Here is a 185253-nt window from a genome sequence, read left to right as displayed (position 1 = left end):
AGCCGGCAAGCTTACCGAGGTCCAAACGCGACATTTCTAAATGGCTAGAACACGACATTTCTAGAAAGCTACTACACAGAAATTATCGATAATTCACGTTATGTCAAGTTATAAAATGGAATCATACCGACATCAGATGCCAGCGTGCCCGCTCCCTGGTTAGACCGGCACGCCGAACTCGATATTCATCCCGTTTTGATCGCACAGGCGCTTGAAGTCGCTTGAAACTACGAATCTGCCGCGGCTGCTTGCGTCCCGACAGATCAGGAAGCGTGATTCGAACGATGTCCGATAGACGGCCCGCAGGAGCATGGATGTTCCCGATGCCAACTTTCGATACATAGATCTTTCGGTATCCACTACCGGAAGCGTCTTCTCGATCTTTCCGGCAAAAAACCGGAATGTCTGTCCGTCACACTCGACCAGGCACGGAATGAATTCAATTTCGTCTGACAGGCTCTCACCAAGCAACTCCTGAAAGCGTGTCGAAAAGACCGGCACGCGAATCGAAGCCGCAATGTAGTCTGTCGAGGCGATATTTCCAGCCGTATAGCCTGCCTGGGCCGTGGCGCGCAACGGAACGGTCATGCGATGCAGATCACCGCGTCCGTAGATCAGAAGATCGGAAATCGCGTCGGTATCGCCCTGAAAATCGACGATCGCATTTTCGTGTTGGACTGTCGTTCTGATTGAATAGATGTTCATCGCTTGCCTCAGCTTGCGCAGGTAAATCGACCATCGCGACTGCCTCGTCGCAGTTCAGATTGGAGTCCGTATATTTCCTGGCGTATTGTCTGCCGATCCCAACCTCCTTGACGAGCCAGGTCGTCAAGGTCGTCCAGGTAGATACCGACCATTTCGTTGTATTCCTTGTGCTCGGTCGTCCATCCGCGATGTAGCCCGATCAACGGGTTGTTCTCGACCCACGAGAACATCGGCAGGTACATCATGTTCGCAGGAGCATTGATGTCGACCCCCGATCTGACGAATATCGGGTGATTGCGCAGAGAAAACGGGATGATATGTTGGCGCTGATACAGCGAGCGCGTAGGCATCCAACAGGGAAAGCGGTCTTCGAGCCCGAGCGGGTCAATCCAGGCAAAGATGTTGGGTGCAAGCCCGTACAGGTTCTCCCCTGCCCGCAAACCAAGCGGATCCGGAGAGACATACAGCCCCACGTCGGGATCGAAATAGCGGTAGCGATTGTAGTGCAGTCCCGTTTCATCGTCGAAGTATTGGCCTTGAAGTCGTAACGGTTGAACGAAATCTAAATGCTCGATGGCCGGGATGCATGCCCCGGACGCTCGATAGCCGGCCTCCCACCTGATGATTCCATGCTCATCTACAACGCGGATCGCGGCACCGTTCGGATCGCACTGGTAAAAGAACAGATCGGACGCATCGTCCGACGGAGTGTCTGCCATGCGATGCGGCGAACGCCGAGTGGATGCCAGGGCCAAGGGATGAAACGTGTTCGGGTAGTAAATCCATTCACGATCGTCTACATGCTCGGCTTTGTCTACTGCTTTCGCGTCTGTTACGCGGCCGTTGCCATCGCAGGCGATTTCTCTCGCCAGGACGTCGCCGTCCCATAGGTAGCGGCTGGCGCGCATCCAACGTTCACCAGGCGCCATGTCATTACCATGGTCGTCAGTCTCGGCGGTCTCCTTGCCGATGCGACGATGAAACGTGTCGTACAGGTAGCGTGTTCGGAGTCGCGTCGCCCTTCCGTTCCTTTGTGTCCGGGAGATTGTCTCGACAAGCAGCCCTTCCGCATCCCAAACGAATGACAGATCCTGTTCTGGACTTTGCTTGCGCAAAAGGTTTCCGGCAGAATCGAACGTGTAGCGAGCGCCGTCAAATTGACCTTCGCGCAAGATCGATTCTTCTGCAGTCGTGCGACCAAACAGGCGCACTTCCCGAGTTGAGTGCGCGTACGTTTTCAACAAATCCCCAGCCGGATCGTGCAGGAAGCGATGTACATTGAGCATCGGGTCGACATGGCTTGTGACATGTCCGATCGGATCGTATTCGAATTGCTCCGCGCCGAGCCGGGAGTCGCGTTTTTCGACGATGAAACCTCGAGCGTCGTAGGCGTAATCGACGTTGAACAGCACACCGGCACCGCCGAACCACACCTGTCTTGCGAGTTTTCCGTCTGCCGCATACGACAGTTCATTGCACAAGTCGTTGCCGAACCGCTTGACCTCGACTTGTCCGCGGGAGTTTCGCTCGAATGCGATTGGAGCCGCATCGTCAACCTGAATCGCGGAGACGGCGTCTAGTTCATCGTACCGGTAACGTATTCGTCGTTCGAAAGTTCGTCCGCCGATGACGGCACGCGTTCGGCGACAGATACGATTGCCGGTCGCGTCATGTTCGAATGAAACCGTGAAGAGGTTTCCTTGTCTTTCTTCGACGACTCGTCCGACCGGGTCGTAAGACAGTTCGACACGACAATCCGAATTCTGGGCGACAATCAGATTGCCGGCCGAATCGTACTCGAACGATTCGATCCGAACACCTTCCATTTGCCTCGGATCTGCCACTTCCTTTCTGATTACACGCCCAAGTGCGTCGGCTCGAAAGATGATGGTTCGACCCAATGGATCTGTAATTTGACGCAAATGTCCGGACACGCCATATTCGTAGGCATAGGATTGGTCCCAATAGTCCGTTTCCTTCAGCACCCTTCCCAGCGCATCGCGTGTCAACCTGTACTGTTCGCCGCGCTCGTTGATGAGTCGGCAGAGTCGGGCCTCGGTATCGTATTCGTACTCGACAACAGTGCCATCCGGGGCTTCCCGTCGACGAACCTGCCCAAGTTTCGAATACTCGAGCCGCGTGACATAGCCGGCTGAATCACGGTAGGAAACGAGGTTGCTGTCGCGATCGTATTCGCAACGAACGTCTCGTCCTCCGGGTTCGATCGCTCGCGTCAGATTACCGATTCGATCGTACTCGTAGCGTCGCTCGAGCCTCGCCGCGTCGACCACTTGAATCAGATTGCCCCGATCGTCATGGGCGTACTTGGTACGATGACCCAATGCATCAATGCTTGCCGCCAGATTCCCGTCTCGATCATATTCAAAAAGAGTGATCGCGCCACGTGGACCTGTGTGGGAAACGACCTGCCCCGATTCGTCATATTCATAGGTTGAGACTGCCTGGTCGGGAGCAGTCAACGCGAGTAGATGTCCACGGCGATCCCATTCATAGCGCCATTGTCGTCCGCCGGGCGCAGTTATGCAGCGAGGCCGGTGATTCTCGTCGTACTCGATACGCAGTTGACTTCCATCAGGCATCGTTTGAGCTACGAGATTGCCATGGTCTCCATACTCCCACGTAGTCGCATTGCCGGATGGCGCGACGACCGAGCAGGTGCGTCCTCGGCGGTCGTATCGATATTGAGTCATGCCACCGAGCGGATCGAGTTCGCTAACAGGGATGCCGCGGTCGTTCAACTGAATGACCGTCGTATGACCGAGTGAGTTAGTCACTCGCGTTTCCATTGCGTTCAGGTCGTAGAGGAATCGATAATCGAATAGTCCGTCTTCGCCCCATGCGCGCTCGACGCGTGTCACGTTATCGGCTTGCTGGCCGTAGCGGTATCGGAACGATGCGCCGCCTGCGCTGGTGTGGCGAATCATCCGGTGACCGCCTTCATACTCGAAAGTACGTTGATGGGCCATCGCATCGATTGCCGCGACGAGATTACCCTCGCGATCATGTTCGTAGCCTACGAGCGGATGCGCTTTTCCATTCACGGCAAGCAGTGTCATCGATTGCAGGAATGCAGGAGATTGATCTCGCGTCGTGCAGACGATCTTACGGCCGGTCGGCACGCCACGCATCCATTCGGACACACGCGCGAGACCGCCGTTCGGCCCCCGTTCAAATACCCAGGCATTGCCATCGGGATCGACAATTCGCTCAACTGGAAGGACCGAGCCCGCGCCATCGCCAACCGCATCGCTCTTGATTTTCCAGTGCTTTGGCAATGCGAAAACGTACGCTGTCTCGTTGAATGTCCGAAGGACGAGCTTTGAATCCTCCACATACAGTGCATGCCCGTGCTGCCAGTCCAATGTGTACTGCGGCCCCTCTACGTCGTCAGGAAGTTGATCGAAGCACGTCGTGTGATCGGGGAAATATGCGACGGCACCGGTCCTGCTCTCGTGACGGACGATTTCGATATAAACGTCTGCGGGCGTCCGCCATCCGATGCCCGCAACACCTGCGTGCTCGTTGCGGCTTGCATAATGGCGTTCCCAAACTAGCGGAAACCGTCCCGATAGGGTGAAATCGGTTTGCTGGACGACAACCTCGCCTGTCGTGACATCTACTGGCTCCGCTTGCAGCACCTTGCACCGCAAAAAGCCCGGCTTCAAATTCAGCTTGTCCGCCAGCGCCTTCGCCCACTTCGACCCCTGAAACGCCTTGAACAGCCCCTTCGCCGCCGCGGCCATATTCAGTACCGGCGGCCCCCCGACCATCACAGGCCGCCCTGCCGGAATCGGCAACATCACCGAACTCGGCATCGACGGATAGGTCCGCTCCGTATGCGCGCTGTTATGTCCCGGCGGTTCCATCCCGACCGACCAGCAGCTCAACGCCGGCAACGCCATGAACGACATCGGATCGTTGTTGGCGAGTACCGTCCGGCTCCCCATGAACGACTCGGCGTCATCCGACGGAATCGGATCCGGCTCCGGTGGTGGTGCAAACGATTCCCCGAGCGGAAAATGCAGCCCCGGCACATGAAACGAATGCGTGCCCACCGTCGCCCGCATCAAACCGTTCACGAAAATCGGCCGGCCTGCGGTACCGCCCATTCCAACGCCGGTGCCAAGCATGCTTCCGATGCTGCTCTGAAGCGCCGCCGCTTGCTGCTCGAGTTTCATCCCCTCGGCAACGATCGCGTTGTCCTGGATATCGGCGACCTTTCCCGATGCGAACGTGGCCGCGTCGCCGAGCTTCTTCACGACATCCGGATGATCCTCGAGATACGCGCCGACTTTCTCTTGAACCAGCGCCATCGCGATGCTGCCTACGACGCCCTTCGCCGCCTCGACATACTCCCGCAGATCAAGCATGAACCCGACATGGGGATGCGGCAGAAACACCGGCGTCGGGCTCGGCGCAACCAATACCGAGTGAACGTCGACGCCGACGACGGGATCCAGATGCTTGACGGCCGGCAGCCCCACGTCGCCCTCCCCGCTTACTGTCCGCCGCGCAACGCCGCGACTTTCTCGCTCAGCGCATGACGGCGTCGGTCCATCGCGTCAAGCTGCGACGTCATCCATCCGACAACGAGCGGCAGATTGCTGTTCCCCCGCATCGGCTCGTCGATCATCAACCCCGCATCGAGCGCATTGAACCCGGCCTCCAGCGCATGCTCGCGCTCCCCTGCCCGCTCCCAGCACACTGCGCTCATCCGCCACGCCTCGACCGTCATCAGCCCATCCTTCGCCGCCGTGGTCGACGCCACCGCACGCTCATAGCAATAAGCCGAATGCGCATAATCCTTATGCGTCAAATGCACGCTCGCCTCGCCGAACAATCCGTTCGCGACGAGCTTGTGCCCGGCCGGATGCCTAGCCTCAACTGCGCGCATCCCGCTGCTGGCCGCGCTCCGATACGCGTCGATCGCCCGCTCCCGATCCCGCCACTTCAGATACGCCGCCCCCGCAATCAGATGCACGACAACGCACTGATCGAACCACTGCTCGCGCTCAGCAACCTTCAGCGCAGCCGCGCGCAATTCCTCCAGCCGAGTCGGATTGCCGCGTTCTATGATCTCGGTCAGCATCACGAAATGCCGTCGAAACTCCCCGCTCGGCCCGCGCTCGCCCGATTCCGCCAGCAACTCACGTGGCACGCTCGCCATCGAGTACTTGCCGTGCACGACCCGCACCGCGGCACGGTGCCGTTGCATCAACGCAGCAAACGGCGCGCTATCGATACGAGGCACGACGAAGCGCACGCGCTCGGCAAGCTGCGGCGCGACCGCAATAATCGACAGCAAATCGTCGATCCATCGCACCCATGCCGCGTCATCCCGAACTTTCGCCGGCTCAAGCACGAAAACCATCGCCGGGAAAATATCCGGATGGTGCTGCATCAGGCTGTCGGCAACCCCGAACAGATACAGCAAGGGATTCTTGCCATCGTCGTGCGGCGCTTGCCAATCGGCCCGCACCCCATGCGCATCGGACCCTTCACGCCGGCTGTCGTAGAACGCAATAAGCTCGTCCGTCAGCGCCTTTGCATACTCCGCTTCGTTGACGAACGATGCCCGCATCGTCCTTACCGCACACGACGTCTCGTCCTGAACCTGAAAATAGAGCCGCACGAGCTCCGCATCCGTCTCGTCGGTCTGCCAGATCATCAATCGCGCATCCTGCTCTTTTGCGAAACTCATCCAGTCCGTATGCGCATCCATGAACCTGCGTTCTATCGGATTGGTCGGCTGCCAGTTCTGCATTCGTGCGAGCCTCCGTTATGGATTCAGTTTCAGGATCGCGCCTTCGACCGTGTGTTCGCCGGTCGCCGACGACGTCACCGTCTTGCCGTTCACGCTGTGGGTGTTCGTGCCGGTCGACGCGATGTTGACGCCCTGGATCGTGATCGTGCCGTCACGCTTCATCACGATGCTGGACATCCCGCAGACGAGCGAAAGCTGATCGCCGGCGTTGACGAGCATCTGGTGCTGCACGTTCGTCGTATGGTTCGCGCCGACGTTGACGGTGTGCTCACCGCCGACCGTGTGCGTATGGGCGTTGGCAATCGTCGATGTACGTGCACCGATTTCCTCGGTATGCGACGACGCAACCAGCGTCTTCATGTCCTGCGACGTCGTTTGATACATCTGTCCGACATTCAGCGTCTTGCCTTCGCCGATCGTTTCAGTCTTGGCTTTCGCAACCGTCTCGGTATGTATTCCACCAATGGTCGCGTCGCGATTCGCAGCGATCGTCACGGTTTCGTTCTTGCCGACCGTTCGCGTCCGGTTCCCCCCCACCCCATGCGTCTCGTCCACCCCGATCTGCGCGACCCGGTTCTGCCCGATATTCACTGTCTCGTTCTGCCCGACACTCCGTTGCCGGTTGTTCTTCACCTGCATCGTCTCGTCGTTCCCGACGGTGTGCGTATGGTTGTTCCCGACGGAAAGCGAATGATCGAGTTCGGTCTCGGCGTCGAAATTGCGCTCGGCATGCATCCACAGCTGCTCCGCGCCCTTCTTGTCCTCGAACCGGAATGCGTTGGCATGGTCGGTCGTCCCGCCCGGTGACGACCGCGACAGCAGCCCGCTCTGCGTCGCGCTGCCCGGCAATCCCCACGGCGGCATCTTCTCGCCGTTGTAGACCCGCCCCGTCACGATCGGCTCATCCGGATCGCCGTTGAGAAAATCGACGACGACCTCATCGCCGACACGTGGAATCTGCACGCCACCGAAGCCACCCCCAGCCCAAGGACTCGACACTCGCACCCAGCATGACGAATCCTGATTGCTCTGCCCGTATCGGTCCCACCGGAACTGCAACTTCACCCGCCCATACTGATCGGTCCAGATTTCCTCCCCCGGCGGCCCGACCACGGTAGCCGTCTGCGGCCCGTTCGTCCGCGGCCGCGGCGTTTCACGCGGCGACCGATAAGGCAGGCTCGACGGCTGCACGAGCATCATCGTCTGATGCACCACAGCCTCCGCGCCCTGATCGCTCGCATACGCGTTCTCCTGGAAACGGTACCGGCACCGCACGATCAGGTACTCGCGGTTCTGATCGGCACGCGGGCAATGCGCTAGCGTGAACAGATAGCCCGGCGCGGCGCCGCGCACGTCGGTATCAGCACTTGCCCGCTCATGTTCGGCCTGCTGCTCCTCGAGCCGCACGCGGCTGTAATGCGCACCAGGCGCATCGTCGCGATACCCGCCCGGCCATTCGAAAGACGCAAAACTGTCGTGATCATGCCCACGCGGATCGACCTTCTGCGCGGAAAGATCGGCGCGCGGCTTCGTATAGTCGTAGTCGGTCGTCTGATGCTTGCCGACGCTCACCTCCTGCGCGGGCAGCCAGCCGTCGATGTGTTCCTCGTCGGCGATCGCGGTGCGATCCTGCGCGATGTACGGGATCGTTTCGTAGCCGGGCAACGCGACGTGCGACGACATCGCGTCGCACAGCACGAGCGTGTGATTGTCCGCCGCGTGCCGGAAATAAAAATAGATGCCCTCGAACTCCATCAGCCGTAACACGAACGCCGTATCGGTCTCGTTGTACTGCACGCAGTATTCGCGCGGCACATAGGATTCGGTCAGCTTGTTCTCGATCGGAAAGCCATACGGCGCCAGCACTTCCTGCACGATGTCGGGCACGGTGCGGTTCTGGAAGATCCGGCAATCTGAGCGACGCGTCGCGAGCCACAGCCACGGCCGCACGACCAGTTCGTAACCGTAGTGCCGCTCGGCACGCCGGCCGGCCAGCGTCGCGCGCGCGACGATCCCGTTCAGATAGCGCGTCGACAGGTCCTGCTGCTCGATCCGCACGGTCACGGGCTTGCCGAGCATGTCCTTCAGCGACAGGCTGTGGCTGTCAGCCAGAGCCTCGATCCGGAATTCGAACAGGCGGCCGAGTTCGTCGCTGCCATCGAGCGTGTGGAACTTCAGGTCGTCGCCGTGCGGGCTGTCGACTGTGAATACGCGATTCACGTCGTTCCCTCCTCGTCGAACCGGTAAGCGAATTCGCCGCCGGCGGCGCTCACCTCGATCGACGTCAGCGCACGGCCTTCGAGGGTGGCCTCGAGGATCGCGCGGCCGATTCGCGGCATCACGGTATGCGTGAGAATCGCGTCGACCATCCGGCCGCCGGATTCGATCGTCCGGCAGCGTTCGACGATCAGCGCGGTCGCCGATTCAGTGCATCGCAGCCGGACTCCGTGATGCATGTCGATCCGCTTCTCGAAGCGCCGCAACTGCAACTCGACGATGCGCGCGAGCGTTGCATCGGTCAGCGGGTAGTACGGCACGACGGTCAGCCGGCCGAGCAGCGCGGCGGGGAACACGTCGAGCAGCGGCGCGCGCAGCGCATCGGCGAGCGTCTGCATGTCGGGCAGGCGCTCGGGGGCGCGGCACAGCTGCATCACGCGATCGGCGCCAACGTTCGACGTCAGCAAAATCACGGTATGCCGGAAGTCGATGTCGCGCCCTTCGCCATCTTCCATCCAGCCCTTGTCGAACACCTGGAAGAAAATCTCGTGCACGTCGCGATGCGCCTTCTCGATCTCGTCGAGCAGCACGACGCTGTACGGCCGCCGCCGCACGGCCTCGGTGAGCACCCCGCCCTGTCCGTAGCCGACGTAGCCGGGCGGCGCGCCCTTCAGCGTCGATACCGTATGCGCTTCCTGGAACTCGCTCATGTTGATCGTGATCGCGTTGCGCTCACCGCCATACAGCGTGTCGGCCAGCGCGAGCGCGGTCTCGGTCTTGCCGACGCCGGACGGCCCGCACAGCAGGAACACGCCGTGCGGTTTGGTCGGGTCGTCGAGCTTCGCACGTGCGGTCTGAATCCGTTCGGCGATCAGTTCGACCGCATGGTGCTGGCCGACCACACGTTCGCCGAGCGTCTCGGCGAGCTTGAGCACGGCCTGCGTCTCGTCGCGCACCATGCGGCCAAGCGGAATGCCGGTCCAGTCGGCGACGACGGCGGCGACCGCATGCGTGTCGACGGCGGGCAGCACGAGCGGTGCGTCGCCCTGCATCTCGGCGAGCGCCTGCTGCGTGGCTGCGAGGCGCGACAGGACATCGACGCGTGCGTCGCTCGTGAGCTCGCGCGACGACTCGTCGTCGAGCAGCGCGGCACGCGATTCGACGATCGAGGTCAATGCGTCGCGCTCGGCTTGCCAGCGCGTGTCGAGCCGATCGAGCTCCGTCTGCACGGTGGCAAGCTCGGCATCGATCGCGTCGCGCCGTGCGGTGTCGCCGCTGCCGAGCGCGCACTCGCGCGCGATCCGTTCCCGCTCGACGTGCAGGCCGTCGATGCGCCGGCGCGCGTCCTCGATCGGCGCGGGCACCGCGTGCTGGCTGACGGCGACGCGCGCGCAGGCCGTGTCGAGCAGGCTGATCGCCTTGTCCGGCAACTGCCGAGCCGGGATATACCGATGCGACAACGTCACGGCGGCCTGCAGCGCGTCGTCGAGCACCAGCACGCGATGGTGGGCTTCGAGCTTCGCTGCGAGACCGCGCAGCATCGTCACGGCGGCGGCCTCCTCGGGCTCGAGAACATGCACGAGCTGGAAGCGCCGCGTCAGCGCGGGATCCTTCTCGATGTACTGCTTGTACTCGGACCACGTGGTCGCGCCGATCGTGCGCAGCAGGCCCCGCGCGAGTGCCGGTTTCAGCAGGTTCGCGGCGTCGCCGGTGCCGGCCGCCCCGCCCGCGCCGACAAGCGTATGGACTTCGTCGACGAAGAGGATCGCGGGCCGCTCGGACGACATCGCTTCGTCGATCACACCACGCAGGCGGCTCTCGAATTCGCCCTTCACGCTCGCGCCAGCCTGAAGCAGCCCGATGTCGAGCAGGTACAGCGCGACGTCTCGCAGAGACGGCGGCACGTCGCCGGCGGCGATGCGCAGCGCGAAGCCTTCCGCGACGGCGGTCTTGCCGACACCGGCCTCGCCGACCAGCAGCGGGTTGTTCTGCCGGCGCCGCAGCAGGATGTCGACGATCTGGCGGATCTCCGCGTCGCGCCCGACGACGGGGTCGATCTCGCCTGCCCGCGCACGGGCGGTCAGGTCGACGGCGAAGCGCGCCAGGGCCGAGCCTTCCGCTGCTGGGATACCGCGCGTCGCGGCGTCGCCCGAGCCGGGGCCGGTGCCCGAGCCCGAATCGGCACGCGCAGCCGGTTGCGCCTCGGGCGAGCCGTCGACGATCGATGCGAGTTCGTCGGCGAGCACGTCGGGCACGATGCGCTCGAACTCGCGTGCGATCGCGTACAGCACGTTGCGCAACTGCGGCGTTTTCAGGATCGCGAGCAGCAGGACCGCGCCGCGAATCCGCGTCGCGTCGTATTTCAAGGTCGCATAGACCCACGCGCGCTCGACCGCGTCGTCGATGTGCACGGACAGGTCCGACACCGATCCCGCGCCGCGCGGCAGCCGATCGAGCGACGCGACGAGGCCGCGCTCGATCGCGGCCTCGTCGATCTCGAACCGGCGCAGCACGCGCTGCAGGTCGCCGTCGGGCCGCTGCAGGAGCTGCTTGAACCAGTGCGCGAGTTCCACGTACGGATTGCCGCGCAGTCTGCAGAATCCGGTCGCCTGCTCGAGCGTCTCGTAGAGGAGCGGATTGAGCTTTCCGAACAGGTTGACGCGGCCGATATCGGACATGACGGCTCCCGTTTAGGCGGTTTCGCGATGAAGGACGGCGCCGGTGCGCGGCGGGCCGCCACGGCGTGCGTCGTAACGGACGACGAGATCGCGCGCGGGGCCCGCGTCGAGCCGTTGCCCGAGCCACGCGGTACGGCCGAGGCCCTGCGACGCGCCGAGCGCGATCGCCGGCACCGCGTCGGCCGCCAGTTCGAGCTGAACGTCCCAGTCGAACTCGATGCCGACGTATTCGCGCACCCAGTGCGCGAGCTGCCGTGCGTGCGGGCCGCCCGGCAGGAAGCGCCGGTACGCGTCGAGCGACAGCGGTCCGAGCACGATCCGGAAATGCGACTGCGCGTCGCGCACCGCGATGCCGAGCGCGACGCCGCCGACGCGCAGGGTCGGCCGCGTCGCACGGATCACGCAGCGCTGCGAGCGTTCGATCGCGACCCAGCGCGACACGTGCTCGACGATGCGCGCATCGACGCCGAAATGACGTCGCAGGATCTGCACGAGCCCTTCCGGGTTGCGCGTGTGCCGTACGAGATGACCCGCGTGGAAATAAAGCGCATGCGGCGCGAGCGTGTCGGCAGCCGTGCGTTCCGCATCGGGCTGCCCTGGCGGCCCGTCGCCATGCGCGGCGCGCCCGATGAGGCTCGCGACATACGCGTCGAACCGTGCGCGCCCGGGACGATCGAGGCTCACCGTCGGTTGCGCGTCGGCCCATGCTCGGTAGAACAGCAGGATCAGCCGGTGATGAAACAGGTCCGCGAACGCGGCGAAGGTCGGGTCGTCGTGCTGGGCTGCGCGCTCGTGCGCGTATTCGGTCAGGTGGGTCGGCAGCGGCCCGTTCGGTCCGAACAACCCGAAACCGTGGATCGCGATGCGCGGCAGCGTGGCGCTGCCGTCGCCATCGTATGCACCGGCCACCATCGACGCCGCGAACGCGAGCGACGGCTGTTGCCCGAGCCGCAGCGGTTCGTCGCGCGGCCGCGCGGCATGACCGAGCGGTGCACGGCCGGGCGACAGCGCGTCGAGCCAGCGCAACGCCTGGAACAGGTCGTAACCGTGCGGCGCAGCGCGCAGTCGCGCCCACCATGCGTCGCGGCGTGCGGCTTCGGCGGCCGATCGAGCGCCGGGTGGCGTGCCGTGTTTCATATCGCGGGCCGCCTGCCGATGCGCGCGGGCCAGTGCGCGAGCGTGCCGCGCTGCACGCTGGTCAGCACGCATTCGGCGAACGCATTGATCGATACATGCCGCGCGAAGAACTGTTCGAGCACCGCGCCGAGCAGGAACGGACTGTCGCCGGAGAACGCGTGATCGTCGACGGTCACGTCGACCTGCACGCCGCGCCCGAACATCAGCGGCCCGAGCGCCGGCAGCCGCCGGAACACCGGCGAGAACGCGACGCGCCGCACGCCGTCGATCTGCCGGCGCATCGCGGCATCGGCCGGGTCGGCGTGCAGGCCGAGCAGCTCGCGCAGCGCATGTGCGCCCTCGTCGTCGTCGAGATCGGTCAGCGTCTGCCGCGCGAGCCCGAGATGACGGATGAGCCGCCAGGCCGTCTGCGCGTCGGCGATCGGCGGGCGCGGCCGCGACGGGCCGCGAATCGCGGCGATACGCTCGACGGGCGCCGAGATGCGCAGCGTGAACGTGTTCGCATCGCCTGGCGGCAGCAGCAGCGCGAGATCGCGGTTGGTGCACAGGGTGTCGACGGACAGGTAGCGCATCGACTCGTCGTACGGGGCGCACTGGCTGTCGACGAGCGACACGTAGGTCTCGCTGCCGACGTAGCCGGTGCGCGTGCCGTTCGCGCGTGCCTGCGCGGACACCAGCCGAGGCTCGCGACGCATCGTGTAGTACGCGCCGTAGTTGCCGTCGTCGCTCGCGAACGATGCATGGAACGGCCGGAATTCGCGCGACTGGCCATCGTCGCGCTGCTCGCTCGCCAGCCGCTGCACGGCATAGACCTCGTGATCGAGCGGCCGGCTGCGGTCGACGACGACATGATGCTCGCGCGCGCCCGGCTGCAACCGGATGCGGTCGCCGCGACGTGCGAAGAGGTTCACGGCCGGTGTGCAGTTCAGCGCCAGATGCCGCGCATCGACGGCCACCTCGAGCGCGGCGTCGTGGCGGTCGAACAGCACGGTCAGCTCGCATTCGTCGCCGGTGGCGCGCGCGAGCGCGGCGCGCAGCCCGCCGACGCTGAAGAACAGGAAGCGCGCCGGAAACGCGAAATACTCGCGCAGCAGCCGGTAGCCGTGGAAGCTGCGCCCGTCGTCGGGCAGGATCGCCTGCGCCGGATCGAAACCCTCGTGGACGATCGCATCGGCGTCGAGCGTGTGCAGCCAGCGCGGCGGCTGCCCCGGGTCGTGGCAGACGACGCCGAGCGCATGCGCGGCGATCAGTTCGAGCAGGTGCAGCGCGTCGCGTTCGGGACCCGCGAGATGAAAGGTCAGCCGCTCGAGCGGCAGTTGCGACAGCCTGGCGCCGCCGCGCGCCTTGAGCCGGATGCGCAACGCGCCGCGCACGTCCTGGCGTGCCGGTACGGCGCCGCGCGGCAGCCACGACGGCGCGCCGGTGACGGCCGCATCGGTCAGCTCGAGCGGCCACAGCGTCAGGTCGTGCGCGGTACGGAATTCGCATGCGGTCTGCTCGGATGCGGCGGGTCGTGCGCGCAGCGCGGTGCCGGCTGGCAGCCGCCAGCCCTGCGCGAGGCTGCCTTCGTTCAGCATCGGTGTGAACCGCACGATCGCCATCGACGGCAATGGCGCGAGATAGCCCGGATACACGGCGTCCAGCAGCGCCTGGGTGAACCGAGGAAACTCGGCGTCCATCTTCAGCTGCACACGCGCGGTGAGGAAGCTGAAGCCTTCGAGCAGCCGTTCGACGTACGGATCGGGCGGCCCCGACTCGGTGAGCCGCAGCCGCGCGGCGATCTTCGGGAACTGCTGCGCGAATTCGTCGCCGAGCTCGCGCAGGTACGCGAGTTCGCGGTTGTAGTAGTCGAGCAGGCGCGTATCCATCGTGTCAGTTTCCCGCCGCCGACCGCAGCGACATCGCGCCCGTCTCGAGATCCAGGTCGGAGCGCAGCACGAATTCGACCGGATGCGGGATCGACCACAGCGTGCCGCGAATCTCGAACAGCAGCACGTTGTGACGCCGTTCGCCGGCGCGCCCGTCCGATGCATCGGCGAGGCTGCGGACCTCGACGCTGTCAGGCGCGATGCGCGGCTCGAAGCGCACGATCGCGTCGCGGATCGACGCCTCGACCGACATGCGCTCGACGCCAGACATCGGCTTGCCGACGAGCGGCCGCATCCCGTAGTTGAGTACCGAGGCCCGCGCGTGCGCGAACGCGGCCCAGTCGACGAAGCCGTCCTCGGCGTTGCGTGTATTGAGCAGCCACGCGAGATCGCGCAGCACGGCCGCGCGCAGGCGCTCGGCGCCGATCCCTTGCGTGCCGGGCAGATCGGCCGTGCGCTGCGGCGCGTCGTCGGTCAGCCGGTCGAGCAGCGCGGGCTGCAGCCGGTCGCGCATGCCGCCGTGCCGGCCGGCGCGGGCTTGCGGGTCGTCCATCGTCATCGCTCCGCCGTCACATCTCGGTGTTTTCCTTGATGTTCCAGCCGACCGACACCTCGGCGCCCTTGCCGCCGTTGTCGTTCTGCTGCCAGTACTGCTTCTTCACCTTCGCGGCCTGGAAGCCGTAATGCATCATCAGACGGTCGGCCGCGTCTCCCGGATCGATGCCCGCGACCTGCGCGGACGTGACGAGCACTTCCTGCAGCGTCACGCGCATGAACTCGATCTGCGAGCCGCCGGTCTTGCACGCGGAGATCTCGACCTTGGGCAAGTGCTTGCCGCTCGCGCAGTTCTTGATGATCGCGGGCGCACCCTTGTCCATGTACGCGGCCACGACGAGATCGTTGAAGCTCGCCTTGCCCGCATTGCCGCCGCTGCCGCTCGCCATCGCGCCCGGCTGGCTCGCGCCCCACGTGAACGACTCGATGTCGGTCCAGCCCTTGTGCTGCGCGTCCGCCGATTCGCCGGTCACGCCGTCCACCTTCATAAACATTGCCACGCCCATTGCCGTCTCCGTTTCGGTGCGAAATCAGGTTGAATGCCGGGTTGAGTGCCCCTTGCCGCTCACTCGTTCGCCGCCTTCGCGGACGGCAGCCGCGAGATCAGCCGCAGCGACACGGTGAGCCCTTCGAGCTGGTAGTGCGGTCGCAGGAAGAATTTCGACGTGTAGTAGCCGGGGTTGTCCTCGACCTCGTCGACGACCACCTGCGCGGCCGCCAGCGGCTTGCGCGCCTTGGTCTCCTGAGACGAGTTCACGGGGTCGCCGTCGACGTAGTTCATGATCCAGTCGTTGAGCCAGCGCTCCATGTCGTCGCGCTCGCGGAACGAGCCGATCTTGTCGCGCACGATGCATTTCAGGTAGTGCGCGAAGCGGCAGCACGCGAACAGGTAAGGCAGGCGGCCGGACAACCGCGCGTTCGCGGTCGCGTCGGGGTCGTGATACTCGGCCGGCTGGTACAGCGACTGCGCGCCGATGAACGCCGCGAAATCCGAGTTCTTCCGGTGCACGAACGGCATGAAGCCGTTCTTCGCGAGCTCGGCCTCGCGGCGGTCGCTGATGGCGATCTCGGTCGGGCATTTCTGGTCGATGCCGCCGTCGTCGGTCGGGAACGTGTGGCTCGGCAGCCCTTCGACCGCCCCGCCCGACTCGACGCCGCGAATCGACGAGCACCAGCCGTACAGCTTGAACGAGCGGTTGATGTTCGCGGCCATCGCGTAAGCCGAGTTCGCCCACGTGTAGCGGTCGTGATTCGCGGCGTCGGTGTCTTCCTCGAAGTCGAATTCGTCGACCGGATTGGTGCGCGCGCCATACGGCAGCCGCGCGAGAAAACGCGGCATCGCGAGGCCGACGTAACGCGAATCCTCCGACTGCCGCAGGCTGCGCCAGCCCGCGTATTCGGTGTTCTGGAAGATCTTGGTCAGGTCGCGCGGGTTCGACAGCTCCTGCCACGAATCCATCTGCATCAGTTCCGGCGACGCGCCCGCGATGAACGGCGCGTGCGCGGCCGCCGCGATCTTCGACAGCTCGCCGAGCATCTCGACGTCCGGCGGGCTGTGATTGAAGTAGAAGTCGCCGACGAGGCAGCCGAACGGCTCGCCGCCGAACTGACCGTATTCCTCCTCGTAGATCTTGCGGAACAGCGGGCTCTGGTCCCACGCGACGCCCTTGTAGCGCTTGAGCATCCGCGCGACCTCGTTGCGCGACGCCGGCAAGGCCTTGATCTTCAGCAGCTCGTCGGTCTCGGTGTGCGTGACGAGGTAATGCAGGCCGCGCCATGCACCTTCGAGCGTCTGGAATTCGTCGTGATGCAGGATCTGGTTGATCTGCTCGGACAGCTTCCGGTCGATCTCCGCGATGATCTGCTTCACGCTGCCGTATGCGTCGGTCGTCATGCCGACCGTATGTTCGAGCGCCTGCTGCGCGAGCGTGCGCACCGCGCGCTCGACCGACTCTCGCGCCTCGGCGGTCTTCGGCTTGAACTCCTTCTGCAGCAGCGCGGCGAACTCGCCGTGCGCGACGGCCGGCTGCGCGGCGTCACGGGTGTCGCGTACATCTGCGCGGGACTGGACGGGGTCATTCATCGCGGGCCTCCGGTTGGGTCGCGTCGCCGGCCTGCGCGTCGGCGCGCGGTTCGCGCACGAGCGTCTTCAGCAGGTCGGGATCGTTGATCGCGCGCTCGATCAGCTGCTCGGCGCCGTGCTTGCCGTCCATGTACGACAGCAGGTTCGACAGCTCGGTGCGCGCATCCAGCAGCCGGCGCAGCGCGTCGACGTTGCGCGCGATCGCCGCCGGCGAGAAATCGTCGATCTGCTCGAACGTCATGTCGACGTTGAGCATCCCTTCGCCCGTCAGCGTGTTCGGCACCTGGAACGCGACGCGCGGCGCGACCGACTTCATCCGCTCGTCGAAGTTGTCGACGTCAATCTCGAGGAACTTGCGCTCCGGTAAATCCGGCAGCGGCTCGGCACGCTTGCCCGCCAGGTCCGCGATGACGCCCATCACGAACGGCAGCTGCACCTTGCGCTCGGCGCCGTAGGTCTCGACGTCGTACTCGATCTGCACGCGCGGCGCCCGATTGCGCGCGATGAACTTCTGTCCGCTGCCTGCCGCCTTGGTTCTGTCCGTCATCGTCCGCTCCTTCACATCGATCAGATTGCGTGTACGTTGCCGCCGCGGGGCGGCTTGCCTCATTCGCTCCGTTCGCCGCTCAGCAGGTCCAGCTTCGGCAGGCTCTCCGGCGCGAGGTCCCGGATGATTTCGTAGAAGTCGAGCGCAAGCAGCCGCTGCGCGCGCCGCAGCAGCAGCGGCGCCGGGTGGCTCGGCTCGTGCAGTTCGAAATAGCGGCACATCTTGTCGAGGCCGAGCCGCACGTCGTCACGGCTCGCGACCTCGGCATCGCGCCAGGCCTGTCCGTTCGGCACCGTGGCCGGCGCGGACGCGGCGTGCGCGGCGCCTGGTGCGGCCGGCGTTGCCGGAATCGAACCGTCCACCGGCCCTGCCGCTTGCACCGGTGCCGGCTCCGGCATTTCGCGCACGATGCGTTGCAACGCCTTTTCCGTGTCGCTCGCATCGGGCGACCATTCGCTGCCGAGCCGGTCCGTGACGCGCGTGCGGATCGCGTCCAGCGCACCCAGCACCGCGCGCACGGCGTCGATCGGCACGCGGCCGTCGTCGCGTGCGGTCGACAGCGCGGCGACCAGGCCGTCGCGGCTGCCTGCCGACGGGCCGCCCGTTTCGTCGCGGCCGTCGAGCGCGCGTTCGGCGTCGCGCACGCTCGGCCCCCCGTCGAACAGCGGCTGGCGCCGCGCCGCGCGCGCGCATTCGTGCGCGCCGGCGACATCGGCGAGCGCGTTCATCCGCGGTGTCGGATCCTGTTCGCCGTCGGCGTCCAGGCGCGGGTGCAGGTCGTCCCACCAGCGCTCGATCAGGCCGGCGACGACCGCGAGCCCGTCCGCGTAGCCCGGAATGCCGTGCTGCTCGGTCCAGCTGCGCGCGAGATGCGCGGCGACACGCAAGTCCTTCGTCCGCTCGCTCAGCGCGAGCGCAAGGCGCTCGACCGCTCGCCAGTCGGGCGTCTCGGCGGGAATCACGGTGTCGCCGTATTGCTGCTCGGCGCGCGGTGTCGCCCGCTCCTGAAGCTGCAGGAAGTCGGCGTCGTATTCGAGGTTCGGGCCGCACGGGGCTTCCGGCGAGAGGTCCGCCAGCAGCCGGCCGAACAGCTCGGCGCGCGGCGTCGCAGCCGGCAGGCCCGGTGACGGCGAGGACAATGCGGCGGCGGCCAGCGCCGCCTGGCTGACGTCATTCGAATGCATAGTCGATGTTGACCGGTTTGCTGCCGAAGTCGATCGCCACGGTGCGGTGCAACGGCGGCAGCGAGCCGTTGCGGATCTCGATCTGATAGACACCCGGTGTCAGCGACACCGAGCGCAGCGGCGGGCTCGCGCCGCGCCGTGCGCCGTTCACGTACACGTCGCCCCACGGGCGCACGTTGAAGCGCACTTGGACGGTTTCCTGCTTCGGCGGGCGCTGCTCGGCGGCCGATGCGTTGATCGCGGCGACGGCCGTCGCCGCTTCCGATGGCGATGCCGACGCGGGTACCGGTGCGCTCGACGGCGATGCAGCGGTCTCCGACGGCGGCACGTTGACGATGCGCTCCGATGCGTCGAGGCTGCCGGCCGGTGCGATGGTCGCGCTCGAACCGGCTTGTGACGGCGTGGCGCCCGCGATGTTCGTGGCGGGCGTGGCGACCTGCGGCGCGGGAACGGCAGCCCCCGCGGCGGGCGTGCTGGCCGGCGCGGCGGCGAGCGTTGGCGGCGGCACCTGCGCGGACGATCCGCCCGGCATACTCGACGGCGGCACGACGATCGGCGTCGGGCCGTGCTGCGCGAGCATCGCGTCCGACGCGCCGGCCGAGGACGCGACGCCGGCCAGCGGCTGGCTGGCGCCCGTTTCCGGTTCGCTGGCGACTTTCGCGGGACGCGACAGATAGGTCGCGGCGATGCCAACGACGATCAGTGCTGCCAGCGCGCCACCGACGTAGGTCTTCGTGCGCCGGTTGCCCGCTGCGATGAACGATGGGCGGCGCGGCCGGCGGGTCGGCGGCGATGCACCCGGCGAGGACGTGGATGCGCCAGCAGCGCCAGCAGCGCCAGCAGCGCCAGCAGCGCCAGCAGCGCCAGCAGCGCCAGCAGCGCCAGCAGCGCCAGCAATCGGCACTGCCGTTCCGTTCAGGTTCCCGATATCCGTTGCGCGGCCCTGGCCGCTGTCCGCCACCGCGCTTGCGGATCGCATGCCGGCGTCGCCATGCGCTTCGGTCTTCGAAGTCGACCGTTCGTCGTCCAACGCTTCCTTTGCACGCGCCTCATCACTTTCACGTCCGCCGGATCGCCCCGTTTTCGCGGAGGGCGACAACGCCTGCGATACGGACGACGAAGCAGTTGAAGAAGCGGACGAAGCCGGCGAAGCCAGCGCTCCCGCAGCAGCAGCCGACGCCAAAGACCCGCCATCTTCCGGCTTGTCGCCAGCCCCGGCGGATGCAGTAGACGGCGTACCGGAAGTGCTCGGCTGGCCTTCCGCCCGCTCAGGCTGCGACGACCGCACATCCATCGTTGCGTCGTCCGATGCCGTCCCGCGTTCATCGGCCGACGCCGCAGCAGCAACCCCAGCCGACGTTTTTCCCGTCACCGCAGACTCACCCGAAACACCGGAGGCCACCTTCCCAGCTCCGCCTCCCCCGGCATCGGCCGCCGGCGGCACAACGGCCGCACCATACCCGCCGCCCGTCGGGTCGAGATCGCGCAACCCGAGTTCCGCCGCGAACGCCGCGACCGACTCCGGCCGATCGGGGATCCGCAACTGCAGCGCGTGATCGATCGCCGCCAGGAACGCCGGGCTGTACACCTCGCCGGCCGGCAACTCGCGCGACGCGAGCGGCCGGTACGTGTCCTTGATGCTGCGCACGACGGCCGCGGGCGGCAGTTCACCGGTGATCAACGCGTGCATCACCGCGCCGAGCGCGTAGAGATCCGTCCACGGCCCCTGGCTGAATGCGGGATCGTCGGTGTACTGCTCGATCGGCGCGTAGCCGGGCTTGATCATCATCGCACCGTCGTCGACGAGATCGCCGATCCGCTTGCGCGCCGCGCCGAAATCGAGCAGGATCGCGCTGCCGTTCGGGCGGATCAGCACGTTGTCGAGCGCGACGTCGCGATGGAAGCACTGCGCGCGATGCAGCGTGTCGAGCGCGCCGAGCAGCGCGCCGACGATGTTGCGCAATTGCGTCTCGCTCATCCGCACACCGCCGTCGAGCAGCTGCTTGAGCGTGCGCCCCTCGTAGAACGGCATCACCATGTACGCGGTGCCGTGGCTCTCCCAGAAGTGCAGCACCTTCACGAGCCCCGGATGGTCGAATTGCGCGAGCAGGCGCGCCTCGTTGAGGAACGCGCCGCGTCCCGCGTCGAACGCCTGGGCGAACCGCTCGGAGCGCAGCGACACCGTGTAGTCGCCGCCGCGCGTCGCGAGCATGGACGGCATGTATTCCTTGATCGCGACCGCGCGCCGCAAGGTGCGATCGAACGCGCGATAGACGATGCCGAAACCGCCGATGCCCAGCACCTCGTCGAGCTGCAGCTCGCCCAGGCGATGACCGAGCGGCAGCGGCCGCACCGTGAATTCGGGTGCGTCGCCGCGGGTCGCCGTGTCGTGCTCGTTGTCTCTCGATGAAGGGTCCTTCATGTCTACCTCGCGATACCGCATCCGTATTGCCTGCGTTGCCTGCCTCCGACCGCCGACCGGCACCGTCAGCTACCGCCGAACAGCGTCAGGAACAGCGCGTTGTCGGGCGCGCCCGTATGCGCATGCGTGCGCAGCGGCGAGCCGTCGGCGCGATTGGTCCACCAGAAGCTCGTCCCGCCGTGCGGATCGAAATAGCCGGACAGCCCGGGCCATGCGGCGAGCGCCGGCCGCTCCGGCAGCGACACCGGGATCGCGTCGACCACTTCCGCCGTCAGCCCGTCGCCCGGTGCGAGCCGAACGCGGTCGAGCGTCTCCTCGAGGTCGACCGGCGCGCGCGCATGCCGGATCGCGTCGAGCAGCGCATGGCCGATCTGCCAGTAAAACGCGTCGGCCGCGTCCGGCAGCCCGTTCCAGTAATCGGCCGCCGGCATCGGCAGCGTGACGATCACCGGGTAGTAACGCCCGACACGGTCGCAGCTCGGCGCGAGGCAGCCAGCCTGTACGCACGACGCGCCGGCGCCCGCCGGCACCAGGAAATTCCAGACCGGCGCGACCGTGTAGTGGCGCGCGATCTCGTCCGGGCCGCGCTGGCGCATCGCGGCCATCCCCTGCTGCAGCCAGCGTTCCCACCACTGCGCGAGCGCATGCGGCAGCCGGCTGTTCACGAAGTCGCCGGCGCCGGGAATCTTTCCGTACCAGGCCGGGGCGTCGCCATCGGCGCGCGTGAGCGGCGGGAGGCGGCTCATTGCTTCGGAGGGCATGTAAAGGACTCCATCTGGGGCAGCCTGAACGGATTGCGGACACTGCCCGCATTCACCTGCAGCACGAGCGGTTTGCCGTCGACGGTGAAGCGCGCGACCATCTGGTCCGAACCCCGCCCGGCCGACACGGCGGCGCGGTCGAACAGCCGATGCAGCGCCCACGGCCCGTCGGTCGTGAAGCCGTCGGTCGCGCCGGCCTGCCCCGACACCTGCAAGCGGACCTGGTTGCTGCCGCGCGTACCCGGCCAGTCCACCGCGCTCTGCACGAGCGGGCCGTGCGCATAACGGACGATCTGGCCGTCGACGTCGAGCACCATCTCAGTGAGCGACGGATCCATTTCGAGCGGCTGGATCTGCACCTTCAGTTGCGCGGTGCGTGCGCCGCCACCGAAATAGACGTCGCGGATCACCGCGGCTTTCTCGAACGACGAAAGCATCGCGGCCGCCGCCGGATCGGCATCCGCATTGCGGTTCGCGAAACGCCACGGGCGCGACGTCGTATCGACGATCGACTGCAGGTTCTTCTGGAAGAAATCGTCCATCAGGCCGCCCGGCGCGAACATCTGCGCGAAATCCGCCGGTGCGACGTCGCGCGACGATCCGCGCGCGAACGGATAGCGGCCCGCGATCGCCTGCCGGCAGAAATCGCCGACGTTCGCGCCGGCCCGCTGCGCGACGCTGCGCTGCTCGACGGTCGCGACGCTGCCGTTCGCGACGTTCGACAGGTCGTCGAGCACGTCGCGGAACGGCGTGGGCAGCCGCCCGGCCTGCGCGCGCAGCCGCGCGGGCGCGTCGGACGGCGGCGGCTGGGCGCCGCTGCGCAGCGCATCGTCGGTGGCTGTCAGGTACGTATAGAGCGCGTCGATCGACTTCAGCACCGCGTCGAACGCCTGCGCCTGGTCGCCGCTGCCCGGCGCGAACGCGCGCAGCCCGGCGAAGTGGTTGTCGACCACCTGCTCGGGGCTCGCGGGCGCCGCGGCTGACGGATTCGCGTCGCTCGCGCCCTGCCCCGCGAAGATCTGCGACAGCGAACTGCGCGCCTCGTCGACCTTGTCCTGCGCGCGCGACGCGAGATTCCGACCGCCGCCCGGCGCATCGCCGAGCGCCGTGTCGCGCGCGAGCGCGATCATCAGCCGGGTGAGCGGCGAATCCGCCGACGACAGCGCGCGCGCGACCTGGATGCTCTGCGCGAGCGTTGCCGTGCGCTGCAGCTTGATGTCGGCGAGATAGTCGTCCCAGATCTTCAGATAGTCGTTCAGGTACAGCTGGCGGATGTCGCGCGCCCATGCGGCGGCGTCATTCGGCCCGGGGATCTCGGACAGCCCGAGATTCAGCACCCACACTTCCTCGCGCCCGTATGCGTCGACCTCGCCTGCGAGGCGCGGCGCGAACACGTTCCGGTAGCCGTTGCGCGTATACAGGCCCGGCACGCCTTCCGACAGCGGCTTGCCGCTCTGGCGGCGGAACACGAGCGACGCGTCGGGCCCCACCGCGCGCGCGACGCTGAAATCGAACGCGGACGTCGCCGGCCGCAGCGTGCGCGTGAGCTGGCGATATAGCCGCTGCGAGAACGGCACCTGCCGCAGCCGGTCGCGTACGTCGGCCACGAGCCGCTCGTTCATCGGATACGGCGACACGGCCACCCGGTTGCCGAACAGCGCGGCAAGATGCGCGCGCAGCGCCGAGCGTTCGGCCGGCGAGAAATCGGGCGGCAGCGAGCGTTCCATTTCCAGGTCGACGACGGCCTGCACGAACGCGGGATCGTAGTGCGCGCTGTCGTACAGCATCAGGTAGGCCTTCAGCGCCGCATACGCATAGTCGGTTTCGTCCGGCCGTGCATCGCTCAGCGCGGCCTCCATCCGGCGCGCGGCAATCGGCAGCAGGACGTCGTCGAGCGCGCGCCGGTACACGACGTCGACGGCCTCGTCGATCTTCTCGCCCTGAAAGAGCCCCCAGCGGTACGCGAGCGGCGGATGCGAGCGGTCGACGCCGCCGGCATTCGCGAGCCCGCCGAGCGCATCGAGCACCGGCAGCAGACGCGCGATGTCGGCCGCATCCGAGAACTTCGCGCCGGCGATCTGCGCATCGACGGCGGGCACCTGCTGCGCGATCCGGTCGAGATACGCGCGATTGTTCGCGTAGCTGCGCAGCCAGGCAGCCAGCACGACCACGCTCACGACCGCGAGGAGCGCATAGCCGGCGATCTGCAACACGCGCCGCTTCTGATGCCAGCGCAGGTCGCTGCCGGCGAGCGCGGCTTCGCGGAAGATGTGTTCCTGCAGCAGCGACTTCAAAAAGAAACTTCGCCCGGTCGAGCCGACCTGGGCAACCGGCGGCATGCCCTCGATCTTCAGGAAGCGCTTGATGCCGCTCATCACGCGGTCGAACGCGGTGCCTTCCTGTGTGCCGCTCGTCAGGTACACGCCACGCAGCATCGGCATCGGCTCGAAGCTCGACACGGAAAACACTTCGGCGACGAACTGGCCGAGCATGTCCTGCAAGTCGGCGACCTGCTGCGGCAGCAGGTACGCCATCTCGCGCTGGCGCGCATCGGTCTGCGTCGCGAGCAACTCGGGCAGCCCGTCGTTCAGCCGCTGATGCAGCAGCCGGTATTCGCGGTCGAACGCGGCACGCAGGTCGAAGCCCGGCGCCTCGCTCTGCGCGAGCGGGAACGTGAAACCCCACACCTGCGCGCATTCCGCGCGGCCGAAGCCGCCGAAATACTCGGCGAAGCCGGCCAGCAGGTCGGCCTTCGTCACGAGCAGGTAGACGGGAAACCGGATGCCGAGCTGGGCGCGCAGCTCGAGCAGCCGCTTGCGCAGCACCATCGCGTGCTGCGTGCGCTCGGCTTCCGACGCGCCGACCAGGTCGGCGACGCTGATCGTCAACATGGCGCCATTCAGCGGCTGGCGCGTGCGGTACTTCTTCAGCAGCTCGACGAAGCCTTTCCACTCGGCTTCGTCGAGTGCGCGATTGCCTTCGTGGGTCGTGTAGCGGCCGGCCGTGTCGATCAGCACCGCGTCGTTCGTGAACCACCAGTCGCAGTGCCGGGTCCCGCCCACGCCGCGAATCGCGGCACGGCCGAACTGCTCGGCAAGCGGAAAGCTGAGCCCGGAATTGACGAGCGCGGTCGTCTTGCCCGAGCCCGGCGCGCCGATGAACACGTACCACGGGAGCTGGTACAGATACTGGCGCGACAGCCGGTCGAACCAACGCGCCAGCCCCTTGCGCGCGGTGTCCGCCTGCCCGAAGCGGACTTTCTTCAGCAGCGCCGCGGCCTCGTCGAAGCGGCTGCGCAGCTCGTCGAGCTGGGCCTTGGCCGGATCGTCGGCGTTGGCCGGCCCGGGCGCAGCCTCGCGCAACTGGTTCAGCAATTGCGCGTTCAGGCGGCTCGCGTGCCAGCTTCGCCACGCCACGCGTGCGCCCCACGCGGCGAACAGCACCGCGATCGTCGCCGCGCGCACCCAGCCGCTCTCGAGCGGCCGGATCTCGGCGAACGCGAACAGCGGCCCGGCGAGCCACACGAAACACGCGAGCACGACGAGACCGGCGAAGGACCAGATCTCCCGCGACGGCAACGGCCGGACGAAACGCGCGACAGCCTGGTTCATGTCAGTGCGCTCCCTGCGTCGCGCCGGCGGCGGCACTGCCGGGCGCCGGCAGCAGCGTGATCTCGACGCGCCGGTTCAGCGCGCGGTTCGCGGGCGTATCGTTCGGCGCGACCGGATCGAGCGTGCCGCGCCCCTCGGCCGCGAGTCGCTCCGGATGGTCGAGGCGCGCGGCGATCATGCCGCGCACGGCCTCGGCGCGTTCGCGCGACAGGTCCCAGTTCGACGCGAAGCGTGCCGTATGCACCGGCGTGTCGTCGGTATAGCCGGTCACCCGCACATTGCCGGGCACCTGGTTCAGCGCATCCGCGACGCGTGCGAGCACTGGCGCGTAACGGTCGATCACCGACGTCGAGCCGGACTTGAACAGCCCGTCGCCGCGCAGCACGATCACGCTGCGATCGGCGTCGTCGCGCACCGCCACGAGGCCGGCCGCGATCTCGGGCGCCAGGAACTTCGCGACGCGCGGCGCCGGCGCCGGGCGCGGCGGAGCCTGAGCAGGCTGAAGCTTCGGTACGTGCAGCGCATCGATCGACGCGAACAGCCGGTCCGAATACCCGGCCAGCGCGATGCGCAGCCCGACGAACACGCCGAAGCCGATCAGCAGCGCGAGTGCCACGCAGACCCATAGCGGCACGACGAAGCGACGCGACACGTCGCGCGTGACGACGTCGCGCCAGTGCGGCGACAGCGCGGGATCGAATTCACCGCGCACCGAGCGGATCGTGTGGGCCAGTTGCCAGCGCAGCGCGTCGAGCTCCGCATGACCATTGTCGAGCACCCGATAGCGGCCTTCGAAGCCGAGCGCGAGACAGAAATACAGCAGCTCCAGCAGGTCGAGGTGCTGGCGCGGCTGCTGGGACAGGCGTTCGAGCAGGTGGAAGAATTTCTCGCCGCCCCAGGTTTCGTTGTGAAACGACACGAGCAGGCTGTGCGACGACCACACGCTGCCGCCCCACGGCGTCAGCGCGGCTGCTTCGTCGAGCGCCGTGCACAGGCAGTAGCGCGCGCCGATGATCGCCTCCGACGGCACGCCGGCTTCCTGCGCGCGCGCCTCGAACTGACGGATCTCGACGACGAGATGCTCGCGCAGCCACGCCGGGTTCGGATGATGGACGGTCGAACGGATCTGCGGCACGAGATTGAGCAGCGGGTTGGCGGCCGCGACGAGCGGGTTCGTGCCGCTCGCGGCCCAGCGGCCGGGGCGCGGCTGCGTGGCGGTCGGCCCCGCCGCACCGGACGCGGCCGGTGGATGCATGCCGCCCGGATTCGGCGGCACGAATCCGCCTGCGCCGGCGGAAATCGAATCGGAGGAAGAATTCATCGCGCTGCCCGCCCTCACCCGCGAATCGCCCAGAACTCCATCGAGAGCCCCGGAAATTCGCCGGCGAAATGAAATGCGAGACCGCCGGAGCGCGCCAGCTGCTTCCACAGGTCGCTGCCCTTGTCGATCTCGAAGTACGTATGACCCGCGTGGTACGGGATCTGCCGCGGCGCGACCGGCAACTGGCGCATCGTGATGCCCGGCAGCTGCAACTGCACCAGGTCGCGGATCCGCTCGACCGGGCCGAGCTTTGCCTGCGCGGGAAACCGCGCGCGCAGGCTGTCGGCCGGCACGTCCGCGCGCACGGCCAGCACGAAGCCGGCCGTGTCGCGCAGCGCGGGATCGGCGAGCGTCGCGACCCGGATGCCGTTGCCCGCGTCGTGCAGCTCGATCTGGATCGCGTTTTGCTCGAGCACCGTCGACAGCGACCGGCGCAGCTCCGTCATCAATTCGGCGAAGCTCGTGCGCAGGTCGTCGTGCACGTAGACGGCGAGCGATTGCGGGCGCCGGCCGGCCGCCGTGAACGTGCTGAGGTCGCATGCGAGCTTCAGCCAGTCGCGGAACAGCGCCTCCGGATGCGTCGCGACGTCCTGCTGCGCGTGCCAGGTCAGCGCCAGATAGCGGTTCACGAGCTGCAGCAGCAGGAAATCCGCGACTTCCGATACGCCGCCGCGCCCCGGCTCCGACAGGCGCTCGGCCAGCGCGTCGCTGCGCTGCGTGAGCAGTCCGTGCAGCTCGCGCGTGTACGCGAGCAACGCCGCATCGCGCTGCGCGACCAGGCGCGGCGGAATGTAGCCGTCGTCGACGAGCAGCCGTGCGTCGGTGCGTCGCTCGACGATCCGCACGACGCCGAGCGCATGCCAGTCGCCGGTCAGCTCGGAGTCGAGCATCAGCCGGACGTTCAGGCGCCCCGTTTGCAGCAGTGCGGGGCCGAGCGCGACCGCGTTCGCATCGGCCACTTCGTATTCGCGCACGACGTAGCGTGCGACGTCCGCACCGCCGCTGCCGCCTGCGCCTGCGCCCGCGCCGAACGACACCTCCTCGCCGCCGCCGCGCCACAACGGCAGCGCGAGCACGACGAGCTGGTCCTTCGCATCGGCCGGCACGTCGAGCGGCTCGGGCAGATCGTCGGGATGCGACAGATCGAACGGCGTGCCGTCGCGCATCACGCCCGCCGCCGCGCGTAGCGCGACCTTGCCGAGCGCGAGCTGCTCGCGGTCGATCTCGAGCGTGTCGAAGCCCCAGTAGAACCCCTGCAGCGGCAGGCAGCGCAGCGCGACGTACCGTTCCCAGTGCCGTTCGAGCTGCTGGAAATGCTGCGGCCGAAGGAACATCCCTTCGGTCCACACCACGCGCTGGCGCAGTGCGGCGACGGGCGTCGCGGACATCGTCGGTTCGGTCATGGGCGCCCCCGCGTGTCGTTCAGCGCGAGACCGCCGTTCCTGACCGCGATCGACAGCTTCAGCTCGCCGGGCGACGTCTGCCAGAACTTGTATACGTTGAGCTGCTTCGCGCGCGGCAGCGGCACCGTCAGGCGCCAGCGGCTCTTGTCGAGCATCCGGTATTCGGCGATCACGCCGATCGCGCCGGCTTCGACGTTGCCGCGGTAATGCAGCGTGCGCGACTCGCCCGGGCGCAGGATCACGCGGTCGGTGCCGAGGAGGTCCGCGCCGAGGATGTTCTCGGGCTTGTCCTGGAGCGAGAAGAAGTCGGCGCCGTCGAACGCGGACGCCGCGCGCAGCTGGAACACCTTCAGCACGATCGGCGAAGGTTTGCGGTTGAAGTCCGGATTGACGTCGGGCGCTACGTCGACCGTGATCGCATACGGCACCGCGGCGGCACGCTCGGTGGCGCCGCATCCGGGCAACAGCAATGCACATCCCAATACGATGAACCCGCTCGACCGCCAGCGCATATTTCATCCTCGCAGCGCAATAATTCCCCCGTCGATTTCCGTACGCGAAATCGACACCTCGAATTAAAAAGGGACAATTAATTGACCGGTAATTATGTGGCTTGCATATCCTTCCGCTCAAATTTCATTCGGCAATTTATTCTTGTAAAAAGCCGGGTCAAATCGCCAATTACGGGACGGGATCAAGATTGGGGAAATGACGAGGAATTGAATTGATTTCGGTCATTTTGAAAAGGCGCGTTAATTCGACCGGTTCGCCACGGCGGCCCGGTTCTATTGCATGGACACTTGCCGCATGGACGCTGAACCCAAGCCTGACGGCCGTCGGCGGTGGGTGGCTACGCCCTGCGGGTCGTGTCACGCTGTTTGCGTTGCCCGAACGGAGGGCCGGCTTTTCCGATCATTGACCTGCGCCGGGCAAACAACTGACGAATCCCAAAAGCACAGCGAACTATAGAATCGATTTTATGGATTAACAAGTCGAAAACCCGGAATCGATTTGAGCGATAACTCGAACGCAATTTCCAAAATGAAACAAAACGTAACGGCGACATCACCCGCTTTGATTGGCACTAGAATCCAACAGCGCTTGTGCGCCACCTTCCAATAACGCAAACATTTCATTTCAGAATGAAAGGCCATTCATCGATCGTGATTTTCCTCGGCGCCTTGTTGCTGGGAATCGGCGGGTGCGGTACGTCCCCTACGCAGTCGGCGGCGCGCGCCGCGGTCGACAGCGCGCGCGCGGCGTATGGCGCGGGCGACTACGGACGCACGATCGCGATCCTGAGCCGGGCGAAGGAGATCGACGGGGCCGATACCGACACGCAGGTCTCCGCTCACAAGCTGCTCGCGTTCAGCTATTGCGTGACGAACCGCGTCGCGCAGTGCCGCGCCGAATTCTCGAAGATTCTCGACCTCAACCCGCGCTTCGACTTGTCCCCCGCCGAGAAGGGACATCCGATCTGGGGGCCCGCGTTCGAGTTCGCGCGCCGCAGACATGCGTCGTCATCCTGACCGAACCGGATTCCCCGCGAGCGTTTCCTTACCGAGCGACGTATGACATGCAACTGATCGTGATCGAACATGCCGGCGAGCCGGTCGAAAGCGACTCCTACGACGCCGTCGTGTTCCACCCGCCCGGCGGCACCATCGGCCGGGCGACCGACAACCATCTCGTGCTCCGCGACGACACCCGGCAGATTTCCCGGCTGCAGGCCCTGCTGCAGGTCGGTGACGATGCGTGCCTGCTGAAGAACCTGAGCAGCGTGTCGACGATCGAGGTGAACCGCGAGCCCGTCGGCTATGCACAGGAGCGCCCGCTCAATACTGGCGACATCATCCGCATCGGCCCGTACGTGCTGCGTGCCGAGCGTGACGACGGACATGAGGCGCCGGTCGTCGACATGCCCGCCGCCTCCAGCGCGAGCGCCGACCTGCGGCGCACGCCGGAAACCGCCGCACACGCGCACGTCGACGCGAAGACGACCGGCAACCGGTTGTGGGGCCTGCTGCAGGATCGTCTCGCTCCGCGGGGCAAGGCGGCGGACACAGGCACGCGATCCGGTTCGACGGCGCGCAGGGAGGCGGCGCAGCCCGCGAACCGCGCCACGCCGACCGCGCCATCGGTGCCATCGCAACGCGACCTGAATCAGCTGTCGACCGACCCGCTCGACTTGTTTGTACAGTCGTCGCCCGATATCGGCGAATCGGGTTCGGCGTCACCGTCCGAACGCGGCAATGCGGATCGCGGCGCGTCGTCCGCGACGCAAGCCGACCATGCGCCCGAGTGGACGCAGCACGTGCGTGTGCAACCGGCGACGGCGCATGCCGAGCCACGTCCTGCCGACGAGCCTGCACCGCAGGCGAACCGCGCGCCGACGCCCGATGAATTGCTGAGCGCGTTCTTCGAAGGCGCCGGCCTCGATACCGCCGCCGAGTCGCATCAATGGTCGGCCGAGCAGCTGTACATCGCGGGGCAGTTGCTCGCGCTGTTCGCGAACGGCACGGTCGAGCTGCTGTCGTCGCGCAGCATCCTGAAGCGGGAGGTCAAGGCGCACATGACGATGCTGCTCGATCGCGAGAACAATCCGCTGAAGCTGCTGCCCGACGGCGGCGCCGTACTGCGCCAGATGTTCGGGCTGCCGCTGCCGGGCTTCATGTCGCCGCAGAGCGCGGTCAGCGACGCGTTCCAGGATCTGCACGCGCACCAGATCGGCATGGTCGCCGGCATGCGCGCCGCGCTGATGGATCTGCTGACGCGCTTTTCGCCGCAACGTCTGCGCGAGCGCGACGATGCGATGCGCTGGTACGAGAAGCGCGTGCCCGCGCTGTACAAGGCGAGGATGTGGGACCGCTACGTGGCGACGCATCGCGACACGGTGTTCGCGATCGAAGACGATTTTGCGTCGGTATTCGGCAAGGCGTTTCTCGCCGCGTACGACGCGGAGGTGGAAAGCTATCGCGGCAGCAGCCGGCATTGAGCGGCGGGCGTCGTATGTCCCGTGCTCGACGGGAACGACCGCCACTCCGGGGCAAAGCCGACTGCCAAGAGCGCCATCGACGCAGAAATGACAAGGCCGGGCAGAACGCCCGGCCTTCGGCAACGCTACGGCGCGTGCGCGCCGCGCAAACGGCGGCACGCTCGCGCTCGAATGGTCGTCAGACCGCCATCACCGTCACCGACTTCGTGACGAGGTACGGTTCCAGCGCTTCCGGCCCGCCTTCCGACCCGTAGCCCGAATCCTTCACGCCGCCGAACGGCATTTCCGGCCACGGCGTCGCAGGCTGGTTGATCCACAGCATCCCGACTTCCAGGCGCTGCGTCAGCAGGTGCACGTTCGCGAACGAACGCGTGAACGCATAGCCGGCCAGCCCGAACGGCAGACGGTTCGCTTCGGCGATCGCGTCCTCGAGCTTGTCGAAACCGCGGATCGCCGCGACCGGGCCGAACGGCTCGTTGTTGAACACGTCCGCTTCGAGCGGCACGTTCGCGATCACGGTCGGCGCGAAGAAGTTGCCTTCCGAGCCGATCCGTTCGCCGCCGGTCTCGATGCTCGCGCCGACCTTGCGCGCGTTCTCGACGACCGACGCCATCGCGGTCAGCCGGCGCGGGTTCGCCAGCGCGCCGAGCGTCGTGCCTTCCTCGAGGCCGTTGCCGACCTTCAGCCCCTGCGCATGCTGGACCAGCGCGCGCGTGAATTCGTCGCGAATGCTGTTGTGCACGAGGAAACGCGTCGGCGAAATGCACACCTGGCCGGCGTTGCGGAACTTCGCGCCACCGGCGGCCTTCACCGCCAGCGCGACATCCGCGTCCTCGGCGACGATCACCGGCGCGTGGCCGCCCAGTTCCATCGTCGCGCGCTTCATATGCTGGCCCGCGAGCGCCGCGAGCTGCTTGCCGACCGGCGTCGAGCCCGTGAACGTCACCTTGCGGATCACCGGGTGCGGAATCAGGTAAGACGAGATTTCGGCGGGATCGCCGTACACGAGACCGATCACACCGGCCGGCACGCCCGCGTCGACGAACGCGCGCAGCAGCGCGGCCGGCGACGCCGGCGTTTCTTCCGGCGCCTTCACGAGGAACGAGCAGCCGGTCGCGAGCGCGGCGCTCAGCTTGCGCACGACCTGGTTGACCGGGAAATTCCACGGCGTGAACGCCGCGACCGGACCGACCGGCTCCTTCACGACGGTCTGCTGCGCGCCGAGATTGCGCGGCGGGACGATCCGGCCGTACACGCGGCGGCCTTCATCCGCGAACCATTCGATGATGTCGGCTGCCGACAGCACTTCGACACGCGCTTCCGTCAGCGGCTTGCCTTGCTCCTGCGTCATCAGCTGCGCGATCGTGTCGGCGCGCTCGCGCACCAGCGCGGCCGCCTTGCGCATCGTCGCCGCGCGCTCGTGCGCGGGCACCTTGCGCCATGCTTCGAAACCGCGCTGCGCCGCGGCCAGCGCGCGATCGAGATCGGCGATGCCCGCGTGGGCCACCTTGCCGATCGTCTTGCCCGTCGCCGGGTTCACGACATCGATCGTCTTGCCGCTCGCGGCGTCGACCCACTCGCCGTCGATCAGCAGTTGTGTATCCGTATAAGTCACGTTAGCCATCCAGACACCCCAGTTTTGCGTTCGATAAAACGCGCGCTGCCGCGAACGGCCGCGCGCCGGTTGACAGAAAGCACTGCGTTGCCGGGCGCCCTGCACCCGGCAACGTTCGACGACGCGCACGCGGCGCGCATGCCCGTCGTCATCCGCCACGCACGGCCGCGCTCAGCGCGCAGCCGCCGTCGCCTTGCGGAGTTTCGCGACGTCCGCCGCCTGCACGGCCGGCGCGCCATTGTTCCAGCCGGCGCGCATGAACGTCAGCACTTCGGCGATCTGCTGGTCGTTCAGCTGATTCGCGAACGCCGGCATCGGATACGCGGACGGCACGCCGCCGATCACGAGCGACTCGCTGCCGTTCAACGTCACGTTGATCAGCGACGATGCATCGGTCTCGAGCACGTTCGGATTGCCCGCCAGCGGTGCGAGCAGCGGCGCGTAGCCGCGACCGTCCGCGCCATGGCAATTCAGGCAGTAAGCGTTATACACCTTTGCGCCCGGATCGTTCGCCGGCCGGCCCAACGCGACCTGCGTCGGCTTCGGATCATAACGGTAAGGCGGCGCGCCCGTGCCACCCGCCGCCGGCAGCGATTTCAAATAGCGGGACATCGCCGCGAGATCGTCGTCGTTCAGTTCCTGCGTGCTGTGGTTGATCACGCTGACCATCGAGCCGAACGCGGTCGCATGCTGGTTCGCGCCGGTCTTCAGGAATTGCACGACATCCGCATCGCTCCATCGGCCAAGCCCGGTATTGTGCTCGCCGGTCAGGTTCGACGCGAACCAGTTGTCGATCGGCGCGCCCGACAGGAACGCCGAGCCGCTTTCGTCCAGCGCCTTCTCCTGGAAGCCGACGCCGCGCGGCGTATGGCACGACCCGCAATGCCCGAGCCCCTGCACGAGGTACGCACCGCGGTTCCACATCGCATCCTTCGCCGGCTTGTCGGTATATGGCGTCGTGTCGAGGAACACCGCGTTCCACAGCGCCAGCGGCCAGCGCATGTTGAGCGGCCACGGAATGTCGGACGCACGGTTCGCCTGCTTTACCGGCTCGACGCCATGCATGAAGTACGCGTAAAGCGCCTTCACGTCGTCGTCGCGCAGCTTTGCGTACGACGGATACGGCATCGCCGGATACAGGTGATGGCCATCCTTCGCGACACCCGAGCGCAGCGCGCCCGCGAACTCGGCCTCCGTATAGCCGCCGATGCCCGTGTCCGGGTCGGGCGTGATGTTGGTCGTGTAGATCGCGCCCATCGGCGTGATCATCTTCAGGCCGCCGGCGAACGGCGCGCCGCGCGGCGCGGTGTGGCACGCCACGCAATCGCCGGCCTTCGCGAGATACGCGCCGCGTGCGAGCAGCGCGCTGTCGGCGGGCGCCGTTTGCGCGGCATGCGCCGCCGTGCCGGCCATCAGCGCGGACAGCGCGATCAACGATGCGCCAAGCGTGCGAGCGGCGCGATTCAGACTGTTCGGGGTGAGGTTTCGCATGTTCGTTCTCTCCCCTCAGGCCGTCTTCAGCTGGCTGCCGACCGGGAGCTTGCGCAGCCGCGTGCCGGTCGCCGCGAAGATCGCGTTGGACAGCGCCGCCGCGGTCGCGGCGGTGCCCGGTTCGCCGATTCCGCCCGGCGCCTCGGCGCTCTTCACGAGATGCACCTCGATCGGCGGCGTCTCGTTGATGCGCATCATCCGGTAGTCGGTGAAGTTGCTCTGCACGACGCGGCCATCCTCGATCGTGATCTCGCCATACAGCGCGCCCGTGATCCCGAAGATGATGCCGCCCTGCACCTGCGCCTCGATCGTGCCCGGATTCACGGCCATCCCGCAGTCGACCGCGCACACGGCACGCTTGACCTGCACTTCGCCGCCCTCCACCGCGACATCGATGACGATCGAGAAGAAGCTGCCGAACGCGTGCATCACCGATACGCCGCGCCCTTGCCCCTTCGGCAGCGGCGCGCCCCATCCCGCTGCCTTCGTCGCGACTTCGAGCACGTTCAGCGCGCGCGGCGTCTTGCCGAGCAGCGCGCGGCGATATTGCACGGGATCGGTCTTGGTCTGCGCGGCCAGTTCGTCGATAAAGCTCTCGACGACGAAGGTGCTGCGCGTCGGGCCGACGCCGCGCCAGAATGCGGTCGGCACGTGACGCGGCTCCTGCCGCACGTAATCGATCAACTGGTTCGGCAGGTCGTACGGCAGGTCGGTCGCGACTTCGACCGCGTCGGGATCGACGCCGTCCTTGAACGCCGGCGGTGCGAAGCGCGCGAGGATCGACGAACCGACGATCCGGTGCTGCCACGCGACCGGCTTGCCGTTCGCGTCGAGGCCGGCCGAAATCCGGTCGTAGTAGTACGGCCGATACATGTCGTGCTGGATGTCTTCCTCGCGGGTCCAGACGACCTTCACCGGCGCGTTGACCTGCTTGGCGATCTTCACGGCCTGGCCGATCATGTCCGTTTCGAGCCGCCGGCCGAAACCGCCGCCGAGCAGGTGGTTGTGCACGACGATCTTCTCCGGCGGAAAGCTCGTGAGCCGCTGCACGGTGTCGACCGCGCGCGTCGGCACCTGCGTGCCGACCCAGATCTCGCAGCCGTCGCCGCGCACGTGCACCGTGCAGTTCACCGGCTCCATCGTTGCGTGCGCAAGGAGCGGCTGTTCGTAGACGGCGTCGATGCGGGTCTTCGCGCCAGCGAACGCCTTGCCGACGTCGCCGTCCTTGCGCGCGACGGCGCCCTTCCCGTTCGCGGCGGCCTGCGCGAGATCGGCGACGATGTCCTTGGTCGACACCTTCGCGCCCGCGCCTTCGTTCCACTTCACGACGAGCGCCGACGCGCCGCGCTTCGCGGCCCACGTGTGATCGCCGACCACCGCGACCGCGTTGTCCGCGCGCACGACCTGACGCACGCCCGGAATCTTCTTCGCAGCCGTATCGTCGACGCTCGCGACCGTGCCGCCGAACACCGGGCTGTTCACGATCACCGCGTACAGCATGCCGGGCAGACGCACGTCGAGCCCGAACTGCGCGGTGCCGTCGACCTTCTCCGGCGAATCGAGCCGCTTCACCGGCTTGCCGATCAGCTTGAAATCGGCCGGCTGCTTCAGCGCGACGTCCTTCGGCACCGGCAGCTTCGACGCGGCGTCCGCGAGCTGGCCGTACGATGCGCGCCGGCCGCTCGGGAGGTGCCGCACTTCGCCGTTTTCCGCCCGGCAGGTGGCCGGATCGACGCTCCATTGCTTCGCCGCCGCGGAAACCAGCAGCGTGCGCGCGGTCGCACCCGCGCGGCGCAGCGGTTCCCACGCGTAGCGCACCGACGTCGAACCGCCCGTCAACTGGCCGCCGAGCAGCGGATCGAGGAACAGCTTCTCGTTGGGCGGCGCATGGTCGAGCGTGACGTTCGACAGCGGCACTTCGAGTTCCTCGGCGATCAGCATCGGCAGCGCCGTGTAGACGCCTTGCCCCATCTCGACCTTCGGCATCACCAGCGTGACCTTGCCGCTGCGGTCGATCTGCACGAACGCGTTCGGTGCGAATACGCCGGCGCGCGCACTTTCGTCCGCATCGCCGCCGATCACCGAGCGCCGTGCGTCATCGCCCGCTGCCGGCATGCTGAAACCGAGCAGCAAGCCGCCGCCCGCCGCCGCGCCGAGCGACATGCCCGCCTTCAGAAACGAACGGCGCGACATGCCCGCGCCGGCCGCTTGCCCGGCGACCTTGCCTGCTTCGATCAGTCCTCGCGACATGTCACGCTCCCTTCGCGGCTTGCTTGACGGCCGCGCGAATCCGGTTGTACGTGCCGCAGCGGCAGATGTTGCCGGCCATTGCCGCGTCGATGTCGGCGTCGCTCGGGTTCGGGTTCGACGCGATCAGCGCCGTGGCCGCCATCACCTGCCCGGACTGGCAGTAGCCGCACTGGACGACGTCGAGCTCGCGCCACGCTTCCTGAACCTTCTGCCCGGCCGGCGTCGCGCCGACGGCTTCGATCGTCGTGATCCTGCGGCCCGCGACGGCCGCGACGGGCAGCACGCACGAGCGCGCGGCAACGCCGTCGAGATGGACGGTGCACGCGCCGCATTGCGCGATCCCGCAGCCGAATTTCGTGCCGGTCAGGCCCACGACGTCACGCAGGACCCACAGCAGGGGCATGTCGTCGGGGGCGTCGACCGTGCGGTTCTCGCCGTTGATATTGAGGGTGACCATTCAGACTCCGGGGCCGGTGTATTGGGGAAGCGGCGCGAACGATCCGCTGCGCCGCGTTGTCGTTGTCATTGCCGTCGCGTCATGCGTGACGGTTGCCGCGCGGCCCGGGCTCGAGCGAGCCGCGACGACGGTGCCGCGCCGTCACTCGGCCACGTCGATGCCCGACAGCACCTTGATGACGGGCGGCGCCGCGAACCAGTCGGCCGACTTCACGCGGAATTCGGTGAAATGCGGGCTGGCGAGATGCGCGTCGAACGCGGCCTGGTCGTCGTAGATCTCGTACAGGTGCAGGTTCGGCGAACCGTCCTGCTCACGGAACAGGTCGTAGCGCCGGTTGCCCGGTTCGACGCGCGTCTTGGCGACCATGCTGCGCAATTCGGCCTCGGCGGCCTGCGCGTGTTCGGGTTTCAGGAACAGGGAAGCAATCACGTGAAGCGCCATCTTGTCACTCCTTTCGAAACGGAATCGAGCATGCCACAAGCTGGCGTCTCGCGACGCCAGCGTGCAATCGTTGTGTGTCGTCTTGCGCCGGTGTCAGGCCAGTTCGTCCGGACCCACGCGCACGACGACCTTGCCGAAATTCTTGCCGGCGAGCAAGCCGATCAGTGCTTGCGGTGCTTCGGCGAGGTCGGGGACCACATCTTCGAGCGTCTTCACCTTGCCCTGCGCGACCCACTCGCTCATCTCCTTCAGGAACGGCGCATAGCCGGTCGCATAGTGATCCAGAATGATGAACCCCTGCATGCGGATGCGCTTGCGCAGGATCGTGCCCATCAGCGCCGGCACGCGGTCGCGGCCGCTCGATACCGCGGTGTCGTCGTACGCCGCGTCGTTGTAATGCGCGATGATTCCGCACACCGGCACGCGCGCATGATCGTTGAGCAGCGGCCACACCGCGTCGAACACGGCACCGCCGACGTTCTCGAAATAGACGTCGATGCCGTTCGGGCAGGCGGCCTTCAGTTTCTCTGCAAATTGCGGATCGTGGTGATCGACGCACTCGTCGAAGCCGAGCGTGTCCTTCACGTATGCGACCTTGTTTGCGCCGCCCGCGACGCCGACCACGCGGCAGCCCTTCAGCTTCGCGATCTGGCCGACCACCGCGCCGACGGCCCCGCTCGCGGCGGCCACGACCACGGTTTCGCCCGCCTTCGGCTCGCCGATCGTCAGCAACCCGGTGTACGCGGTGAACCCCGGCATGCCGAGCACGCCGAGCGCATGCGACGGATGCGGGAAGTCGCGGCCGAGCGCAATGAGGTCGCTGCCGTCGGACAGCGAATAGTCCTGCCAGCCGCCGCCCGCGACGACCAGGTCGCCTTCGCGATACGCGGGCAGGTTCGATGCCACGACACGGCTGACCGTGCCGCCGACCATTACGTCGCCGAGCTGGACCGGCGGTGCATACGACGGCGCGTCGCTCATCCGGCCGCGCATGTACGGGTCGAGCGACAGCCAGACCGTGCGCAACAGCACCTGGCCGGCGCCGGGCACCGGCACGTCGAGGGTCTCGGTACGGAAGTCGTTCGGGGTGGGCGCGCCGACCGGGCGCGCGTTCAGGATGATTCTGCGGTTTGCTGCCTTGCTTTGCGGCATGGGAACCTCCGTCAACAGGAAGGGACGTGCACCGGGCACGATCGGATCAACTTGGACAACCTTGATGCGAGGCTGCGGGCCATGCCGACCAGTCGGCCGGCGGAGCCGCAGCCTTACGGGTAAAGCAACGGGATTTCAGTGTAAGTAGACCAGTCGTCTAGTATTCATCCAAAAAACAAGGCGCGCCTGCGCGCGCCCACGTTACGACTGCGCTCCGTCCGGCTCGAAGGACGGCAGGTTCAGCATCCGCCGTGTTTCGAGCATCGCGCGTTCGAGCGGTTTGCGGTTCCGGTGAATCTTCTCCAGCAGCGTCGCACCCAGCCACAGCTCGTAAAGGATCGCGGCCGTATGCGCCGGATCGTCGACGCCGCTCAGCGAACCGTCGGCCAGCCCGGCCTCGATCCCGCCCGCGAGCCGCTCGATGATCTGGCCGGTGCCGCGCCGCAGCACCGCGCGCATTGCCTCCGACAGGTCGGACACTTCCGCGCCGAGCTTCACCGCGAGGCACTTGCCTTCCGGATCGTCCGCGCACTGCGTGTGCAGCCAGTTGCCCCAGTACGTCATCAGGCGTTGCGCACCCGTGCCGACCTGACGGCCGAGCAGGTTGTCGAGATGCTCGAGATAGCCTTCGAAATACGATTCGAGCAGCGCCTCGCCGAACGCCTCCTTCGAGCCGAAGTAATGGTAGAACGAGCCCTTCGGGATGCCCGCCGCGGCGAGAATCTCGTTCAGACCGACCGCCGAGAACCCCTTGTGGAGCATGATCGGCTTCGCGATATTCAGAATGTGCTGGCGGACTTCCGCGCCTGAAGATGCATTCATGATGGCGTATCTTAGCAACGATTAGACCGGTCGTCTAGCAACGTCGAGCCGGCGAGTTGAGCGGCACTTTACCCGAATCGCACCGCGTCGCGGATGCGTTATCGCCGTACCGTGGCGCCCATGTCACGCGGGTTTGGGAGCGCGCTTCCTGGCGACCGGTTTCGCCGCACGCAGGCTGCCGCCCGCCGGCCGACCGGGCGCCCTGCGCACGGGGGCGCGTGATGCGCGTTCGGCACGCAATGCATCGAGTTCACCGACATACGCGGCATTGGCCGCGCGGGCGCCGTCGAGCTGGCCTTCAAGCACCCCGCAGCGATGCTGCGTGTCGGCCAATTGCGCCTGCAGCGCCGCGAGATCCTTGCGGTGCTGCGTATCGCGCTGTTCGGCGCGCGTCGCGGCCGCATCGAGTTCCTTTTGAACGCGCGCGGCCGCGAGCCGTTCGCGGTCGATCTCCTGAAGCGCCCGTTTCTCCGATGCTCGCAAGCGTTCCTCCGCCCGGCCCGCGTCGTCGCGCAGCCGGTCGAGCTGAGACGTGAAATCGGCGCGCGCTTGCGCCAGCGCACGATCGGCGTCTGCATTGTCGGACTTCAGCCGTTCGACTTCCGCCTGCAGCGCGCGGTGCGACGCTTCGTCGGCCGCCCTTGCCTGCTCGAGCTCCTGGATGCGCACCTGGGCCGCCAGCAACGCGCTCGTGCGGTGCTCCAGCGCGGTTTCGGTACGGGACAGGTCGGTTTGCAATGCAGCGACCTCCGCCTTCGCCGCCGCTCGTTCGGCTTCGACTTCGGCGCGCAGTGCATCGAGCGCTGCGGCGGCATCGGCAGTCGAGCGACTCCACAACGCGGCGACGAGCTCGCCGGCCGCAGCCTGCAGGTCAGCCGGCAAGTCGGGATGCTCGATGCGCACACGACTCTTCTCCCGCAACTCGGCCCAGAACTCGCCGAGAACCGCAGTCGGCGTGCTCATGCTGCCCTTGCGCACGAGCTGGTACAGGCGGTTCGCGGTGGGCGTGATGCCGAAGCGGAAGAACATCAATGCGCAGACCTCGCGATACAGCTCGCGGGTTTTCGGGAAATCGGCCTTCAGGCGGTCGATTTCGGCGATCAGGCGGGATTCGTCGGCAGCGAGGTTGGACATGGCAGGTTGCGTCGATAATTTCGTGAATAATATAACGTAAACCGTTAAATATCCAATCATCAGTCGCGGTTGATTTGACATTATTTCTATAATGTCGAGATTGATGATCGCCGGTCTCGCGTTTGGCATCGCCGTCGTCCGTTTGCACAATTTATAACCATGCCTTTGGTGCGCCTTATACAGGCCTTGCCCGGCACGGCTTGGCGGCCTCGCGCCACGCTCATCGACATGAATTGAAACCGAGTCCTGCTGCCTGAAAATGCACTCGGCTACTGAACGGTTTGCGACTGCAGTCGGGAAATTTGTAACCACGCCGACCGAACGGCTGGATGCGATGGTCGTAGTAGATCGCTATTCCTCCCTGCTTGCCTGGGTGGCTGACCGAGCCGAACGAGCCGCGATGGATTGCCTTGGCGGTGATCAACGCAACGAAGGGTTCGACCTGGTTGAGCCACGAACTGTAGGTGGGAATGAAATGCATGTGCCAGCGGGGGCGTGTCGCCAGCCACGCCTTGACCTTCGGATGCTTGTGACTGCTGTAGGTCGACGATGCAATGCACGTCGAGTTCGGCTGGCACGGCCTTGTCGATTTCGTGCAGGAAGGACCGGAATATACGGTTGCTGGCCCAGCAGCTTGAAGTAACGATGCACACCTGTTGGCGAAATGGCGGTTTCGGCGGCGATCGTGCGCATGCTCCAGTAGGTGGAGCCATCCGCGGGCTTGGTGTGCAGGGCCTTGTGAATCAGTTCGGCCAACCGCCCGCCGTCGTTGGGACCTTACTTGATCTTGACCACGACTTTACCCTTCGCGCGTCCTTGCGCCAGGTACTCAAGCGCTTCCTTTGCTTGTTCAAACGGAAACACCTTGTCAATCACCGGATGGATACGTTCGGATTCGAGCAGTTTGCCGATCTCGGCGAGTTGGGCACCGTCGGGGCGTACGAAGAGAAATGAGTAGGTGACATCCCGCTTCCTCGCAAGACGCATGATCTTGCGGCTCATCAGACCGAATACAAACTTCAGGACGAGGTTCAGCCCGCGAGCACGGGCGAACGCTGCGTCCAGCGGACCGATAAGAGAGACGATCTTCCCGCCCGGCTTCAAGATTCCTACCGATTTTTCAACCGCGTCACCCCTAATCGTGCCAAGCACCACATCGTAGTCGCGCAGCACTTTCTCGAACGCTTGCTTCTTGTAGTCGATTACTTCGTCCGCGCTCAGGCTTTTCACCAACGGGATATTACCCGTGCTGGTATTGGTTCCCACCTTGGCGCCGAAATATTTGGCCAGTTGGATCGCAAACGTTCCAATACCGCCGGACCCCGCAGGAATGAACACCTTCTGACCCGGTTGAAGATTGGCACGCTCCTTCAGTGCTTGCCATGAAGTGAGCCCGACCATTGGAACCGAGGCGGCCTGCACGAAGTCCAGATTAACCGGTTTCGGGGCCGCAGCGCTCTCCGGTACCACGGCAAATTCGGCGATGGATCCTCTTCCAAGGTCGAACAGACTTGCAAAGATGGCGTCGCCTTTCTTGAAGCGAGTGACGCGGCTGCCGACATCGATCACGATGCCGGCCAGATCGCTGCCCATGGTCGCGGGCAGTTGGACCTTCAGGACGGGTTTGAACATTCCCGTTGGAATCATGTTGTCGATCGGGTTCACCCCTGCGGCGTGAACCTCAACCAGCAGTTCGTCGGGCTTGAGCGTGGGGCGCGGCACCTCGGCGAACCCGATCTCGGGTGATTTGCCATAGCGTTTGAATGTGAGTGCTTTCATGTTGCGCTTGCTCCGATGGTGCTTTGTATTCGCGAGAAACGTCATACGCCTCTGGTCCACAAGGTATTCATTGCGATAGAAATTCCAGTGCCATGGGTACGAAGTTGGTGTGATGCTGGAAGATTCCGCCGTGGCCGGCGTCCTGATAAATGACGAGTTGCGCCTGGGGGATGCGGCGGCCCATATCGTGGCTGAGCGCGGTGGGCACCATAATGTCGTTATCCCCATTGGCGATCAGGACAGGCATGGGCAGGCTGGCGAGATCCTGTGGCGCTTGCTGGCCCCACGCCTTGATCGCCTTGAGTTGACGAAGGAAGGCGCGAGGTGTCGGCCCCTTGTCGCGGCCAGACTTACGTTCCTTCAACCGTTTCAAGAAGGCGCTTGCCGCGCGCTGGCCGTTGGTCGTGGACGTGAAGAACAGATACGCCTTCGGATCGCGCAGCGTTAGCAGGCCTTTGAGCATGAGTGGCCAGGACACGGCGCCCACGCGATCAATCCCGTGACCGCCGGCGGGGCCCGTGCCAGTGAGTATGAGCTTGCGCACCAAGCCCGGCGCCTTGAGCGCCACGTCCTGCGCGACGAAGCCGCCAAGCGAGAAGCCGAGCAGATCGACTCGATCGAAACCCATTGCGCGAATCAGCGCGATGGTGTCGCGCGCCATCTCGTCCACGGTCACGGGCGCGATGCCACCGGATAAGCCAATTCCTCGATAGTCGATGGCGATGACGCGATGTGTCTGAGCCAAGCCATCGACGATGCGCGGGTCGAAGTTGTCCAGCACGGCGCCCCAATGGTTCAGCAAAACCAAAGGAATGCCGCCGTGCGGACCCAGTTCACGGTAGGCGAACTGGGTTCCAGCCGCGTTGACGAACTTGTTCGGTGCCCGCGTATACGACGTTGTCGATTGGGTGTCCGGGCTGACGCTCTGCATCATTGACTCCTTGGGCGCTGCTTTCATATGTCGAGCGTCATGCTGACGGGGAAAACGGTGGGACTTGAATCCGCGCCGCAACCCGGAAACTCGAGTGTGGCCTCAACCATCGATTCGGATAACGGCGCTTCGTCGGCGGCGCGCGTCAACGTCGACGAAGCGTTCGTGCGTGGCTTCCTTGGATCGGGTGTCGGTCATCGTGGTATCCGTCGTTCCGCCGTTTGCCGCAATTGAGTGGTCAGGCGCGGAGCTGATAACGCTCGGCCGCGTGTGCCTGTCGAATGTCCGACAGCAGTCCCTGGCGAGCGCCATCCAGCGCGTCCCACCGCCCGGCTACGTGCAGCGGCGGGATCGTGACCAGTTCGCGGCGGTCGAACCCGATCAGCGCGGCATCAACCAACTCGCCCACTTCCATCACCTCGGGCAGCGTGTTCACGTCGACCCCGGCGCGCTCCCAGATCTCCGTGCGCGTCGCCGCCGGCAGGACGGCTTGCACGTAAACACCCTTGGGCGACAACTCGAGATTCAGGCCCTGCGACAGGAACAGCACGAATGCCTTGGTCGCGCCGTAGATCGACATGCCGAACTCGGGCGCGAAACCTACCACCGAGCCAATGTTGACGATCGAGCCGTTACCGGACTGCACGAAGCGTGGCGCGACCGCGGCTGCAAGCCTCGTCAGCGCCGTCGTGTTGAGCGTGATCAGGCGTTCGATGCTTTCAGGGGTTTGCTGCAGGAAGCCGCCCGACTGAGCCACGCCGGCATTGTTGATCAGAATTCCTATTCGATCGTCATCGCGCAGACGAGCCTCGAGCGCGGACAGATCGGTGGACTGGGTCAGGTCGGCCTGCAGCACTTCTACCGCCACACCGGTTTCCTCCCGCAGGCGCGCTGCCAACGCATCGAGTCGCGCCTTGTCGCGGGCGACGAGAACGAGGTCATGGCCACGCCGAGCGAATCGCTCGGCGTAGGTGGCACCGATGCCGCTGGAGGCGCCGGTGATGAGGACTGTCGGAAGCGTGGTCATGGGTACTTTCCTTTGCAAGGGTTCTTCTGGCTGAGGCTTGATCAAGAGCACGAGCCTTAACCGGAAATCGTCGGGTAATCGATGTAGCCCACCGCGCCACCGCCATAGAGCGTCGCCGGGTTGAATTGCGTCAGGGGTGCGCCGTGCTTCAGGCGTTCGACCAGGTCCGGGTTGCTGATAAACGGACGGCCAAACGCGAACAAGTCCGCTCTGCCCTCATTGAGTTGAGTGGTGGCGAATTCCAGGTCATATCCGTTGTTGGCCAGATAGGTCTGCATGAAACGGCGGCGCAGCGCGTCATAGTCGAATGCCGCCACATCGCGTGGGCCGCCAGTCGCGCCTTCGACCACGTGCAGATAGACGATGCCTTGTGCGCTGAGCTGTTCGGCGATGTAGTCGTACTGCGCTTGCGGATCGCTGCAGGAAATGCCGTTGGCCGGCGAAACGGGCGAAATGCGCACGCCCGTGCGCTCTGCGCCGATTTCCTTGACCACGGCGGCGACTACTTCCAGCAGCAGGCGCGCACGTTTTTCGATCGAGCCGCCGTAGTCGTCGGTGCGCTGGTTGGCCCCGTCCTTGATGAACTGCTCCAGCAGATATCCGTTGGCGCCGTGAATTTCCACGCCGTCGAAACCGGCGGCAATCGCGTTGGCCGCAGCCTGTCGAAAGTCGTTCACGATGCCCGGCAACTCGGTGAGTTCCAAGGCGCGTGGCTCGGACACGTCGGCAAATCCGTTGTTGACGAAAGTCTTCGTCTCAGCGCGGATAGCGGAAGGTGCGACCGGCGCCGTGCCGCCAGGTTGCAAGTCAGTGTGCGAGACGCGGCCCACATGCCAGAGCTGCACGAAGATGCGTCCACCCTTGGCATGTACGGCATCCGTGACCTTACGCCAGCCAGCAATCTGCTCGCGCGTGTACAGGCCGGGAGTGTCCTGATAGCCCTGGGCCTGGGCCGAAACCTGAGTGGCCTCGGTGATGATCAGTCCGGCCGAGGCGCGCTGGGCGTAGTAGGTCGCGGCGTACTCGCTGGGCACCAGCCCGGCGCCGGCACGGTTACGAGTCAGCGGTGCCATGACGATGCGATTGGCGAGCGTCAGGCCACCGAGGGCGTACGGCTCGAAAAGCGATTTCTCTGACATGTCGTTCCAACGTCGGATGGTGGGAATGGCTCAATGATGACGATCATAATCTAACGTGTCAATACTTTGATGACGACCAACATCAATGTATAGTCGGGCCATCAGACAGGAACGCGCCAACGGAGAGGAAAGTGAAAGTCACCAAGGCACAGGCCCAGGCCAATCGGGCCCACGTTGTTGAAACAGCGTCGACACTGTTCAGGGAGCGCGGTTTTGATGGGGTCGGAGTAGCGGATCTGATGGGCGCAGCTGGTTTCACCCACGGCGGCTTCTACAAACACTTCCGCTCAAAGACCGATCTGATGGCCGAATCGGCGGCCTGCGGCATGGCGCAAACCGTTGCGCTATCGGCCGGGGTCGACGCATCGGAGTTCGTGCGGCAGTATCTCGCGCGCGAGCACCGCGACTCGCGCGCAACCGGATGCACGATGGCCGCGCTGGGTGGGGATGCCGCGCGTCAACCCGAAGCGGTCCGAGCCACATTCGCGGACGGCATCGAAAGACTGCTGGCGGCATTAGTCCAAGAACGTGATTCGTCAGACGGTGCAGACGCGGCAGAGGCCCGAGCCAACTGCCTCGACATCATGGCGCATGCGGTCGGCGCCATCGTGTTGTCGCGCGCGTGCCCGGATGATTCTCCATTGGCCGACGAAATCCTGAGGGTATGCCGCGACAAGATTCTCGCGACACTGAGGCCGCCGGCGACAGCGCGCGAACCGGGTCGCAATCATGGTAACGACAGCTCCGCCAAGTCAAATTGACATCGGGCTCCGACGGCCACCTGGAGGATATCGGAGATCATGGGATACGATAGCGCCGGCAACTGTTGTTCCCTGCGGGGCCGACTATCGTTCTCTTCTTTTATCATTCGGCTCCAAACCGTCCATGGCCCACGCATGGATAACCGTCAACGCTCCAAGATCAAGGTCTTTGGGGGCGGTTGCGCCGAAATATTGAACCCATTTTTTGACTGGTTCGGCTTGCCCTGCAGCAGATGTGCGGCTACGGGAAGTATCGGACATGACGGAATCCTTATGATTATTGGCGTTCGAAAATGACAGACTGAGTCCCTTGATTATCTCGCCGCTGTACCGGTGCGGTCGGCTGGTGAGTGTGATCGTCGATCGTCTGCCATATGCCGACCGGCGTGCCGGAAACGTCGGCAAAAACCGGCATCGCACATGTCAGCAGTGCGCCTGCGATTGCCATCGCTAGCCCAGCCTCGCTTGACAGCGCCGGCGGGCTTTGTGTCGACATGGTTCGAAGAATGCATAACGCGCGCAGCCAGCTTGCCGCAATTGGGGGCGGTTCCCTGGTACGCAGACGAGCCGTATCGTGCGGAACTCGACAAGCATCTATCGTTGCCGCGACGACAAGGTTGAGTTGTCCGGCGAGGCGGATTCTCTTACCTGACGGGCGAAGTCGCCGGGCGGCAACGGTCGGTTCGCCACCTCAAGTGCCTCGGCGCACGTCAGGCCGAGCATCTGCAATACCATCGCCGCGGCTCGCTCGGGGAACTTGCCCTCGCCCCCCATCGGCTTTCGCGGCGCGCCCGCCGCCGCGTAGGACTCCGCCGCGATCACCGCCAGGATCGTCCCCGTCGTCGCGAGCACGCTCATGAACGGATCGCCGACGACAAAGCGGCGCGCCGAGATTCCTCGCTCGCTGTCCCGCCGCAAACGTTGCCCCAGCCCGTGGCCGAGCGCGCGCACGGAAAGTCCCTCCCGCATAAGGAACCGCGCCCAGAGCCGCTCGCGGCGCGCCCGCATCAGCGTGTGGCGCACGCAGACGGAAACGACCTCCGCCGGATCCGACAATCCGCTCGCCAGACGCTCGAGCCCGTCCGCGAAATCGTCGAACACCCACTCCGTCAGCGCGGCGAAGATGCCGTCCTTCGATTCGAAGTGGTAGTAAAACGAGCCGAACCCCACATCCGCCGCCTCGGTGATCTCGCTGATCGCCACGTTGTCCCTGCCCTTTTCCGCCATCAGGCTGAATGCCGCCTGCAGCAAGCGCATACGCGTCGCCTGCTTGCGCCGGGCGCCACGCGGCTGACGCTGTTCCGCTTCGCCCGCTGATGCGTTCAACCGGCGGGGCCGGACCGGTGCGTCGCCCATGAGCGCGCCTCCCTTTTTCGAAAGAATTTTCTGCATGGGGCAATTCTAGATTTTTCTCTCATACTTGACAACATTATCAGTTATGAGTCTAATCTCGGTCATCGCAGAGCCGGTCCCTGTCCAGACACCGTCCACCCCACGCTAGCGAGCGTCGGCGACGTGCGGACGGCCGCGTCGGCACATGCGCGGCTATCGCCATGCGGGAGCCGCGCCATGTCGGCAAATGGAATGGTCTGCGCCCGGAACATTGGAGTACTGATTGATCGTCAGGCGCACCGCCGCAGAAACGCTCACGTGCGCCTGCATGAACCAGGGCGACCCGCCGTGGTCGCCGACCTCTTTTCAGTTGGCCCTCACTTGTCTTGGAAACATCGTGAAATCACCCGGTCTTGACGCGCTGACTTCAACGCGCCCGTTTATGACACGCATCGCGCCGCCGCTTCGGCGAGCCCCGATTGCGTTCGCCTGCTGTGCGATTCTCCTCACGGCGTGCCACTCGCACGAGGCCCCCGCGCCCGAACTGCAGCCGGTGGTCGCGCTGCCAGTTCATGCGGACAACGGCGCAGTGCAGCGCGTGCTGCCCGCGCAGGTTCAGGCGCGCTATTCGACGCCGCTGTCGTTCCGGGTCGGCGGCAAGATCGTCGAGCGCCGCGTGCGGATCGGCGACACCGTCAAGGCCGGCCAGACCCTCGCGATGCTCGATCCGGCGGATCTGCACAACACGCTGCTGAACGCGCGCGCGCAGCTCGATGCCGCCGAGCATCGCGTTGCCTATGCGAAGCAGCAGCTGGATCGCGACCGCGCCCAGGCTCAGGCCAACCTGATCGCACCCGCGCAGCTCGAGACGACGCAGGACGCGTATGCATCGGCGGTCGCGCAACGCGATTCCTCACTCGCGCAAATGGCGCTCGCGAGCGATCAGCTGCGCTACGCGACGCTGGTCGCGGATCACGACGGCGTCATCACGTCGGAAGATGCCGATACCGGGCAGAACGTGCAGCCCGGCCAGGCGGTGTTTCATCTGGACTGGAGCGGCGACCTCGACATCGTCTGCGACGTCGCGGAGCGCGAACTGCGCGATCTCGCGGTCGGCCGCACCGCACACGTCAGCCTGACGGCCCTGCCGGGCAAGGTGCTCGACGCACGCGTGCGCGAAGTCGCGGCGGCCGCCGATCCGCAGAGCCGCACCTGGCGCGTGAAGCTGACGCTGCTCGCGCCGGGGCCGGACGTGCGCTCCGGGATGACCGCAAGCATCACGTTCGACGGTGCCGCCGACACTGCCGCGGACCACGCGGTCACGCTCCCGGCCACCGCGCTCTTTCATCACGGCGACGCGCCGGCCGTATGGGTCGTCCGCAAGGGCAGCGACACGCTGGAGCTGCGCCCGGTGTCGGTCGGGCGCTACGAAGAACGCACGATCACCGTCACGTCGGGTCTCGCGGACGACGAACGTGTCGTGATGCAAGGCGTTCATGCGGTCAGCGCCGGCCAGCACGTGCGCGTCGTGCCGCCGCTGCATGCGGAGGACTTCGCGTCATGAATGCTCGGGAACACCAGCCGTCGACCGACGGCACGCTCGCACGAACCGGCGCGACAGCGCATGACGGCGGCGGTTTCAACCTCTCCGCATGGGCGCTGAAGCATCAGCAACTGGTGATCTTCCTGATCGGCCTCGCGACGATCTTCGGCGTGATCGGCTATACACGACTCGCTCAATCGGAAGATCCGCCGTTCACGTTCCGCACCATGGTGATCCAGAGCTACTGGCCCGGCGCCACGGCGCGCGAGGTGCAGGAACAGGTCACCGACCGGATCGGCCGCCAGCTCCAGGCCGCACCGTACGTCGACAACATCAAGAGCTATTCGCGGCCCGGCGAGTCGATGATCTTCTTCGCGATGAAGGATTCGGCGCCGGTCGATCAGGTGCCGGAAACCTGGTACCAGGTTCGCAAGAAAGTCGGCGACATCCGTGCGACGCTGCCCAAGGGCGTCGTCGGCCCGTTCTTCAACGACGAATTCGGTGACGTCTATACCAATATCTATGCGCTCGAAGGCGACGGCTACTCGCCGGCGCAACTGCACGATTACGCGGACAAGCTGCGCACCGTGCTGTTGAGTGTGCCGGGTGTCGCGAAGGTCGACTACTTCGGCGATCCCGCGCAGCACGTATTCGTCGAGATCTCGAACGCGCAGCTCACGCGGCTCGCGATCACGCCGCAGCAGCTCGCGCAGGCGATCGATGCGCAAAACGCGGTCGCGCCGGTCGGCACGATCACGACGGCGGACGATCGCGTGTTCGTGCGCCCGAGCGGCGCGTTCAAGGACACGCAGGCGCTCGCCGACATGCTGATCGACGTAAACGGCCGGACGTTCCGGCTCGGCGACGTCGCGAAGGTCACGCGCGGCTACGACGATCCGCCGGTCACGCAGATGCGTACGAACGGTCACGCAGTGCTCGGCATCGGCGTCACGATGCAAAAAGGCGGTGACGTGATCGATCTCGGCAAGGCGCTCGACGCGAAGGCAGCCGAGCTGCAGCGCGGTTTGCCGGCCGGTCTGAAGCTGGCCGCGGTGTCCAGCATGCCGCATGCCGTGAAGCACTCGGTGGACGACTTCGTCGAAGCGGTCGGAGAAGCCGTCGCGATCGTGCTCGTCGTCAGCCTCGTGTCGCTCGGCCTGCGCACCGGCATGGTCGTCGTCATCACGATTCCGATCGTGCTCGCCGTGACGGCACTGTGCATGCACGCGTTCGGCATCGGCCTCGACAAGGTGTCGCTCGGCACGCTGGTGCTCGCGCTCGGGCTGCTGGTGGACGATGCGATCATCGCCGTCGAGATGATGGCGGTGAAGCTCGAGCAGGGATGGAGCCGCGCGAGCGCCGCCGCATTCGCGTACACGAGCACGGCGTTCCCGATGCTGACGGGCACACTCGTCACCGTGTCGGGCTTCCTGCCGATCGCGCTCGCGAAATCGAGCACCGGCGAATACACGCGCTCGATCTTCGAGGTATCGGCGATCTCGCTGATCGTGTCGTGGTTCGCGGCCGTCGTGCTGGTGCCGCTGCTCGGCTATCACATGCTGCCGGAGCACACGCATCGCGACGGTCACGCGCATGGCGACGAGGTGTACGACACGGGGTTCTACCGCCGGCTGTCCGGCTGGATCTCCGCTTGCATCGACCGCCGCTGGGTCGTGCTCGGCGTGACGGCCGTGCTGTTCGCGATCGCGATGGTCGCCTTCACGCGCGTTCCGCAGCAGTTTTTCCCGAATTCGGAGCGGCCCGAACTGCTCGTCGACATGCGCTTGCCGGAAGGCGCTTCGTTCGACGCGACACTGCGTGAGGCAAAGCGGCTCGAGAAGGCGCTGAACGGTCGGCCTGAAATCGATCACGTCGTGGACTTCGTCGGCACCGGTGCGCCGCGCTTCTATCTGCCGCTCGATCAACAGCTTCAGCAGCCGAACTTCGCGCAATTCGTGATCACGGCCAAGGACATCGAATCGCGCGACCGCTTGTCGCATTGGCTCGAGTCGACGCTGGCAAACGGCTTCCCGACCGTGCGCACGCGCGTCGCCCGCCTCGAAAACGGCCCGCCCGTCGGCTTTCCGATCAAGTTCCGCGTCAGCGGCGACGACATCGCGACCGTACGCGGCATCGCGGAAAAGGTCGCGGACAAGGTGCGCGCCGACAACCGCACGCGCAACGTGCAATTCGACTGGGACGAGCCGGCCGAGCGATCGGTGTCGTTTGAGATCGATCAACTGAAGGCACGTCAGCTTGGCGTGACGTCGGAAGACGTGTCCAGCTTCCTCGCGATGACGCTGTCAGGCTATACCGTCACGCAGTATCGCGAACGCGACAAGCTGATCGACGTCGATCTGCGCGCGCCAAAGAGCGAACGCGTCGATCCGTCCAGGCTCGCGGGCCTGGCGATCCCGACGCCGCACGGTCCGGTGCCGCTCGGCTCGATCGGCCATGTGCGCGACACGCTCGAATATGGCGTGATCTGGGAACGCGACCGCCAGCCGACGGTCACCGTGCAAGCTGACGTGCGCGGCGAAGCGCCGAGCATCGGCGTGACACGCGACCTCGACGCCGCCTTGTCGACGCTACGCGCCACTTTGCCGGCCGGTTACCGGATCGATATCGGTGGCGCGGCCGAGGAAAGCATGAAGGGCCAGACGTCGATCAACGCGGAGATGCCGCTCATGATCATCGCGGTGCTGACGTTGCTGATGATCCAGCTCAAACGCTTCTCGCGCACCTTCATCGTCGTGCTGACGGCGCCGCTCGGCCTGATCGGCGTCGTCGCCGCGCTGCTGCTGTTCGGCAAGCCGTTCGGCTTCGTCGCGCTGCTCGGCGTGATCGCGATGTTCGGGATCATCATGCGCAATTCCGTGATCCTGGTCGATCAGATCGACCAGGACATCGCGGCCGGGCAGCCACGCTTCACCGCAATCGTAGGTGCAACCGTGCGCCGCTTCCGGCCGATCATGCTGACCGCCGCGGCCGCCGTGTTGGCGCTGATTCCACTGTTGCGTTCCGGCTTTTTCGGCCCGATGGCCACCGCGCTGATGGGCGGCATCACGATCGCGACGGTGTTGACCATCTTCTTCCTGCCGGCGCTCTATGCGACCTGCTTCAAGGTGCGCGCCGACGAACGCGAGTCGCGCGCAATGGACGTCGCGTCCTCGGAGACATGCTGATGAAACTCTCTCGTATCACATCTTTGCTGGCCGCCAGCGCGGTGCTTGGCCTGGGCGGCTGTGCGATGGCCCCGAGCAGTGCGCCGCCCGCGATGCCGTCGCCGGCGCACTACGGCGCGACGCCCCAGGCGCCGCGCACCGCCGAGGCGGCGGGCGTCGCGCAGCAATTCGACGTCGGCGCCGCGCCTGTCCCGCAATGGTGGAGCCTGTACCGCTCCAGCGTGCTCGACGCGCTGGTCGATGAAGGCCTGCGCGCGAATCCGACGCTGGCCGCGACGGAAAAGACGCTCGCCGCCGCGCACGAGGAACTGCGCGCGCAAATCGGCGCGTCGACGCTGCCGTCGATCGACGCGAATGCGCAGGTCGCCCGCACGCGCACACCGGACATCTCCGGCGCAGGCGCGCAAAGCCTGCGCTACAACGTGTTTGTCGGACAACTGCAGGCGCATTACACCTTCGACCTGTTCGGCGCCACGCGCTACGCGAACGAGGCAAGCGCCGCGCGCGTCGACGTGCGCGGTTGCGAGTTCGAAGCGGCAAGGCGTGCGCTGGCGGCCAACATCGTCGGCACCGCCATCCGCGCCGCGACGCTCGACCGCCAGATCCTGCTGACGGAGCGCCTGATCGCCGTCGCCGAGGCATCCGCAACCGAGGACCAGCAGCGTTACGCGCTCGGTGCGGTATCCCATGTGCAGGCGCTGGCGTCGACGCAGGGCGCGGCGTCGCTTGCCGCGACGCTACCGCTGCTGCGCCAGCAACGCGCGAGCGCAATTCACGCGCTGGCGATCCTGCTGGGCCGCACGCCCGACGCACCGCCGCCGGTCCCGTCATTCACGGGCCTGTCGCTGCCGGAACACGTCCCCGTGGTCGTGCCGTCCGACCTGCTGAAAGCACGCCCGGACATCCGCGCGGCCGCGGCAGCCGTGAAGGCGGCATCAGCGGACGTCGGCGAGGCGACCGCGCAGTTGTTCCCCAGCCTGTCGCTCACCGCGACGATGGGGCGCGGCGGCTTCAGCTGGCCGGCACTGTTGTCGGGCGCGGGCGGGCTGTGGGCCGTCGGCGCCGGGCTGTCGCAGCCGATCTTCCACGGCGGTGCATTGCTTGCGCACCGGCGGGCGTCGCGCGATGCGTACGACGCCGCAGTGCTGCAGTACAAGGCGGCGGTGCTGTCCGCATTCGGTGACGTCGCAGATTCGCTCGCCGCGCTGGACAACGACGCGCAAGCGCAGGCCGCGAACGAACTCGCGGCGCGCGTGGCAGGCGAGGCGTTCCACGAAACGGCGCAACGCCGCACGTTGGGTGCCGTTCCGATGTCCGCGCAACGGTCGAGCGAGCAGGTCTATCTGAACGCGGAGCTCGATGCGGTGCGTGCCGCGAGCCGCCGGATGACCGATACGGCGGCGCTGTTGCAGGCAATGGGCGAACTGCCACCCGACACCGGCACGACGGTCGCGGCCCGGCAATAGCCGCTGCTTGCGTCGACGGACCGGCCGGCGCCTTCCGGCCGCACCGGTCCGCACTCTCGCAGCCCGATGCGAAACTGGCGCCGCATTGGTCGAAGACGTCGTTGCCGGCGTGTCGGTCGACGTCGGCGCCGACCGGTCGGGCCGCACGACCCGTGCCGTCGCGCAGTGCGTCCGGGAATCCGCCGTTGGAACGCAGCACCATCGCAAATTCCGAGTGAACGCAGTCATCGGATAGTGTCCAACGAGGGGGACTCCAAGGCTTGACGCCATCAACCTCTCTATGGCGCTCGGCGCATCGCCGCCGCAGAATCCTGCCCGGCGCGCGCATTGCTCGTTCGCAAGAAATCGGCAATGTTCAGCGAAACAGTATCCGCCTTGGCCTTCGAGCGCGCCTTCCGAGCGACGCTCAGGATCGAGCTCAGTTGCTCATAAAAGCATTCAAGTTGGCGCGCATCGGACGCCAATCGCTCAAGATCGAGTGCCTTTTCAAGAACCGTGCGTGCGACATGAAAACGTTGAAGTCCGCGCCCCACTCGAACCTGAAAGACCACCCCATCGCTGTTGTGCGGCACCCCTGCCCATACAAGCGAACCGCTGTCCATAAAGCCTCCGAAGATTCACAATCGTCACATCAATATGCCAGAAGCGCTCACTGCGCATATTGGTATTTCAAAATTGTGACGTTTGGCGCATCGGAATTTTCATGGCAAGCCGAATATTGCAGCGCAACAAGAATGCTCGTAGACTGGGTTCGCACCTTCGATGTAGTTCCCCAGCGTCGCCCCATGACGGGAGAGCACGCCATGACGACTTCTTCACCATCACTGAGTCATTCGCCCCCGGTCCTCCATGTATTCGAACAAGATGGGGGCTGGCATTGGGGCATCACGATTCCTCGCTGCACGGGAAGCGGCTTCAAACTGATCGCATTCAGCGAGCACATCTTTTCCGCTGAAGACACTGCGCAACGCGACGGCGATCGCGCGCTGGCCTCCATAGTGGCAAGTGGCGGGAACTAAGCGTTTCCGGCAGTTGCACGCTCCTTGAGTTTTCACATCCAGATGCAATACTCCTATCACCCTCCCATGCGAGACCTCTCACCGCGCGCCATGACGGACCACAACACTTGTCTGACGTACCCAATCGTCTGCGACGATCTGAGCCTGTCGTTCTCTGCCTATGGCACCGGTTGGGGGTACGTTGCGGTCAAGCTCCCGGCCAACATCATTCGAGAAAAGCTCGGCGCAAACACGGCGACACCGGAGCAGTTGCTCACGGCATTTGAAAGCAATCGCGACAAGATCACGATCGCGGTCAATCAACATGCATTGCCGAGCGACGGCCGGCACATCCAGCTCGACAAATCAGACTTCTAGATCGGAACCAGCTGTGGGCCGGCATGCCGACCGCGGACAGGAGGTGGTATATGAACATCCGGATCCTGATTTGCTGCACCTTCGCTCTTGTCGCCACCGCCGGTCAAGCCGCCGATATCACCGGTGCCGGGAGCACGTTTGCAGCACCGATTTACACGAAATGGGCTGATGCGTACAGGAAGGCAGGCGGCGGCAGGGTCAACTATCAAGGCATCGGTTCGTCGGGCGGCCTCAAGCAGATCAACGCGAAGACGGTCGATTTTGCCGGTTCGGACGCGCCGCTGAAGGATGAAGAGCTCGCGAAGGAAGGCCTGTTCCAGTTCCCGACGGTGGTTGGCGGCGTGGTGCCGGTCGTCAACGTGCCGGGCGTGAAGTCAGGCGAGCTGACGCTGTCGGGCCCGGTGCTCGGCGACATCTACCTCGGCAAGATCAAGAAGTGGAACGCCCCGGCGATCGCCGCGCTGAACCCGAAGGTCAAGCTGCCGGATACGGACATCGCAGTCGTTCGCCGCGCTGACGGTTCGGGCACGAGCTTCATCTGGACGAACTACCTGTCGAAGGTCAACGACGAGTGGAAGTCGAAGATCGGCGAAGGCACGACGGTCAACTGGCCGACGGGCACGGGCGGCAAGGGCAACGACGGCGTCGCGGCCTTCGTGCAGCGCCTGCCGGGCGCGATCGGCTACGTCGAGTGGGCGTACGCGAAGAAGAACAACATGACCTACACCGCGCTGAAGAACTCGACGGGTGCGGTGGTCGAGCCGAAAACGGAAACCTTCAAGGCTGCTGCTGCCGGCGCGAACTGGTCGAAGTCGTTCTACCAGATCCTGACCGACGAGCCGGGCAAGGAAGCATGGCCCGTCGTCGGCGCGACGTTCGTGCTGCTGTACACGAAGCAGGACAAGCCGGAGCAGGGCGCCGAAACGCTGAAGTTCTTCGACTGGGCGTTCCGCAATGGCAACCAGGCCGCCACGGATCTCGACTACATCTCGCTTCCGGATCCGGTCGTCGCCGAAATCCGCAAGCAATGGAAAGCGAAAATCAAGGACGCCACCGGGAAAGCGCTGGCGGATTGAGTGCGGTGGGATCGACAACAATCCGAATGGCACGCATGGCGCATGCGAACCAGTTGTTCGGCCACCTCGACGATCCGGAATTGCGTGCGTCGAGCTGCCCGCGCTCGTCGCGTGCACTTCCCCGTCCACGGCGTTCTCCACGCTCCCGGCCAACGACAGCGTGGGCAGCATCTCCGGCGTCAAATGCGACGCCGAATGATCAACACGCTCGTCATCCATGTGCCGGCTCCCGTGCCCGGCAGCCGACTGGTCATGCACGCAAGTCCGACACGGAGCGCGCGCGTCGAGGACGATCGCTGTGCCTCATCTGTCGGCGACGAGATTCGCCGTGCGCTTTCAATTCCGGTGACGCACCTGGTCGAACGCGGCCGCCGTGCACCGACTGGACGACATACGCCAGGCTCGGCACAGCAAGTCGGCTGACAGCTACCGCACCAACGCTCGGGATGGCCTCGCCGGCACCTGCGTCGCCCCGTCGGTCACTGTGCCGTTTCGGCCGCTTCCACGACCGGCAGCGGCCGGCTTGCGATCTTCTCGGCATCAGCACGCTTGAGCCCCAGCATATGCAGGAGCGTCGCCGCCGTGCGTTCCGGGAAATGCTCTCCGTTGAAGCCGAGTTCCTTGAGAACACCGGCCGCCGGCGCGCCCGGAGCGACGAAGTTGAGTTCGGCGGCAATTGCGGTCAGCACCGTACCACCAACCGAAAGGAAGCCGATGAACGGGTCGGCAACCACGAAGCGCTTCTCGGCGATACCGCGCTCGATGTCCCGCAGTAGGCGTTGACCCAGGCCAAGCGTCAGGACGCGCGCCGAAAAGCCCTCGCGTATCAGGAAGTGTCCCCATACCGGCTCGCGCCGGGCACGCATCAGCGTATGCCGCACCGAGACGGAGATGATTTCCGCCGGGTCGGACAAGCCACTGGCCAGGCGATCGAGCGAATCCGCGAACTCCTCAAATACCGATTCCACCAGAGTGGCGTAGATCGCCTCCTTCGATTCGAAGTGGTTGTAGAACGAGCCAAAGCCGACGTCGGCGGCCTCGGTGATTTCGTTGATGGCGACGCCTTCCATGCCCTTCTCCGCCATCAGTCTGAGCGCGGCGTCCAGCAGGCGGGCACGGGTCTCCCGCTTGCGGCGCGCGCCACGTGGCTCACGCTCTTCGGCGACCGCTGGACTGGATGCTTCCGGAGCGGAGCGCTTGGGTGTCCGGCGACTCGGTGTATTCGTCATGAGGTTTCCGATGCTTGTTCGTGCCCAAGTATAGATTCAAATGTCTATATTGACAAACTTATCATCTATGACTTTAATGTCATCAAAGGTGGCTGACAAACCCTCGAGAACCGATCGAACGACGAATGGAGATACGGTGGAGACACAACTGCACACGGGCGCCCGCGCGTCCATCAACAACAACTCGCGCTCGTCGACGGAGCGTGCGCTGCCGTTGGCGCTCGGCACACTGATTGCCGGATTCGAGGCAGTCGGCGCCCCGATGGCCAATCGGCGGGCCTGTCACGAAGTCGACGTCTTGATCGTCGACGAGGCTGCCGAGATACGCGTCGCCCCACGCGCGATCGCATTCGGCGACGAAGCGCTGCGGACACCCGGCGCCTGCGCCGAGGCGGGCCGCCTCCATGCGAAATCGACGATCCGCTTCGCAATATTCACGGGCCGGCCAGTCACGTCGTGCCCCGATTCGATCGCATGCCCGCCGTTGCGCGGCAAGCCCCTCGGTGCGACGGCGTGTGCCCTCGCGAGCGTCACTCGATCTGCCTGATTGTCATCCGCCATGAAACTGACCACCACACAACCGGCTCGCCACCCTCACCCCACAACGAAGGCATCGGCGCTCGCCTATTTGATCTTCGATCGCCCCGATCTCGACGCGGCAGAGCACTTTCTCAATGACTTCGGTCTCCGAACGGTGCTGCGGAATGACACGCAATTACTGCTGCGCGGAACCGGCACCGCACACTTCTGTTATGTCGTTCGCCGGGCGCCGAAGGCTCGCTTCGTCGGCTTCGGATTGCGGGTCGACAGTCGCGCCGATCTGGAGGCGCTCGCCAAACTCCCTGGCGCGTCGGAGATCGAGGCATCGGATTGGCCGGGCGGCGGCCATCGGGTGCGGCTCGTCGATCCGTCGGGTTTTCGGGTCGACGCGATCGCGGGCCAGACACGGGCCGACACGCTGCCGCATCGTGCTCCGCTTCCATTCAACTCGGTCGACGCGCCCGTGCGGATCAACGAGACGCAGCGGCCACCCGCACACGCGCCCGAGATCATTCGTCTTGGGCACGTCGTACTCGAGCTGGCCGACTTCCAGGAAACCTGCGCGTGGTACACGCGACATTTCGGATTCATCCCCAGCGACGTCCAGGTGCTGCCGGACGGCTCACCCGCAGTTGCATTCATGCGGCTCGATCTTGGCGAGAGGCCGGCCGATCACCATACGCTCGCGCTCGCTCAAGGGTTCGTGCCGACGTATAGCCACAGCGCGTACGAACTGGTCGACGCCGACGCGGTCGGCATGGGCCAGCGCATGCTCCGCGACAGAGGGTGGACGCACGCGTGGGGCATCGGCCGGCACATCCTGGGCAGCCAGATCTTCGACTACTGGCAGGATCCATGGGGCGACAAGCACGAACACTATTGCGACGGCGACCTGTTCACGGCCGACGAGCCGACGGGCACGCACGCAGTCAGCCGCGAAGCGATGGCGCAGTGGGGCCCGACGATGCCACGCAGCTTCACGAAACCCCGGTTCACGCCCTCGAGCCTTGCGGCGCTGCTTCGCAACCTGCGCCGCAGTCCCGATCTGACGATCCGCAAGCTGCTGACCCTGGCGAAATTGTTCGCCTGATCCCCATCCGCCTGTTCGACTCACGAGAGACACATTCATGTCACTGCATGTCCTGCACTTCCGGCACAACGGCCGCGCCCAATGGGGTGTGGTCGCCAACGGCGCCGTCACGCCGATTCCCGGCGACTTCGAAACAACCGCGAGCTTTCTCGCGGCGAATCCGGTTGAGCGGCTCGTCGCGCTCGACGGCCCGACGATTCCGGAGACAGATGTGGAGTGGCTGCCCCCTGTAACAGCCAACCAGCAATTCGTTTGCCAGGGCGCGAATTATCGCCAACACATGATCGAATCGGGCATGGATCCGGACGCGAAGAAGTTCAACATGATCTTCACGAAGGCGACGAGTTGCATCGTCGCGGCCGACTCCCAGGTCGTGAAACCGCGGCACGTCAGGTTTCTCGACTACGAAATCGAGCTCGGCCTCATCCTCAAACGCGACATCACGTCTCACCGGCAGATCACGGACACGAACCTGCACGAGTATGTCGCCGGCACCGTGATCGTCAACGACTATTCCGCGCGCGATGTCCAGATCCCGCAGATGCAGTTCTACAAGGGCAAGAGCTTCCGGACCTTTGGCCCGGTCGGCCCCTATCTGTGCCTGCTCGAGCGGCGTGACTTCCCGAAGCTGAAAGCGCTCGACCTGACGCTGACCGTCAACGGCGCGGTGCGTCAGCGGGACTCGACGTCGAACCTCGTCTATGGTCCGGCGGAAACGTTGACCGAGTTGTCGGGCGTGCACGACCTTCGCGCCGGCGACCTGCTCGCGACCGGCACGCCGGCGGGCTGCGCACTGAGCATCCCGTCACCGCTCAAGCAGCGAGCGGTCGCGCTCTTTCCCGAATCCGTCAAATGGAAGATGTTCATGAAGGTGCAGGCGGGGCGAGCGCAGTATCTGAAGGCAGGAGACATCGTCGAAGCCCGGATCGCGAGCCCCGACGGAACGATCGATCTGGGCGTGCAACGTAACGAAATCGTGGACGAAGCAGCATGAACGGCATCGCGACCCGGGACGACGTGCTTGCGATTGAAGCAACGGGCCTTCCGCCGGACCTTCCGACCAGCACGTACGAGATGATCTGCGCTGGTGCGGCCATCGATCCGTCCGCCCCTGCCCTCTCCTTTTTCATGACCGCCGACGCGCACCGCGACGCCGAATGCTGGACCTATCGCGAGCTGGTCCGTGACATCACGCGCACGGCGAACATGTTCGCGCGCCTCGGCGTGAATTCGAATTCCGTGATCGCTTACGTGCTGCCCAATCTTCCCGAAACGCATTTCGTGATCTGGGGCGGGCAGGCGACCGGCATCGTATGCGCGATCAATCCGCTGCTGGAAGGCGAAGCGATAGGCAATCTGCTCAACGCGGCCGGTGCCAGCGTGCTTGTGACGCTCGCGCCATTTCCCGGGACCGATCTCTGGCAAAAAGTCGCGGAGATCCTTCCCCGGGTCGAGCCGCTTCGGCATCTCGTGCTGGTCAATCTGGCCGATCGCGTGCGGGGCACGGCACGGTCGGCGGACCGGACGCTCCAGCATAACGCGTGTGCGCAGCCTTACGGTGCTGGCGCCTTGCGCGAGACGGTGCCTGCGCACATCCAGATCCACGACTTCGGTGCGGCGATCTCACGGGAATCCGGTACAGCGCTCGACAATGCACGCCGCATTCAACCCGGGGACATGTCCTCTTACTTCTGTACCGGTGGAACCACCGGGTTGCCGAAAATCGCGATGCGCAGTCACGGCAACGAAGTGGCGAATGCGTGGAGCGCCGGGCGATTCTTCGGCAACAGTATCGGCCCCGGCAAAACGACTTTTTGCGGCTTGCCGCTCTTTCACGTCAATGCCGCGATGGTGACCGGCCTTCTGCCGTTTTCGCGCGGCGCCCATGTCGTGCTCGGCACACCGCAGGGCTACCGAGGTAACGGTGTCGTCAAACGCTTCTGGGAAATCGTCGAACATCATCGCATCAATTTCTTCAGTGGCGTCCCGACACTTTATGCTTCGCTGCTCGACATTCCTGTCGGCGATCATGTTATCGACTCGCTCGAATACGGCCTGTGCGGTGCCGCGCCGATGCCGGTCGGGGTCTTCAAGGCCTTCCAGGAAAAGACGGGCATCCGGATTCTCGAAGGTTACGGCCTGACCGAAGGAACGTGCGTGAGCAGCGTCAACCCGACGACCGGCGAGCGCAGGCTTGGATCGATCGGCCTTCGCATCCCCTTCCAGGCGATGAAAGCCGTCGTCGTGGACGAAGCCGGACGGTATCTGCGCGATTGCGCGGCTAACGAAGAGGGGCTGCTGGTCATCTCCGGCCCGAACGTTTTCACCGGCTACACGCATGCCGACCAGAACAAGGCCCTCTGGCTCGATCTCGGCGACGGCAAGCGCTGGCTCAACACCGGCGACCTCGGCCGATACGACGTCGACGGTTACTTCTGGCTGACCGGCCGCAAGAAGGATCTGATCATCCGCGGCGGACACAATATCGACCCGGCGACAATCGAGGAACCGCTGCATCGGCACCCCGCGGTCCAGATTGCCGCGGCAATCGGGCGCCCCGACGCGTATGCAGGTGAATTGCCGGTCGCGTACGTTCAGCTCAAGCCGGGCATGACCGCCACCGAGCACGATCTGGACATGTTCATGCAGCAGGAGATCACCGAACGCGCCGCCCTGCCCAAGCACGTCCGAATCGTCGAAGCAATCCCGCTCACTGGCGTCGGCAAGATATTCAAACCGGAACTCAAACGCCGCGAGACGGGTGACGCGATACGCGCTGCATTGGACCAAGGCGGCGCCCCCGGCGCATCAGTCGACGTCGCAACCAACGATTCCGGCGGAATGTCGGTCGTGGTCAAGCTGAGCGATCCAGTGCACGAGACTGCAGCTCGCGTGGTGCTGGGCCGGTTTCCGTTTGCGTTCTCGATTTCGATCGCCGCGAGGCCGGTACGGTCGCCAGGATCGACAGCGACAGATCTGCGGTGACGGAGGCGCACGACTAGCCGCGATAACACAAACTCGGAAAGCGGCTCGTCATGATCAATAAGGTGTCCACATTAGTTGTTATTCATGAACCGGATCGAGACAGAGGAGACACACGATGAATTTGACGCGAATGACGCGTTTCGCAGGCGTGGCGGTTTGTATCTGCACGGCTGCACTTGTCGACAATGCGGATGCACAGACGGCCGGAAGCATCACCACATCGGTGGGATGGCTGCACATATCGCCACAGGGCAACGCAACGCCGCTGACCGTGCAAAGTGTTGGCGGCGTGCCGGTGGATCAGCAAATGGCCGGTACCGGAGCGCACGCCAGCTCGACCGATACGATGGGAATCACCACCGAGTACTACGTCACCGACAACATCGGTGTCGCCATGCTGCTTGGACTGCCTCTGAAAGTGAATCTGATCGGTGACGGGACGCTGCAGAAGTATGGCACCCTCGGCACCACACGGCCGATGCCGCCTGCCATCGAACTTCGATATCACCTGTTTTCCGCTGCTTCGAAATTCCGTCCCTATGCGGGACTTGGCGTGAACTACACGTGGTTCACGCAGGTTCGGGCAACCAATAGCCAATTCATCTCCGACAGCTTTGGGCCGGGCGGCTCGGCGCGCGCGACACTCAGCGCATCGTGGAACCCCGTGTTCGAGCTGGGGGCGAGTTACGCGATGACAAAACACTGGTCCGTCGGTACTTCCATCAACTACATGCCGGTGAAGACCCACCTCACGTTATACGGACAGACCGCGACCGGTACACAGATCGTTTCCACATCGTCGCTCCGACTCAATCCCGTCAGCGTTTTCTTGAACGTCGCTTATACGTTCTAGCCGACGCGCCCGCATGGAAGCAATACTTTGGATCGAACGATGAAACGACAGGCTCTCAAGACCATTCTCTTTGCATTGCCCAAGGTTCTGGACCTGACGGCGCGCCGCTTTCCCGCCTATCGTGATCGCCTCGAGGAGCGCAATCTCGTCGCATGGATCGGGCTCATGGATCAAAGCATCGGTCGCGCCATCGAGTTCAGGAATGGCCGCATTCGGTCGCGCGCCGGCAAGCATCCGCGGCCCGACGTGCGCATGGCCTTCAAGGATGTCGCCACCGCCTTGAAGTTCCTTTCCCCCAGCCCGGACCAGGGCGAAATCGTCCACGCCGCCAAGAACTTCAAGGTGATCACCGACGGCGACGACGAACTGCTGGTCTGGCTCATGCAAACCCTGAGCATGATGCGCACGGTCGGTCTGCCGATGGGCACGCCCATGCGCGACGGCACGCGACGCTACACCACCTGCACCAATGGCGGGCCCCTCTTCGTCTACGTGAAGGATGGCCGCATCGTTCGCGTGACCCCCATCGAGCTGGACGATACGGATGCATCGAGTTGGGTGATCGAGGCACGTGGACGCCGCTTCAGCCCGCCACGGCGAGCATTGGTCGCACCGCACGCGTTGACCCTCAAGTCGCTGGTGTACTCCGACAAGCGCATCCTTCATCCGATGAAACGGGTCGACTTCGACCCGGACGGCGAGCGCAATCCCCAGAACCGCGGCAAGTCCGGCTACGTGCGTATCAGCTGGGACGAGGCCCTGGACATCGTCGCCAAGGAGATCAACCGTCAGAAGCGCGTTCACGGCCCCGGTTCCATCACTTTCCCGATGTCGTCTCATCACCAGTGGGGCAACGTGGGCTACTACCTCAGCGCGCTGACGCGCTTCGCCAACCTGATCGGCTTCACGCGGGTCGCCGCGAATCCGGACAGCTGGGAAGGCTGGTACTGGGGCGCCATGCATCATTTCGGCAACTCGATGCGCGTCGGCGTGCCTTCCGGCTACGGCGGCATCGAGGATGGTCTGAAGGAGACCGAAATGATCGTCTTCTGGTCCTGCGACCCCGAAAGTACCAACGGGGCCTATGCAGGATTCGAGGGAACGCCACGTCGCCTATGGGCCAAGGAACTCGGCATCGAGTTCGTTCACATCGACCCGCACTGCAATCCGACCGCACAGCTGCTGGGCGGCCGCTGGATCCCGGTCCGGCCGCAAACCGATGCCGCCCTGGCGACCGCCATCATGTACGTCTGGACCGTGGAGGGCCTGTACGACAAGGATTACGTCGCGACGCGCACGACCGGTTTCGACGACTGGGAAGCCTACCTTCTGGGCGAAACCGACGGTATCCCCAAGACGCCCGAGTGGCAGGAAAGCGAGACCGGCGTGCCGGCCAAGGACGTCCGTGCGCTCGCGCGCCTGTGGGGAAAGAAGAAAGTGCATCTCGCTGTCGGGATGACCGGCGCGGGATTCGGTGGCGCGGGCCGCGGGGCGACCGGCGCGCAATGGGCGCGTTGCATGATCATGATGATGTCCATGCAGGGCTGGGGCAAGCCGGGCGTGAATTTCGGCTGCCTCGAAATCGGTGCCCCGCACGATCTGCAGTTTTACTTCCCCGGTTACGCGGACGGCGGCATTTCAGGTGACCTGGCGTGGACCGCCAATGCGGTGGACAACTACCAGCGCATGCCGCACATCCTGACCATGAATCCCGTCAAGCAGATGGTGCCTCGGCAGCAGATGCCCGATGCGATTCTCAACGGTCACGCCACCGGCTATCTCTGGGACGGCATGTCCCAGGAAGCCCAGTTTGCGCCGTTCACGTACCCGATGCCCGGCTATTCGCCGATCCACATGATCTATCGCTACGGCGGATCCGCGTTCAGTACCGTGACCAATTCCGGACGCTGGACGGAGGCCTATCGGCACTCGAGCATCGAGTTCGTCGTCAATCAGTCGATCTGGATGGAAGGCGAAGCCCAGTTCGCCGACATCATCCTGCCCGCGTGCACGTCGCTGGAGCGTTGGGACATTGGAGAATGGGCGAATTCAGGTGGTTACGCCCACCATGGGTATGGCACGGTCAACCATCGGATGCTGACGCTGCAGCACAAATGCATCGAACCCTTGGGCGAGTCCCGCTCCGACTACGACATTTTCACCGCTATCCTGACCCGGTTGGGCCTGGGTGGCGTTTTCACCGAGGGCTGTGGCGATCTCGACTGGGTCAAGCGCGTCTTCGATTCGTCGGATCTGCCCGATCACATTTCGTGGCGCGCATTTTGCCGCAAGGGCTACTTCGTCGTGCCGCCCGAAAAGCCCGAGCTGCGCCATCCCGTGGACATGCGCTGGTATGCGGAAGGCAGGAAGAAGGACCTGCCGGAACCTCATCCGCTGCCGTCACAGTTCTCGGAAAAATTCGGCAAGGGCCTGCAGACGCCGAGCGGCAAGCTGGAGTTCGTGCCCGAGTTGCTGAAGCGGCACACTGCGGACAATCCGGAGCGACCACCGCTCAACCGGTATATCCCTTCCTGGGAGGGATTGCGCTCGGACCAGGCTCGGCGCTACCCGCTGCAATTGATCGCCACCCACAGCCGCTTCAGTTTTCATACCCACTGTGACGGCAAGAATTCTGCGGTGAACGGCATCGACGATCATCGCGCGCTGATCGCGGGGCACCGGTTCTGGCTCCTGAGGCTCAATCCGGCTGACGCCGCCGTTCGACGCATTGCCCATCGCGATCTCGTCAAAGTACACAACGACCGCGGCGCCGTGATCTGTGCGGCCGATGTCTCGCCCCTGGTGAACGCTGGCGTGGTGAAGTCCTACGAGGCAAGCGCTGAATTTCAGCTGATCGAGATCGATGGTGAGCAAGTCGAGATTGGCGGTTGCATGAACATGCTGACCCCCGATCGCCCGCAAACCTCAGGCACCAGCAGCATGAGCCCGAATTCCTGCCTGGTGCAGGTCGAGAAATGGCGCGGTGCCGAAGCATTCATGCTCGGTCGCGCAGCGTGAGGAATTTCACATGAGCAAATGGAACCTGATTATCAAAGTCGGCCGTTGCGAGAACTGCCACAACTGTGTGATCGCCGCGCGGGACGAGCACGTCGGCAATGACTTCCCCGGTTACGCGGCGCCCGCCGCGGCCAACGCCGAGAGCCCCATCCGCATCTTGCGTCGTGTACAGGGTGCGTCGCACATGATCGAGACCACTTATCTGCCGGTCATGTGCAACCACTGCGACGACGCGCCCTGCATGCGTGTGGGCGGTAGCGCCATTCGCAAGCGCGCCGACGGCATCGTCATCATCGATCCGGACAAGGCACGAGGCCGAAAGGACATCGTGAAGGCATGCCCCTACAAGGCGATCGTCTGGAACGAAGAACTGCAACTGCCTCAGATCTGGATCTTCGATGCTCATTTGCTCGACCAGGGATGGTCGCGTCCGCGTTGCCAGCAGTCGTGCCCCACCGACGTATTCGAGACGGTCAAGCTCGATGACACGGCGATGGCCGAGAAGGCCCGGCGCGAGGGACTCAAGGTATTGCGACCCAACCTGAGCACGAAGCCGCGCGTGTGGTACAGCGGCCTTGAGCGCTGGGAAACGTGCTTCGTCGGCGGAAGTGTCAGTGCCCAGGCAGGGGACGTGGTCGAGTGTGTCGCCGGTGCGGTCGTCACCTTGTATGTCGGTAATCGGCAGGTAGCCGAAACCGTCTCGGACGACTTCGGCGATTTCCGGTTCGACGGCCTGGCCAGGGGGAGCGGCCGCTACCGAGTCGAGATCCGACATGCCCTCGGCAACGCCTGGCGCGAGTGCGAATTGGGCGACAGCACCTACCTGGGCGAGATCAGGCTCAGTCAATCGAAAAACGCCGTGGCCGTCGAGTGCGCATGATCCGCAAGGCTGTCGGCTCGCACGTGCGGACCGATGCGCGTCGTCGTTGCTCGCCGCGCTCGCGATCGGCGCACTCGTGATCCGCACCGGCATCGGGCTCATCCGGCGCGGCTGTGCGTCGTGGCCGGCATTGGCCGATTGCGCGTATCGCTCGACGCGAGGGTCGTGAACGCGGGCCGCCGCGCCGGCCGTTGACCCGCCGATACTCGTGATCGGCGGCACGGAATGAAGAAGAGGCTCGCGCGGTGCGAGCCTCGTTTGCATGATGTCGCCATCACCGTGTCGCGCGCAACGCATCGGCCGATGCCGATGGGTCGCCGGGCGAACGCATCCGTTGCAGATGCGGCGGCATCGACTGCGCCGCTTACCCGAGCGGCACGACACTCCCGAGCAGGATCCGCACGAGCGTCGCCTGGCGCGTGACGCCCGTCTTCGAGAAGATCGCACGCAGGTGCGTGCGCGCCGTGTTCTTGCTGATTCCCGATTCGTCCGCGGCTTCCTCCAGCGTCAGCCCGTTGGTCAGCAGCAGCGCGAGCGACGTCTCGGCCGGCGTCAGGTCGAACAGCTTGCGGATGATTTCCTGCGCGCCCTGCGGCTTGCGGTCGGGGTCGCGCAGAAACAGCGTGACGGCCGGCCGGCGCTTGTTGTCCTCCGACCAGTCGGACAGCAGCACGGTGCGCACCAGCAGCCCGAGACGCGGCTTGTCGAAACTGCGCGTGATCGGCATCGCCTCGACGGTCGCCGCAGCCGTGCCGTGATGTCCCATCACCGCGTGGCGGATCAGCCGCTTGAGCGTGCGGTTCTCCTGCGCATCGGTCGCCTCGATCGTGCCGCGCGCAATCGTCATACCATTGTTCTGCTTCAGGATATCGTCGGCGACGCTGTTCATGTCGATGATCGTGCCGTTCTCGTCGAGCGTGATCGTGCCGATCTGCATCCGGTTGATCGCGTTCGCATAGATCGACCGCTCTACCTCGGCCGTGTCGAGCCGCGAATGGAGCTCGACCGCGCGCTTCAGGTGCGGCAGCAGCAGCGCGCAGATCGCCTTGTCGCGCGCGGAGAACTGCTTCGACGCATGGTTGCGGCACACGCGGAACCGGCACTCGACACCCGACGGCGTGCGCAGGTCCGCGCCGAGGATGTAGCGCACGTCCGCCGGCTTCAGGAACTGCTTGTACAGCTCGCTCGACAGCCAGCCCGTATCGCCGAACACGTCGTCGACCGTGACCACGCGATCGGCCGGCAGGCCGACGAACGGGTCAAGCGAATAGTAGTAGTTGTTGTACGACGCCTCGCCGTCACCCGGCACGACCGGGCCGTATTCCGAAGCGTGCACGGACAGCGGCGCGCGGCGGTCGCTCGCAGCCGCGCGCAGGATCAGCGTCACGTAGTTGGCCTGCAGCAACCGGCGAACCAGCTCGAGCGCCCCCGCCCACGGCGGCGTTTCCAACGGTCCCTGGTAGATGCGCGCCATCAGCTCGCTGAAATCCGCGACGCCGATGCCGGCCTCCTCACTTGTTGACTGGCTCTCTTGCGGAGCCCATCTCGTCTCCATCAGCACGCTCCATCCTCCATGCAACTTGTATTCGGTGCGATTCATCCGCGCCGCCATGATTAAGACTCGTCTTAATTCCGGCGTCATCGGGACATTCACTGAATGGTGAGCTTTGGCCAATCGGACGCGCGAACCATCGTCCGATCGGATGATGTGGCGCCCTGCCCGCTGCGCTGGAATGCCCGTCAAGCCGTGCCGACAAGCGTCCGGCGCGGGCTCAGGGAAAACCGCGATGCGGGTTTACCTGATTCAGACCGCATCCGATTCAGACAGGAGTTCCAATGCCGCTCGACCCTCAGGCGCAGGCGCTGCTCGCCGCGCTCGCCCAAGCGCCCGCGATCGATTTCGATCAACTGACCGTGCCCGCGTACCGCGCGAGCCTCGCCGGAGGCAGCGCGTTCGCGCCCGGCGACGCGATTGCCGCCGAAGAGGACTGGCAGATCCCGGCACCGGGTCGTCAGTTATCCGCACGACTGTATCGGCCCGATGCCGACGGGCCGTTGCCGCTGACCGTGTTTTTCCACGGCGGCGGCTTCGTCGCGTGCGGTATCGACTCGCACGCGAACGTATGCCGCAGTCTTGCCAGACGGGCGCGCACGCTCGTGCTGTCGGTCGATTACCGGCTCGCGCCCGAAGCGCGCTTCCCGGCGGCCGCGCAGGACGCATGCGATGCCGTGCGCTGGGCCGCCGCCAGCGCGCGCGATCTCGGCGCGCGCGCCGGTGCGATCGCCGTGGCCGGCGATAGCGCCGGCGGCAACCTGGCCGCGGCCGCCGCATTGCAGTTGCGCGGCTCGGGCATCGCGATCGCGCACCAGTTGCTGCTGTATCCGGTCGTCGATTGCGCGACCGAGCATCCGTCGTACGAATCGCTCGGTGAAGGCTATTTCCTGACGGCGGACGCGATGCGCTGGTTCAAGCGCCAGTATTTCGACGACGGCGCCGACCGCGCATCGCCGCTCGCGAGCCCGCTCGCGGTGGCGGACCTGTCGGGCGCGGCGCCGGCCACGATCGTGAGCGCGGAATTCGATCCGTTGCGCGACGAGGCCGAAGCGTATGCACTGCGTCTCGCGCAGGCCGGCACGCCGGTCTCGCTCGTGCGCTGGCCGGGCCAGCTGCACGGCTTCGCGAGCATGCTCGGCGCGGTCGACGCGGCCGATCGCGTGCTGACCTTCGGCGCCGACGCGCTGCGCCGCGCATTCGATGCGACGGAGGCGCAATGACGCTCGCCACCACGCCGGAAATCGTCGACGAGCTGCGCGCCGGACGGATGGTCCTGCTCGTCGACGAAGAGGATCGCGAAAACGAAGGCGACCTCGTGATCGCCGCCGATCACGTGACGCCCGACGCGATCAACTTCATGGCGCGCTTCGGGCGCGGGCTGATCTGCCTGACGCTGACCGCCGAGCGCTGCGAGCAACTGCGCCTGCCGCCGATGGCGGACCACAACGGCACGCCGTTCGGCACCGCGTTCACCGTCAGCATCGAGGCGGCCGAAGGCGTGACGACCGGCATTTCCGCGGCCGATCGGGCGCGGACGATCCGCGCGGCGGTCCGTGCGGGCGCGCGCCCCGACGATCTCGTGCAGCCCGGCCACGTGTTTCCGATCGCCGCGCGCCCGGGCGGCGTGCTGGTGCGAGCCGGGCACACCGAGGCCGGCTGCGATCTCGCGGCGCTTGCCGGGCTCACGCCCGCGTCGGTGATCTGCGAGGTGATGAGCGACGACGGCACGATGGCGCGGCTGCCGGAGCTGAAGACGTTCGCCGCGCATCACGGGCTGAAGATCGGCACGATCGCGGACCTGATTCACTACCGCCGCGAGCACGAGTCGCTCGTCGAACGTGTCGGCGAGCGGCCGCTGCATACGCCGTGGGGCCGGTTCCGCGCGATCGAGTATCGCGACACCGTGCACGGCGCACCGCATCTCGCGCTGGTGCGAGGCGAGCCCGATCCGTCGACGCCCGTGCTGACGCGCGTGCACGAATGCCATTCGCTGCTCGACCTGCTCGACGCGGAACCGTCCGCGCATTCATGGCCGCTGCATGCGGCGCTGCAGCGGATCGATGCGGCCGGCTGCGGCGTCGCGGTGCTGCTCGACTGCGACATGCGCGGCGACGCGATGCGAACGCCCGCCGGCCACGCACGCCGCGACGGCCGCGTGACGGGGATCGGATCGCAGATCCTGCGTGACCTCGGCGTGCGACGGCTGAACGTGCTGTCGAGCCCGTTCCGGCTGCCGGCGCTGTCGGGGCACGACCTGGAAATCATGGCGTTCATCCCGCTCGGCGACGACGATCCGGAAAGCGCGCGCGCCGCCCACGCGAGCCCGCTGCGGGCGGCGTGATGCCGGGCTGACGAGCGCGCGCCTCCCGCCCTTTTACCGACCCGCGGGTGTCCGCCTGACAGGCTATCGTTTGTTTTTATGAATTACAGTCTCGGGTTTGTATTTTGACGATACATACCATAGACTGTATTTTTCGATGACAAGCGATCGCCTGTCATTTCGCGGAGAGCCCATGCCATTCCCGGTCCAGACCTTGAGCCAGTTGCGCCCGATCCTCGTCGGCTTCCGGAAGTCGGCGGGGCTCACGCAGGCGCAGCTCGCCGCCCGCCTCGGCGTGACGCAACAGTCGTACGCGCAGCTCGAAGCCAATCCGTCCGCGGTCAGCATCGAACGGCTTTTCAAGGTGCTGAACGTGCTCGGCGTTCGCCTGACGCTCGTGCCGGGCACCCCGGACGACACAACGGTGCCCGACGACTCCACGCCAGCGCTCAAGCGCGCACCGGCCGCACGCGGCCGCTCGCCCGGTTCGTCGGATGTGCCGGCTCGCCCGCCGGCCGCCGCGAAGGCTCCATCCGCCGCCGCGCGGAAACGGTCTGCCGCGGCGACACCCGGCAAGTCTCGGAACCCCACGCGGGAGGACTGGTGACGATGGCCCGCCGTCCCCGCCACGACCGCCTCGACCTGTGGATGAACGGCATCCCGGTCGGATACTGGGAAGTCCGGCGCGGCGTCGAGCGCCTCGTCTACCTGCCGGCATGGGTCGACGATCCGCAAGGGCGTCCGCTGTCGCTGTCGCTGCCGTTCACGCCGGGCAACCAGCCGCACCAGGGCGCAATCGTCGCCGATTACTTCGACAACCTGCTGCCGGACAGCCAGCCGATCCGCCGCCGCATTGCGCAGCGCTACCGGCTCGGGTCGACGGCGCCGTTCGAACTGCTCGCGTCGATCGGCCGCGATTGCGTCGGGGCGCTGCAGTTGCTTCCGCCGGACGAAACCCCGATCGACCTCGAATCGATCGGCGGCACCGTGCTCGACGACGCGGCCGTGGCCGACGTGCTGCGCCACGCAACCGCCGCGCCGCTGCCCGGCCAAGCGGAGCCGGACGGCGAGCTGCGCCTGTCGATCGCCGGCGCGCAGGAAAAGACCGCGCTGCTGCGCGACGGCAAGCGCTGGCTGCTCCCGGCGGGCAGCACACCGACCACGCACATCTTCAAGCTGCCGCTGGGGCGTGTCGGGAACATGCAGGCCGACATGCGCACGTCGGTCGAGAACGAATGGCTGTGCTCGAAGATCGTCGCCGCATACGGCCTGCCCGTCGCCGCGTGCGATATCGGCCGGTTCGACGACCAGAAGGCGCTGATCGTCGAGCGCTTCGACCGCCGCCCGTCCCGCGACGGCACGTGGATCCTGCGGCTGCCGCAGGAGGACATGTGCCAGGCGACCGGCACGCCGTCGGGCGCCAAATACGAATCCGACGGCGGCCCGGGCATCGCGACGATCATGGGCATCCTCGCGAATTCCGCCGATGCCGCGCAGGACCGGAGGAATTTCTTCGTCACGCAGCTCGTGTTCTGGGTGCTCGCGGCCATCGACGGCCACGCGAAGAATTTCAGCATCGCGCACCTGCCGGGCAATACGTATCGCAGCACGCCGCTGTACGACGTGCTGTCCGCGCACCCGATCATCGGCACGCGACGCAACCAGCTGCCGCCGCGACGCGCACGGCTCGCGATGGCCGTATGCGGGAAGAATCGCCATTACGTGATCGGCGACATCCAGCCGCGTCACTGGATCGCGCAAGGCGCGCGCGTCGGTCTGACCGAACACGACGTGCGCGCGGCCATGGCCGATGTGGCCGCGCGCACCGAACCGGTGATCGCCGCCGTCGCGTCGGGGATTCCGGCGGATTTCCCGGCGGACGTGGCCGATGCGATCTTCGACGGGATGCGTCGTCAGGCACGCAAGCTGGGTACGGCCGAATAGGCGGTGCGGGCGCGGCCCCGGCGGCGGGTCATCCACGTGGACGATGCCGCCCCGCACCGACTCAGCACAATGGTCGCCGTGCCCATTCCCGACGCCTGCCCGATATGGAACCCGCCACGCTCGATACCGCATTCAGCCCGCTGCAGATCGGTCCGCTGACGCTGCGCAACCGCCTGATCAAATCCGCGACCAACGAAGGGATGACGCCGAACGGCGTGCCGTCGCGCGCGCTCGTCGGGTTTCATGAGCGTATCGCCGCAGGCGGCGCCGCGCTGACGACCGTCGCGTACTGCGCGGTCAGCGACGATGGCCGCACGTTCGTCGACCAGGCGCGGCTCGATGCGCCGACGGTCCGGCAATTCCGCGCGCTGACCGACGCGGTCCATCGTCACGGCGCGGCGGCGTCCGCGCAGATCACGCATGGCGGCTGCTTCACGTTCCTGCCGTCGCTGTCGACGAAACGACCGTTGAGCGCATCCGGCGGCTTCAACAAGGTCGGCGTGATGAGTGGCCGTTTCCTGAAGCAGGCGATGACGCGCGACCAGATGACCGCGATCGCCGACGAATTCGCACGGGCGGCGCGACATGCGCGCGACGCGGGCTTCGACGCGGTCGAGATCCACATGGGACACGGTTATCTGCTGAGCCAGTTCCTGTCGCCGCTGTACAACCGTCGTCGCGACGCGTACGGCGGCGATGCGGCGCGCCGCGCGGCGTTTCCCGTCGAGGTGCTGGGCCGCGTGCTCGACGCCGTCGGCCGCGATCTCGCCGTGGTCTGCAAGATCGGCGTGACCGAAGGCGTGCGCGGCGGCGGAACCGCCGACGACGCGTGCGAGATCGCGCGGCGGCTCGAGGCCGAGGGTGCGCACCTGCTGGTACTGAGCGGCGGGATGAACGTCGAGTCGGTGTGGCAGCTGTTCGGCAGCCCGCTGCCCGGCGATGCGCGCGCAAACGCCGACAACGCGATCGTGCGTGCGGCGATGACGCTGCAGAAGCTCACCGAGCCGAGGATGGGCGCATTTCGGGAGATGTATTTCCTCGAGCATTCGAAGCAGGTGCGAGCGGCCGTCCGGATGCCGCTCGCGTATCTCGGCGGCGTGCGTTCCCGCGAGAACGTCGCGCTGGCGATGCGCGAAGGATTCGATGCGGTGGCGCTCGCCCGCGCGCTCGTGTTCGAGCCGGACTTCGTGAACGAGCTGCACGGCGGCCGGCTCACGCAGTCGGGCTGCACGTCATGCAACCGCTGCGTCGTGTCGATGTACACGCCGGGTGGTACCGCGTGCGTGCTCAAGCCGCCGAACGACCCGGCGCCGAACCGCGTGCCGGCCGTGGGCGCTTGACGTTACTCAGCGGCTGATTTCGCGGTCACGATCGTGCGCCTGCCGCTCAGCCGGCGTCGCGGGCGCGCGCCAGCGCCGCGAGGTTCCCTTCACCGAATCCGTGGTGCCCCTGCCGCTGCACGATCTCGAAGAAGATCTCGCCGGGCCGGCGCTTGACGAAGGTCTGGAAGAACAGGCGCGGCACGCCATCGCTGCCGATCTCGCCATCGACCAGCACGGCGCGGCGGCGCAGCGCGTCGAGATCGACGCCGTGCCCCGGCAGCCGCGCATCGACTTCGTCGTAATAGCGCGCCGGCGGCTCGATGAATTCGACGCCGTTCGCGCGCAGCGCATCGACGCTCGCCAGGATGTCGTCGGTCGACAGCGCAACGTGCTGAACGCCTTCGCCCGGGTGGTCGGGCAGATACGCGTGCATCAGTTCGGTGCGCCGCGTGCCTTCCTCGTAGACCGGAATCCGCACCGCGCCGCAAGGTGACACCATCACGCGCGATTCTTCCGACACATGCCAGTGCGCGTCGATTTCGTGGATTTCGCGGAAGTGCAGCAGGTCGTGATAGAAGTCGAGCCACTCGCGCATGCGCCCCGCGCCGACCGTCTGCGTGAAGTGGTCGACCTGCTGCAGGCCCGTGCCGACGCAGTCGACATCGGTATGCGCGGTCGCGATGTCGATCGGCCGGAAATCGATGTCGAAGATCGAGATGTCGCCGACGCCGCCGCGCTGGCCGTCCCGCCCGCGCCAGCGGTCGACGAAATAGAGGTGCGAATCGCCGATCCCCTGGATCGCGGGAATCTTCAGCTCGCCGACCCCGATCCGCTCGCCCTCGAACGCCCACGCGCCGAGCTCGATCGCACGCTCGAACGCGCGGCGCGCGCTGGCCACGCGCAGCCCGATCGCGCAGACGCCCATCCCGTATTCCTCTGCATAGCGCGCGGCGAACGAATCGGGCTCGGCATTGATCAGGAACTGCATCTGTCCTTGCCGGTACAGCGTGACGTTCTTGCTCACATGGCGCGCGATCGCCTTGAACCCGAGCTGCTCGAAGCGTTGCGCAAGCGCGTCCGGCACCGGTGCCGCGAACTCGACGAATTCGAGTCCGGCCATCCCGAGCGGATTGGCGGCCGGATCGGCAACGGGCGGCGTATCGCTGGACAGGGGGTGGGAATTGCCGGGCATTCCAGTCTCCGGAGGCATGCGGTCGATGGGGATGACGCCCGGCGCGCGCGGCACGCCCGGCCGATGTGACGGCCGGACATCCGCCCGATTCGGGCGAGGTTTCGATGGTCCAGATTTTAACCAGATCGTTCACGGCGGCACACCCTGGCTGAACGGGATATCGGTGTCGCGCCTAGTGCAAACCCGAAAATCGTTCGATAATCGCACACAACTGAACGATAATCGCGCATTTTGACCGATCGTCTAATTGCCGCCGTGCGGCGCGCGCCCTATTCTCCGTTCACCCATCGACTTCAATGCAGCATCGGACGCGGCGCCGCCACGCTTCCACGATGCGCCGTGCCAGGAGACACCACCATGACCACAACCTTCGCCACCCTCGACGCCGCTGCCGGCGCCCGCGCACGCAGCCAGGCCCGCAAGGCCGCGATCGGCAGCTTCGTCGGCGCCGTCGTCGACTGGTACGACTTCCTCCTGTACGGGATCGTCGCCGCACTCGTCTTCAATTCCGAATTCTTCCCGAAGGTCAGCCCGACCATGGGCACGCTCGCGGCTTTCGCGACCTTCGGCGTCGGCTTCCTGTTCCGCCCGCTCGGCGGTGTCGTGTTCGGCCATTACGGCGACCGGCTCGGCCGCAAGCGGATGCTCGTGCTGACCGTGATGCTGATGGGGCTGTCGACCGTCGCGATCGGCCTGCTGCCGACCTTCGCGTCGATCGGCTGGTGGGCGCCCGTGCTGCTCGTGCTGATGCGCGCGCTGCAAGGCTTCGCGGTGGGCGGCGAATGGGGCGGCGCGGCGCTGATGGCCGTCGAAAGCGCACCGAAGCAAAAAAAGGCGTTCTACAGCAGCGGCGTGCAGGTCGGCTACGGCGTCGGGCTCGTGCTCGCGACGGGCATCGTGTCGATCCTGAGCCATACCCTCGGCGAAGCCGCGTTCAAGGCCTGGGCCTGGCGCCTGCCGTTCGTGTTCAGCATCGTGCTGGTGCTGATCGGGCTGTGGGTCCGCAAGAGCATGGACGAGTCGCAGGAGTTCGTCGAGAAGGTCGAGCACGGCAACCGCAAGCTCCGCCTGCCGGTGCTGGAGGCACTGACGCGCCATCCGAAGGCGTTCCTGCTGATCGTCGCGCTGCGGCTCGCCGAGCTGTTCACGATGTATATCGTCACCGCGTTCGCGCTCAGCTATTCCACGTCGAACCTCGGCATGTCACGCGACCTGTTCCTGAACATCGGCCTGCTGGTCGGTGCGGTGAGCTGCGTGACGATCCCGTGCTTCGCGTGGCTCGCCGACCGCTTCGGCCTGCGCCGCATCTACCTGATCGGCGCGGTGATCGGCCTCGCGTCGGCGGTGCCGTTCTTCGTCGCGCTGGAATCGCGCTCGATCGCGTGGATCGTGGTCTTCTCGATCCTGCTGGCGAATGCCGCGCACGACATGGTCGTGAGCGTCCAGCAGCCGCTGTTCACCGAACTGTTCGGCGCCGAATACCGCTACAGCGGCGCAGGCGTCGGCTATCAGTTCGCGAGCGTCGTCGGCGGCGGGTTCACGCCGTTCATCGCGGTGGCGCTGGTAAGCGTGGCCGGCGGTTCGTGGCACCTCGTCGCGGGCTATCTCGCGGTGGGCTGCCTGATCTCGCTGGTGGTCGCCGCGCGCATGCGGGCGGCGCAGTGAGGCTATGACCGAATGGCCGGCCGCGATCCGCGCCGGCCATTTCCGCACCGACGGCCATCTCCGACCGGGCAAGGGAATCGCGCCCCGCCCAACGTCAAACACGGTCAATCCCGCGGGCAGAAGCCCCTTTTCCCCTCTGAACATTCCACGCCACCCGCCGACCAATGGCATCATATGGGCCTACGTCAGTCACAGATACGCCCCCATATCATGTCGAATCTCATCGTCCACGGCGGCACTCCGCTGCGCGGGGACATCAAGCCGTCCGCGAACAAGAACGCCGTCCTGCCGATTCTGTGCGCCACCCTGTTGACCGATCAGCCGCTGCGCCTCGTCGGCGTGCCGGACATCACCGACGTGCGCAAGATCCTCGACATCTTCCGCACGCTCGGCAGCGACGTGTCGGTCGACTTCACGACAGGCATTCTCGATCTCCACCATCGCAACACGACGTTCGACCCGGCCGTTCACCGCCTGCCCGAGGCGATGCGCTCGTCGATCATGCTGATTCCGCCGCTGCTCGCGCGCTTCGGTGTCGCGCGCCTCGAGAACGACGTGAAGGGCTGCACGCTCGGCGTGCGCGAAATCGATCCGCACGTCGAAGTGTTCGAGCGCTTCGGCGCGCACATCCAGCGCACGCCCGATTCGCTGATCGTCCGTGCCGACGGCCCGCTGACGGCCAACGATCACTGGCTCGACTACGCATCGGTGACGACCACCGAAAACTTCGCGCTGTGCGCGACGGCGGCAGGCGGCACGTCGACGCTGATGAATGCGGCCTCCGAGCCGCACGTGCAGGAGTTCTGCCAGTTCCTCGCGATGATCGGCGTCGCGATCGAAGGCATCGGCACGTCGCGCCTGTGCGTGACGGGCGGCGGCAAGCTCGGCGGCGGCGAATTCCGCTTCGCCGAGGATTTCCACGAAATCGCGACGTTCCTCGCGCTGGGTGCGATCACCGGCGGCGACATCACCGTGCGCAACTCGTCGCCGGAGCATTTCCCGCTGATCGACCGCACGTTCGCGAAGTTCGGCGTGCACGTCACGCACCGCGATGGCTGGTCGCGCGCGGAACGCGACGGCCCGCTGCGCGTGCGGCGGCCGTTCACGCAGAACATCCTGACCAAGGTCGAAGCCGCGCCCTGGCCGTACCTGCCGGTCGACCTGCTGCCGATCTTCATCGCGCTCGGCGTGCGTGCGGAAGGCAGCGCGATGTTCTGGAACAAGGTCTACGACGGCGCGCTCGGCTGGTCCGGCGAACTGTCGAAGTTCGGCGCGCACGTGCTGCTGTCCGACCCGCACCGGCTGATCACGTTCGGCGGGCTGCAGCTGACGCCAGCGCGCGTCGAGAGCCCGTACATCATCCGCGTCGCGATCGCGCTGCTGATGGTGGCCGCGAGCATCGAAGGCCGCTCGGAAATCATGAACGCGCTGCCGATCCGGCGCGCGCACCCGCATTTCGTCGAAAATCTGCGTTCGGTCGGTGCGAACGTCGAGTGGACGAGCAGCGAGTAACGTCGATCCGGATGCGGCGTGGACGATGTCCGCGCCGCGTATCCTGTCCGCCCCGCATTCATCGGACGCCCGGACAATCCGCCGGTCGGCCCTGACCAATCAGGGTCCCGCCACCAGCTCCAACCGGTCGTATCGTCGGCGCCCGGTACATCCCCCCTCCTCGTCACCCATCGCACGTCCGCCGATTGCTTTCGCACGATTTTGGATCTGCGCGATAATCGCCCATTCCCGCGCGAACACCGCGCGCCCACCCGTGCGCCACCGACGATGAAAAAGCCCGACCTCGACCGACGCGACTGGATTGCCGGCCTCGAAAAGGGCCTGATGATCCTCGAAGCGTTCGACAGCCAGCATGCACGAATGACGCCCACCCAGGCGGCCGCCCGCACCGGTCTCACGCGCACGGCCGCGCGACGCTACCTGCTGACGCTCGAATCGCTCGGCTACGTGTACACCGACGGCAAGCTGTACGGCCTCACGCCGCGCGTGCTGCGGGTCGGCTGGTCGTACTTCGACTCGGCGCGCCTGCCGCGCACGGTCCAGCCGTATCTGCAGCAACTGAGCGCGTCGCTGAACGAATCGGCGTACGTGAGCGTGCTCGATGGCTGGGAACTGGTGTTCATCGCCCGCAACGGCGTGTCGCGCGTGATGACGACCGGCTTCGTGCTCGGCGCGCGCGTGCCCGCCCCGCTGACGTCGCCGGGCGTCGTGCTGCTCGCGCATCATCCGGATCGCGAGGCCGTCCGCGCGTGGCTCGACGACACCGAGCTCGCGCCGTTTACGCCACACACGATCACTAACAAGGCACGCCTGCTCGAACAGGTCGATCACGCGCGCGACGCGGGCTTCGCGGTCATCGAACAGCAACTGCAGGTCGGCGTGCGCGGCATCGCGGTGCCGCTGAAGAACCGTCACGGCGAAGTCGTCGCCGCGCTGAGCACGAACATGCCGATCGGTGCCGAGTCGACCGACGCGGCCGTGCGGCGCGTGCTGCCGCATCTGCAGGAAGCCGCGCTCGCGATGCTGAACGTGCTTTAGGGATTCATGCAAGCGGGCGCACGACGCCCGTCCGGCAGATCACCCGATCCGCCACCACCGCGGCAACAGATCGCGCACCTCGCGCCGCCGGTAACGATCGTCGATCAGATGCACGACGCCCTCGTCGTGTTCGGTGCGGATGACGCGTCCGGCCGCCTGCACGACCTTCTGCAAACCCGGGTACAGATACATGTAGTCGTATCCGTTGCCGAAACGCGCATCCATCGCGCGCCGCATCTGTTCGTTGACATCGTTGACCTGCGGCAGCCCGAGCGTCGCGATGAACGCACCGATCAGCCGCTCGCCGACGAGATCCACGCCCTCCGAGAACGCCCCGCCCAGCACGGCAAATCCGACCCCGCGCCCGCCCGCGTCGAAGCGCGCGAGAAATGCGTCGCGCTCGCTTTCGGCCATGCCGGGCGCCTGGGCCCACACGGGCACGTCCGGGTGGCGCGTCTGCATCAGCGCGACGACGCGCCCGAGATAGTCGAAGCTGCTGAGAAAACCGAGGTAATTGCCGGGCCGCGTCGCATACTGCGCCGCGATCAGGTCCACGATCGGTTCGAGCGAACGGTCGCGGTCGCGCCAGCGCGTCGACACGTGGCTCGCGACGCGCACGGTCAGTTGTTCGGCGCGGAACGGCCCGTCGACGTCGAGCCAGCCCGTGTCGGCCGGCAGTCCGAGCGTGTCACGATAAAAATGAAACGGGCTCAGTGTGCCGGAAAACAGCACGGTCGCGCGCGCGGCTTCGTAACGCGACGCGAGAAAGCCGGCCGGAATCACGTTGCGCACGCACAGCGTCGACTGGATGCGGCGCCGGCGCGCGGCTGGCGCGACGCCGTCGAGCCCGGACTGGCGCGGCAACGGCTCGCCGTGCAGCGTCGCGTCGAAGATCGACGCGCCGTCGAACGCGTCGGCGAGCACACCGAACTGGATCGCCTCGAAATGAAAGCGCAACAGCGCGTCGCCGTTCGCACGCGGCGCATCGGTCAGGTGTTCGCCGATCGCCGCGACGAGGTTCTGCACGGCCGTCACGATCGGGCCGGGAATCTCCGGATACGCCGCGTAGCGCTCGGACTGTGCGCGATTGAGCGTGCCCCACGCGCGCGCGAGCCGGTCGAACGCCTTGCGCAGAGCCGCGGGTGCGGCCTCGCGCGCGGCCGCGAACGCGAACGGGTCGAGCGATGCGCTGTACATCTTGCGGGCGCGATCGAGCAAGTTGTGCGCCTCGTCGACGAGCACGCCGACACGCCACTGGTTCTGCTGCGCGAGCGTATGCAGCATCGCGCTGCCGTCGTAGTAGTAGTTGTAGTCGCCGATCATCATGTCCGACCAGCGCGCAAGCTCCTGCGCGAGGTAGTACGGACAGACGTCGTGTGCGAGGGCCGCCTCGCGCACGGTGTCGCGATCGAGCAACCCGGTGGCGATCGCCGCGTCGCGCGCTGCCGGCAGCCGGTCGTAGAAGCCTTGCGCGAGCGGGCACGATTCGCCGTGACACGCGCGGTCCGGATGCTCGCACGCCTTGTCGCGCGCGACGAGTTCCAGCACGCGCAGCGGCAGCGCCGGCGTGCCGGCGCCAAGCGTGGTCGCCGCCTCGAGCGCGAGCGCCCGGCCGGGCGTTTTCGCGGTCAGGAAGAACACGTGATCAAGCTCGCCTTCACCGCATGCCTTCAGCAGCGGGAACACCGTGCCGAGCGTCTTGCCGATGCCGGTCGGCGCCTGCGCCATCAGGCAGCGTTCGTCGCGCGCCGCCCGATAGACGGATACGGCCAGCTCGCGCTGACCGCTGCGGAATTGCCCGTGCGGAAACGTCAGCGCACGCAGCGCCGCGTCGCGAGCCGCGCGATGCGCGGTCTCGCGCTCGGCCCAGCCGACGAAGCACGCGCACTGCTCGGCGAAGAACGCGGCGAGCGCGCTTGCGCCGAGCGTCTCCGTCAGCACGGTCTCGCGCTCCGACACGATGTCGAAATACACGAGCGCGACCTCGATTTCCGTGAGGCCGCGTGCGTCGCACATCAGGTGCGCATAGACCTTCGCCTGCGCCCAGTGCAGCGCGCGATGGTTGGCCGGCATCGCGTCGAGGCTGCCGCGATAGGTCTTGATCTCCTCGAGCCGGTTCGCGACGGGATCGTAGCCGTCCGCGCGCCCGCGCACGGTCAGCGTGCCCCACGTGCCGGTCAGCGCGATCTCGGTTTCATAGCGTGCGCCGCGCTTCGACGTGACCGCGCCGTGACCGGCGATGCCTTCGAGCGCGGTCGGCGCGGGCGTGAAGCGCAAGTCGAGATCGCCGCGCCGCGCGGTGAACTCGCACATCGCCCGCACCGCGACGACATAGCTCACGCGGACAACCCCGCCGCTTCGTCCTGCCGGACGCCCTCGCCCGCGCCCGCCCATTCGACATCGACGACGCGCACCGGCATGGCATGCGCGATGCAGTATGCGAGCCAGCGCGTCTGGTTGTCCTGCAGCCGGTCGCCTGGGCCCTTCACCTCGATCAGTTCATAGCGCCGCTCGCCGGGCCAGAAACGGACCAGGTCGGGCAGCCCCGAGCGGTTGCTGCGGATATCCGAGAGCAGGCGCGTGAACCACAGCCGCAGGTGCTCGGGCGGCAGGCATGCCAGCGCCTCGTCGAGCAGTTCGTCGGTCAGCACGCCCCAGAACACGAACGGTGATTGCAACCCCATCTTCGTGGCGTAGTGCCGGCGGATCGTGTCGCGGTACGCGCCCGAATCGAGTTGCGCGAAACAGGCGGCGAAGGCGGCGGTGCGGCGTACCGCGAAATCGGGTGCGTGCAGGTCGGCCGGGCCGCGCTGGAACGGGTGAAAGAACGCGCCGGGCACGGCCGCGAACACGGGCTCCCAGCACAGCAACCCGAACAACGAATTGATCAGCGTGTTCTCGACGTAGTGAACCGGCGTGTCGGGCCGTGCAAGGTGGTCGCGCACCGCGTATTCGACGCTGACGAACGCGTCGGGGCGCGCAAGCACGAGCGTCTCGCGCGGCACGTCAGGCGCGCTGCCCGCGCGTTCAACCCGCTGCCCGAGACGGCGCTGCAGGCGCGGCAGCATCCGCTCGACGCGCTGACGCTCCTCGTCGCTTTCGAAGGCGCTGCGCGCCTCGAGCGCCAGCGCGAGCGCATCGTCGTCGCGTCCGCAGCGTTCGAGCACGCGAATGCGCCGGTGCCGGCTGCCCGGCCACGCGCTGCGCGCATACGCGTCCAGCGCGGCGGTCCAGTCGGCGCGGCGCTCGCAGGTCTGCCCGAGCGTGAACAGCAGCTTCGCGCGGCGCGTCGCGAGCCACGGCTGCACGCAGCCGACCGCGTCGATCGCCTGCAGCAGAGCGTCGAACGGCAGGTCGTCGGGCCACGCATCGAGTGCTTCGCGGCAGGTCTGCAGCGCAAGATACGTCTCGATGTCGTCGCGCTGCTGGAACGCGCGAGACGACGGCGCGAACGGCACGCTTTCGTACTGGAACACGCCGAGATCGGCGAGCACGAATTCGCTCCAGTCCTGATGAAGATTGCCGAAGAACATCAGTCGCAGCCGGTCGCACAGTGCGCCGACCGTCACGCGCAGCACGCGATCGTCGGCCTGCGCGCACCAGGCGTCGAGCGGCTGCGCCACGTCGTGCGCGGGCCGCAGCCGTTCGAGCCAGTCGGGCTTGCGCTCGCCCGCGTGCGCGCCGAGCGACGGGAACACCTTCAGGAGATCGGCCTTGGTCGACAGCGCGAACAGCTCGTCGAGCGTGAGCGCGGGCGCCGGATCGACCCAGCCGAGCTCGACGAGTGGCGTGGCCGCGTCGAGCGTGCTGCCGATCTCGTCATACACCAGCTTGCTCGCACGGAAGTCGGACCCGCTGCGCATCAGCGTGCGCACGAGCAGCGCGCGCGACACTTTTGGCAACTGTGCGAAATCCCGAAGAAACGCGTGTTCGCGCGCATCGAGCAGGTCGTCGTAACGCTCGCCGAGCCAGGCCAGCGCGCGTTCGAAATTGGTCAGGTAGTAAAACGCCGGGGGCGTCGGCGATGCAGGCGTCACGGGGATCGATCACTGTACGTTTGTACAGGTCGGAATCATATCAAATGTGACGAAAAATGCTGCATGCCGCGGCGCCGTCCGGCCGCCTTGCCGGCGCCGATCCGATCAGAACTGGTAATTCACCGACATGTCGAACACGCCGTTCGTCGACTGCTGCGTGATCGGGCTGCGCCTTGCGCGGCCGACGAGCTGTTCGATCGCGCCATCCATGGTCACGAACCAGTGCTTGTTGACGAACCAGACCATCGTCACGCCGGCGCCGAACGACTTCATCCCCGCGCCCGACGAATAGGTCGGCAGCCCCGAACGCGCGGACGCACCCGGGTTCACGCCGAACCAGCTGTTCATGTAGCGCGAATCGGCGAACGACACCGTCGGCCCGGCGAACCAGAAGAAGTGCTCGTTGCTGCCCGGCATCGGCATGTACGCGGAGAAATCGCCGATCCAGCCGTTCGAGCCGCCGATGCTGCGCCGAACATCGGCGCGCAGCACGAGCGGAAAATCCTTCGAGATCACGTAATCGGCCGCGAGCTTCATCACCGGCGCCGCGTTGATGTTGTCGAGCCCGTTCAGGTGGTCGAGGTCGTCGGCCGAGCGGCGCCCGAGGTCATAGCCCACCGACAGGCTCACGCGCCAGTTGGGCCCGCGCAGCACGTTCGCGCCGAGCCCCTCGCCCGTCGACAGGAAGAACAGGTCGCGATAGCGCACGTCCACATTCGGGCCGCCCATCACGCGGTAGCGATCGGAACCCGCGTAGCGCGGCTGGAGCGTCATCGCCGCGCCCACGCTGACCTGCCACGTCGGAACCGTCGGGCTGAACAGCTTCTGCAGCGGGACGCCTGCCGAGTATTGCCATTCGCCGAGCGGCGAAGGCGTCTGCGCCGACGCGTCGCGGGCATCTGCCGCCGCCAGCACGGCGAAGGCCGACAGGCCGGACACGACCCGGCGGATGCCGGGCGACAACAACGGGCGGGCAACGGTCATCAAGGCGATCTCCGTCGGTTGCACGAAACGAACCTAAGGGAAAGCGCGTCGCATCCCGATCGGCTGCAACGGCAGGCAGCCGACGGCGCGAACGTAGCGTGCGCTGAATTGTCATCATCCTACGCGACGCGCGGCGAAGCCGCAAAGCGCCCGTTGAACACGGGCACTTTGCCGATTTCCGGCATGAACCGGTTCAGGATTGCGGAATCAGAAACGCTCGACGTGATAGTCGCCGGCCAGCGCGGCCGGACTGCGCTTCGCCATCATGCGCGAGAAGCCGTCGGCGAGACGCCCGAGCGCGAGCTGCTTCTGGCTCGCGTCCCAGTGCGTGTAGGTGTCGTAGGCGGTGTCGTCGAACGACACGGTGACCGCGACCGGTCGCCCGCTCGCGCGAAAGCCGATATGCAGCACGCCGCCCGGCAACTCCTCGATGTGATAGCGCAGCGAACGCGACTCGAAATAACGGCCCAGCACCTGGGCGATCGCGCGCTTGTCGGGCGATTGCACGTGAATGTCCATGATGGTCCTCCTTTCAGTGTTCGCGCGGCCGGCCGTGGTTGGCTGTGCCCGCCCGGCATTCGCATCGGCGGCGGCTGCGATGGCGGATCGCCTAGCGGCTGCCCCGGGGGCACGGGCGGATCGAACGGATCGTCGTGCTCGGGCAGCGCCGGGTCGGGATCGACGTCGGGCGTCGGCTCGGGACGGTGCAGCATGGATCGCGTGCTCATGTCACTCCTGCGCGGCGGCTCGCGCGTGTCGATTGGCGTGGCGAGCACGCGCAACGGATGTGCCTGCCCGGCGGGGCCGCCGCGCATGTGTCGAACCGTTCGCGCACATCACGGAAATCGCCGCTACACACGCTCGCGTCGTAACGTATCCTTTCCCTGGGTTCAATCATCACGATGTCCTCTCGTCCATACCGGCTGCGGGCAGCCCGAATGGTCGCCCGCCCGGCCGCCTCGACGACTGCAAGTGTCATGCCGCCCGCGCCGCGCGGGCACGGCGCTTGCGCTCCTCGTACCCGTAAGGAGGTTCGATCATGACCGCATCCGCCCCCGGCAGCCGCAACGCCGTGTCACCGGCTGCCGGCCCGCTCCCGCTGGCCACGTCGCGCAAGCCGTCCAAAGACAAGACGGAGGAACGCATCGACGAAGGGCTCGAGGAGACGTTCCCGGCAAGCGATCCGCCCGCCGTCGGCGGCGCAACCCGCATCGACCCCGCCAGGCCGTCAGGCGAGCGCGAACGTCGCGCGCCCGACGCCCCGCCACCGCCCCGCGATCACGGCTGACGGCGGCACCCGGCCCGCGATGCGCGGCAGCGCGGCAACGGGCCGGCTCAACCGGAGCGAACTGATGAAACGCATTGAACGTGCATGGCACGAAGTCAGCGGTGCCGCGGGCGTCGCGGCGCTGGCCGCGATCGAGAGCGCGCTGGTGCTCGCCATCGTCGTGATGACGGGCGTCGGCCACTGAGCGCAGCGCGCGGCCCGGCCACGGCTGCCGCCGTGGAAGATGTACAACCCGGCTGGCAAATTTCTCCGTGGCACGGCCGCGCAGGTCCGGCACCTGTCGATTGAACGCGGCACGCGTCCTGCTCCCGCATCGTCTCGCTCACGAAGGAGGCGTTCATGTATCGCGTCAATGAAATCATGTCGCGCGACGTGGTGTGCGTCGCGCCCACCGACACGATTCGCCATGCAGCCGAATTGATGCAGCGCTTCGACATCGGCGTGCTGCCGGTGTGCGACGGCACCGGGCTCGTCGCGATCGTGACGGACCGCGACCTTGCGGTACGCGCGCTGTCGCGCGGGCATCCGCCCGATACCCCCGTGAAAGTGGTCGCATCGGCGCCGGTGCAGTGGTGCGTCGAGGACGACGGCGTCGGCGACGTGCAGCAGCGGATGGCCGACATACAGCTGCACCGGATGCCGGTGCTCGACGCCAACCACCAGATCGTCGGCATGGTGTCGCTCGGCGACATCGCGACGCGCGCGGGCGGCCCGGCGCGCGACGAGTTGGCGAATACGCTCGAGGACGTGTCCCTGCCGCGCCGCCGCTGAGCGCCCCCCATCCGTGCAGCCCGCGCGCCGTATGCGCCGTGCCGCTTCGACCAGGAGAAAAGCGATGACAACGGACAGACCGTCGCGCACACAGGCGCGCATTGTCGGCGACCGCGGCCGTTCGGCCGGCGGGCCGGGGCCGGACGTGATGGCCGCCGGCACGCTGGAAAACGATCGCGTGCTGACGATCGACGGCGACGATATCGGCAAGGTCACGAAAATCATGCTCGACGTCCACTCGGGCCGCATCGCGTACGCGGTCGTGTCGTCGGGCGGATTTGCCGGGATCGGCGACAAGCTGCTCGCGGTGCCGTGGAACGTGCTGACGCTCGACGTCGAGCGCCGCTGCTTCGTGCTGCCCGTTCCGACCGAACGGGTGCGCGACGCACCGGGCTTCGCGAAGGACCGCTGGCCGGCGATGGCCGATCCCGCGTGGGCCGAGGCGCTGCACGCGCACTACGGCGCGTCGCCGTACTGGCTGATCGAGGAAGGCGAGACGGCGCTCGACTCGCCGCCATACGAGGCGTCTCCGAACGGCCCGGAGAGCGGCACGCGACGCCACTGACCGACGCGACAGACGCGCGCGGCCGCCGTGCGGATCAGTGCGCGGCCGCGATCGAACGCTCGAGCGCGCGCGCGGCGCGCAGGTGCGCCTTCAGCGTCGACAGCGTGTCTGCCGCGAACGCGCGAAGCTGCGGGTCGTGACCGTTGCGCGCTTCGGCTTCGTAGAGCCTGATTGCCGCCTCGTGCGCGTTCGGTCCCGCCAGCGCGATGTAACCCTTGTCGAATGCGTCGCCACGCATGGTTCGCAGGGCCGTCAGCCCCGGATCGACCAGCATGCGCGTCTGCACGGGCAGGCCCTTTTGCGCGCCGAGCCGGCGCAATTCCGCGGCCATGCGAACCTGATCGCCCACCATCCGGCGCGCGAAGGCCTTCACGTCCGGATTCGACGACCGATCGAGCGCGAGCTGGCTCGCCTCCAGCGCCGTCTTGCCGACGATGCCTGCCTTGTCGACGAATTCCGCGTCGATGCCGTTCGGCCGCCGCGTCATGTCCGCCTCGTCGGCGGTCTCGCCGGGACGGACGACGCCCGGCGCGACATGAACGGACGATGCTGGCGGCGCCTGCGCATGCGCCGGCGTGAATGCCGACGCGCATAACGCGGCGAGCACGCCCGATACGAGCAAGCAGCCATTTCCGGCGAACGGGATCCGCACGATCAGCGGCATGCGCCCGGAGCGTGCCGGCTTGCCGCCCGGGTCGTCGCGCTGCGTGTTGTTCGATCTCTTCATCGCGCCTCCTGGCGGGTGTTGCGGAGGCCGCCGGGCGTCAGCGGTGCCGTCCGGCGGCCGCCACGTCGACGATCACGCTGGCCAGTGTCGGCATGTCGACCGGCTTGCCGAGAAACGCGTCGAAGCCGGCGGCCATCACGCGGTTCCGGTCCGCGCCCGCGTGTGCGGTTACCGCGACGACGGGCAGACGCCCGCCGGCGTTCGGCAAATGGCGGATGTGGTCGAGCAGCCAGAAGCCGTCGCCGTCCGGCATCGCGAGATCGGACAGCACGACGCTCGGGTGCTGCCGCGCGACCGCGTCGAGCGCGTCGCGCCCCGATTGCGCGGTCGACACCTGGGCACCCAGCGTTTCGAGCGCCGCCGCAAGACTCTCGCGCGACGTCGCATCGTCGTCGACCACCAGCACGCGCTGGCCGTCGAGCGCCACCGCCGTCGACGCCCCGCTCGGCCGCAAGGGCTGGCCGATCAGATCGTCCGCGCGCCAGTCCACCGGCAGCATGACGGTCACGGTCGTGCCACGCCCGACGCCTTCGCTCGCGGCCGCCACCTCGCCGCCGTGCAGCCGCGCGATGTTGCGCACGATCGACAGGCCGAGCCCGAGGCCGCGTTTCGGCGACGCGGACGCGCCTTCCGGCCGGTTGAACGTATCGAACAGATGCGGCAGGCGATCCGCGGAAATGCCCTGCCCCGTATCGGCGACCGACAGCCGCACGCGCGCGCCGGCCCGGGTCAGCGACACTTTGATGTGGCCGCCCGGCAGCGTGAACTTGATCGCGTTCGACAGCAGATTCGACAGCACCTGGCGAATGCGCTCGCCATCCGCGTAGATCACGCAGTTGGACATCGCGCACGCGGTCGACAGTTCGAGTCCGTTCGCCTCCGCGCTCGCGTCCAGCTCGCGAACTGCCTCGTTCACGGCGCGCACCAGGTCGACGGGCGTGCGTTCGAGCCGCATCCGGCCCGTCGCGAACGATGACGCGTCGAGCAGGTCGCCGACCATCCGCGACAGCGACCGCGCGCTACGATCGATCGCGTCGATCGCCTGATGCGCCAAGCCCTGGGCGTCGGCGCTGCGCAGCACCTCGACCCAACCGTAGATCACGTTCAGCGGCGTGCGCAATTCATGCGACACGGTCGCCAGCAGTTCGTCCTTCAACCGGTTCGATTCGTCGGCCTGCACGCGCGCGTCGCGCACGCCGCGCAGCGAGCGCAGTTCGCGCCGCTCGTCGCGGCGTTCGTGCGCCTCGCGCAGCGTCATCGACAGGCCGGTGCAGTTGCCTTGCGCATCGACGATCGGCGCTGCCGCGAAGGTCGCGCGAAAGCGGCCGCCGTCGCGACGTACACACAGGATGTCGAGTGGGCCGGTGGGCGCGCGCGCGTTCGCGAACGACGCAGGAACGGGATGCAGCCGCAGCCAGCGCGGCGCGATCAACGTCGTGACGTCGTGTCCGATCACCGCCGCGACGTCGATGCCGAAGAGGCGCCGCGCCGCCGGGTTCCAGCTCGTGATCCGCCGTGCGGCATCGACGCCGACGATCGCGTCGGGCGATGCGTCGACCACGCGGCGCAGCAGGATGTCGTCGAGTGCGAGCGGCGCGCGCGCCGGTTCGCGGCTCGCCGGGCGCGCGTCATCGTCTTCGGCATCGTCGGCTCCGCGCAGCCGGTCGTTCGCGAGCAGCGGCTTGACGGCCAGCACGAGCATGCATTCGACGAAACCGATCGCAACGAAGACGCCGGCCCGCATCAGCAGCGCGAGCAGCGGCACATCGCGCCACCACAACGCGCCGATCACGGCCGCGCTCGCGGCGGTCGCGGCCAGACCGCCGCCGAACGACGTCAGCCAGGCCGCGGCCGCGACACCGACGTAGAAAGGCAGCGGTGCAAACGGTTCACGCATCCCGACGGCGTGAATCGCCCACACTTGCAGCGCGGACGCCAGCCCGACGGCCAGCACGACCCATGCGCCCTGCCGAAACAGCTCGCGGGTAAAGGTTCTCATCGTTTCCCTGCATCGCCCTGCGACCGTCGCTCGACGATATGCCCTCGAGCGGACCGGGCGAGCCTACGAGCCTTCGCAACGCGCGTACCCGCCGCATGGCGCGTGGCGACTTCGCGGCAAAGCCGGGTGTTGCACGTGCCGTCGCGCCGCGTCGCTCAGCCGCCGGTCGCGTTTGCCGAGAACGCGATGGCAGGAGTCTTTCGATTTTTCATACCTCGGCTGTAAAAAAGCACCATGGGGCGGCATCGGCAGCCGCCTGTCGGCATCGTGCCCCAGCGATCGCATATTTCTTCCGTCGTCGCACCCGACATTGGAAATTTCTAAATCGCGGCACCTTCCGTGCGGTTTCGCTGTCGATGATAGATATTGCAAAGAAGGGAGTGCGCGGTGCCGATTTTCAAAACGGCCCGCTGAACGCCTATGGTCGACTCTGCAAACCGTCCGAAGCCACGCGCCGACGCGCGCCGGCTGTCCGGCCGCTCCGCGGCGATGCGCACGCTGCTCGGCCGTATCGAGAAAATCGCTCCGACCCGCGCCAGCGTGATGATTGCCGGCGAAAGCGGGGTCGGCAAGGATATCGTCGCGCGGCGACTGCACGATCTGAGCGCGCGATGCGACGGGCCATTCGTCCCCGTCAACTGCGGCGCGATTCCGGCGGACATCGCCGAAGCGCAATTGTTCGGTCACGAGAAGGGCAGCTTCACCGGCGCGATCGCGCAACGCGAAGGGTTCTTCGAAGCCGCGTTCGGCGGCACGCTGCTGCTCGACGAGATCGCGGAGATGCCCGCGTCGCTGCAGGTGAAGCTGCTGCGCGCGCTCGAATCGAACACGATCGTGCGGGTCGGCGGCACCGAGTCGATTCCACTCGACGTGCGCATCGTGTCGGCGACCCGTCACAATCCCGCCGAAGCCGTGCGCGACGGCCGGCTGCGCGAGGACCTGTTCTACCGTCTCGCCGCGTTCGCGCTGTACGTGCCGCCGCTGCGCCAGCGCAACGGCGACGTCGAGGCGATCGCGCACGAGCTTGTCGATGCGCTCAACGTGCGGCACCACTCGCACAAGCGCCTGACCGACGCGGCGATCGCCGCGCTGCGTGCGTATTCGTGGCCAGGAAACGTGCGCGAGCTGCACAACACGATCGAGCGCGCGTACATCCTCGCGGACGACGGCATCGACGTCGCGCTGCCCAAGCCGACGATGTTGCCCGACCTTACATCGGACGATGCGATGGCGCTGCCGCTCGGCGCGACGCTGCACCACGCGCAGCAGCGTTTCATCGCGGCGACGCTACGGCACTTCGACGGCAACAAGCCGCAAGCGGCGAAAGCGCTCGGCATCAGCCTGAAAACGCTCTACAACCGGCTGGCGCTGATGCGCGACGGCGGCCACGGCTGAGCGTCGCCGCGCGCGTGGCGCGCAGCGATCCGGCCCGCATCACGCGATGCAGGTCACGCGACCTTGAACTGCCCGACCGTCGTCGCAAGCGCGTTCGCCTGCGTCTGCAGCGCGGTCGCCGCAGCGGTCGACTGCTCGACGAGCGCCGCGTTCTGCTGCACCATTTCGTCGAGTTGCGTGACCGCGCGGTTCACTTCCTGGATGCCGCGCGTCTGCTCGTTCGCCGCGTGCGTGATCTCGGAGATGATCGTCGTCACATTGGCGACGTTCGACACGATTTCACGCATCGTGTCGCCGGCCTGGCGCACCTGTCCCGACCCGGCCGACACGCTCGCCACCGTCGACTCGACCAGCACTTTCACCTCGCGCGCGGCCTGAGCGCTGCGTTGCGCGAGACTGCGCACTTCCTGCGCGACGACCGCGAAACCACGCCCTTGCTCGCCGGCACGCGCGGCTTCCACCGCCGCGTTCAGCGCGAGGATGTTGGTCTGGAACGCGATCCCGTCGATCACGCCGATGATGTCGCCGATCCGGCCCGACGCTTCCTCGATCTTCCCCATCGTCGACACCACGTCCGACACGACCACGCCGCCGTGCGACGCGATGCGCGACGCGGCGGCCGCCCGTTCGTCGGCTTGGCTGGCAGCGGCCGCCGACTGGCCGACCGTCGCGGTGATCTCTTCCATCGATGCAGCCGTTTCCTCGAGGCTCGCCGCCGCCGATTCGGTCCGCGACGACAGGTCCTGGTTGCCCGCGGCGATCTCGTTCGCGGCCGTGCGCACCGATTCGCTCGCGTCGCGGATCTGCCGCATCACGTCGTTCAGTTTGTCGACGAAGCTGTTGAACGAGCGCGCGATGTCGGCGACTTCGTCGCGGCCTTCGGCCGGCAAGCGCTGCGTCAGGTCGCCGGTGCCCGAGCCGATCGACGCCATCGCCTGGCGCACCTGCGACAGCCGGCGGAACGCGGTTGCCGTGATCGCGCCGACGATCAGCGACGCGACGCCCACGATTACCACCAGCGTGATCAGCGACGCGGTCAGCAGCGAGCGCATCCCTGCCGTCGCTTCCGACTTGTCGAGCAGGACCAGCGCGTACCAGTCGGTGCCCGGCACGGCCTGCGCGCGCACCAGCTTCGCGTCGCCACCCACGTGCACTTCGACCGGCGCGACGGCCGCGGCGAGCGACGCGGCGCCCATGCCGCCGAGATCGGGCGACACGTCGGCGACCGGCTTCAGCGTAAGCTTCGCGTCCGGATGCGCGACGACGTGGCCGCTGCTGTCGATCAACATCCCGAAGCTCGCGGGCGTCGGGTGGATCGACTTCACGTTCGCGATCACGCTGTCCATCGCGACGTCGGCCGCGACGACACCCTTCAGCGCGCCGTCGCGCAGGATCGGGACCGCGAACGTGACGACCAGGTTGCCGGTTCCCGCATCGACGTACGGCGGCGTGACGACCGGCTTGCCGGCCTGTGCGGCCTGCTTGTACCACGGGCGGCCGGTCGGATCGTAGTCGGGCGGGATGCCGGTGGGGTCGGAGAAACGGAACGTCTTGTCCGCATAGCCCGCGTACACATTCGTGAAGCCGCCGGCCGCGGCCATCTGCTTGAACACCGGCAGCGGATCGGGCGACAGCGCGGCGTCCTGCAGCGACGCGATCATCCGGCTTCGGGTCGCGACCCAGTCGCCGATGCCGACAACGTGGCCGCTGGCGACGGATCTCAAGTTTCGGTCGATCGCATCGTCGTTGTACGTCCGTGCGATGAAGTAATTGATCAGCGTGGTGGCGACGAGCGCGAATACGACGATGGCGACGCACGCTGCAAGAATGCGGGTGCGGAGGGACGAGAGCATGGCAACGACTCGGTAAGGGAGCGCGAACGCCCGGTGGACGAATTCACCGGGTAAACGGCATTCGCGCCGCTAACTTGAGGCCGTTGTGTCGATTCGATGAAACGTATGACGAAAAACGCCGGCGGCCGCGGGGGCGTTGTCGGCACGCTTGCGCGCAGCGGTTGCCGATACGGCATGCCTGCGCGTCGGCGTCGGTCGGCAGTCGGCCGCGGTCCCGGCGTCAATGGCGCTGGCCGCGGCGGGCCTCCTTACAGACGCCGACTGGTACTCGTATCCGGCTCCCGGTTCGGCGTACTGGCTGGCGTGTCGCGCTCGAGTTCGTCCTGTCTGCGCATCCGTTCGCGCAGGTGGCGGATCGCGAACACGTGGATGTAGTCGTGCACGCGGGCATCGGACGACAACGCCCGCACTTCGTCGTCGAGCATCGTGCGCAACTGGTCGGCGCCGATCGCGCGCTCTTCGGCGACAGCCTTCAAAGCATCAAGCAGATTGTCCTGTGACATCGACGAGCTCCTGACGGTCGAGGAACGAAAGGAAAATGACGCTACCGGAAGATTAGAGACTGGACAGCCGCCCGGCGTACGATGCGCCGAAGCGTGTTTGCGCACGATCAACGGCACGTCGCGTGCCGCCGCGCCGATCCGTCGCTGGATCGGCTCGTGCGCAGGATTCGCGGCGCGCGTGGCCCGCGAATGACTGGAAGGATTGCCCACGCCCCCCGAGGCGCGGCACCGCCGATCGCGCGTACGACGAACCGTCGCGCGACGCCGAGGCATCGGGAAACTTAGACCGGCCGAAATCCCGCGTCAAGCGATGATCACCGGCCGCGATTCGTCTGTTCGAATGCACCGGGTCGGGGTGCCGCACATCGCGTGACGGCCCGCCTTGCGCCGCCGCAACCGATCGTCGGCCCTGCGTGTCAGCGGATTCCGATACCGCGCGCGCAATGTCTGACAGCGACTTCAGCCCGCGCCGATTGGCAACGCGACCTGGCCGGCGGATACTGACATCATGAACCAAGCGTTCATACCCGGTCATCGCTCAGCCGGCCATCGAGCCGGCACGCGGGGTCGGGCGCAGGAGACCATCATGGCCCATCGCAACTTCCCGGCGCGGGACGGACAGCGGCGCACACGCATGCTGTTCGCGACTGCCGCGCCGGTCGCAATCCGCCCGCCCGACGATCTCGACGCGTTGCTCGCGCTCGCGCGCGAATCGGGCTTACTCGTCACGCTCGACGGGCAGATCGGCCGCGAGAAATACCAGAGTGTCGCGGGGTCGGTGCTCGCGCTGCAGCGCTTCGCCGCCGCCCTCTGCGCGCGGGCCGGTGCCGACGCACCGGTCGTCGTGATGCCGCGCCGCAAGACGCGCCCCGGCTGGCCACGGCTGCGCAATCGCATGCCGGGCGGACGAGGACGGCTGCATGGCGAGCGTCGGCGCGCACGCGTATGCCGCGGCGCCCGCAGCCGGCACGACCTGCGAGCGCCTCACCGCGTGTAAAGACCGAAAGAAGCCGAACGCAACCGATGCGGCACGGGGGCTGCGCGATGGAGACGAAGGCTGTCACGCCAATCGGCAACGACCGCTGCACGCCAGCACATCGCGTGCCGCCACACGCCGTTCCGCACGGCGGCATCGGGCAAAACAATACCTGCGAGGAAAGTAGTTTGCACGGGGCCAGGAAGCGGACGGGGTGAAAATCACCCCGTCCGTCGTTCCAAGGCAGCCGTCGGCTGCCTACCCTCGCGCCAGAGAGTTCGTGATCGGCTGATGCGCCACGCGCTGCGTGGCACGACTCCGGAAATCGGTTGAAGCGCGAACAACAGCGTCGGATATGCGCCCGTTCGCGCGGCTCTCGACCCGACGTGTCGAATCGCCGCGTCGCACACGGACGACGCGCAACCCGCCGCCCCGGACGTTCTGTCACCATCTCATGCGAGGCGCACGGCGATTCTGATCCAGATCAACGAAAGTCCGCTTCGCCACCATTGCGTCGCGATTTTCACTCCGCGCCGCGCACGAGCAGCACCGGCACCTGCGCGAGATGCGCGATCCGGCGCGCCACGCTGCCGATCAGCCAGGCGGCGATGCCGCGCCGGCCGTGCGTGCCGACCACCAGCAGTTCCGCATGCCAGTGCACCGCGTCGCGCATCAGCGCATGGGCGACGTCGTCGCTGGTCGGACGCGTTTCGACAATGCCGCGCTTGGTCGGGTTCCCCGTTGCATGGAACAGCGGGCCGATCCGTGCCAGCGCATCCTCGCCCTCCGCGCGATACGCATCCTCGAGCGCGCGCACCGGCACGAGATCCGTCAGACGAACCGCGCGATCGACGACATACGCCGCATACAGCAGCGTCGTCGGCGCCGCGAAGCCGAGCCCGACGCGCACTGCATGCAGCGACGGCTCGCTGCCGTCCACGGCGAACATCAGGCGCTGCAGCGGTCCTTCCGACGGCCGCGTGTAGTTGGCGGGTACGATCAGCAGCGCGCAGCGTGCGCGCGAGGCCAGCGTGTCGGACACCGCGCCCTCGACGAGCCGCAACAGTCCATGGTGCGGATTGGCGCCGACCACGAGCACGTCGGCGTGCGATGCCGACGTGTCGTTCGCGAGTGCATCGGCCACCGTGCCGCCCGTGACCGACGTATCGATGATCACCTGTTCGATCTCCGCGCCGCTCCCGGCGAACAGTGCCGCGATGCGCTCGAGCGTGGCCTGCGCTTCGCGCGTCATCTCCTCGCGCGCCGAGGTCAGCAGCGCGTCGACGCGCGGAATGTCGGGCAGCACGAGACGCGGATTGTCGATCGCGCAGACGATGCGCACCTGCATGCCGGGACGCAGCAGCGTGCGCATGTAGCGCGCGGCGGCCAGCGACTCAGGCGTCAGGTCGACGGCCAGCGAAATTCGAGCGAGCGGCGGGATGGTCGGGCTGGATTGCATGGCGAAGGTCTCCTGGCGGACGCGTCGTCGCGGACGACGACCGGAGCTTCGCGCGGGCGGCTGCGCGCGGCGGACGAACGGCCGACGCGGTCGCAGGGAACGGCGGACGGCCACGCGAAGCGTGGACAAGCGATTCAAACAGCATATGTCGTCCGGCCCCCACGTGCATGATCGCGATCAATACACGTGCGGGCCGCGATGCGCCGCCGCGCGCGCGGCGCGCGGCGCGCGGCGCGGCGACTTTTGCCCGGTTTGCTTACGACTTCGTCGACGCGGGCGCGCCCGCGCGGTTCGCATAGAACACCGCGAATGCGATGCCGAGCAGCACGATCCACGCCGGGCCGATCACGAGCGCGACACGCGTGTCCGGCGTGAAGGCCATCAGCACGACGACCAGCGCGAGAAACCCGAGCGCAATGAACGAACCGAGCGGATAGAACGGCACGCGGATCGGCAGGCGCGCGATCCTGTCGGCCGACAGCGTGCGGCGAAAGCGCATCTGTGCGATCAGGATCACGCACCACGTCCAGATCGCACCGAACGTCGACACCGACGTCAGCCACGTGAACACCTGCTGCTGCGCCAGATAGTTGAGCAGCACGCCGATCAGCAACAGCGCGACCGACACGGCGACGCCGTACACCGGCACACCGTTGCGGTTCACGCGACCGAGGCTGGCCGGCGCCTGGCCCTGCTGCGCGAAAGTGTGAAATCGGAGGCGAAATCGGGATGTGCGCGGAATCCCGCGCACGATTTATTTCGACAACGTCGCCCGCACCGTATATTCGCCTGCGAGCGCCGTATGCTCTGGCCGCACGAAATACCTCGATGAATCGAGATCGGCCGGCAGCGGCTCGACCGGATAGCCGTGCTTCTCCCACGCGTCGAGCCCGCCCTTCAGCGCCTTGATGTTGTGAAGCATCTTCTTGCGCTGCATCTTCGCGATCAGACGCTTCGCCGTTGCCTCGTTCGGGCACACGCAATACACGACGATCGGCCGCTTCAGCAGTTCCGGATCCAGCAGGTCCGGCGAATCGAGATCGACGGGCACCGCGCCGGCGATCCGATACGGCTCGCGTTCGCGAATCGCGCGTGGCCGCGCATCGAAGATCAGCGGCGGCTCGTTCGATGTCATCATTTCGACGAGCTGAGGCGGGGAGATGCGCACCTGCGCGAGGTAGCGCCGGAACTGCACGCGGCGCACCCAGCGGTAGAGCAGGAACGTGATGAAGATCGCGAGGAACGCGTCGAGGATCGTACCGCCGCTCGCGCGCACCCACAGCACGAACTGCACGATCTGGTCATGCACGGCCGCGCCGCCGATGAGCCAGAACGCAGCCCACAGCGACGCGCCGGCCAGATCCCAGAACAGGAACACGCCGATGCCGATCGCGGTCGTGCCGAGCAGCGGCGCCGACACGAGGCCGAGGCCCGGCAGGAATTTGGAGAGGACGAGCAGCGGCGCGCCGTATCTTTCGAATACATTACGCGCGAAGCGCAGCGTCGTGTCGAGCGACAGCGAGAATCGCACGAGGCCGTTCAGCAAGCGACGGCCGCGCGTACGGCCCATGAAGAACCACAGCGAATCGGCAAGCATCGTCGCGCCGATCGCCGCCGCGAACATGCTTGTCCAGGACGCCTGCCCCATCGCCGCCATCGTACCGCCGAGAATCAGCATCGGCACGGCCGGCACCGGCACGCCGAGCTGCGTGATCAGTACGCTCGCGAACACGGCCCACGGGCCGAGCGACGAGGGAATCGCAATGGGAAAGTGCCACACGGCGGCGCTCCTGAAAGACATGCTGACCGTGCCACGGGGGAGGCCGTCGATACGGCTGACAGCGATCGCCGCGGCACGTCCGCGGCCGATCCTGCACAGTCGTGCATTCTAAACGGGTTTGGCCGGGACCGCGCGGAACAGCTACGGTTGGAGGCGGCCGCCGCGCTCACGCGTCGGGGCGCTGCGCGAGCCCCGCCACGTATTCCGCGTATTCGGGGAACGTGGCGGCCAGTACCGTCGCGTCCGCGAGTTCGAATTCCGCGAACTCGAACCCTGGTGCGACCGTGCAGCCGACGAGCGCGACGTGCTCCGGCGACGCGCAGCGCGCGCCGAACCAGCGCCCGGCCGGCACGACCGCCTGGAATACGGTGCCGGGATGCGTGAGCGGGTTGCCGAGCCGGTGGATCGTCAGCCCCTCGTGCTCGTCGAGCACCCACACTTCGAGCGGATCGCCCGCGTAGAAGTGCCAGACCTCGTCGGAACGGATCCGGTGCCACGACGAATACGCGCCGTCGCACAACAGGTAATAGATTGCGGTCGACGCCGCGCGTGGCGCGCCGTCGGCCGGACGCACGACCGTGTCGGCCGCACGGTAGGTTTCCCGAAAATAGCCGCCCTCGGAGTGCGGCTGCAGATCGAACTGGTGAATCAGGTCGGCGGCGGAGATCGGCATGGCGGATGACGTCGGTGAAGGATTGAACCGGGCACGCGACGCACGGCCCGGCCAATCGGGAACCCCACCGGCCGACGTCGCGTGCCGCTGCGTCGATCGCCGCGGCCATGCACGCGGCGACTGGATCGCGCGCCGAACGCGGCGCGCGACGATGAAGCGAACACCGGGCGATGCTGCCAGAAGTGCGGGACGCGACGCAACCAGCGCTACGCGATCACACCGTAGCGACGCAGCGGCGCAAGATATCGGCGGCACGTCGATCGATGCAGCGGACGCACCGCCGCACCCGCCGTCACACTGCCATCCGCGCGACAGCCGCCTGCCCGCCGCTCACGGCGCGACGCCGCACCGCGTCGTCACGCAGTCGGCGCCGCGGCCTGCTCGTCGTGGCGCACCAGCAGCACGGGCCGATCGGCCGCGCGCAGCAGCGATTCCGCGACGCTGCCGAGCAGCAGCCGGCGCAGGCCGTGCCGCCCGCTCGTGCCCATCACGATCAGATCGGCGCCGGCCTCGGCCGCCGTGCGCATCAGCACCGCGGCGATGTCCTCCCCGTACGCGTCGAGCGCGCGCACGGTGCCCGGCACGTGCCGCTGCGCGAGGGCCGCCTTCGCATCGTCGAGCACGAGCGTCGCCGCTTCGGCTGCCGCCGCGTCGCCGTCGTGTTCGGCCGCGAAGCCCGCATCGACGTCGACGAGCTGCGGCCGGTGCTCGACGACAAACGCGCACGTGACCTCGCCGCCGGATGCCGCCGCGATCCGGATCGCCTCGTTCAGCGCGAGACGCGCACTCGGGCCCCCATCGAGCCCGACGAAAATCCGCTTGTACATGGTCCGCCCTCCGACCGGAAGCCCGTCGCCCATCGCGCGAACGACGCCCCCGTCACCGCAAGCCGGCCCGATGCCGGCTCGCCTGCCGAACAGTCTGCCCCACGTGCGGACGCACCGGTTGACGCGTGTCAATCGCGGCCGGAACGCCCGCTGCACCGCCTGGTTATCTCATTTTTAACTGACCCTATTACAAAAAACGTGTAAAACGCGCACAATTTCATCTTGAAAATAGATGCCGCACGCGGCCGGTGCGATTTTTCCCGGTTATACCGCGCCGCCCGAGTGCCACGGGCGGCCCCGACACCAGAATGGCCATCGAATGACCGCCAGTGGAACCCCGCCGCGTGACGCCCGAGGGCCCACGCGCTTCCAGACCATGTTACGCCAGCCGCTCGCGGCTGGCGTCGTTGCGCTGTTCGCGGGCGCGGCGCTGTCGCTCGGCGTTGCGCTGCTCGTTCGCGAGCAGTGGCAAGGCGCCGTCCATACGCGCTTCGAGCGACGCACGACGCACGTGACGGCGATGCTGCGCCACGAGCTGCAAGCCGCCGTCGCCGTGCTCGAAAGCACGCGCGGCGCGTTCGCGCTCGCGCCACAGATGACGCCCGAGCAATGGCGCCGGTATGCCGACACGCTCGAGCTCGACAGCGGGCGTTCGCCGATCCGGCAGTTCGGCTATGCGCCGCTGTCGCCCGCGGCGCGCAGCGCCCTCGCCGGCCACGCGCCGATGCCGGCCGGCCCGCTCGCGGTGGCGACGCTCGGCGCGCCCGCGTCGAGCTCGGCCGGCGTGCGCTTCGGCGCGCCGGATCAGGCCCCCCTCGCGCGCACGCTGCAGACCGGCGATGTCGCACTCGGCATCCATTCGGCCGACGACGACACATCCCGCGATGCGCGTACCCTCACGCTGTTCCTGCCCGCCACGGCTCCATCGCGCACGACCGCCGCACAGTCCGGCGCCCGTGAAACCGGCGCCGACGGCGTGCTGTTCGCGCAGGTGAGCCCGAATCGCCTGATCGAGCGCGCGCTCGACGCGGAGCGCGGGCTCGACCTGAGGATGAGCGCCGGCGACGATCCTCGGCCGATCGCGAGCGCCGAGACGACGACCGACGAGGCTTTGGCATCGCCCGACCTGATGCGGCGCAGCGACCAGCTGAATTTCGGCGGGACCGTCTTGACGCTCGCCTATTCCGCAGACGGCCGCCCGAGCGCGACCGGCGCGCAGCGCGCGGCGGGCACGGTGCTCGCCGCAGGGTTGATCGCGTCGTTCGCGTTCGCGGCACTCGTCCATGCGTTGCTGCGCGGCCGCGCCGGCACCGCGGATACGGGCGCCAGCAGCCGCGGCATCCTGAACGAGGCGCGGATGATGGGCATCATCCGTTCGTCGATGGAAGCGATCATCACGATCGACGAGAAGCAGACGGTCGTGATCTTCAACCCGATGGCCGAACAGGTATTCGGCGTATCGGCGATGGAGGCGATCGGCGCGCCGCTGTCGCGCTTCATCCCCGAGCGGTTTCGTGCCGCGCATGCGAAGCACGTCGACCAGTTCGGCGTGACGGGCGTGTCCGAGCGGCAAATGGGCCGTCAGCGCGTGCTGTTCGGGCTGCGCGGCAACGGCGAGGAATTCCCGATCGAGGCGTCGATCTCGCAGATCCGCGACGCGTCGGGCAAGCTCTACACGGTGATGCTGCGCGACATCACCGAACGGCAGCGCGCCGAGAATGCGCTGAAGCAGTCGCGCGAGGAACTGCGCGAGCTGTCGGCGAATCTGCAGAACGTGCGCGAAGAGGAAAAGACCCGCATCGCGCGCGAACTGCACGACGACCTCGGGCAGCAGCTCACCGCGCTGAAGATGGACCTGTCGGTCATCGAGCAGCAACTGCGCACGCCGAACCGTGCGCAACCCGACGACGACGTGCTGTCGCAACTGCAGGGCATGCGCCGGCTGATCGACGCGACCGTCGCGTCGGTGCGGCGCATCGCAGCCGATCTGCGCCCCGTGATGCTCGACGATCTCGGCCTCGTGCCCGCGATCGAGTGGCTGGCGAACGACTTCACGAACCGCTACGGCATCGACGTCGAACGCCACATCGAAACGGGCGGGCTCACGTTCACCAGCACCGGGGCGACCACGCTGTTCCGGATCGTCCAGGAAGCGCTGACGAACGTCGCGCGCCATGCGGATGCGACGCGCGTCGCGCTGCGGCTCGACATCGAGGAAGGCTTCTGCGTGCTGCGCGTCGCGGACAACGGCCGCGGCGCGGCACCGGGCGGCACCGCCCACGAGGACAAGTCGTTCGGCCTGATCGGCATTCGCGAACGCGCACACATGCTGGGTGGCAGCGTGACGATCGATACCGCGCTCGCACGCGGCTTCTCGATCACGGTCGCGTTCCCGCTCGGCACCGTTCAACAGGAAACCACCCTCACATGATCAAGGTGCTCATCGCCGACGACCATACGCTCGTGCGCGACGGTCTGCGGCACATTCTCCAGAACGCCACCGCATTCGAAGTCGCCGGCGAAGCGTGCGACGGGCCGTCGACGATCGCGCTGATTCGTTCGACGCCCGCGCAGGTGCTGGTGCTCGACCTTTCGATGCCGGGCCGCAACGGCGTCGAGCTGATCAAGCAGATCAAGGACGAGAAGCCCGCGCTGCGCGTGCTCGTGCTGACCATGCACGCGGAACAGCAATACGCGGTGCGCGCGTTCCGCGCCGGCGCGTCGGGCTACCTGACCAAGGAAAGCGCGAGCGCCGAACTGGTCGGCGCCGTGACCAAGGTTGCAGCGGGCGGCGTCTACGTGAGTCTCGCGATGGCCGAGCAGTTCGCGCAGAGCCTGAACGAACCGGCCGAGACGCTGCCGCACCAGCGGCTGTCCGATCGCGAGTTCGACGTGTTCCGCCGGATCGCCGCCGGACAGACACTGACCGAGATCGCGCAGGCGCTGTGCGTGAGCGCGAAGACGGTCAGCACCTACAAGACCCGGATTCTGGAAAAGATGCAGATGCCGCACGAAGCGGCGCTGGTCCGCTACGCGATCCGGCACAAGCTGCTCGACGAAGCGGACGACGTCTAGGCGCACCGTGCCGGCCGCGCGGCGTGCGGGCCAGCCGGACGTTGCACGGCCTTACTTCCCCGGCACCGGACAGGCCAGATCGCCTTCCTCGCAGGACAGATAACCCTTCAGCGTCTCGTTGCGCGTCTTGGTCAGATCGTCGAGGCAGGTCGACACGACCATCGGATACACGCTGCCGCCTTCGGCGTTCGCGCTGGAGAAGTTGCATTCGGCGTCGCGGTAGGCGATCCATGCGCGCTGCGCGTTCACGAGTTTCTCCGCGAGCGGCTTCGCATCGCGCAGCCGTGCGGTGACGGCCTGGTAAGTGCGGTTCAGGTCCGCGTCGGATTTCTTGTACGCGCGATCGGCGCACGCCGTCATCGCCGCCTGATCCGTCGCGTCGGCACAATTCGCCTGCGCATGGGCAACGTTCGCCGTCAGCGCCAGCGCGCACAGCAGACCGGTCAAGACACGCATGGATGCTCCTGTTTGTTTTCGTTGAAGTCGTGGAACGTGATGCCGGGCTTGCCGCCGCGCCTCGGTGCGCGACCTCGCCGGCCGATGGGCGCGACCTCCGTCGCGGCCGCCGCAGCGTGGCAATGCCGACCGCGATGCTAGCGCACACGCGATGGATTGTCAGCCCGCGCCACGCTTGCCGCGCACGCAAAAAAGCCCGCACTCGACACGAGTGCGGGCTTTTCGCTACGGCTTTGCAGGCGGCCCGGCGGCCGCGCGGCGAACGGCTTGCTTAGTGACCGAAGTACACCGACGAACGATCGGCTGCTGCCGGCACGACCACGCGCTGGCCCGACTGCGACGACGCGACCGGGCTCGGGCCGTAACCCGTTGCGTCAGCCTGCGCACCGGTGTTCTGTGCCGCGGCGATCTTTGCCTGTGCGGCCTGGATGTTTTCCGGATAGTTCATCCAGTCGTTCGGGTTGTAACCGGCCTTTTCGAGCTGGACCAGCTCGGCACGCACTTGCGCGCGCGTCAGCGGCTGCTGGTTCGATTGGGCGAACGAGACGACCGGTGCGGCCACCAGAGCGGCCAGTGCAACTGCCTTGATCAGCGATTTCATGATGCGTTACCTCCAGATTGTTTTGTCAGGCGCTTCGGACTCGGTAGTCGTTGCGCATGAATGAAAGTCTAGGAGGCTTGCCTATCAGGGTAAATACTTAAATCGCAAATTCACTGTTGACCGAATCCGTACAATTGCCACGCATTCGGTCGAAACATCAGAGGATTATGGCCGCATCCGAACCCAATATGCGGCAGCATGCTTTCGCCCAAGGATCGACTCGCCGGGCCGTGGACAACCGCGCCGCGGCTGCCAGGTTTGCCCCGTTCAAGGCATCAGCGAACCTGATCCGCGTCAGTGGCCCCCATGGACAGGTCGAACAGCAACGCCTTGAGGCGAATCCGGTCGTCGGCAGCCGTTTCGTCGAATGCCGCGTGGTGAAGCGCCCAGCCCGGCACCGCCGGATCGGCATGCACCGCGCGCACCGTGCCGTCGAGCGTGAGCAAGGCGACACGGTCCTCATCCGTATACGGCAACTGCACGTGCAACGGCTCGCCGGCCGCCGCGAGCGCCCGGTCGAGCGCGATCGACAGCCCGTTCAGGCTGAGATCGCGAACGATCCCGATACCCTCCGCGTGCACCGGCCCGCCCGTGCAGCGGGCCGCGATCCGTACCTGGACGCGCGGCTCCGCGCGCGTGCGCAGCCGGTCGACGAAGCCCGGCGGCGAAAGCACCATGAACGGCGCGGCGCCCGTTGACTGCACCGCTTCGACCGTCGCGCCGAATCGCGACACCGCCGACCGGCCGATCGCAACTGCCTCGACGTCGTCGCCGCGGGCAAAGTCGAGCACGACCGCCGGCTGCGGCTCGACGAACAGCGCACCCGATGCGCCGATCCCGATCAACCGGCAGCGCTGCAGCACGCGGGTCGCGCCAACCCGCCGCCGGATGCCGATCGCGGCGCCGGCCGACAGCCCCATGCGCGCGGCCGCCGGCACGGTGTCGGGCGCCGGCACGGCGGGCTCGGCGTCATCGCGCCGGCGGACGGGCTGGAAGTGATCGAACAGGAAAGCATGCTGCGCGGGACCGTGCAGCGTCGTGCCGGCGGGCAGCAGCGCGGCACCGCCCGCATCGTAGAGATCGAAGCCGAGCGGTACGCCGGCGGGGACGTCATCGCGCGCGAGCGCGACGTGATCTGTGATGTGCCGCATCGGAAGGGCGCGGAGCGACCGCGCGAGCTGTCGTGACAACGTTATTACGGCAGCATCGCGCGAAATCTGAACGTCTCGTTACTCCGAACCGCTGGTCGCGCTGGGTGAAACCGGCGCCGGGGCCGGAGCCGGAGCCGCCGACGGAGCCGGTACGGCCGACGGTGCGGCCGGGGCGGAGCCGAGGCCCCCGCTGCCCGTGTTGCCCGCAGGCGTCGCGCTGCCTCCCGCCGCCGTCGGCTGCGCGGCCTGCGGTTGCGACGCGCCCGACGACAGCGCGGCGGCCGATGCAGCCACCTCGGACGCCGGAACCCACTCCTCGACGATGCCGCCGGATGCCGCCTCGGGCGCCGACGCAGCCGATGCGGCCGACGCCACGGCGGCGTCCGCCTCCGGCTGCCGCTCGATACGCTGCGTTCTGACGGGCGCCGGCGCCTGCTTCGGCTCGGGCCCGAACCACCCGTCGAACAGATCCGTCACGCGTTCGCGCACCGACGCGAACCAGCCGGGCGACGGCTCGGTATCGAATTTCAGCTTCGCGTCGACGATCCGGGCGCGTTGCGCGCGCTGGAAGAAGTCGCCGACGATCGGCAGTGCGCTGTGCGCGCCTTGCCCCCAATAGTCGCTGCGCAGCGTCACGCGGCCGTCGTCGAAGCCGACCCACGCGCCGGCCACCAGCCCGGGCTGCATCAGGATGAACCAGCCGTCCGCATTGTCCTGCGTGGTCCCGGTCTTGCCGGCCACGTCGCCGCGAATGCCGAAGCGCGTGCGGATGCTGCTGCCGGTGCCGCGCGTCACCACGTCGCGCATCACGCCGAGCAGCGTCTTGTCGGTCTCGGCGTCGAGCGCGCGCTCGGGCGGCGCCGGCGCATATTCGGCGAGCACGTCGCCCTGGCGGTTCTCGATGCGCGTCACCATCTGCGGCTCGAGGTACAGCCCGCCGTTCGCGATCGTGGCGTACGACGCGACCATCTCCTTCAGCGTCACCGGGCTCGTGCCGAGCGCGAGCGACGGCACGCGCTCGAGCGGACTTTCGCGCACGCCCATGTCGCGCGCGAGCCGCGCCACCGCCGCCGGTCCGACCTTCTCCATCACCTGCGCGGTGATCCGGTTGCGCGACAGCGCGACCGCGTCGCGCAGCGTCATCGGTTTGCCCGACGGCGGCGCGTCGTCATTCGGCCGCCAGATCTCGCCGCCCTTCAGCGGAATCTCGACCGCCTGGTCGATGAAGGTGTCGTCCGGCTTCATCCCGTTCGCGAACGCGACGCCGTAGACGAACGGCTTGAAGGTCGAGCCCGGCTGACGCCGCGCCTGTGCGACGTGATCGAACGGCTCGTTGGTGAAATCGCGGCTGCCGACCCACGCGCGGATCTGCCCGTCACGCGGATCGATCGCGACGAAGCCGGCCTGCACGTCGGTCTTTGCCTTGCACAGCGCGCGCATGAAACCGCGGTCGGCGGCGAGTTGCTTCATCGCGACGGCATCGTTCTTGCCGGCATCCTGCGCGGCCTTGTACTCGGGCGACTCGCGCATGAAGGTGCGGAACACCTCGTTGTCGGTGCCGCAACCGTCGCGGCCGCTCCACGCGTTGTTCGCGATGCCCTGCAACTGGTTCGCCTGCAGCGTCAGCGCCTGGGTCGCCATCTGCTGCAGCCGCGAATCGATCGTGGTGCGCACGACCAGCCCGTCCGAGTAGATGTTGTAGTCGTTGCGGTCGGCCCAGCCGATCAGCCATTTGCGGAGTTGCTGCGCGAAGTGCGGCGCAGGCCCGGGCGGTTCCTTCTGGCGCTCGAAATCGATGCGCAGCGGCCGGCGCTGCAACTGCGCGAACTGCGCCGGCGACAGCTTGCCGTACTTCACCATCTGGCCGAGCACCGTGTTGCGCCGCTGCAGCGCGCGCTCGGGGTTCAGCACCGGGTTGTAGTAGCTGTTGCCCTTCAGCATCCCGACGAGCGTCGCGCTGTCCAGCACGTCGAGCTCGTCGGCCGACTTGTCGAAATAGGTACGCGCGGCCATCTCGACGCCGTACGCGTTGTACAGGAACGGCACCGTGTTCAGGTAGGTCTCGAGGATCTGGTCCTTGCTGTACACGGCCTCGATCTTCAGCGCGGTGATCGCCTCCTTCACCTTGCGCGTGAGCGTCGGCGCGCGGCCGATCTCGTCCGGATACAGGTTGCGTGCGAGCTGCTGCGTGATCGTCGAGCCGCCCTGGCGGCTGCCCGAGAACGTATGGAGCGCGGCCGACGCCGTGCGCTTCCAGTCGAGGCCGTGGTGCTCGTAGAAGCGATGGTCCTCGGTCGCGATCAGCGCGTCGACCATGTGCGGCGAGATCTGCTTGAGCGACACCCATTCGCGGTTCGACGGCTTGAATTCCGCCAGCACCTTGCCGTCGGCGGACAGCACCTGCGCAGGCTGGTCGACGCGTGCCTTGCGGATGTCGCCGATGCCGGGCGTGAACGGAATCAGCACCAGCACGTACAGCAGCAGCAGCGCCGGCACGGCGGCGGCCGCGCGCAGCACGCCGCGGCGCGTCGGATGACGGAGATGGCGCCAGGCGATGGCCAGGACACGCTTGACGGGCACGGCGGCAGCGGCCGCGACGGGTTGGGCGCGCGCGACCCATTTGGCACAGAGGTCACGCACTGACGACACGTTTCGGCGATTCACGCGGGTGGGGGATCTGCTGGAAAGGCTGCATCGTACCAAAACTCGCGCGGCCCACCGGCCCGCGGCAGTCCCGGGCCCGTGCGAACGGCGCCGGATCGCGCATCTTTACAACAAAAAAGGCGCGCGCCCCGTAAAGGAACCGCGCGCCAAGCCTGGTACAACCGGGTGCCGTACGCGACGCTCAGCGCACGAGAAAACCGTAGGTCAACGGATCGCGCTCGTCGACGATCCAGTTCGCGAACCCGCAGATGTGCGCGCTGCCCTCCACTTCCGGGATCACGGCCGAAATATCGCCGACCGTCGTTTCGCGCAGCACGCGCCCCTTGAACACCGTGCCGACGATCGACTCGTTGACGAGCGTGTCGCCGGCCGCCAGCAGGCCGCGCTGGTACAACTGCGCGACGCGCCCGCCGGTGCCGGAGCCGGTCGGCGAGCGGTCGACCTCGCGATCCGCGAACACGCAGCAGTTCGCCTGTGTCGAGTCCGGATGGCGCGGCGCGTTCGCGATGATCGTGCCGTAGATATGGTTGATGTCGGGGATCTCCGGATGCACGACCGGATATTTCGCGTTCGCGGCGGCCTTCACTTCGGCGCCGAAGCGGATCAGTTTTTCCACCGCTGCTTCGCGCACCGGCAGGTCGAACGGCGCGCCGTCGACGTAGAAATAGAATGCGCCGCCGTACGCGATGTCGCCGGTCACGGTGCCGAACGACGGCGTGTCGACCGACACGTCGCGCAGCCAGATGAACGACGGCACGTTGACGAAGCGCACCGGCCCCGCGTGTTCGCCGTCCCATTTCACGAACGCCTCGATGAAACCGCACGGCGCGTCGATGCCGACGCGCGTCTCCGGCACCGTGCGCTGCACCCAGCCGAGCTCGACCGCGGCGGTCGACAGCGCGATGATGCCGTGTCCGCAATGGTCGCTGTAGCCTTCGTTGTGCACGAATATCACGCCGAAATCCGCGTTCGCCGACACCGGCTCGGTGAGGTAGCCGCCGTACATGTCGGCGTGGCCGCGCGGCTCGAACATCAGCGCCGTGCGGATCTCGTCGGCGTTCTCCTTGAGCCACGCGCGGCGCTTGACGATCGTGTCGCCGGGCAGGCGCGGCAGCCCGCTCGTGACGATGCGGAACGCTTCGCCGCCGGTATGGACCTCGACGGTGGAAATGGATCGGGAAATTTTCATGGAGGATCGAAGGCGTGAAAACGAAAGACGGCGCCGCGGCGCCGTCCGGTGACGGATTACTTGGCGTACGGCTCGGGCAGGCCGTTGCGGATCACGTAGACGGTGGTCGGCGCGCCCTTCAGGTCGCCGCGTTCGTCGAACGAATAGGTGCCCGCGACGCCCGCGTAGTTCGACTTCGCCAGCTGCGCGATCAACTTCGCCTTGTCGGTGGTCGTGCCGGCCTTGACCATCGCGTCGGCGAGCAGCTTCATGCCGTCGTAGTAGTTGACGCCGTAGACCTGCGTGTCCGTGTGATAGGTATCGTGGTACTTCTTCAGGAATTCGCGGCCGGCCGGCGTCTTCTCGAGCGCGACACCGCCCTGCGCACAGTAGACGATCGACGCGGCCTCGCCCGCGACCTTGCCCATGTCGGCCGAGCAGATGCCGTCGCCGCCGAGCAGCTTCGCGCGCAACCCGCGCTGCTTCATTTGCTTCGCCATCGGCGCGCCTTGCGCCGCATAACCGCCGAGGAAGATCACGTCGGGATTGCTGGCCTTGATCTTGGTGAGAATGCCGAGGAAATCGGTCGCCGACGAGTTTGTGTACTCCTGGTCGACGATCTTGATCCCGTTCGCCTTCGCGACGTTCATGAACTGTTCCGCAACGCCCTGCCCGTACGCGGTGCGATCGTCGATGACGGCGGCGGTTTTCGCGTTCAGCGTCTTCGCGGCGAAAGTCGCCATCGTGCCGCCGAGCTGTTCGTCGCTCGCGCCGATCCGGAAGATGTTCTTGAAGCCCTGGCGCGTGAGCGCCGGGTTCGACGCGACCGGCAGGATCGGTACGCCCGCGTTGCTGTATACGCGCGACGCCGGAATGGCGACACCCGAGTTGTACGGCCCGAGCACCGCGACGACGCCCTTGTCGACCAGGTTCTGCGCGACCTGCACGCCCGCCTTTGGGTCGGCCTGGTCGTCCTCGGACACCAGCTTGAACGTGACCGTCTTGCCGGCCACTTTCACGCCGGCCTTGTTGAGCTCCTCGACGGCGAGGCGTGCGCCATTTTCATTGTCTTTGCCGTTCGCGGCCTGCGGGCCGGTCAGCGGTGCCGAATGACCGATCATCACGACTTCCTGCGCGTGCGCGGAAGTCAGCGCGCCGGCGGCAACGGCCACCGAGAGCGCGGTAACGAAGTGTCGCATGGTGTCTCCTGATTGGTTTTGTGTGAAACCAATGTAGGACACATGTGGTCATGACGCAAGCAGTTTAAAAATGATTTTTGTGCTTTTGGTCATTTTTAAGACCAGACCGACGGGATGCAGGTCATTTCGGCGTGATGTCTCGCCGCACACGAAGAATGTGCTGTTCGACGTAGAAGGCGGCCGCATCGGCGTCGCCCGACACGATCGCCTCGTAGATCAGCCGGTGCTCGGACACGTAGAGCCGGATCCGGCCCGCGTCGTAGATGCCGTCGTCCTTCAGCCGCTTCCACAGGGGCTGGTCCATCGTCTTCGCGACTTCCTCCGCGATCTTCACGATCAGCGCGTCGCCGGTCATCAACGCGAGCTGCCGATGGAACAGCCGGTCGCTCTCGTTCCACAGCGCCCGCTGCTGCGGATCGTCGATGTCGGCGATGGTTTCCATCTGCGCGAGATAGCCTTCGGCGACGGGATCGGCGCGCCCGTGCGCGGCGGCGAGGCGCGCGATCGCCGGCTCGAGGATGAGCCGCACGTCGAGCGTCGACGTCGGACTGAAGTCGGCGTCGGGCACGCTGCGCGTGTCGCCGCGCTGCGCGAGCACGTCGAGCGGCGCCGGCACGACGTAGGTGCCCGAATTGCGCTTCGTGAACACCAGCCCTTCGTTCTGCAGCGCGCCGAGCGCCTCGCGCACGGCCGGTCGGCCGACCTGGAACAGCGCCGCGAGTTCGCGCTCCGACGGCAGCCTCGAATCGGCCGCATAGCGCCCCGCGCGGATCTCGTCGCGGATTTTCTCGGCGACCTGTTCGTAGATCTGCAACGGTCGGAAACCGGCTTCGAGCGATTCGGGACGTGCGGACATCATCTGGGGCTCCTGCCCGGGCGGGTGGTGGACGGGGAAACGGGTTCGCACTATACCGGAGCGATACCGGCGCCGGCGTGCGCTACGCCCATCTGGACGGATATTAGAACCAAAATTGACGGTCCGCTTGTTTTTCCGGCTTGCCTGCCGACGATCAACTGGTATAGATTTGATCCAGAATGACTGCCGTCTCGATATTCGGCAGCCTCCGTGGCGAGCGCGGCATGCGCCCGTCGTCCACGCCCACCGACACAAAACCGATCGATACGATGACCGCTCTCCCCCGGATTCCCGCGTTCGACGCCGCCGAAACGGCCGCGCTGCTCGACTACCCCGCGCTGCTCGCCACGCTCGCACACGCCGTCGCCGAATACGCGGCGGGCGAGATCGTCAGCCCCGAACGCCTGGTCGTGCCGCTGCAGGCGGGCGGCGTGATGCTGTCGATGCCGTCGAGCGCACGCGACCTCGCGAGCCACAAGCTCGTGAACGTGTGCCCTGGCAACGGCGCGCGCGGACTGCCGACGATCCTCGGCCAGGTGAGCGCGTACGACGCGACGACGGGCGCGCTGCGCTTCGTGCTCGATGGCCCGACGGTCACCGGGCGCCGCACGGCAGCCATTACCGCGCTCGGCATTCAGGCGCTGCACGGCGCCGCGCCCCGCGACATCCTGCTGATCGGCACCGGCAAGCAGGCGGCCAATCACGCGGAAGCGCTCGCGGCGATCTTTCCGGACGCGCGCCTGCACGTGCGTGGCTCGCGCGCCGACAGCGCGGCCGCGTTCTGCGCCACGCACCGTGCGCAGGCGCCGCAACTGGTGCCGCTCGACGGCGACACGATTCCCGATGCGGTCGACGTCGTCGTCACGCTGACGACGAGCCGCACGCCCGTCTATCGCGAAGCGGCGCGCGAAGGCCGCCTCGTGGTCGGGGTCGGCGCGTTCACCGCGGATGCCGCCGAGATCGACGCCGACACCGTGCGCCACAGCCGCCTCGTCGTCGACGACCCGGCCGGCGCGCGCCACGAGGCCGGCGACCTGATCGTCGCGCAGGTCGACTGGCGGCAGGTCGCATCGCTCGCCGACGTGTTGCGCGGCGCCTTCGAGCGCAGCGGGCCGCTGCTGTTCAAAACGGTCGGCTGCGCCGCGTGGGATCTGGCCGCGTGCCGCACGGCTCGCGACGCGCTGGACGCGCGCGCGGCTGGCTGATTCCACGGCGGCGGACCTCGGCCCGCCATCATCTTCGCGGGCCCCACCCGGCGTCGCCGGGCAGGCGGCCTCGCCTCTTTCTCCTGTGCGTTGTAGGAAACACCCTACAACGCGTCGCGGCGGCCTACACAAACTTCCAGTTCGGCCGATTTCATTTTCGGCGGCGCAACAGGATACTGCCGGCATGAATGCCAGCCTGTCACCCGCCGACGCACTCCGGGTGTTTCTCGTCGATCACGCCATTGCCGTCCGGCAAAGGATCGCGCTGCTCGTCGGCGCGATCCGCGGCGTCGTGGTCGTCGGCGAAGCGGAAGACGGCGAGGACGCACTGACGCACATCCGCGGCAGCCACGCGGACGTCGTGATCGTCGACCTGCGACTCGCGGACGGCAGCGGTCTCGAGCTGATCGGGATGCTGTCGAAGGCCGCGCCGCGGATCGTCACGATCGTGCTGACGAACCATTCGGCGCCGGCATTCAGGGAGGCATGTGCGACGGCGGGAGCGGACTACTTCTTCGACAAGACCGCCGAATTCGACGCCGCATGCCACGTCATCGAATCCCTGGTGCGCGCTCGTGCGCACCGCCCCTGACCGAGCCGGAGTGACTCATGTCAACAGCCACCGCCTGCGCCGCCGCCCCATCCGTCGCGCCTCGGCCAACGATTCCGCTTCCCGCGGTCTCACGTAACGACGGCGCCAAACACCCCGCCGCGCGCTGCTCGGCTTGCCTGATGCGCTCGCTGTGCCTGCCGCCGCACCTGACCGCCGCCGAATACGGCCGACTGGACGCGATCATCTGTTCGACGCGCCAGGTTCGCCAAGGCGACGCACTGTTCCGAACCGACGATCCATTTCACAGCATCTACGCCGTGCGCGCGGGCTCGTTCAAGACGGTGATGATGCATCGCGACGGCCGCGAGCACGTGACCGGCTTCCAGATCGCGGGCGAAACGCTCGGCATGGACGGCATCGGCGGTGGCCAGCACTGCTGCGACGCGATCGCGCTCGAGGACAGCGTCGTCTGCGTCATCCCGTTCGGCGCGCTCGAGGCGGCGTGCCGCGAAATGAAGCCGATGCAGCATTTCCTCTACCAGATGCTGAGCAGCGAGATCGTCCGCGAGTCGAGCCAGATGCTGCTGCTCGGCACGATGTCGGCCGAGCAGCGCGTCGCGCATTTCCTGCTGAACCTGTCGTCGCGCTTCGAGGCGCGTGGCTATTCGGCATCGGAATTCAACCTGCGGATGACGCGCGAGGAGATCGGCTGCTATCTCGGCATGAAGCTCGAGACCGTCAGCCGGATGTTCTCGCGGTTTCATCGGGATTCACTCGTCGAGACGCGCGGCAAGCGCGTGCGGATCATCGACGCGCACGCGCTCGCGCAGGTGTGACGCACGGCGCGTCGCGCGTCATTGCGCGGTGGCGCCCGGCGTGAGCGCATGCAGCACGACCGCCCCGGATTCGCCCGCCTGCGATACGGACAGGGTCTGCTCGGCCAGCGCGAACACGCGGCCAAGCACCTCGATCACGTCGTCGCCAGTGCCGCTCGGCAGCGATACCGGCGAGCGGCCGCGCATGGCCAGCTCGAGCCGCACGTCGTAGGTCCGGCCGCCGTCCACGCGCGGGCGCAATTCGATCACCAGACGGCAATCCTCCAGCCGTGCGCGGAATCGTTCCAGCCGCACCAGTTGCACCGCTGCTTCTGCTTCCAGCGCAGCGGAACCTGCGAATCCGACGCAGACGATCTGCATGCCCACGCCCATGGCGCTTCTCCTGACGCGGTCGCCGCTCGTCGACGGCGTTGCCTGTTCCTGTGTCTCCGTGCCTCGGCGTCCCACGCGCGGCACGATCCTGCTTCACGCAGCGCGATGACGGCCGCGGCGATTACTGCCCTGGCAGCTTTGCATTCGCCCGTCCATCGGCACGATACGGTTCAAACGTTGAATGTCTGCGACGCCTTCATTTCGATCCATGTCATCCCGGCCCGCAACCCTTCGATCGCCGCCTCGTACTCGGTCGGGTACGCATGACTGTGCTCGAACGTGTGGTGAAAGCGCGCTGGCCCGGTGCCATGCTCGACCGACACACGACATCGGAACTCGCCGGATTCACACCGCCGCGTCTCGATCTCGACCGACCAGTCGCGCTCATGAATCGTGCCTTGCAGTGTCATGCCTCCTCCTGCGGTATCAATCACCCATCCGAAAGTGACCGCTGTGCAGCAACACCGGCCGGCCGCCGATTTCGTCGAGCATCCGTCGCGCCATCGCCTCGATCGCCGAACGGTGCGCTTCGAACGCATGCAGCAAATCCCGCTCGAGCAGCGACGGCGCGCCGAAATGGTCTTCCAGCGCCTCGGCCGTGATCGCGCACTGCACGCAGCGGCCGTCGACGAGCGCCGAAAACGCGACGACCAGATCGCGTGCGCAATATTCGGGCGGTTCTGGTGGAAAGGCTATCTGCATCTGTGCGCCTGTCATCGTCGGGACGATTCATGACGTGAGCATAACGGCCCACGCCGCCGCACGCTTGACCCACGTCAACCGGTTCGCTGCGCCGCACGCGGCGGCGCAACGTCGCGCCGCCCGACGGCGGTTCAGCCCGCATCCGCATCGATCGCCGCACCGCGCTCCGCCAGCAACTCGCGCAGCACGCTGCGATGACAGCGGCGCTCGTCCTCGCAGTAGCAGCCGATCGAAAACGCGCTCGTCGCCGACAACGCGGCGAGCAGGTCCAGCACCTTCGGCGCGTCGCCATGCGCCATTTCCGCTCGGAAGTGGCGCGTGAACGCGCGCCATTCGGCGTCGGTTTCGGCAGCCTGCGCCTGCGCGACCAGCTCGGGGCTCGGCGACAGCGTCGGCAGCCATACATCATAGTAGTCGCGCGATGCGAATTCCGCCTTGGGAACGCCGCGCGGCGGTCGCCGCACCGTGCCGATCCGCAGGCCCTCGCCGGCCGTGCGCGGCGTGCCGAGCCGTACGATTCGAATAGCCATGCCGCTCCTTCATCATGCGTTCGATCCGCCATCGTACCGCCGCGCCGCCGCCGCGCAAGAAAAAACCGGCTGCCTCCACGACGGAGACAGCCGGTTTCGGCGATGCGATCGTGCGCCCGCGGGTGCGCCGTCAGACGCCGCTCTTCAGCACCTTGCCGATCGCGTCCGCGACGATGCCGACGTTCGAATCGTTCAGCCCCGCGACGCACATGCGCCCGGAACGCAGGATGTACACGCCGTGCACTTCGCGCAGCGCGTCGACCTGCGATTCGGTCAGGCCCGTGTACGTGAACATCCCGCGCTGTTTCACGTAGCGCGTCAGCGCTTCGCCGCTGACGTGGTCGCGCAGGCCGTCGTGGATCGACTGGCGCATCCGCGCGATGCGGCGGCACATCGCGGCGAGCTCTTCTTCCCACTGCTTGCGCAACGCGGGCGTGTTCAGCACGGTCGCCACGACCTTGGCGCCGTAGGTTTGCGGGTTGCTGTAGTTCGAGCGCACCGCGCCGGCCAGCTGGCCCAGCACGCGCTCGGCCGCGGCCGCATCCTCGCAGACGACACTCAGGCCGCCGACGCGCTCGCCGTACAACGAGAAATTCTTCGAGAACGAGTTCGCGACGAGTGCCGGCACGCCGCGGCGGGCCAGTTCGCGCACCGCGAACGCGTCCGCGTCGAGGCCTGCGCCGAAGCCCTGGTACGCCATGTCGACGAACGGCAGCAGCCCGCGTGCCTCGATCACGTCGATCAGCTTCTCCCACTGGCCTTCGTCGAGATCGACACCGGTCGGGTTATGGCAGCACGCGTGCAGCAGCACGATGCTGCGCGGCGGCAGCGCGTCGATCGCCGCGAGCATCGCGTCGAACTTCAGGCCGCCCGTCGCTTCGTCGTAGTACGGGTACGTGTTCACCGTGAAGCCCGCACGCTCGAAGATGAAGCGGTGATTTTCCCAGCTCGGGTCGCTGAGCCACACCTGCGCGTCCGGGAAGTAGCGCTTCAGGAAATCGGCGCCCACCTTCAGCGCGCCCGAACCGCCGAGCGTCTGCACGGTCGCGATGCGGCCGGCCGCGCGCGCCGGATGATCGGCGCCGAACACGAGCGCCTGCACGGCGTCGCGATAGGCGGCCAGGCCGACCATCGGCAGATAGGGCTTCGGGCCGAGGTCGCGCTGCAGCACGGTTTCGGCTTCGCGCACGGCGCCCATCACGGGAATCCGGCCTTCGGCATCGAAATAGATGCCGATGCTCAGGTTGACCTTCTGATCGCGCGGATCTTTCTGGAAGTTCTCGTTGAGCGTCAGGATCGGATCGCCCGGGTACGCGTCGATGTGTTCGAACATGGCTATGTCGGTCTCGTTTGGAAGAGTGGTCGTGGTGCCCGTGTCAGCCGGCGGACGCGCCGTCGCGGATCGCGTAGCCCGCATTCTTCTGACGGAAGCGATACCCGATCGCGAGCACCGCGAGCCATACGGGGATCAGGTACACCGACAGGCGGAGATCCGGCGTCAGGTACATCACGACGAGAATGCCGGCCATGAACGCCAGGCACAGGTAATTCGTGAAAGGATAGCCCAGACTGCGGAAGGAAGTCTGCTCTCCGGCGATGCGCTTGGCCTGGCGGAACTTCAGGTGGATCAGCGTGATCATCGCCCAGTTGATGATCAGCGCCGACACGACGAGGCCCATCAGCACCTCGAACGCCTTGCCCGGCATGAAGTAGTTGACCACCACGCACGCGCCGGTCGCGAGCGCCGACGCGCCGAGCGCGGCGAGCGGAATGCCGCGCTTGTTCACCGAGCACAGCACCTTGGGCGCGTTGCCTTGCTTCGCGAGGCCGAACAGCATCCGGCTATTGCTGTACACGCCGCTGTTGTAGACCGACAGCGCGGCCGTCAGCACGACCACGTTCAGCACGTTGGCGACCAGGTTGCTGCTCAGCGCGTGGAAGATCAGCACGAACGGGCTGCCGCCGGTGACGACCTTTTCCCACGGATACAGCGACAGCAGCACCGCCAGTGCGCCGATGTAGAAAATCAGGATCCGGTAGATCACCTGGTTGGTCGCGCGCGGAATGCTGTGCTTCGGATCGTCGGCCTCGGCCGCGGTGATGCCGATCAGCTCCAGCCCGCCGAACGAGAACATGATCGCGGCCATCGACATCACGAGCCCCGACACGCCGTTCGGGAAGAAGCCTCCGTGCTGCCACAGGTTCGCGATGCTCGCTTCCGGCCCCGCATGACCGCTCGCGAGCAGCCAGCCGCCGAAGCCGATCATCCCGACGATCGCGGCGACCTTGATGATCGAGAACCAGAATTCGGTCTCGCCGAACGATTTCACGCTCGCCAGGTTGAGAAGGTTGATCGCGACGAAGAACACCAGCGCCGACACCCAGGTCGGCACGCCGGGCCACCAGTACTGCACGTAGATCCCGACGGCCGACAGCTCGGCCATGCTGACGAGGATGTACAGCACCCAGTAGTTCCAGCCGGACAGGAAGCCGGTGAAGTGGCCGACGTACTTGTCGGCGAAGTAGCTGAACGAGCCGGCGACCGGCTCGTCGACGACCATCTCGCCGAGCTGGCGCATGATGAAGAACGCGACGATGCCGGCCACCGCGTAGCCGAGCAGCACGGACGGGCCGGCCATCTTGATCGTCTGCGCAATGCCGAGGAACAGCCCCGTGCCGAGCGCGCCGCCGAGCGCGATCAGCTGGATGTGCCGGTTCTTCAGCCCCCGCTTCAGGCCGTCCTTCTCGTTTCCAGAAACCATGTCTTCTCCATTCTGCCCGCCGCCGCCGGAAGCGGTGCGGCGCGCCTCGGTGTGCCGGGCGCTGTTTTGCTGTGCCGGCGGCCGTTCGTGGAGCCGCCGGGTTGGGGACTGCAATCTTCGCGCGGCAACACCCGTTTCCTGTCGGCAGGCCCGCCAGACCGGCCGCCGACCGTCGCCCTCGCCCGCATTGCTGCGGGCGCACACGAAAATCCGGCGTCAGTTTAGCGTCGCGGCAGCGAAATCGGGTTGCGTAACCCGCTCATGCAAACCCTACATTATGAGATAAGATTGCATCCGGGAGACAGATGAGGAAACAAAAATGCCTGAACCGGTTCTCGATCGCATCGATCGCCACTTGCTGTCGGTGCTGCAGGAGAACGGCCGCGCGTCGAACCTCGACCTCGCGAAGGCCGTCGGCCTGTCGCCCGCGCAGACGCTGCGACGCCACCGGCGGCTGGAGGAAATCGGCGCGATCCGCCGTTACGAGACCCGCCTGTGCCCCGACACGCTCGGGTTCGGCGTCACTGCGTTCGTGCACGTGACGATGGAACGCGGGCATATCCGCGACCTGTCGAAGTTCCAGAAGCTCGTGTCGGATCTCGCGCAGATCCAGGAATGTTTCTCGGTGACGGGCGATATCGACTACGTGCTGAAGGTCGTCGCGCACGACCTGAAGGGGTTGTCCACGTTCCTGCTCGAAACCCTGATGCGAATCCCCGGCGTGAGTGGCGTGCATTCCAGCGTGTGCCTCGACGAGATCAAGTGCACGAGTGCGATGCCGGTGGAAAGCTGACACGGCACTGCGCGACCGCCCGGGCGACGCAATGCTCGGCTGCCGCGCTCAGCGCACCGCCTCGAACGCGCTGATCAGCAGCGCGCCGCCCGCGATCACCATGCATCCCGCCGCGCGACGCGGCGTCAGCCGCTCGCCGAGATACACGCGGGCAATCAACGCCGCGAACACCACGCTCGTTTCGCGCAGCGCCGACACCGGGCCCATCGGTGCGCGATCCATCGCCCAGATCACGATGCCGTACGCAAGCGCCGCGAACACGCCACCGCATGCGGCCTTCGCCGTTTCGCCGACATCCTGCGCGAGCCGCAGCGGCCCCGCGCGCAGCCGGTAGTACACGGCCATCAGCAACGCGGTCAGCACGAACATCCACGCCGTATAACCGACCGTGCTGCCGCTTTCCCGCACGCCGATCCCGTCGACCACGCTGTACGCGGCGATCGATACGCCGGTGGCGAACGCGGTCGGCAACACCTGCGTCATCCGGTGCCGCGCGCCGCGGCCTCGCTCCAGCCCGATCGCCATGATGCCCGCGCAGATCAGCACGAGCCCGCATTGCGCGCCCGCGTTCAGGCGCTCGCCCGCGAACACCGCCGCGCCCAGCGTGACGAGCAGCGGCGCGGTCCCGCGCGCGACCGGGTACGCGACGGTGAGGTCGCCGTGCTCGTAAGCCCGCACCAGCAGCAGCGTATAGACGACGTGGATCACCGCCGACGCGACGACGCAGGCCCAGCTCGCGGGCGTGATCGGTGCGGCGGCCGGCAGGAGCAGCAGCGCGAACAGCCCGATCGCGATCTGCAGCACCGTAGCCGAGCGCAGCCGGTCGCCGCTGCTGCGCACGAGCGCATTCCAGGACGCATGCAGGAAGGCGGCACACAGGACGGCAAACAGAACGGGGATCGGCACGCTGAATACTCGCTGACGGCCGGCAACGCGAAATCGTCGCCGCGGGCCAACCATCGTATGAATCCGTCACGCGATTGTCAAAAAAGTGGGCGGCCCGGCATCCCGGACGAACCGGCCCGCCGTGCGCCGTCGCCCGCCCGGCGCGACATCCGCGGCGGTGACGGCGCCGATCGCCGACTATGTCGCCCAGGTTGCATCCGCTCCGTCCCTTTCCGCTTTCTTTCGCGCCGCCTCGCGCCGTAATGAAATCGATACCGCGGCGCAACCGTCGCGAAACCGTTCCGCCCCCATATCTTCATACCAGGCTGTTTCAATGCCGGTGCTCTATCGCGAGCGCCGCGCCGAACCGACATGGCGACGGGCCGCTATCCACCATCGAAAACCTACCTGGAGTTTCCCGATGTTCCGTCAAGCCTTGCTCGTCACCGCGTGCGCCGGCGCGGCGCTTGCGCTGTTCGCCTGCGGCGGCAGCGACGATCCCTCGTCGACGCCCGCCGTGTCGTCGCAGGATGCGCTGCAGACCGCCACGCCGATCAAGCACGTCGTCGTGATCTACGGCGAAAACGTGTCGTTCGACCACTACTTCGGCACCTACCCGAATGCGTCGAACCCGTCCGGCGAACCGGCGTTCACCGCGAAGTCCGGCACGCCGACGATCAACGGGCTGACGGGCACGCTGCTCACCGCGAACCCGAACTTCACGAACACGGCCAACGGCACCGACGCCGCGAACCCGTTCCGCCTCGACCGCACGCAAGCCGCGACCGCCGACCAGAACCACGCGTACACGGCCGAGCAGCAGGCCGAGGACAACGGCCTCGCCGACCTGTTCCCGAAATACACGGGCAAGGGCTCGTCCGGCGGCGCCGGCGCGTTCGGCACGAAGGGCCAGGTGATGGGCTACTTCGACGGCAACACCGTGACCGCGCTGTGGAACTACGCGCAGCGCTTCGCGATGAGCGACAACGCGTATACGACGGTCTACGGCCCGTCGACGCCGGGCGCGCTGAACGTCGTGTCGGGCCAGACCAACGGGATGCAGATCGTCAAGACGTCGAAGCAGCCGTCGACGCTCGCCGCCACGTCGTACTACATCAACGACGGCCAGGGCGGCTTCACGATGATCAACGATGTCGACCCGGGCTACGACGTGTGCTCGAGCACGACCGACCAGGCGATGATGAGCGGCAAGAACATCGGCGACCTGCTGAACGGCGCAAAGATCACGTGGGGCGGCTTCATGGGCGGCTTCAACCTGTCGACGACCAACAGCAACGGCACGACCGGTTGTAGCCGCAGCACCGTCGCCACCGCCGTGAACGCCGCGACGGCCGACTACATCCCGCACCACAACTGGTTCCAGTACTACGCGTCGACCGCGAACCCGCAGCACACGCGGCCGAGTAGCGTCGCGGCGATCGGTTCCAGCGTCGAAACCGACGGCAAGACGGCCGAGCCGGCGAACCACCAGTACGACAGCGACGACTTCTTCGCGGCCGTGAAGGCCGGCAACTTCCCGTCTGTCAGCTTCCTGAAGGCACCGGCCGCGCAGGACGCGCACGCGGGCTATTCGGATCCGCTCGACGAGCAGGCGTTCGTGACGAAGGTCGTCAACTTCCTGCAGCAGCAGCCGGACTGGCAGAACACGGCCGTGATCGTCACCTACGACGACTCGGACGGCTGGTACGACCACGCGTACACGGCGCCGACGCATTCGTCGTCCGACGCCGTCGACCAGGTCAACGGCAACGGCGTGTGCGGCTCGGGTGGCACCACCGGCGTGAACGGCGGCACCGTGAACGGCCGCTGCGGCCCGGGTGTGCGCATCCCGCTGGTCGTGATCTCGCCGTATGCGAAGCAGAACTACGTCGATCACACGATGATCGACCAGGCATCGGTCGTGCGCTTCATCGAGGACAACTGGCTCGGCGGCCAGCGCATCGGCGGCGGTTCGTTCGATGCCACGGCAGGCGACCTGCGCGGGCTGTTCGACTTCGCGTCGAAGCCGAATACGGCGCCGCTGTATCTCGATCCGACGCAAGGCACCGTGCTGAGCGCGGCGCCGTCGATCTGACCGGCATCGCGTAACCGGTAGCAGCAGGCCGGCGCATCGTGCGCCGGCCGTTTCCATTTGATGCGCCGCTTTCACGCGGTGCCCGACTTTCGACCGACAGCATGACAGCCCGTCCCGCGTTCCCGTCTCCCGACGCATCCGGCGCCGCCGCGCCGCGTTCCCCTGCCCGCGCGGTGCGCCGCGCGGCGTTCGTGCTCGGCGCGGCCGTGCTCGGCTATGGCGCGTTCGCGATCGCGTTTCCGGCCCGCACGCCGGCGGCGATCGGCGACGTCGTCGCCGACTGGACGGGCGCGAATTCGCATCCGGTCGCGCTGCAGCGCCCGGCCGCGCAGCCGCTGTCCGCCGTCGCGCAGCTCGGGCGTGCACTGTTCGTCGATCCGTCGCTGTCGGCATCCGGCAAGCAGTCGTGCGCGTCGTGCCATAGCCCCGATCATGCGTACGGGCCGCCGAACGGGCTCGACGTGCAGCCGGGCGGCCTCGCGATGACGCAGCAGGGTTACCGCCCGCCGCCGTCGCTGATGTACCTGTATCGTCAGCCGAACTTCAGCATCGGCCCCGATGCGGGCGAAAACGACGCCGCGCCGAGCGTCGCTCAGCAGGCTGCATCGGCGGCCGGCGTCGTCAAGGCGCAGAAGGTGGCCGGCACGTCGGCCGCGCCGCAGCTCGTGCCGCAGGGCGGGATGTTCTGGGACGGCCGCGCCGATACGCTGCAGCAGCAGGCGTTCGGGCCGCTGCTGAATCCGGTCGAGATGGCGAATGCGAGCATCGACGACGTCGCGCGCAAGCTCGCGCAGTCGTCGCATCGCGCGCAGTTCGAGCAACTATTCGGCGCGCGCGTGTTCTCCAGCCCGCAGCTTGTGGTGTCGGAGGCGATGTTCGCGATCGCGCGCTATCAGGTCGAGGATCCGTCGTTCCATCCGTACGACAGCAAGTACGACCGCTGGCTCGAAGGCCGTGCGCGCTTGACGCAGGCCGAATTGCGCGGGCTGCGGCTCTTCAACGATCCGGACAAGGCGAATTGCGCGGGCTGCCACCTGTCGAAGCCCGGCAAGGACGGCTTGCCGCCGATGTTTACCGATTACCAGTACGAGGCGCTCGGCGCGCCGCGCAACATGGCGCTCGCGCAGAACCGCAACCCGGCGTTCCACGATCTCGGCGTGTGCGGGCCGTTCCGCGAGGATCTGAAGGACCAGACGCAGTACTGCGCGATGTTCCTCACGCCGACGCTGCGCAACGCGGCGACGCGCCACGTGTTCTTCCACAACGGCGTGTTCCACACGCTCGATCAGGTGATGGCGTTCTACAACGAGCGCAGCATCTCGCCGCAGAAGTTCTATTCGCGCGGCGCGGACGGCAAGGTCGACGAATATGACGACATTCCGCCGAAGTACCGCGCGAACGTCGATGTGACCGATGCGCCGTTCAACCGCAAACCCGGCGACAAGCCCGCGATGACCGCGCAGGACATCAAGGATATCGAAGCGTTTCTCGGCACGCTGACCGACGAGCCGGCACGCTGAGCCTCGGCGATCCGCCGCGCTTCGTCAGCAGCGCGCGCGGATGCAGAGGAAGGCCGGGGCCAGCGACAGCTCCGCATGGAGCCGCTCCGACACGGCCTTCATCGTAGGCAGCGGCGTCGGTTCGACGAATCGCTCGAGCCGCCAGCCGGCGTCCGCGAGCGCGTTCAGGATGGCGGCAAGCGGCCGGCGCCATGCTTCGACATAGGGCTTCGGTTCGCCGAAACCCGACCAGTGAAAGCCGAAACGGCTCGTATCGAAGTACGTGCCGTCCCCGCGCGTACGCTCGTCCATCCAGTCCCGCATCGGATGCGCCATCGAGAACACCAGCGTCGCGCCTGGCCGCGCGACACGCCTGAATTCGCGCAACGTCGGCGCGAGATCGCGCACGTAGTCGAGCGCGAGCGAACACAGGATCGTGTCGAACGCGTGGTCGGGCAGCCAGTCGAGCGGCGCGGCGAGATCGCCCTCGGCGACGTCGACCGCGAGCCCCGCGCAGCGCGCTCTCGCGAGCGCGACCATCTCGGGCGTGATGTCGAACGCATGAACCGTCGCACCGTGGCGCGCGAGGTGCTCGCTGCAGATGCCGGGTCCGCAGCCGGCGTCGAGGACCATCAGCCCGTCGACGTCGCCGAGCAGCGCCATCGTCGCCGGGCGCTCGTAGAGCGCGTTGTGCGCCTTGGTCGGCGCGATGTCCGCGTACCGTTGCGCGAAGCTCGCATACGCGCAGCGGGCGGATGGTTCGTTCGGATCGGTCATGCGGCATCCGTGGGCGGGAATCGGAGGCTCGATTCTGCACGATCGGGGTGCTGCTGGCGACGTTCGAGGTGCCGTTCTTCATGAAGGGCTGCGAGCTGACCGCACCTCCGCACACGGGCGGCGATATGGAAGCGCTGCGGTCCGTGAAGCGGCATCGGCCGGGATCGGCGCCGAGCGCCTGCGCGGAAGCAGGGAAACGGGAAGGATCGCGACCGCGCGGGCTGGTTACCGGGCCGCCGTCGCCGGCGTGGCGACGGTTGCGGCGGCAACCATCCGTCGCTCCGCCAACTGCTGCGCGAACCGGTACGCGACCAGCGAGCCGGCCACGGCCAGCAGCATCGGCACCAGGCTGTCGTGATTCACGCGCGTGAACTCGAGCAGCAGCACGACGGCCGTGATCGGCATCTGCATCGACGCGGCCAGGAACGCGGTCGCGCCGATCAGCGCGCATCCGCCGATCGACGCCCCCGGCCATACGAGACTCCACACCCCACCGAGCACGACGCCCAGCAGCGCGCCGTTCGCAAGGCCCGGCGTGAGGAGCCCGCCCTCGGCACCCGCACGCAGGCTGCCCGCCTCGATCAGCACCTTCAGCACGAGCAGCGTCGCCGCGAGGCCGATCGTCAGCGTGCCGTCGAAACCCAGTGAAGCCGGCCCCTTGCCATTGCCGAGCAGTTGCGGAAACCACATCGCCAGCACGCCGATGACCGCGAAGTTGACCAGCGAGAGCACGGGAAGCAGGCGCCCCTTCGGCGCATCCGCCCGCGCGCGGGTCGTGAGCCGCACGAAGCCGTACGCGGCAAAACCGAACAGCGGCCCGCAGACGATCGACCATGCAACCAGCGGCGTGCTCAGCGCGAACGAGGGCACCGTGTACTGATGTTCGTTGCCGAGCCCGATCCATGCGACGGCCGCCGCGATCGCCGACGTGACGACGGCCACCACCAGCGCGCGCAGTTCGAACGTGCCGAGCAACACTTCGAGCACGAACACGGCACCGCCGAGCGGCACGTTGTAGACGGCCGCGAGGCCGGCGCCCGCGCCGCACGCGACCATCAGCCGGCAATCGGCGGGCGTGAGCCTCGCCCAACGCGCGAGCCGCCCGGCCAGCAGCGAGCCGATCTCGCGCGGCGCGACTTCGCGGCCGAGCGGCGAACCGAGCGCGACGGTGACGATCTGGAGCAGCGCGTGCACCGTCGTGCTGACGAACGGCATCCGCGGATCGGCTGCGCGAACGGCCCGGCGGATGCTGACGAGCGGTTGGCCGAACCGGTAAAGCGCCCACCAGCCGCCGCCCGCGACGAGCCCGCAGACGATGAGCACCGCGAGCCGGCGCAGCGGCTCGGCGTCGGTCACACCCGCGAGAAAGCTCTCGGCCCCGACCAGGTGCGCCAGGCTGTAACCGTAGGCCACATGCTGGATCGCGTGCAGCAGCAGCGCGAGCAGCATCCCGCCGACGCCCGCGCCAACGCCGGTCAGGATCGTGACGGCAGCCATCCGCGCGAACGGGCTGGCCGGCGGCGAAGAAGAAGCGGGAGCGGACGGGAGATCGAGGCGCATGAGGTCGGCGAACGAGGATCGACACGACGGCGCGCACCATGCACGCCGCCGTCAGGACCGCATCGTAGGCTTCGGCCTCTCATGAGACAAACGTATTTTTCTGATCAACTCATGCAATTTGTGAATACATGAGTGACGGCAATCCACGGCGGCACGTGCCGCCAACAACGCGATCGCACTACTCCGGATACGTGACGCGCTCCGGCTCCCGTCGCATGATCACCTTCCCGTGGCGCACCGACAGCGTGGCCTTCGCCTGCCGGCGCACGGCTTCGTAGTCGCTGTCCGCGTCGAGCACGACAAGATTCGCCGGCCGTCCGACCGCGATCCCGTAGCCGTCGCCGAGATGCATCGTCGTCGCGCCGTGATCGGTCACGAAGTCGAGGCAGCGCTGCAGGTCCTGGTAGCCCATCATGTGGCAGATGTGCAGGCCGGCATCGAGGACGCGCAGGATGTTGCCGTTGCCGAGCGGATACCACGGATCCTTGATCGAATCCTGCCCGAAGCACACGTTCAGCCCCGCGCGATCGAGTTCCGCGACGCGCGTGACGCCACGCCGCTTCGGAAACGTATCGAAGCGCCCCTGCAAATGGATGCTCTCGGTCGGGCACGACACGAAGTTCAGGCCCGCGCGCTTGAGCAGCCGGAACAGCTTCGAGCAGTATGCGTTGTCGTACGAGCCCATCGCTGTCGTGTGGCTCGCCGTCACGCGCGCGCCCATCCCGCGCACGCGCGCTTCTTCCGCGAGCACTTCCAGAAAGCGCGAATGCGGATCGTCGGTCTCGTCGCAGTGCACGTCGACGAGGCAGCCGGTGCGCTCGGCCAGTTCCATCAGGAACCGGATCGAGCTGACGCCCTGCTCGCGCGTGTTCTCGAAATGCGGAATTCCGCCGACGACGTCCGCGCCAAGCTCGATCGCCTGCTCCATCAGCGCGCGGCCGCCGTCGAACGACTCGATGCCTTCCTGCGGAAACGCGACGATCTGCAGGTCGATCAGCCCGCGCGCTTCGTCCTTCACTTCGAGCATCGCCTTCAACGCGGCCAGCGTCGGATCGGTGACGTCGACATGGGTGCGCACGTGCTGGATGCCGTGATCACGCAGCATGCCGATCGCCGCATGCGCACGCGTCTTCGTATCCGCGTGCGTGATCGTCGCCTTGCGTTCGGACCAGCGCTCGATTCCCTCGAACAGCGTGCCGCTCATGTTCCAGGCCGGCTCGCCGGCCGTGAGCACCGCGTCGAGATGGATGTGCGGTTCGACGAGCGGAGCAATCGCGAGACGGCCGCCCGCATCGACATCGCCGGCGCCGACAGCGGCGACCGGCGCGGCTTGCGCGTCGATCCGCGCGATCCTGTCGCCGTCGATGCCGATCGTAAACAGCCCGTCGCGACCGCGCAGGCGTGCATTGAAGAGGTTCATGTGGGTCCAGGCGTCATGCGGCGCGAGCGCCGCGTGGTGGGGAAAACCGGCTCCGGCGATGCGTGCCGCGCTTATTTGAAATCCTCGATCGTCAGGCCGGTGGCCGCGCGCATCTCGTCGTTCGTCACGTCTCGCACGTGCTTGCCGAACGTCCACACATGCCGGCCGGGATCGCGCGCGCGATACATGCGATCGCCGTAGAACTGGTCGGCCGGCGCCTGCAGGATCTCCGCGCCGGCCGCACGCGCGCGCTCGCAGTGCGCGTCGATGTCCGCGTCGTCGGCAAGGTGCACGTGGACGTGCTGCGTGTTGCGGTCGCCGGTGTCTTCCGGTGAGGCGATGAAGTCGGCCCACGCGCCGCCAATCATGACGAGGCTATCGCCGAACTTCATTTCGGCATGCGCGATGTCGCCTTCCGGCGTGGTGACGACGATCGAGCGCTCGAAGCCGAATGCGCGTTCGAGCCATGCCAGCGCGGCTTTCGGGTTGCGGTAGCACAGCGCGGAACTGAACGACGGACGGCGAGGCGTGGTCATCGGATGTCTCCGGATCTCGGCATTGGTCTGCTCATTCTCCACGCGCGCGGCGCGGCAATCAACTCCCGCGCCAGCGACGCGCGTGTTGTCAATGCGCGACACGGCGAACGCGGCCACACGGCATCTCGCGTCGCGCCGTCGACGAAAACGCACGCCATCCGGCCTCCGCATCGATTTGTGAACGCCGTGTGACGCACTCTTGCGCAACTCGCAACGGTGCGCTCGCGCGCCGGCGGCCGTCATCGCGCGACCCCGCCCCTACACTGGCGCCGAACTTTAGTCACTTGTCCCACACGCAGGAGCAGTTACATGAAGAAAACCCTGATTGCCGCCGCATCCGCCACCGCGCTGTTCGCCCCGCTCGCGCATGCACAGAGCTCGGTCACGCTGTATGGCCTGATCGATGCCGGCATCGCATACACGAACAACGCGGGCGGCGCCTCGCTGTGGCGCATGACCAGCGGCACCGTCAATGGCAGCCGCTTCGGCCTGCGCGGCACGGAAGATCTCGGCGGCGGTCTGAAGGCGCTGTTCGTCCTCGAAAACGGCTACAACGTGAACAACGGCGCGCTCGGCCAGGACGGCAAGCTGTTCGGCCGCCACGCGTATGTCGGCCTGACCAGCAGCGGCTACGGCACGCTGACGCTCGGCCGCCAGTACGACACGATGGTCGACTTCGTCGCGCCGCTGTCCGCGACGTCGGGCGACTTCGGTGATACCGGCTTCGCGCACCCGTTCGACAACGACAACCTGAACCACTCGGTGCGCATCAACAACGCGGTGAAGTACACGAGCGACACGATCGCGGGTTTCAAGGTCGGCGCGCTGTACGGCTTCTCGAACTCGACGAACTTCGCCGGCAACCGCGCGTACAGCGTCGCGGCGAGCTACACGAACGGCCCGCTGAAGCTGGCCGGTGCTTACCTGCAGATGAACGGCACGAAGGGCTCGACGAGCGCGAGCCCGGGTGCGACCGACGTGGCCGAAGCGAAGAGCGTGAGCCAGGGCGGCTGGTCGGTGGGCGCGGACCGCATGCGCAGCTACGGCGGCGGCGTCAGCTACGTGTTCGGTCCGGCGACGGTCGGCTTCGTCTATACGCGTTCGCAGTACGACAACTCGGGATCGTTCGGTTCCACCGGCCAGGTCGCGTTCAACAACTACGACGTGAACGTGCGCTATGCGGTGACGCCGGCCGTCAGCCTCGGCGCCGCGTACGTGTACACGGACGCCAGCGTGTCGAATCCGGACAGCAAGCACGGCACCGATCCGAAGTGGCACCAGGTCGACCTGCAGGCGGTGTACAAGCTGTCGCGCCGCACCGACCTGTATGCGGAAGCGATGTATCAGCACGCGTCGGGCCGCGGCTACCAGGCGTTCATCAACACGTCTGGCGGCGCATCGAGCACCGCGAACCAGATCGTCGGCACGATCGGCATGCGTACGCGCTTCTGAGTTCAGCGCTGCAGGATCGCACGTCGCCCGCCAGCCGCGAACCTGTCTTGACGGACAGGTTCGTGCAGCGCGGGCGACGTGCGTCAGTGTTGTTCCATCTGGAAATCTGCTTGCCTGGAATCGGGGTTTTTGTGCCGGCGCGCGCTGCATAGACTGGCATCAATGGTTCGGATCACACATCGATCGCCGGACCGGCCTCACCCCCGCCTACAGGAGAACATCGTGAAATCGCTCGTCGTCACCGCCGCCGCTGCCGTCCTGCTTGCCGCACCGGCCCTGTCGTTCGCTCAGTCCGCCAAGTCGCCCGTCACGCGCGCACAGGTGCTGCAGGAGCTCTACGACCTCGAATCGGTCGGCTACAACCCGTCGCTCGGCGACGCCGGCAACTATCCGGACGACATCATGGCCGCGCAGGAGCGCCTGGCGGCAAAACGGCTCGCCGAGCACAAGGCCGCGCATACCGCATATGGCCCGGCCGGTGCGGGCGCAACCGAATCGGGCGTCGCCGTCAAGCCCGCGCTGTAAATGCATGACGACTCGCCGCGCCCGCACGACGCATGTCCTGCGGGCGCGGCGCATATCGCGCAAACCGGTCCGTGACGATGGATGCGGCCGGACAGCGTGCCGTCCGGCACGCGGCCATCCTTTTCTTTCCGTATTCGCCCTCAGGCAGCCTGCGGTTCCCGCTCGATCGCGTTCAGCATCTCGACGTCGTGCGCGATCATCCCCGGCACCTGCGCACGCAGCATCTCGACCCAGGTGCGTACCTTCGCGTCGACGAAGCGGCGCGACGGATACAGTGCATAGACGTTCATCTTCTGCAGGATGTGACCGGGCAGCACACGCACGAGCGTGCCGTCCTGCAACGCGTCGATCGCCGAGTACAGCGGCAGCATGCCGATCCCGATGCCGTCGCGAATCGCGAGCGCGAGTGACTCGGCCGTGTTGGTCTGCACCGGCCCGGCGACATGGATCTGCTCGACGCCCTCGGCGCCTTCGAGCACCCATTCGTGGGTCGGAAACGCCGGCGTACAGAGCGTCAGGCACGCATGCGCGCCGAGATCCTGCGGGCGCGCCGGCGCGCCGTGACGCTTCACATACTCGGGTGACGCGCACAGGATGCTGAAGGTCGAGCCAAGCAGGTGCGACACGAGCTCCGAATCGGGCAGCGACGACGCGGTCACGACCGCCATGTCGCTAGTGCCGTCGAACAGGTCGGGCATGCGCTGCGACAGCGACAGCTCGATCGATACGTCCGGAAATTGCGTGTGGTAGCGCGTGAGCGCGGGCATCACGTAGTGATGGCCGACGCTCGCGAAGCTGTGCATGCGCAGCACGCCGGCCGGCCGCTCGTGCGCGCAGCTCGCCTCTTCCTCGGCGCGATCGACGTCGGCGAGGATCTGGCGGCAGCGCCGCAGATAACTTTCGCCGGCCGACGTCAGCGCGAGGCGGCGTGTCGAGCGATTCATCAGACGAGTGCGCAGGCGCGCCTCGAGTTCCGACACCGCGCGCGACATCGCGCCCGTCGTCGAATTCAGCGATTGCGCGGCCGCGGTGAAACTGCCGGTCTCGACGACGCGCGTAAACACCCGCATGTTTTGTAGGGTATCCATACCTGTGAGCCACCTGTAGCGGAGCCGCTATTTTCCTCCAGCAGATGCGACAGATTGTTACGCGCCCTGCAACTATCGTTTCCCTGCAGCTGCGTTAATGCCCGCGCGCCGCACTCCTACAATCGGCGCCTCATCAGTCGAATGGACCCGTCCGGACGCGCCGCGACACCGCACGCGCCCCCTCTTTCTTCATGAAGCCACAACCTGCGAGCGAGCGACCTTCCATCGAACCGGCACGATGGAGAACCTGGCTCGATCCGCTCGGCGGCGCCGCGCGCGACTGGGCCGCAAGCGACGGGCTGATCTGGCTGCACCTCGCCAAGACCGTGCTCGCCGCGCTGCTCGCGATGGGGATCGCGATGCGGCTCGAGATGTCGCAGCCGCGCACGGCGATGACGACCGTGTTCGTGCTGATGCAGCCGCTGTCGGGGATGGTGTTTGCGAAGAGCTTCTACCGCGTGCTCGGCACCGCGGCCGGCCTCGTCGCCGCGCTCGCGCTCGGCGGGCTGTTCGCGCAGCAGCCGGAGCTGTACATGGCCGGCATCACGCTGTGGATCGGCGGCTGCATCGCGCTCGCGGTCCGCAACCGCCATTTCCGCTGGTACGGGTTCGTACTCGCCGGCTACACGGCCGCGCTGATCGGCCTGCCCGCGGTGATGACGCCGCAGACGCTGTTCCAGTCCGCGCTCACGCGCGCCGCGGAAGTCGCGCTCGGCATCGCATGCTCCGGCGCGGTCAGCGCGCTGATTCTTCCGCTCAGTTCCGCGAAGGCACTGATGCGCTCGCTGACCGCCCGTCATGTGAAGTTCGCGGCATTCGCGGCCGGTGCGCTGTCGGGCGACCTCGCACGCGGCGATTTCGAGCGGCGCTTCGCCGATTTCGTCGACGAGATCGTCGGCTTCGAGGCCAACCGCGCGTTCGCGTCGTTCGAGGACCCGCACATTCGTGCGCGCAGCCGCCGGCTCGCGCGCCTGAACAGCGAGTTCATGAATGCGTGCACGCGCCTGCATGCGCTGCATCAGCTCGTCAAACGCTTGCGTGCAAACCGGTCCGACGCAGTGCTCGACGCGCTCGCGCCGCACATCGATGCGCTCGCGCAGCGGGTGACCGCGTTGCGCGACGAGCGGCAGCGCGGGATCGCGTCGACCACCGGCGCGCTGCTCGAACTGCGCCGCTTTCACGGCGCGCTGCCGAAGGCCGCGCGCGCGTCGCGCCGCGAGATCGAGGATCACGCGGCCGGCGGCCTGCTCGACTTCGACACCGCGATCGAGCTGATGTATCGCTTCATCGGCGAGTATCTCGGCTATGCCGACACCAACGCGTCGCTCGACCGCGACGATCACGCGTTCGAACGCTCGGTCACGCACTACGCGGTGAAGACCAATTCGTTCTTCGTCGGCTTCACGTTCCTGCGCACGCTCGTCGCCGTCGGCGCGATGAGCGCGTTCTGGATCGCGTCCGAATGGCCGAGCGGCCCGCTCGCCGTCATCGCCACCGCGATTGCATGCGCGCTGAGTTCGACGTCGCCGCGGGCGCCGAAATTCGTCGCGCAGATGGGCGTCGGCGCGGCATTCGCGACAGCCGTCGGCTATGTGTTCCTGTGCTACGTCTATCCGAACATCGACGGCTTTCCGCTGCTGTGCGCGACGCTCGCGCCGGTGCTCGGCCTCGGCGCGTTTCTCGCGATGCGCCCGGGCCTGTCCGGCTACGGGATCGGCTTCGCGGTGTTCTTCTGCCTGCTCGCGGGCCCGGACAACGCGATCGCGTATACGCCCGAGGTGCTGATCAACAACGGTTTCGCCGTCGTCGTCGCGATGCTCGCGTGCTCGATCGTGTTCGCCGTGGTGTTTCCGACCCACATGCCGTGGCTCACATCGCGTATCGCGCACGACCTGCGCCGCCAGGTCACGCTCGCGTGCGAAGGCACGCGCGACGGCCTCGCGGCACGCTTCCAGTCGAGCACGCACGACCTGATGGCGCAGTTGCGCACGCTGCTCGTCAAGCGCACGCGGCATCATCGCGACGCGCTGCGCTGGATGCTGTCGACGCTCGAAGTCGGCCATGCGGTGATCGACCTGCGCGACGAGCTGCACGGGTTCTGCGAATCGAAACCGCCGCAGACGCTGCACTGGACCGCATCGATCGATGCGGTGCTACGCGAGCTGCCGCGATTCTTCGACGATCCGACGCCGGCCCACCATGCGCGCACGCTGAAATCGGTGAATCTGGCGATCCGAGCCGCCCAGCACACGCTGCACGCGTGGTACGCGGTGCCCGACGAACGCCATCGCATGCAGCGCATCATCGGTTGCCTGCACTTCATCCGCAGCGCGCTGCTGGACAAGGACGCACCGTTCAATCGCCATCGTCATTGACCGTCGGCGGCGATCGGCGGCGATCGGCGGCGATCAATGCGCGCGCAACGTCATACTTGTTCCGATTGGAAATAAGCTCTGCACCCGCGGTGATTAATCTTTAAGCAGTGCGAGCCTATAGTTTCCTCACTGCCAGCGAGACTGGCACTGACCCAGGAGAAACCCAAATGAAGCCGCTGCACCTCGCCCTCGTTGCCCTGTCGCTCACCGCCGCTGTCGCCCATGCCCAGCCCGCGCCGGCCGACGTCGCGCAACAACCGGCGAACCGCGCCGAAGCCGTCCAGGCCGCGGGCCGCGCCGATCGTGCGCAATCGAAGCAGGAAGATCCGAACGCATGCGTCGGCCCCGTCAGCTTCTGCAACGTCTACTTCGGCAGCTGAGCATGACGCCGCGTCGCCACGGCCAGGCCCGCCGCGCACGCATCGCACGCATCGCATGCGCGCGCGCACGGCACGCCGGCCGATCGCCGCAACGACACTGTCCGCCACGCCGCTTCGATTGAAGCGGCGCATGCCGTTTCAGGCGCCGCGCCCCGGCCGCCACCCCACTTCGCGCAACGCATCCAGCAAACGCGCCTGCCCCAGCCCTTCGACCCGCGCGCCGCGCGATTCGACGTCGCTCCCCGCGACCAGCGCATTCACGATTGCCTCCTCCACCGCCTCCGCCGCCGCGACGAACAGCGCGGAGATGTGGTCGTTGTTCACCATCTTCACGGCCGTCGTCGGCGCGCCCTTGCTGCCGTAGTTCGCGGCCGGCAGCCCGTCGTTGCCCGTCGCGAACGCCAGGAAGATGTCGCCGCTCGAATCCTCGGTGCCGCCGCCGACGCGGGCCAGCCCGACGCCCGCCCGCTGCGCGAGGCGCGTGCACTGGTGCGGCAGCAGCGGCGCGTCGGTCGCGATCGTGACGACGATCGAACCCATCCCCGCCTCGCCTTGTGCATCGGGTGTGCGAAACGGCGAATGTACGTGCCGCAACACCTCGCCGACCGGATAACCTGCCACGCGCAACATCTCGCGCACGCCGTAGTTCGCCTGCACGAGCGCGCCGACGATCCAGCCGCCCGCGTCGGCCGCGACCACGCGCGACGCGGTGCCGATGCCGCCCTTGAACTCGTGGCAGATCATCCCGGTGCCGCCCCCCACGCCGCCTTCGGCGACCGGCCCCGACTGCGCGGCGGCCAGCGCGCGCAGCACGTGCGCGGCGCTCACGTGCTGCCCCCAGATGTCGTTGAGCAGGCCGTCGTAGGTTTCCATGACGACCGGCATGCACCAGTACACGCGGCCGGCCGCGGCTTCGCGCTCGTTCGCGACCAGCGCATCGCGCACGGCGCCGACGCTGTGCGTGTTCGTATAGGCGATCGGGGTCGTCAGCAGGCCGGCTTCGCGGATCCATTCGAGCCCGGTCGCGTCGCCGTTGCCGTTCAGCACATGGACGCCCGCGAAGCACGGCGAATCGTGCGCCGCGCCCGCGCGCGGCTCAATGACGGTGACGCCGGTGCGGATCGACGCGTCGCCGTTCTCGACGTTCAGCGTGCAATGTCCGACCCGCACACCCGGTACGTCCGTGATCGCGTTGAAGCGGCCCGGCGTGCCGAGTCCGACGCGGATGCCGAGATCCCTCGTGCGCATGATGCAATTCCTCCCGTCTTTCAATGGTTCGGTGTGTCGAAATGGTCAGAGCGAGCGGAACGCATCGCTGTGGCGCGCCCAGACCGCATACATCGCGAGCGCGGCTACCAGCAGCCCGCCGATGATGATCAGGTCGGTCGGCTTGGTCGCCGTCGCCAGTGTCGTGTAGAGCGTGTACGCGGCGCCCGCGACCGCGACGAGCGGCGTCACGGGCCACAGCGGCATCCGGTAGTGATGCTCGACGTCGCGGCGCACAAGGCGACTCGCCAGCGCGGCCAGCCCGACGACGAGGTAGATCAGCAGCAGCAGGTCGACCGTGAACGCGGTCAGCTCGTCGAGACTCGACACGAATACCAGCCCCGACGACGGCACCGCCAGCGCGAGCGTCGCGAGCCACGGCGACTCGAAGCGCGGATGGATCGTCGAGAACGCGCGGTTGCAGGTGCGCGACCAGAGTGCATGCCGGCCGCTGCTGTACAGCAGGCGCCCCATCGTGATCACGATCGCGATGATCGCGTTGAACACCGACAGGAAGATCCCGCCGCTGACCACGCGCGACACCGCCGGGTTGCTCAGCGAACGCACGACATAGCCGATCGGGTCCGCGCTCTTCGTCAGCTCCGTCAGCGACGGCGCGCCGAGCACGATCGCGGTGAGCGGAATCAGTTCGACGACGAGGATCACCAGCAGCGAATAGATCACCGCCTTCGCGACGTTGCGGTTGCCGCCGCGCAGGTCTTCAGCGAGATAGGCGGCGGAGCCGAAGCCGTTGTAGCAGAAGATCGCCGTGCCGATCGCGGGCACGATCGCCGCGAGCGTGGCCGGCACCAGCGCATTGCCGCTCGCGACGACCGGCGCCATCAGTGCGTCGGCGCCACGATGCGGGGAGCCGAATCCGAGCCCCGCGATCAGCATCAGCACGCCGATCTCGACGACGAGAAACGCGCCGGTGATCCACGCATTCGTCTTGATGTTCAGCATGCCGAGCACGTAGCTGAGCAGCACGATCGTGAGCGCGACCGGCTGATTGCCGAAGTGCGTGCCGAGCGCATTGTTCAGATACGGTGCGGCGCCGCTCGCGAGCACGGCCGGGATGAATACGCTGACGGACAGCACCGTGATGAACGTCAGGTAGCCGGGTAGCGTGCCGAACACACGTTTGGCCATCACATATTCGCCGCCCGCGCTGCGATGCGCGGCGCTGAGCTCCGCGTAGCAGAGCGCGAACGCGAGCGCGAGCACGCCGCCGAGCAGGAACGACAGCACCGCGCCGCTGCCGGCCTGCTGGATCGCGAATGGCGCGATCACGAAGATCGAACTTGCGGGCGTCACGCCCGACACGGTGATCATCACCGCGTCGCGCACGCTGAGCGTCTGCGACAACGCGCGCGGCGCGTCTTCCGTGGCAGGCGTCGCTTGCAGCGTGCCCGTCGATTCCGACATCATCGCCATTTCGTTCTCCTGTTGCTCCTACCCTGCTCTTTTTTGAACACCCATACTCGGGCCCGATTGATTGCGTGGCAGTCTAGGAAGCCAAATTCAGGACCGCTATTCCCCCTTCGTGTTACACCCTTCGGTGGTGGTATGGATCGACTTTTCTCCGAATTCGCGATGCACCAGGCGCTTGGCCGCGCGATCGATCATCTGGGCGAGCCGCGCTTCTGGCGCTTCCTGGTGCTGCTGCTCAACGAAATGGTGCCGTTCGACAACGCGCTCGCGACCGCGATCGGCCGCGACGGCGTGCCGCTCGTGCTCGACGAATACGACACGGGCGGCTCCGACAGCGCGTCGCCGGTGCCGCTTTACCTCAATGGGTTATATCTGCTCGATCCATTCCTGCAAGCCGCGCACGACGGGCTCGCCGACGGCTGCTACCGGCTCGAGGAAGTCGCGCCCGACCTGTTCCGGCAGAGCGAGTATTTCCTGAGCTACTTCCGCGACGCGGTGGGCGACGACGAGATCCAGATCCTCGTGCGGCCCAACGCCGACACGCTGCTGTCGTTGTCGCTCGGCGCGTCCGCGCGCTTCGACGTCGAGCCGCTCGGCAAGCTGACGGCCGCGATGCCGTGGGTGCTCGCGACGATCCGGCAGCACTGGCGGCTGGTGGGCGATGCCGCGCGCACGACGCCCGACGACGATCTCGGAGCGCGCGTCGAGCAGGCGCTCGCGCGCTTCGGCGCGGGCGTGCTGACCGATCGCGAGATGTCGATCGCAAGAATGGTGCTGCGCGGCAATTCGTCAAAGGCGATCGCGGAGCGGCTGGCGATTTCACCCGAGACGGTGAAGGTGCATCGGCGCCATCTTTACGCGAAGCTCGGGATCTCGTCGCAGCCGGAGCTGTTTTCGCGGTTCATTCAGGCACTCGGGGAGGATGCGGCGGGCTGAGCGCGACTCCGCCGCGTCACGACGATGCGACGTTCGCCGCCAACCGCGTCGGCGCGATCGCCAGATGCAGCGCGCGCGTCGGCCGCAGCGTCACGTTCAGCGTCGCGCGCGGTGCCGCCATGCCGGGCGGCACTGATAATTCATGGCGCTGCAGGATCATGGCCGCCACCACCGTCATTTCCGTCATCGCCAGATGCTGGCCGAGGCACACGCGCGGCCCCGTGCCGAACGGCATGTACGCGCCGCGCGGAATCGGCGGCGCGTCGTCGGCGACGAATCGTTCTGGATGTACCGGCTCTGGGTATGACGGGCCGCTGCCCGTCACGCATCAGCCGCCCGATTCGATGAACCCGCCCTCAGGCGCCTGGTGCGGCACATACCAGCCGAAATACACCTCGGCCTCGACGATCCGGCCATCGCGGACACGCAACCGCTCCGCATTCCGGAACCGCCTGCCCGCAATCGTGTCGGCTTCGTACACGACGAACACGTATTCGCCGTGCACGGCGACGTCGACAAACGCGAAGCTGGCGAGCATCGCGCTGTTCGGCCAGCAGCGCGCCAGATACGTGTCGCGGTCGAGCCGGTTGTCGAGCGGGCTCGTGAAATGGAAGTCTGGTGCGATCAGCGCTTCGATCGCGTCGCGGTCCTTGTCGACATACGCGCGATAGCTGGCTCGCGCAACGTCACCGGGGTCGTCTGTCATCGTCGTTACTCCGCGAAGGGCGGGGCCGACGCGACAGCCCGCGTCGCCCCGAGGCATCGATCAAACGCATGCGGGCGGCACGAACGACCACGACCGCCCGCGCATGCAGCTATGCGCGCACGCCCGACTCGATGCCATTCACGAAAACCCGCACCGGGCGATCGCCGCGGCCGCCTGCACGCGCCGTGCCACGCCACGCTTTCCGCCGCGGGCACCGATGCCGCGGCTGCCCGTTGCCCGTTTCCGCACGCACGGGCATGATGTCCGCCAGCGTGCCGGCCGGGCCGCCCGGCTTCGGCGGTCATCGGCGCCGCGACCGGCATGTCTTCCATGCGCCGCCGGCATCATCGAGCAATCCGCGTGCCGGCCCCGGCCGCCCACCTCATCGAGTCCATGTCACTACGCGCATTCAGAACGCTGGTCGCGATCGCCCGATACCGAACCTTCGCACGCGCCGGCGAAGCGATCGGGCTCACACAATCGGCCGTGAGCCTGCAGATCAAGACGCTCGAAAGCGAATACAACGTCCGGCTGTTCGACCGTTCGCGCCGCCAGCCGGTGCTCACCGAAGCCGGCAACATCCTCGTCGCGCAGGCCGAGCAGGTGCTCGCGATGGTCGACCGGATTCCCGATGCGCTCAGCGACGAGAAGAAGCTCGTCGGCCGCCTGCGGATCGGCGCGATCCAGACCGCGCTGTCCGGCCCGCTGCCCGATGCGCTGCTCGCGCTGCGCGCGGCGCACCCGTCGTTGCGCGTGCACGTATCGGCCGGCATGTCGGCCGAACTGGCGAACCGCGTCGCCGCCGGCGAACTCGACGCCGCGATCACGACGCGCCCGGTGCGCCCGCATCCGGCGGAACTGACATGGACCACGCTGTACGAAGACCGCTTCTGGCTGCTCGCGCCGCCGCAGTATGCGGAGCGCGACGCGGGCACGCTGCTCGAGGAATTGCCGTTCATCCGCTTCGACGCGCAGGCGTGGGCCGGCCGGATGATCGCCGCCGAGTTGCGCCGCATCGGCGTGCGCGTGCGCGAGGAGATGGTGCTCGACAGCGCGGAGACGATCGCGCGGATGGTCGCGCGCGGGCTCGGCGCGGCGATCGTCGCGCTCCCCGACTCGACGCTCGCGCGACTGCCGCCCGTCACGCGCTTGCCGTTCGGCCAGCCGCAGATGGGCCGTGCGGTCGTGCTGCTCGAACACCAGTCGCGGCCGGCGGCGCGTTTCGCGCGTGCGCTGGCCGCCGAAGTCACCGCGTCATCGATGAGAATTTCTCATTGAACACCCGATAATTAACCATTATTCCTGCTGCATCCGCGTGTTAACTTGGCGGCATCGTCACTCTTTCGATTGCGTGCCGCCATGTTGCCCGCCGGATGGATTCCCGCTTCGTTCCGCTGCTCCGCGTGCCTGCCGTCCCGCCCGTGTCGCCTGAAGGCGCGTCGATGATCGGCCCGATCCTGCTCGCGCTCGCGCCGGTCGCGCTGCTGGTCGCGCTCGGCCACGGCCTCCGGCGCACGGGCTTCATCGGCGATGCGTTCTGGCCGCACGCCGAGCGGCTGTGCTACTACGTGCTGCTGCCTGCGCTGTTCGCGAACGGTCTCGCGAATGCCCGGCTGCAAGCGCTGCCCGTCCTGCCGCTCACGGCGGCGCTGGTCGGCTCGACCGTGTTCGTCTCGATCCTTCTTCTGCTGGTCCGCCGTTTCGTGTCGGTCGACGGCGCCGGGTTCACGTCGGTATTCCAGGGCGCGGTGCGCTTCAACAACTATGTCGGCACCGCACTCGCCGCCGGACTCTTCGGCGCGCACGGAATCGCGCTCGCGGCCGTGTGCGTCGCGGCGATCGTGCCGACCGTGAACCTGATGTGCGTGCTGGTATTCGCGCGCTACGGCGACACGCGGCTCGGCGCGTGGGCGCTCGTGCGTCAGATCCTGTCGAATCCGCTCGTCGTCGGGTGCGCGCTGGGGATCGCGATGCAGGTTGCCGGCATCGCGTTTCCGGCCGCCGTCGAACCGGCCGTGCGCGCGCTCGGCGCCGCCTCGATGCCGCTCGGCCTGTTGTGCGTGGGCGCCGCGCTGAAGTTCGACGCGGCGCGCGAATGGATGCAGCCGACGTGCATCGCGTCGGCGTTCAAGTTCATGGCGATGCCGCTCGCCACGCTCGCGGCCGGCCGCCTGTTCGGGCTCGGCGATGCCGCACTGACCATCGCGCTGCTGTTCCAGGCGCTGCCGACGTCGTCCTCGTCGTACATCATGGCCCGCCAGCTCGGCGGTGACGCGCCGCTGATGGCCGGCATCACCGCGTTCCAGACGATCGCCGCCGCGCTCGCGATGCCGGCCGTGCTGACGGCGCTTGGGTCGGCGCCGGTGTTTCGCTGACGGCCCGGCACCGCGGCGTGTCGCTTTCCGTCGTGGACGCGCGGCCGCAGGGGCCAGTTCAACTCGCGAAGGTTCGGGGACGGATGGCGAATCCCGCCGCACGCGCGTAACCGCCGCGTCGTTGCGCGAGACACACGCATCGCCGATGTGCCCCCGGTTCTTCTCGCAGCCCCGCCAAAAACCGCCTATGGTGAATGAAGCGCGTCCGTGCCTCCGCCATTCGACTTCACGTCGCTCGCACCGGCGGCCACGGCGCCGCGTTCCGGCACCATTCCCCGCAGTCGCGTGCACGCCCGGCCATGCGTGCGGCTGCGCCGCCCACCGGACTACAAGGAGGTAATCATGAAAGCCGTGCTGCTCGTCAGCTCCGCCGTGCTCGCCATGGCGTCCGTTTCCGCCTCGGCTCAAGGCTCGATCACCAAGGTCGAAAACGGCGCGCTCGTCGCCGCGAACGGCATGACCGTCTATGTATTCGACAAGGACAAGCCCAACGCCGGCACCAGCGCATGCACGGGCCAATGCGAATCGTTCTGGCCGCCGTACAAGGCCAGCGCGACCGACGTCCCGGTCGGCCCCTACACGATCGTCAAGCGCGACGACGGTAGCCCGCAATGGGCCTACAAGGGCAAGCCGCTGTATTTCTTCTCGAAGGACATGAAACAGGGCGATCGCAACGGCGACAACTTCAAGAACATCTGGCACGTGGTCGCGCCGTAAGCGCGCCTTCGCCGTCTTCCGAGGCGGCACGGCCGCCGCACGTGTGAAAAGGCCCGCCCCGGTCATCGACCGGGCGGGCCTGTGCGTCTTTACGCCGGCCGGCGCGTGTCGCGTTGCGGCCGGATCGCGCGTCAGCGGTTCGACGGAAAGCTGAACACCGTCCCTTCGCGTACGCCGGCCGAGGGCCAGCGCTGCGTGATCGTCTTGCGTTTCGTGTAGAACCGCACCGCATCCGGGCCGTACGCGTGCAGGTCGCCGAACAGCGAGCGCTTCCAGCCGCCGAACGAGTGGTACGCGACGGGCACCGGCAGCGGCACGTTGATGCCGACCATGCCGATCTGGATGTTGTCGCTGAAGTAGCGCGCCGCTTCGCCGTCGCGCGTGAACAGGCACGTGCCGTTGCCGTATTCGTGCGCGTCGATCAGCGCCATCGCTTCGTCGAGCGACTTCAGGCGGATCACGCCGAGCACCGGCCCGAAGATCTCGTGCTGGTAGATCGGCATGCCGGGCTTCACGTTGTCGAACAGGCACGGGCCGAGGTAGTAGCCGCCGTCGTGGCCGTCGACCTTCACGCCGCGGCCGTCGACGACGAGCGTCGCGCCCGCTTCCACGCCCGCGTCGACGAAACCCGTCACCTTCTCGAAATGCTGCTGCGTGACGAGCGGGCCCATGTCGACGCCCGCGCCGTTGCCCGGGCCGACCTTCATCTTCTCGATCTCGGCCTTCAGGCCCGCGACGACCTTGTCGCCCGTTTCATCGCCGATCGCGACGACCAACGGGATCGCCATGCAGCGCTCGCCGCACGAGCCGTACGCGGCGCCCATCAGCGCATTCACCGCGTTGCCGATGTCGGCGTCGGGCATCACGACCGCGAAATTCTTCGCGCCGCCGAGCGCCTGCACGCGCTTGCCGTGCGCGCAGCCGGTCGAGTAGATGTATTCGGCGATCGGCGTCGAGCCGACGAAGCTCACGGCCTTCACGCGCGGGTCGGTCAGGATCGTGTCGACCGCTTCCTTGTCGCCGTTCACGACGTTCAGCACGCCCGGCGGCAGGCCAGCCTCGAGCGCGAGCTCGGCCATGCGCAGCGTCGACGACGGCGTGCGCTCCGACGGCTTCAGCACGAACGTGTTGCCGCACGCGACGGCCATCGGCCACATCCACAGCGGCACCATCACCGGGAAGTTGAACGGCGTAATGCCGGCCGCGACGCCGAGCGCCTGGAACTCGCTCCACGAATCGATCGCGGGGCCGACGTTCTTGCTGTGCTCGCCCTTCAGCAGCTCGGGCACGTAGGTCGCGTATTCGACGTTCTCGATCCCGCGCTGCAGTTCGCCCATCGCGTCGGCGAGCACCTTGCCGTGCTCGGCGGTAATCAGCGCGCACAGCTCGTCCGCGTGTTCCTCGAGCAGCGTCTTGAAGCGGCTCATCACACGCGCGCGCTTCAGCGGCGGCGTGTTGCGCCACGCCGGGAACGCGGCCTGCGCGGACGCGATCGCGGCTTCGACGGTCAGCTTGTCGGCAAGCGCGACGCTCTTGTGCGATTCGCCGGTGGCCGGGTCGAACACCGGCTGGACGCGGCTGCCGCCGTCGACGCGCTTGCCGTCGATCAGGTGGCCGACGGTGGAGGTCACATTGCTGTCGTGTTTCATGTTTCTGGCTCTGTCGTGAATTCGGTTGTCGCAGGGAACGGGCCGCGGCTCAGTCCACTTCGTTCAGCGCGTCGGACAGCGCGTTGACCAGGTTGTCGATCTCGCGCTTCTCCGAGATGAACGGCGGCGCGAGCTGGATCGTGTCGCCGCCGTAGCGCACGTAGAAGCCCTTCGCCCAGCAGCGCATCGCGATCTCGTACGGGCGCCGTGCCGGCTCACCCGGCAGTGCCGCGATCGTCAGGCCGGCCGCGAGGCCGTAGTTGCGGATGTCCGTGATATGGCGCTGGCCCTTCAGCCCGTGCACGGCCGCCTCGAAATGCGGCGCGAGATCGCGCACGCGGGCCACCGCGTCTTCCTTCACGAGCAGGTCGAGCGCCGCGACGCCGGCCGCGCACGCGACCGGGTGCGCCGAGTACGTGTAGCCGTGCGGGAACTCGAGCATGTACTCGGGGCCGCCCGCAGCCATGAACGTGTCGTAGATTTCCTTCGTCGCGATCACGCCGCCGAGCGGCTGCACGCCGTTGGTCACCTGTTTCGCGAAGTTCATGATGTCCGGCACCACGCCGAACGCGTCGGCGCCCGTCATCGCGCCGGCCCGGCCGAAGCCCGTGATGACTTCGTCGAAGATCAGCAGGATGTCGTGCGCAGTGCAGATATCGCGCAGGCGCTTCAGATAGCCCTTCGGCGGCACGACCACGCCCGCCGAACCCGAGAACGGCTCGACGATCACGGCCGCGATGTTCGATGCGTCGTGCAGCGCGATCAGGTCGAGCAGGCGGTCGGCCAGCTCCGCGCCGTGCTCGGGCATCCCGCGCGAGAATTTGTTTTCGGCGAGCTGCGTGTGCGGCAGGAAGTCGGCGTCGATCCCCTGGCCGAACAGCTTGCGGTTCGGCCCGATCCCGCCGACCGAAATGCCGCCGAAGTTCACGCCGTGATAGCCCTTCTCGCGGCCGATCAGGCGCGTCTTCGTGCCCTTGCCCTTGGCGCGCCAGTACGCGCGGGCCATCTTCAGCGACGTGTCGGCCGCTTCCGAGCCCGAGCCCGTGAAGAATACGTAGTCGAGGCCGGCCGGCGTCAGGTCCTTGATCTTGTTCGCGAGCTCGAACGACTTGGGGTGGCCGAACTGGAACGCCGGCGCGTAGTCGAGCTGCGCGACCTGGCGGCTCACGGCTTCCGTGATTTCCGTGCGGCCGTGACCGAGGCCCGTGCACCACAGGCCCGACAGGCCGTCGAAGATCTTGCGGCCTTCGCCATCCGTGAAATACGCGCCCTTGGCCGACACGATCATGCGCGGGTCGGACTTGAACTGGCGGTTCGCCGTGAACGGCATCCAGTGGGCGTCGAGCCAGGCGGCGTCGGTGCGGATGTTCGTCTCGTCCTGCTGGCTGGCGGTGATCGTATCGGTCATGTCGGTCGGCGCGGCGCGCCCCTCCTTCTTGTGATGATGTTGCGCATTGTCGGGAGGCCAATTAGTCTCTTCAATATCGCAATATCAATGTTCACTTGCGCAACTATGCAAGCAAAGAAACCGAAGAGCCGCGCGCTGCTCGGGCAACTCAGCGACATGGATCTGCGGCTGCTGCGGGTCTTCAAGGGCGTCGTGCAGTGCGGCGGGATGGCGGCGGCCGAACTCGAGCTGAATATCGGCATCTCGACGATCAGCCGGCACGTGAAGGACCTGGAAACGCGCCTCGGCCTCGTGCTGTGCCGGCGCGGCCGCGCGGGCTTCACGCTGACCGCCGAGGGGCAGACCGTCTACGAGGAAACGCTGCGACTGCTCGCGTCGATGGAAGCATTTAGAAGCAGAATAGACGGCATTCACGACAAGATGGGCGGAGAATTGCACGTCGCCGTATTCGACAAGACGGCCACCAACCCGAACGCGCGGCTCGGCGACGCGATCCGCCAGTTCACGGACGAAGCGCCCGACGTCGCGCTGAACCTGCATGTCGCGTCGATCAACGAGGTCGAGCGCGGGATCATCGACGGCAGCTATCAGGTCGGGATCATCCCCGCGCATCGCAGCTCGGGCAGCCTCGTGTATTCGGAACTGTTCGACGAGCGGATGCTGCTGTACTGCGGCCGCCAGCACCTGCTCTTTGACGCACCGCACGGCAAGCTCACGTGGACGACGATCCGCAACCACGCGTTCGCCGGGCTCGGCTTCCATTCGCCGAACATGGAGCTGAGCCATCGCGCGAAGCTCACGCGCAGCGCGACGGCATCGGACCAGGAGTCGATCGCGACGCTGATCCTGTCCGGCCGCTACCTCGGCTTCCTGCCCGACCATTACGCGGAGAGCTTCGAAAACAAGGGGCTGATGCAGCCGATCGCGCCGCACCGCTTCAACTACCGGTGCCGGTTCGTGAGCCTGCTGCGCCGCTCGCCGCGGCCGTCGCGGGCCGCGCTGCTGTTCCAGTCGTGCCTCGAAGCCGCGCATGCGGCGGCGCGGCCGGGCGCAGACGTGTAGCCGCGGACGTGCAGCCGCGTTCAGGCTTCGCTGGCGCCGCCGTCCGACGAGGGGCTGCGGCCCGATCCGGCTCTGCGATAATGCGCACTTCCCGTTTCCGCTCCGCCTCCCGCCATGACGCAGCCGTCCGCCCCGCTCCCCAACGACCTGCCGCCGATTTCGTGCCTGCCCGGCGATGCGCTGCCGTGGCTGCCGATGAGCGCCGACCTGCCGGGGCTCGCGATCAAGTATTTGCATATCAATGCGGCGGAAGACACGCTGACCGCGCTGCTGAAAATGCCGGCCGGCGGCACGCTGCCGCGCCATCGCCACGACGGCGAGGTCTTCGTCCATACGCTGCAGGGTGCGTGGCGCTACCGCGAGTACGAATGGATCGCGCAGGCCGGCTCGACGGTGCTCGAACCGGCCGGGTCGGTGCATACGCCGGAAACGCTCGGCGCGCCCGGCGACGACGTGATCACGCTCAACGTGATGCGCGGCGATCTGGTTCTGCTCGACGACGACGGCCGCGAGACCGCGCGCGAGAATTGCCGCGTCGCGCTGCTGCGCCAGCGCAAGCATGCGCGCACCGCGCCGCACGATGCGGCGCCGTTCGTCACGCGGTAAGACCGGCGACATCGTCGCGTCAGGATCCGCACGGTGCCGGCACTCGCCAACGCGCGCATCGCCGCTGGCGCACTGCGCCAGCCAGCCAGGCCGCCCCCGGGCGGCGTTACCGGAAACGCCGGAAGAATCGCCGAATATCGTCGGCCAGCAGTTCCGGCTCTTCCATCGCGGCAAAATGGCCGCCGCTCGGCATGTCGGTCCACTGCACGACGTCGAACACCCGTTCGAGCCAGCTGCGCGGCGGACGACTGATTTCCTTCGGAAAGCGCGCAAACGCGACGGGCGCCGCCACTCGTTGCCCGGCCGCGAAGCGCATCGGCTGCAGCCGGTTTTCCCAATACATCTGCATTGACGAGCCGATGCAGCCGGCAAACCAGTAGAGCGAGATTCCGGTCAGCAGCGTGTCGTGCGAAAACCGTTTTGCGACGTCACCATCGCAATCGCTCCACGCGCGAAATTTCTCGGCGATCCACGCGGCCAGCCCGGCCGGCGAATCGTTGAGCGCGACGGCCAGCGTCTGCGGCTTCGTCATGTGCACATGCGCGTATCCGCCCTCCAGCGCACCCCACTCTCCACGCTGCGTCACAAAGGCCCTTTCGTCCTCGGTCAGCGGCGAAGCCGCGTCGGCCAGAGGCTCGTAGCTGCCGGGCAGGTAGTTCAGATGGATACCGTCCACCGCATCGGGATGTCGCGCGCCGAGCGCAATCGACACGCCTGCGCCCAGATCGCCGCCTTGCGCGCCGAAACGGCGATATCCGAGCCCGGACATCAACGTCGCCCAGCAGTCGGCGACCTGAAATGCCGACATGCCGGGTGCCGCGGGCGCTGGTGAGAACGCGAAGCCGGGAAGCGACGGCGCGACAACGTCGAACGCGTCGTGCGGATCGCCGCCGAAAGCGGCCGGATCGCACAGGCGATCGATCAGCGCGTCGAATTCGAATACGGAGCCCGGCCAGCCGTGCGTGATGACGAGCGGATACGGCTTCGGCCCCGCCCCACGCCGATGGATGAAATGCACGCGTTGCCCGCCTGCGTCCGCGACGAACTGCGGCTGCCGGTTCAGCGCCCGCTCCGCCGCACGCCAGTCGAAGCGCTCGCCCCAGTACCCAACCAGTTCGCGCAGCCACGCGCCATCCACACCCTGCTGCCACGGCCCGGCGGGTGTCAGTACCGGTGCGCGCATGTCGCGCAGGCGCCGACGCAGGTCATCAAGCGCGTGATCGGGAATCGCAATGTTGAACGGGGCCGCGTGCATGGTGTCTCCTGGCGAGGAATGCCGGAGATTCTGCGCGATTTTTCAGACCCGCGCTGGCGGCGCCCGCCCGCGAGCGTCAGCCCGTTTCGCGCGCGTCCGCCCGCGCGTCGCGCCGCACGGCCTGCGGCGGCACGCCGAAGCCGCGCACGAACGCATCGCGCAGGTGGCGCCGGTCGCGGAAACCGTTCTCCTTCGCGATCACATCGAGCGAATGCCGGCTCTGCTCGATCATCAGCCGCGCGGCCTCGAGCCGCAGCCGCTCGATCGCCTTCGCTGGCGACTGCCCGGTTTCGAGCGTGAACACCCGGCTGAACTGGCGCGGGCTCAGGTGGACGGCGTCGGCCAGTTCCTCGACGGTCAGCGCGCGCCCGAGGTTCTGCCGCGCATAGTTCAGCGCATTCTGGATCCGGTCCGATTTCGGCGCGAGCTCCAGCATTTCCGAATGCTGCGACTGCCCGCCCGCGCGACGCTGGTGCATCACGAGCTTGCGCGCGACCGAGCGCGCGACGTCCGGGCCGAGATCCTTCTCCACCATCGCGAGCGCCAGGTCGAGGCCGGCCGTCATCCCGGCGGACGTCCAGACCGGGCCGTCGACGATGTAGATCCGGTCCTCCTCGACACGAATGTCCGGAAACAGCTTCTGCATGTCGCGTCCGTACGCCCAATGCGTCGTCGCGCGGCGCTGCGCGAGCAGCCCGGCCTCGGCGAGCACGAACGCGCCCGTGCAAATGCCGGCGATCCGCCGCGCGCGCGCGTTCGCGCGCCGCAGGAACGCGACGACGCCGGCCGGCGCCGGCGACGCGAGCGGATCGTTGACGCCCGCGACGATCCACGTATCGACGTCGATCCGCCCGCGCAGCGCGCGCGTCGCGACCGGCAATCCGAGCGACGAACGCACGTCGCCGCCGTCGACGGAATAGTTGTCCATCACGTAGAAAGGCTCGCCCACGCCGAGGTTCGCGTACTCGAACACCGACTGCGCGGCGAGCGCCATGATCTGGAAGCCGTCGCTGATCAAAAAGCCGATGCGGTGCATGCGTATCTCCAGTGTCGGGACATGATCGTCACGACCCACCCGATGTCCGAAATCATACCCATCTACGTCATTTGTGTCGCCGCGATTCGAGGCCAGAATGCCTTCACGCACTCACCCTTTCCTCGACATGGAGCGACATCATGACTGAAGCACATCGCGGTACCGCCGTCATTACCGGCGCATCGTCCGGCATCGGCGCGATCTATGCGGACCGCCTCGCGCGCCGCGGCTACGACCTGATCCTGATCGCGCGCAACCGCGACCGGCTGGCCACGCTTGCCGAGCGCATCACGAACGACACGCAGCGCAGCGTCGAGATCGTCGGCGCGAACCTCGACGACCGCGCGGCGCTCGCCACCGTCGAGGCGAAGCTGAAGCAGGACGCGAGCATCACGCTGCTCGTCAACAACGCGGGCGTCGGCACGCACGCGTCGCTGCTCGACAGCGACGTCGACGCGATGACGCGGATGATCGACCTGAACGTGACCGCGCTCATGCGCCTGACCTATGCCGCCGTACCCGGCTTCGTGGCGCGCGGGCGCGGCGCCGTGATCAACATCTCGTCGATCGTCGCGCTGTCACCGGAAACGCTCAACGGCGTCTACGGCGGCAGCAAGGCATTCGTGCTCGCGTTCAGCCAGTCGCTGCACCACGAACTCGCGGACCACGGCGTGCAGGTGCAGGCCGTGCTGCCCGGCGCGACGGCCACCGACTTCTGGCAGACCGGCGGCCTGCCGCTAGAACACCTGCCGAAGGAGATCGTGATGTCGGCCTCCGATCTGGTCGACGCAGCGCTGGTCGGCTTCGATCGCGGCGAACTCGTGACGATCCCGTCGCTGCACGCGGCCGACGAATGGGATGCGTACGAGGCCGCGCGCCGCACGATGGCGCCGCACCTGTCGACGGATTCGCCGGCGCCGCGCTACGCGGTTGCGCGCTAGTCGGGCAGTGCCCGCGTCGCGCCCGTGCTGTCCGGGCGCGACGCTCCCGAATCGACGCGCGTCGACGGCGCTTGCGCCACCGCAGCCGTCGACGCCGCGACGCATTCCGGACCCTGCGTTGCGTTCCCGCCAAAGCCGGTTGCGCCCCGCTTGCCACGCATTTCCCGCGACGATAAGCTTCGCGATTGCAACTCCCGAAGCAGCGCCACGCGGCATTCGTCCGATCATCGGCGCAATCGACCGTCGCGGAATTCAACCATGCGGTTCCGAATGTTCACCTCCGGGGCCGGCGACACACCCGCCTCCTCTCGCGTTCCCGCCGACGATCGCCCGGCGCTCGCGCCGTTGCCCGAACTCGAGACCGTGTGCCGTCTCGCCCGCGCGCACGTCGGCACGGCCGGCGCGTTCGTCACTTACGCCGAAGCCGGCACACAGCATGTGGTCGCGTCCGACGGGACGCTGCCCGCCACGCTTTCTTCCGTGCACTTTCCGCCGCGTGTCGAGCGCACCTCGGCGCCCGACCGGCGATTCATCACACCCGATGCGGGCGGCCTGCCGCTCGACGCACCGAATGTCGTCGCGGCCTGCGAACTGATTGCGGCCGACGGCACCACGCGTGGCGCACTGTGTATCGTCGGCGACGCGGGCCTGATGCTCGACGCCGCGCAACGCGCTTTCCTGCATGACCTTGCCACGCTCGCGGAACGCGCGATCGCCCGCGCGAACGCGCAGGCCGCGCTGCACGAACGGCTCGGCATCGTCGAGGAACGCAGCGCGCTGACCACGCTCGCACTGACCGAAAGCGGCACCGGCGTGTGGGATCGCAACGTGGAAACCGGCGAGATCCATTATTCGATGGCCTGGAAGGCGCTGCTCGGCTACGCGCCCCACGAACTGACGAGCCGGATCGAGGATGCGTACGAACGGCTGCACCCGGACGATGTCGCCGACGTGAAGGCCGCGATGATTGCGCATTTCGAAAACCGCACCGACAGCTATGCGGTCGAGCACCGCATTCGCTGCAAGAACGGCACGTACAAATGGATCTGCAGCCGCGGCAAGGTCATCTCCCGCGACGGCAACGGGCGGGCGTTGCGCATGGTCGGCACGACCACGGACATCACCGAGCTGCGCGAACTCGCCGGCCGGCTGAGCGACTCCGTCACGCTCGTGACGAACCTGACCGATCAGGTTCCCGGTCTCGTGTTCCAGCTGCGGCAGACCGCCGACGGTCGCCGGTTCTTTTCGTACGCGAGCGCGGGTGTGCGCGACATCTACGAACTGACGCCCGAGCAGATCGCCCACGACGCGGATGCGGTCGAGACCCGGATTCATCCGGCCGACCTGGTCGCCTACCGCCAGTCGCTGCTGACGTCGGCCGAGCGACTGGCACCGTGGCGGCTCGAATACCGCGTGCTGCTGCCGGACCAGGGGATGCGCTGGCGCGAAGGCGACGCACGGCCGCAACGCATGCCGGACGGCGGCACGGTCTGGCACGGCTTCATCACGGATGCGACCGAGCGCAAGCACATCGAGACCGAGCTGCACCGGATGGCGACGACCGATCACCTGACCGAACTGTCGAACCGCCACGCGTTCATGCGGCAAGGCGAAGCCGCGTTGCGCCGCGTGCGCGCGACCGGCCAGGACGCAGCGGTGCTGATGCTCGACCTCGACCACTTCAAGGCGCTGAACGACCGCTGGGGACATCCGTTCGGCGATCGCGCGCTCCGGCATTTCGCGCGACTGCTGCTCACGGAAATCGGGCCGGACGGCATCGTCGGGCGCATCGGCGGCGAGGAATTCGCGATCGTGCTGCCGCACGCCGGGATCGATGCGGCGTGCGCGCTCGCGCGGCGCGTGCAGCAGCGCGCGGCCGATTCCCGGCTCGTGCACGAGGATCAGGTGCTTGCGCTGACCGTCAGCATCGGCATCGACGCGATGCGGACGTCCGACTTGGGCGCGTACCAGGCGCTATCGCGCGCGGACAAGGCGCTGTATGTCGCGAAGGAACTCGGCCGCAACCGGATCGAGGTGTATCGACCCTAGCCGCGCACCGCGCCGGTGCACACCCGTCAACGCGACGCGAGCGCCGCGTCACGCGAGGTCGCGCGCACGCCCAGCAGCATCGCGACCGCGCATGCGGCCAGCAACGCCGCAATCATCAGCATCGCCGAGTCCATGCTGCCGGTGCGGGTGCGAATCACCCCGACGATCCACGGCGTGATCATCCCGCTCGATACGCCGATGCTGCTGATCAGCGCGATCCCGCCCGCCGCGCCGGCGCCGGAGAAGCAGATGAACAGGAACGGCACGATCCGCACGCCGATGCGGCGGTACAGCGCGTCGTTGTCCGACGGGCGCGACGCGGATGCGACGGGATGCGCGGCGTCCGCTTGAAGATGGGCTGACATCGATCGTCTCCTCGATGGATGCGAATACGGGGCCTGCAGGACACGCAACGCCGGTCGCCGCCGGCCCGCATGCAGCGCCCGGCCGTGGTTCAGGCCCGCCGCGCGGGTTCGCCCTTCACGCCGAGCATCAGCGCCGCGCCGCTCAGCGCGAGCAGCGCGGCCAGCAGGTACACGGCGAGATCCATGCTGCCGGTGCGGGTGCGGATCAGCCCGATCACCCACGGGCTGACGATGCCGCTCGTGATCCCGATGCTGCTGATCAGCGCTATCCCGGCCGCGGCCGCATTTCCCGACAGATAGCGGGTCGGCACGGCCCAGAAGATCGGCAGCGCGGCGAAGATCAGCGTCGCCGCGATCGACAGGCACGCAAGCATCGCCGCGAAGCTGTGCAGGTGCAGCGTCAGCGCCGCGAGTGCGAGCCCGCCGCCGATCGTGCAGCATGCGAAGTGCTTGCGGCGCTCGCCGGTGCGGTCCGAGCGGCGCGCGATGAGGATCAGCCCCACCGCGCCGACCGCGTTCGGCACGACCGTGTAGAGGCTCACGGCCACGACGTCGGTCACGCCGAAGTCGCGGATCATCAGCGGCATCCAGAAATTGAGCGTCAGCGACGCACAGGTCAGCGAGAAGTAGACGAACGCGAACAGGTAGACGCGCGGGTTCGCGAGCGCGGCCATCAGGCTGCGTGTGTCGTGCGCGCCGTGCGCACGGCCGTCGCCGCACAGCGCGGCGACGCGCGCCTTTTCGTCGGACGTGAGCCACGCGGCGTCCTGCGGCCGGTCGACGAGATAGGCAAACGCGAAGCACGCGAGCACGATCGCCGGCGCCCCTTCGATCGCGAACATCCACTGCCAGCCGTAAAGCCCGAGCACGCCGCTCATGTCGCGCATGATCCAGCCCGACATCAGGCCGCCGAGCACGCCGGCCACCGCGACGCCCGCGAAGAACACCGAGATCGCCGCCGCGCGGCGGTTCGCGGGGAACCAGTAGGTCAGGTACAGAACGATGCCCGGAAAGAAGCCGGCCTCGAACACGCCGAGCAGGAAGCGCAGCACGTAGAAATGCGACGGCTGCGACACGAACATCATCCCGGTCGACGCGATGCCCCACAGCAGCATGATCCGCGTGAACGTGCGGCGCGCGCCGAAGCGCGCGAGCAGCAAGTTGCTCGGCACCTCGCAGAACACGTAGCCGACGTAGAACACCGCGGCGCCGAGGCCGTACATCGCATCGCTGAAGCCGAGGTCGTGCTTCATCTGCAACTGCGCGAAGCCGATGTTGATACGGTCGAGGAACGATACGACGTAGCAGAGGAACAGGAACGGCACGATCCGCCATGCAATCTTGCGGAACAGCAGCGCGTCGCCGGCGTCCGACGCCGGTGTGGATTCATATGTGGAAGCCGACGCCGCAACACTCGCGTGCGCGATCGTCGCTTCGGCGGGAAGCGATTGGGGCATGTCTCTCTCCAAACGGGCCGCGCGATTCGAGCGCGCAGCAGTCTCCGAGGGCGTACGTGCGCCCTGCATTCTTGTGAGACCGGAAGCCGGCGCCCTGAACCGCGGCCCAATGCCGCCGTCGTTCAGGCGCCTTCAGTAAAACGGCACGACGCCCGCCTGGACGCCGCGCCGCGGTGAGCCGCTCAGTCCTGCAGCGCGTCCCACATTTCCTTGTCGCGCTGCGCGGTCCAGATGCGCGGATGCGTGATGCCGCTCGCCTCGTCGAACGCGCGAGACACGTCGAACGGCAAACAGTGCTCGTAGATGAACACGTGGCCGAACTTCGGATCCATCGCTTCGCGCGTGAGCGCCATCGACGCCTTCAGGTCGAGCTTGCGCTCGACGGCTTTGCGGCCCTGCGCGAGCAGCGTCGTCACGAAGTCCTTCGTGTAGTCGAGGCCCTTGTCGACCTCGGCCGGATTCAGCAACGCGGGGCCGCGGCCGGGCACGAGCTTTTCCGCGCCGAGCGCGCGCAGCGCCTCGAGCGTGGCCGGCCATTGTTCGAGCTGCGCGTCGCCGCAATAGCAGGCCGCGTCGTATTCGACCAGGTCGCCGGAGAACAGCACCTTCTGCGACGGCAGCCAGACGATCGTGTCGCCCTTCGTGTGGCCCGAGCCGACGTGCATGATCTTCACTTCGAGCTTGCCGAGGAACAGCGTGATCTCGCGCTCGAACACGAGCGTCGGCCAGGTCAGGCCCGGCACCGTCTCGACGCCCGCGAACAGGCGCGGAAAGCGTTCGATCTCCGACTTCATGTCGGCCTCGCCGCGCTCGACGATCATCTCGTACGTGCCGCGGCTCGCGATCACGTGCTGCGCGCCTTCGTCGAAATACGCGGACGCGCCGAGCACGCGCACCGCATGGTAATGCGACAGCACGACGTGCTTGATCGGCTTGTCGGTCACGCTGCGGATCTTCGCGATCAGGTCTTGCGCCATCGCCGGCGTCGCGGTCGTGTCGACGATCAGCACGCTGTCGTCGCCGATGATCACGCCCGAGTTCGGATCGCCTTCGGCGGTGTATGCGTACGCGTTCTCGGACAGCTGCGTCCAGGTGACTTTCTTCTCTTCCAGATCGGCTTGGGAGGCGAATGCTTTGGCCATGTTGCGTTCCGTGGCTGCGAGCCATGTGTTGAGGGGAGTGAGCGGATCATCTGCCCGCGACGATTATTTGTCAATGACAAGATGGCTTGCTATTGTCTAATTCGGGTAAACCTGTGGGCTGGCGCGTCAAATGGCGTCGGATACCATGCGGGGTTTCGTCAACGGAAGAATCATCGCGTGCAGAACCATGAAGTCAGCGCGGACGACGCGCCGCCCAAGGCGCAGCGCGGGATCCAGAGCGTCGAGGTCGGCGGCCGGCTGCTCGACGCGCTCGCGCGCCGGCGCAAGCCGCTCGGGCTGTCGGAGCTGGCGGCCGCGGCCGACCTGTCGACCGCGCAGGCGCACACCTATCTCGTCAGCCTGACGCGGCTCGCGCTCGTGAAACGCGACGCGCTCACGGGCAACTACGAGCCAGGGCCGCTGTCGCTGCGGCTCGGGCTGATGTCGATCGAGCGCCAGCCGGCCTATCGCGCGGCGCTGCCGCATGCGGCGCGGCTCGCGGAAGCGGTCGGCCTGAGCGTCGCGCTGTCGGTGCCGGGCGTGCTCGGGCCCACGATCGTGCGCATCGAGCACGGCGGTTATCCGCTGCACGTGAACCTGCACGTCGGATCGGTGATGTCGCTTGACACGACGGCGACCGGCCGAGTGTTCCGCGCGTTCGGCGACCCCGCGCAGCTCGACGCGATGGCGGCCAGCCAGGCCGGCGCCGGCGACACGCTCGCGGGCGCGGAAGGCGTCCAGCCCACGTCCGACGCCGGCGCGTGGCAGGCCGAACTCGACGCGATCCGCGCGCGCGGGATCGAGCGCGGCGTGGACCGGCCGAGCCCCGGCGTCAGCGCGATGTGCGTGCCGGTGCTGGACGCAGACGGACGCCTGCAACTCGCGTTGACGGTGATCGGCTCGACCGGATCGATCGATGTCGGATGGGACGGCCCGATCGCGACGGCGCTGCGCGACGCGGCACGGCAAGCCACTGCGTCGCTCGGCGCGGGACGCGATGCACCGCCGATCGCGCCGGGCATGCTCCCGGCCACGCAGCGCATGCCGCCCGCGCTCGCCGACGATACGAAAGCGCAACGCGGCATCAACGCGCTCGACAGCACGGGCGAGCTGCTGCTGGCGCTCGTCTCGGCGGGTCGTGCACTGCCGCTGCGCGACCTCGCGGCGGCGGCCGGCATGCCGGCCGCGAAGGCATTTCCGCATCTGGTGAGCCTGCAGAAGATCGGCCTGCTGAGCCGCGACGACGTCGGCTGCTTCGGCGGCGGGCCGCTCGCCCAGGCGCTCGGCCTGATCGCGATGCAGCGCGTGTCGCCGACGCGCGATGCGGAAGCCGAGATCGTCGCGCTGGCGGCCGCGACCGACATGAGCGTGGCTGCCGCGACGCTCGGGCCGCTCGGGCCGACCGTGATCCGCCTGGAGGAATCCGCGCGGCCGCAACACGTGAGCCTGCAGGTCGGCACGGTGATGTCGCTCGTGAATACCGCGATAGGGCGGATCTTCGCGGCCGGCATGTCCGACGACGTGCTGGCCGGCCTGCTGACCGACGAGCCGGTGCGTCTCGCCGGCCGCGCGACGCAGATCGACGACGCATTCCGCGCGCGGCTCGCGACGATCCGCGCGGACGAGCTCGATTTCGCGTTCGATGCGCCGGTGCCGGGCATCGGGACGATCGCCGCGCCCGTGTTCGATCACACCGGCAGCATCCGGCTCGTGATCGCGATCATCGGTTCGTCGCGCGGCTTCCCGCGCGGGCCGGAAAGCGAACTCGCGCATGCGCTGCTCGCCGCGACGCGCCGCCTGTCGTGGCGCTTCGGATGGATCGGCGGGTAAGCGCCGCACTGCTGCCGCCCCCTTTCTCCCCGCCTGACATCCCTTTGCGTCCCTCAATGCGCGGCCGTGCTCGCCACGGCCTCGTTACGCCTGTCCGCCACGCGGAAGCAGGCGCAATTCATGTTGCGCAGCAGCAACAGAAATTGTCAGTAATTCTCATATAACGAAATCGCATTTCACAACGCGGCGACACTTCTCTATCATTAGGGTTATCCCTAACTCACCACCTACATGGGGCTTCGTCATGCAAACGTCTAATGTCTCCGATCGTTCCACCCAATCCGCTGGCTGGCTCGCACGTGTTGGCGAGCTGCTTGCAGAAGCATGGGCACTGCACCTCGAGAACTGCGAAGTCATCGCTGAAGCGCACGCACGCCTGCCGCGCTGAGCGCAGCGTCACGCCGCCGGCCGGCGGCACGCCATCCGTCCGACCGCCTGCCGGGAAGCGCACCGCAAGGCCGCCGCGCCCGGCATCGGCGTGACGGATGAAGGCCGCAAAAGCCAGCAGAAGATTCATCCGTTTTACCGCCCCGCAGGCATTGCTCGCCTGTTTCCGGCTCCGGGCCGCGCCCACTGGACGCGACAGCCCGATTACCGCTCTGCTTCGGCACAACCGCGCATCTCGTCGTCACGACGATCCACGGCCCATCTCCCCTGTCGTCACACCTGAATCGACGGCACGTCTTTCATGCACCGCAGCGCGAACATCGAGCGGCTATGGCGGATGCTCGAAATCCGGTACAGCTTCTCGCGCAGGAAGCGCTCATAGCCGGCCGTGCCGTCCACCGCGACCTTGATCCAGTAGTCGTATTCGCCCGACACGAGGTAGGCCTCGAGCACTTCGGGCAGCGCCGCGAGTTCGGCGCCGAAACGCGCGAGTGCGTCGTCCTCGTGGCGATCGAGCGTGACTTCGAGGATCACGATGTCCGCGTAGCCGAGCATGCGCTGGTTGACCAGCGCGACGTAGCCGTCGATGTAACCGTCGAGCTCGAGCTGCCGCGTGCGGTTCCAGCATGCGGTGGTCGACATGCCGATCTGTTCGGCCAGTTCGGCGTTCGACAGACGCGCGTTCTTTTGCAGTGCACCGAGGATCTTGCGGTCCTGGTTGTCGAGGGTTTTCGGCGTGCGTTCGCGGGTAGCCATGACGTAAAGAATTTTCTACTGGAAATCGGCATTCTATCTGAACAGGATTCCAGTTTCGGGCGTGCTTTACTGGAAAACAGGAAGCCTTTTAACCGGCTCGCTTGATACATTTTCTCCATGCCTGTTGTCCGGCACGCTCCCCGCGACAACCCCTTCGCACCGGGACGCACGACCGCAATCACGAGTTGCGGCGCCGGACACGCAGGCATGCAATGTCCCGCCTCCCGCGCGCCTATCCGGCTGCACGGGCCGGCGCCTGATCCTTCGTTTTCCGCACCTCCCGTCATGTCGTTCAGGCTCTATCTGTCGTTCCTCGCTGCGTCCGCCGTCCTCATCTACGCCCCTGGCCCCGTCAACCTCCTCACGATGAACCAGGCATTGCGCACCGGCTGGCGCCGCGCGCTGCCGTGCGTATGGGGCGGCACGCTCGCCGTGCTGCTGCAGCTCGCGCTGACCGCGCTGTGCCTGAATTCGCTGGTCCATCTCGACGAGCACGCGCTGAACGTGCTGCGCTGGGCCGGCGCCGCCTACCTCGTGTGGCTCGGCGGCAAGCAATGGCTAGGCCGCGCGCAGCTCACCGCGCCCGCCGCGTCGACCCAGCCCGGCAGCGCCGCACCCGACGACACCGACAGCGGACGCGCGCTGTTCTGGCGCGGCCTCGCCACCTCCGGCCTGAATCCGAAGACGCTGCTGTTCTTTCCGTCGTTCTTTCCGCAGTTCATCGTTCCGAGCGCAGACTGGAGCCTGAACGCGCAGTTCCTGCTGCTCGCGACGTCCTTCGCGCTGCTGTTCGCCGGTGGCATTGCGTCGATGGCGCTCTTCTCGCACCGGCTGAGCCATGCGCTGCAGCGTCCGGCGCGGATGCGCGCGATGAACCGGGTGACCGGCGGGCTGCTGGTCGGCATGGGCGCGATCATGGTCGGCTGGAACTGAGACCGCGCGGCCGCACGCGCAGGTGCCGGGTCACCCGCGCGCCCCGCGAAAAAGCAGCCGATCGCCGAATGCTTTAGGGTAGCGCCTGGTTCGTTGGACATGCCCGGCTCGCCCGGGTGATTGCATGAAGCACGTCACTACCCGCCTGCGGCGGCTGTTCGCGCCGATCGGCATGCACTGGTATCTCGCTCTCCTCCTCGCGCTCGATGCACTGATGGTGCTGCGCCCCGTCGTCGCCCATGCGAAGCTCGGCGTGCATCGTGCGTGGCTCACCGATGCGCTGAATCTCGTCGATAACGCCGGCCTCGTCGTGCTGCCGCAGGTCGTCGTCGCGACCGGCCTCGCGACGATGGCCATCGGCATCGTGCTGCGTGCGCGCGTCGCGTGGGTGCTGTCGATCCTGCTGCTGGTCGCGGCCGCCGCGATCAGCATCCTCGGCGGCTACCGCAGCAACGCGGTGTTCGTGTACACGGCCGTGCTGGCCGTCACGCTGATCTACTACTGGCGCCATTTCGACCGCGCGAGCGTCGCCGCGAGCAGCCTGTTCGCGCTGCTCAGCATCGTGTCGCTGTTGATCTACGCGACCTTCGGCGTGCTGTATCTCGGCGACGAATTCACGCCGCCGGTCCACGACCTCGCCACTGCCGTCTACTTCTCGATCGTGTCGATGTCGACGGTCGGCTACGGCGACATCGTGCCGCACGCGCCCACCGCGCGCCTCTTCACCGCATCGGTGATCGTGCTCGGCATCACGGTGTTCGCGACGTCGATCAGCGCGGTTGTCGGGCCGGTGATCGGCGGCAACCTGAAACGGATCGTCAAGGGAGGCATTTCGAACGTGATCCGCAAGCATCATTTCCTGATCGTCGGCGCGACGCCCGTCGCGCATGCAGTGCACGAGGGGCTGCGCAAGCGCGGCTACGCCGTGACCGTCATCGTGCCGGCCGGCGTCGAGCACAACTATGCGGTCGGGACCGACCTGATCGTCGGCGACGCCACCGACCACGCGGTGCTGGAAAGCGCTGGCGCGGCAACGGCCCGCGCGGTGCTCGCGCTGCGTTCCGACGATGCCGAGAATGCGTTCATCATCCTCGCGATCCGCGAGATCGCGTCGACGGTGCGTACCGTCGCGCTCGTGAACCAGCAACGCAACCTCGAGCGGCTGCGCCTGCTGAAGCCGGACATGGTGTTCTCGCCGCAGCAGCTCGCGGGCGAACTGCTCGCCAGCACGCTCAACGACGAACCGGTCGACAAGTCGGTGATCTCGCACCTGCTGTTCGGCACCGACGCCGCCGCGTGACCGGTGCCGGCCGACGCGCGGCCGGTACAATCGCGCGATGTCCGAATTGCTCACTTACGGCGGCCTGTTCGCCGTGTCGATGGTCGCCGCGACCCTGCTTCCGCTCCAGTCCGAAGCCGTGCTCGCCGGCCTGCTGCTCGCCGGACGCGAGCCCATGTGGGCGCTGCTGCTGGTCGCGAGCGTCGGCAACGTCGCGGGCTCGGTGGTCAACTGGGCGCTCGGCCGCGGCATCGAGCACTTCCGCGACCGCCGCTGGTTCCCGGTCAAGCCGGCCGCGCTCGCGCGCGCCGAGCGCTGGTATGCGCGCTACGGCCGCTGGTCGCTGCTGCTGAGCTGGGCGCCGGTGGTCGGCGATCCGCTGACGATGGTCGCCGGCGTGCTCCGCGAACCGCTGCCGACCTTCCTCGCGATCGTCACGATCGCGAAGGTCGGGCGGTATCTGGCCGTCGCGTGGCTCGTGATGCACTGACGCTGCCCGCCTGCGTCGGGCGAGCCTGCCCACCCCCTCCGGCTTCGCACCGCTAAAGAATTCACCGAAGCTGCCGTATTCCTTACGGTATGCGGTGGCGCGTGCGTTCCGCCTCTCTCCCTCTCGACTCAGGATTCCTATGAGATTGACCCAATTGGGCCGGGCGAGCGTCGGCGCGCGCCTCGCCGCGCTGGCGTGCGTGCTCGTCGCGCTGCTGTTTACCGCCTTCGCATGGGCGCTCGCCCATTTCGCCGGCCAGCAACTCGCCGACGAGGCCCATGCGCGCATCGCGGACAAGGAGCAGTCGATCCGTGCGATGGTCGAAATGTTCGACAAGGCGCTGTCCGCCGAAGCCACCCGCGCGATGGCGCTGTTCGCCAGTTACCTGCCGGCCGATTTCGCGCTCGACCCGGCCCGCACCGTCGACATCGGCGGCGTCGCCGCGCCGACACTGTCCGCGGGCGGCCAGCCGCTCGACCTCGATTACGCGATTCCCGACCAGTTCCTGAAGAAAAGCGGCGCGATCGCGACGATCTTCGCGCGCGACGGCGACGATTTCGTCCGCATCACGACGTCGCTGAAGAAGCAGGACGGCTCGCGCGCGGTCGGCACGCGCCTCGATCGCGCGGGCCCCGCCTACGCGCCGCTCGTCGCCGGACGCAGCTATACGGGCCTCGCGAAACTGTTCGGCCGGCCGTACATCACGCAGTACAAGCCCGTCACCGACGCGACGGGTCGCGTGATCGGCGCGCTGTTCGTCGGCCTCGACGTCGGTGCCGAACTGCAAGTCGTGCAGGACGGCATCCGGGCGTTGAAGATCGGAGAAAACGGCTATTACTTCGTGCTCGATGCGTCGCCGGGTACATCGCGCGGCACCTTCGTCGTCCATCCCGACGCGGCCGGCCAGCGCGCGGACGACGCGCGCGCGCCGTACACGCAGATGCTCGCCGCCGGCCAGGGCCGGCTCGCTTACACGTCGGCCGATCCGGCCGCGCACGACGCCGCGCCCAGCGCCAAATTCGTGTCGTTCACGACGATTCCGCAATGGCAGTGGCTGGTCGGCGGCATCGCGCTCGACGACGAACTGCTGGCGGGCATGCGCACCGTCCGCAACCGTTTCCTGATGATCGCGGCCGTGCTCGTCGCGGCGTTCGCGGCGTTGTTCCTCGTCGTCGTGCGACGCGTGGTGAGCCGACCGCTCGATGCGGCGGCGCGTGCATCGGAACGCTTCGCGTCCGGCGACCTCAGCATCCGCATCCGCGACGGCGCCGCCGCGCGCGGCGCGGCGGGCAACGACGAGATCGGCCGGCTCGTGCAGGCGGTCGACGGAATCGGCGACGGCCTCGCGCGGATCGTCGCGCAGGTGCGCAGCAGCTCGTCCGACATCGCGCGCGGCACGGTCGGCATCGCGGCCGGCAGCGGCGACATCGCGGCGCGGATCGCGACGCAGGCAAGCAGCGTCGAACAGACGGCAGCCAGCATGGAGCAGATCACGGCCGCCGTGCAGCAGAACGCGGAACACGCGGCGCAGGCGAACGCGCTGGTCGCCGACGCATCGGCCGCCGCGACCGACGGCGACACGGCGGTGCAACGCGTGGTCGCGACGATGGACGACATCGGCCGTGCGACGCGCCGGATCGCCGACATCACCGGCACGATCGAAGGCATCGCGTTCCAGACCAATATCCTGGCGCTGAACGCTGCCGTCGAGGCCGCGCGCGCGGGCGAGCATGGCAAGGGCTTCGCGGTGGTCGCGGCCGAAGTGCGCACACTCGCGCAGCGCAGCGCGGCCGCGGTCAAGGAAATCGACGCGCTGAGCGCCGAATCGTCGACGACCGTCGAACAGGGCTATCGGATCGCGGACGCCGCGCGCGGCACGATGCGCGACATCGTCCAGCGCGTCGATCAGGTCAGCACGCTGATCGGCGAGATCAGCGCCGCGTCGCGCGAGCAATCGACCGGCATCGAGCAGGTGAATCAGGCCATCACGCAGATCGGCGAGGCGACGCAGCAGAACGCGACGCTGATCTCGGATGCCGAACGCGCGGCCGTCGCGTTGCGCGACCAGGCCGCGCAACTGTCGGAAGCCGTCAGCGTGTTCCGGCTGGCCCGCGACGCGTGACGCACGACGAACGGCCGGGCAACTGCCCGGTCGCGTCGATTACTTCTTGTCCCCGGCCAGGTCGATCGCCTTGTCCGACCCGACCGCGTTGCGCAGCTGGAATTTCTGGATCTTGCCGGTCGACGTCTTCGGCAACTCACCGAAGCGCACGACCTTCGGCACCTTGAAACCCGCGAGCAACTGCCGGCAGTGCGCGACGATTTCCTCCTCGGTCGCGCTCATGCCGTGGCGCAGCTCGACGAACGCGCACGGCACCTCGCCCCATTTCGGGTCAGGCATCGCGACCACCGCCGCGACCTCGACGGCCGGATGCCGGTACAGCGCGTCCTCGACCTCGATGCTCGAGATGTTCTCGCCGCCGGAAATGATGATGTCCTTGCGGCGATCCTTGATGCGGATATAGCCGTCCGGCGTCAGCACGCCGAGATCGCCCGTATGGAACCAGCCACCGTGGAATGCCTCGTCCGTCGCGTGCGGGTTCTTCAGGTAACCCTTCATGCAGATGTTGCCGCGGAACATGATCTCGCCGAGCGTCTCGCCGTCGGCCGGCACCGGCGCCATCGTGTCCGGGTCGAGCACCGTCGCGCCCGCTTCCAGGTGATAGCGCACGCCCTGCCGCGCATTGAGCCGCGCGCGCTCGTCGTCGGGCAGTTCGTCCCAGTGCGCCTGCTTCGCGCACACGGTCGCCGGGCCGTAGACCTCGGTCAGTCCGTACACGTGCAGCAGGTCGAAGCCGATCTCCTTCATCTTCGCGATCACGGCCGGCGCGGGCGCGGCACCGGCGACCATCGCGTGCACCGTGTGATCGATGCCCGCGCGGAACTCGGCCGGTGCATTCGCCATCGCGCTCTGCACGATCGGCGCGCCGCAGTAATGCGTGATGCGTTCGCGGCGGATCAGGTCGAACACCGTCTTCGCGTCGAACTTGCGCAGGCAGACGTTCACGCCCGCGCGCGCCGCGACCGCCCACGGGAAGCACCAGCCGTTGCAATGGAACATCGGCAGCGTCCAGAGATACACCGCGTGCTTCGGCATGTCCCATTCGAGGATGTTGCTGATCGCCGCGAGATACGCGCCGCGATGGTGATAGACGACGCCCTTCGGGTCGCCGGTCGTGCCGGACGTGTAGTTCAGCGCGATCGCCTCCCACTCGTCGGCGGGGGGCGTCCATGCGTAGTCCGGGTCGCCGCCCGCGACGAACGCTTCGTAGTCGGTCGCGCCCGCGAAGCGCGCGGGGTCGGCAGGCATCGCGTCGGCGACGCTGACGATCTTCAGGCCCGGCACTTCGAGCGCCGCGCGATGCGCGAGCTCCGCGTATTCGGTGTCGACGATCAGCACCTTCGCTTCGCCGTGACGCAGCATGAACAGCACCGACGAAATGTCGAGCCGCGTGTTGATCGTGTTCAGCACGGCGCCGGCCATCGGTACGCCGAAGTGGGCCTCGACCATCGCCGGGATGTTCGGCAGCAGCGCCGCGACCGTCTCGCCGCGCGCGACGCCGGCCCGCGCGAGCGCGCTCGCGAGCTGCTTCGCGCGCTTGTAGGTCTCGCCCCACGTGCGCCGCACGTCGCCGTGCACGATCGCGAGGCGCTCGCCGTAGACTTCGGCCGCGCGGACCAGAAAGTCGATCGGCGTGAGCGGCACGTAGTTGGCCTCGCGGCGGCCGAGTCCGGCCTCGAACATCTGCGTCATGATCCTGTCTCCCGTTTTCTGCCGGCCGGCGTGCATGCACCCCGATCGGTTTTGATGTGGTTCAATTGCCGATAGCCTAACGGGCGCTATTGTGAGCCGTCTGTCATCGAAACGACAGAGTGCCCGATGAACGCTGCGCGTTATCCCTATCCTCGCAAACCCGCACCCATGCACGATCACTCCGTTGCGCCGCCCGACGCGGCCGCTCCGCCGGACCACTCGCCGGCCAACCCGCCGGCCGACCCGGGCCCGTTGCCCGCCCTGTCCGCGCTGTTCAGCCAGTGCGCGTGGTTCCGCGCGCTGGCGCCGGAACACCAGGCGCTGGTGCTCGCGCAGTCCCATGCGGAACGGCACGAAGCCGGCGACGTGATCGCGCAGCGGCTCGCGCCGTCCGAATACTGGATCGGCGTGCATCGCGGACTGCTCAAGCTGGCGATCTTCAACGCGTCGGGGCGCGGCTGCACGTTTTCCGGCGTGCCGTCGGGTGGCTGGTTCGGCGAAGGCAGCGTGATCAAGCGCGAGCTGCGCAAGTATGAAGTCGTCGCCGTCCAGCGCTCGATCGTGCTGTTCGTCCCGGTCGACACGTTCCATGCGCTGCTCGACACCAGCCTGCCGTTCACGCGCTTCGTGATCCATCAATTGAACAACCGGATGGGCGAGTTCATCGCGTCGATCCAGAACAGCCGGCTGCTCGACGTCGACGCGCGCGTCGCGCAGGCGCTCGCGCAGTTGTTCAACCCCGCGCTGTACCCGGACACCGGTCCGTCCCTCGCGATCTCGCAGGAGGAACTGGGGATGCTCGTCGGCGTGTCGCGGCAGCGGATCAACCAGGCGTTGCAGCAGCTCGAGAAACTCGGCGTGCTGCGGCTCGCGTACAACCAGATCGAGGTCGTCGATCTGGCCGCGCTGGCGCGGGTCGGGATGGAACAGATCTGAGCGACGCCGGATGAGTGGAACCGTCGTCGATGCGGCATCCGCATGCGGTACGGCGGCGGTTTCCGGGTGCCTGCGCCCGCGCGCCTTTCATCCGATGAATCGGCCTTTCGTCACCCCGCCCCAACCTGACAATTCCGCCAGTTTCGCGCCAGTGACCCGTTCCGCCCCGACGCCTATCATTCGGGTTCCCTTCACCGACGCCTGATCACCGCCTGTCCCGCTGCCTCCATGTGGATCGTCAATCTCGCGCTCAGGCGCCCCTACACGTTCATCGTGATGGCCATCATGATCGTGCTGGCCACCCCGCTTGCGCTGATGCGCACGCCTGTCGACGTCCTGCCGGCGGTCAACATTCCCGTCATCAGCGTGATCTGGAATTACAACGGCTTCTCCGCGAAGGAGATGACCAACCGGATCACGGCCGTCCATGAACGGATCCTGACGACGACCGTCAACAACATCCAGCACATCGAGTCGACCTCGCTGCCCGGCATCGCGGTGGTGAAAGTGTTCCTGCAGCCCGGCGCGAACGTTCAGACGGCGATCGCGCAGACGGTCTCGTCCGCGCAGGCGATCGTGCGGCAGATGCCGCAGGGCGCGACGCCGCCGCTCGTGATCACCTATTCCGCGTCGAGCATCCCGGTGATTCAGCTCGGGTTATCCAGCAAGACACTCAGCGAACAGTCGCTCGCCGACATCGCGCTCAACTTCCTGCGCCCGCAACTGATCACGATCCCGGGCGCGCAGATCCCGTTTCCGTACGGCGGCCGCACGCGCGTGGTCGCGATCGACCTCGACCCGCAGGCGCTGCTCGCGAAGGGCCTCACGCCCGCCGACATCGTCAACGCGGTCAACGCGCAGAACCTCGTGCTGCCGACCGGCACCGCGAAGATGGGCCAGACCGAATACCGGATCGACACGAACGCGTCGGCCGACACGGTCGCCGACATCAACGGCCTGCCGGTGCAAACCGTCAACGGCGCGACGACCTACCTGCGCGAAGTCGCGTCGGTGCGCGACGGCTTCGCGCCGCAGACCAACGTCGTGCGCCAGAACGGCCAGCGCGGCGTGCTGATGTCGATCCTGAAGACCGGCGACGCGTCGACGCTGAAGGTCGTGTCGGACCTGAAGGCGTTGCTGCCGAAGGTGATTCCGACGCTGCCCGAAGGGCTCACGATCACGCCGCTGTTCGACCAGTCGGTGTTCGTCAACGCCGCCGTGCAGGGTGTGATCCGCGAGGCGCTGATCGCGGCCGTGCTGACCGCGATGATGATCCTGCTGTTCCTCGGCAACTGGCGCAGCACGCTGATCATCGCGATCTCGATTCCGCTGTCGATCTTCACGTCGCTGATCGCGCTCTCCGCGCTCGGCGAGACCATCAACATCATGACGCTCGGCGGGCTCGCGCTCGCGGTGGGGATCCTGGTCGACGACGCGACCGTCACGATCGAGAACATCGAGCGGCACCTGCATCTCGGCACGCGCCGGACCGACCCTGGCGAGCCGGGCAGCCCCCTCGGGGGGCAGCGACCGGAGGGCGCGCCGGGGTCCTCGTCGAGCACCAACCTGCACGATGCGATTCTCGAAGGCGCGGGCGAGATCGCGGTGCCCGCGTTCGTATCGACGCTGTGCATCTGCATCGTGTTCGTGCCGATGTTCTTCCTGACGGGCGTTGCGCGCTTCCTGTTCGTGCCGCTCGCCGAAGCCGTGGTGTTCGCGATGCTCGCGTCCTACGTGCTGTCGCGCACGCTCGTGCCGACGCTCGCGATGCTGCTGTTCCGCCCGCAGCAGGCCACCACCGGCCCCGACCACTCGACGTCGCGTTTCGCGCGCCTCCATCACGCGTTCAATGCCGCGTTCGAGCGGCTGCGCACGTGGTACATCGTGCTGCTCAGCATCCTGCTGGTGCGCCGCCGCTTCTACGCGACGTGCTTCCTCGGCTTCTGCGTGCTGTCGACCGGCCTCGTGTTCGTGCTCGGCCGCGACTTCTTCCCGAACGCCGATTCCGGCAACATCCGGCTGCACATGCGCGCACCGACCGGCTACCGGATCGAGGAAACCGCGCGCCTCGCCGACCAGGTCGAGCGCGTGATCCGCGAAGCCGTGCCGCCAGACGAACTCGGCGCGATCGTCGACAACCTCGGGCTGCCGGTGAGCGGCATCAACCTGTCGTACAGCAACAGCGGCACGATCGGCACGCTCGACGGCGAACTGATGATCGCGCTGAAGCCCGGCCATCGCTCGACCCAGCACTACGTGCAGACGCTGCGCACGCTGCTGCCGCAGCGCTTCCCCGGCGTCGAGTTCTTCTTCCAGCCGTCGGACATCATCACGCAGATCCTCAACTTCGGTCAGCCGGCCGCGATCGACGTGCAGGTGCTCGGCAACGATCTCGCGAGTAACATGGCTATCGCGAGCAGCCTGATGAAAAAGATCAGGCAAATCCCCGGCACCGTCGACGTGCACGTGCTGCAGCGCAACGACGAACCGACCCTGGTGGCCGACATGGACCGTACGCGCATGCAGCAGCTCAGCCTCTCCGCGCAAAACGTCGCGCAGAACATGCTGATCTCGCTGTCCGGCAGTTCCCAGACGACCCCGTCGTTCTGGATCAACCCGCGCACCGGCGTCCAGTACCCGCTGCAGATCCAGACCCCGCAATACAACATCGCGTCGATCGACGACCTGCTCGGCACGCCGATTTCCGCGAGCGGGCGCACGGGCATGCCGCTGCAGTTGCTCGGCAACCTCGTGCAGATCCACCCCGTCTCGAACCCGGCCGTGATCACGCATTACAACATCCGCCCGGCGATCGACCTGTACGTGAGCGTCGAGGGCCGTGACCTCGGCTCGGTCGCGGGCGCGATCGACCGGATCGTGTCCGACGCGCGCGCGACGCTGCCGCGCGGCACCGACCTCACGGTGCGCGGCCAGGTCGAGACGATGCGCACGTCGTACATCGGTCTCGGCGCGGGCGTCGCGATGGCGATCGTGCTCGTCTACCTGCTGATCGTCGTGAATTTCCAGTCGTGGCTCGATCCGCTGATCATCATCAGCGCGATGCCTGCCGCGCTCGCCGGCATCGCGTGGATGCTGTTCATCACCGGCACGCACCTGAGCGTGCCCGCGCTGACGGGCGCGATCATGACGGTGGGCGTCGCGACCGCGAACAGCATCCTGGTCGTGTCGTTCGCGCGCCAACGCCTCGCCGCCGGCGCACCGCCGCTCACGGCCGCGCTCGAGGCCGGCGCGACGCGGATCCGCCCGGTGCTGATGACGGCGCTCGCGATGATCATCGGGATGGTGCCGATGGCGCTCGGTCTCGGCGAAGGCGCCGAGCAGAACGCGCCGCTCGGCCGCGCGGTGATCGGCGGCCTGCTGTTCGCCACCGTTTCGACGCTGCTGTTCGTGCCGCTCGTGTTCGGCGGCGTGCATTCGCGACTGGCCCACCGGCGCGTGCGCCAGGCCGGACGCTGACTTTCGCCCCTAGCCTCTAGACCTGGTCAATTCATGGAAGAGAAACATCACAGCTCCGTCGGCATCCAGGTGGACGAACACGGCATGCACCTGCCGACGCGCACGTCGGTGTCGCGGCGCGGGCGGATCGTGCTGATCGTGGTCGGCGTGCTGCTGGCCGCGGGCGCCGCGCGCACGATCGTCGTCAACGTGCTGAACCGCAACCGGCTCGACGCAGTGGCCGAGCAGAACACGCGCCAGTACGTGAACGTCGTGCATCCGGTCGATGCGGCCACCGGCGGCAAGCTCACGCTGCCCGGCACGCTGCGCGGCTTCGTCGAAGCGCCGATCTATGCGCGCGCGAGCGGCTACGTGCTGCGCTGGCAGGCCGACATCGGCGCGCACGTGAAGCAGGGGCAACTGCTCGCCGAGCTCGACACGCCCGAGCTCAACCAGGAACTCGCGCAGGCCACCGCGCAGCGTCAGCAGGCGCAGGCCGCGCTCGCGCTCGCGAAGACGTCGTTCGACCGCGCGCAGCAACTGCGCCAGCGCGATGCGGTGTCGCAGCAGGAACTCGACGACCGGCAAGGCGCGTTCAACCAGGGCAGCGCGAACCTCGCGGCGGCCGATGCGAACATGCGCCGGCTCACCGAACTGAAGGGCTTCCAGCGCATCGTCGCGCCGATCGACGGGATCGTCACGCAGCGCAACGTCGACGTCGGCGACCTCGTCAGTTCCGGCAACGCGGGCCGCTCGCTGTTCACGGTCGTGCAGGCCGACCGGCTGCGCCTGTATGTGCAGGTGCCGCAGGCGTATGCGCAGCAAATCAAGGTCGGCCAGCACGTAAGCGTCGCGCAGGCCGAGCTGCCTGGCCAGACCTTCGACGGCACGATCACGCGCACGTCCCAGGCAATCGACGTCGCGACGCGCTCGCTGCAGATCGAGATCACGCTGCCGAACCCGGACGGACGGCTGCTGCCCGGCGCATACGTGCAGGCGACGCTGCCGATGACGCCGGTCGGCCGCCTGCAGATTCCGGCCAACACGCTGCTGTTCCGCGCCGAAGGGCCGACCGTCGCGACCGTCGACGCGAACGGCCAGGTGCGCCTGAAGGCGGTGACGATCGCGCGCACGATCGGGCAGACGCTCGAAGTGGACGGCCCGCTCACGCCGAATGACCGCCTCGTCGCGAACCCGAGCGATGCGCTCGCGAACGGCGACACCGTCATCGTGCAAGCGCCGCCGGTCGTGAAGCCGGCGTCCGCCGCCGCGGGAGCGAAGTCGTGAGCGCGATGCGCGCCCGCCTGCGCCCCGCCGCGCTCCTGGCCGCCGTCGCGGTCGCGGCCCTTGCCGGCTGCACGGTCGGCCCCGACTACCGGCGCCCCGCCGTCGAGACGCCGGCCGCCTGGCGGCTCGACCCGGCAGACGCGTACTGGCACCCGGCCGCGCCGGCCCGTGCGCCGCTCGATCCGGCCTGGTGGACCGCCTTCGGCGACGCGCAGCTGGACGCGCTCGAAGCCGACGCATTGCGCAACAACCAGAACCTGAAGGCCGTCGCCGCACGCTACGACCAGGCAAAGGCGACGCTCGCGTCGGTCGCGTCCGCGCAGTATCCGGCCGTCGGCCTGAACGCAAGCGGCCAGCGCTTCAAGATCTCCGCCGACCGGCCGCAGACCAACTACGCGACGCGGAGCACGTCGACCGTGCAGAACGACATCCAGGTCGGTGCGAGCGCCAGCTATGAACTCGACCTGTTCGGCCGCGTGCGGCGCAGCGTCGAATCCGCGCAGGCCAGCTCCGAGCAGGCGCGCGACGATTTCGCGAACGCGCGCCTCGTGCTGACCGCCGATCTCGCGTCGAGCTACTTCGCGCTGCGCGAGCTCGACACCGAGATCGACGTCGTCAAGCGCTCGATCGACCTGCAGCAGAAGGCGCTCGACTACGTGAGCGCGCGCCACGACCTCGGTGCGGTGTCCGGCCTCGATCTGCTGCAGCAACGCGCGCAGCTCGACGCGACGCGCACCCAGGCACAGCTGCTGATCCAGCAGCGCGCGCAGGTCGAAACCGCGATCGCGACGCTGGTCGGCACGCCGGCCCCCGAATTCTCGCTGCCGCCGCGCGTGGTGGCGATCAACGCGCCTGCGCTGCCGACCGGGATGCCCAGCGACCTGCTGCAGCGGCGCCCCGACGTCGCGTCGGCCGAACGCGCGATGGCGGCCGCGAACGCGCAGATCGGCGTCGCGCGCGCCGCGTATTTCCCGCGCATCACGCTGTCGCCGGACATCGGCTGGGATGCGACGCGCTTCGCGGGCCTGTTCACCGTGCCGGCGCTGCTGTGGTCAGTCGGCGCGTCGGTCAGCCAGCCGCTGTTCGAAGGTGGCAAGCTGAAGGCCGGCGTCGATTTCGCGCAGGCCGGCTACGTGGCCGCGCAGGCCAGCTACCGGCAGACCGTGCTCACCGCGTTCCAGGAGGTGCAAAATGCGGTGACGGGCCTGGCGGTGCTGGCCGAAGCCGCGCAGCAGGCGTCAGCGGCCGTCGACGACGCGCGCAAGCTCGTGTCGCTCGCACAGGACCGCTACGCGGGCGGTCTCACGCCGTTCATCGACGTGCTGACCGCCCAGCAGCAGTTGCTGACGAGCGAGCGCCAGGCCGTGCAGATTCAGGGCCAGCGCGCGGCGCTCGTCGTGTTTCTCGCGAAGGCGCTCGGCGGCGGCTGGGACGGCGGCGCGACTGGCGGCGCCACGCCGACCGACGTCGCGACGGCAAACCTCCCGCGCGCCGCGAGCGTCGGCCCCTAACCCGGTTACAAGGACAAACCCATGAAAGTCCTGATCGTCGAAGACGAACCGAAAGTCGTCGAATACCTGAAGAGCGGCCTCACCGAGGAAGGCTGGGTCGTCGACACCGCGCTCGACGGCGAGGACGGCGCGTGGAAGGCCGTCGAATTCGAATACGACGTGGTCGTGCTCGACGTGATGCTGCCGAAGCTCGACGGCTTCGGCGTGCTGCGCGCGTTGCGCGCGCAGAAGCAGACGCCCGTGATCATGCTGACCGCGCGCGACCGCGTCGATGATCGCGTGCGCGGACTGCGCGGCGGCGCCGACGACTACCTGACCAAGCCCTTCTCGTTCCTCGAGCTGATCGAGCGGCTGCGCGCGCTGACGCGCCGCGCGCGTGTGCAGGAATCGACGCTGATCTCGATCGGCGACCTGCGCGTCGACCTGATCGGCCGGCGCGCGTCCCGCGACGGCACGCGCCTCGACCTGACCGCGCAGGAATTCCAGCTGCTCGGCGTGCTCGCGCGGCGCAGCGGCGAGGTGCTGTCGAAGACGACGATCGCCGAACTCGTATGGGACGTGAACTTCGACAGCAACGCGAACGTCGTCGAGACTGCGATCAAGCGCCTGCGCGCGAAGCTCGACGGCCCGTTCGCGGAGAAGCTGCTGCACACGATCCGCGGCATGGGCTACGTGCTCGAGGCGCGCGAGGACGCCGACAACGAGAGGCACGCATGAAACGCTCGATCACCCTGCGTCTGTCGGCGATGTTCGGCATCGTGTCGCTGCTCGTGTTCACGCTGGTCGGCTGCGGGCTGTTCGTGATGATGGAGCGCCAGCTGTTTGCCGAGCTGCGCGCGACGATCGACACGCGCGCGAAGGTCGCGCAGATGATCGTGTCGCACGCGACCACGGCCGCGCGCGGCCGCCTGATGCAGGAAAAGCTCGCCGATCTCGAGCCGCCCGACGGGTCGACGCGTTACCAGATCGACAGCCCCGACGCCGCCTTCCGCTTCGGTCATCCGGTCGACGGCATGCCCGTCGGCAAGCCGTTCGGTGCGTTCCAGCAGTACGCGCTCAACCACAGCAGCTACGACGTGATGACGAAGACCGTCCCGATCGCAGGCAGCGGCGAGCGCCCCGATCTGAAGCTGATCGTCGCGTCGTCGTGCGAGCGTACGCAGCGGATGCTGCGCCGTTTCGTATGGACGCTCGCGGCGCTGATCGCGATCGCCACCGTCATCACGCTGCTGCTGGGCCGCGCGGTCGCGCGCTTCGGGCTCGCGCCGCTCGAACGGCTGTCGCAGGACGCGGCGGCGATCAACGCCACCAACCGCCGCCAGCGGTTGCACACCGACGCGCTGCCGACCGAGCTGCGCGATCTGGCCGCATCGTTCAACGGCGCCCTCGAGCGCATCCAGCAGACCTACGCGCGGCTCGAGGCGTTCAACGCGGACGTCGCGCACGAGTTGCGCACGCCGATCAGCATCCTGATCGGCCAGACCCAGGTCGCGCTGACGAGCCGCGACCGCTCGGTCGACCGGATGCGCCAGACGCTGCAGTCGAACCTCGAGGAATTCGAACGGCTGCGCGTCATCATCAACGACATGCTGTTCCTGTCGCGCAGCGATCGCGGCGAGCGCGCGACCGACCTGAAGCACGTGTCGCTCGCCGACGAAGTGCGGCGCATGCTCGACTTCCTCGAGATTCCGCTGGACGAAGCGCAGTTGCGCGCCGAACTGCACGGCGATGCGCACGCAGCCGTCGACCCGTCGCTGTTCCGCCGCGCGATGACCAACCTGCTGATCAACGCGATCCAGCATTCGGCGCCCGGCGCGACGCTGAACGTGACGATCACGCCGCGCGACACGCTCGTCGACGTGTCGGTTGCCAACCCCGGCGAACCGATCGACCCCGTGCAGCGCTCGCACGTGTTCGAGCGCTTCTACCGGCTCGAGGAAGCGCGCGCGAACAGCAAGGAGAACCACGGGCTCGGACTGTCGATCGTCAAGGCCGTCGCGGAGATGCACGGCGGCAGCGTGTTCGTCGCGTGCTCCGGCGGCGTCAATACGTTCGGCTTCTCGGTGTCGACGCAGCTGTGCAGCGTCGGCCCGCTGCGCGCGGCCGACGCGGGCGACCGGCCCGCGCTGCGGCCGGCGCCCGCGCCGCGCGCGGTGCACTGACGGCGCCCGCGCCTGTCGGATGCCCCAAACGCGCCTGAGCGGCGCCTGCCTGCCGCGAACGCGGCCCGGGACGCGTCACACGCGTGGCTTGCTGCCCTGCTCGCGCCACGCCCGCGGCGACATCGCAAACCGCTCGCGGAACACGCGGCTGAAATGCGACATGTCGTTGAATCCCCAGCGCAACGCGATGTCGGACACGCGCAGCATCGCGCATTGCGGATTCACGAGATCCTGCGCGCACCGCTCGAGCCGCAGGTTCCATACGTAACGCATCAGCGACGTGTTCTCCGCCTCGAACAGCTTGTTGATGTAGTGCGACGAAATGCCGATCGACCGCTCGATCATCATCGGGTTCAGCTCCGGGTCGCGCAGGTGCTCGAGCAGATGCCGCTTCACCCGCGTCAGCGTCAACGCCTTCATCCTTGATTGCGCGAGGTCGTTGCGCTGCAAGCCCCCGACCGTCATCGCGATCAGCGAGATCGCGGTATCCGACAACTGCCGCATCTCGTCCTCGGACACGTTACGGATCTGCGACGACATCTGCTCGAGAAACGCGCGCATGACGCTGCCGACACCCTCCCCGGTTTGCGTCGGGCACGCCGTACGGTGCTCCATTCCGACGACGAGCTGGTTCAGGGTCGTGCGGGGAATGCTGACGACGATCTCGCGCCACGACTGGCCGAACGTCAGGTGGTGAGGCCGTGTCGCGTCGTAGATCGCGAAATCCCCGGGGTGCAGCGTGACGATCTTGCCGTCCTGCTCGACCGATTGGCTGCCCTCGAGCATCAATACTCCGAAATACTTGTCCTCGTACTCGCTCCGCGCCTGGCGATAACGCCGGATCACGGCCTGCTCGCTTGCGTAGATCTCAGAGATGCGCATCTTTTCGCATCTACGCTGCCGAACCTGGCCGAAGAAATCGGCTTTCTGCACGGCCGCGATCTGCACGTCCGCGAACAAGCGCAGAATCGTCTCGCGCCAGAATTCGATACGCTGGCTGATCGAGCCGTTGGTCGCCACCTCGATTGCCGAATTCGTTCGTTCGCCCGGCGGGCTGTCGGAGTCCAAGCCGGGCGCGTCGCCGCTTGCGGCGCGCGGGAAAGGACGCATCGTCATGGTCGTGCCCCACATGGGTTGGCAAATACGCAGCCGGTAGCGTGCCCGTTCAAAAGCACATTGTCCAATCGATTCCGCCGTGCCCGCCGCGTTGCCGGCCGGACCGACACGCAGCGCGGCGGCGAGGCTCCGGGCACGTTATGCGAATGTCGCCTGACGCCAGTCGGAAGATTGTTCATACGCATACGCACAGCGATAGATCGTCGCCTCGTCGAAGCGGCGCCCGACCAGTTGCAGCCCGATCGGCAGATCGTCGGCGACGCCGCACGGGAGCGACATGGCCGGATGCCCGGACACGTCGAACGGCGCGGTATTCGCAATCATCTCGAACGCCCGCGTCAGCGACTCGGACATCGCACAACCCGGCTCCGGCAGTTTCGACGCACGCATCGGCACGGTCGGCATCAACAACACGTCGCAAGACTGCAGCGCCGCGTCGTAATCCGCCCGCAAGCGCCGCGCGATGTTCTGGCACTTCGCGTAGTAGCGGCCGCGATACCGGCTCGTGAAATACTCGCCGAGCAACATCGTCACCTTCACGGTATCCGGCAGCTCATCGGCGCGCTCGCGCCAGCCCGCATGGTGATCGACCATGCCGGTCACGTACAGGCCACCCCAGTTGAAACCGTGGCTGTTGCCCTTCATCATCTGCTGCGTCGCGCCCTCGGCCGCGATCGGCAACCAGATCGCGGTGCCGGCCGCATGCAACGGTACCGACACTTCGGCGACGCTCGCACCCAGCTTGCGCAACCGGTGCGCGGCAACCAGCACGGCCTCGTCGACGACTTTCTCCGAATTCGCGAGCCCGAACGCTTCGCGCAGAATGCCGATCCGCAGGCCGGCGATGCCGTCGCGGATCGCGCCGAGATAATCGGCGCGCGGCGGCAGCGCCCGCTGGCGCGGATCGAGTCCGTCGTCGCCCGCGATGACATCGAGCAGCAACGCATTGTCGAGCACGCTGCCCGTCATCGGCCCGAGATGATCGACCGTCGCCTCGATCGGCATCGCGCCGGTGTACGGCACGAGCCCGTGCGTCGGCTTCATCCCGTAGATGCCGCAGTAGGCGGACGGGATCCGCACCGAGCCGCCCTGATCGCCGCCGAGCGCCATGTCGACCTCGCCGCTCGCGACCAGCGCACCGCTGCCGGACGACGAGCCGCCGGACGAGTGCCCGGCCTTGCGCGGATTGTGCACCGGCCCCGACGCGCTCGTGTGCGAGCCGCCGGAAAAGCAGTAGTACTCGCAGGTCGACTTGCCGACGATCGTTCCGCCGGCGTCCAGCACCCGTGTGACGACGGTCGCATCGACGTCGGGCACGTAGCCCTCGAACGTGCTCGAGCCATTGCGCATCGGCACGCCGGCGACGCAGATGTTGTCTTTCACGACCACCGTCCTGCCGCGCAGCTTGCCGTCGGCGGCGCCGTGGATCGTGCTCTTGCGCGCCCATGCGCCGTAACGGTTCTCGTCGCCTTCCGGGCGGTAGCCCGGCGTGCGCGGATACGCGACGACGGGCAGATAGTCGGGCAGCGCGTCGATCGCATCGTAGGCGTCGAAATTCGCCTGCAGTACGTCGTCGTATTCGGCGAGTTGGCGGGAATCGAGATGAAAGCCGAAGCCGGCTGCAATATCGGACAGTTGTTCGCGGGTCGGGCGTTTGATGGCCATCGACGTTCTCCAGTTCGGTAAGCGGCACCGCCGGCCCCGGCGGTGCCGGCGGGATTCAGCGGGCGACGGCGTCGCGCATCATCCCGGTGCGCGGATGGCAGTTCACGTATTCGTAGACCTGATGCTTTGCGTCGAAGACGGAAACCTCGTGATACAGCCGCAGTTTCGACAGCCCGGTGACGACGCGGAAGAAGGTGACGAAGATCCGCAGGTGCGTCGGATGGGATTCGGCCCACCGTTCGAGGCGGTCGAGCGAGCGCCAGTGGCCGATGTTGTAGCTCTCGTCGAGCACGTTGCCGTCGAGATCGATCGAGCGCACGTAGCGATTGCTGTAGCAGCCGACGTCCGTGCCGTTGTCGCGCAGGAAGTCCATCCCGCTGCGCAGCGTCGGCTCGATCTCCTCGAGATACAGTCGGCGCTCGTCGCGCTCGGCCGCGCGCCAGTCCTGACCGGAGCGAATCAGCGCGATGTTGTCGTGCGCCAGCACGACCACGCGACCGCCGCGGGCCGGATCGCCCTCGACGACGCGCAACTCGCCGTCCGCGCTCATCCAGTCCGTCTGCGAAATCGGGAACCGGTCGCGCATCGATCCCCAGTAGCCGTGCTCCTCGATCTCGCCGCTGACGCCGTCCATGATCGCGCCGACGCCGGGGAAATCGCTCGTAAATGCGTAAAGCGTCTCGAACTGCTCGGCGCGCGGCGCGACGATTTCCCGGAAGTAGCCGATGCCGTCCGCGAGGCGTGCGTCGGAGGTCCACCATTCGACGAGCGCCGGCGACGTAATCCAGCGCGCATACGCGGCCGGATCGCGCCAATAGCCGACGGCAATCAGGTTCTCGTAACCCTGGTCGTCGGTGTGTTGCGTCAGATCGTAGTTTTTCGGCCCGTCCTGCGCACCGAAATCGGCGACGATCCGGCGCAACGCGGCCAGTGCCGCCGCGCGCTTGTCGGCGCCGCTGTATTGCACGCCGAAATAGCCCATCACGACCTGGCTCAGGTCTTCGGCGGCCCGGGCGACGTACATCGGGAACGGCGGCTGGTAGTCATCCGCGACGCGGCGCGACAGCGTCCGCGGGCAGACCAGGTGTTTGTCGATGGCGGATTCCATGCATGACCTCTCTGGAAAGGGAATCGGATGTCGAGGTATCGACGTTGGGAACACGGAGCCACATGCACCGGACGTATCCCGGCGCATGCGGGTGGTCAGAAGATGTGCGCGTAACGCAGGCCCGCGAGCACGCTGTTCTTCGGGCCGTTGCGCACGCTCAGGTCGGTGCCGAGCTGGATTTGCACCTGATCGGCCTTCGTCACGAATTTCGCCGCGGTGATCCGCATGCGCGTCGTGCGAAGCGCGTCGTTGTTGTCCGCGCCGTCGACGCTCGTTTCACCGCCCCAGAGCTGGGTGATGCCGATCGCGAGCGACGTGCCCGGATCGGGCATGTAACGCACCATCGCCTGTGCGCTGTAGCTCATCCGCTGATGCAGCGTCGTGCCGCTCGCGCCGTACGACCTGTTGTTGCCGTACCAGATCGCGTCGCCGACGAGATCGAGTGCCCACTGTGGCGAAAAGTGCTTGATGTAGGCCGCCTGGAAATCGAGCGACCAGCGATTGGCACCGAGATTGAGACCGCGGTTCTGGTCGTAACTCCCAGTCGGCGCGTAAACGTAGATGGTCGCGGCGGCGACGTCCTTCGCGTCGTTCAGGCGAAATTTCAATGGAGCTGTCAGGATCACGTCGCCGACACCATTCGTACTGCCAAGCGAACTTGCGTTGCCGAAGCTGCTGACGTGACCGAACGGCAGCAACACCTGCGGATCGATCGTGAGCCTGTCGGTGAGCTGGAACACATGCAGCAGGCGGGCGATGCCGACATTGGACTGCAGATCGAAATCCGACGTCCGGTGGCCGTTCGCGTAGTACGCGTTCGTCGCTGAATAGTTGTAGTACAGCACGCCGATCGTCGCGCCGATCGGATACTGCTCATAGTCGCCGGGATCGACCTCGACCGCGCCCGCGTAATGCGATGCGACGGCGATCAGCGACAAGCCGATCCAGCGCGCGATTCGCTTCAGTTTCATTCTGTTGACGTTGTCCATCATGCTCCTCACCTGGTTGCGCAGACACCGCCACGCCCGCCGCATGACGAACGGGAACCGTCGCCGGACGGTGGAATCGCGGGGTGCTGGCTGACTGTTGTTCCGCCGGTACATCGGGGATGCCGGCGATTCGCGACATCGAACGGCCATCGCTTGAGGATGAGAATAGAAAGGCAAAATCCGCAGTTCTGTTTTCCGGCGGAACAAGAAATTGGCTGTGACGGATCTGCGCTTCCGATGCCATGAAGCGGTCGAAAAACGTGCGCCGGCCGCCACGGTTTTCGTGCCGGGCGCCCCGTCGATTGCCGCCAATCGCCGTGCATCCGTTGCGTGTCGGCCCCATGCCGCGCAACGGGGCCGTCTCAGCATAGTTTCCGATCCGTGCCGGCAAAGAACCGCGCTTTTTCTCTTCTTACCCTGCTCGTCGAGCGTGGCCGACACCACGCGGCCGCACCCCGCCAGGGCAGTCCCGACCCCGTGGCGGCGGTCAATCCGAACCACCACAAGGAGCCCCAACGATGAGTACGACCCCTTCCGCGGAAACGGTCTCGACGCCCGGCGAACGTGCCTGGGCGCTGTTTCGCGTGATGAAAGAGAAGAACCTGATCCCCGACGGCTATATCGCAGGCCTGACCGAGCTGATGTCCACGACCTGGGATCCGGCCAACGGCGCGCGCATCGTCGCGCGTGCGTGGGTCGACCCGGCGTTTCGCGAACTGCTGCTCAAGGACGGCACGACCGCGTGCGCGCAGTTCGGCTACACCGGCCCGCAGGGCGAATACATCGTCGCGCTCGAAGACACGCCCACGCTGAAGAACGTGATCGTCTGCAGCCTGTGCTCATGCACGAACTGGCCTGTGCTCGGGCTGCCGCCCGAGTGGTACAAGGGCTTCGAATATCGTGCGCGGCTCGTCCGCGAGGGGCGCACGGTGCTGCGGGAGCTCGGCACCGACCTGCCCGACGACGTCGTCGTGAAGGTCTGGGATACGACCGCCGAAAGCCGCTATCTCGTGCTGCCCGTGCGGCCGGCCGGCAGCGAGCACATGACCGAAGAACAACTGCGCACGCTCGTCACGAAGGACGTGCTGATCGGCGTTGCGCTGCCGCGCGCGCGCTGACGCCCACCACGTTTCGCTCTCGACCTTCATCTCGGAGATCACATATGGACGGCTTTCACGACCTCGGCGGATTCCAGGGTTTCGGCCCGGTGCCGCATACGATCAACAGTCTCGGCTACAAGCCGGTCTTCAAGGAAGACTGGGAACATCTCGCGTACAGTCTGATGTTCGTCGGCGTGGACCAACTGAAAAAATTCAGCGTCGACGAGGTACGTCACGCGGTCGAACGCATCGACGTGCGCCAGCACGTCGGCACGCGCTACTACGAGCGCTACGTGATCGCGACGGCGACATTGCTCGTCGAAACCGGCGTACTCACGCAGGATGAACTCGACCGCGCGCTCGGTTCGCATTTCCGGCTCGCGAACCCGCCGAAATCCGGGGGCCGGGCGGCCCCGCCCGAATCAACGCGGTTCGAGGTCGGCGATCGCGTCGTCGTTCGCGACGAATACGTCAGCGGACACATCCGCGCGCCGGGCTACGTTCGCGGCAAGGAAGGTGTCGTGCTGCACCGGACGACCGAATCGTGGCCATTCCCGGACGCGATCGGCCACGGCGACACCGGCGCCGCGCATCAGCCGACCTACCATGTCGAGTTCCGCGTGAAGGATCTGTGGGGCGACGCCGCCGACGACGGCTACGTCGTGGTCGACCTGTTCGAAGGCTACCTGGATCGCGCGTCCGGGCAGAGCGCATGACGGCGCCGGGGAATCAGGGAACGCCGGCCGCCCCGGCGCCGAGGATTCCGGTCACCGTGTTGTCCGGCTTCCTCGGCGCCGGGAAGACGACGTTGCTGAACCACATCCTGCGCAATCGCGCAGGACTGAAGGTCGCCGTGATCGTCAACGACATGAGCGAAGTGAACGTCGACGCCGACGACGTGCGGCGCAACGTCGAGCTGCATCGAGGCGAGGACGAACTGGTCGAGATGAGCAACGGCTGCATCTGCTGCACGCTGCGCGCCGATCTGCTCGAGCAGATCAGCACGCTGGCGCGGCAGCGCCGCTTCGATTATCTGCTGATCGAATCGACCGGCATCTCGGAGCCGATGCCGGTCGCGGAGACGTTTGCGTTTCTCGATCGAGACGGTTTCAGCCTGAGCGAACTGGCGCGGCTGGACACGCTCGTCACGGTGGTCGACGGCGAGACGTTCGAGGACATGATCGCGTCGGCTGAACCGGTCGCGCACGACACGACGCTCGCGAACGACGGCAATTCCGGCCCGCCGCGCAAGCTGTCGGACCTGCTGCTCGAGCAAGTCGAATACGCGAACGTGATCCTCGTGAGCCGTCTCGACCGGATCGGCCACGCGGGTTTTGACCGGCTGCGCGCAATTCTTGCATCGCTGAATCCATCAGCGCGAATCCTGCCGATGCAGCACGGCAAGGTCGATCCGTCAGACGTGCTGGATACCCGGCGCTTCGATCTGCCGGCGCTCGTCGAATCGCCGGGATGGATGCAGCGCATGCAGATCGACGAACGCCCCTCGGAGTCGGATGCGTACGGGATCGCGTCGTGGACCTATCGCGAACGTACGCCGTTTCATCCGGCGCGCCTGCTCGCATGGCTGCGTCGTCCGTGGGACAACGGCCGACTGCTTCGCTGCAAGGGCTATGTCTGGGCTGCGCACCGCTATGCCGAGATCGCCATGCTCGTGCAGACGGGCGGAGCGTTCCAGTGGGGTTACGTTGGGCGATGGTGGCGATTTATCCCGCAGTCGGACTGGCCGCACGACGACTATCGTCGCGATGGCGTGCTGAAAAAATGGGAGGAGCCGGCCGGGGATTGTCGGCAGGAAATCGTGTTCATCGGGCAGTCGATCGACCACGCCACGTTGCGTCGCGAACTCGATGCGTGCCTGCTGACGGTCGACGAAATCGACGCAGGCCCGGAGTCGTGGCTGCAGCTTCCGGAAGCCGACGCGTTCGACGCGCTCGCGACGGCCGCTCATCCGTGATGTAAGACTCGATGCCTTCGGCTGCAACGCCTGCGTCCAACGACTTTCGAGCGCCGGTGAGCGCTGTGCCCGGTTCGGCGTTCCGTGAATCCCGGCAGCGCCGCCGAGGGCAGTTTTCTTCAATACGGACACGCGCGGCTTCTTTAGTCTCGATGCGGCTTTCACATTCGCATGGAGACACATGATGAGCATGCTGGTTTCGATGGCCGCGTTCGCGCTGGCGTCGTCGATCACGCCCGGTCCCGTCAACCTCGTCGCGCTCGGCGCGGGCGCGCGCCACGGTCTCGGCGCGAGCCTGCGCTATGCGGCCGGCGCGACGCTCGGCTTCGTCGCGCTGTTCCTGCTGATCGGCCTCGGGCTGCACGCGGCGCTCGCGCGCTGGCCGATGCTGACCACGGCCACCCAATGGTCCGGGATCGCGTTCCTGCTTTACCTCGCGCTGCGGCTGGCGCTCGACGACGGCCAGCTGTCGGCCGATCCGGACGCGCCACACGTCGCCGGCCCGTCGGCGGCGGCCGGCGCGGCGATGCAATGGCTGAATCCGAAGGCGTGGCTTGCGTGCGTGGCCGCGATGGGCGCGTATGCGGCCGATGGCGATCGCGCGCAGGTGTGGCAATTCGCGGCGCTGTATCTGGTGATCTGCTTCGCGTCGATCGCCTGCTGGGGGTATGCGGGTGCGTCGCTGCGGCACTGGCTCGCGAATGCGCGGCGGATGCGGCTGTTCAACCGCGCGATGGCGCTGCTGCTCGCGGGCAGCGCGCTTTATCTGCTCGATGTTTAGTGCCGTTGCTTCGGTGCGTTGTCGCCGTGCCGGTGCCGCCGGCGACCGATGACACGGGCCGTCGCCGGTGTGCGGTGTGCGGTCTGCGGTCTGCGGTCTGCGGTCTGCGGTCTGCGGTCTGCGGTCTGCGGTCTGCGGTCTGCGGTCTGCGACGCCGGCACCGCCCCACGGTTCGCCGGTCAACTCGCGGCGCTTCGATACTGCCCCGGCGTGGCGGCCGCGATGCGCCGGAATGCGCGCTGGAAATGCGCCTGGTCCGCAAAGCCCGCATCGAGCGCGACCTCGGCGATCGGCCGGCCGCGGCGCAGTTCCGCGCGGCCGTACTGCACGCGACGGTCGACCAGGAACGCATGCGGCGTCATCCCGTAGCGGGCGTTGAACGCGCGGATCAGGTAGGACGGCGACAGGTCGGCGGCCGCGCAGATCGCATCGAGCGTGACGGCCTGACGGCAATGCGCAGCGATGTAGTCGGCCGCGCGGGCGAGCTTCGCGTTGTCGGCCCCGCGCCGCGTATCGACGGGCAACTCGCGATCGAGCGCGCCGTGCAGCCGCGTGAAGAATTCGACCGCCGCGCTTTCCTTGCCAAGCGGATCGATGCCGGATGCCACGAGCGTGCGGTAAAAGCCGCCGAACTGCGCGAACAGGTCGCGTCGTTCCGTCAACTTCGGCGAAAAACCGTGAAAATCGCTGTTCGGGTCGCGCCCGAGCGCATGCTGCAGCCGTGCGAGCCACGGCACGTCGACATAGACCATCCGGTACGCCCATGCGTCGGGGCCATACGGATTGCACGCATGCACCTGCTCCGGATCGATGATCACGAGCACGCCGCGCCCGATGCGTTCCTTCGTCGCACCGTTCAGGTAGGTGCTCGTGCCGCCGACGATCGCGCCGAGCGAAAACGTGTCGTGCGTGTGCTTCGCGTAGCAGAACGTCCGGCCGTCGTCGACGGTGCGCACCTCGATGAACGGCAGCGCGGCGTCGCGCCAGAACGGCGACGGCACAGCGAGGGGGTTGGCGGAACGGCTCACGCGACGGGCTCCCGGATCGGACGGCGAACGCACACCGTACAAGACTGCGCTGCGCGATGCAACCGCGACACGACACTTCGCGGCCGGATCGCCTAAGCTATGAATTCGGCCGCCGCGGCCCCTGCGGCGGTTCCCGTTCCCTCTTCCAACCGGTACATTCATGCACATCGATCTGACAGGCAAGACTGCGGTCGTCACCGCTTCCACCGCCGGCATCGGGCTGGCGATCGCCAAAGGGCTCGCGCAGGCCGGCGCACGTGTCGTCGTCAACGGACGCAGCGAAAAGTCGGTCGATGCCGCGCTCGCACTGCTGCGCAGCGCGGTACCCGGTGCAGACATCGACGGCGTCGCCGCCGACCTGGCCGACGCATCCGGCGTCGCGCGCGTCACGCAGCACACGCCGGAGGCCGACATCCTCGTCAACAACGCGGGCATCTACGGGCTGAAGGCGTTCTTCGACATCGACGACGACGAATGGGCACATTACTTCCAGATGAACGTGATGTCCGGCGTGCGTCTCGCGCGGCACTATCTGAAGGGGATGCTCGCGCGCAACACGGGCCGCGTCGTGTTCATTTCGTCGGAATCCGGCCTGAACATCCCGGTCGACATGATTCACTACGGGTTCACGAAAACCGCGCAGCTCGCGATCGCGCGCGGCCTCGCGAAACTCGCGGCCGGAACCAACGTGACCGTCAATTCCGTGCTGCCAGGGCCGACGATGTCGGAAGGCGTGCGCGCGCTGCTGAAGGAAACGGCCGACGCAACGGGCCGCAGCATCGACGACGTCGCGGTGGATTTCGTGCGCAGCGAGCGCGCGAGCTCGATCATCCAGCGCCCGGCTACGACGGAGGAAGTCGCGAATATGGTCGTGTATGTCTGCTCGCCGCAGGCCTCGGCCACGACGGGCGCGGCGTTGCGCGTAGACGGCGGCGTGGTCGACACGATAGCGTGACGACTGCGTGACACGCTCGCTCGGCGCATGGCGGCCGCGCTATCGCGAAGCCGCCTTGTCCGACTGAAGCGTGCCCTTGCGGTCGGCGTCCATGCAGGTATCGAAGCCGTGTTGCGTGACGGCGCCGGCCTTGTCGAACACGACGAAGTACGCCCGGTGATCGTTGCCGTGCTCGATGAAGTAGTTGTAACAGACGCCGCTGCCGTTACGAACCATCCACACGCTGCGCGGGTTGCCGCCCGCGCGGACGACGTCGGCGCGCGTCGCGCCGTGCCGCGACGCGGCCCGCGCCAGCGGCGTGCGCGAATACGAGAACGGCAGCCACGAGTCGAACCACGCGCAACCGTGCAGCATCAGGCAACTGGCGGCCAGCGACAATGTCGCTGCGCGACGGGACATCGGAATCAATCGCATGCTTGGAAAATCTGCTGCGCCGTGCCGGCGTGATCGAAAGCCCCATGCTACTAGACCTTTGGGTCCGGATCGAAAAGAAATGTAGAGACTTGTGTCCGACGCCACGCTCGGCGCGGCCCGGCGCACGCCCGATCGTCGCGAAACATGAGGCGCCGCGCGGACCCGCACGCGCATCAATGCCGTTGCGCCGATGGCCCGGATCTGCGCAACGAGGCTCGTCGTCAGGCGACCCACTCGGCCCACAGCATCGTCAGCACCGTCATCAGCGCCGGGCCGACGAACAGTCCGATCAGGCCGAACGACTCGGCGCCGCCGAGGATGCCGAACAGCACGAGCAGGAACGGCAGGCGGGTCGAGCTGCCGATCAGCACCGGCCGCACGAAATGCTCGGCGACGAACACGACCACGAAACCGAGCACCAGCACCACGACGGCCCACGCGGTCGCACCCTGCACGAACAGCCAGAGCGCCGCGCCGCAGAACACGATCGGCGCGCAGAACGGCAGCATCGCGGCGACGGCCGTGACGAGGCCGAGCAGCGCCGCGTGCGGAACGCCCGCGAGCGCATACGCGACGCCGAGAATGGCGCCCTCGCCCAGCCCGACGACGACCAGCCCCGTCACCGTGCCGTACACGGCCGCGACCATCCGTTCGATCAGGTCCGCCCCGCCGCGGCCGAACGCACGCCGCGCGCCCTGCAGCAACGCGCCCGACAACTTGTGGCCGGCCCTGATGATCACGAACAGCGTGACCAGCATGAAGCCGAACTCGAACAGCGCATGCGCGAGCTTCGTGCCGAACTGCCGGCCGAACGCGATGAACCGCTCGCCGCTCGCGCCATGCATCGCGGTGCCCGCGTGCAGCGGATGACCGAGATTGGCCTGCCACCACTCGGTGATCTGTGCGGCGCCGTACGGCAACCGGCCGACGACGTCCGGCAGTGGAATACCGTTGTCCTGGATCGAATGCAGCCAGATGCGCAGGTCGTGCGCCTGCGAGATCGCCTGGCCGAGCGCAATGGCGATCGGCAGCACGACCAGCAGCGACACGCCCGCGGTGATCACGGTCGCGATCAGGGTCGGCCGATCGCGAAACCAGCTGCCCGATTCGAAGCGTTCCAGCAACGGCCACAACGCGATCGCGATCACGCATGCCCACGCGATAGCGGGAAGAAAATCGCGGATCACCCACAGCGCGAGCACCAACAGCACCGCATAGAGCACGGCGCGGGCGATCTGCTGGGCACGCGGCCGCGCGGCGGAATCGGGGGAAGGCGAGACATGTGCGCGCATGGCACCTCTGTCGAAATGAAAAAATGGCGGTTCGCATGGGCCAAAGGCCGGTGCGAACCGCCATTCTATCCATCGATACCGCCACTGCACGCGGACGCGATGCCAAGCATTGTCAAATGCGTGCCGCGCACGTCGCGCGCGCCGTGCTGTGCGACGTGCGCTCAGGCCACCTTGTCGGCGACGCGATAGCGTTCGAGCCAGTGCGCGTACGGCGCAGGCAGCGTCCACGACGGACGCTCGACGCCGAGCTGTTTGGCCGCGTAGTACGGCCAGTGCGGATCGGCCAGATGCGCGCGGCCGACCATCACGAGGTCGAGCTGCTGTTCGGCGACGACGCGCTCGGCCAGTTGAGGCGTGTCGATCCCCCATGCGGACGACACCGGCATGCCGGCCTCGCGGCGCACGCGTTCCGCGATCGGCGCGAGGAACGCCGGGCCCCATGGAATGCGCGCGTCGGGCACCGAAAAGCCGACCGACACGCTCAGCATGTCGAGGCCTTCCTGCTTCATCCGCTGCGTGAGCGCGATGGATTCGGCGAGCGTCTCTTCATCGCGGCCGTCGTATTCGATCACGCCGAGACGCGCGGTCAGCGGCAGGTGCTCCGGCCAGACCTTGCGGACGGCCTTCAGCGTGTCGACGAGGAAACGGCCGCGGTTTTCGGCCGAGCCGCCGTACTCGTCGTCGCGCTGGTTCGAATGCACGGAGAAGAAGCTCTGGCCGAGATAGCCGTGCGCGAAGTGCAGTTCGAGCCATTCGAAGCCGAGGTCGCGGGCACGCTTGGCCGACGCGACGAAGTCGGCCTGCACGCGTGCGATGTCGTCGTGCGTCATCGCGCGCGGCATCT

Annotated in this window: 152 protein-coding genes and 5 pseudogenes (1 of these 157 running past the window's edge); 66 read left to right on the top strand and 91 right to left on the bottom strand. The window is 67.1% G+C overall.

Annotated features, from left to right (window positions below; genetic code table 11):
* Window positions 1–159: 159 nt before the first annotated feature.
* The 18 genes from DIE11_RS12455 to tssJ all read right to left on the bottom strand — a co-directional run bounded on the left by DIE11_RS12455 (window position 160) and on the right by tssJ (window position 28789).
* Complete coding sequence (locus tag DIE11_RS12455) at window positions 160–705, bottom strand: hypothetical protein (protein ID WP_124624127.1); 546 nt, start codon at window positions 703–705, stop codon at window positions 160–162.
* 8 nt (window positions 706–713) lie between these two features.
* Window positions 714–5210 carry an RHS repeat-associated core domain-containing protein gene (locus DIE11_RS12450; RefSeq protein WP_124624124.1) on the bottom strand — a complete coding sequence of 1499 codons (4497 nt, stop codon included), beginning with the start codon at window positions 5208–5210 and terminating at the stop codon, window positions 714–716.
* Between the two features lie 14 nt (window positions 5211–5224).
* Window positions 5225–6490 carry a hypothetical protein gene (locus tag DIE11_RS12445; RefSeq protein WP_124624121.1) on the bottom strand — a complete coding sequence of 422 codons (1266 nt, stop codon included), beginning with the start codon at window positions 6488–6490 and terminating at the stop codon, window positions 5225–5227.
* 15 nt (window positions 6491–6505) lie between these two features.
* Window positions 6506–8710, bottom strand: a complete 2205-nt coding sequence (gene tssI / locus DIE11_RS12440; RefSeq protein WP_124624118.1) for a type VI secretion system tip protein VgrG — start codon at window positions 8708–8710, stop codon at window positions 6506–6508.
* The gene (gene tssH / locus DIE11_RS12435; protein WP_124624114.1) at window positions 8707–11385 is read right to left on the bottom strand and encodes a type VI secretion system ATPase TssH; all 2679 of its coding nucleotides are present in this window, start codon (window positions 11383–11385) and stop codon (window positions 8707–8709) included. Before tssH ends, tssI begins: the two co-directional genes overlap by 4 nt.
* A 12-nt stretch (window positions 11386–11397) precedes the next feature.
* Window positions 11398–12522: a type VI secretion system baseplate subunit TssG gene (tssG, locus tag DIE11_RS12430; protein ID WP_124624111.1), complete on the bottom strand. Its 1125-nt coding sequence runs from the start codon at window positions 12520–12522 to the stop codon at window positions 11398–11400.
* The gene (tssF, locus tag DIE11_RS12425) at window positions 12519–14390 is read right to left on the bottom strand and encodes a type VI secretion system baseplate subunit TssF (RefSeq protein ID WP_124624108.1); all 1872 of its coding nucleotides are present in this window, start codon (window positions 14388–14390) and stop codon (window positions 12519–12521) included. The genes tssG and tssF overlap by 4 nt, the downstream gene beginning before the upstream one ends.
* Before the next feature lie 4 nt (window positions 14391–14394).
* Window positions 14395–14943: a type VI secretion system baseplate subunit TssE gene (tssE, locus tag DIE11_RS12420; RefSeq protein WP_124624105.1), complete on the bottom strand. Its 549-nt coding sequence runs from the start codon at window positions 14941–14943 to the stop codon at window positions 14395–14397.
* 16 nt (window positions 14944–14959) lie between these two features.
* Window positions 14960–15451: a type VI secretion system tube protein Hcp gene (locus tag DIE11_RS12415; protein ID WP_057927224.1), complete on the bottom strand. Its 492-nt coding sequence runs from the start codon at window positions 15449–15451 to the stop codon at window positions 14960–14962.
* Between the two features lie 59 nt (window positions 15452–15510).
* Entirely contained in the window at window positions 15511–17028 is a 1518-nt protein-coding gene (tssC, locus tag DIE11_RS12410) for a type VI secretion system contractile sheath large subunit (protein WP_124624102.1), read from the bottom strand.
* Window positions 17021–17575 carry a type VI secretion system contractile sheath small subunit gene (gene tssB / locus DIE11_RS12405; RefSeq protein ID WP_059525499.1) on the bottom strand — a complete coding sequence of 185 codons (555 nt, stop codon included), beginning with the start codon at window positions 17573–17575 and terminating at the stop codon, window positions 17021–17023. The genes tssC and tssB overlap by 8 nt, the downstream gene beginning before the upstream one ends.
* A gap of 59 nt (window positions 17576–17634) precedes the next feature.
* A complete protein-coding gene (gene tssA / locus DIE11_RS12400; protein WP_124624099.1) occupies window positions 17635–18759 on the bottom strand; it encodes a type VI secretion system protein TssA in 1125 nt (374 codons plus the stop codon).
* Window positions 18746–21181 (bottom strand): serine/threonine-protein kinase, encoded by a 2436-nt coding sequence (locus DIE11_RS12395; protein WP_124624096.1) that lies wholly within the window; start codon window positions 21179–21181, stop codon window positions 18746–18748. The genes tssA and DIE11_RS12395 overlap by 14 nt, the downstream gene beginning before the upstream one ends.
* Window positions 21182–21246: 65 nt before the next feature.
* A complete protein-coding gene (tagF, locus tag DIE11_RS12390) occupies window positions 21247–21942 on the bottom strand; it encodes a type VI secretion system-associated protein TagF (RefSeq protein WP_124624093.1) in 696 nt (231 codons plus the stop codon).
* Complete coding sequence (gene tssM / locus DIE11_RS12385; RefSeq protein ID WP_124624090.1) at window positions 21924–25553, bottom strand: type VI secretion system membrane subunit TssM; 3630 nt, start codon at window positions 25551–25553, stop codon at window positions 21924–21926. Before tssM ends, tagF begins: the two co-directional genes overlap by 19 nt.
* Window position 25554: 1 nt before the next feature.
* Window positions 25555–26874 carry a DotU family type VI secretion system protein gene (locus tag DIE11_RS12380; RefSeq protein WP_124624087.1) on the bottom strand — a complete coding sequence of 440 codons (1320 nt, stop codon included), beginning with the start codon at window positions 26872–26874 and terminating at the stop codon, window positions 25555–25557.
* Window positions 26875–26888: 14 nt separating this feature from the next.
* Window positions 26889–28277 carry a type VI secretion system baseplate subunit TssK gene (gene tssK / locus DIE11_RS12375; RefSeq protein ID WP_124624084.1) on the bottom strand — a complete coding sequence of 463 codons (1389 nt, stop codon included), beginning with the start codon at window positions 28275–28277 and terminating at the stop codon, window positions 26889–26891.
* Window positions 28274–28789 (bottom strand): type VI secretion system lipoprotein TssJ, encoded by a 516-nt coding sequence (gene tssJ / locus DIE11_RS12370; protein WP_124624081.1) that lies wholly within the window; start codon window positions 28787–28789, stop codon window positions 28274–28276. Before tssJ ends, tssK begins: the two co-directional genes overlap by 4 nt.
* Window positions 28790–29419: 630 nt before the next feature.
* Between tssJ and DIE11_RS12365 the strand changes: the two genes are divergently transcribed.
* Window positions 29420–29806: a TssQ family T6SS-associated lipoprotein gene (locus DIE11_RS12365; protein WP_124624078.1), complete on the top strand. Its 387-nt coding sequence runs from the start codon at window positions 29420–29422 to the stop codon at window positions 29804–29806.
* Between the two features lie 47 nt (window positions 29807–29853).
* Window positions 29854–31272: a type VI secretion system-associated FHA domain protein TagH gene (tagH, locus tag DIE11_RS12360; protein ID WP_124624075.1), complete on the top strand. Its 1419-nt coding sequence runs from the start codon at window positions 29854–29856 to the stop codon at window positions 31270–31272.
* 178 nt (window positions 31273–31450) lie between these two features.
* Here tagH and DIE11_RS12355 read toward each other — a convergent pair whose 3' ends face one another.
* From DIE11_RS12355 to DIE11_RS12295, 13 genes and pseudogenes are all read right to left on the bottom strand, one after another.
* A complete protein-coding gene (locus DIE11_RS12355; RefSeq protein ID WP_060024796.1) occupies window positions 31451–32896 on the bottom strand; it encodes an NAD-dependent succinate-semialdehyde dehydrogenase in 1446 nt (481 codons plus the stop codon).
* A gap of 162 nt (window positions 32897–33058) precedes the next feature.
* On the bottom strand, window positions 33059–34378 hold the full coding sequence (locus tag DIE11_RS12350; RefSeq protein WP_124624072.1) for a cytochrome c: 1320 nt from the start codon (window positions 34376–34378) through the stop codon (window positions 33059–33061).
* A gap of 15 nt (window positions 34379–34393) precedes the next feature.
* Window positions 34394–36628, bottom strand: coding sequence for a xanthine dehydrogenase family protein molybdopterin-binding subunit (locus tag DIE11_RS12345; protein WP_124624069.1), 2235 nt, complete (start codon window positions 36626–36628; stop codon window positions 34394–34396).
* A 1-nt stretch (window position 36629) separates the two neighbouring features.
* On the bottom strand, window positions 36630–37085 hold the full coding sequence (locus tag DIE11_RS12340) for a (2Fe-2S)-binding protein (RefSeq protein WP_059525474.1): 456 nt from the start codon (window positions 37083–37085) through the stop codon (window positions 36630–36632).
* A gap of 141 nt (window positions 37086–37226) precedes the next feature.
* Window positions 37227–37526 (bottom strand): putative quinol monooxygenase, encoded by a 300-nt coding sequence (locus DIE11_RS12335; protein WP_044843118.1) that lies wholly within the window; start codon window positions 37524–37526, stop codon window positions 37227–37229.
* 93 nt (window positions 37527–37619) lie between these two features.
* Window positions 37620–38678: an NADP-dependent oxidoreductase gene (locus DIE11_RS12330; protein WP_124624065.1), complete on the bottom strand. Its 1059-nt coding sequence runs from the start codon at window positions 38676–38678 to the stop codon at window positions 37620–37622.
* 201 nt (window positions 38679–38879) lie between these two features.
* Complete coding sequence (locus tag DIE11_RS12325) at window positions 38880–39500, bottom strand: TetR/AcrR family transcriptional regulator (protein WP_124624063.1); 621 nt, start codon at window positions 39498–39500, stop codon at window positions 38880–38882.
* 123 nt (window positions 39501–39623) lie between these two features.
* The gene (locus DIE11_RS12320) at window positions 39624–40634 is read right to left on the bottom strand and encodes a DNA-binding protein (RefSeq protein WP_124624153.1); all 1011 of its coding nucleotides are present in this window, start codon (window positions 40632–40634) and stop codon (window positions 39624–39626) included.
* Between the two features lie 319 nt (window positions 40635–40953).
* A pseudogene (locus DIE11_RS12315) lies at window positions 40954–41402 on the bottom strand (transposase); the annotation flags it as partial.
* A 9-nt stretch (window positions 41403–41411) separates the two neighbouring features.
* Window positions 41412–42413, bottom strand: coding sequence for an NADP-dependent oxidoreductase (locus tag DIE11_RS12310; protein WP_124624060.1), 1002 nt, complete (start codon window positions 42411–42413; stop codon window positions 41412–41414).
* 67 nt (window positions 42414–42480) lie between these two features.
* A complete protein-coding gene (locus tag DIE11_RS12305) occupies window positions 42481–43344 on the bottom strand; it encodes an alpha/beta fold hydrolase (RefSeq protein ID WP_124624057.1) in 864 nt (287 codons plus the stop codon).
* Window positions 43345–43582: 238 nt separating this feature from the next.
* Window positions 43583–44371 (bottom strand): SDR family oxidoreductase, encoded by a 789-nt coding sequence (locus tag DIE11_RS12300; RefSeq protein ID WP_124624054.1) that lies wholly within the window; start codon window positions 44369–44371, stop codon window positions 43583–43585.
* 56 nt (window positions 44372–44427) lie between these two features.
* A complete protein-coding gene (locus DIE11_RS12295; RefSeq protein WP_124624051.1) occupies window positions 44428–45510 on the bottom strand; it encodes an alkene reductase in 1083 nt (360 codons plus the stop codon).
* A gap of 131 nt (window positions 45511–45641) precedes the next feature.
* On the opposite strand from DIE11_RS12295, the gene DIE11_RS12290 reads away from it, so the two are divergent.
* The gene (locus DIE11_RS12290) at window positions 45642–46271 is read left to right on the top strand and encodes a TetR/AcrR family transcriptional regulator (RefSeq protein WP_124624049.1); all 630 of its coding nucleotides are present in this window, start codon (window positions 45642–45644) and stop codon (window positions 46269–46271) included.
* A gap of 84 nt (window positions 46272–46355) precedes the next feature.
* On the opposite strand, the gene DIE11_RS36270 is transcribed toward DIE11_RS12290, so the two are convergent.
* Both DIE11_RS36270 and DIE11_RS12285 read right to left on the bottom strand, forming a co-directional pair.
* Window positions 46356–46532 (bottom strand): hypothetical protein, encoded by a 177-nt coding sequence (locus tag DIE11_RS36270; protein WP_185633747.1) that lies wholly within the window; start codon window positions 46530–46532, stop codon window positions 46356–46358.
* A gap of 333 nt (window positions 46533–46865) precedes the next feature.
* Window positions 46866–47627, bottom strand: a complete 762-nt coding sequence (locus DIE11_RS12285) for a TetR/AcrR family transcriptional regulator (protein WP_124624150.1) — start codon at window positions 47625–47627, stop codon at window positions 46866–46868.
* Between the two features lie 418 nt (window positions 47628–48045).
* Between DIE11_RS12285 and DIE11_RS12280 the strand changes: the two genes are divergently transcribed.
* Genes DIE11_RS12280 through DIE11_RS12270 form a run of 3 tightly spaced genes read left to right on the top strand, consistent with a single transcriptional unit; the run spans window position 48046 to window position 53797 of the window.
* Window positions 48046–49167 carry an efflux RND transporter periplasmic adaptor subunit gene (locus tag DIE11_RS12280; RefSeq protein WP_124624047.1) on the top strand — a complete coding sequence of 374 codons (1122 nt, stop codon included), beginning with the start codon at window positions 48046–48048 and terminating at the stop codon, window positions 49165–49167.
* Window positions 49164–52331 carry an efflux RND transporter permease subunit gene (locus DIE11_RS12275; RefSeq protein ID WP_124624044.1) on the top strand — a complete coding sequence of 1056 codons (3168 nt, stop codon included), beginning with the start codon at window positions 49164–49166 and terminating at the stop codon, window positions 52329–52331. The genes DIE11_RS12280 and DIE11_RS12275 overlap by 4 nt, the downstream gene beginning before the upstream one ends.
* Complete coding sequence (locus tag DIE11_RS12270; RefSeq protein ID WP_124624041.1) at window positions 52331–53797, top strand: efflux transporter outer membrane subunit; 1467 nt, start codon at window positions 52331–52333, stop codon at window positions 53795–53797. The genes DIE11_RS12275 and DIE11_RS12270 overlap by 1 nt, the downstream gene beginning before the upstream one ends.
* A 278-nt stretch (window positions 53798–54075) precedes the next feature.
* Here DIE11_RS12270 and DIE11_RS12265 read toward each other — a convergent pair whose 3' ends face one another.
* Window positions 54076–54399 (bottom strand): hypothetical protein, encoded by a 324-nt coding sequence (locus DIE11_RS12265; protein WP_124624038.1) that lies wholly within the window; start codon window positions 54397–54399, stop codon window positions 54076–54078.
* A gap of 201 nt (window positions 54400–54600) precedes the next feature.
* Between DIE11_RS12265 and DIE11_RS12260 the strand changes: the two genes are divergently transcribed.
* The 3 genes from DIE11_RS12260 to pstS all read left to right on the top strand — a co-directional run bounded on the left by DIE11_RS12260 (window position 54601) and on the right by pstS (window position 56249).
* Window positions 54601–54816, top strand: coding sequence for a hypothetical protein (locus DIE11_RS12260; protein ID WP_124624035.1), 216 nt, complete (start codon window positions 54601–54603; stop codon window positions 54814–54816).
* Between the two features lie 90 nt (window positions 54817–54906).
* Window positions 54907–55173: a hypothetical protein gene (locus DIE11_RS12255; protein WP_124624032.1), complete on the top strand. Its 267-nt coding sequence runs from the start codon at window positions 54907–54909 to the stop codon at window positions 55171–55173.
* Window positions 55174–55223: 50 nt separating this feature from the next.
* Window positions 55224–56249 carry a phosphate ABC transporter substrate-binding protein PstS gene (gene pstS / locus DIE11_RS12250; RefSeq protein WP_124624029.1) on the top strand — a complete coding sequence of 342 codons (1026 nt, stop codon included), beginning with the start codon at window positions 55224–55226 and terminating at the stop codon, window positions 56247–56249.
* Between the two features lie 479 nt (window positions 56250–56728).
* Here pstS and DIE11_RS12245 read toward each other — a convergent pair whose 3' ends face one another.
* Complete coding sequence (locus DIE11_RS12245; protein WP_124624026.1) at window positions 56729–57478, bottom strand: TetR/AcrR family transcriptional regulator; 750 nt, start codon at window positions 57476–57478, stop codon at window positions 56729–56731.
* Between the two features lie 76 nt (window positions 57479–57554).
* Here DIE11_RS12245 and DIE11_RS12240 point away from each other — a divergent pair, with 76 nt between their 5' ends.
* The 8 genes and pseudogenes from DIE11_RS12240 to DIE11_RS36850 form a co-directional block, all read left to right on the top strand.
* Entirely contained in the window at window positions 57555–58025 is a 471-nt protein-coding gene (locus tag DIE11_RS12240) for a hypothetical protein (RefSeq protein WP_260437106.1), read from the top strand.
* A 12-nt stretch (window positions 58026–58037) separates the two neighbouring features.
* Complete coding sequence (locus DIE11_RS12235) at window positions 58038–59108, top strand: VOC family protein (RefSeq protein WP_124624023.1); 1071 nt, start codon at window positions 58038–58040, stop codon at window positions 59106–59108.
* A gap of 37 nt (window positions 59109–59145) precedes the next feature.
* The gene (locus DIE11_RS12230; protein WP_124624020.1) at window positions 59146–60102 is read left to right on the top strand and encodes a fumarylacetoacetate hydrolase family protein; all 957 of its coding nucleotides are present in this window, start codon (window positions 59146–59148) and stop codon (window positions 60100–60102) included.
* On the top strand, window positions 60099–62093 hold the full coding sequence (locus DIE11_RS12225) for an acyl-CoA synthetase (protein ID WP_124624017.1): 1995 nt from the start codon (window positions 60099–60101) through the stop codon (window positions 62091–62093). Before DIE11_RS12230 ends, DIE11_RS12225 begins: the two co-directional genes overlap by 4 nt.
* Window positions 62094–62208: 115 nt before the next feature.
* Window positions 62209–62946 carry an OmpW family protein gene (locus DIE11_RS12220; protein WP_124624013.1) on the top strand — a complete coding sequence of 246 codons (738 nt, stop codon included), beginning with the start codon at window positions 62209–62211 and terminating at the stop codon, window positions 62944–62946.
* Window positions 62947–62985: 39 nt separating this feature from the next.
* The gene (locus tag DIE11_RS12215) at window positions 62986–65964 is read left to right on the top strand and encodes a molybdopterin-dependent oxidoreductase (RefSeq protein WP_124624010.1); all 2979 of its coding nucleotides are present in this window, start codon (window positions 62986–62988) and stop codon (window positions 65962–65964) included.
* A 10-nt stretch (window positions 65965–65974) separates the two neighbouring features.
* On the top strand, window positions 65975–66844 hold the full coding sequence (locus DIE11_RS12210) for a 4Fe-4S dicluster domain-containing protein (protein WP_124624008.1): 870 nt from the start codon (window positions 65975–65977) through the stop codon (window positions 66842–66844).
* Window positions 66845–66893: 49 nt separating this feature from the next.
* Window positions 66894–67013: pseudogene (locus DIE11_RS36850) on the top strand (cation transporter); the annotation flags it as partial.
* Window positions 67014–67208: 195 nt separating this feature from the next.
* On the opposite strand, the gene DIE11_RS12200 reads toward DIE11_RS36850, so the two are convergent.
* A complete protein-coding gene (locus tag DIE11_RS12200; protein ID WP_124624005.1) occupies window positions 67209–68399 on the bottom strand; it encodes a LuxR family transcriptional regulator in 1191 nt (396 codons plus the stop codon).
* Window positions 68400–68680: 281 nt separating this feature from the next.
* On the opposite strand from DIE11_RS12200, the gene DIE11_RS12195 reads away from it, so the two are divergent.
* The 5 genes from DIE11_RS12195 to DIE11_RS12175 all read left to right on the top strand — a co-directional run bounded on the left by DIE11_RS12195 (window position 68681) and on the right by DIE11_RS12175 (window position 74003).
* Window positions 68681–69619 carry an alpha/beta hydrolase gene (locus DIE11_RS12195; RefSeq protein ID WP_124624002.1) on the top strand — a complete coding sequence of 313 codons (939 nt, stop codon included), beginning with the start codon at window positions 68681–68683 and terminating at the stop codon, window positions 69617–69619.
* Window positions 69616–70740 (top strand): bifunctional 3,4-dihydroxy-2-butanone-4-phosphate synthase/GTP cyclohydrolase II, encoded by a 1125-nt coding sequence (gene ribBA / locus DIE11_RS12190; protein ID WP_059599455.1) that lies wholly within the window; start codon window positions 69616–69618, stop codon window positions 70738–70740. Before DIE11_RS12195 ends, ribBA begins: the two co-directional genes overlap by 4 nt.
* 172 nt (window positions 70741–70912) lie before the next feature.
* On the top strand, window positions 70913–71326 hold the full coding sequence (locus DIE11_RS12185) for a helix-turn-helix transcriptional regulator (RefSeq protein WP_124623999.1): 414 nt from the start codon (window positions 70913–70915) through the stop codon (window positions 71324–71326).
* Window positions 71327–71328: 2 nt separating this feature from the next.
* Window positions 71329–72663, top strand: a complete 1335-nt coding sequence (locus DIE11_RS12180; RefSeq protein WP_124623997.1) for a type II toxin-antitoxin system HipA family toxin — start codon at window positions 71329–71331, stop codon at window positions 72661–72663.
* A 104-nt stretch (window positions 72664–72767) separates the two neighbouring features.
* Window positions 72768–74003: an NADH:flavin oxidoreductase gene (locus tag DIE11_RS12175; RefSeq protein ID WP_124623995.1), complete on the top strand. Its 1236-nt coding sequence runs from the start codon at window positions 72768–72770 to the stop codon at window positions 74001–74003.
* A 46-nt stretch (window positions 74004–74049) separates the two neighbouring features.
* Here the strand turns inward: DIE11_RS12175 and DIE11_RS12170 are convergent, their stop codons facing one another.
* Entirely contained in the window at window positions 74050–75177 is a 1128-nt protein-coding gene (locus DIE11_RS12170; RefSeq protein ID WP_124623993.1) for a 4-hydroxyphenylpyruvate dioxygenase family protein, read from the bottom strand.
* 357 nt (window positions 75178–75534) lie between these two features.
* Here DIE11_RS12170 and shiA point away from each other — a divergent pair, with 357 nt between their 5' ends.
* The 3 genes from shiA to DIE11_RS12155 all read left to right on the top strand — a co-directional run bounded on the left by shiA (window position 75535) and on the right by DIE11_RS12155 (window position 79392).
* Window positions 75535–76842, top strand: coding sequence for a shikimate transporter (shiA, locus tag DIE11_RS12165; protein ID WP_124623991.1), 1308 nt, complete (start codon window positions 75535–75537; stop codon window positions 76840–76842).
* Window positions 76843–77052: 210 nt separating this feature from the next.
* A complete protein-coding gene (locus tag DIE11_RS12160; protein ID WP_124623989.1) occupies window positions 77053–78354 on the top strand; it encodes a UDP-N-acetylglucosamine 1-carboxyvinyltransferase in 1302 nt (433 codons plus the stop codon).
* Window positions 78355–78621: 267 nt separating this feature from the next.
* Complete coding sequence (locus DIE11_RS12155) at window positions 78622–79392, top strand: IclR family transcriptional regulator C-terminal domain-containing protein (protein WP_124498875.1); 771 nt, start codon at window positions 78622–78624, stop codon at window positions 79390–79392.
* 39 nt (window positions 79393–79431) lie between these two features.
* Here DIE11_RS12155 and DIE11_RS12150 read toward each other — a convergent pair whose 3' ends face one another.
* The 4 genes from DIE11_RS12150 to DIE11_RS12135 form a co-directional block, all read right to left on the bottom strand.
* Window positions 79432–81732, bottom strand: a complete 2301-nt coding sequence (locus DIE11_RS12150; protein ID WP_124623987.1) for an ATP-dependent DNA helicase — start codon at window positions 81730–81732, stop codon at window positions 79432–79434.
* Window positions 81729–83429, bottom strand: a complete 1701-nt coding sequence (locus DIE11_RS12145) for a VRR-NUC domain-containing protein (RefSeq protein WP_124623985.1) — start codon at window positions 83427–83429, stop codon at window positions 81729–81731. The genes DIE11_RS12150 and DIE11_RS12145 overlap by 4 nt, the downstream gene beginning before the upstream one ends.
* Window positions 83430–83534: 105 nt before the next feature.
* Window positions 83535–84413: a MipA/OmpV family protein gene (locus tag DIE11_RS12140; protein ID WP_059599446.1), complete on the bottom strand. Its 879-nt coding sequence runs from the start codon at window positions 84411–84413 to the stop codon at window positions 83535–83537.
* A 207-nt stretch (window positions 84414–84620) separates the two neighbouring features.
* Window positions 84621–84932 (bottom strand): hypothetical protein, encoded by a 312-nt coding sequence (locus tag DIE11_RS12135; protein WP_044843100.1) that lies wholly within the window; start codon window positions 84930–84932, stop codon window positions 84621–84623.
* A 520-nt stretch (window positions 84933–85452) separates the two neighbouring features.
* Here DIE11_RS12135 and DIE11_RS12125 point away from each other — a divergent pair.
* The 3 genes from DIE11_RS12125 (at window position 85453) to DIE11_RS12115 (ending at window position 87037) form a co-directional block, all read left to right on the top strand.
* Window positions 85453–85701 (top strand): hypothetical protein, encoded by a 249-nt coding sequence (locus tag DIE11_RS12125; RefSeq protein ID WP_124623979.1) that lies wholly within the window; start codon window positions 85453–85455, stop codon window positions 85699–85701.
* 339 nt (window positions 85702–86040) lie between these two features.
* Entirely contained in the window at window positions 86041–86472 is a 432-nt protein-coding gene (locus DIE11_RS12120; protein ID WP_124623976.1) for a CBS domain-containing protein, read from the top strand.
* A 64-nt stretch (window positions 86473–86536) separates the two neighbouring features.
* Window positions 86537–87037, top strand: a complete 501-nt coding sequence (locus DIE11_RS12115) for a PRC-barrel domain-containing protein (RefSeq protein ID WP_124623973.1) — start codon at window positions 86537–86539, stop codon at window positions 87035–87037.
* 34 nt (window positions 87038–87071) lie between these two features.
* Here the strand turns inward: DIE11_RS12115 and DIE11_RS12110 are convergent, their stop codons facing one another.
* Both DIE11_RS12110 and DIE11_RS12105 read right to left on the bottom strand, forming a co-directional pair.
* Complete coding sequence (locus tag DIE11_RS12110) at window positions 87072–87701, bottom strand: DUF4142 domain-containing protein (RefSeq protein WP_124624144.1); 630 nt, start codon at window positions 87699–87701, stop codon at window positions 87072–87074.
* Between the two features lie 100 nt (window positions 87702–87801).
* Window positions 87802–89763: an ATP-binding protein gene (locus tag DIE11_RS12105; RefSeq protein ID WP_124623969.1), complete on the bottom strand. Its 1962-nt coding sequence runs from the start codon at window positions 89761–89763 to the stop codon at window positions 87802–87804.
* A 356-nt stretch (window positions 89764–90119) separates the two neighbouring features.
* Between DIE11_RS12105 and DIE11_RS12100 the strand changes: the two are divergent.
* A pseudogene (locus DIE11_RS12100) lies at window positions 90120–91158 on the top strand (sigma-54 interaction domain-containing protein).
* A 53-nt stretch (window positions 91159–91211) separates the two neighbouring features.
* Here DIE11_RS12100 and DIE11_RS12095 read toward each other — a convergent pair.
* Together DIE11_RS12095 and DIE11_RS12090 are read right to left on the bottom strand one after the other, a co-directional pair.
* Window positions 91212–93011 carry a methyl-accepting chemotaxis protein gene (locus DIE11_RS12095; protein ID WP_124623965.1) on the bottom strand — a complete coding sequence of 600 codons (1800 nt, stop codon included), beginning with the start codon at window positions 93009–93011 and terminating at the stop codon, window positions 91212–91214.
* Window positions 93012–93259: 248 nt separating this feature from the next.
* Window positions 93260–93514 (bottom strand): DUF3562 domain-containing protein, encoded by a 255-nt coding sequence (locus tag DIE11_RS12090; RefSeq protein WP_059599439.1) that lies wholly within the window; start codon window positions 93512–93514, stop codon window positions 93260–93262.
* Window positions 93515–94100: 586 nt separating this feature from the next.
* Here DIE11_RS12090 and DIE11_RS12085 point away from each other — a divergent pair.
* The gene (locus tag DIE11_RS12085) at window positions 94101–94511 is read left to right on the top strand and encodes a hypothetical protein (RefSeq protein ID WP_124623962.1); all 411 of its coding nucleotides are present in this window, start codon (window positions 94101–94103) and stop codon (window positions 94509–94511) included.
* Window positions 94512–95013: 502 nt separating this feature from the next.
* On the opposite strand, the gene DIE11_RS12080 is transcribed toward DIE11_RS12085, so the two are convergent.
* The 5 genes and pseudogenes from DIE11_RS12080 to DIE11_RS12060 form a co-directional block, all read right to left on the bottom strand.
* Complete coding sequence (locus DIE11_RS12080; RefSeq protein WP_124623959.1) at window positions 95014–95949, bottom strand: universal stress protein; 936 nt, start codon at window positions 95947–95949, stop codon at window positions 95014–95016.
* A 256-nt stretch (window positions 95950–96205) separates the two neighbouring features.
* Window positions 96206–96658: pseudogene (locus DIE11_RS12075) on the bottom strand (amino acid permease); the annotation flags it as partial.
* Between the two features lie 45 nt (window positions 96659–96703).
* Entirely contained in the window at window positions 96704–97729 is a 1026-nt protein-coding gene (locus DIE11_RS12070; protein ID WP_059599472.1) for a DedA family protein/thiosulfate sulfurtransferase GlpE, read from the bottom strand.
* Window positions 97730–97895: 166 nt separating this feature from the next.
* Window positions 97896–98402, bottom strand: a complete 507-nt coding sequence (locus DIE11_RS12065) for a cupin domain-containing protein (RefSeq protein WP_124623956.1) — start codon at window positions 98400–98402, stop codon at window positions 97896–97898.
* A gap of 356 nt (window positions 98403–98758) precedes the next feature.
* Window positions 98759–99229, bottom strand: a complete 471-nt coding sequence (locus DIE11_RS12060; protein ID WP_124623954.1) for a universal stress protein — start codon at window positions 99227–99229, stop codon at window positions 98759–98761.
* 319 nt (window positions 99230–99548) lie between these two features.
* On the opposite strand from DIE11_RS12060, the gene DIE11_RS12055 reads away from it, so the two are divergent.
* Both DIE11_RS12055 and DIE11_RS12050 read left to right on the top strand, forming a co-directional pair.
* A complete protein-coding gene (locus DIE11_RS12055; protein WP_124623951.1) occupies window positions 99549–101660 on the top strand; it encodes a PAS domain-containing sensor histidine kinase in 2112 nt (703 codons plus the stop codon).
* Window positions 101657–102304, top strand: coding sequence for a response regulator transcription factor (locus DIE11_RS12050; protein WP_059599433.1), 648 nt, complete (start codon window positions 101657–101659; stop codon window positions 102302–102304). Before DIE11_RS12055 ends, DIE11_RS12050 begins: the two co-directional genes overlap by 4 nt.
* A 51-nt stretch (window positions 102305–102355) precedes the next feature.
* On the opposite strand, the gene DIE11_RS12045 is transcribed toward DIE11_RS12050, so the two are convergent.
* The 7 genes from DIE11_RS12045 to DIE11_RS12015 all read right to left on the bottom strand — a co-directional run bounded on the left by DIE11_RS12045 (window position 102356) and on the right by DIE11_RS12015 (window position 110402).
* A complete protein-coding gene (locus tag DIE11_RS12045) occupies window positions 102356–102760 on the bottom strand; it encodes a lysozyme inhibitor LprI family protein (RefSeq protein WP_059599432.1) in 405 nt (134 codons plus the stop codon).
* 271 nt (window positions 102761–103031) lie between these two features.
* Entirely contained in the window at window positions 103032–103361 is a 330-nt protein-coding gene (locus DIE11_RS12040; protein WP_059599431.1) for a DUF4148 domain-containing protein, read from the bottom strand.
* Between the two features lie 275 nt (window positions 103362–103636).
* Complete coding sequence (locus DIE11_RS12035) at window positions 103637–104512, bottom strand: PilZ domain-containing protein (RefSeq protein WP_124623948.1); 876 nt, start codon at window positions 104510–104512, stop codon at window positions 103637–103639.
* A gap of 78 nt (window positions 104513–104590) precedes the next feature.
* Window positions 104591–107161, bottom strand: a complete 2571-nt coding sequence (locus DIE11_RS12030; protein ID WP_185633746.1) for a penicillin-binding protein 1A — start codon at window positions 107159–107161, stop codon at window positions 104591–104593.
* Window positions 107162–107357: 196 nt separating this feature from the next.
* The gene (gene lhpH / locus DIE11_RS12025; protein ID WP_124623943.1) at window positions 107358–108365 is read right to left on the bottom strand and encodes a trans-3-hydroxy-L-proline dehydratase; all 1008 of its coding nucleotides are present in this window, start codon (window positions 108363–108365) and stop codon (window positions 107358–107360) included.
* Window positions 108366–108421: 56 nt separating this feature from the next.
* Window positions 108422–109543 carry a branched-chain amino acid ABC transporter substrate-binding protein gene (locus DIE11_RS12020; protein ID WP_059450263.1) on the bottom strand — a complete coding sequence of 374 codons (1122 nt, stop codon included), beginning with the start codon at window positions 109541–109543 and terminating at the stop codon, window positions 108422–108424.
* A gap of 121 nt (window positions 109544–109664) precedes the next feature.
* Window positions 109665–110402, bottom strand: coding sequence for a FadR/GntR family transcriptional regulator (locus DIE11_RS12015; RefSeq protein ID WP_059599427.1), 738 nt, complete (start codon window positions 110400–110402; stop codon window positions 109665–109667).
* A gap of 266 nt (window positions 110403–110668) precedes the next feature.
* Here DIE11_RS12015 and lhpI point away from each other — a divergent pair, with 266 nt between their 5' ends.
* The 3 genes from lhpI to DIE11_RS12000 all read left to right on the top strand — a co-directional run bounded on the left by lhpI (window position 110669) and on the right by DIE11_RS12000 (window position 112993).
* Window positions 110669–111604 (top strand): bifunctional Delta(1)-pyrroline-2-carboxylate/Delta(1)-piperideine-2-carboxylate reductase, encoded by a 936-nt coding sequence (gene lhpI / locus DIE11_RS12010; RefSeq protein ID WP_124623940.1) that lies wholly within the window; start codon window positions 110669–110671, stop codon window positions 111602–111604.
* Window positions 111605–111788: 184 nt separating this feature from the next.
* On the top strand, window positions 111789–112196 hold the full coding sequence (locus tag DIE11_RS12005) for a response regulator transcription factor (protein WP_059599426.1): 408 nt from the start codon (window positions 111789–111791) through the stop codon (window positions 112194–112196).
* Between the two features lie 17 nt (window positions 112197–112213).
* A complete protein-coding gene (locus tag DIE11_RS12000) occupies window positions 112214–112993 on the top strand; it encodes a helix-turn-helix domain-containing protein (RefSeq protein ID WP_124623937.1) in 780 nt (259 codons plus the stop codon).
* Between the two features lie 18 nt (window positions 112994–113011).
* On the opposite strand, the gene DIE11_RS11995 is transcribed toward DIE11_RS12000, so the two are convergent.
* From DIE11_RS11995 to DIE11_RS11970, 6 genes are all read right to left on the bottom strand, one after another.
* Window positions 113012–113365 carry a metal ABC transporter ATPase gene (locus DIE11_RS11995; RefSeq protein ID WP_124623934.1) on the bottom strand — a complete coding sequence of 118 codons (354 nt, stop codon included), beginning with the start codon at window positions 113363–113365 and terminating at the stop codon, window positions 113012–113014.
* A 170-nt stretch (window positions 113366–113535) separates the two neighbouring features.
* Window positions 113536–113775 carry a hypothetical protein gene (locus DIE11_RS11990; RefSeq protein ID WP_059599423.1) on the bottom strand — a complete coding sequence of 80 codons (240 nt, stop codon included), beginning with the start codon at window positions 113773–113775 and terminating at the stop codon, window positions 113536–113538.
* Window positions 113776–113791: 16 nt separating this feature from the next.
* A complete protein-coding gene (locus DIE11_RS11985; RefSeq protein WP_124623930.1) occupies window positions 113792–114082 on the bottom strand; it encodes a DUF1488 domain-containing protein in 291 nt (96 codons plus the stop codon).
* Between the two features lie 116 nt (window positions 114083–114198).
* Complete coding sequence (locus tag DIE11_RS11980; RefSeq protein ID WP_059599421.1) at window positions 114199–114597, bottom strand: DUF488 domain-containing protein; 399 nt, start codon at window positions 114595–114597, stop codon at window positions 114199–114201.
* A gap of 130 nt (window positions 114598–114727) precedes the next feature.
* Complete coding sequence (locus tag DIE11_RS11975) at window positions 114728–115930, bottom strand: amino acid aminotransferase (protein ID WP_124623927.1); 1203 nt, start codon at window positions 115928–115930, stop codon at window positions 114728–114730.
* A 43-nt stretch (window positions 115931–115973) separates the two neighbouring features.
* Window positions 115974–117359, bottom strand: a complete 1386-nt coding sequence (locus DIE11_RS11970) for an amino acid permease (RefSeq protein WP_124623924.1) — start codon at window positions 117357–117359, stop codon at window positions 115974–115976.
* Window positions 117360–117678: 319 nt separating this feature from the next.
* Here DIE11_RS11970 and DIE11_RS11965 point away from each other — a divergent pair, with 319 nt between their 5' ends.
* Window positions 117679–118152 (top strand): Lrp/AsnC family transcriptional regulator, encoded by a 474-nt coding sequence (locus DIE11_RS11965; RefSeq protein ID WP_006479071.1) that lies wholly within the window; start codon window positions 117679–117681, stop codon window positions 118150–118152.
* A gap of 48 nt (window positions 118153–118200) precedes the next feature.
* Here DIE11_RS11965 and DIE11_RS11960 read toward each other — a convergent pair whose 3' ends face one another.
* Complete coding sequence (locus tag DIE11_RS11960) at window positions 118201–119112, bottom strand: EamA family transporter (protein WP_124623920.1); 912 nt, start codon at window positions 119110–119112, stop codon at window positions 118201–118203.
* A 346-nt stretch (window positions 119113–119458) separates the two neighbouring features.
* Between DIE11_RS11960 and DIE11_RS11950 the strand changes: the two genes are divergently transcribed.
* Both DIE11_RS11950 and DIE11_RS11945 read left to right on the top strand, forming a co-directional pair.
* Window positions 119459–121132 carry a phospholipase C gene (locus tag DIE11_RS11950; protein ID WP_124623917.1) on the top strand — a complete coding sequence of 558 codons (1674 nt, stop codon included), beginning with the start codon at window positions 119459–119461 and terminating at the stop codon, window positions 121130–121132.
* 101 nt (window positions 121133–121233) lie between these two features.
* Window positions 121234–122652: a cytochrome-c peroxidase gene (locus tag DIE11_RS11945; protein ID WP_124623914.1), complete on the top strand. Its 1419-nt coding sequence runs from the start codon at window positions 121234–121236 to the stop codon at window positions 122650–122652.
* Between the two features lie 24 nt (window positions 122653–122676).
* On the opposite strand, the gene DIE11_RS11940 is transcribed toward DIE11_RS11945, so the two are convergent.
* The 4 genes from DIE11_RS11940 to DIE11_RS11925 all read right to left on the bottom strand — a co-directional run bounded on the left by DIE11_RS11940 (window position 122677) and on the right by DIE11_RS11925 (window position 126924).
* Window positions 122677–123408, bottom strand: coding sequence for a class I SAM-dependent methyltransferase (locus tag DIE11_RS11940; RefSeq protein WP_124623911.1), 732 nt, complete (start codon window positions 123406–123408; stop codon window positions 122677–122679).
* A 225-nt stretch (window positions 123409–123633) separates the two neighbouring features.
* Window positions 123634–124968, bottom strand: coding sequence for a chloride channel protein (locus DIE11_RS11935; RefSeq protein WP_124623908.1), 1335 nt, complete (start codon window positions 124966–124968; stop codon window positions 123634–123636).
* Between the two features lie 178 nt (window positions 124969–125146).
* A complete protein-coding gene (gene codA, locus DIE11_RS11930; RefSeq protein ID WP_124623906.1) occupies window positions 125147–126388 on the bottom strand; it encodes a cytosine deaminase in 1242 nt (413 codons plus the stop codon).
* A gap of 71 nt (window positions 126389–126459) precedes the next feature.
* A complete protein-coding gene (locus tag DIE11_RS11925) occupies window positions 126460–126924 on the bottom strand; it encodes a VOC family protein (RefSeq protein ID WP_124623903.1) in 465 nt (154 codons plus the stop codon).
* A gap of 309 nt (window positions 126925–127233) precedes the next feature.
* Here DIE11_RS11925 and DIE11_RS11920 point away from each other — a divergent pair, with 309 nt between their 5' ends.
* The gene (locus tag DIE11_RS11920; protein ID WP_059599412.1) at window positions 127234–128376 is read left to right on the top strand and encodes a porin; all 1143 of its coding nucleotides are present in this window, start codon (window positions 127234–127236) and stop codon (window positions 128374–128376) included.
* Window positions 128377–128598: 222 nt separating this feature from the next.
* Window positions 128599–128901 carry a DUF4148 domain-containing protein gene (locus tag DIE11_RS11915; protein ID WP_059599468.1) on the top strand — a complete coding sequence of 101 codons (303 nt, stop codon included), beginning with the start codon at window positions 128599–128601 and terminating at the stop codon, window positions 128899–128901.
* A 140-nt stretch (window positions 128902–129041) separates the two neighbouring features.
* Here the strand turns inward: DIE11_RS11915 and DIE11_RS11910 are convergent, their stop codons facing one another.
* Window positions 129042–129989: a LysR family transcriptional regulator gene (locus DIE11_RS11910; RefSeq protein WP_059599411.1), complete on the bottom strand. Its 948-nt coding sequence runs from the start codon at window positions 129987–129989 to the stop codon at window positions 129042–129044.
* A 191-nt stretch (window positions 129990–130180) separates the two neighbouring features.
* Between DIE11_RS11910 and DIE11_RS11905 the strand changes: the two genes are divergently transcribed.
* Window positions 130181–132364 carry an FUSC family protein gene (locus DIE11_RS11905; protein ID WP_124623900.1) on the top strand — a complete coding sequence of 728 codons (2184 nt, stop codon included), beginning with the start codon at window positions 130181–130183 and terminating at the stop codon, window positions 132362–132364.
* 167 nt (window positions 132365–132531) lie between these two features.
* Window positions 132532–132744 carry a hypothetical protein gene (locus DIE11_RS11900; protein ID WP_059599409.1) on the top strand — a complete coding sequence of 71 codons (213 nt, stop codon included), beginning with the start codon at window positions 132532–132534 and terminating at the stop codon, window positions 132742–132744.
* Window positions 132745–132882: 138 nt separating this feature from the next.
* On the opposite strand, the gene DIE11_RS11895 is transcribed toward DIE11_RS11900, so the two are convergent.
* Together DIE11_RS11895 and DIE11_RS11890 are read right to left on the bottom strand one after the other, a co-directional pair.
* Complete coding sequence (locus tag DIE11_RS11895) at window positions 132883–133992, bottom strand: P1 family peptidase (RefSeq protein ID WP_124623897.1); 1110 nt, start codon at window positions 133990–133992, stop codon at window positions 132883–132885.
* A 45-nt stretch (window positions 133993–134037) separates the two neighbouring features.
* A complete protein-coding gene (locus tag DIE11_RS11890) occupies window positions 134038–135444 on the bottom strand; it encodes an APC family permease (RefSeq protein WP_124623894.1) in 1407 nt (468 codons plus the stop codon).
* A 132-nt stretch (window positions 135445–135576) separates the two neighbouring features.
* On the opposite strand from DIE11_RS11890, the gene DIE11_RS11885 reads away from it, so the two are divergent.
* Window positions 135577–136377, top strand: coding sequence for a LuxR C-terminal-related transcriptional regulator (locus DIE11_RS11885; protein ID WP_124623892.1), 801 nt, complete (start codon window positions 135577–135579; stop codon window positions 136375–136377).
* A gap of 16 nt (window positions 136378–136393) precedes the next feature.
* On the opposite strand, the pseudogene DIE11_RS11880 reads toward DIE11_RS11885, so the two are convergent.
* Together DIE11_RS11880 and DIE11_RS11875 are read right to left on the bottom strand one after the other, a co-directional pair.
* Window positions 136394–136678, bottom strand: a pseudogene (locus DIE11_RS11880) (cytochrome P450); the annotation flags it as partial.
* Between the two features lie 27 nt (window positions 136679–136705).
* Window positions 136706–137083 carry a nuclear transport factor 2 family protein gene (locus DIE11_RS11875; RefSeq protein ID WP_124623889.1) on the bottom strand — a complete coding sequence of 126 codons (378 nt, stop codon included), beginning with the start codon at window positions 137081–137083 and terminating at the stop codon, window positions 136706–136708.
* Between the two features lie 393 nt (window positions 137084–137476).
* Here DIE11_RS11875 and DIE11_RS11870 point away from each other — a divergent pair, with 393 nt between their 5' ends.
* From DIE11_RS11870 to DIE11_RS11860, 3 genes are all read left to right on the top strand, one after another.
* Entirely contained in the window at window positions 137477–138361 is an 885-nt protein-coding gene (locus DIE11_RS11870) for a LysR substrate-binding domain-containing protein (protein ID WP_124623886.1), read from the top strand.
* A 164-nt stretch (window positions 138362–138525) separates the two neighbouring features.
* Window positions 138526–139458 (top strand): AEC family transporter, encoded by a 933-nt coding sequence (locus tag DIE11_RS11865; protein WP_124623883.1) that lies wholly within the window; start codon window positions 138526–138528, stop codon window positions 139456–139458.
* A gap of 342 nt (window positions 139459–139800) precedes the next feature.
* The gene (locus DIE11_RS11860) at window positions 139801–140175 is read left to right on the top strand and encodes a hypothetical protein (protein ID WP_124623880.1); all 375 of its coding nucleotides are present in this window, start codon (window positions 139801–139803) and stop codon (window positions 140173–140175) included.
* A 131-nt stretch (window positions 140176–140306) separates the two neighbouring features.
* On the opposite strand, the gene DIE11_RS11855 is transcribed toward DIE11_RS11860, so the two are convergent.
* Window positions 140307–141824: a CoA-acylating methylmalonate-semialdehyde dehydrogenase gene (locus DIE11_RS11855; protein ID WP_059599401.1), complete on the bottom strand. Its 1518-nt coding sequence runs from the start codon at window positions 141822–141824 to the stop codon at window positions 140307–140309.
* Between the two features lie 49 nt (window positions 141825–141873).
* Window positions 141874–143232 carry an aspartate aminotransferase family protein gene (locus DIE11_RS11850; RefSeq protein ID WP_059599400.1) on the bottom strand — a complete coding sequence of 453 codons (1359 nt, stop codon included), beginning with the start codon at window positions 143230–143232 and terminating at the stop codon, window positions 141874–141876.
* 105 nt (window positions 143233–143337) lie between these two features.
* On the opposite strand from DIE11_RS11850, the gene DIE11_RS11845 reads away from it, so the two are divergent.
* The gene (locus DIE11_RS11845) at window positions 143338–144294 is read left to right on the top strand and encodes a LysR family transcriptional regulator (protein WP_185633745.1); all 957 of its coding nucleotides are present in this window, start codon (window positions 143338–143340) and stop codon (window positions 144292–144294) included.
* Between the two features lie 114 nt (window positions 144295–144408).
* Window positions 144409–144900 carry a 2,4'-dihydroxyacetophenone dioxygenase family protein gene (locus DIE11_RS11840; protein ID WP_059599398.1) on the top strand — a complete coding sequence of 164 codons (492 nt, stop codon included), beginning with the start codon at window positions 144409–144411 and terminating at the stop codon, window positions 144898–144900.
* Window positions 144901–145006: 106 nt separating this feature from the next.
* Here the strand turns inward: DIE11_RS11840 and DIE11_RS11835 are convergent, their stop codons facing one another.
* Both DIE11_RS11835 and DIE11_RS11830 read right to left on the bottom strand, forming a co-directional pair.
* Window positions 145007–146155, bottom strand: coding sequence for an epoxide hydrolase family protein (locus DIE11_RS11835; protein ID WP_124623874.1), 1149 nt, complete (start codon window positions 146153–146155; stop codon window positions 145007–145009).
* Window positions 146156–146231: 76 nt separating this feature from the next.
* Window positions 146232–147191: a GlxA family transcriptional regulator gene (locus DIE11_RS11830; protein ID WP_124623871.1), complete on the bottom strand. Its 960-nt coding sequence runs from the start codon at window positions 147189–147191 to the stop codon at window positions 146232–146234.
* A 140-nt stretch (window positions 147192–147331) separates the two neighbouring features.
* Between DIE11_RS11830 and DIE11_RS11825 the strand changes: the two genes are divergently transcribed.
* Together DIE11_RS11825 and DIE11_RS11820 are read left to right on the top strand one after the other, a co-directional pair.
* Complete coding sequence (locus DIE11_RS11825; RefSeq protein ID WP_124623868.1) at window positions 147332–148132, top strand: SDR family oxidoreductase; 801 nt, start codon at window positions 147332–147334, stop codon at window positions 148130–148132.
* A gap of 270 nt (window positions 148133–148402) precedes the next feature.
* A complete protein-coding gene (locus tag DIE11_RS11820; RefSeq protein WP_260437104.1) occupies window positions 148403–150181 on the top strand; it encodes a sensor domain-containing diguanylate cyclase in 1779 nt (592 codons plus the stop codon).
* A gap of 26 nt (window positions 150182–150207) precedes the next feature.
* On the opposite strand, the gene DIE11_RS37370 is transcribed toward DIE11_RS11820, so the two are convergent.
* From DIE11_RS37370 to DIE11_RS11805, 3 genes are all read right to left on the bottom strand, one after another.
* Window positions 150208–150546, bottom strand: a complete 339-nt coding sequence (locus DIE11_RS37370; protein ID WP_311767582.1) for a hypothetical protein — start codon at window positions 150544–150546, stop codon at window positions 150208–150210.
* An 89-nt stretch (window positions 150547–150635) separates the two neighbouring features.
* Window positions 150636–152003, bottom strand: coding sequence for an MFS transporter (locus DIE11_RS11810; RefSeq protein WP_124623862.1), 1368 nt, complete (start codon window positions 152001–152003; stop codon window positions 150636–150638).
* 182 nt (window positions 152004–152185) lie between these two features.
* Window positions 152186–153145 carry an MBL fold metallo-hydrolase gene (locus tag DIE11_RS11805; RefSeq protein ID WP_059599391.1) on the bottom strand — a complete coding sequence of 320 codons (960 nt, stop codon included), beginning with the start codon at window positions 153143–153145 and terminating at the stop codon, window positions 152186–152188.
* A 177-nt stretch (window positions 153146–153322) separates the two neighbouring features.
* Here DIE11_RS11805 and DIE11_RS11800 point away from each other — a divergent pair, with 177 nt between their 5' ends.
* A complete protein-coding gene (locus DIE11_RS11800) occupies window positions 153323–154975 on the top strand; it encodes an IclR family transcriptional regulator (protein WP_124623859.1) in 1653 nt (550 codons plus the stop codon).
* A gap of 220 nt (window positions 154976–155195) precedes the next feature.
* On the opposite strand, the gene DIE11_RS36265 is transcribed toward DIE11_RS11800, so the two are convergent.
* Together DIE11_RS36265 and DIE11_RS11795 are read right to left on the bottom strand one after the other, a co-directional pair.
* Window positions 155196–155492 (bottom strand): hypothetical protein, encoded by a 297-nt coding sequence (locus tag DIE11_RS36265; protein WP_185633744.1) that lies wholly within the window; start codon window positions 155490–155492, stop codon window positions 155196–155198.
* A gap of 143 nt (window positions 155493–155635) precedes the next feature.
* Entirely contained in the window at window positions 155636–156118 is a 483-nt protein-coding gene (locus tag DIE11_RS11795; protein ID WP_006755380.1) for an Lrp/AsnC family transcriptional regulator, read from the bottom strand.
* Window positions 156119–156403: 285 nt separating this feature from the next.
* On the opposite strand from DIE11_RS11795, the gene DIE11_RS11790 reads away from it, so the two are divergent.
* The 4 genes from DIE11_RS11790 (at window position 156404) to DIE11_RS11775 (ending at window position 160942) form a co-directional block, all read left to right on the top strand.
* Window positions 156404–157051, top strand: a complete 648-nt coding sequence (locus DIE11_RS11790) for a LysE family translocator (protein WP_124623856.1) — start codon at window positions 156404–156406, stop codon at window positions 157049–157051.
* A gap of 124 nt (window positions 157052–157175) precedes the next feature.
* Window positions 157176–158351, top strand: coding sequence for a voltage-gated potassium channel protein (gene kch / locus DIE11_RS11785; protein ID WP_124623853.1), 1176 nt, complete (start codon window positions 157176–157178; stop codon window positions 158349–158351).
* A gap of 37 nt (window positions 158352–158388) precedes the next feature.
* The gene (locus DIE11_RS11780) at window positions 158389–158820 is read left to right on the top strand and encodes a YqaA family protein (RefSeq protein WP_124623851.1); all 432 of its coding nucleotides are present in this window, start codon (window positions 158389–158391) and stop codon (window positions 158818–158820) included.
* 139 nt (window positions 158821–158959) lie between these two features.
* Window positions 158960–160942: a methyl-accepting chemotaxis protein gene (locus tag DIE11_RS11775; RefSeq protein ID WP_124623848.1), complete on the top strand. Its 1983-nt coding sequence runs from the start codon at window positions 158960–158962 to the stop codon at window positions 160940–160942.
* A 39-nt stretch (window positions 160943–160981) separates the two neighbouring features.
* On the opposite strand, the gene DIE11_RS11770 is transcribed toward DIE11_RS11775, so the two are convergent.
* Complete coding sequence (locus tag DIE11_RS11770) at window positions 160982–162634, bottom strand: acyl-CoA synthetase (protein WP_124623845.1); 1653 nt, start codon at window positions 162632–162634, stop codon at window positions 160982–160984.
* A gap of 168 nt (window positions 162635–162802) precedes the next feature.
* On the opposite strand from DIE11_RS11770, the gene DIE11_RS11765 reads away from it, so the two are divergent.
* From DIE11_RS11765 to DIE11_RS11740, 6 genes are all read left to right on the top strand, one after another.
* Window positions 162803–163570: a Crp/Fnr family transcriptional regulator gene (locus DIE11_RS11765; RefSeq protein ID WP_124623842.1), complete on the top strand. Its 768-nt coding sequence runs from the start codon at window positions 162803–162805 to the stop codon at window positions 163568–163570.
* A gap of 228 nt (window positions 163571–163798) precedes the next feature.
* Window positions 163799–167047, top strand: coding sequence for an efflux RND transporter permease subunit (locus DIE11_RS11760; protein ID WP_124623839.1), 3249 nt, complete (start codon window positions 163799–163801; stop codon window positions 167045–167047).
* A gap of 33 nt (window positions 167048–167080) precedes the next feature.
* The gene (locus tag DIE11_RS11755; RefSeq protein ID WP_124623836.1) at window positions 167081–168313 is read left to right on the top strand and encodes an efflux RND transporter periplasmic adaptor subunit; all 1233 of its coding nucleotides are present in this window, start codon (window positions 167081–167083) and stop codon (window positions 168311–168313) included.
* A 5-nt stretch (window positions 168314–168318) separates the two neighbouring features.
* Window positions 168319–169824, top strand: a complete 1506-nt coding sequence (locus tag DIE11_RS11750; protein ID WP_124624141.1) for an efflux transporter outer membrane subunit — start codon at window positions 168319–168321, stop codon at window positions 169822–169824.
* A 21-nt stretch (window positions 169825–169845) separates the two neighbouring features.
* On the top strand, window positions 169846–170541 hold the full coding sequence (locus DIE11_RS11745; protein WP_059599382.1) for a heavy metal response regulator transcription factor: 696 nt from the start codon (window positions 169846–169848) through the stop codon (window positions 170539–170541).
* Complete coding sequence (locus tag DIE11_RS11740) at window positions 170538–171986, top strand: heavy metal sensor histidine kinase (RefSeq protein ID WP_124623833.1); 1449 nt, start codon at window positions 170538–170540, stop codon at window positions 171984–171986. Before DIE11_RS11745 ends, DIE11_RS11740 begins: the two co-directional genes overlap by 4 nt.
* A gap of 75 nt (window positions 171987–172061) precedes the next feature.
* Here the strand turns inward: DIE11_RS11740 and DIE11_RS11735 are convergent, their stop codons facing one another.
* The 4 genes from DIE11_RS11735 to DIE11_RS11720 all read right to left on the bottom strand — a co-directional run bounded on the left by DIE11_RS11735 (window position 172062) and on the right by DIE11_RS11720 (window position 176867).
* The gene (locus tag DIE11_RS11735) at window positions 172062–173102 is read right to left on the bottom strand and encodes a helix-turn-helix domain-containing protein (protein WP_124623830.1); all 1041 of its coding nucleotides are present in this window, start codon (window positions 173100–173102) and stop codon (window positions 172062–172064) included.
* A gap of 138 nt (window positions 173103–173240) precedes the next feature.
* A complete protein-coding gene (locus DIE11_RS11730; RefSeq protein WP_124623827.1) occupies window positions 173241–174767 on the bottom strand; it encodes an amidase in 1527 nt (508 codons plus the stop codon).
* Window positions 174768–174822: 55 nt separating this feature from the next.
* Window positions 174823–175875, bottom strand: coding sequence for a phenylacetaldoxime dehydratase family protein (locus DIE11_RS11725; protein ID WP_124623823.1), 1053 nt, complete (start codon window positions 175873–175875; stop codon window positions 174823–174825).
* Between the two features lie 95 nt (window positions 175876–175970).
* Window positions 175971–176867 carry a transporter gene (locus DIE11_RS11720; RefSeq protein ID WP_124623820.1) on the bottom strand — a complete coding sequence of 299 codons (897 nt, stop codon included), beginning with the start codon at window positions 176865–176867 and terminating at the stop codon, window positions 175971–175973.
* A 515-nt stretch (window positions 176868–177382) separates the two neighbouring features.
* Between DIE11_RS11720 and nthA the strand changes: the two genes are divergently transcribed.
* From nthA to DIE11_RS11700, 4 genes are all read left to right on the top strand, one after another.
* A complete protein-coding gene (gene nthA / locus DIE11_RS11715; protein ID WP_124623817.1) occupies window positions 177383–177982 on the top strand; it encodes a nitrile hydratase subunit alpha in 600 nt (199 codons plus the stop codon).
* A 44-nt stretch (window positions 177983–178026) separates the two neighbouring features.
* On the top strand, window positions 178027–178680 hold the full coding sequence (gene nthB / locus DIE11_RS11710; RefSeq protein ID WP_124623814.1) for a nitrile hydratase subunit beta: 654 nt from the start codon (window positions 178027–178029) through the stop codon (window positions 178678–178680).
* The gene (locus DIE11_RS11705) at window positions 178677–179939 is read left to right on the top strand and encodes a GTP-binding protein (RefSeq protein WP_124623812.1); all 1263 of its coding nucleotides are present in this window, start codon (window positions 178677–178679) and stop codon (window positions 179937–179939) included. Before nthB ends, DIE11_RS11705 begins: the two co-directional genes overlap by 4 nt.
* Before the next feature lie 184 nt (window positions 179940–180123).
* On the top strand, window positions 180124–180720 hold the full coding sequence (locus DIE11_RS11700; protein WP_124623809.1) for a LysE family translocator: 597 nt from the start codon (window positions 180124–180126) through the stop codon (window positions 180718–180720).
* A gap of 179 nt (window positions 180721–180899) precedes the next feature.
* Here the strand turns inward: DIE11_RS11700 and DIE11_RS11690 are convergent, their stop codons facing one another.
* On the bottom strand, window positions 180900–181748 hold the full coding sequence (locus tag DIE11_RS11690) for an AraC family transcriptional regulator (RefSeq protein ID WP_124623806.1): 849 nt from the start codon (window positions 181746–181748) through the stop codon (window positions 180900–180902).
* A 160-nt stretch (window positions 181749–181908) separates the two neighbouring features.
* Here DIE11_RS11690 and DIE11_RS11685 point away from each other — a divergent pair, with 160 nt between their 5' ends.
* The gene (locus DIE11_RS11685; protein WP_124623803.1) at window positions 181909–182703 is read left to right on the top strand and encodes an SDR family NAD(P)-dependent oxidoreductase; all 795 of its coding nucleotides are present in this window, start codon (window positions 181909–181911) and stop codon (window positions 182701–182703) included.
* A 39-nt stretch (window positions 182704–182742) separates the two neighbouring features.
* On the opposite strand, the gene DIE11_RS11680 is transcribed toward DIE11_RS11685, so the two are convergent.
* The 3 genes from DIE11_RS11680 to DIE11_RS11670 form a co-directional block, all read right to left on the bottom strand.
* Window positions 182743–183117, bottom strand: coding sequence for a hypothetical protein (locus DIE11_RS11680; RefSeq protein ID WP_059599321.1), 375 nt, complete (start codon window positions 183115–183117; stop codon window positions 182743–182745).
* 221 nt (window positions 183118–183338) lie between these two features.
* Window positions 183339–184409 carry an AI-2E family transporter gene (locus tag DIE11_RS11675; RefSeq protein WP_124623802.1) on the bottom strand — a complete coding sequence of 357 codons (1071 nt, stop codon included), beginning with the start codon at window positions 184407–184409 and terminating at the stop codon, window positions 183339–183341.
* A gap of 161 nt (window positions 184410–184570) precedes the next feature.
* On the bottom strand, window positions 184571–185253 hold the 3' portion of the coding sequence (locus DIE11_RS11670) for an NADH:flavin oxidoreductase/NADH oxidase (protein WP_059599319.1). 427 nt of this gene lie beyond the right edge of the window; only the last 683 of its 1110 coding nucleotides appear in the window; the start codon falls outside the window, past its right edge; the stop codon is at window positions 184571–184573.

It is taken from the genome of Burkholderia sp. Bp9012 (genome assembly GCF_003853825.1).
Lineage (GTDB): Bacteria > Pseudomonadota > Gammaproteobacteria > Burkholderiales > Burkholderiaceae > Burkholderia > Burkholderia diffusa.
Note: the sequence above shows the minus strand (reverse complement) of the source record. Positions and strands in the feature narration are given on the sequence as shown.

Excerpts from the sequence above, each read along its gene's own strand:
- DIE11_RS11685 (WP_124623803.1), top strand. The coding sequence starts at position 181,909 with ATGCACATCGATCTGACAGGCAAGACTGCGGTCGTCACCGCTTCCACC.
- DIE11_RS11950 (WP_124623917.1), top strand. The coding sequence starts at position 119,459 with ATGTTCCGTCAAGCCTTGCTCGTCACCGCGTGCGCCGGCGCGGCGCTT.
- DIE11_RS11770 (WP_124623845.1), bottom strand. The coding sequence starts at position 162,634 with ATGACGCAGATGTTCGAGGCCGGACTCGGCCGCCGCGAGGCCAACTAC.
- DIE11_RS11940 (WP_124623911.1), bottom strand. The coding sequence starts at position 123,408 with ATGACCGATCCGAACGAACCATCCGCCCGCTGCGCGTATGCGAGCTTC.
- DIE11_RS12040 (WP_059599431.1), bottom strand. The coding sequence starts at position 103,361 with ATGAAATCGCTGATCAAGGCAGTTGCACTGGCCGCTCTGGTGGCCGCA.
- DIE11_RS12330 (WP_124624065.1), bottom strand. The coding sequence starts at position 38,678 with ATGCCGCAAAGCAAGGCAGCAAACCGCAGAATCATCCTGAACGCGCGC.
- DIE11_RS12180 (WP_124623997.1), top strand. The coding sequence starts at position 71,329 with ATGGCCCGCCGTCCCCGCCACGACCGCCTCGACCTGTGGATGAACGGC.
- tssB (WP_059525499.1), bottom strand. The coding sequence starts at position 17,575 with ATGACGGACAGAACCAAGGCGGCAGGCAGCGGACAGAAGTTCATCGCG.
- DIE11_RS11925 (WP_124623903.1), bottom strand. The coding sequence starts at position 126,924 with ATGACCACGCCTCGCCGTCCGTCGTTCAGTTCCGCGCTGTGCTACCGC.
- tssG (WP_124624111.1), bottom strand. The coding sequence starts at position 12,522 with ATGAAACACGGCACGCCACCCGGCGCTCGATCGGCCGCCGAAGCCGCA.
- DIE11_RS11960 (WP_124623920.1), bottom strand. The coding sequence starts at position 119,112 with ATGGTTGGCCCGCGGCGACGATTTCGCGTTGCCGGCCGTCAGCGAGTA.
- DIE11_RS11820 (WP_260437104.1), top strand. The coding sequence starts at position 148,403 with ATGTTCACCTCCGGGGCCGGCGACACACCCGCCTCCTCTCGCGTTCCC.
- DIE11_RS12295 (WP_124624051.1), bottom strand. The coding sequence starts at position 45,510 with ATGTCAGAGAAATCGCTTTTCGAGCCGTACGCCCTCGGTGGCCTGACG.
- DIE11_RS12225 (WP_124624017.1), top strand. The coding sequence starts at position 60,099 with ATGAACGGCATCGCGACCCGGGACGACGTGCTTGCGATTGAAGCAACG.
- DIE11_RS12120 (WP_124623976.1), top strand. The coding sequence starts at position 86,041 with ATGTATCGCGTCAATGAAATCATGTCGCGCGACGTGGTGTGCGTCGCG.
- DIE11_RS11775 (WP_124623848.1), top strand. The coding sequence starts at position 158,960 with ATGAGATTGACCCAATTGGGCCGGGCGAGCGTCGGCGCGCGCCTCGCC.
- nthB (WP_124623814.1), top strand. The coding sequence starts at position 178,027 with ATGGACGGCTTTCACGACCTCGGCGGATTCCAGGGTTTCGGCCCGGTG.
- DIE11_RS11920 (WP_059599412.1), top strand. The coding sequence starts at position 127,234 with ATGAAGAAAACCCTGATTGCCGCCGCATCCGCCACCGCGCTGTTCGCC.
- DIE11_RS12395 (WP_124624096.1), bottom strand. The coding sequence starts at position 21,181 with ATGAAGGACCCTTCATCGAGAGACAACGAGCACGACACGGCGACCCGC.
- DIE11_RS11890 (WP_124623894.1), bottom strand. The coding sequence starts at position 135,444 with ATGGCGATGATGTCGGAATCGACGGGCACGCTGCAAGCGACGCCTGCC.
- DIE11_RS12090 (WP_059599439.1), bottom strand. The coding sequence starts at position 93,514 with ATGTCACAGGACAATCTGCTTGATGCTTTGAAGGCTGTCGCCGAAGAG.
- nthA (WP_124623817.1), top strand. The coding sequence starts at position 177,383 with ATGAGTACGACCCCTTCCGCGGAAACGGTCTCGACGCCCGGCGAACGT.
- DIE11_RS12210 (WP_124624008.1), top strand. The coding sequence starts at position 65,975 with ATGAGCAAATGGAACCTGATTATCAAAGTCGGCCGTTGCGAGAACTGC.
- DIE11_RS11885 (WP_124623892.1), top strand. The coding sequence starts at position 135,577 with ATGGATCGACTTTTCTCCGAATTCGCGATGCACCAGGCGCTTGGCCGC.
- DIE11_RS11780 (WP_124623851.1), top strand. The coding sequence starts at position 158,389 with ATGTCCGAATTGCTCACTTACGGCGGCCTGTTCGCCGTGTCGATGGTC.
- DIE11_RS11680 (WP_059599321.1), bottom strand. The coding sequence starts at position 183,117 with ATGCGATTGATTCCGATGTCCCGTCGCGCAGCGACATTGTCGCTGGCC.
- lhpI (WP_124623940.1), top strand. The coding sequence starts at position 110,669 with ATGACCGCTCTCCCCCGGATTCCCGCGTTCGACGCCGCCGAAACGGCC.
- DIE11_RS12380 (WP_124624087.1), bottom strand. The coding sequence starts at position 26,874 with ATGAATTCTTCCTCCGATTCGATTTCCGCCGGCGCAGGCGGATTCGTG.
- DIE11_RS11730 (WP_124623827.1), bottom strand. The coding sequence starts at position 174,767 with ATGGCCATCAAACGCCCGACCCGCGAACAACTGTCCGATATTGCAGCC.
- tagH (WP_124624075.1), top strand. The coding sequence starts at position 29,854 with ATGCAACTGATCGTGATCGAACATGCCGGCGAGCCGGTCGAAAGCGAC.
- DIE11_RS12305 (WP_124624057.1), bottom strand. The coding sequence starts at position 43,344 with ATGCAGAGCGTCAGCCCGGACACCCAATCGACAACGTCGTATACGCGG.
- DIE11_RS11810 (WP_124623862.1), bottom strand. The coding sequence starts at position 152,003 with ATGCCCCAATCGCTTCCCGCCGAAGCGACGATCGCGCACGCGAGTGTT.
- DIE11_RS12300 (WP_124624054.1), bottom strand. The coding sequence starts at position 44,371 with ATGACCACGCTTCCGACAGTCCTCATCACCGGCGCCTCCAGCGGCATC.
- DIE11_RS12125 (WP_124623979.1), top strand. The coding sequence starts at position 85,453 with ATGACCGCATCCGCCCCCGGCAGCCGCAACGCCGTGTCACCGGCTGCC.
- tssC (WP_124624102.1), bottom strand. The coding sequence starts at position 17,028 with ATGAATGACCCCGTCCAGTCCCGCGCAGATGTACGCGACACCCGTGAC.
- DIE11_RS12020 (WP_059450263.1), bottom strand. The coding sequence starts at position 109,543 with ATGCGACACTTCGTTACCGCGCTCTCGGTGGCCGTTGCCGCCGGCGCG.
- DIE11_RS12135 (WP_044843100.1), bottom strand. The coding sequence starts at position 84,932 with ATGGACATTCACGTGCAATCGCCCGACAAGCGCGCGATCGCCCAGGTG.
- pstS (WP_124624029.1), top strand. The coding sequence starts at position 55,224 with ATGAACATCCGGATCCTGATTTGCTGCACCTTCGCTCTTGTCGCCACC.
- DIE11_RS11840 (WP_059599398.1), top strand. The coding sequence starts at position 144,409 with ATGACGCAGCCGTCCGCCCCGCTCCCCAACGACCTGCCGCCGATTTCG.
- shiA (WP_124623991.1), top strand. The coding sequence starts at position 75,535 with ATGACCACAACCTTCGCCACCCTCGACGCCGCTGCCGGCGCCCGCGCA.
- DIE11_RS12270 (WP_124624041.1), top strand. The coding sequence starts at position 52,331 with ATGAAACTCTCTCGTATCACATCTTTGCTGGCCGCCAGCGCGGTGCTT.
- DIE11_RS11860 (WP_124623880.1), top strand. The coding sequence starts at position 139,801 with ATGAAAGCCGTGCTGCTCGTCAGCTCCGCCGTGCTCGCCATGGCGTCC.
- DIE11_RS12005 (WP_059599426.1), top strand. The coding sequence starts at position 111,789 with ATGAATGCCAGCCTGTCACCCGCCGACGCACTCCGGGTGTTTCTCGTC.
- DIE11_RS12260 (WP_124624035.1), top strand. The coding sequence starts at position 54,601 with ATGACGACTTCTTCACCATCACTGAGTCATTCGCCCCCGGTCCTCCAT.
- DIE11_RS12445 (WP_124624121.1), bottom strand. The coding sequence starts at position 6,490 with ATGCAGAACTGGCAGCCGACCAATCCGATAGAACGCAGGTTCATGGAT.
- tssK (WP_124624084.1), bottom strand. The coding sequence starts at position 28,277 with ATGACCGAACCGACGATGTCCGCGACGCCCGTCGCCGCACTGCGCCAG.
- DIE11_RS11790 (WP_124623856.1), top strand. The coding sequence starts at position 156,404 with ATGTCGTTCAGGCTCTATCTGTCGTTCCTCGCTGCGTCCGCCGTCCTC.
- DIE11_RS11740 (WP_124623833.1), top strand. The coding sequence starts at position 170,538 with ATGAAACGCTCGATCACCCTGCGTCTGTCGGCGATGTTCGGCATCGTG.
- DIE11_RS37370 (WP_311767582.1), bottom strand. The coding sequence starts at position 150,546 with ATGTCAGCCCATCTTCAAGCGGACGCCGCGCATCCCGTCGCATCCGCG.
- DIE11_RS36270 (WP_185633747.1), bottom strand. The coding sequence starts at position 46,532 with ATGTCCGATACTTCCCGTAGCCGCACATCTGCTGCAGGGCAAGCCGAA.
- DIE11_RS12240 (WP_260437106.1), top strand. The coding sequence starts at position 57,555 with ATGTCATCAAAGGTGGCTGACAAACCCTCGAGAACCGATCGAACGACG.
- DIE11_RS12280 (WP_124624047.1), top strand. The coding sequence starts at position 48,046 with ATGACACGCATCGCGCCGCCGCTTCGGCGAGCCCCGATTGCGTTCGCC.
- DIE11_RS11805 (WP_059599391.1), bottom strand. The coding sequence starts at position 153,145 with ATGGCCAAAGCATTCGCCTCCCAAGCCGATCTGGAAGAGAAGAAAGTC.
- DIE11_RS12455 (WP_124624127.1), bottom strand. The coding sequence starts at position 705 with ATGAACATCTATTCAATCAGAACGACAGTCCAACACGAAAATGCGATC.
- DIE11_RS12235 (WP_124624023.1), top strand. The coding sequence starts at position 58,038 with ATGAAACTGACCACCACACAACCGGCTCGCCACCCTCACCCCACAACG.
- DIE11_RS12335 (WP_044843118.1), bottom strand. The coding sequence starts at position 37,526 with ATGGCGCTTCACGTGATTGCTTCCCTGTTCCTGAAACCCGAACACGCG.
- tagF (WP_124624093.1), bottom strand. The coding sequence starts at position 21,942 with ATGCCCTCCGAAGCAATGAGCCGCCTCCCGCCGCTCACGCGCGCCGAT.
- DIE11_RS12310 (WP_124624060.1), bottom strand. The coding sequence starts at position 42,413 with ATGAAAGCACTCACATTCAAACGCTATGGCAAATCACCCGAGATCGGG.
- DIE11_RS12185 (WP_124623999.1), top strand. The coding sequence starts at position 70,913 with ATGCCATTCCCGGTCCAGACCTTGAGCCAGTTGCGCCCGATCCTCGTC.
- DIE11_RS11965 (WP_006479071.1), top strand. The coding sequence starts at position 117,679 with ATGCCTGAACCGGTTCTCGATCGCATCGATCGCCACTTGCTGTCGGTG.
- DIE11_RS11830 (WP_124623871.1), bottom strand. The coding sequence starts at position 147,191 with ATGCACCGCATCGGCTTTTTGATCAGCGACGGCTTCCAGATCATGGCG.
- DIE11_RS12015 (WP_059599427.1), bottom strand. The coding sequence starts at position 110,402 with ATGATGTCCGCACGTCCCGAATCGCTCGAAGCCGGTTTCCGACCGTTG.
- DIE11_RS11760 (WP_124623839.1), top strand. The coding sequence starts at position 163,799 with ATGTGGATCGTCAATCTCGCGCTCAGGCGCCCCTACACGTTCATCGTG.
- DIE11_RS11855 (WP_059599401.1), bottom strand. The coding sequence starts at position 141,824 with ATGAAACACGACAGCAATGTGACCTCCACCGTCGGCCACCTGATCGAC.
- DIE11_RS11735 (WP_124623830.1), bottom strand. The coding sequence starts at position 173,102 with ATGACGATGCGTCCTTTCCCGCGCGCCGCAAGCGGCGACGCGCCCGGC.
- DIE11_RS11755 (WP_124623836.1), top strand. The coding sequence starts at position 167,081 with ATGGAAGAGAAACATCACAGCTCCGTCGGCATCCAGGTGGACGAACAC.
- DIE11_RS11845 (WP_185633745.1), top strand. The coding sequence starts at position 143,338 with ATGCAAGCAAAGAAACCGAAGAGCCGCGCGCTGCTCGGGCAACTCAGC.
- DIE11_RS11765 (WP_124623842.1), top strand. The coding sequence starts at position 162,803 with ATGCACGATCACTCCGTTGCGCCGCCCGACGCGGCCGCTCCGCCGGAC.
- DIE11_RS11745 (WP_059599382.1), top strand. The coding sequence starts at position 169,846 with ATGAAAGTCCTGATCGTCGAAGACGAACCGAAAGTCGTCGAATACCTG.
- DIE11_RS12365 (WP_124624078.1), top strand. The coding sequence starts at position 29,420 with ATGAAAGGCCATTCATCGATCGTGATTTTCCTCGGCGCCTTGTTGCTG.
- DIE11_RS11720 (WP_124623820.1), bottom strand. The coding sequence starts at position 176,867 with ATGATGGACAACGTCAACAGAATGAAACTGAAGCGAATCGCGCGCTGG.
- DIE11_RS11945 (WP_124623914.1), top strand. The coding sequence starts at position 121,234 with ATGACAGCCCGTCCCGCGTTCCCGTCTCCCGACGCATCCGGCGCCGCC.
- DIE11_RS11750 (WP_124624141.1), top strand. The coding sequence starts at position 168,319 with ATGCGCGCCCGCCTGCGCCCCGCCGCGCTCCTGGCCGCCGTCGCGGTC.
- DIE11_RS12045 (WP_059599432.1), bottom strand. The coding sequence starts at position 102,760 with ATGCGTGTCTTGACCGGTCTGCTGTGCGCGCTGGCGCTGACGGCGAAC.
- DIE11_RS12095 (WP_124623965.1), bottom strand. The coding sequence starts at position 93,011 with ATGCTCTCGTCCCTCCGCACCCGCATTCTTGCAGCGTGCGTCGCCATC.
- DIE11_RS11910 (WP_059599411.1), bottom strand. The coding sequence starts at position 129,989 with ATGGATACCCTACAAAACATGCGGGTGTTTACGCGCGTCGTCGAGACC.
- DIE11_RS12175 (WP_124623995.1), top strand. The coding sequence starts at position 72,768 with ATGGAACCCGCCACGCTCGATACCGCATTCAGCCCGCTGCAGATCGGT.
- tssF (WP_124624108.1), bottom strand. The coding sequence starts at position 14,390 with ATGGATACGCGCCTGCTCGACTACTACAACCGCGAACTCGCGTACCTG.
- DIE11_RS12200 (WP_124624005.1), bottom strand. The coding sequence starts at position 68,399 with ATGGAGACGAGATGGGCTCCGCAAGAGAGCCAGTCAACAAGTGAGGAG.
- tssA (WP_124624099.1), bottom strand. The coding sequence starts at position 18,759 with ATGCATTCGAATGACGTCAGCCAGGCGGCGCTGGCCGCCGCCGCATTG.
- DIE11_RS12000 (WP_124623937.1), top strand. The coding sequence starts at position 112,214 with ATGTCAACAGCCACCGCCTGCGCCGCCGCCCCATCCGTCGCGCCTCGG.
- DIE11_RS12170 (WP_124623993.1), bottom strand. The coding sequence starts at position 75,177 with ATGCCCGGCAATTCCCACCCCCTGTCCAGCGATACGCCGCCCGTTGCC.
- tssH (WP_124624114.1), bottom strand. The coding sequence starts at position 11,385 with ATGTCCGATATCGGCCGCGTCAACCTGTTCGGAAAGCTCAATCCGCTC.
- DIE11_RS12050 (WP_059599433.1), top strand. The coding sequence starts at position 101,657 with ATGATCAAGGTGCTCATCGCCGACGACCATACGCTCGTGCGCGACGGT.
- ribBA (WP_059599455.1), top strand. The coding sequence starts at position 69,616 with ATGACGCTCGCCACCACGCCGGAAATCGTCGACGAGCTGCGCGCCGGA.
- DIE11_RS12060 (WP_124623954.1), bottom strand. The coding sequence starts at position 99,229 with ATGTACAAGCGGATTTTCGTCGGGCTCGATGGGGGCCCGAGTGCGCGT.
- DIE11_RS11970 (WP_124623924.1), bottom strand. The coding sequence starts at position 117,359 with ATGGTTTCTGGAAACGAGAAGGACGGCCTGAAGCGGGGGCTGAAGAAC.
- DIE11_RS12245 (WP_124624026.1), bottom strand. The coding sequence starts at position 57,478 with ATGACGAATACACCGAGTCGCCGGACACCCAAGCGCTCCGCTCCGGAA.
- DIE11_RS12195 (WP_124624002.1), top strand. The coding sequence starts at position 68,681 with ATGCCGCTCGACCCTCAGGCGCAGGCGCTGCTCGCCGCGCTCGCCCAA.
- DIE11_RS11870 (WP_124623886.1), top strand. The coding sequence starts at position 137,477 with ATGTCACTACGCGCATTCAGAACGCTGGTCGCGATCGCCCGATACCGA.
- DIE11_RS11795 (WP_006755380.1), bottom strand. The coding sequence starts at position 156,118 with ATGGCTACCCGCGAACGCACGCCGAAAACCCTCGACAACCAGGACCGC.
- DIE11_RS12155 (WP_124498875.1), top strand. The coding sequence starts at position 78,622 with ATGAAAAAGCCCGACCTCGACCGACGCGACTGGATTGCCGGCCTCGAA.
- DIE11_RS11980 (WP_059599421.1), bottom strand. The coding sequence starts at position 114,597 with ATGGCTATTCGAATCGTACGGCTCGGCACGCCGCGCACGGCCGGCGAG.
- DIE11_RS11705 (WP_124623812.1), top strand. The coding sequence starts at position 178,677 with ATGACGGCGCCGGGGAATCAGGGAACGCCGGCCGCCCCGGCGCCGAGG.
- DIE11_RS12080 (WP_124623959.1), bottom strand. The coding sequence starts at position 95,949 with ATGCAATCCAGCCCGACCATCCCGCCGCTCGCTCGAATTTCGCTGGCC.
- DIE11_RS12340 (WP_059525474.1), bottom strand. The coding sequence starts at position 37,085 with ATGGTCACCCTCAATATCAACGGCGAGAACCGCACGGTCGACGCCCCC.
- DIE11_RS11895 (WP_124623897.1), bottom strand. The coding sequence starts at position 133,992 with ATGCGCACGAGGGATCTCGGCATCCGCGTCGGACTCGGCACGCCGGGC.
- DIE11_RS11900 (WP_059599409.1), top strand. The coding sequence starts at position 132,532 with ATGAAGCCGCTGCACCTCGCCCTCGTTGCCCTGTCGCTCACCGCCGCT.
- DIE11_RS11905 (WP_124623900.1), top strand. The coding sequence starts at position 130,181 with ATGAAGCCACAACCTGCGAGCGAGCGACCTTCCATCGAACCGGCACGA.
- DIE11_RS12215 (WP_124624010.1), top strand. The coding sequence starts at position 62,986 with ATGAAACGACAGGCTCTCAAGACCATTCTCTTTGCATTGCCCAAGGTT.
- lhpH (WP_124623943.1), bottom strand. The coding sequence starts at position 108,365 with ATGAAAATTTCCCGATCCATTTCCACCGTCGAGGTCCATACCGGCGGC.
- DIE11_RS36265 (WP_185633744.1), bottom strand. The coding sequence starts at position 155,492 with ATGAATCTTCTGCTGGCTTTTGCGGCCTTCATCCGTCACGCCGATGCC.
- DIE11_RS11835 (WP_124623874.1), bottom strand. The coding sequence starts at position 146,155 with ATGCACGCGGCCCCGTTCAACATTGCGATTCCCGATCACGCGCTTGAT.
- DIE11_RS12285 (WP_124624150.1), bottom strand. The coding sequence starts at position 47,627 with ATGGGCGACGCACCGGTCCGGCCCCGCCGGTTGAACGCATCAGCGGGC.
- DIE11_RS11985 (WP_124623930.1), bottom strand. The coding sequence starts at position 114,082 with ATGACAGGCGCACAGATGCAGATAGCCTTTCCACCAGAACCGCCCGAA.
- DIE11_RS12415 (WP_057927224.1), bottom strand. The coding sequence starts at position 15,451 with ATGGGCGTGGCAATGTTTATGAAGGTGGACGGCGTGACCGGCGAATCG.
- DIE11_RS11995 (WP_124623934.1), bottom strand. The coding sequence starts at position 113,365 with ATGGGCGTGGGCATGCAGATCGTCTGCGTCGGATTCGCAGGTTCCGCT.
- codA (WP_124623906.1), bottom strand. The coding sequence starts at position 126,388 with ATGAACCTCTTCAATGCACGCCTGCGCGGTCGCGACGGGCTGTTTACG.
- DIE11_RS12035 (WP_124623948.1), bottom strand. The coding sequence starts at position 104,512 with ATGCGGCACATCACAGATCACGTCGCGCTCGCGCGCGATGACGTCCCC.
- DIE11_RS12115 (WP_124623973.1), top strand. The coding sequence starts at position 86,537 with ATGACAACGGACAGACCGTCGCGCACACAGGCGCGCATTGTCGGCGAC.
- DIE11_RS12085 (WP_124623962.1), top strand. The coding sequence starts at position 94,101 with ATGGCCCATCGCAACTTCCCGGCGCGGGACGGACAGCGGCGCACACGC.
- DIE11_RS12255 (WP_124624032.1), top strand. The coding sequence starts at position 54,907 with ATGACGGACCACAACACTTGTCTGACGTACCCAATCGTCTGCGACGAT.
- DIE11_RS12220 (WP_124624013.1), top strand. The coding sequence starts at position 62,209 with ATGAATTTGACGCGAATGACGCGTTTCGCAGGCGTGGCGGTTTGTATC.
- DIE11_RS11935 (WP_124623908.1), bottom strand. The coding sequence starts at position 124,968 with ATGCGCCTCGATCTCCCGTCCGCTCCCGCTTCTTCTTCGCCGCCGGCC.
- DIE11_RS12230 (WP_124624020.1), top strand. The coding sequence starts at position 59,146 with ATGTCACTGCATGTCCTGCACTTCCGGCACAACGGCCGCGCCCAATGG.
- DIE11_RS11725 (WP_124623823.1), bottom strand. The coding sequence starts at position 175,875 with ATGGAATCCGCCATCGACAAACACCTGGTCTGCCCGCGGACGCTGTCG.
- DIE11_RS12065 (WP_124623956.1), bottom strand. The coding sequence starts at position 98,402 with ATGCCGATCTCCGCCGCCGACCTGATTCACCAGTTCGATCTGCAGCCG.
- DIE11_RS11825 (WP_124623868.1), top strand. The coding sequence starts at position 147,332 with ATGACTGAAGCACATCGCGGTACCGCCGTCATTACCGGCGCATCGTCC.
- DIE11_RS12350 (WP_124624072.1), bottom strand. The coding sequence starts at position 34,378 with ATGCGAAACCTCACCCCGAACAGTCTGAATCGCGCCGCTCGCACGCTT.
- DIE11_RS12275 (WP_124624044.1), top strand. The coding sequence starts at position 49,164 with ATGAATGCTCGGGAACACCAGCCGTCGACCGACGGCACGCTCGCACGA.
- DIE11_RS11865 (WP_124623883.1), top strand. The coding sequence starts at position 138,526 with ATGATCGGCCCGATCCTGCTCGCGCTCGCGCCGGTCGCGCTGCTGGTC.
- DIE11_RS12110 (WP_124624144.1), bottom strand. The coding sequence starts at position 87,701 with ATGCCGCTGATCGTGCGGATCCCGTTCGCCGGAAATGGCTGCTTGCTC.
- DIE11_RS12055 (WP_124623951.1), top strand. The coding sequence starts at position 99,549 with ATGACCGCCAGTGGAACCCCGCCGCGTGACGCCCGAGGGCCCACGCGC.
- DIE11_RS12265 (WP_124624038.1), bottom strand. The coding sequence starts at position 54,399 with ATGGACAGCGGTTCGCTTGTATGGGCAGGGGTGCCGCACAACAGCGAT.
- kch (WP_124623853.1), top strand. The coding sequence starts at position 157,176 with ATGAAGCACGTCACTACCCGCCTGCGGCGGCTGTTCGCGCCGATCGGC.
- DIE11_RS11990 (WP_059599423.1), bottom strand. The coding sequence starts at position 113,775 with ATGACACTGCAAGGCACGATTCATGAGCGCGACTGGTCGGTCGAGATC.
- DIE11_RS11675 (WP_124623802.1), bottom strand. The coding sequence starts at position 184,409 with ATGCGCGCACATGTCTCGCCTTCCCCCGATTCCGCCGCGCGGCCGCGT.
- DIE11_RS12355 (WP_060024796.1), bottom strand. The coding sequence starts at position 32,896 with ATGGCTAACGTGACTTATACGGATACACAACTGCTGATCGACGGCGAG.
- tssE (WP_124624105.1), bottom strand. The coding sequence starts at position 14,943 with ATGGACGACCCGCAAGCCCGCGCCGGCCGGCACGGCGGCATGCGCGAC.
- DIE11_RS12105 (WP_124623969.1), bottom strand. The coding sequence starts at position 89,763 with ATGAGAACCTTTACCCGCGAGCTGTTTCGGCAGGGCGCATGGGTCGTG.
- DIE11_RS12325 (WP_124624063.1), bottom strand. The coding sequence starts at position 39,500 with ATGAATGCATCTTCAGGCGCGGAAGTCCGCCAGCACATTCTGAATATC.
- DIE11_RS12140 (WP_059599446.1), bottom strand. The coding sequence starts at position 84,413 with ATGACCGTTGCCCGCCCGTTGTTGTCGCCCGGCATCCGCCGGGTCGTG.
- DIE11_RS12345 (WP_124624069.1), bottom strand. The coding sequence starts at position 36,628 with ATGTCGCGAGGACTGATCGAAGCAGGCAAGGTCGCCGGGCAAGCGGCC.
- tssM (WP_124624090.1), bottom strand. The coding sequence starts at position 25,553 with ATGAACCAGGCTGTCGCGCGTTTCGTCCGGCCGTTGCCGTCGCGGGAG.
- tssJ (WP_124624081.1), bottom strand. The coding sequence starts at position 28,789 with ATGCGCTGGCGGTCGAGCGGGTTCATCGTATTGGGATGTGCATTGCTG.
- DIE11_RS12160 (WP_124623989.1), top strand. The coding sequence starts at position 77,053 with ATGTCGAATCTCATCGTCCACGGCGGCACTCCGCTGCGCGGGGACATC.
- DIE11_RS12320 (WP_124624153.1), bottom strand. The coding sequence starts at position 40,634 with ATGTCCAACCTCGCTGCCGACGAATCCCGCCTGATCGCCGAAATCGAC.
- DIE11_RS11975 (WP_124623927.1), bottom strand. The coding sequence starts at position 115,930 with ATGTTCGAACACATCGACGCGTACCCGGGCGATCCGATCCTGACGCTC.
- DIE11_RS11850 (WP_059599400.1), bottom strand. The coding sequence starts at position 143,232 with ATGACCGATACGATCACCGCCAGCCAGCAGGACGAGACGAACATCCGC.
- DIE11_RS11875 (WP_124623889.1), bottom strand. The coding sequence starts at position 137,083 with ATGACAGACGACCCCGGTGACGTTGCGCGAGCCAGCTATCGCGCGTAT.
- DIE11_RS11700 (WP_124623809.1), top strand. The coding sequence starts at position 180,124 with ATGAGCATGCTGGTTTCGATGGCCGCGTTCGCGCTGGCGTCGTCGATC.